This window comes from Kitasatospora sp. NPDC004615 (assembly GCF_042873545.1).
GTDB lineage: Bacteria > Actinomycetota > Actinomycetes > Streptomycetales > Streptomycetaceae > Kitasatospora.
Window position 1 is genome coordinate 384,770 of sequence record NZ_JBIALQ010000003.1, and the last position, 223,985, is coordinate 608,754.

Consider the following 223,985-nt stretch of genomic DNA (forward strand, 5'->3'; position numbering starts at 1 on the left):
GCCCTCCCGGAGTAGTACCTGTGCCAGCAGGTGCGAACGGGGGGGCACACCCACGTCGGACCGCGTCCCACCCGAATCGGACCATTCGGGCGATAGGGTCACCTTCGGAAAGCCTGACGAGGAGGAGCACGGAGCATGAGCCTGCGTCTGCGGACGATCACGCGTGAGGAACACCTGGCTTTTGTGCAGAGCCGGTCCTCTGCCAGCCACATGCAGGTGCCCTCCTGGGCGGACGTCAAGGCGGAGTGGCGCGCCGAGAGCCTCGGCTGGTTCGACACCTCCGGCGAGCTGGTCGGCGCCGGCCTGGTGCTCTACCGCCAGCTGCCCAAGGTGAAGCGCTACCTGGCCTACCTGCCCGAGGGCCCGATCATCGACTGGTTCGACCCGGACCTGGACCGCTGGCTGAAGCCGATGCTGGCGCACCTGAAGGCCCAGGGCGCGTTCACGGTGAAGATGGGCCCGCCGGTGGTGGTCCGCCGCTGGGAGGCCGCCACCATCAAGGAGGCGATCGCCTCCAAGGAGGCCAAGCGGCTGCGCGACGTCGAACCGGACTGGTCCGAGCCGCGTGCCCTGGAGGCCGCCGAACGCCTGCGCCGCTCCGGCTGGCTGCAGGGCGAGGACGGCGGCGCCGGCTTCGGCGACGTCCAGCCCCGCTACGTGTTCCAGGTGCCGCTCGGCGGCCGCTCGCTGGACGATGTCCAGCGCGGCTTCAACCAGCTGTGGCGGCGCAACATCAAGAAGGCCGAGAAGACCGGCGTCGAGGTGGTCCAGGGCAGCTACGAGGACCTCGCGGTCTTCCACAAGCTGTACGTGATCACCGCCGAACGCGACCACTTCACCCCCCGCCCGCTGTCCTACTTCCAGCGGATGTGGAAGGCGCTCACCGCCGAGGACCCCAACCGGATGCGGCTCTACATCGCCTACCACGAGGGCGAGGCGCTGGCCGCCACCACCATGCTCACCGTCGGCGAGCACGTCTGGTACTCCTACGGCGCCTCGGCGAACCACAAGCGCGAGGTGAAGCCGTCCAACGCCATCCAGTGGCGGATGATCCGCGACTCGTACGCGCTCGGCGCGAGCGTCTACGACCTGCGCGGCATCAGCGACACCCTGGACGAGGACGACCACCTGTTCGGGCTGATCCAGTTCAAGGTCGGCACCGGCGGACAGGCCGCGGAGTACCTCGGGGAATGGGACTACCCGCTCAACAAGCTGCTGCACAAGGCGCTCGACCTCTACATGTCGCGCCGCTGAGCACAACGTCGGACCTTTACGAGGGAAACGCGATGACCTTGACGATGTACGTGGACGGCGGCCGCTGGCGGGCGCACCAGCGCGGGCTGCTGGCCGAGTTCCCCGGGCTGGTCCCGGTCGCCAAGGGCAACGGCTACGGCTTCGGCAACCGACGGCTCGCCGAGGAGGCCGCCCGGCTGGGCAGCCCCCTGCTGGCCGTCGGCACCGCGGACGAGGCGGCGGCGATGGCCGACGCCTTCCCCGGTGACCTGCTGGTGCTCACCCCGTACCGGGTCGGCGAGCCCGAGGTGGACCTGCCCGCCGAGCGGGTGGTGCGGACGGTCGCGCACGCCGAGGCGCTGGCCGCACTGCCCGCCTGCACCCGCGTGGTGGTCGAGTGCATGACCAGCATGCGACGGCACGGCATCTCGCTCCGCGACCTGGCCGAACTGCCGGTCGACCACCTGGAGCTGGAGGGCTTCGCACTGCACCTGCCGCTGGACCGGCCGGACGGCTCCGACCCGGTGGACGAGGTCGCCGGCTGGGTCAGGGCGATCGGTGCGGCCGGGCTCCCCGACCGCACCGTCTACCTGAGCCACCTGGCCGCCAAGGACGTGCTGCGGCTGGCCGAGCGCCACCCCGACACCGAGTTCCGCTCCCGGATCGGCACCCGGCTGTGGCTCGGCGACGTACAGGCGATGTCCTCCCGGGCCACCGTCCTGGACGTCACCCCGATCGGCCGCGGCGAGCGCTACGGCTACCGGCAGCACAAGGCCCCGTCCGACGGCCACCTGCTGGTGGTCAGCGGCGGCACCGCGCACGGCGTCGGCCTGGAGGCGCCCAAGTACGTGAACGGGATTCTGCCCCGCGCCAAGGGCCTGGCCCGGGCCGGCCTGGCCACCATGAACCGGACGCTCTCCCCGTACAGCTGGCAGGGCAAGCAGCTGTGGTTCGCCGAACCGCCGCACATGCAGGTGTCGATCCTGTTCCTGCCCGGCGAGCTCAAGCCGCCGGCGGTCGGCGACGAACTGTCGCTGGCGGTCCGGCACACCACCACCCACTTCGACCGGGTGGTCGAACGCTGAGGCTCTGCCGGAACGCCGGAAGCCCGCCTGCCTTCACGGCGGACGGGCTTCCTGCGTTCACGGGCTACTTGTTCACGGGCTACTTGGGGCCCGGCTCGGCCTCGACCAGCCAGTCGACCTCGCGCTGCGGCGCGTAGTCGGAGTAGCTCTCCTCCTCGCGCAGGCCGCGGGCACTGCCGAGCACGAACCGGTCCGGGGCGCCGTCCAGCACACCGCCCGACGGGTCGTCGCTCCCGTCCCAGCGCACCGGGTCGCGGTCCGGGTAGAGGATGTCGCGGACCACCAGGTAGCAGATGTACAGAGTGCCGATCAGGTGCAGGGCGATCGCGAAGTGGTACCACTGCAGGTCGATGCCGTGGTGCTTGTTGTCTCCGTTGTAGGCCAGGTACGACCAGATGCCGAGGAAGTACAGCACCTCGCAGGCCTGCCAGATCAGGAAGTCCCGCCAGCGCGGCCGGGCCAGCACCGCCAGCGGAATCAGCCAGAGCACGTACTGCGGCGAGTACACCTTGTTGGTCAGCACGAACGCGGCGACCACCAGGAAGGCCAGCTGGGCGAAGCGCGGGCGGCGCGGCGCGCTGATCGCCAGCCAGCCGACCGCCAGGCAGCAGAGCACCAGCAGGACGGCGATCCAGGTGTTCAGGGTCTCCAGGTGCTGCCCGTTCCGGACGGCCTGCATCAGGATCAGCCAGAACGAGCCGTAGTCCTCGGTGCGGACCTGGCTGAAGCTGTAGAAGGTCAGCCAGCCCTTCCAGTTGGCCAGCATGATCGGCACGTTGACGACCAGCCAGGCGCCGGCCGTACCGCCGAACACCAACCCGAAGTCCCGCCACTTTCCGGTCCGCAGACACAGCACCAGCAGCGGACCGAGCAGCAGCAGCGGATAGAGCTTGGCGGCCGTCGCCAGACCGATGAACACACCAGCCAGCACTGGCCGGGCCCCCGCCCAGTACGCCATCGCCACCGCGGCCAGCGCCACCGCGAGCAGGTCCCAGTTGATGGTGGAGTCCAGCGCCAGGCAGGGCGCGAGGGCGAACAGCAGCGCGTCCCACGGGCGACGGCGGTGGGTGCGGGAGACCGCGACCACGGCGATCACCGCGCAGATCATCAGCATTCCGGCGTTGACCAGCCAGAACCACTGCTCGCGGCTCATCATGTCGCCGTTGTGGGTGGTCAGCCAGGCCGCGATCTGCATGAACAGACCGGTCAGCACCGGGTACTCCAGGTACTGCATGTCCGCCGAGGGCTGCGGGATCGGGTCCAGGTACGGACGGGACCCCTCGGCGAAACCGCGGGCCGAGAACAGGTGCGGGATGTCGCTGTAACAGGCGTGCGTGTACTGGCTGGTGGCGCCGAAGAACCAGCCGTCCTGGAAGCAGGACGCCTTCTGGAACAGACCCAGCACGAAGACCACGATCACGGCCACCGCCAGGAACCTCGCCGGCGTCCACCAGGACACCCCGAGCAGCGCCCGACGTCCGGGCGGACCACCCAGCAGCTCGCTGCCGGCCTCCGCCACCGGGTCCTCGTCCGCAGGCACCACCACGGTGTTCGGCAGCGGCCCCGCGGCCGGAGCCGGTCCGGGCGCTGAGGTCTCGTCACGCAGGCTGGACGTCATGGCGCGCATTCTGCCGCACTGGTCTACGCCTGAGCGAGTGTTGCCGCACGAACCGTCCGCTACTGCTCCTGAGTCCACCCCGCCGGAGGTTCACAGCCCGGTCGCTCCACCGCCGGAGCGGGCGGCGTGGGACGCAACGCCAGCCGGTAGCACCTGCTTTCCATCGAAACACCGATCACATCCGGCCACTCCTGGTACTCCGCCATGGCCTGGAACGTCAGGATCCGCTCGTCCCCCGTGCCGCCAGAAGGTGAACACCCCGACCTGTCCGCGCCCCTGCCGCTGCGCCCGGATCCGGGCCGACAGCTCCACCAGATCGGGGATGCCGACCGCCTGCCGGGCATCGGCCTCGGCCACCGCGGCACTGAAGTCCTTCGCCGCCCCCACCACCTCGGCAGCCGCCGCCGAACGCCGTTGGTGCTCACGCACCAGGGGATCCACCACCAGCACGCCGACACCCAGCGCCAGCACCCCGGCCAGGACCAGTAACAGCGGTCGTCTGCGCATCACTCGTCTCCTCGAACAACTCGGGGCAGTACCGGCTGAAAGGAGAGGCCGGAAGCGGGATCCCGCTTCCGGCCTCTTGGTTGACCTACTGGCCCATCATTCCCAACAGGTTGCCCGTTCCTCCTCCACCGCCGCCGCCTCCGGGCGGCGCGCTCGGGCTGCCGCTGGCGCTCTCGCTCGGGCTCTTGCTCGGCTTCGGCGAGCGGGAAGGACCGCAGTTGTTGCCGTTGCCCTGGCAGGTCGAGCTGTTGCTCGGCGACGGCGAGAGCGGCCCCTCCGGGGACTTCGACGTGCTCGGCTCGGTCGGCCCGGTCGACTGCTCCGCCGGAGCGGAGGCCGAGGTCGAGGCCGGGGCGGACGGGCTGATCGGGGCACCCGAGGAGTCGACCTCCTGGCCCCACGGCGCCGGGTTCGGGAAGTCCAGCACCGGCTTGCCCTTCATGATGATCTTCATGTAGCGGGCGAAGATCTCGGTCGGGAAGTCACCACCGTGCACGGAGTCGTGGCCGGCGGTGCCGTTCAGCGACAGCAGCTTGGGGTTGCCGGCCTCCTCGCGCCACATGCCGACCGCGGTGGACAGGTCCGGGGTGTACCCCGCCCACCAGGCCGAGGTACCGGCGTCGGTGGTACCGGTCTTGCCGGCCACCGGCCGTCCGATCGACTCGGTCCCCTTCTTACCGGTGCCGTTCTTGGCCACGTTCTCCAGCACGTCGGTGATGTTGTCGGCGACCGCCTGCTCCAGCGCCTTCTTCGGCTGGGGCTTGCCGAAGTTCGGCAGCTCCTCGGTGCCGTGCATCACCTTCGACACCGAGTACGGGTCGGTCTGCTGACCGCGGGCCGCGAACACCGAGTAGGCCGAGGCCATCCGGATCGAGCTCGGGTGCGAGGTGCCCAGCGGGAAGGTGAGGGTCGAGGACGGCTCCAGGCTGCCGGGCAGGATCCCAAGCTCGGTGACCATCTTCTCCACGGTCTTGCCGCCCACGTCCTGGCCGAGCTGCACGAACGGGACGTTGTACGAGTACTGCATGGCCTTCTTCAGCGAGACGTAGCCGGGGCTACCCGGGCTGTCGTTGCGCTGCTTGTAGGGCTTGCCGTCGTCGCCGGTCAGCGGCTTGCCGTCCCGGTAGATCGGCGAGAGGTTGTCCGCCAGGTACAGCGAGTCCGGGTTGAGCTGGGTCGTACCGCTCTTGGTCTGCACGCCGTACTGCATCGCGGCGGCCAGCACGAACGGCTTGAAGGTCGAGCCGACCGGGACCTTGGAGTCCGCGTTGTTGCTGTAGTGGCCCTTCTCGATGCCGTCGCCGCCGTAGATCGCCACGATCGCACCGTCGTTGGGCCGCACCGAGGCGGCGCCGACCTGGACGAACTTGTCCGCCTCACGCTTGCTCTCGTCCAGGATCTCGCCCTTGACCTGGTCCACGGCCGTCTTCAGGGCGTCCACCTTGTCCTTCTCGAAGGTGGTGTAGATCTGGTAGCCGCCGCGGGCCAGCTTGGCCTCGGTGATGGTCTTGTCCTTGGCCATGATGAACTGGTTGGCGGTGTCCACCAGGTAGGAGACCTCGCCGTTCAAACTGGCCGGGGCCTTCACCGCGATCGGCTCGGGGAACTTCTGCCCGCACTTGGCGCGGTCCTCCGCCGTGATGGCCTTGGTCGCCTGCATCCGGTCCAGGACGTAGTTCCAGCGCTCCTGCATGCGGTCGTGGTTGGCCTGGTTCAGGGTCGGGTCGTACAGCGCCGCACCCTTCAGCAGGCCGGCCAGCATCGCGCCCTGACAGATGTCCACCTTGTTGGCGTCCACGCCGTAGTAGGCCTGCGAAGCGGCCTGGATACCGGTCGCACCGCGGCCGTACCAGCTGGTGTTCAGGTAGCCGGTGAGGATGCCGTCCTTGTCGTCCGCGATCTTCAGCGTGATGATGAATTCTTTTGCCTTGCGGCTGAGCGTCTGCTCCTGGGACAGGTAGACGTTCTTCACGTACTGCTGGGTGATGGTCGAACCGCCCTGGGTCTCGCCGCCGGTCGCCATCTTGTAGACGGCGCGGGCGATGCCCTTGGGGTCGATGCCGCTGTCGGTGCGGAAGGTCTCGTTCTCGGCCGCGATCACCGCGTCCTGGGCCGGGCGGCTGATCTCCGAGAGTTCCACCCACTGCTTGTTGGTGTCGCCCTTGCGGGCCATCTCGGTGTTGTCGGCCCAGTAGTAGATGTTGTTCTGGAGCTTGATGGAGTCCTTGGCGCTCGGCACCGGGATCACGGCGTACGCCACGCCTATCGCGGCCACGCCACCACCGAAGAAGATCAGGAACAGGCTCAGCACCTGCTTCCAGGACGGCATCCACCGCTTGAAGCCGGACTTGCCGAAGCGCGGGTAGTCGATCAGCCGCTTCTTGCCCGGCTTGCCGTTGCGGCCGGCGTTCCGGCCATTCGGCGGGCCTTCCGATCCGCCGTCACCGCCGCCCTTGCGGCCCTGCTTGCGCATCTCCGCCCGGGTCATCCGGGGCTGCTGGGCAGTCTCGCGCGCCGGGCGGCGGCCACCGGGGCCGGCCCCAGGACCGGGGCGGCCGGGGCCGGACGCCGGCCCGCCCTGCTCGCCCGCGTAGTCGGGTGCGCCCTCGACGGGGCTGCCGTAGGCATACGGACGCCCGGCGGACGCCCGCCTGGAGGGCGGCTCCTCGCCCCCGGGGTTGGCCGACCTGCGCCGGTGTTCGCTCATTCTCTCCGCAGCCTCTCGGTCAGGGTGCACCAGGCGACAGAGTACGGGTCCCTGACAGGTCGCCAATCGGGCATTGGCAGCCAACCAGGACGAACCGGCCTCGATTCATTACATGCCCGTTGCCCAAAGGCCTTGTGATCGCGGTTACGCGTGCCCCTCTTGCTCCTTCCGTGACCCAGGGTTACTGTTGCCGATATATCGAGCCGATACATCGGCGCGACACATCGGTTCGGCATACCTTGCGGGCCGGACCGGCATCCGAAGAGCAGGACCCCGTTACGGAAGGAGGAAGGCGGTATGAGCCGACGCTCCGGCGTCCTCGAATTCGCCGTCCTCGGCCTGCTCCACGACGCCCCGATGCACGGCTACGAACTGCGCAAGCGGCTCAACGTCCTGCTGGGCTCGTTCCGGGCCTTCTCCTACGGAACGCTCTACCCCTGCCTGAAGAGCCTGGTCGCCCAGGGCTTCCTGGTCGAGGACAACCCGGACGTCGAGTACGTCCCGGCCACCGCGCTCAACGGCAAGCGGTCGAAGATCGTCTACCGGCTCTCCGCCGAGGGCAAGCAGCGCTTCGAGGAGCTGCTCGCCGAATCCGGACCGGACGCCTGGGAGGACGAGCACTTCGGCGTGCGCTTCGCCTTCTTCGGCCAGACCGACCGGGCCGTCCGGATGCGCGTGCTGGAAGGCCGCCGCAGCCGGCTCGAGGAACGGCTGGAGCGGATGCGCAGCTCGATCGCCCGCACCCGCGAGCGGTTCGACGACTACACCCTCGAACTCCAGCGCCACGGCCTGGAGTCGGTGGAGCGCGAGGTCCGCTGGCTCAACGAGCTGATCGAGACCGAGCGCGCCACCAGAAACGGACGCAACTCCGCGTCCCCGCAATCTTCGGACGGCCATGGTCCGGCCGCCGGGTCCTCGGACCCGCCCGGGCCACCGTACGACCGCCCGGGGCGCTCCTGACCGGAGCGCTGAGCAGCACCGCGCCGGCCTTGCCGCCGCTCGCGGCGAGGCGTGGGCGCCCCGCGCGCCCGTCAGACAGTCAGAACAGATGTGGAACGAGGTGCCGCCACACCACGGCGACCCTCATGAGATTCAGGGAGCAACCGGAATGGGTTCGGTTCGCGTAGCCATCGTCGGCGTGGGCAACTGCGCCGCCTCGCTGGTGCAGGGTGTCGAGTACTACAAGGACGCCGACCCGGCCGGTAAGGTCCCCGGCCTGATGCACGTCCAGTTCGGCGACTACCACGTGAAGGACGTCGACTTCGTCGCCGCCTTCGACGTGGACGCCAAGAAGGTCGGCTTCGACCTGGCCGACGCCATCGGCAACAGCGAGAACAACACCATCAAGATCTGCGACGTGCCGCCGACCGGCGTCACCGTCCAGCGCGGCCACACCCTCGACGGCCTGGGCAAGTACTACCGGGAGACCATCGAGGAGTCCGACGAGGCCCCGGTCGACGTCGTCCAGATCCTCAAGGACCGCCAGGTCGACGTCCTCGTCTGCTACCTGCCGGTGGGCTCCGAGAACGCCGCCAAGTTCTACGCCCAGTGCGCCATCGACGCCAAGGTCGCCTTCGTGAACGCCCTCCCGGTGTTCATCGCCGGCACCAAGGAGTGGGCCGACAAGTTCACCGAGGCCGGTGTCCCGATCGTCGGCGACGACATCAAGTCCCAGGTCGGCGCGACCATCACGCACCGCGTGATGGCGAAGCTGTTCGAGGACCGCGGTGTCATCCTCGAGCGCACCATGCAGCTGAACGTCGGCGGCAACATGGACTTCAAGAACATGCTCGAGCGCGAGCGCCTGGAGTCCAAGAAGATCTCCAAGACCCAGGCCGTCACCTCGCAGATCCGCGACCGTGAGCTGGGCGCCAAGAACGTCCACATCGGCCCGTCCGACTACGTCGCGTGGCTCGACGACCGCAAGTGGGCGTACGTCCGCCTCGAGGGCCGCGCGTTCGGCGACGTCCCGCTGAACCTCGAGTACAAGCTCGAGGTCTGGGACTCCCCGAACTCGGCCGGTGTCATCATCGACGCCGTCCGCGCCGCGAAGATCGCCAAGGACCGCGGCATCGGCGGCCCGATCCTCTCCGCGTCCTCCTACTTCATGAAGTCCCCGCCGGTTCAGTACTTCGACGACGAGGCCAAGGAGAACGTCGAGAAGTTCATCCGCGGCGAGGTCGAGCGCTGAGCGCTAGCGAAGCCTGCTCGCTGTGAAGGGTGAGCGCTGAGCGCTAGCGAAGCCTGCTCTCTGTGAAGGGTGAGCGCTGAGCGCTGAGCAATGAGCTCTGAGCATTGACGTTTCGTCAGGCTTGACCGGAGGGCCGTCCCGCATCTCGCGGGGCGGCCCTCCGGCGTGTTTCAGTTCCAGGCCTCGTGCCAGGTGACCGGCCCGACGATGCCGTCCACCGTCAGTCCGTGGCGCTGCTGGAAGGCCCGGCAGATCTGGGCCGAGGCGGGCCCGTACCAGCCGTCCGCCGTGATCGCCCAGGTCCGCCAGGCCAGCCGCCGCTGCCACGTCAGCACGTCGTCCCCGTGCATCATCGGCGACTGGAGCTTCAGGTACCGCCCCGGCCACGGCGGCGCCCCACCCGCCTGCCCGGACGTCCGCGCCGCCGGCGTCCCCCCGAGCGCTGGATCCGCCGACACCGTGCCCTCCGGATAGGCCGGCACCCCGTACCCGTACGGCGACCCGGGCCCGCGCCGCGCCCGGGACTTCCGGTAGACCCCGTCGCCCTCGGTGGACCCGGAGTCGTTCGTATTTCCCTCCACCGTGTAAATGGTGTCGGCGTCGTAGGCGTAGACGACTCCGGTGTGGTCGCCGCCGTCGGGGCCGAGGTAGAAGGGGCCGCCGAGGACGGGGTAGGGGGTCCAGCGGTTGTGGTCGCGCCACCAGGCGACGGCGGTCAGGCAGGAGGCCGTCATGGGCCAGAGGTTGTCCATGCCGGTGCGGTGGGCGGCCCAGGCTTCGAAGGTCGCGCACCAGGGCTGACCGTCGGACCATTCGAGGCCGGGGGTTTCCTCGCTGTAGCGCTGGCGGTTGTTCCAGGTCCCGTCGGGGTCGCGGCCTTCGTGGTGGCCGACCTGGCTGAGCAACAGGGTTGTGAACTCGTCTCGCATGGGAGCCTCCCGTCGTTCCGAGAGAGTTCTTCCCCGGTAAGTGCCCTACGACATCCGGGCGATGGCGCGCCAGCGGTGGTGCGGAGGCGTGCGGGGGGCGCGCGCCGCTCGAAGTTGGTGGAGGTTTCACGTGAAACACCGTCGGCCTCGTGGCACCCTTGGCGGGTGATCGTCGAACAGATCCCGCGAGAGGCCACCCTGCGCGGCCTGCTGCACGGCACCGGTTTTCGGCGCCTGCTGACGGTGCGCCTGCTCTCGCAGCTGTCGGACGGCGTCTTCCAGGTCTCGCTGGCCGCGTACGTGATCTTCTCCCCCGAGCACCAGTCCTCCCCCGCCGACATCGCCGCGGTGCTGGCGGTGATGCTGCTGCCGTTCTCGGTGATCGGCCCGTTCGCGGGGGTTCTGCTGGACCGCTGGCGGCGCCGGCAGGTACTGCTGATGGGCAATCTGGCCCGCTTCGGTCTGGGGCTGGTGACGGCGGCGCTGCTGCTCGGGCGGGCCCCGGACTGGATGTTCTTCGCGGCGGCGCTGCTGGTGACGGCGCTCAACCGGTTCATCCTGGCAGGCTTGTCCGCCTCACTGCCCCGGGTGGTGGCCACGTCCGAGCTGGTCACCGCGAACGCCCTCTCGCCCACCCTGGGCACGGTGGCGGCGGCCTCCGGCGGCGTCGTCGGCTTCCTGGTGCACCAGGTGATGCCGCCCGGCCGGCACGCGGACGCCGTCCTGGTGACGCTGGCGGCGCTGCTCTACCTGTCGGCCGCGCTGGCCGCCCGGCGGATCGCCCCGGACGCGCTGGGCCCCGAGGTGAGCGACGAACTCCCGTCCCTGCGCCAGGCGTTGTCCACCTCCTGGCACGACCTGCTGGCGGGCCTGCGGCACCTGGTGCGGGACTGCCGGCCGGCCGTGCAGGCGCTGGGCGCGGTCACCCTGGCGCGGTTCTGCTACGGCGTGCTGATCGTGGTCGTGCTGATGCTCTCCCGGTACACCTTCAACAGCGCGGCGGACACCGAGGGCGGCCTGGCCAGCCTGGGCCGGGCGGTGATCCTCTCCGCGGTGGGCTTCTTCGTGGCCGCGCTGATCAGCCCGTGGTGCACCCGGCGACTCGGCCTGGTCGGATGGATGACGACCTGCCTGGCGAGCGCGGCGGTGTTCGTCCCGGCGCTCGGACTGACCTTCGACGAAGTCCCGGCGATGGCCGCGGCGCTGCTGCTGGGCGTGGTCACCCAGGGCACCAAGATCTGCGCGGACACCCTGGTGCAGGAGTCGGTGGAGGACGAGTACCGCGGCCGGGTGTTCGCGATCTACGACGTGCTGGTCAACGTCTCGTTCGTCGCGGCGGCCGGGGTGACCGCCCTGGTGCTGCCGCTGAACGGCCGCTCGGTGCCGGTGGTGCTGGGCCTCGCGGTGCTGTACGCGCTCGGCGCGCTGCTGTACTTCCGCGCCGCACGCCGGTCCTGACGGGGTCTCTGCCGCTAGGGTCGTGGGCGCACGGCACGCTCTCGTCGCCAGGGGGAAGAACAGATGAGCACTCCACCGCCACCCGGCCCGTACGGCCAGCCCGGACCGTACGGTCAGCAGCCCGGCCAGCAACCGCCCGGGTACGGCCAGCCTCCCGCATACGGACAGCCGCCCACGTACGGTCAGCCGCCGTCCTACGGTCAGCCCTCGGGCTACGCCCAGCCGCCGGCGTACGGCCAGCCCGAGCCCGGTCCGCAGCCCGCGTACGGCCAGCCCTCCGGCTACGCCCAACCCCCCGCGTACGGCCAGCCCCCCGCGCCGGGCCCGCAGCCCGCGTACGGGCAACCGCCGACCGGCGAGGGGCAGATGCCGGCCTGGGGGCAGGCGCCGCCGCCCGCCAAGCCGCCGTCCCGGAAGGCCCGGATCCGCGGCGCGAGCATCGGCGTGGGCCTGATCGCCCTGGTCGTCGGCGGCCTGTGGTGGTTCGGCTCGCTGTTCGGCGCGGGCAGCAAGGGCGCGAGCGTCGGGGACTGCCTGACCGCCAAGCACGACGAGGTGGCCTGCACCGCGTCGGACGCCAACTGGAAGGTCGTAGGGCGCCACACCGGCATGATCAGCACCTACAGCTGCGCCCAGGAGTACCCGGGATCGACGGCCTACGACAGCCAGTACCGGTCGAAGAAGAAGACGACCAAGTACCGGCTGTGCCTCAGCCCGCTGAACGCCGCGCCGCCCAAGCCCGCCGCCAGCAAGCGCTGACGGGGCGTCAGTCCTTCGGCTGCGCCGCCCACCACTCGTGCAGCGCGGCGACCGCCGCCTCGTGCTCCATCGGGCCGTGCTCCAGGCGCAGTTCGAGCAGGTGCTTGTAGGCGCGGCCGACCGCGGGGCCGGGGCGCAGGCCGAGCAGTTGCATGATCTCGTTGCCGTCCAGCGCGGGCCGGATCGCGTCCAGCTCCTCCTGCTCCTTGAGGGCGGTGATCCGCTCCTCCAGCGAGTCGTAGGTGCGGGCCAGCGCGGCGGCCTTGCGCTTGTTGCGGGTGGTGCAGTCGGAGCGGGTCAGCTTGTGCAGTCGCTCCAGCAGCGGGCCGGCGTCGGTGACGTAGCGGCGCACCGCGGAGTCGGTCCACTCGCCGCCGCCGTAGCCGTGGAAGCGCAGGTGCAGCTCGACCAGCCGGGACACCTCGGCGATCAGCTCGTTCGAGTACTTGAGCTCGCGCATCCGCTTGCGGGTCATCTTCGCGCCGACCACCTCGTGGTGGTGGAAGGAGACCCCGCCGTCGGACTCGAAGCGGCGAGTGCGCGGCTTGCCGATGTCGTGCAGCAGCGCGGCGAGGCGCAGCACCAGGTCGGGGCCGTCGGTCTCCAGTGCAATGGCCTGCTCGAGGACGGTCAGCGAGTGTTCGTAGACGTCCTTGTGGCGGTGGTGCTCGTCGCTCTCCAGGCGCAGCGCCGGGAGCTCGGGCAGCACGAACTCGGCGAGGCCGGTGTCGACCAACAGGCGCAGGCCCTTGACCGGGTGTTCGGCGAGCAGCAGCTTGTTGAGCTCGGCCTGGACGCGTTCGGCGGAGACGATGGTGATCCGCTCGGCCATCGCGGTCATCGCGGCGACCACCTCGGGCGCCGGTTCGAAGTCGAGCTGGGCGGCGAAGCGGGCGGCCCGCATCATCCGCAGCGGGTCGTCGGAGAAGGACTCCTCGGGGGTGGCGGGGGTGCGGAGCACCCGGGCCTCCAGGTCGTCCAGTCCGTGGTGCGGGTCGACGAAGCCGCGGCCGGGCAGGTCGACGGCCATCGCGTTGACGGTGAAGTCGCGGCGGACCAGGTCCTGCTCGATCGAGTCGCCGTAGCTGACCTCGGGCTTGCGGGAGCTGCGGTCGTAGGCCTCGCTGCGGTAGGTGGTGATCTCGATCAGGAACGAGCCCTCCGCGGTGTCCTTGCGCGCGCCAACGGTGCCGAACGCGATGCCGACGTCCCAGACCGCGTCGGCCCAGCCCTTGACCAGCTTGAGGATCTGCTGCGGGCGGGCGTCGGTGGTGAAGTCGAGGTCGTTGCCGAGCCGGCCGAGCAGGGCGTCCCGGACCGAGCCGCCGACCAGCGAGAGCCGGTGGCCGGCCTCCTCGAAGCGGCGGGCGATCTCGTCGGCGACCGGGGAGACCCGAAGCAGTTCCTGCAGGCCGAGGGTCTGCGCCTCGGTCAGGCCCGGCAGGGCGATCCGGTCGGCGGAGCTGGAATGATTGGTGCTGGACGCATTGGCAGTGGACACGGCTCACAAGGGTACGTGCCCGCCCTGCCCCGCCGCCCTCCTGTTTCCTCCGCCCCGCCGCTCCGGCCAGCTTCCGGCCCGCAACACTGCGTGCCGCAAAGCGTCGTTACCATGCCGGGTGAACGCTCCTTGTCGGAGACCGCCGGGGTCGGGCGGGGCCGCGTCGGTGCGTGGGTCGATCGAGACGATCAGGAACGGCGAGGACGCGCGTGGACGAGCGGACCGGGCGGGGCGCGGCAGGGGCCGGGCGCCGCGGACGGTGGACGGGCCGGCTGGCCAGGAGCACCGCCGCCCTGCTGGCAGGCGGGCTGGTCGGTGCCCTCGCGGCCGCCCCGGCGGCGGCCGGGCCGGGCACCCTGGTGACGGCGTCGGGCGAGTACCCGGCGGCGGTGCAGATCGACACGGTGCAGGTCGGCACCGGGGCGCCGCAGATCGTGCACGAGAACGACACCGTGACGATCACCGGCAAGGTCACCAACTCCGGTTCGGAGAAGCTGAAGTCGTCGAAGGTCATGGTCCGGGTGCCGAACCCGGGCAAGCCGATGCTGGCGACCCGCAGCGACATCGACATGATGGGCTCCTGGGGCTCGCCGAGCGCCAAGGACGGCACCCCGCTGGAGAACCCGGCGCAGGACGTCGGCGACCTGGACCCGGGGCAGAGCAAGGACTTCTCCCTGCCGGTGCCGGTGTCCGCGCTTGGCGCCAAGGAGACCGGCAGCTACGAGCTGGCGGTGGACCTCTGGGGCCGGACCGGCGACGACAAGGCGCACTCGCTGGGCATCGCCCGCACCTACCTGCCGGTCCAGGGCCGGACCACCGCCAAGCCCTCGCCGGTCGCGGTGGTGTGGCCGCTGACCCACGCCCCGGTGCTGGTCGCGCAGACCATGCCGGACCAGGACCAGACGCCGGTGCTCCGGGACGACAGCCTGGTGGGCGAGCTGACCGGTGACGGGCGGCTGAACCAGCTGGTCGAGATCGGCGCGAACATGCCGAACCTGACCTGGGCGATCGACCCGGACCTGCTGGACACCGTGCTCGCGATGACCAAGACGTACCGGGTGCAGAAGCCCGGCACCTCCGGCGAGTCCGCGCGCGACGACAACACCGTGCCGGGCACCGGCCGCGACGCGGCGACGGCCTGGCTGGCGAAGCTGAAGGCGGCGGTGTCGAAGTCGGGCTCCGAGGTGGTGTCGCTGCCGTACGCCGACCCGGACCTGGCGTCGATCGCGCACAACGGCGCCAAGCTGAACGGCATGGACAACGCGCTGCGCAAGGCCATGACGGCCGGGCAGGTCACCACCGAGGGCCGCCTCCAGGTGAACGCCCAGTCGGACGTGGCCTGGCCGTACCGGGGTCTGCTGGACCAGCGCACGGCGGCGGTGGCGAACGCGGCGGGCGGCCGGCTGGTGCTGGTCAACGGCGCGTCGATGCCGGAGTCCGACAAGCTGACGTACACGCCGGGCGCGGCGCGTCCGATCGGCAACGGGCAGACCGCGGTGGTCTCCGACGCCGTGCTGGCCTCGCTGTTCCAGGGCGACCTGGGCACCGCGCACGACCGCACCGCGGCCCAGCAGCGGTTCCTGGCCGAGACCCTGGCGATCGCCCACCAGGAGCCGGAGCACCCGCGCGGCGTCCTGGTGCTGCCGTCCCGCTCGCTGACCGTCGGCACCGCGCTGGCGCTGCGCGACTCGATGCAGGCGGCGTCCGGCAGCGGCGGCTGGGTGACCCCGGCCACCCTGCAGAAGGTCTCCGAGATGCCCGCGGACCCGGGCGTCAACACCGACGTCCCGAACGACTACCCGGGCGACGCGACCGGCGCCGAGCTGTCCTCCGCCGAGCTGACCGCCACCATGGGCATCCAGGACGGCGTGGACCAGCTGATGATGATCCTCACCCAGCCGGAGCGGGTCCGCGGCCCGTTCAGCGCGGCCATGGTGCGGTCGATGTCCACCAGCTGGCGCGACCAGCAGAAGGCCGGCGTCGACTACCGGGCCGGCGTGCAGCGCTACCTGGACAACCTGAAGTCCGCGGTCCGGGTGCCGAAGAAAAGCACCGTGACGCTGCCGGGCGACAACGCGACGCTGCTGATCAGCGTGAAGAACGACCTCACCCAGGCGGTCGGCAACCTGGAGCTGCGGCTCTACTCGAGCCAGCAGAACCGCCTCCTCGTGGGCGACAACCAGCCCGTCGTGCTGGACGCCACCACCAGCCGCACCTTCCGCTTCCCCGCCGAGGCGCAGGTCAACGGCCAGGTCAAGGTGAACGCCGAGCTGTGGACCACCGGCCCCAACCCGCGGCGCTACGGCGAGCCGGTGGAGTTCGTCGTCGACGTCACCTCGGTGGCCAGCGGTGTGACGTACGTGATCGCCAGCGGCACCGCGCTGATGATCCTCGCCGGGCTGCGGTTCTACCTGCAGCGCAAGAAGCGCAAGGCGGCCGGCGAGATCGACGAGGACCCGGAGCGGCTGCTGTCGGACGCCGAGGGCGGTGACGACGGCGACGCGCAGGCCGACGCCGACGGGAAGCCGACCGACGCGCAGGCCGACGCCGACGCGAAGCCGACCGACGCGCAGGCCGACGCTGGTGGGAAGCCGACCGACGCGGAGCCCTCGTCCGACCGGGATGACAGCGATCGGGTCTCCGGTGATGAGAAGGTGGATCACTAGGCGCTTCACCCCCGGGCGCCAGTCCCCCCTCTCTGACGTGGATTGGTGGCATGAACGAGCGGAGCGAGCGAGCAACCCAGGACCAGGGCGGAGGTGGGCCCGAGGACCGCGCGGGCGGTCCACGGTCCGCCGCCGCCCCCGCCGACCCCACCGCCGACTGGTACGTCGCCGACACCTACGCCCGTGACCCGTACGCCGCCGAGGCGTACGGGGGCACGGACCCGTACGGCGAGGTCGACCTGCCGGACGCCGCGGGCGCCCAGGACACCCCGAAGGCCACGGCGGCGGTGCCCGGCCAGCCGAGCCGCGAGTCCGAGGCCACCCTGCAGCTGACCGCGCCGGCGCCGCGCTGGGCGTCGATCGCCGCCGAGGTGGCCGCGGAGGCCGCCGAGCCGGCCGGGTCGCGCCGGGACACCGGGACCGCCGAGTACGTCGGCGTGGAGACCCTGCTGTCGGCGCCCGAAGAGGCACCGGCGCCGGCACCGGAACCCGCGCAGGCCGTGACGATGGCCACGGACGTCGACGCGCCGGGCGACCCCGAGCCCGCCCCGGCCCCCGAGCCGGTCCCCGCGGGGGGCGAGCGTCACCCGTACGTGCCGCCGATCGAGTTCGACCCGCCGCTGTCCGAGGAGGAGGCGGTGATGCGGGCCGACGCGGCCGTGCTGGAGGCCAACGCCGCCGCTGCCGCGCCGCCCGAGCCCACCGCCCCGCCGGCCCCGCCGGCCCCGACCGCCCCGCCCGAGCCGGTCGTCGACGGTGCCGGCAGCAAGGTCGCCGGGCTGCTGAACTCCAGCGCCATCATGGCGGCCGGCACCCTGGTCTCCCGCGGCACCGGCTTCCTGCGCACCATGGTGATCGCCGCCGCGATCGGCGTGGCCTCGATGGGCGACTCGTACAACGCCGCCAACACCCTGCCCACCCTGCTGTACATCCTGATCGGCGGCGGCGCGCTGAACGCGGTGTTCGTCCCGCAGCTGGTGCGCAGCATGAAGAACGACGAGGACGGCGGCACCGCCTACGCGAACCGGCTGCTCACCCTGGTGGTGACCGGCCTGGCGGGCGTGGTGTTCGTGGCGGTGCTGGCCGCGCCGGTGCTGGTGCAGCTGATCTCGCACGCGCTGATGCGCGACCAGCAGAGCGCCGACACCACGGTCGCGCTGGCCCGGTACTGCCTGCCGACCATCTTCTTCATGGGCGTGCACGTGGTGATGGGCCAGATCCTCAACGCCCGCGGCCGGTTCGGCGCGATGATGTGGACGCCGGTCCTGAACAACCTCGTGGTGATCTTCACCTTCGCGATGTACATCGGCGTGTACGGCACCTTCCAGCACACCGGGGTCACCCCGCAGGCCATCTCCCCCGAGGGCGTCCGGCTGCTCGGCATCGGCACCATGCTCGGCCTGGCCGTGCAGGCGCTGTCGATGATCCCGTACCTGCGCTCGGCGGGCTTCTCGTTCCGGCCGCGCTTCGACTGGCGCGGGCACGGCCTGGGCAAGGCGGCCCGGCTGGCCAAGTGGACCTTCCTGTTCGTGCTGGCCAACCAGGCGGGCTTCCTGGTGGTGACGCAGCTGGCCACCGCGTCCGGCAAGGCCGCCGAGCACGACGGCCACCTCGGCGTCGGCCTGGCCGCGTACTCCAACGCGCTGCTGATCTGGCAGCTGCCGATGGCCGTGATCACCGTGTCGGTGATGAGTGCGGTGCTCCCCCGGCTGTCCCGGGCGGCCGCCGACCAGGACGCCGGGGCGGTCCGCGACGACCTCTCCTACGGCCTGCGCACCTCGGCGGTGGCGATCGTCCCGGCGGCGTTCCTGTTCCTGTCGCTGGGCCCGGTGATCGGCTCCTCGATCTACGGCCTGGGCAACGGCGGCGCGGCCGCGCAGGGCACCACCGCGGTCGGCTACATGCTCTCCGCGTTCGCCCTCGGCCTGATCCCGTACTCGGTGCAGTACGTGCTGCTGCGCGGCTTCTACGCGTACGAGGACACCCGCACCCCGTTCTCCAACACCGTCTGGGTGGCGCTCACCCAGGCCGGCACCGCGGTGCTGTGCTGGCTGGTGCTGCCCGCGCAGTGGGCGGTGACCGGCATGGCGCTGGGCTACGGCCTGTCCTACGCGGTGGGCGTGTTCGTCGCGGTGCCGAAGCTGAAGGCGCGGATCGGCGGCCTGGACACCGCCCGGATCACCAAGACCTACGTCCGGCTGGCGATCGCCTCGCTGCCCGCCGCCGTGGTCGGCCTGGCGATCGAGCTGTTCGCGCTGCGGGTGCTGGACGGCTGGCTCGGCAACGTGCTGACGCTGCTGGCGGCGGCCGTCGTCCAGGTCGCGGTGTTCCTGCTGCTGGCCCGCCGGATGCGCATCGAGGAGCTCAACGCGCTCACCGGAATGGTCCGCCGGCGGCTCGGCCGCTGACCCGGAACACCGGTCACAGGTTGACGGCACGTCACCCGGAGTGCTGACGATCCGTCGACGACCCAGTCCGCCTACGGTGGGCCGGAGTCGGGGTACGCCCCCGATTCCGGCCCATTCGTCTGCCGTTCGCACGGAAGTGGGCGAGTGGGCAACCTCCAGGCACTCTCAGCGGTCGTACAGGGGGGCCGGGAGTGGGCACAATTGACCTTGCAGCACGGACGTCCACTCCGGCAGCGGCTCGTCGACCGTCCCGGCTTGGCCCGGGACGACACAAGGGGAGGCAGGACCACGGTGGCTGACGGCACCAAGGCGATCGTCGACACGTCCGAGACGGACGGGGCGGCGACCGAGGCCGCGCCCGGAACCTCGCAGCGCGACACCGGATCCGACCGCGGCCCCACCGCGAAAGGCTCCGCCGCCCGCGCGGTGAAGAGCACCGCGAACGGCTCCCCGAAGGACGCCGCGAAGAGCACCCCCCAGGACGCGTCGAAGGACGGGGCGAACGGCTCGGCGAAGTCCCGGGTGAAGGACACCGCGGCCACCCCCCTGCGGCCCGCCCTCACCGCACCCGCCGCCGAGGCCGGAAGCGACGAACCGCAGCAGCCGCTCGCCGAGGCCACCGCCCCGCTCTCCGCGCAGGAGATCGACGCCGAGCTGGCCGCCCAGGGCGCCGCCCGCACCGAACGCCCCTCCCGCAGCCGCGGCGTGCGCCGCCCGCTGCCCCCGGTCGAGCCGTCCGAGCCCGCCCCGGCCACCAGCACCGAGACCCTGGACGCCGACACCGCCACCCTGCCCACCGTGCTGCCCGCCCCGCAGCGACACAGCGGCGACAAGATCGGCGGCCGCTACCGGCTGGAGGAGTGCATCTCCGAGTCGGACACCTTCACCAGCTGGCGCGCCGTCGACGAGAAGCTCCGCCGCGCCGTCGGCGTCCACCTGCTCTCGGCCGGCCACCGCCGCGCCAAGTCGGTGCTCACCGCCGCCCGCAGCGCTGCTCTGCTCGGCGACCCGCGCTTCGTCCAGGTGCTGGACGCGGTGCAGGAGGGCGAGCTGGTGTACGTGGTCCGCGAGTGGCTGCCCGGCGCCCGCGACCTGGCCGAACTGCTGGCCGACGGCCCCCTCGAGCCCTACGACGCCTACCAGATGGTCCGCCAGGTCACCGACGCCATCGCCGCCGCCCACCAGCGCGGCCAGGCGCACCTGCGGCTCACCCCCAAGTGCGTGCTGCGCACCGACGGCGGCCAGTACCGGATCAACGGCATCGCGGTGGACGCCGCCCTGCGCGGCCTGCCCACCGAGGACGCCGAACTGACCGACGTCCGTGCGATCGGCGCACTGCTGTACGCCGCGCTCACCCACCGCTGGCCCTACCCGGAGGACCGCTACGACCTCCAGGGGCTCCCCAAGGACCTCGGCTGCGTGCCCCCGGACCAGGTCCGGGCCGGCGTCCACAAGGGCCTGGCGGAGCTCGCCGCCCGGATCCTGTGCGAGCAGCCGCCGCAGCACAAGGCGCCGATCACCACCCCCGCCGAACTGGCCGCGGCAATCGCCGAGCTGCCCAAGATCCGCCCGCCGGAGCAGCCCGCCCCGCCCGCGCTGCGCGCCCTGCCCACCTCCCGGCCGCGCTACTCCCCCGCCGCGCCCACCCAGGCGATCCCCACCACCGCACCCGCCCCCGCACCGGCCCCCGCTCCGGCCCCGGTCGCCCCCCGGCCCGCTCCGCGCCGCCGTCGCGGCCTGCGCCGGGTACTCAAGTGGACCGCCTCGCTGCTGGCCCTGTCCGCCGTCACGGTCGGCTCCTGGCAGGCCGTGGAGTACGTCAACAAGAAGGACAGCGGCACCACCAGCCACAGTTCGCCCGCCCCCACACCGAGCGGCAGCGCCCCCGCCGCCACCGGCGCGAAGCTCGCCATCAGCTCGATCGTCCCGTTCAACGCGTACGGCGACAACAAGGACGAGCACACCAGCGAGGTCCCGAACGCCACCGACGGCAACCCGTCGACCGCCTGGACCACCCAGCGCTACAACGACCAGCTCGGTGACTGGCGGCCCGGCACCGGCCTGCTGATCGACCTCGGCTCGCCCCACCCCGTCAGCTCGGTGGACGTCCAATTCATCGGCTCCACCAAGGTCGAACTGCGGGCCGCCCCGACCGGCGCCACCACCGCGCCAACCGCCGACGACAACGGCTTCAAGACCCTCAGCCAGATCGCCACCGGCTCCGGCAACAAGGTCAGCCTGAAGCCCACCGCCCCGGTCAACACCCGGTACCTGCTGGTCTGGCTCACCAACCTGCCCACCGGCGACGACGGCGGCTACCGCGGCAAGATCGCCGAGATCCAGGTCAACGGATAGCCCCGACCGGCAGCCGGAACCCCGGCACCTCTTGATCCGCCCCGCCGGATCCCCAACGATGGTGACCCACGGCCGCCGGAGCGGACGGCCGGACCGCGAGGAGGGGGCGGATGGCCGAGGAGCCCACCGACGCCGAACTGCTCGCCCGGCACACGGCGGGCGATCCGGACGCCTTCGGGGTACTGGTACACCGCCACCGCGACCGGCTGTGGGCCGTCGCGGTGCGCACCCTCGGCGACCGCGAGGAGGCCGCGGACGCACTCCAGGACGCCCTGGTCTCCGCGTTCCGCGCCGCGGCCGGCTTCCAGGGCCGCTCGGCGGTCACCACCTGGCTGCACCGGATCGTGGTCAACGCCTGCCTGGACCGCGCCCGCCGCGGCGCCGTCCGCCGGGCCGAGTCGCTCGACCAGCACCCCGGCGGCCCGCCGGAGGCCGCGCTCGGCACCAGCGAGGGCGCCGAGAGCCACGCGGTGCGCTCCGAGACCCGGCGCGAGGTGGCCGACGCGCTGGCCGCGCTGCCCGCCGACCAGCGGGCCGCCCTGGTGCTGGTCGACATGCAGGGCTACCCGGTCGCCGAGGCCGCCGAGGTGCTCGGCGTCCCGGTCGGCACCGTCAAGAGCCGCTGCGCCCGCGGCCGGGCCCGGCTGCTGCCGCTGCTGCGCCACCTCGGCCCGGGCGGTGTTCCACGTGAAACCGATGCTGCCCAGGTTCCACGTGGAACCGCCGCCGCCCGCGTTCCGCAGGAGACCGATCCGGCCCGTGTTCCACGTGGAACAGGCCTCGCCCCAGGCCCCCGGGAGGCCCCCGGTGTTCCACGTGGAACACCGCCCGCGCCCCGGACCGGGAACCCGAACCGGCCCGCCCCCGTCCCACCAACGGATCCCGCCACCGCGCTGGAAGGAGATGCGACCCCGCGATGACGCCGCACCCGCCTTCCGAGCACCCCGATCTGGACGTGCTGGCCGACCTGGCCGAGGAGCTGCTCCCGCCCGAGCAGGCCGAGCCGCTCCACCACCACCTGGCCGGCTGCCCGTCCTGCGCCGAGGACTACGCCGCGCTCCGCGGCCTCCCGGAGCTGCTGGCGGACACCCCCGCCCCGCCGATGCCGCAGGACATCGCCGACCGGCTGACCGCGGCGCTGGCCGCCGAGTCCGCCGCGCGCACCGAGACCCACCCCGAGGACCGGACCGAGGCCCGCACCGACGACCGTCCGGAGCGCCCCGCCGCAGGCCCGTCCGGCCCGCCCCGCACCGGGGGGCCCGCCGGGTCCCCGCGCGCCGCGAGCGGCCCCGGCCGCCGCGAGCGCCGCCGCCGTCGCGCCCTGAGCCTGCTGCTCGCCACCGCCGCCGTGGCCGTGGTGGCCACCCTGGGCGGGGTGCTGCTCAGCCGGAACGCACCGAGCAGCACGGTGGCCACGACCGACAGCGGCAAGGCCGTGCCCCAGCCGACGGCCGCCGACGCCTCGCGCCCCAAGCCGAACGTCGCCGGCAGCGACGGCCCGAACCTCACCGCAGGCAGCGGCGGCCCGGACTTCACCGCCGACCAGCTCCCGGCCCAGATCCACGCACTGCTGGCCACCAAACCCGTCGCGGGCCTCTCCCCGGCCGACGCCGGCAACGGCCCCGCGGCCTGCGCCCTGAGCGCGGCCGGGCACCCGGGCGAACCGCCGCTGACCGCCGGAACGGGCAGCTACCAGGGCCGGCCGGTGCTGGCCCTGGTGTTCCGCCCGCCGGGCGGCAGCGGGCCGCTGGACGTCTACCTGGCCACCCCGGACTGCCCCGGTTCGACGATCCTGCTGCACAGCACCGTCCCGGCCCCCTGATTCCTCACCGTTCCACGCCGCCCACTCCCGGACCGTGGGTGGTTGGTGCGGTCGGGCCTGGGAATGCGGGAGACTGGTAAGTCGTTGTCCGGGGCGGCGGAGCGACCGCCCTCCCCCGCGCAAGCGGGACGCCCATGCGAACCAGGAGATGCAGTGAGCGACGTCCGTAACGTGATCATCATCGGTTCCGGCCCGTCCGGATACACCGCTGCGCTGTACACCGCGCGTGCCTCCCTCCGGCCGCTGGTGTTCGAGGGCGCGGTCACGGCCGGCGGCGCGCTGATGAACACCACCGAGGTGGAGAACTTCCCGGGCTTCCGCGACGGCATCATGGGCCCCGAGCTGATGGACAACATGCGCGCGCAGGCCGAGCGCTTCGGCGCCGAGCTGGTCCCGGACGACGTCATCGCCGTCGACCTCACGGGCGACATCAAGACCGTCACCGACTCCGAGGGCACCGTGCACCGCGCCCGCGCCGTGATCGTCACCACCGGCTCGCAGCACCGCAAGCTCGGCCTGCCGAACGAGGACAAGCTCTCCGGCCGCGGCGTCTCCTGGTGCGCGACCTGCGACGGCTTCTTCTTCCGCGACCAGGACATCGCGGTGGTCGGCGGCGGCGACACCGCCCTCGAGGAAGCCACCTTCCTGTCCCGCTTCGCCCGCAGCGTCACGGTGGTCCACCGCCGCAACAGCCTGCGCGCCTCCAAGGCGATGCAGGAGCGCGCCTTCGCCGACCCGAAGATCACCTTCGCCTGGGACAGCGCGGTCGAGGAGATCCACGGCGACCCGAAGCTGACCGGCCTGACCCTCCGGGACACCAACACCGGCGACCTGCGCGAGCTCCCGGTCACCGGCCTGTTCATCGCGATCGGCCACGACCCGCGCACCGACCTGTTCAAGGGCCAGCTCGACCTCGACGCCGAGGGCTACCTCAAGGTCGACGCCCCCTCCACCCGCACCAACATCCCCGGCGTCTTCGCCGCCGGCGACGTGGTCGACCACACCTACCGCCAGGCGATCACCGCCGCCGGCACCGGCTGCTCCGCCGCGCTGGACGCCGAGCGCTACCTCGCCGCGCTGACCGACGCCGAGGCCGAGACCGCGGCCGTCGCGGTCTGACGCCACACCGGGCCGAGCAGCCCTCCGGCCGGGGGCGGCGACCGTTTCCTCCCCGAAACAGAACCGCCCCCGCCGTTGTTATCCCTCTCGCATCTCTCCTCCGACCCCAAGGAGTTCCCGTGGCCGGCGCCACCAAGGAAGTAACCGACGCCACCTTCGCGGCCGAGGTCCTCAAGAGCGACAAGCCCGTCCTGGTCGACTTCTGGGCCACCTGGTGCGGCCCGTGCCGCCAGATCGCCCCGGTCCTGGAGGACATCGCGGCCGAGCACGGCGACAAGCTGTCCGTCGTCAAGCTCGACGTGGATGCCAACCAGGAGACCGCCGCGGCCTACAACGTGATCTCCATCCCGACGCTGAACGTCTACAAGGGCGGCGAGCTGGTGAAGACCATCACCGGTGCCCGCCCGAAGGCCGCGCTGCTGCGCGAGCTGGCCGAGTACCTGTAGTCCGTTCCGGACGGCCGTCGCCGAGGCGGCCCGCGCGGGGAACCCCCGTACGGGCCGCCTCGGCGTTTCCGTGGCCCCACGAGCCGTCGCAAGCCACCGCAAAGCTCCACGAGGCTTCGTCAGGAAGCCCTGAGAATACGGCGGCCCGCTCCGCGCCGACCGGCCCGGAGCGGAGAACGCGTCCCACAAACTCCCTCAGGCACCCTCAGTCACCCTCAGAACGGCCGCAGCGCCGGTTCCTTGCGCCGCCCGCCGAGCAGCCGCTCCAGCGCGCCCTCCATGTCACCCTTCCAGGACAGCGTGGAACGCGCCTCCAACCGCAGCCGCGGATACCGGTGGTGCGGCCGGACGGTCTTGAAGCCGACCGCCAGCAGGTACTCGGCGGGCAGCACGCAGCTGGGGATCTCACTGCCCTGTGCGCCGAACGCCTCGATCGCCCGGAAGCCGCGCCGGATCAGGTCCTTGGCCACCGTCTGCACCAACACCCGCCCCAGGCCCTGTCCCTGAAACCCCGGCAGCACCCGGGCGACCATCAGCTGCACCGCGTCCGGGGAGATCGGGCTGGTCGGGAACGACTGCCCGCGCGGCACGTACGCGGGCGGGGCGTAGAGCACGAACCCGGCCGGGCGGTCGTCCACGTAGGCGACTCTGCCGCAGGATCCCCAGTCCAGCAGTACCGCGGAGATCCAGCCCTCCTTCTCCAACTCGCCCTTGCCGCCGTCCTGCGCGGCCCGTCCGCTGACCGGATCGAGCTCCCAGAACACGCAGGAGCGGCAGGTGTTCGGCAGCTCCGAGAGGTTGTCCAGTGTCAGCGGAACGACCCTTCGCCCCACGCCCGTACCTCCTCCTCCACGCGGAAACCGGCCCTGGAGTCCAGTCTGCTCCGAGCGACGAAACGGGTGCACGTTTCACGTGAAACATGCACCCGTTGTTCGCCGTTCGGGCTCACCGTCAGGACAGCTGCAGCCCCTGCTCGCCCGGCGCGAGGCTGTCCAGGATCCGGTTCAGGTCCTCGACCGAGGCGAACTCCAGCACCACCTTGCCCTTGCCGATCCGGCCGTCACGCTGCGAGGCCTCGACCTTGACCCGGGTCTCGAAGCGGTCCGAGAGCCGGTCCGACAGCTCGGTGAAGGCCGGCGAAACCGTCCGGCCCACCCGCGGACCGGCCTTCTTCGCCTTCGGGGTCTCACCGGCCATCAGCCCGGCGATCTCCTCGGTGGCCCGCACCGTCAGCAGCTCGGCCACCACCCGCTCGGCCAACAGCTCCTGGCCCGCCCCGTCCGGCACCATCAGGATCGCCTTGGCGTGCCCGGCGGTGACCGTCCCGGCCGCGACCTTCAGCTGCACCGCGACCGGCAGCTTCATCAGCCGCAGCGTGTTGGACACGTGCGAGCGGGACTTGCCGACCCGCCCGGCCAACTGGTCGTGCGTGCAGGCGAAGTCGCGCAGCAGCTGGTCGTACGCGGCGGCCTCCTCCAGCGCGTTCAGCTCCGCCCGGTGCAGGTTCTCCAGCAGCGCGTCCAGCAGCAGCTTGTCGTCCTCGGTGGCCCGGACGATCGCCGGGATCACCTCCAGGCCGGCCTCACGGGAGGCCCGCCAGCGGCGCTCACCCATGATCAGTTCATAGCGCTCCGGGCCGGTCTGACGGACCACCACGGGCTGCAGCAGGCCGACCTCCTTGATCGAGGCGACCAGTTCGGCGAGCTTCTCCTCGTCGAACACCTCGCGCGGCTGGCGCGGGTTGGGGCTGATCGAATCCAGCGGCAGCTCGGCGAACCGGGCCCCGTTCACCGGCGCCAGCGCCTGCTCCAGCACACTGCGGCGCTGGTCCCCGGCCAGCTCCCGCAGACTCTCCGCGGCGGCCTTGGCCGCCACCGTGCCGCGATCGGTGGGAACCACCGGCGCCAGCGGGGCGGCCGGTGCGGCCGCTCCCCCGGCCGCCGCCGGGGTCGCCGGAATCAGCGCCCCCAGACCCCTGCCCAGACCCCTGCGCGTGCCACTCACCGCATGCCCTCCATCGAACTGTGCTGTGCCGTCGACGCGGACGGCTCCGCGCCATTGCGAGGCGGAACGACCTCCGCACCCGCCCGGTGGCGCCCCACCGTCGTCTTCGCGACCTCGGCCCGCAGCGCCAGCTCGCGCCCCGCCTCCAGGTAGGAGAGCGCGCCACTGGAACCGGGGTCGTAGGTGAGCACGGTCTGCCCGTAGCTCGGGGCCTCGGAGATGCGCACCGATCGCGGGATGGCGGTGGCCAGCACCTCCTTCTCGAAGTGCGTCCGCACCTCCTCGGCGACCTGCGCGGCCAGCCTGGTCCGGGCGTCGTACATGGTCAGCAGGATGGTCGACACGTGCAGCATCGGGTTCAGGTGCGCCCGCACCAGCTCCACGTTCTTCAGCAGCTGGCCCAGTCCCTCCAGCGCGTAGTACTCGCACTGGATCGGGATCAGCACCTCCTGGCCGGCCACCATGGCGTTGACGGTCAGCAACCCGAGCGAGGGCGGACAGTCGATCAGCACGTAGTCCAGCGGCTGCTCGTAGGCGGCGATGGCCCGCTGCAGCCGGCTCTCCCGGGCCACCAGCGAGACCAGTTCGATCTCCGCGCCGGCCAGGTCGATGGTGGCCGGGCAGCAGAACAGCCCCTCGACGTCCACCACCGGCTGCACCACGTCGGCCAGCGGCTTGCCCTCCACCAGCACGTCGTAGATCGACGGCACTTCGGCGTGGTGGTCGATGCCCAGGGCGGTCGAGGCGTTGCCCTGCGGATCGAGGTCGATGACCAGCACCCGCAGGCCGTGCATGGCGAGCGAGGCGGCCAGGTTGACGGTGGTGGTGGTCTTGCCGACCCCACCCTTCTGGTTGGCGACCACCATGACCCGGGTGGCGGCGGGTCGGGGAAGCCCCTCCCCGGCGTACCCGGTGACGGGGACGACGGCGTGCGCGGCACGTGCGACGGGGGTTTCATCCACCTGATCGACGATCTCCGACTCCTGCATGGGGGCCAGTGTTTCACGTGAAACCGGAGCCGCGACAGTCACTGCCGGGTCCCGTTCACGGGTCCGGTTCAGCTCCTGATCAAGTACGCCGGTCAGCAGGAAGCGACGTTTCACGTGGAACACGATGCCCGGAATGTCGGTATCCGGCGGCCCGACACTCCGGGGTGCCGACAAGCCGACGGGGCGGGTGACCCGATCGCCACCCGCCCCGCAACTTCACCGCGTCCAACCGGGTCAGCGGCGCCCGCGGCCACTGCCGCCACGCCGGCCGGCGCCCTCGGCGCCCTTGCCGCCGCGACCGGCCCGGGCCGCCTTGGCCCGCCGGGTGGCCGCCTTGACGCCGCCGGGGCTCTCGCCGGCCTCCACCCGGACCACCCGGGTCTGGGTCTCCAGCACGCCCTCGCCGACGCCGATCACCGACCACTTCACCGCGCCGAGCCGGGTCAGCGCCGCCCGCGAGTCGGTCAGCTCCTGCTCCGCGGTGTCGCCCTTCAGCGCCAGCATCTGCCCGTAGGGCCGCAGCAGCGGCATGCCCCATCCGGCCAGCCGGTCCAGCGGCGCCACCGCACGGGCGGTCACCACGTCCACGGCCAGCTTGCCGATCATCTCCTCGGCCCGGCCGCGCAACACGGTGACGTTCTCCAGACCGAGCTCACGGACCACCTCCTCCAGGAAGGTGGTGCGCCGCAGCAGCGGCTCCAGCAGCGTCACCGAGACGTCCGGGCGGGCCAGCGCCACCGGGATGCCGGGCAGCCCGGCACCCGAGCCGACGTCGCACAGCGAGACCTCGTTGGGCAGCAACTCGCCCAGCACCGCGCAGTTGAGCACGTGCCGGTCCCACAGCCGGGGCACCTCACGCGGACCGATCAGGCCGCGCTGCACGCCGGCGGTCGCCAACAGCTCGGTGTAGCGCACGGCCAGTGGCAGCCGATCGCCGAAGATCCGTCCCGCTGCCGCCGGCGCTTCGGCCAGCCCCTCCAGCGGCGCCTCAGGCTCCGTGCCGTCCCTGTCCATCTCTGCCTCTCCGCTCACCGTCGAATCCACCCACCCGTCCTGCACTGTTCCACGTGAAACATCAGTCCACCGCAAAGGCAACGACCCCGCCCGCGAGAGGCGGGCGGGGTCGGACGCCGTTCCGACGGCACCACCGGCATCAGGCCGGCAGTACGACCACACAACGCTGGGGCTCCTCGCCCTCCGACTCGCTGCGCAGCCCCGCGGCTGCCACCGCGTCGTGCACCACCTTGCGCTCGAACGGGGTCATCGGCTGCAGCTTGACCTGCTCGCCGGTGCGCTTGACCCGCTCGGCCGCGTCCGCGCCCAGCTCCGCGAGCTCGGCCCGCTTGCGCGCCCGGAAGCCCGCGACATCCAGCATCAGTCGGCTGCGCTCACCGGTCTCCCGGTGCACGGCCAGCCGGGTCAGCTCCTGGAGCGCCTCCAGCACCTCGCCGTCCTGGCCCACCAGCCGCTGCAGCGTCCGGTCGTCGCCCTCGCCGACGATGGAGACCAGCGCCCGGTCCCCCTCGACGTCCATGTCGATGTCGCCGTCCAGGTCCGCGATGTCCAGCAGACCCTCCAGGTAGTCGGCGGCGATGTCACCCTCGCGTTCCAGACGCGTGAGGGCGCTCTCACCGGCCGGCGCGGTCTCGACGGCGGAGGTGGTGCCATCGGTCACAGGTGGACTCCTTCAGCAATGAGGCCCTCGGATGGGGGCCGGGAACGAGGGTCGGGACTACTTCTTCTTCGGCCGCGGGGTCTGGCCGCCGCGCTTCGGCTGCTGACGCTGACCCTGCCGGTCGGCCGGCTTCGCCCCGCCCGCCTTCGTACCGGGCTGCTCGGCCTCGGTCGGCTCGGCGCTCGCCTCGTCGCCCGCCGGGCCCTGTTCCTCAGCGGCGTGAGCCTGGTGGGCCGCCGTCGCCTGGCGCTGGGCCTTGCTCTGCTTGCGCGGCTGCTGCCGGCGCACCTGCACGCTCTCCTCGGCCACCGCCTGGGCCTGGGCCTCGGCGCTCTTGGAACCACCGGTCAGCGTGGCCAGCACACCGCCGGCCTTCTTGACCGAGCCGTCCGGGTTGAGCCGGCCCTGCTTCTTCAGGCGGGCCTGCCGCTCGTCCCACGCCCGGCTGCCCGGCGTCGGGTTGTTGCGGATGACGACCAGCTGCTGGCCCATCGACCAGACGTTGGTGGTGAGCCAGTAGACCAGCACACCGACCGGGAAGTTGATGCCCATCACGGCGAACATGACCGGGAAGACGTACATCAGCATCTTCTGCTGCTGCATGAACGGCGTCTTGACCGACAGGTCCACGTTCTTGGTCATCAGCTGGCGCTGCGTGATGAACTGCGACAGCGACATCAGCACGATCATGACCGCACAGACGATCTGCACCTGAATGCTGTCCGCGCCGACGAACTTCGCCGACAGCGGGGCACCGAAGATGTGCGCGTGCTTGGCGCTCTCCAGCAGGCTCTGGTCGATGACGCCGATCGGCTTGTCGTTGGCGACCGAGGCCAGCACACCGTAGAGGGCGGTGAAGAACGGCGCCTGCACGAGGATCGGAAGGCACGAGGAGAACGGGTTGGTACCCGCCTCCTTGTACAGCTTCATCATCTCTTCGGACTGGCGCTGCTTGTCGTTCTTGTAGCGCTCCTGGATGGCCTTCATCTTCGGCTGGATCGCCTGCATGGCCCGGGTCGCCTTGATCTGCTTCACGAAGAGCGGGATCAGGCAGATCCGGATGACGACCACCATCATCACGATGGACAGGCCCCAGGCCCAGCCGCCGTCAGGATCGAAGACGTGGCTGAACAGCGAGTGGAACTGGACGATGATCCAGGACACCGCGTAGTAGAGGGGACTCAGAAAACCGAAGGTCACCGGTCAGACTCCTTGGACATCGGGCTTCGCCACCGGCTCCGGCTCGGCGGTCCCGCTCGTGGGGGTCATCAGATTGCGCAGCCGGCGGTGCCACACCGGATGCTTTCGCGGCGGAACGTGGTCGACCCCACCGGGAGACCAGGGATTGCAGCGCAGGATGCGCCAAGCGGTCAGCCCGCTTCCCTTGATCGCCCCATGGACGCGCACCGCCTCGTACCCGTAGCGGGAGCACGAGGGGTAGTAACGGCACACCGGGCCGAGCAGTGGACTGATCGTCCACTGGTAGAGCCTGATCAGGCCCATCAGCAGGTACTTCATCGCCCTGTTCCCGTCGGGGCACTGCCGGCCGGATCCGACCTGATCAGGCGGCGCAGCGCCGCGTCCAGGTCGTGCCCGAGTTCTTCGTACGAGGCCGCCGCCGCAGCGGGCAACGCCCGTACCACTATCAGGCTACCTTCGGGCACCCGGGACAGACGCTCGCGGACCAGGTGACGCAGCCGACGCTTCACCACGTTGCGGACCACGGCCGGACCCACGGCCTTGCTCACGACGAAACCCGCACGCGCCGAAGGAAGCCCCTCGGCGACGTGCGGGCGGGAGTCGCTGTTCCGGTCGGCGCCCTCATCAGGTGCCACCTCTCTGTGGAGGTGGACCACCAGCAGGGGCCGACCGGCGCGGCGACCGCGTTTCACCGCGGTCGCGAAGTCCTGGCGCCGCCGCAGCCGATTCTCGGTGGGCAGCACTGCAGACCCTTGGCGCGGATCAGGCGGACAGGGCGCTGCGGCCCTTGTTGCGACGCGCGGCCAGGATGGCGCGGCCGGCGCGGGTACGCATACGCAGCCGGAAGCCGTGGGTCTTGGCGCGACGACGGTTGTTCGGCTGGAAGGTGCGCTTGCTCACTCGGGGGCTCCTGGGGTGAATCGTAGGATGACGGGAGGTCGCTTGGCCGTCACCGTGCGTCCGCGCGATCTCCCCTTGCACTGGGAAATCCGGTCCCGGGGCCCAGATCTGCTGGACCGGGACCACCACGGCGCCCGTGCTGCGCGCGTCATGGAAGCGGGTGGACCCGCGGACATGCGGCAGCGGCCATCGACAACTCGACCTGGTTACGGTACGCGGCGGCGGGTCCGAGGGTCAAACCAGGTGGGTGTCGGCCCGTTGCCCACAGCCTGTGGACAACGACTTGAATCAGCTCTGCGCGCTGACTACCGTTGCAGGACTTGTCTCTTTTGTTCTGTGCTCGCGGCCGCCTTCGCACCGCGCCCACCCCAACCACTCCCGACCTTGACTGACTGCCCCTGCCCGGGGAACGAGAAAGCGTGTACCAGTGGCTGATGTCAACAGCGATCTCGTCCTGATGTGGTCGAGGGTCGTCGAGCGACTGGTCAGCGACAGCGATGTCGTGGAGAAGGACAAGAACTGGGTCCGTCGCACCCAGCCGATGTGGATGATGCACGACACCGCCCTGCTCGCGGCGCCCAACGAGTTCGCCAAGCAGGTGCTGGAGGGCCGGCTGCTGCCGCAGCTGACCGAGGCCATCTCGCACGAATTCGGCCGGCAGGTGCGGATCGCCGTCATGGTGGACGCCAACGCCGCCCCGCCCGCCGAACAGGAGCCCGAGCCGGAGCCCGAGGACGGCGCGGAGTGGCCGCACCCGCGGTCCGAACACGGCTACCCGTCCGAACAGGGCTACCCGTCGGAGCAGGGCTATCAGCAGGCCGAACAGGGCTACCAGCCGCAGCCGGGCGCCTGGCCGGGCCGCCCCGGCGGCGACGACTACCAGCGCCCGTCCTACCCGCAGGGCTACCCGCCGGCCGAGCCCTACGGGGCCCCGCCGCAGGACCCGTACCGGGAGCAGCCCGACCCGAACGGCGGGAGCTGGGAGCCGCAGGCGGCGCCCGAGCGGCGCCCGGAACCGGCCCCGCGGCGGACCAGCCGTCCGGGCCCGGACTCGGCGCAGGGCGACCTGTTCGGCGGCGCGCTGGGTTCCCCGGACGAGGACCGGCCGCGGCACGGCGGCTCCCGGCGGGGCGCGCCCCGTCCGTCCGACCGGCCGGCCCCGGTGGAGCGGCGACCCGCTCCCGGCGTCCCGGCCCCGCCCGGCGCTCCCCCGGCCGGCGGCTCCCGCAAGGACGAGCCGAACGCCCGGCTGAACCCCAAGTACCTGTTCGACACTTTCGTGATCGGCGCCAGCAACCGCTTCGCGCACGCCGCGGCGGTGGCGGTCGCCGAGGCCCCGGCCAAGGCGTACAACCCGCTGTTCATCTACGGCGAGTCCGGTCTCGGCAAGACCCACCTGCTGCACGCCATCGGGCACTACTCGCGCAGCCTGTTCCCGGGCACCCGGGTGCGGTACGTGAGCTCCGAGGAATTCACCAACGAGTTCATCAACTCGATCCGGGACGGCAAGGCGGACGCGTTCCGCAAGCGCTACCGGGACATCGACATCCTGCTGGTCGACGACATCCAGTTCCTGGCCAGCAAGGAGTCGACGCAGGAAGAGTTCTTCCACACGTTCAACACCCTGCACAACGCCAACAAGCAGATCGTGCTCTCCTCGGACCGGCCGCCCAAGCAGCTGATCACGCTGGAGGACCGGCTGCGCAACCGGTTCGAGTGGGGCCTGATCACCGACGTCACGCCGCCGGAGCTGGAGACCCGGATCGCGATCCTGCGCAAGAAGGCGATCCAGGAGCAACTCAACGCTCCCGCCGACGTGTTGGAGTTCATCGCGTCCCGGATCACCCGCAACATCCGGGAGTTGGAGGGCGCGCTGATCCGGGTCACCGCGTTCGCCAACCTGAACCGGGCGCCGGTGGACCTGGAGTTGGCCGGGATCGTCCTGAAGGACCTGATCCCGGGCGGCGCCGAGGACGCCGGGCCGGAGATCACCGCGCAGGTGATCATGCAGCAGACCGCCGCGTACTTCGGGCTGGGCGTGGAGGACCTGTGCGGATCCTCGCGCAGCCGGGTGCTGGTGACGGCCCGTCAGATCGCCATGTACCTGTGCCGGGAGCTGACCGACCTGTCGCTGCCGAAGATCGGCGCGCAGTTCGGCGGCCGGGACCACACCACGGTGATGCACGCGGACCGGAAGATCCGCTCGCTGATGGCCGAGCGGCGGTCCATCTACAACCAGGTCACCGAGCTGACCAACCGCATCAAGAGCTAGCCGCAGGGCGGCAGTTGACGTATCCGAAGGGGAGTCGGGCCGAGTCGGCCGGGCTCCCCTTCGGCGTGCCCGCAGCGGGCCGCAGACGGGCCGGAAACAGGTCGGAGACGGACCGGGGACAGGCCGGGGACAGGCCGGAGACGGGCCGCCCGGGCGAATCCGGGCGATCCGTGGGTGTGGAACGGCCGGCAGCGGGGCAGGAATCGACTCAGTGGCCCCGGGCGGCCGACCCGCCGCCAACCCGAACATCAGCGCAGCAATTCGAACGGTTCGGGTGCGTACTGGAGTTGTCCACAGGAACGGGTGGGATTTCCCCGTCCACAGGCTCCACCGGCCCGAGTTATCCAGAGGTTCCTCCACAGGCGGATCACGGCTACGCTCTTCGGCGCAGGTCAGACCCCTGTGGACTTGTGCACAACAGTTATCCACAGCCTGTGGAGAACTGAGGAGCCGTCAGGGTGTCCTCAGCGTCGTCCACAGGTCGTCCACAGGAGATGGGGAGTTATCCCCAGGTTTTCCACAGCGGCGTCCACAGTTCGACAACATCAACTCCCTTGTCAGGCCTGGGTGTGAAAGGCGTCACGTGATGTTGATCGAAGCCCGTGGATAACCCGGGCAATTTCTGTGGATGAACCTGGGGATAACCTGTGGATACTGACGGTGCCCTGTGGATTACGCTCCGCTGTCCACAGCAGGCCTAGGTTGTCCACATCGGCCGTCCACAAGACCTGTGGACAAAAAACCGGCTCTGACCTGCGAAAACGGGGTTATCCACGGTATCCACAGGCCCTACTACTACTGCTACACCTAGAGACCTCGAGACTTGATCAACAGTGGGGGTGGCCCGAATCTGTGGACAACCGCGCCCCGACATCTGTTCGGCTTGCTTCCGCCCATCTGCCCCGACTGTCGGCCGAGTACGTCAGACTGTCCTTCGGCACCTGGAAGCCGAGCGGAGCGAGTCCGGTCGGCGGGGAGCCGGAAGACGATCAACAGCGCCGGTCGGCGATACGGGCCGACGGCGCGGCGACAGCAGCCAGGAGGCGGTTACCGGTGAAGTTCCGGGTGGAGCGTGATGTCCTCGCGGAGGCGGTGGCCTGGGCCGCCCGCAGCCTCCCCGCGCGGCCGCCGGTGCCGGTGCTGGCCGGCCTGCTGCTGACGGCGCAGGAGGGCAAGCTGGCGCTGTCCGGCTTCGACTACGAGGTCTCGGCCCGGGTCGAGCTGGAGGCGGACGTCGAGGAGGCCGGCACCGTCCTGGTGTCCGGTCGCCTGCTCAACGACATCTCGCGCAACCTGCCGAACCGCCCGGTGGAGATCTCCACCGACGGCATGCGGGTCAGCGTGGTCTGCGGAAGCTCGCGGTTCACCCTGCCGACGCTGCCGGTCGACGAGTACCCGGCGCTGCCGCAGATGCCGACCGCCACCGGCACCGTCCCGGGCGACGTGTTCGCCTCGGCGGTCAGCCAGGCCGCGGTCGCCGCCGGCCGTGACGACACCCTCCCGGTGCTGACCGGCGTCCGGGTCGAGATCAACGGCAGCGGGATCACCCTGGCCGCCACCGACCGGTACCGGTTCGCCGTCCGCGAGCTGCTGTGGAAGCCCGAGCAGGACGACATCAACGCCGTCGCGCTCGTCCCGGCCAAGACCCTGCAGGACATCGCCAAGTCGCTTGGCAGCGGCGACCACGTGTCGATCGCGCTGTCCACGGGCGGTGCCGGCGAGGGCCTGATCGGCTTCGAGGGCGCCGGCCGGCGGACCACCACCCGCCTGCTGGAGGGCGAGTTCCCGAAGTTCCGGTCGATCTTCCCGACCGAGTTCTCGGCGGTCGCCGCGGTGCAGACCCAGCCGTTCCTGGAGGCGCTCAAGCGCGTCTCGCTGGTGGCCGAGCGCAACACCCCGGTCCGGCTGAACTTCGAGCAGGGCGTGCTGACCCTGGAGGCCGGCTCGGGTGACGACGCCCAGGCCTCCGAGCGGGTCGAGGCGGACCTCGAGGGCGACGACATCTCGATCGCGTTCAACCCCGGCTACCTGGAGGAGGGGCTCAAGGCGATCGACGCCGCGTACGCGCAGCTGAGCTTCACCACCCCGACCAAGCCGGCCCTGCTCACCGGCAAGCCCGCGGTGGACGCGGAGCCCGACGAGGCCTACCAGTACCTGATCATGCCGGTCCGTCTCTCCGGCTGACCGAGCCCGGACCACCAGGGGCGCGAGGGCCACCGGCCTCCGCGCCCCTGTGGCTGCCCGGACCTTCCCGATCAGCGGCGTAGGCTCGGGGAGCGCGGCAACGGCGCCGCCGTCAAGCACGACACCACAGTGAAGGACTTGTCATGGAGCTCGGCCTCATCGGTCTCGGCAAGATGGGCGGCAACATGCGCGAGCGCATCCGCCGCGCCGGCCACACCGTCATCGGCTACGACCGCAACCCCGACCTCGCCGACGTCGACAGCGTGGAGCAGCTGGTCGCCAAGCTCGAGGGCCCCCGCGTGGTGTGGGTGATGGTCCCGGCCGGCGGCCCGACCCAGGAGACCGTCGAGCACCTGGCCGAGCTGCTCTCCCCCGGCGACGTGGTGGTGGACGGCGGCAACTCCCGCTGGACCGACGACATCCAGCACGCCGAGTTGCTGGCCGCCAAGGGCATCGGCTTCGTCGACTGCGGCGTCTCCGGCGGCGTCTGGGGCCTGGAGAACGGCTACGCGCTGATGTACGGCGGCAACGCCGAGCACGTCGCGAAGGTCCAGCCGGTCTTCGACGCGCTCAAGCCCGAGGGCGAGTTCGGCTCGGTGCACGCCGGCAAGGTCGGCGCCGGCCACTTCGCCAAGATGGTCCACAACGGCATCGAGTACGCGATGATGCAGGCCTTCGCCGAGGGCTGGGAGCTGCTGGAGGCGGCCCCCGAGGTCACCGACGTGCGCGAGGTGTTCCGCAGCTGGCAGGAGGGCACCGTCATCCGCTCCTGGCTGCTCGACCTGGCGGTCCGGGCGCTGGACGACGACGAGCACCTGGCCAAGCTCAAGGGCTGGGCCGCGGACTCCGGCGAGGGCCGCTGGACGGTCGAGGCCGCGATTGACCACGCGGTGCCGCTGCCGGCGATCACCGCCTCGCTGTTCGCCCGCTTCGCCTCGCGCCAGGACGACTCGCCGCAGATGAAGATGATCGCCGCGCTGCGCAACCAGTTCGGCGGCCACGCGGTCGAGTCGAAGTAACTACCCACGGCCAGAAGGCGAGCGCAGTCCACCGTCATGCACGTCGCGCACCTGTCGCTCGCCGACTTCCGTTCCTACGCCCGGGTCGAGGTTCCGCTCGACCCGGGCGTCACCGCGTTCGTGGGGCCCAACGGGCAGGGCAAGACCAATCTGGTCGAGGCGATCGGCTACATCGCCACCCTGGGCAGCCACCGGGTCGCCACCGACGCCCCGCTGGTGCGCCTCGGCACCGAGCGGGCGGTGGTCCGGGCCAACGTGGTCGCCCAGGGCGGCCGGAACACCCTGGTGGAGCTGGAGATCACCCCCGGCAAGGCCAACCGGGCCCGGCTGAACCGCTCCGACAACGTCCGCCCGCGCGACGTGCTGGGCGTGCTGCGCACCGTGCTGTTCGCCCCCGAGGACCTCACCCTCGTCAAGGGCGACCCGGGCGAGCGCCGTCGCTTCCTGGACGAGCTGCTGACCGCCCGCGCGCCCCGGCTGGCCGGGGTGCGCTCCGACTACGAGCGGGTGCTCAAGCAGCGCAACGCCCTGCTGAAGACCGCCGCGACGGCCCGCCGGCACGGCGGCGGCAAGGCCGCCGACCTGGCCACCCTGGAGGTCTGGGACGGCCACCTGGCGCGCACCGGGGCCGAACTGACCGCCTTCCGGATCCAGCTGGTCGCCGCCCTGCAGCCGCTGGTCGCCGAGGCCTACCGCCAGCTCGCCCCGGGCGGCGGGGAGACCGTGCTGGAGTACCGCTCCTCCTTCGAGGGCGAGCTGCCGACCAGCCGCGAACAGGCCGAGCAGCAGCTGCTGGACGCCCTGCAGGCGGCCCGGCCGCAGGAGGTCGCGCGCGGCCTGACCCTGGTCGGCCCGCACCGCGACGAACTGCTGCTGCGGCTCGGCCCGCTGCCCGCCAAGGGCTACGCCAGCCACGGCGAATCCTGGTCGTACGCGCTGGCCCTGCGGCTCGCCTCGTACGAGCTGCTGCGCTCCGAGGGCGGCGAGCCGGTGCTGATCCTGGACGACGTCTTCGCCGAGCTGGACGCCCGCCGCCGCGACCGGCTGGCCGAGCTGGTGGCCGGCGGCGAGCAGGTGCTGGTCACCGCGGCGGTCGCGGAGGACGTCCCGAAGGCGCTCAGCGGCGCCCGGTACGCCGTCGCGGACGGCACCGTGACCCGGCTCACCGCGTGAGTCCCGGCGAGCCCGTACCCTGGACCGCTCGTCGGTGCAGTTGTCCACAGCCTGGGGATGGAGCGTGATGTCGGAGGGTTCGGAGCTTTCGGGTGTGGACCTGGCCCGGGTGGCGTTGCGCGCCGCCAAGGAGCAGGCCCGGCAGCGCGGCGAGCAGGTCCGCGAGCGCCGGGAGGCCAAGCGGACCGGACTGCGCAGCGGCGCCCGCGCGGACGGCCGCGACCCGGTGCCGCTGGGTGCCGCGCTGAACCGGCTGATCACCGAACGGGGCTGGGAGGCGCCGGCCGCGGTGGGCGGCGTGATGGGCCGCTGGTCGCAGATCGTGGGGCCGGACATCGCTGCGCACTGTGAACCCAAGTCGTACGCGGAGTCCGAGGCGGTGCTCACCGTGCAGTGCGACTCCACCGCGTGGGCCACTCAACTCCGGCTGCTGGCACGCCAGTTGGTGGCCCGGCTGAATCACGAGCTGGGGCACGGCACGGTCCGGGTGATCAAGGTGCTGGGCCCGGACGCCCCGGTCCGCGGTTACGGGCGGTTGCGGGCGCCCGGCAGCAAGGGCCCCGGGGACACCTGGGGCTGAGCCCGGCGGAGCGGATCGGGGCCCTCCGGAATCGCTGACGGCCCGTCCAGGCGCTCTGAGCCCCCCTGCCGAGTATCGGGACTCGTCCCGAGGGGATTCAGGGCGGCACATCTGCCCTCAGGGGCTGCCAAACGCCCCTCTCTGTCAGTCGTACCGGTAGACTGAAGCGCAAACACCGTTGCGTGGAGCAACAGAGTCGAAACGCCGTGGTCGCACACCTGCCCAGACAAGCGGGAAGGGGCGCGGCCCCGCTGTGCCAGAGAGGGCGCTTCGTGGCCGATTCCGGCAACCCCAGCCAGACCCCAGACCCGTCCGACAACAAGGCGTACGACGCCAGCGCGATCCAGGTGCTGGAGGGACTCGACGCCGTCCGCAAGCGCCCCGGCATGTACATCGGCTCGACCGGTGAGCGCGGCCTGCACCACCTGGTCTACGAGATCGTCGACAACTCCGTCGACGAGGCGCTGGCCGGCCACGCCGACACCATCGACGTGACGATCCTGTCCGACGGCGGCGTGCGGGTGGTGGACAACGGCCGAGGCATCCCGGTGGGCATCATGCCCGGCCAGGACAAGCCGGCCGTCGAGGTCGTCCTGACCGTGCTGCACGCGGGCGGCAAGTTCGGCGGCGGCGGCTACGCGGTCTCCGGCGGTCTGCATGGCGTCGGCATCTCCGTGGTGAACGCGCTCTCCAACCGCCTCGCGGTGGACATCCTCACCGACGGCGCCCGCTGGACCCAGGAGTACAAGGCCGGTGCCCCGACCGCCCCGCTGGCCAAGCACGAGGCCACCGAGGAGACCGGCACCACCGTCACCTTCTGGGCCGACCCGGACATCTTCGAGACCACCGTCTACTCCTTCGAGACGCTCTCCCGCCGCTTCCAGGAGATGGCCTTCCTCAACAAGGGCCTGACCATCTCGCTGACCGACGAGCGCGCCGAGCACGCCGACGAGGAGGGCAAGCCGCTCGCCGTCACGTACAAGTACGACGGCGGCATCGCCGACTTCGTCGCGCACCTCAACTCCCGCAAGGGCGAGGCTGTCCACCCCTCGGTGATCGACTTCGAGGCGGAGGACAAGGACAAGCGGATCTCCGCCGAGATCGCGATGCAGTGGAACTCCTCCTACACGGAGGGCGTGTACTCGTTCGCGAACACCATCCACACCCACGGCGGCGGCACGCACGAGGAGGGCTTCCGTGCCGCGCTGACCGGTCTGATGAACCGGTACGCGCGCGACAAGAAGCTGCTCCGCGACAAGGACGACAACCTCTCCGGCGAGGACATCCGCGAGGGCCTGACCGCGATCATCTCGGTCAAGCTCGGCGAGCCGCAGTTCGAGGGCCAGACCAAGGACAAGCTCGGCAACACCGAGGCCAAGACCTTCGTGCAGAAGGTCGTCAACGAGCACCTCGCCGACTGGCTGGACCGCAACCCCAACGAGGCCGCGGACATCGTCCGCAAGTCCATCCAGGCCGCCAGCGCCCGGGTCGCCGCCCGCAAGGCCCGCGACCTGACCCGCCGCAAGGGCCTGCTGGAGTCCGCCTCGCTGCCCGGCAAGCTCTCGGACTGCCAGTCCAAGGACCCGGCCGAGTGCGAGATCTTCATCGTCGAGGGTGACTCGGCCGGCGGCTCCGCCAAGCAGGGCCGCGACCCGCGCACCCAGGCCATCCTCCCGATCCGCGGCAAGATCCTGAACGTCGAGAAGGCCCGGATCGACAAGGTGCTGCAGAACACCGAGGTCCAGGCGCTGATCTCGGCCTTCGGCTGCGGCATCCAGGAGGACTACGACGCCGAGAAGCTCCGCTATCACAAGATCGTGCTGATGGCCGACGCCGACGTCGACGGACAGCACATCCGCACCCTGCTGCTGACCCTGCTGTTCCGCTTCATGCGCCCGCTGGTCGAGGCCGGGTACGTCTACCTGGCGATGCCCCCGCTGTACAAGATCAAGTGGGGCCGGGACGAGTTCGAGTACGCCTACTCCGACCGCGAGCGCGACGCGCTGATCGCGGCCGGCGTCGAGGCCGGCCGCCGGCTCCCCAAGGACGACGCCATCCAGCGCTTCAAGGGCCTCGGCGAGATGAACGCCGAGGAGCTGCGCGTCACCACCATGGACGCCGCCCACCGCCTGCTGCTCCAGGTCACCCTGGAGGACGCCGCCCGTGCCGACGACCTGTTCTCCGTCCTGATGGGCGAGGACGTCGAGGCCCGCCGCTCCTTCATCCAGCGCAACGCGAAGGACGTCCGCTTCCTGGACGTCTGACGTCCGCCAAGGATCGTTGAAAGGAAACTGACCACCAGTGGTCGACGACAACCGTCCGGACGGCGGCGAGCAGCCCGAGGACAGCACCACCCCTGCCCAGAGCGGACACCGGGTCGAGCTCATCGAGCTCGAGACCGAGATGCAGCGCTCCTACCTCGACTACGCGATGAGCGTCATCGTGTCGCGCGCCCTGCCCGAGGTCCGCGACGGCCTCAAGCCGGTGCACCGCCGCGTGCTCTACGCGATGTACGACGGCGGCTACCGGCCCGAGAAGGGCTACTACAAGTGCGCCCGCGTGGTCGGCGACGTGATGGGTAACTACCACCCGCACGGCGACACCTCGATCTACGACACCCTGGTCCGCCTCGCGCAGACCTGGTCGATGCGGATGCCACTGGTCGACGGCAACGGCAACTTCGGCTCCCCGGGCAACGACCCGGCCGCGGCGATGCGCTACACCGAGTGCAAGATGATGCCGCTGGCGATGGAGATGATGCGCGACATCGACGAGGAGACCGTCGATTTCGCCGCCAACTACGACGGCCGCCAGCAGGAACCCACCGTCCTGCCCGCACGCATCCCCAACCTGCTGGTCAACGGCGCCACCGGCATCGCGGTCGGCATGGCCACCAACATCCCGCCGCACAACCTGCGCGAGGTCGCCTCCGGCGCGCTCTGGGCGCTGGAGCACCCCGAGGCCTCCAACGAGGAGCTGCTGGAAGCCCTGATCGAGCGGATCAAGGCCCCCGACTTCCCGACCGGCGCGCTGATCGTCGGCCGCCGCGGCATCGAGGACGCCTACCGCACCGGCCGCGGCTCGATCACCATGCGCGCGGTGGTCGAGGTCGAGGAGATCCAGGGCCGCCAGTGCCTGGTGATCACCGAGCTGCCGTTCCAGGTCAACCCGGACAACCTCGCCCTGAAGATCGCCGACCTGGTCAAGGACGGCCGGATCGCCGGCATCGCCGACGTCCGCGACGAGTCCTCCTCGCGCACCGGCCAGCGCCTGGTCATCGTGCTCAAGCGGGACGCGGTCGCCAAGGTCGTGCTCAACAACCTGTACAAGCACACCGACCTGCAGACCAACTTCGGCGCCAACATGCTGGCCCTGGTCGACGGCGTGCCGCGCACCCTCTCGCTGGACGCCTTCATCCGGCACTGGGTCGCCCACCAGATCGAGGTCATCGTCCGCCGGACCACCTTCCGGCTGCGCAAGGCCGAGGAGCGCGCCCACATCCTGCGCGCGCTGCTCAAGGCACTCGACCAGATCGACGCGGTGATCGCGCTGATCCGCGCCTCGGAGAGCGCCGACGCCGCCCGCACCGGCCTGATGCAGCTGCTGGAGATCGACGAACTCCAGGCCAACGCCATCCTCGAGATGCAGCTGCGCCGCCTGGCCGCCCTGGAGAGCGCCCGCATCCTCAGCGAGCACGACGAGCTCCAGGCCAAGATCAACGAGTACAACGCGATCCTCGCCTCGCCCGCCCGGCAGCGCGAGATCGTCTCCGAGGAGCTCACCGCGATCGTCGAGAAGTACGGCGACGAGCGGCGCTCCACCCTGATCCCCTCCGACGGTGACCTCTCGATCGAGGACCTCATCGCCGAAGAGGACATCGTGGTCACCATCACCCGCGGCGGCTACGTCAAGCGCACCCGCTCCGACCTCTACCGCTCGCAGAAGCGCGGCGGCAAGGGCGTGCGCGGCGCGCAGCTGAAGCAGGACGACATCGTCGACCACTTCTTCGTCACCACCACGCACAACTGGATCCTGTTCTTCACCAACAAGGGCCGGGTCTACCGCGCCAAGGGCTACGAGCTGCCCGACGCCGGGCGCGACGCCCGCGGCCAGCACGTCGCCAACCTGCTGGCCTTCCAGCCGGAGGAGCACATCACCCAGGTGATGGCGGTGCGCACCTACGAGGACAAGCCGTACCTGGTGCTCGCCACCCGCGGCGGCCTGGTCAAGAAGTCCCCGCTCAAGGACTACGACTCCCCGCGCTCCGGCGGCCTGATCGCGATCAACCTGCGCCAGGACGAGGAGGGCCGGGACGACGAGCTGATCGGCGCCGAGCTGGTCTCCGCTGACGACGACCTGCTGCTGATCTCCAAGAAGGCCCAGTCGATCCGCTTCAAGGCCACCGACGAGGCACTGCGCCCGATGAGCCGGGCCACCTCCGGCGTCAAGGGCATGTCGTTCCGCGAGGACGACGAACTGCTCTCGATGAACGTGGTCCGCCCGGGGACGTACGTCTTCACCGCCACCGACGGCGGTTACGCCAAGCGGACGTCGGTCGACGAGTACCGTGTCCAGGGTCGCGGCGGATTCGGTATCAAGGCTGCGAAGATCGTCGAAGGCCGGGGCTCGCTGGTCGGCGCCCTGGTGGTCGAGGAGACCGACGAGATCATGGCCATCACGCTCTCCGGAGGAGTGATCCGGACCAGGGTTTCCGAGGTTCGTGAAACCGGACGTGACACCATGGGCGTCCAACTGATCAACCTCGGAAAGCGCGACGCGGTGGTGGGCATGGCCCGCAACGCGGAAGCCGACGAGGAGGAGGGCGCGGAGCTCGACGCCGAGGCGACCGAGACCGCGACCGCCACCGAGCACGAGGCGGACGGCACGCCCGACCAGGGCTGACGCACGACCGCGACCGTGGTGCCCGTCCCGCTTCCGGCGGGGCGGGCATCGCGGGTTGACCGCAGGCCAACCGGGCAGGCGGAGCGAGCACAACACGGACCAGGCGGTTCGATCGGCCTGGCGGACGGTTCGGGAGGACCACGGTGAGCGGAGCCACGGGTGCTGGAGGTGCCACGGGCGGTCTGTCGGGCGGACCGGGCGGGACACCGTACGGTGCGCCGCAGCGCCCCGAGAACCCCGCCACGTCCACCTCGGTGATGCCCCAGGCCGGCCAGCCCGGCTACAGCGGCCAGAACCCGTCGGCCCCCAGCGGCCCGCCCGGCTTCTCCCAGCCCACCACGTACGCCAAGGGCCAGAACACGCCGGCGCGCGGCACCCGCACCGGCGGCCCGGGCCCGCAGGGCGGCGCCCCCGGCGCCCCGCGCCCCGCACAGGGCACCGGTGGCGGCGGTGGCGGCGGCGGCACCGGCACCGGCCGGGTCCGCAAGGCCCGGCTGCGGATCACCAAGGCCGACCCGTGGTCGGTCATGAAGGTCAGCTTCGTGCTCTCGCTGGCCGTCGGCATCATCGTCATCGTCGCCTCCGCGGTGCTCTGGATGACCCTGGACGGCCTCGGCGTCTTCGACTCCCTGACCAGCACCCTCAAGGACGTCACCGGCACCGACAGCTCCGGCGCGTTCAACCTGATGGACTACATCGGGTTCGGCAAGGTCATGCTGTTCACCACCCTGATCGCGGTGGTCGACGTGGTCCTGATGACCGCGCTGTCCACCCTCGCCGCGTTCATCTACAACACCGCGGCCGGCTTCACCGGCGGCGTCGAACTCACCCTCGCCGAAGAGGACTGACCCAGCGTCAGATCACGGAATTCCCCGGGCCCCGAAGGCTGTTGAAGCCTTCGGGGCCCGTCGCCGTCTCCGGCGGCAATCGGGTGACCGGGCGGCGCGCCGGGATCGGCCGCACCGCAGCCGCGTGGACAAATGACATACACGAACGAGCACGGGGCCCACCGGCCGCGACAGCGGACACCGGGCGGCCCGGACGGGTACGGCCGGTCGAGAGGTCCGTGATGGCGGAGAATGCACAGCAACTGGTCCGAGCACTCGAAGGCCTGATCGGCCGTCGGCTCCCACTGCGAGTACGCATCTGGGACGGCTCCCAGGCCGGCCCGCCGGGCGCCCCCACCATCGTCCTGCGCAACCGCCGCGCCCTGCGCCGCCTGATCTGCGCTCCCGGCGAGCTCGGCCTGGCCCGCGCCTACGTGGCCGGCGACCTCGAACTCGACCCCGGCACCGACCTCTACGAGGTGCTGGACGCCGTCGCCGCGTTCGCCGAGGACCCGGACATCCGCGCCCTGCGGCTCGGCCCGCGCCACTTCCTCGGCGCCCCCGGCCGCCGCCTGCTCGCCGCCGCCCTGCGCCTCGGCGTGCTCGGCCCGGTGCCCGCACCCCCGCCCGAGGAGGTCCGGAGCCGCCGCGGCAGCCTGCACAGCCGCCGCCGCGACCGCGCCGCGATCAGCCACCACTACGACGTCGGCAACGACTTCTACGGGCTCGTGCTGGGCCCCACCATGGTCTACTCGTGCGCCTACTGGACCCCCGACTCCAAGAGCCTGGAGGACGCCCAAGAGGCCAAGCTCGACCTGATCTGCCGCAAGCTCGGCCTGCGCCCCGGCATGCGACTGCTGGACGTCGGCTGCGGCTGGGGCTCCCTGGTGCTGCACGCGGCCCGCCACTACGGCGTCCAGGCGGTCGGAGTGTCCATCTCCACCGAGCAGGTCGCGCTGGCCCGTCAGCGGGTCGCCGAGGCCGGTCTGGCCGACCGGATCGAGATCCGGCTCCAGGACTACCGGGAGATCCCCGACGGGCCCTTCGACGCCATCTCCAGCGTCGGCATGGCCGAACACGTCGGCTCGGCCCAGTACCTGGTCTACGCCCGCCACCTGTACGACCTGCTCGCCCCCGGCGGCCGCCTGCTCAACCACCAGATCGCCCGCCGCCCGCTGGAGCCAGGCGAGAAGTACCGGCTCTCCCCCTTCATCGACCGCTACGTCTTCCCCGACGGCGAGCTCTCCCCCGTCGGCGCCACCGTCACCCGCCTGGAGGAAGCCGGCTTCGAGGTCCGCGACGTCGAGGCCCTCCGCGAGCACTACGGCCGCACCCTCCGCGAATGGGTCGCCAACCTGGAGGCTCACTGGCCCGACGCCGCCGCCCTCGCCGGCCGCGGCCGAGCGCGGGTCTGGCGTCTCTACATGTCCGCCTGCGCCCTCGCCTTCGAGCAGAACCGCATCGGCATCAACCAGGTCCTCGCCGTCCGCCCCACCCCCGCGGGCGCCTCCCGCCTCCCCGCCACCCGCGCCCAGTGGCTCGCCGAGGCCACTGAGCAGCACCGTCCGACGGGGGCCGCGGATACGGATTTGGGAGATCAGCCATCGGTCCGCTAATCTTTGAGTGCGGCAAGGGCCTATAGCTCAGACGGTTAGAGCGCTTCCCTGATAAGGAAGAGGCCACAGGTTCAAGTCCTGTTAGGCCCACCTGCGGAAACGCCCCGGATGGATCTCCATCCGGGGCGTTTCGTTTGCCTGGTACGCCAGCGATTTACGCCAACGGGTCCGGAAGGATCTCCGGAATCAGCCCCGGGACGAAGGGCCGTGATTCCGGTGGCCCCGCCGGCAACTCCGGCCGGGGCTCGGGCAGCACGTGCGGCCGGAGCACGGTGACGCTGTGCGGGTCCGGGGCCCGGTCCATCAGCTCCCGGAACCGCTCGCCCAGCGCCGATGCGGCGGCGCGCTGGGTGGCGGTCGTCACATGGGTGTAGATCCCCAGGGTGGTGGTGACGCGGGCGTGCCGGAGGATCTTCTGCGCGTCGTTCGGGTGGACCTCCAGCGCGGCCAGCAGGCTGGCCGTGGTGTGCCGGGTGTCCTTCAGCGGGATGCGTCGGACCCCGGAGCGCCTCACTCGGCGCTCGAAGGTGTCCGAGAAGCCGTCCGGGTCGATGGGGCCCCCGGTCTCGGTGGAGAAGATCAGGTCGTGCTCGGTCCAGTCGAGGCCGGCGCGCACCCTCTCTCGGCGCTGGAGTTCGCGCCGCTCCCCCAGCGCCTCCAGGCACAGCCGGGGGAGCGGGAGGGCGCCCGTGGACGCGTCGGTCTTCAGGTCCACCAGCACCAGGCCGACGCCCTTCTTGCGCTGCACCTGCTTGCGCGGGTGGATCGTGCCGGTGGAGAAGTCGATGTCCACCCACCGCAGGCCGAGCAGCTCACTGCGCCGGAACGCCAGCGCCAGCGCCAGCACGAACGCGGCGCACAGCCGGTGGGCCCGGACCGACCGCAGGAACGTGATCGCCTCGGACACCGTCCAGGGGATCACCTCCTTGCTGTCGGCCTTCGGCATGTCCACCAGCTCGGCCACGTTCCGCAGCAGCAGCTCCTCCCGGATCGCCCGGTTGAGCGCGTTGCGGAGCACCTTCATGCACTCCTGCTGGGTCGCCCCGCCCACCTTCTCGCTCCGCAGGCGGGAGAAGAACGTCCGCACATCCTGGATGCCCAGCTTGGTCAGCCGCTTCGTCCCCAGCATGGGGATGAGGTAGAGGCGGACCATCGTCTCGTACTTGCTGTACGTGGTCTCCCTCTGATTGGGCTTCACGATCTCGGCCAGCCAATACGTCAGGTACTCCCCCACCTTCACCGCCTTCGTGGGGGTGGGGACGCCCTTCTCCTCCAGCTCCTTGGCCCGGGCCAGCTTCTCCGCAGCCTCGTCGTACGTCTTGCCGTACCGCGAGATGCGCTTCTTGAGCCCGTCGGTGGTGGTGACGTAGACGCGGGCTTCGTACAGGCCGTCCGGCCGGCGGGTGATGCTTCCGGCCCCGTTCGGGTTCTTCTTCGCCATCAGTTGGTGTTCCTGGTCTGGTTGGTGATGTAGGCGGTCAGGTCGTCGGCCGCGATCCGTCGGGAACGGCCGACAAGGAAGCTGGGCAGTGTCTTCGAGCGGATGAGGTCGTAGACCTTGCTGCGGCTGAGCTGAAGCGCTGCCATGACGTCGGGCACGGTCAGGGCGACGGGTGTGGCGGTGGCCATCGGGTCCTCCTGCGGCTGTGTGCGGCGGTGGAGGGCCCGGGACGCTGACAGAACCTCGAAAACCGGGGCAATGTGCCCCTGACCTGCACGTTTGCCCGTGATCACCGTTTTGACAGAACCGGTAAAAACTCCGACAGAACCTCCGGGTGGAGGGTTGTGTCACGCGGGGCGGTGGCGTGACACAACCTCGGTCGGGGAGGTTCTGTCAGAGTTTCCGGAGGTTCTGTCAGAGCGGCGGGCGCGGGCGTTTGCGCTGGTCAGACGTGCTTGGCGGGGGTATTCGGGGTTCTGTCAGCGCCCCGGGCCCCCGGGTGGGGTCAGGGGCGGGTCAGCTGGGGGTGGAGCTGGTAGCGGGGGGATGGCGGCCGGCCGCCGCGGGCGGTGCGGGGCGGCGGGGCCTGCTGCCGGAGCCAGCCGTGTTCCTCCAGGAGGTCGAGGGCGGGGGCGAGGTCGGCGATGGTGCGGAAGTCGGAGCGGGGGACGGCGCGGAACAGGTCGCGCTTGGTGAAGGTGGGCATGGGGTTGGCGCGAAGGTGGTCGAAGAGGAGACGGGCGGCGTCGCGGCCGGGGTCGGCGCCCATGGCGTCGAAGACGTGCAGGGCGTGGGTGGTGAAGTAGTCGCCGAGCCGGGTGGCGGCGGCGAGGGTGGCGGCTTCGACGGGCCGGTCCCAGCCGTCGGTGGGGTGGGTGGCGAGGTGGAGCAGGGCGGCGAGGCGGGCGACGGCTCCGTCGCGCTTGCTGGCCCATTTGAGGATCGGCCGCAGGGGGCCGTTCTTGGCGAGTCGGGCTTCGGTGACCTTCTGGTAGGCGCGCATCACCGCGTCGGCCTCGGGGGTGAGGGTGAGGGTCGCGGTCTCGGCGCGGTCGAACAGGGCCATGGCCAGGGCGGCGAGCTTCGCGGTGTAGGTGTCGACCACGTCGTCCGGGATGAGCTCCGGCTCGGTGTTGCGGCTACCGACCAGGGATTCGGGGACGGCGTAGAGGTAGCGGGCGAGCAGGCCGCGGCCGTCGGCGCCCTTGACCTTGGCGATGGCGTCCAGGACTTCCGGCTGGATGGCCAGGCCCATGGTGACGGCCGGGCGGTCGACGTGCTGGGACGGGCGGCCCTGCCGGTTGACGCGGACCATGTCCCCGGCGTGGCCCTTGAGGAAGATCCCCATGTTGGCGCTGCCGGAGTACAGCCCGGCGATGATGTCGAAGATCCCGCCCTCGGGGCTCATCACCGCGATACGGCCGCCCTGCTCGGCCAGCAGCGTGCCCAGGGACTCCTGGGTGGCGTCGTCGGCCACCAGTTGGGTTTCGGCGGGGACGGTGACGGCGGCGGCCTCCTTGCCCAGGGCGATGGCCTCCTGGGTGAGGGCGGGACGCTGGTCGGCGTCGGCGTTCGCGGCGCGCTGGCCGGCCTTCTCGGCGGCGGCCTTGGCGAGCTTGAGGGCAAGCTCGGCCTCCACGATCCGGACCTGGCTGATCTCGGCGAGGGTGCTCTCCACCGTGAGCAGGGGGCGGATCATGTGGTCGAACACGGCGGACTTGCGGCTGCCGGGGTCCATGGCCACGGCGGTGTAGATGTTGGTGGGCTCCTGCCAGCGGCCGCGGATGTGGATGCGGACCTTGCCGGCGGCGGCGGTGGCGACGGCGGCCAGGGCCAGGCACCCGGCGAGGTCTGCGGGGGTCTGGGTCTCCTCCGCGACGGCGGTGACCATGTCGCCCAGCCAGCCGGGCAGGGTGTCGGTGGGGAACGCCGGGAGGGTGCGGGACTCCCCGAGGTCGACGGGCGTGTCCCAGGGCTCGCCGCCGGCGGCGGGCGGGGGCTCCATGGCGTCCTCCCAGCCGTCGGGGAACAGCGAGGTGACGTTGTCGAAGGTGCCGCCCGGGTCGGCGGCGGTGGCGCTGGTGAGCGGGCTCATGGCTGTGGGTCCTCCCGAGAAGGGTCAGGGGCGGGCAGGCGTGGGCCGGAAGGCACGGGGGCGGAGTAAGCGGCTTTCTCCGCCCCCGCTCCGGCATCGGCGGGTGGGTCAGGCGGCGGGCCGGTGGGCGGCGGAGCCGCGGGCGAGACCGTTGGTGATGGCGCGTCGGCACTCGGCTTCACCGAGTCCGGTGGCCAGACCGGCGTCCAGCAGGACATCGGTGGCCAGCGGCTCCGGGAGCGTTCCGGCGTGGATGAGGCGGGCCAGGGACGCGGCGGAGGCGAACAGCCGCTTCGCGCGGCCGGGTTGGGTCTGGGCTCGGACCTTGGCGTCCTCCCCGGCCAGCGCGGCACGCACGTAGGCGTCCTGCCGGCCGATCCGCTCCCGCACCGCCGCCGTGTCCACCGCCACCGCGACGGAGGCGGCGGGAGGCGGGGTCAGCAGGGCGAGCAGTTCGGGCGGGCACGGGGCGACGACGCCGGGGTCGGTGCCGGGGGCGAAGCGGTAACGGCCCTTGTCCCCGAGGGAGTTGGGGCCGACCAGGTACCCGGCGGGCCCGCGCACGTCGATGCCGGGCGCGAGGGCGCCTACCGAGTTGGGGAACGCGGCGTCGGCGGGGGCGGTCAGCCACAGGTGCAGCCCGCCGGAGGGGGTGGCCACGGTCGCTGTCGGCGGGACGGTGAAGCCGTGCTGCCGGGCGAGGCGGGCCAGTTCGGCGACACCGTCCAGGCCGTTCTTGCGGTCGAGGTCGAGGCCGATCAGGTGGTGTGGGGCGGTGCCGCACGCGATGCCGTAGCCGGTGGCCCAGGGGGCGCGGGCGAACAGCGGGTCGATGCGGTCGTGGTCGCGGGTGGCGTCGTGGACGCCGTGTCCGGGCCTGCCGCACGCGGCCCGGCACTCCTTGCGCTCCCGGCTGCCCTCGGGGTGCGGGGAGGGCAGTGCGGGTTTCTTGGAACGGGTGGTCGGGAACACCGCGAAGCCGCGGTCGGCGGCGTGATGCGCGGCGACCAGCGCTTGGTGCCAGTCAGTCAACTGGGGCTCCCCTCGTGTGGAGCGGAGGCGGCCCGCACCGGTCGTAGGTGCCGGGGCGGGCCGCAGGTGGCGGGCAGTCAGAGATCGAAGAGGGCGTCCGGTGCGGCCGGGGCGGCGGCCCGCTCGGTCCTGCGGGCGGCGGTGAGCGCGGCGTCGTGGCAGGTGGGGCACCAGGCGGCGAGGGCCTGCTTGGGCAGGGCGGCGACGTGGTGCGGAGGCAGTAGAAGATCGGCCGGTTCGGCGGGGGCGGCGAGGAGGCGGACGGTGCCGCCGCCGTGGTGCTGCTGGTAGCCGCCGTGTTCCCGGCCGCAGCGGTCGCCGTCCTTGGCGTGGGACTTCCCACACGTGCCCCGGCACTGGCACCGGCCAGCGGCGGCCCGAATGACGGCCTGCCACAGGTCCGCGCCGACCAGCGGAGGGATTCGGGCGTTCACGCCGCCACCCCGTCGACCTGGTCGGCGGGGACGGCGTCGGCGGTGGCGCGGTCGAGGAGCAGGCGCAGGGCGTGTTCGGCCTGGGCGGGCAGGACGCCGTTGCCGAGGGCCTTGAGCTGCTTGGTGCGGGTCAGGACGGGGACGGCGGTGACGTGCCCGGCCGGCAGGCCCATGAGCCATTCCACGAAGACGGGGCTCAGGCGTCCGGCAGCGTCAGTTGGCCCGGGAGCGGGTCGTCCCGTCGCCTTCTCCCACCGCCGGATCGCGTCGGCGTAGTCGCTCCAGTCGACGGCGGTGTCACGGCTCCGGTCAGTGTCGGGTTGCCCCGGCCGAAGGTCGGGCTCGTCCGTTCGCCGTCCGCGGTGGTCGGTGTCGGCAGCAGCCGGGCCGTGTCGACCGGCGTCGGTGCCCCGCCCGGTCCGTACGGTGTCCCGTTCGGCCTGGACTTCGCCGTGTCCCGGGAGTCCGCGACGGTCGGGGTCGGCAGCAGGGAGACGGTGTTCCGCAGGTTCATCCCGCCCCGGGCGGCGTGCCCGATCCCGGTCGCCTCCGACACGGTCGGGGTGGGAAGCAGCGAGACGACGTTCGGCAAACCGTCCTCGAAGCCGCGGCCACGGCAGTCGCGGGCCCTGGGGGTGGGAAGGCCAGGCGAGGAGGAAGACGCGTTCGCGCTGGTGGGCGGCGCCGACGTCGGACGCTCGGACACTCGCCCACTCCGCATCGAACCCGCAGTCGGCCAGGTCCGCAAGTACGGTTCCGAGTGCCCGCACAGCACGTTCACGGTCCCCGTCTCCCAGACACCACGGGCAGGGTTCCACGTCGCCATCGGCGCGGGCGGAGCGAAGTCCTGCGACATTCTCGATCACCACCAGAGAAGGGGTCAGTTCGCGGACGGCGCGGGCCACCTCACGCCACAGGCCGGATCGGGTGCCCTCGGCCAGGCCCGCGCGCAGGCCGGCGGAGGAGACGTCCTGGCAGGGGAACCCGGCCGTGAGCACGTCCACCCTGGCGACACCGGACCAGGAGACGGCGGTGATGTCGCCGAGGTTCGGCACGGCGGGGTGGTGGTGGGCGAGAATCGCGGACGCGCCCGGGTCGATGTCCGCCACCCACGCCAACTCCCCGCCCAGCACGGCCTGTACGGCCATGTCGAGGCCGCCGTAGCCGGAGCACAGCGACCCGATCAGCGGCCCCGCTACGGCGCTCACGACCCGGCCCCGGCGGTGAGGTCGTTCACCAGGTGGGCGTGGGCGTTCGCCCAGATCACCAGCGCCGCGACGGCGTTCTTGGCCTGGGCGGTCATCTCGTAGCCCGGCACCGTGGCGGTCGGGGTGACGAGGACGTGTTCGGGGACGGGCAGCAGCAAGGTGGCGGTGGCCATCAGCGCGCACCGGCCGGTGGGGCGGGGCTCGGTGAGGGCGGTGAAGCCGTCGGCCGTGGCCCACACATCGCGCTGCCAGTCGATGAGGCGGTGGTCCGGCCGGGCGGCGAGGTGGTGGTGACGCAGGGGGACGTCGATGCGGAGCGCGACCTGGTCCATGTCCTCGCCGTAGCTGGTGAGGGTGATGTTGTGCAGGTCGGGGCGGTGGCGGACGTAGCCGGGCGACATGACCGGACTGGTGGCGACCTGCCAGACAGCGAACGCGAACTCCTGGGAGTTGAGCGGCCGGCCGTCGTCGTGGAGCCGGCGCGCGTTGAGGGCGAGGTAGGAGCCGAAGCGGGAGTTGCCGTCGGAGGCGTCGCGCCTGTCGGCGACGTCGTCGGTGATGGCGAGCGTGGAGCGGGTGAAGTCGGGCATGCTGTGTCCTGGTTCGTCTCGTACGGACTTGGGCCCCGCAACAGCCGTCGCTCTGCCAAGATCAGGCGGCTGGTGCGGGGTTTTGTGGTTCCGGGGTCGGGCTGTCCGTCCCCCGCACCGCCCACCAACCGCCGCACGGGCGGGTGTTGGGCGGAACGGCGGTCGGCACAGGCCGGTCAGCAGCGGTGCAGGCCGTCGCAGTACGAGTCCTCGCAGGAGCAGCCGCCGCACTCTGTGCAGATGTCGTCGGAGCAGTCCTCGCACAGCTCGTGGCCGGGGCAGTTCTCATCGGCGCATTCGTCGCAGTAGTGACCGGGGCAGTCCCAGTCGTCGCATTCGTCGCAGTAGGACACGGTGATCTCCAGGGGTCAGCGGTTGCGGTTCGACACGTTGACGTGGACGTTCACGGCCCCGGCGCGTCCGCCGCCCAAGCCCTGGCCGTTCTTCAGCAGCCAGACGAGGGCGAGGATGGCGGCGAGCAGGCCGAGGCCAGTGGCGGCGGCGGCGAGGGCCTGGAGGAAGAAGCCGAGGCCGATGCCGGCGGCGCCGATGCCGATCCCGCCGGCGATGAGGCGGGCGGGCCACACGTCTCGGCCGGGCTCAGCCGCGGGGGTGGGGAGGTAGATCGAGGTCGGGTCGATCGGGTGAACCGGACCGGCTTCGCGAACGGGCCACGGGGCGGGCCGGTGGGCGGGGAAGGGTGCGGTCTGGGGCGGGGTGGCGTAGAGGGGTTGGCCGTCGGCGGTGTAGAGCACCGCCGTGGCGGGCGGCATGTAGGGCGTGCGGTCCATGGCGGTGCTCTCCTAACGGGGGGGGGTCAGTGGTTGGTGATCAGTGAGGCGACGGCGGTGAGGAAGGTGTTGACGGGTCCGGCGAGGCCGGTGGAGGCGAGGGTGAAGCCGGACAGCCACAGCACGCCGGCGGTCGGCACGGAGACGCGGCGCCCGCGGATCAGGACGACGGAGAGGATCACAAAGAGGACGGTCAGGCTGACGGAGACGATCACGGCGAGCTCTCTTCCTGTGGGCGGTTTGGGGGTGTGCGCGGCCCGCCCAAAGGCACGTGCGGGTGGGCCGTAGCGCCTGTCATCCGGGGGTGTCATCCGACCTGTCTGTCACCTGTCGCCTGTCACCTGTCTGTCACCTGTAATCCGCAGGTCGCACAGGGGGTGACAGGGGCTCGGGGCCGCGAAACAGCCCCTTGTGGAGGTGGGGCGACAGGTGACAGACAGGGGTCGTGGGTCAGGCGTTCGGGGCGTGGTCGCGGTGGACGTAGCGGGTCTTGCTGCCCTCGCCGATGCGGACTGCTTCGCCGCTCTCGACCCATGCCTTGAGCCAGTTCTGGAGCACGGGGCGGCGGGTGCCGTAGGTGTCCTTCAGGGCCCGTTCCATGGCTGAGGCTCCGGTGCCCTCGGGGCCCGCGTCGCGCAGCAGTCGCAGCGCGGCGTCCTTCGCGCCGGCCGTCTCGGACGGGGCCTGCTCGCGGCCGGTGGCCCAGGTGGTGGGGTCGGCCCAGTCGGTGTCGGTCGGCGTGGTGTCGGGCCGGGCGGAGGGCAGGAGCCAGAGCGCTTCGAGGTCGTCCGTGGCGGCACCGGTGGTGGGCGTGGGTTCGGTGTCCCATCCGGCGGTGGCCTTCCACCCGCTGCCGTTCGCTTCGCCGTGGCTCGCCCCGGCCGACGTGCCGCCGGCGGGGACGGTCGTGGCGGCGAGGGTGTCGGCCCACAGGTGGCCGCAGCGTTCGGTGAGCCAGCGGTCGGTGTAGTCGGCTCCGGCGGCCTGGACGGAGGGGGCGTCGAGGGCGGGGCGGCGGTGGGAGGTGAGCGCGCTGATCTCCTCGATCATGTCGGGGGTGATGCGCGGCTGGCGGGCCTTGCTGGGCTGCTTGCCCTCGGTGCCGACCAGCACCGACCCGGGTCCGGAGAAGCTGTCCTCGGCGCGCATGGCCCGCCATCCGAAGAGGTAACCGAGTTCGGAGTCCTCCAGGGCGCCGGTGGCGAGCCGGTTGCTCGCCATCTTGCGTACGAGCGGGTCGGGCAGGACATCCTGGGTGACGCGCAGGACGGACAGCACGAAGCGGATCGCCATGGCGCGGGCGATGCGGATGACCTCGGACGCCCCGGGGAGCACGCCCTTGGCCTCGCGGGTGGCAGCGGCCTCGGCTCCCTCGTCCATGACGATGACGATCTCCGGGATCTGTGGGGAGACGGGCAGCTTGTCGTCGTTGGCGTCGCGCATGGCGTCCTGGTAGGCGACCTTGCGGGCCTTGGCGATCCGCACCGCTGCCGCGAGCATGCGCTTGGCTTCCTGCGGGGTGGAGGCGACCCAGTCCACGCCGGGGACGGGGACGTTTGCGCCGGCCCAGCGGGAGCCGGGCCGGTTGATCTGGGCGTCGCGCCAGGCGTTCAGCCACGGCAGGCCGATCGAGCCGCCGTTGAGGTCGATCACCCACACCAGCGTGTCGTTGGTCTGGGACAGGCGGGCGATGAGGGTGTGGAGCCAGTTGGTTTTGCCGGTGCCGGTGGGGCCGGTGACGATGGTGGACGCCTGACGCAGGTCCATCTCGGCGCGCGCGCCGTCGGACAGCAGCGCGATCGGGACGGGGTTGTTGACGGTCGTCACCTCGCCCATCTCCTCGATGGGGAACAGGAGTTGGTCGGTGAGGACCTTGGTGGTGACCTGGATGAGGACGCGACGGCGGGAGATGCCGGGGGTGACCTGGAGGCCGCAGCCGTCGGGCAGGTCGAGGTCGGAGCCGAGGGCTTCGGTGCGGTCGGCGATGGAACGCCGGGTGGTGCCGCCTTCGGGCAGCTCGATCTCCAGGGTGTAGCCCGCGCCGGAGGGCCAGTGCTCGATGCCGAGGACGGTGACGTTCACCGAGCAGACGCGCTTGATGCGGTCGGTCCACTCCGCGGCGATCTGGCGGCGGGCGCCGATCAGCAGCAGGTGCGCGCGCTTGGCCTGCTCGACTTCCTCGTGCGCGGCGAAGCCGACGGCGAGGGTGCCGGCGGCGATCCCGGCGGCGGCGAGCGATCCGAGCTGGGGCCACTGCCAGGGCCCGCCCTGGTCCAGGGCCCAGGACGACCAGCCGCCGGCGGCCATCCAGCAGGTGCTGCGGAAGGCCAGGGTGGCGGCGCTCAGGCGGCCCCGCAGGCCCGAGGCGATGGTGCCGAGCGCACCGGCTGCGCCGGCCATGAGCGCCCAGCCGGCGGGCATGCCGCTCGCGTGGCCGAGCGCGGTGGTGGTCAGCGCGCCGGCGGTGGCGTTGAGGGTGCCGGTCAGCACGCCGTGCCCGGCCTTCCAGTCCACCCGGGCGGGGGCGGGGGTCTTCGTCTTGGTGGTTTTGTCGGTCATGACGGGCGGCTCCAGCCGGGACGGGGCCGGGCCGTCCACACCCTGTGGACGGCCCGGCCGGGAGTTGGTGCTGGGGGGATGGTCAGGGGGCCTTCGACGCGTCGAGGACGGCCTGCGGGCTGATCCCGATCTGCTCTGCCGTGTCGGTGGCGCGGTGGGCGTCGGCCACGGCGGCGCGCCAGGCCGGGGCGTCGTAGTGATCGCGCCCCTGGGCGTGGATCTCGGTGGCGGTCTGGCGCGCGGTGGCGGTGGCGATGACGGCCTCGCCGAGGACGCGAGTGACCAGCCAGTTCGGAACGGACATGACTGAACTCCTAGTACCGGATTGGGGGTTGAGAGAGGGCGGTCAGACGTTCCACTTCCGCTCGGCGTCCAGGCCGTTGCGGGGGTTCTCGTGGCGCTCCAGGTCCTCGGCGTGGGCCTTGCGGTAGACCGGGGCGACCTCCTGCAGGGCGGCGACGACGCCGTTCATCGCCCGGTAGGCGGTGCCGATCTCCTCCACGACCGTCGGGGACACCGGGAGCTTCTCGGCGGCGCTTTCCGCGAGGACCCGCAGGACGTCCTGGAGGGTGATGTAGGCGTCCGGCAGTTCCTCGATGAGGGTCTGGAAGTCGGCCATCTTCTCGGGCTCGAACGTGGTCGCGGCCTGGAGGATCACGTCGGTGGCGGAGGTGATGCTGAACGTGCCGTTGGTGCCGTCGAGGGGGGTGGACACGCGGGTCTCCTTCTTGGGCTCGGTGGTGGGCTTGCCGAGGGCGATCGGGCTGGTTTCGGTGGCCTGGCCCGGCTGGTGGCGCTCGGGGCGGGCGAAGATGCGGGCCACGGTGTCGGCGTCGGCCGTGCGGGGCGGGCGGCCGGGGATGTTGACGAACTCGGCCGGCACGGGCACGCCGGGAAGGTGCCCGGCCGCGTCGGCGACGCCGAGGATCCCGGCGTCCCGGGCGGCCCGAACCTCGCGGGCCCGGCCGGCGAGGCGGGCCCAGGTGCGGCGCAGGTGACCGGCCACGCGGCCCGGGTGCCGCCAGTTACCGACCGCCACCGAGCCCAGCACGACCAGACCGGTCGCCGCCGCGGCGCCGGCCATCCGCACGCCGTGGCGCATGGCCGAGCGGCGCAGGGCCTTGGACTGCACGGGCGTGAGCCCCTTCCGGCCGACGCCCAGGCTCTTGGCCTGGGTGCCCGCGCCGGTGGCGGGGTCGATGCCGGCGGCGCGCTCGGCGGCGGCCTGCCCCTTGGCCACCCGCTTCGCGGAGCGCTCGGCGATCTTCGCCAGCCGGGTCTCCTTGCGGGCGGCCCGACGGGCGGCCTTCACCTCACCCGGCCCCGGCACACCGCCACCGGACACGGCATGCGTCCCGACGGCCTTGGCCAGGCGCGGCGCCGCCGCCTTCGCGAGCGTGTGCGCCGCGTTCGACGGCCGGTGCGAACCCGCTGCCCCAGGACGGGACGGCCGGCCGTCGGAGCGGAAGAGACCACCCGCCGCGCCGCCCGTCCGCGTTCCGGCGGGGGCGTGGCGGTGGGCGGCGGTTCCGGTCGATCCCGCCGGCCGGGAGGTCGAGGGGCCGGTGGTGCGTGCCCCGCCGGAACTGGCACCCGGGCGCGGGGCGGTCGGACGGTAACCGGCTTGGGGCAGCGGGAAGTTGGGGACTCCGGGCCGCGTGGCCTGGCGGCGGGAGGGCGTCGGGCCGAGGCCGGGCATGGGCGAGGCGGCGGCGGTGGTGCGCTGGGCGGCGGCCCGGCGCAGGGCGGCGTGCGGGTCGGTGCGGCGGTTGCGGGCCCGGCGGGCCAGGCCGCCGATCGCGGCAGCGCCGGCCGCCGTCCCGGCCACGGCCAGGGACACCGGGCCGCCGAGCGACAGCGCACCGGCGCCGACCACGCCGAGCGCGTTCGCCACGGCCACCGCGAGCGGCACCCCCGGCACCCCGGACGGGGCGGGCGGTGTCTTGCGCGCCGACGACGGGGTGGTGGCGGGTGGCTGGTTCTGGGGGACGGTGGTGACCTCGACCAGCGCCGAGGCGGGAAGTTCCGACATGATGACGGGTCTCCGGTTCTCTTGAGAAGGGCGGAGCCCGGGACGGCCGCTCTGCTTCCAGGCGTTGGCGGCCGCCCCGGATCAGGCGGAGGCGATGAGGGCGGCGACGATTTCCCAGCCGTGGTGCCAGGCCTGGTCGAGGGCGTAGGCGCCGGTGCCGAGGACGGGGGCGTACTTGCCGTCGGCGGTGGTCGGGTGCGCGGGGTGGGCGGGGGTGCCGAGGGCGTAGAAGTTGCCCTTGCCGGTGGCCGCGGCGATGCGGCGCAGGGGCTCGCGCCGGTCGGCGATGTAGTGGGTGGCGGCGGACACGGTCAGCGCGGCGGCCACCGGGGCGGGCCGCAGGCGGACGCCGAGCAGCCGGGCCCCGCCCCACAGCGCGAGCCCCTGGGCGGCGACATAGGCGGCGACGTGCGCGGCGCACGCGGCGCGGCCGGCAGCGCTGGACTCGCCCTCGCGGCCGTCGTGCTGGCCTTTGGTGCAGGCCTGGTGGTCGGTCTGGATCCAGTGGTCCGCCACGTCGGCGGCGGCGCGGAGCAGGGCGTAGGCGGCGGCGAACCGCGCGGCACGGGAGGGGATCACGGCAGGCTCCAAATGGTGTGTCGTGCGCGGGAGTTGGCGATCAGCGGCGGTTCTGGGTGCTTTCCCATCGGTTCTGGAGCGCGACGAACCGGGTCCAGGTGGTCTCGCCCTCCTTGCACGGCTGGTCGTCCCCGCACGCCGGGCAGCTGCTCGTGTGCAGGACGGACGCCTCGAACGCGGCCATGTAGTCGATGAACAGCCGGTCGGTGGGCCGGGCGAACTCCAGCGCGGCGGCGACGGTGGCCGGGAGGGTCTCGCGGACGGGCGCGCCGTGCTCGTGGGCGAGGTCGATCAGGTACCGGTTGCGTTCGGGGTTGGGGCAGTCGGGCGGGCAGCCGAGCACGATCGTCCGCAGGGCGATGTCGTAGCCGTACTCGACGTTCGTGGTGAAGCCGGGCATGTGGACCAGGTCGCGGGGGATCCAGAACATGACCACGCCGGCCTGCTTGCGGGCGGCCCGCTCCCACTTGGTCTGGTCGGCGTAACGCGCCGCCCGGATACCGCCCCGGGACTCGGGCGAGAACACGGTCAGCGTCGTGTCCTGGCCGCGCCACTGGCGGTCGAGTTCGGCGATCGCGGCCGGCCTCCAGGACTCGACCGGCCCGCCCTTTTCCGGGCTGGGTCCGGCGAGGAACACGCTCGGGCCCGGGATGGTGGGGAGTTCCTCGCGGGCCATCACGACGTTGATCACTGCTGGTCTCCCATCGGGTTGCGGGTGCGGGCGTTGCGCTGCGGCGTCCACGGCAGCGGCAGGCCGTCGCCGTCGGCGCGGGGGACGACGTGGATGTGCAGGTGAAAGACGGTCTGCGTGGCGGCCGAGCCCTTGCTGGTGATGACGTTCGCGGCCGGCAGTACGGCGGCCAGCTCGGCGGCGCGCGCCATCACGGCCGCCGAGACGACCGGATCGGCGCCCACGTCCGCGACGTGGGCACGCGGGATGACGAGCAGGTGGCCGGGGTTCACGCCCCCGGAGCGGGGCCGGATCGCGATCGCGTCCGGCCACTCACGCACGACCACGGCCGGCGCAGTGCCGGCCGCGATCGCGCAGAACACGCACGAGGAGTCCATGGCTAGATGTCGTCGCAGCGGTCGCCGTAGCAGTCGTTGCACAGCGGGATCAGCCACTCCTCGTCGTTGATCTCCTTCGCGAACGGGTCGGCGACGACCTCGACGTCCGGCTTGTCGATGCCGCAGAAGTAGCAGTTCATGGGTGTTTCTCCTTCGAAAAGTCAGGCAGCAAGGGGTGCGCGGTCCGCGCAGGGCAGGCAGGTGCCGAGGTGTGCGGGCAGGACGTATCCGGCGTCGCGTCGGCAGACGGGGCAGGTGCGGCGGGCGGCGTTGGCGGCGGCCAGCGCGCGCGGCCTGGCGGGCGTGAACTCGCCAACGGGAACGGCGAGTTCGACCCGGTAGAGGTAGGCGGCGCGCGGGGTCGCGGAGAGCCGCGAGCGCCACAGGATCTGCGCGGCCACCGGCTGGCGGCCCGGGCAGAGGCCGCGGGCGCGAAGCTGACGGCGGGTCAACAGCCCCTCCGGGACCATCCGCCACGGGTAGGTCGGAGTCCCGAACCGCTCTCCGGTCGGGTCCCAGAACCGCGGGCGACTCACTGCGGCTCGCCCGGGTCGGTGAAGCGGAAGTAACCGATGACCTGGACGGGGACGCCGGACCAGGTGCCGGAGACCTCCAGCCAGTTCGTGAAGTCGTCGTCCAGGTGGGCCGTGACGGCGTCGGGGTCGAGGCCGAGTGCGGCGCGCCACTGCTCGAAGTGCCCGAGGCCGTCGTGGATGGACACGTTCACGCCCCACGCGTGCGTGCCTTCGGCCGTGGCCGGGGTCAGGACATCCGGTCGCAGGCGGGGAGCGGGCAGGTGGGGGAAGGCGGTGACCATCGCGAGCAGGGCCCTGGCCGCGTTGGTCTGGGCGCCGGTGAGGTTGCGGGAGTCGGTGTCGGTGGTCACTGTGCGTTCTCCTCGCCGGGGGTGGTGCGCTCGGCCTCGACGGCGGCGCGAAGGCGGACGGCGTAGTCGTTGCGGCAGCCGAGCAGCAGGCGGACCTTGCGGGTCGTCAGCTCCTCGCCGTCGGCGGCGAGGTCGGCGGCCAGCAGGCGGATCCGGGCGAGGTCGACCGGGTCGAGAGCGCGTTCCCCGGTCGGGCCGGAAGCGTTCCCGCCGCCGTCGGCCGAGGGGCCGCGCATGGGCGCGCCGGGGTTCTGTACGGACGCGTCCAACCCCGTTCCGTAAAGGGCTTCGAGCGTTTCTGCCGTGATCGGGGAAGCGTTCCCCAGGTCCTCGGGAACGGTGTCGAAGTAGACGCTGTCCGGCCCGCCCGGGGGCAGCGGGAGGGTGAGGGCGGGGAACGGGTCGTCGGGCATTCCCGGCCACAGATCGGCCGGCGCGGGAAGCACACTCAGCTCCGCCACCCGGGCCCGCGCGTTGAGCCGCTGGGCGAGCAGATCGGCGGTCAGGCCGGGGGTGGTGACGCCGTGGACGTACTCCCACGCGATCCGCCACGCCTCGTCCGGCGACAACGCTCCGTACGCGGCGGCGGACAGCAGCCGGTCCGCGACCTCCCGCACCTTCGGGTGGTGCTCGGCCCGGCGCCGGGCGTATTCGGCGCGTTCCTTCGCCTGCTTCTTCTCTGCCGTGGTCGGGCCGCGCCCGCCGTGGGTCTGAAGGTCGGTCAGCCAGACCGCGCCGATGCTGGACAGGGCCAGCACGAACGCGACCCAGTGGTGGGCCGGGTACTGCGTCCAGCCGTGGGCGAAGTTGATGCCCGCGGCGACCGCCCCGGCCGCCCACGCGCCGAGGCGGTAGGTGCGGGTGGAACGCTCTCCCTCGGCCTGGGAGCCCATGGCGACCAGCGCCCACGCGCCGCCCTCCAGCATCGCGGCCAGCAGCACCGCGAGCAGCAGATACACCTTCGCGTGGTCGAGCGCCGCGACCTGCGAGACCACGGCAGGGACGATCGAGCACGCCTGTACCAGGCGGACGAACGCCCGCGCCGGGTTTGCCGACACCCAGCCGGTCACCCGACCCAGTCGCGCGGCCCGCGCCGCCCGCCGCCGCTCCCGGGCCTGCTCGTCGGCGAGTCGGTCGGCCTCGCGCCGCTGGCGGGCCGCCTCGGCGTCCAGCCGGTTCTGCTCGCGCTCGTCCCGCCGGTCCGCACGGGCATTGTCCCGGTCGGCCTGACGGTCGGCGCGCCGCTCGGAGCGGAACTCGCTCAGCCCGCTCACGCCGCCACCCGCTCGACACTGGCGGTGCGCTGGATGACCGCCGGGCGCCGCAGCGGCACCGGCGCCATGCTCAACAGCCGCTCGGCGTAGGCGGCCAGCGCCGGGTCCTCCCGGCGCAGGTCCGCCACGATGTCGGCCGCGGCGTCCATTCGGGCCTCGCGCTCGTCTTCGCTCTCACCGGGCACCCCGGTGAAGAGCCGGGTGAAGTCCGAGTCCACCCCGAGCGCCAACTCCGCGAACTCCTCCGAGTCCGCGGCAATCTGCCCTGCAACAATCAACTTCACGGGTCTCTACCTCTCAGTCAGGTGAACAGACCCGTAAGGGGCTGGCGCGCAACCGGCCAAGGAAGGCGCGCCAGCCCACTCACGGGCCCGACGAAAGACAGCAACCCGGTGCGGTCGGCACCGGGGCTGTCAGCGAACGGGGAGGGAGTCGCACCCTCGCCCCCGCAGGGGCCCACTACGGGCCGTCCGTTGATCAGCACACTGTTGAGTTCTCAAGGAACCGCGATCAGGCGCGGCTCGTAGGCGTGCGGCAATGCCGCCTTCCCCGACAACCGACCGTCGCATTTGCGCAGGTCAGAGAAGCCCTCATGGGGTCTTCTCCTCAACTCCTCAAGAGGAGCTGAGGAAGACTATGCATGGCGAGGGGCGTTGGCGTCAACACCTCTTGAGGACTTAAGCTGTAGAGGCCCTAGGGAAAGGCAGTGGAGTCCGAAATGGCCAAGTACGAGAAGATTGCTGACGATCTCCGCAAGCGGATCGAGGACGGCGAGTGGGAGCCGGGCGCCAAGCTGCCTTCCGAGACGCCGGAGCTGACGAGCCAGTACAAGACGAGCCTGCCGACCATCCGCCAGGCGCTGGCGGTACTGGCTGCGGAAGGCACGGTGGACAAGGTCCATGGCCGAGGGAACTTCGTTCGCAAGCCGCGCCAGCTCGTGGTTCGTTCCAACGAACGGCACCAGTGGGAGAAGGACCGGGCTCGGCAGCCGCAGGAAACTCGCGAGATGACGGGCGCCACCGAGCGAGACACCGGGCTGGGGCTCGGTGACCTGGACTTCAGTGCGGTCTTTCGGAAGGTAGAGGCTGCTCCGGACCTTGCTGACCTCTTTGCTGTGCCGGCCGGTACGGCACTGTTGGAGCGGACGTACCGCACCAGCTACCGCGAAGAGGGTGTGCCGCTCAACCTCGTCCACTCGTACCTGGTGTACGAGGTGGTGCAGGCGAACCCTGATTTGCTCGAAGCCTCCCGTGAGCCCTGGCCGGGTGGCACGCAGAACCAGCTCTTCACCATTGGTATTGAGCTCGACCGCGTCGTGGAACACATCACGGCGCGACCGCCGACGGCCGAGGAAGCTGAGGAACTCGACCTTCGGGCCGGAGTTTCGGTGTTCGCGCTTCGCAAGATCTCTTACGACACCGATGGGCGGGTGGTCGAGGTCTCGAACGTGATCCTGCCCGGCGACCGCACCGAGATGGTGTTCACGACTCCTCTGAACAGGTGGTGAGCATGGCCAACGTCATCTCCGTCATTACGGCGGTTCACGGCCCGGCGGCCAAGTACCTGCCGGATGCCTACAAGTCCCTGCTCGACCAGCAGCTCCCCGACGGCTGGGAGTGGCAGTGGGTCATTCAGGAGGACGGCGAGACCGACGCGGTCCTGCCGTACGTGCCGGACGACGATCGCGTCAGCTTCGGGCAGGGGCGGCATGGTCGCGCCGGCGTCGCTCGGACGCTCGGGCTCTCCCGCGTCGTCGGCCAGTACGTCAAGGTTCTGGACGCCGACGACATGCTGACGCCGGGCACCTTGGCCCGGGACCTGGCCGCGCTTCACCAGCCCGGAGTCTGTTGGACCACGTCCAGAGTGTTGGACCTGCTGCCGGACGGAACGACAGTCGGCTTCGACCAGGACCCGCCCGAGGGGCCGATCGAGCGCGGCGAGGTGCTTCACCACTGGACGTCCCACGACTTCCGCGCCCAGGTTCACCCGGCGACGCTGTGCGTGCGGCGTGATCTCCTGCTCGCGCTCGGCGGCTGGATGGCGCTGCCGGCCTCGGAGGACACCGGCCTGCTGATGGCGCTCGACGCGGTCAGCCGCGGATGGTTCACGGCGGAGACGGGCCTGCTCTACCGGAAGTGGCCGGGCCAGAGCACGAGCCAGGCAGCACACGTCCAGGAGGGTGAGCGGTCGGCCAGGATGGCGGTAGTCGAAGCGCGGGCGCGGGCACTTGCCGCGCTTGGCGCGTGGCGGATCGACGCCTGACGCGGAACGCAAAAAGGCCCGGGCCCGGCAGCGAGGAGCTGTCGGGCCCGGGCCTGTTCGTCTTACTCGGTCGTGCGACTTCCCGGTAAGAGCAGTCCTCGGGCGGAGTGCGTCTCTCCCTCGAAACTTCCGCTCACGCCCAGGTCTGCCCGAGCGTGTTGGTGAAACAGGTTGATGGCAGTGAATGCTGCGGCGTTCCGGGCCCGCCATTCGTCAAGCGTGCCGACAGTGACGCCGCGAGCGTGCCATCCGATTGCAGCGGTTGCCTCCTGGACGGCATGCGCCGCGTTGACCACTTCATCACCGGCCAGCAGCATCACGCGCTCAAAAGCGATGGCTTGGGCGGCGCCGGCGTCGGTGAGGTCCATGGTCAGGTCGTGTTCGCTGCGGGGCATTGCACGCATCTCCTCGCGCACCTCGTACAGCAGCACGTTGGCGTGGATGAAGGCGCGTACCCGCCCGATGTACTCGGCATAGGCATCGAGCTTCTTCTCATCCCACCGGACTCGTCGAACCTCTTGCCGCTTGCTCCGTTCCACGAGCTGATTCGTGGCGTACGTCGTCAGCGCGCCCAGTAGTACCGCCGCGATCGTCACCAGCTGAGTGATGGTGTCCACTCGTCCCCCGTCTTCCCATCGGCCGCACGGCGAGCCGAACCCGGGGAGCATAGGGCGCGCCCCCAGTAGAAGGGGAGAGAGTTCCCGGCCGATTGCCGGTGGGCGTACGCCAACGCACTACGCCAACACCGGCGTACGAGCGTGGACGTGGGCGGGCGTCGGCGTACAACCCATCCCAGCCCGAAGCCGCGCCATGAGCGGCGATCCGGCCGAGTGATCACCTGATAAGGAAGAGGCCACAGGTTCAAGTCCTGTTAGGCCCACCGGCGCGAAGGCCCCGATCACCTGGTGATCGGGGCCTTCGACATTTTCCCCGTAACCTCCGGCCGCGACGGCTCGTTGAGCCCGGTGCGCAGAGGCGAAACACAGGGTGAGCTGACTCGAAACTGATGTGAAGTCGGGGATAGCCGGGCGACAGACCCGGTCATTGGGTGACGTGGGACACAACGCGACCTCTGCTCCGGCCGGCGGATGACCGGCCCCGCCCGCCCCGGGCACCCGGGCGGTTCCCCCGTCACGTCTTCTTTCACCCTGTGAGGCATCCCCATGTCCATGGAAGCCGCCCTGCTCGAATCCAGGACGCTCCGAAGCGGCCTGTGCGAGCGCACCGAAGTCCTCAACGAGGTCAAGGCCCTCGTCCTGCTGCCCGACGGGCTGCACGCCACCACGCGGATGGTCGCCGACTACTTCGGGGTCAGTGAGCCCGCCATCTACAGCTTGCTCCGACGGCACCGCGAGGAGTTGGAGAGCAACGGATTCACCGTTCTCAGGCCTGTGGAAAACCCCGCTGACCAGACATTCAAAACGAATGGCTGGCAGGTCAGCGGCCCGCAGAGCGGTCAGCCGCACACGCAGGCGGGTGGCCTGCCAGCGCGGCCTGTGGACAACCCCGCGAACCAGAGTGACAAGGTGTCACTCTGGCAGGTCAGCGGCCCGGAGAGCGGTCAGCCGCAGGCGGGGGCGGGCGATCTGCCCGCGCAGCAAGTGGTCAGCCGCCCCCAGGGCGGTGGGAACGGTGTCGCCCTGTACTCCCGCCGGGCGGTGCTGAACGTCGCGATGCTGCTGCGGGACAGCGAGGTCGCCCGCCAGGTCCGCAGCCGACTGCTCGACATGATCGAGAGCGCGGCCCGTCCGGCGGCCGAGCCGCCGGGCGTCCACATGTTCCGGGCGCGGCCGTGGAAGCGGTGGAGCGAGCTGCGATGGGACGAGGAGGAGGCGGTGCGGCGGGATCCGGCCGTGGCGGCGTGGCGGCGGCGGATCGACGGGCTGGAGCCGTTCGAGGAGTGCCTGCCCGCCGTGCCGCCGGCGGGGGAGGAGCCGGAGGACCTGCCGGGTGTGGTCGCCGAGCTGGCCGAGGCGCTCGGGTCGGTGGACCGGCGGTTGGAGGCGCAGGGCGTGGTGATCTCCGCGATCAGTGTGCGGATCGCCCGGCAGGAGTCGCGGCTGGACGCCCACGGAGGCCGGCTGGACGCGCTGAGCGAGGACGTCCGGGCGATCCGGCGGGATGTCGCGCTGCTGCGCAGGCGTCGCCGCGGATAGTTGCCGGGGTGTTCGAAGGGCCCGTCGGCGGTGCGGAACCGACGGCGGGTCCGACTCGTCGGTATTCGGGGGGAGGCAGTGGGCTCGCAGTCCGATGACCGTACTGGTAGGGAAGCGTCAAAGGCGCTTGCAGATCGGCCGGTTGACGGTGGCGGGGGCCGCTTCTGAACCGGTTACCGGTGTGTATCATCGGCCCCAGGGCGGTCTTCAGCCTGACCGCTGGTTCGTGCCCTTACATCCAAGTAAGCAAGAAGGACGAGGTCCCGCGGTGAAGAAGCTTCTCCTGGTCGCCCTGGTCGCCCTCGGCGGCTTCTTTGTCTACCGTCAGGTCCAGGCGGACCGCGCCGAGCAGGACCTGTGGACCGAGGCGACCGACCCGGTTCCGGCCGGCCGCTGAGCTGACGCACGAGTCTTCCTCGGACCGGCCTGCGGAGTACAGGCCGGGGCCGGTCCGAAACCCGCGTGGGGCGCTGCCCGGGAGCGGGTAGGCTAGTGCCCGTTGCTCGGGGCCTTAGCTCAGTTGGTAGAGCGCTGTCTTTGCATGGCAGATGTCAGGGGTTCGACTCCCCTAGGCTCCACAGTCGTTGAACGGCCCCCGACCTGGGGAAACAGGTCGGGGGCCGTTTGCGTGCCCGGAACCTTCCCGCACAGATTCCCGCACCGACCTGTGCTGCGGGCGTACGCTAATGCAATGGCCCACATTCGCGTTCGAGAACGCAAAGACGGCAGTCGCGTTTACACGGTCACATGGCGTAGCGATGGGAGGGGGAGCAAGGAGCAGGGGGAGCCCTTCGCCGACGAGAAGTCAGCCGAGCGCTTCAAGGACTTGGTCAACGGACACGGCCAGCAGTGGCCGCCCGGATGGGTACCGGGCAGGGGATTCGTCGAGCCGGATCCGGACCCGGAGCCAGCCGCCGAGATCGACCCGGCCCACTGGTTCGAGCCGTACGCGATGAAGCACATCGACAACCTCACCGGTGTCGAGGGCGGCACCAAGCGGAAGTACCGGCGCCTGGTCGAGCAGAACATGGTGCCGTGGTTCCGTGACCACGCCGTGGTGGATGGCCCGTACGCCATCCGCAGCGAGCATGTGAAGCAGTGGGTCAACGACATGGCCGACGGTGTACCCGCGCCCCACGACCCGCCCGAGAAGAAGCGGCGAAAGTTCGCGGCCAAGACCATTCGCAACCAGCACGGTCTGCTGTCTGCGATCCTCGCGGCGGCCGCCTCCGGCGAGAACCCGCTTCGCAGCGTGAACCCGTGTCTCGAGACCAACCTTCCCCGGGCGGACGACTCGGATGAGGAGGTCGCCACCTTCCTCGAACACTGGGAGGCCGGCCTGATCCTCAGGCATCTCGCGCCGGACGCCGTTGACCTGGCCCAGGTGCTGCTGTCCACGGGCCTGCGGTGGGGAGAGGCCACTGCCCTGCAGGTGCGCGACCTGGTCAGGATCAACGGTCGTCCGGCGATACGGATTTCGCGGGCCTGGAAAGAAGCCGAGGACGGCGGGCGCGAGATCGGGCCGCCGAAGAGCAAGAAGAGCCGGCGAACCTTGGTTCTGGCCCCGTTGGAGGCAGCCATCCTGCAGCGGGCTGCCCGAGGCAAGAAGCAGACCGACATCCTCTTCCCGGCCCCGGAGGGAGCGGCCTGGCAGGCTGGGACGTTCCGGCGGCTGCGCTGGCTGCCTGCAGTGGAGGCGGCCCAGGCCGAGGGGCTGACCAAGGCGCCGCGGATCCATGACCTTCGGCACACTCACGCGTCGTGGCTGATCTACCGGGGGATCCCGCTGCCGGCCATCTCGGCGCGCCTCGGCCACGAGAGCATCCAGACCACGGTCGACCGGTACGGCCACCTGCTCATCATCATGGACGACGACCTGGTCTTCGCCGTCGCTTGGTCGATGGAGTTCGCGCTGAAGGTCGAGATCCCCGACGATGTCCGCCAGGCGGCCGCCTTGCTCGAGGTGCCGGTCCGGGCCTGAAAAACGCCGTCGGGCCCCTGCGTGGCGGGGGCCCGACGGCGAGTTTCACAGTGTTGCGGGGACGGGCGGCGACAACCCCGCCCGGCCTTCGATGATGATCCGGGGAACCAGCGGAGCGAGCACCTCAAGCGCGGTGTCGGCGTCCAGTTGGTGGGCAGTCACCCACGCGTCGATGAGCGACGCGGCAGCTGCCACGTCTCTCTCGGCGTACACCTGGTGATCGGCGATCAACACCAGGCTGCCGCCAATCAGGGCCAGGACGGACGGAGCACCGTCGTCCAGCCGATCCGTGATGTACCTGACACTTCGTGGGCCCAAGTCAACCCCCTGTCTCGGCATATGCCGCGTCCCGCGAGGCCGAATCGAACGTACACCCGATGAGTGGCCGGAAACAGGAGGTTGTCGATCCGCATCAAAGATGTTTGGGATTAAACATCCCTTGGCTCGCTTTTTGCATCGCTCTGGGCGATCAGTGCCTCAAGGACCGCCCGAATCCTGGGCAGTTCATGCGGGTTCACCTCAGCGAGGTGGCTCACGATCGCGCGGGCGTCCGGGGGGAGATCGCTCAGCTCACTGCTCGTGTACTCCAGAAACTGCTCTGCGGCGGCCGCCTGTACTTGGGTGCGCGGCAGTCTGAGGCCGACGGCAAGGGCCCTGAGGGTGTGAGGTTCTGGGGCCCGGTTGACCTTCCCCTTCGCGAGGTCGTTCAGCCAACTGAGGCCCGGGCCGTTGCCCGTCTCTGGGTCGATGGACTGTTTTGCGATCTCTCGGAAGGTGGTACCGCCGGCCAGCGCCTCATTGAGGATGTCCGTCAAGGGCGTCGGGCGAGGATCTCCCCCGCTCGTGCTGTTGGCCATCGCCGTCTCCTTCGCGCGCTTCCCCCTCGGTCGGAGGGGTACTCGGGCGCGAACGACGCGCCCGCGTTCGCGAACGAGGCTACAGGTGCCGGGATCGGCGCGCTTCATGCTGCCCGACAAGTTCACGCCATCTTGAGCGCGAGATGAGGTTCCGCTGAGGTTGTTCTCGATTGGGAACAACGGCATGGCGTTCTGAAACGAGAACGCGTATGGTTCATTCCGGAACACCGAGGCGCATTCAGCGGCTCGGAGCAGCAAGGAGTGACCCATGACCCTCGCCCTCGCCCGGCCCGCGCCGGCCGCCCTCGCGGAACTGCACATGCCCGTCCCCCCGCTCCCCGGTGGCGTCCCGTACCTCACGTACAAGGGGCTCGCCGAGTACCTCGGCATCAACGAGCTCTGGCTGCGCCGCCACATCAAGCGCCTGCCTCACGAGAAGTACGGGCGAGAGGTCCGGTTCAGCGCCGCAAACGTCGCTGCGATCCGCGCGATGCACAGCCACGCCCCGCTGCCCGCTGAATCGGGCGAGGCGCCGCTCATCCCGCTGGCGACCGGCCGCACCCGCCGGGCGTGATCGCGGTGGCGAACCAGAAGCCGGAGTCCCCGCTCCTCCTGGTCCGGATCGTCGGAGCCCCCGTACCGGCCGCCGCGGCGATCGCCGCGCTCCGCAGCAGCGGCAGCTTCACGATCGCTCGTGTCTCCCGCCCGCTGCCGGCTGGGCGTGACGGCGAGATCCGCCAGTACGTACGGCTCCGCCCGCGCACCGGCCAGTAACGACAAGGGCCGTCCCGGGGTCCAGCCCGGAACGGCCAGCCCTACCCACGCCAACAGTCAGGAGTAGGACATGAATCAGCCTACCGGCGCTCTGCAGCGCCAGGCCCGAGCCCTTCGAGTCGTGGCACGGCTCACTGCGGCTGCCCTCGTCACCACCGACCCGGCCGCTCCGGCCCCGCGCTGGGAGTTCCCGGACGCCGGGGACACCGCCGCCCGCGCCACCTTCGACGGCCCGGCCGGCCTGGTGGGACTCAACGCCTGGCGGGAGATGCTCGGTGACGCTGCCAAACTCAACTCGCGCCGTACCCCGACCGGGATGGCCTGGGCGCTGACGGTGCGACAGGACGGCGTGACCGTCGTGCTGTGCGCCGCCGCCGCGTTCACCCGTCCCGTTCCCGCCACCTCCGTTGCTCCGGCCCGACTGGCGGTAACGGCATGAGCCACCGCACCTACGGAGAGCTGTTCCAGCAGTACACCAGCGCTACGCCCGAGATCGGGGTCGACGCGCTCGCAGCGATCCACGCATTGGACCTCGACACGATCGTGCCGATCGCCAAGGGCTGGCCGACGGACTGGCGGCTGCACGCCGAGCTGCTGCTGCACGCCGCTGGCGAGGTGCTCCGCGGCCTGGTGGCCGAGGTGGTGATCCTCGACCGTGAACTTGCCAAGACTGAGGCCGAGTTGGAGCGCTCGAAGATCGCCGCCCGTGTGGCCACCGAAGCGGCGACCGAGGCCGTTCAGGCCGCTGAGGCCCGATTCCCCATGCACAGGCCGGACAGCCCGCCGATCGCGTCTGCTGCTCGGGTCGCGTACCAGGCGGCGCTCGCCCTCACCCCGGCACCCGTGACGATCTCGCTCGACGCCTACGAGAACACCCCGTCGGTCCACTTGTTCGGGGCCAGTGCCGTCACACAGTGGGCCGACCAGCTCGGCAGGCCTGTAGTCGTCGAGGAGACCGAGCGGGACGGTTCCACCCGGATCAAGGCCACCATCGAGGTGGACGGCGTCAGGGTGGAGATGTTCGGTACCGGCTCGCGGCCGGCCGCCGCCCCCGAGCTGGAGTCGACCCAGTGACCGTCGACCGCACCCACGCCGCCGAGCTGGTCATCCGGGCGATGCTCTTCCGCGACCCTCGCCCGGCCAGCATCGCCCAGGCCCTCGCCGACGCCGGCCTGCTCCGCAGCCCGCTGGCCACCGTGTACCGCGCCCTCTACGACACCGACAGCCTCGGCCTGCACACCACGGCAGGAGCGGCCGCCCATGTCTGCGAGGAGGCTGCTGCCCAGGACTGGCCCGACGCGCGGCTCACCTGGTCCCCGGTCGTAGAGGACGAGCCGGAGGGGCTGATGGCCATGTACGCGGGCGACACCCCGACCGAGTACTACACCGAGCCGCTGCTGGTCCACGACTCGACCGGCGGTGCGCGGTGAGGACGCGCCCGCACTTCACCTCGCCCGGCGCGACCGCGGCGCAGAAGGCATGGAACGAGGGTAAGACCGGCACGCCGAAGCCGCGCCCGGCGATCCCGCTCACCGAGTGCTGCCCCGTTGACGGGTGCGGCGCGACCATGTCCCCGCCGCCCGCCGCCGTCACCGGCTGGACCTACGCCGAGGTGGCCGGGTCGACCGATCCGGGGCGCTGGTGGTGCTCCGGATCCTGCGCCGCTGTCGGCATCGCCCGCGCCGAGCTGCTGGTGGTGGCCCCGTGACGCTCATCCTGCTGCTCATCGTCCTGCAGGTCCTGGCCCTCGCCGGCCTGCTCGTGCTGTGGGTGGACGACCTCCTCTACGAGATGCGCACCGACCGTCCGGGCTACCACCGCCGCGTCTACGCGGTGACCGTCCGGCAGTGACCGCCGCGCCCGGGCCGGTGCCGTTCTTCGGCCTACGAGTCGTGTTCGGCTCCGGCCCGTGGCCCCGGGCCGGCCAGTCCTACATCCCCCCGACCGCCGACTACGCCTGCCCCTGTGGCTGGACCGACGCCGCGTACGGCCCCGCCGCCGTCGCCCGGTTCGCGCACCGCGAGCACGGCGTAGCGGCCCAGCACAGCCAGCACTGCCAGCTCCGCACCGAAAGGCACCCCGCCCCATGAGCACGACCACCCTCCGCATCGACACCACCACCGGCGAGCTGATGCCCGACCAGGTCCCGGTGCCGTTCGGCCAGTTCCTCGACCAGCACATGAACGGGCGCGTCCACGACGACGCCACCGCCGAGCTGCACCAGCTCATCGCCGCCGTCACCGCGCACTGCAAGAAGGGGACGTTGGCCGTGCTGGTCACCGTCGAGCCGTCCCGCGGCAACGTGGACGGGAACCCCATCAGCATCGCGATCACCACCGTGCTGAAGGCGCCGAAGGGGATCACGCCCAGCGCCCCGTACTACGTGGATGCCGAGGGCAACCCGTCGAAGCACGACCCGCGGGTGGACCTCCGCCAGCCCGCGCTGTTCGGGGGAGAGCGATGAACGGCCCGGACCACTACGAGATGGGCGCTGCACTGGCGGTCCGTGCCGAGCGGCTCGCTGCGGACTTCCCCGCCGAGGCACTGGCCGTGGCCACCACCGCCACCGCGCACGCCACTCTGGCGCTCGCCGCCGCGGTCGGTATCTCCGCCGGCTACCCCGGCGGCCTCCTCCCCATCACCGACTTCTACCGGTGGTCCGAGGTCGCCAGCGTGCTGCGGGCGCCCGACCTCGACGTCCGAGGTCCGCGCGGCCACGTCCGGCTGGCAGACCCGTTCCCCGTGCTGGTCGCCGCGCTGCGCGCCTACGCCGACGAGCACCCGCTCGCCGCCGAGTTCACCGACGTGGAGCGCCGCGACCGGATCGCCGAGCACCTGGCCGCCGCGCTGCTCGCCGACCGCACCGACGGCGCCCCGTACGTCCCGCCCCAGCCCGACGGCCCCAGCCAGCCGTAGGCCCCACACAGCGGTGGGGCCCAAAGCACAGCGAGCCCGGGCCCCACCGCACCAACACCATCCGAGGGAGCACCATGCCGCGGCCCGCTGCCGCTGCCGCCCTGCCCGACCCCGCCGGGCAGCCCCCGGCCGAGCACGTCACCCGCTTCCCCGCCCGCTGGCTCGGCGTCGAGACCGTCACCGGGGACACCCTGCGCGCGGTCACGCTCGTGGGTGACTACGCCCGGATGCGTGACGGCTACTGCTGGGCCGCGGACCCCACCCTGGCCGCTGTCCTCCGCCTCCACCCCCGCACCGTCGCCGCCGCGCTGCGCACCGCCGAGGAGGCCGGCCTCGTCCAGGCCGAGCGCCGCCCGGGCGGCACCTCAGCCCGCACCATAACCCCGGCCGCCGAGGACGAGCTGATGGTCTGCATCAGCGCCGCTGCCCGCAACACCCTCGGCGGCAGCCAGTTCGTCACCTACTGCGCGCTGGCCGTCCGCCAGCACCTCGATGACCGCACCTCGATGCGCCGCATCTCGGCGATGTGCGGCATCTCAGAGGCCACCGCCCGGACTGCCGTCGCCGAGCTGGTCGCCACCGGCTGGATCAGCCGCACCGACTCCGCCGGCGCCGCCGCCCACTACACCGCCCACCCCGCCCCGATCGCCGGCATCCCCACCCAGCTCGCCCTGTTCGCCAAACTGCGCCGGACCGCCGTCGACCGCCGCGAGCAGCCCGCCGCTACCGCCCCAGCGGAGTGCGACGGCCAGCTCTCCTTCGACTTCACCCCTCCCAACTCGGCTCCCACCACCCCTCCCAACTCGGCTCCCACCACCCCTCCCAACTCGGCTCCCCAAACAGGCTCCCTACAACAAGATCCCTCCAACAGGCCTGCCGCCGTGGGCGGTTGCGGTTCCGGCGCAGCCGAAACCACCTCACCGCGCGACACGGGCGCGCGCCCGGGTACCCGCGCGACGTCCGCCCGGGCTGGGCGCCCGTCGGCTTCGCCGGCACCGACTACCACCCTGCCCCCACTCCTCATCACCCCCCAGATCCGCCGCGTCCTGGCCGAGCTCCCCGACGCCCTCATCGACCGGATGAGCCGCTGGGAGCAGCGGGAGGCCGCCCGCGCCATTGGTGCCGCGATCCACGAGGCCGACGGCAACGTCGTCCGGGTCGCCGACCGTGTGCAGCGTCGCTGGGCATTCGCCACGCCGGACGCCATCCGCTCGTCGTACGGCTGGCTCACCCGGGTCGGCTTGGCCCGCCGCGGCTGCGACCGGCCGTCCTGCGAGGCGGGCTGGGACTTCGTGCACCGCGCCGACTGCATCGCCTGCGGCTACCTGGCCGAGGGCACCCGGGCCCGCGCCGCCGCCCGCCGCCACCCAGCCCCGGCAGCAGCTACGACGCCCGCCCCGCCCGCCGGACACCCGCCCGTCATCCCCCGGCCGTCCCGGCCCCGGTACTGCCCGACCCACCCGTCCGTCGCCGTGCCGTGCGCGATGTGCGCCGCGCCGGCCGCCTCGGAACCCGTTCCGGACGCCGCCGCCCGGGCCCGCGCCCTGGCCACCGCCCGGACCGCCCGTGCCGCCTACCGCGGCACTACCGTCCCGACCCCCGCCGCCGCCTGAAAGGACCGCCTGATGCCTCCCAGCCGCGCCGCCCTCGCCGTCAAGCACGCGCGAGTCCGTGAACTCGCCGCCAAGAACGTCCCCACCGCCGTCATCGCCCGCACCCTCGGCATGGACCGCCGCGAGGTCCGCAAGGTCCGTAACGCGGCCGACCTGCCCGCCCCGCCCCGCGGCTACGAGCGACAGCCCCTCACCCTTGAGGAGAAGTGGGCCGAGCGGACCCGTCCGCTCGCCGACGGCCACCTCGAATGGACTGGTGAGCGCCAGAACGCCAGCCGGACCCCCGTCCTGCGCTATCGCGGCCGCTCGTACAGCCCGGCCGCGATCGCGTTCCGCATGCAGCACGGCGTCGCTCCGGTCGGCCAGGCGTTCAGCGGCTGCGGCACCCGCCACTGCGTCGCCCCTGCCCATGTTGACGACACCGCTCGCCGGATCCGGGACCGCAACGCGCTGCGGGTCGTACTCGGTACCGCCGCCCGGCCCGCCGTCTGCCGCCGCGCCGGCCACGACCAATCCGTCCACGGACGCATCCAGCCCAACGGGGCCGCGTACTGCCAGGCGTGCAAGCGGGGCGACAAGGCCGCCGCCCGCCTCGCAGCCGGCAACAGCAGCCCCGCCGACACCCGCTGATGGCCCGCCACCCCGCCAGACCATGGAGACCAACATGACCACCAACCAGCCCACCGCCCGCCAGGAACTGCTCGACGAGCTCCTCACCGGCGAGGACCCGTCGGCACCCGAGTACCCCGACGCCTTCGCCCGCCTGGACGGCCTGGTCGTGAACCACACCATCGAGGTTCGCAACCAGACGTTGGCCGAGGCCGCCGACATCGCCAGCAACGAGGGCATGCGCCTGGAGGCCGAGGTCGGGATCGAGCCTGCCCGCGGTGCCCGGGTCGCCGCTGCTCACATCCGCCGTGCGACCAGCGCCGGCCAAGCCGCCCTCCTTGCTGAACAGTTGGCGGACACCACCTCGACCGGCATGACCGTTCGCCAGCCCAACCCCCGCGAGGCGCTGGAGATCCTGCTACCCGACTTCATGGTCGGTGCCGAGCGCACCCGGCTGCTCGACAACTACCGCGACCAGGTGCGCGAGGAGGTCGCCGCCGAGATCGACGCCGCCGCCGAGCGGACCCTGACCGAGTACCCCGACGCGCCCGCCATGTCCGCCCGCGTGCTCGGCCTTCGCGCCGCCGCCCGCATCGCCCGCGCCGTGCAGAAGGGCTGACCCATGGCCACCCCCGACGAATACGCGCCGCTCATCGCCCTCGACCCGCCCGCCGCCGGTCGTTGGACCGTCACCGCCGACAACGTGTGGGACGTCCTCGCCGAGACCGACGCGGCCGGCCTGTGGGCCGGGAAGCCCCACTTCGCCCCGGCGCCGACGGGTGCCGAGTCCAGCACGGTGGTCGACGGGATCACGCTCAGGCCGCCCAACGTGCCCGAGCGGGTCGTGGCGTACTTCGGCGACACCATCGTGCTCGCCGACGGCGTCTGGTCGGTCGAGCGCGCCGAGGCGGGTGTCCGGTGACCGCGCCCACCCCGCCCGCTGAGTGGACCACCACCACCGAATGGCCGATCCGGCTCAAGCTCGGCAGCCACCCGGTGCACGCCGCGGCGAACGTTTGGCGTAGCTGGTACGAGTGCTGGACTGCATGCGGCAAGCGGCCCGGTGAGTACCAGACCCCGATGCCGTCCGGCTGGAGCGTGACCTGCCGCGGATGCCGTACGGCGCTCGCCACCCAGGCCGAGGCGACGGGGGCGAGCCGGTGACCGCGCCCGAGCAGCCCGACCTCCGTCAGCGCATTCTCGAAGCCCTTCACGGCGTCCTGCGCGACGCCCTGAATGCCGCCCGGTGGCCCACCTCTACCGGTCTCGTGGCCATCGAGCAGACCGACGCCGCGCTGGCCGTGGTGCAGGCCGAGCTGGACGCCGCCCGTGCCGAGCGCGACCAGTACTGCGACCGCGTCGACACCCTCACCGCCGTCTGCCGGAGCAACAAGCAGGCGCACCGGATCACCGTCGGCGAAGTCGACCGGCTCACCGCTGAGCTGGCCGCCTGCGACGCCGACACCGCCCGGCTCCGCGAGGCGCACGCCGCCCTGGCCCTTCAGGCCGGCCACTACGAGCGCCGCTGGGAATCCACCGTTGCCGAGGCCCGGAGGCAGGCCCGCCGCGCCGACGCCGCCGAGCACCAGCTCTCGACCGACAACCACCTCCGTCGCAACGCCGAGGCCAACTACACCATCGCGGTGAGCCTCCGGGCCAAGGCTGATGACGTCCTCGCCTTGCACCGCCCGGTCACCCGCGGCGCCATGACGATCTGCGACGCCTGCTCCCCGAAGCGCGGCGACGGGCCGTCCCGCCACGTCCTCGTCGCCTACCCCTGCCCGACCGCCGCCGTCCTCAACGCTCCGTTCCTTCCGACCACCTGACCACCCGTCAACCCGAGGGGTCCGAAATGACCACCCAGAATGCCACCGACATCACCTACGACGATACCGAGCCCTGCGGCGAGGGCATGTGCCGCTGCGACTGCGACGAGCAGCACGGCCCGTGCGGCTGCGACTGCCCCCGCGACGACTACGGCCAGCTCCTCTACCGGGACTGACAGCCGCCCAATCACCCACCCGCCGGCCGCCCGCACCAGGCGGCCGGCCCCAACCAGAAGGAGCAGCACCGTGTACCCGGCCCTGTTCAGCACCCCCGGCATGAAGCAGTTCGCCGAAGAGGTCGACGCCGAGTGCCAGGCCCAGATCACCAAGTTCGGCGACCAGTGCCATCCCAACCTGACCGGCACCCCGATCTCACGGAACGACGCCCGCCTCCTCTTCGCCAAGTACGCCGCGAACTACCGCGACATCAACAACGGCAGCTTCGACCCGCGCGACCCGGACCGGCGCCTCGACTGGACCGGAATCCTCCTGGAGGAGGTGTACGAGGCGGTCGCCGAAGCCGACCCCGCGAAGCTCCGCGCCGAGCTGATCCAGGTCACCGCCGTGTGCGCGGCCTGGGTGCACGACCTCGACCGCCACTGACCCCACCCGCCGGCCGCCTCGCTCGGTCGGCCGGCCCAACCCGAAGGAGCACCTCATGGGCATCCACACCAGCGCGTACCTCGCGTACGGCGCCCCCATCACCGGGGTCCGCTACGGCGACGACCTCAACGCCCCCCTCGCCACCTACAACGCGACCGTCACCTACCCCGACCCCCACCGCGACCGCGTCGGTCACCTCGCCGCCGGCAGCTACGACAACGACAAGCTCTACCTGGTCACCTACTGCGCCAACGCCGACCTCGACGACCCCGAGCGACTGACCGTCGACGACCTCAACCCGCTGCACCCGCCGCACTGGGACCGGCACCTGCATGCCGCCGCCAAGGCCTGCGGCGTGCACCTGATGAGCGCGCCCGGCTGGCTGCTGATCGCCGCCCAGAGCTGACCAACCTGCCCCGTGGCTGCCGCGCGATGCGGCGGCCACCCCACCACCAGGAGCACACCGTGACCCGCCCACTCACCAGCACCGAACACCAGCTCCTCGACCAACTCGTCCGCACCGGCCAGTCGATCGGCGTCCTCGCCGCCCGTGACCCGCGGCACGCCCGCGAGATCCGCAACACCGCCGCCCGCTGCTGCCGGGCCCTCGGCGCCCGCACGCTCGACCACGCCATCCAGGTCCACCGCACCAACCAGGAGACCCAGTGACCCCCGAACAGACCCTCACCGCTGCCGCGGCCAAGCTGCGCAGCCTCGCCACCGCCGCCCACGCCACGGCCCCCGGGCCGTGGAGCACCCGACCCAGCTACCGGCGGCCGCACCTCAGCCACCCCGAAGACGCGACCGGACGCCGGCTCGCCCACGAGGGTGCCGTCAGTACCCGAGGCGGCGCGCCCTGGATCTACACGGACGTGTCCGCGTACCTCGCCCTCATGCACCCCGCCGTCGGCCTCGCGGTTGCCTCGCTGCTCGCCGAGGAGGCCGACAGCGTCGCCCAGGACGGCGGCGTCGTCCAGAACTCCACCACGGAAGCCGCCCTCGCCATCGCCCGCGCCATCCTCGGCGAGCAGCCGTGACCCGCGAGCACGCACCGCGTCCCGGCCGCACCTGGGAGACCGCCGTCCGATCGGTCGAGCACGTGGTGGAGGAGAACCAGGCCGAGCCGCGGCCCAACCGCGAGACGCGTCGAGCAGCGGCCCGCACCAACAACGCCCGCCAGCTGTTCACCGCCGCCGACGAGTACCCGCTACCGCCGGACCGCACCACCACCGACCTGCCCGACATTGGCACCTACCCGCCCGGGAGCACCACGTGAACCTCCTCCAACCCACCGACGAGCAGCGCGAAGAACTCGCTCGCGCGATCGCCGAGTTGACCGCCACCATGCAGGCGTCCGCCGCCGCGTTCGTGCAGGTGGTGGTCCCCGCCGTCCAAGCCGCAGCGCAGCAGTTCGCCATCCTCCAGCAGCAGTTGCAGGCCGCCGGCTTCCTTGACGCCAGCGGTAAGCCCGCCCGGCTCACCGACCGCCCCGCCTGGCAGACCCCGTACGGACCGCCCGCACGCCGCCACTGACTGCCCGATCTCGCCACCAGCCGCCCACCGCCTGACCAGCGCCACGAGGAGACCGCCATGCTCACCCCCGCCGCCACCACCCGCCTCCACCACCAGCTCCGTGAGCTCCCCGAGATCCTCACCCACGCCTACCTCGCCCTGCTGCCCAGCGGCACCACCCGCACCAGCCGCGTCTCCGGCGCCACCCGCACCCCGCCCCTGCCCTGCAACCTCGACACCCTCACCAACCTCGCCCCCAGCCCCGCCGACGGACTCCCCGAGATCACGATCCTGGAGTCCTGGGCCCGCACCGTCCTCGACGACCGCGCCGCCGCCAACGACTGGACCGCCTGGATCCAGTTGCCGGCCATCCACGGCGAGATCCCGGCCAGCACCAGCATCAAGATCCTCGCCTTCCACCTCCCGTTCGCCGTCACCCGCGCCTACGCCGGCGACCTCGCCACCGAGATCGCCGACCTCCACCACCACCTCAACGCGGTCGCCCGCCACCCCATCCGCTCTGCCCGCCCCATCCGCACCGCCTGCCCGGCCTGCCACCTCCTCGCACTCTGCGAGCGCACCGACGGCTGGCGCGAATGTCTCAACTGCCGCACCGAGTTCGACCCCGCCACCTACACCGACCGCGTCCGCCAGAACCTCGCCGAACTCCACGCTGCCGCCTGACTCACCCGTCCATGGGGTGACTCACCACCCACGAGTCACCCCACCCGATACCCGAGGCACCCCGATGAACACGACCGTCATGGCCCCCGACGAGATCCGTGCCGCCATAGCCCGAGCCCTCGCCCACCCCCTGACCTGGAAGGAGCCGATGCCCCCGCAAGGCGGTCCCGAACTCGCCGACTCACCCCCGAGTCAGGCTCAACAGGCCAGCCAGGACGCGACGCTGGTCGCCCTCCACCGCTGCTGGCGACGCGGTGACTCGACCCGCACCGCCGCCGCCGCGTGCGGGGTGAGTCAGTCCACCGCCACCAGGCGCTACCGCAAGTTCAAGGCCGACACCGACGAGGCAGCCCGGCCGCTGGTGAGTCGCGCGAGCGCTTGAAGTAGCGAGCAGGGCCCCTCGGCGGAGAGTGCCGGAGGGGCCCTGCTGTATCGGCGGGGTCAGTCGTTCTGCGCCCGTTCCAACCGCGCTGCCGTCTGGTTCAGGTTGTTCGCCATGGTGATGATGTCCTTGGCGCTGCCCTCGTACCCGCCGGTGACGGTGTCGGTGACGACATTCTGTGCCACCTGCCGCGCGGTCTGCGGGTTGGCGCGGGGGTTGGTCTCACTGGGGGTTGTCATGGGACGACCCTGTCCCAACGCCGCGCTCCGGACGGCGAGTTGTCCGAACCCGACCAGTACTGACTAATACCCGCCGCACTGCTATCCCCCAGATCCGCACCCGCCCCCGCACCGCCCGCGAGAAGATGAGCGCATGAGCGACAACCTGGTGGCGTTCCTGCGCGAGCGCCTCGACGAGGATGAACGGGCAGCGTCGGAAGCCTGGCCGGTCCCCTGGTCGGCGGACGCCGAGGAGTACGGCGTGGTCGACCCCGGCGACGGCACCGAGATCGCGGACGTCGTAGTCCTCAGCACCAACCAACAGCGCGCCACCGCCCGGCACATCGCTCGCCATGATCCGGCGCGGGTGCTGGCCGAGGTCGCGGCCAAGCGACGCGTGGTCGAGCTCTGGTCCCATTCGATCGGAACCGGTGGCACGTACACCCTGCGCGCGCTCGCCCTGCCGTACCGCGAGCACCCCGACTTCCGGCCCGAGTGGGCGTGCGGCGCGTAGCCGCTTGCACAAGATCCGCCTCGTGTGTCACGCTACTGACAGCACCACACGTGTGCCCACAGACACAGAAGCCCCGCAGCAGAGCAGCAGCTGCGGGGCTTTGTCGTACCCGGGGAGGCCGCGATGAAGCAACTGCTCACAACCGCCCAGGTCGCCCACCTCTGCGGCGTCGAAGCCAACACCGTCCGGCAGTGGAAATGCCGAGGACTCATCACTCCCGACGGCCTGGACGAGCAAGGCCGTCCGCTGTACCTCCAACTCACCGCCGCCCGCGCAGAGGCAGCGACGCGGCAGCGAGCCGGCCGCCAACTCCCCGCCGCCGCATAGACCAGCGGCCCGCCGGCCTCCCCCCACGGCGGGCCGCTACCTCCAGGAGGTGACCATGAACGATCTGCCCGTCCGCCTGCGTATCGGAGACCTGGACGAGTACTGCATTGGCACCGTCAGCTTCGGGCCCGGCGACGAAGACATCCGCCACCAGGTCGCCGACTTCCTCACCGGAGCCGCCGCGATCATCCGCGAGGCATCCCCCCAGGGAGGTCCCCCCGGTGCCCACCCGCCCCCCGTCCCGCTGCTCGGACCCCACCTGCCCTGAACTCGCCACCAAGCGCGGCCGATGTGACCAACACCAGCCCATTCCCTGGGCCGGACGCGACGACAAGGCCGCCCGCTACGGCATCAGCTCCGGCCGGTGGCGCACCCTCAAGGCCTCGGTCGACCGGCGCGACAACGGCTGCTGCTGGATGTGCGGCACCGACAAGGCCGACACCTACGTCCTCGACCACAAGATCCCCATCAGCGAAGGCGGATCACCGGACAGCCTCGACAACCTCGGGCTCGCGTGTCCGCCGTGCGATGCCGTCAAGTCCGCCGCCGAGGCCGCCCGCGGCAACCAGCGGCGCCGCGACCGCGCCCGCCGAGGACCCGGGCACCCCCTGGGGTAGGGGAGTTGGGATCACGGAGCCTCGGCCCCCGGGTCCCGTCGCGGTCAACTCCGCACGTATCTGCACAGAATCGGCGAAGGGGGGTCCCCTGTGGGAAGGACCGCCCAGCCTGCCGCGCTGCGGCTGCTGAAGGGCCGCGGCGACGGCAAGGACTCGGCCGGCCGCGAGGTCAACCCAGGTCCGGCGTTCGCCCGGCTGCCGCCGAACCCGCCGACGTGGCTGAACCGCGAGGCGGCGGCGGAGTGGAAGCGCGTCGTCCCGGGCCTGGCCCGGCTCAGCATCCTCAAGCCGGAGGACCGGGCGGCGCTCGCGGCGTACTGCGAGGCGTGGGCCCAGTTCGTGGAGGCCACCGGAATCCTCAGGGCGGAGGGGCTGACGATCGAGGCGAAGCAGGGCTTGCTGCCGCACCCTGCGGTCGGCATTCAGCGCGCGGCCGGCCGTGAACTACGGGCCTGGGCCGGCCACTTCGGGCTGACGCCGAGCACCGAGCAGGCCCTGGCGAAGGGGGCCGACGATGGCGGGAACGAGGACAACCCCTTCGCCTGAGTCCGAATTCCCGGACGCCGCCGAGCTGGAGCGCCTCAAGCTGTCGCCGGAGGTGGCCTGGTACCTGATCAGCCGCGGCGTTCCGCTGCCGGACTGCCCGCCGCTGATCCAGACGCCGTCCCCGGGCGAGGCCCCGGGCGCGGTGTTCGACCCGGACCGGGTGGACCGGGTGATCTCGGCGTTCTCCCTGCTGCGGCACACCCAGGGCCAGTGGGCAGGGCGCCCGCTGCGGCCGGACCCGTGGCAGGTCGCCTACATCCTCGCCCCGGCGTTCGGCTGGGTCCGCTGGGACGAGGATGCCGGCGACCACGTGCGCGTGGTACGCGAGCTGTACGTGGACGTGCCGCGCAAGAACGGCAAGAGCACCCTGAGCGGTGGTCTGGCGATCTACATGACGTGCGCGGACGGCGAGCCCGGCGCGCAGGTCATCGCCGCGGCCACGACGAAGGAGCAGGCCGGGTTCGTTTTCGCCCCGATCAAGCATCTGGCGGAGAACAGCCCGGCGCTGAAGAAGCACGTCATCGCGCTGAAGGAGAAGATCCTCCACCCCCGGTCCGGCTCGTACTTCCAGCCGATCAGCTCGATCGCGGGCGCCCAGCACGGCGCGAACCTGCACTGCGGAATCATCGACGAGCTGCACGTCCACCGCGATCCGGAGCTGGTCGAGACGATCGAGACCGGCACCGGCTCCCGGCGCCAGCCGCTGATCGTCATCATCACCACCGCGGACTCCGGGAAGCGGGAGACGGTCTATGACCGCAAGCGGCAGCGGATCGAGCAGCTGGCCCGGCGGGTGTTCACCGCGCCGTCGGTGTACGGCGTGGTGTGGGCGGCGGAGAAGGACGACGACCCGCACGCCGAGGAGACCTGGCGCAAGGCCAACCCCGGGTTCGGGGTCAGCCCGACCAGGGCCTACTTGCAGGCGAAGTCCGACGAGGCCAAGCAGTCCCCGGCGGACCTCGCGAAGTTCCTGCGGCTGCACCTGGGGGTGCGGACCAAGCAGGAGACGAAGTTCCTGACCCTGGTCTCCTGGGATGCGAACGCGACCCTGGTGGACGAGGAGTCGCTGTGCGGCCGGGAGGCGTACGGCGGCCTGGACCTGGCGAGCACCAGCGACCTGTGCGCGCTGTGCTGGCTGTTCCCGGACGACGACGGCGACGCGCTGACGGCGATCTGGCGGCTGTGGACGCCGGCGGACAACCTGCCGGCCCTCGACAAGCGCACCGCCGGGGCGGCGTCCCGGTGGGCGCGCGAGGGCCTGCTGACGGCGACGCCTGGCAACGTCGCCGACTACGACTGGATCAAGGACCAGATTCACCGCGACATGCAGGCGTTCCGGGTCCGCAGCATCGGCTACGACCCTTGGAACGCCACACAGTTGACCAACGACCTGGCGGGCGAGCGCGCTCCGATGGTCCAGGTCAGGCAAGGTTTCATCACCATGAGCCCGGCGCTGAAGGGCATGCAGCGGCTGCTGCTGAAAGGCACCCCCGAGGCCCCGGTGTTCCGGCACGGCGGGTCGCCGGTGGTGCGCTGGATGGTCGACAACCTCGCGGTGGCGATGGACCCGGCCGGCAACGTCAAGCCCGACAAGGCCAGCTCGGCGGAGAAGATCGACGCCGTCTCGGCCGCCACGACCGCGATGTCCGAGCTCCTCGCCCGCCCGCCCAAGCGCCGCTCCGCGTACGAGGACGGCGACTTCGAAGCGATCTGACAGGGGGTGGTGGCGGTGGCGTTCTGGCGTCGCAGGACCAAGGCGGCCGGCTCCGGCATGGTCATCACCCCGGACGGGCTGCCCGTCGGGGCGAAGGCCTCGCCCGTCACCGAGCTGGACGGCGGGCTGGCGACGTTCCCGTCGCTGGCCCAGCCGTGGGTGTACGACGGCCGCGTGATCGTCCCCGATCCGGGGATCCCGCTGCTGGACTTCGCCAACGACCCGATGAGTGTCTGGCGCTCCCAGCCGTCGGTGCGCAAGGTCGTCGACTTCGTGGCCCGGAACGTGGCCGGCATCCCGTGGAAGGTCTACCGCAGGGTCAGCGACACGGACCGGCAGCGGGTCACCGGCCACCCGGTCGCCCAGGTGCTGGCCCAGCCCGGCCAGACCGTCAGCGCGTACCGGCTGTGGCACTCCCTGATCGTCGATCTGCTGCTCTACGACCGCTGGTGCGCGCAGGTGCTGCCCAGCGCGGACACCACGAGCGGGTGGGAGATCCTGCGGATACCGGCGCCCCGGATGCGGTTGGTGTCCGACGGCTGGGGCCGGGTCGCCGAGGTCGTCGTGCAGGGCCCGGACGGGCAGCAGACCGGCACCCCGCCTCTGGGCTACCTGTTCGACCACGGGTATGCGGCGCACGGCCAGGTCAACGGCACCAGCCCGATGGAGACGCTGCGGGAGATCCTGTTGGAGTCCGCCGAGGCGGTCGAGTGGCGGCGGCAGGTGTGGCGCAACGGGGCCCGCGTCCCGGCCGTGATCGAACGTCCCACGGACGCCCCCGACTGGTCGGCGGCGGCGAAGTCCCGGTTCGCCGAGTCATTCAGCCGGTTCATCGGCCGCTCCGGCGCGGCCGGCGGCACGCCGATCCTTGAGGACGGCATGCGGCTGGTCACCGTCAACGCGTTCAACCCGCGCGAGACCGGCGACCTGGAGGGCCGTCAGCTCACCGATGCCGAGGTCGCCTCCGCCTACCACATCCCGCCGGAGCTGGTCGGCGCCCGCGAGGGCACCTACAGCAACGTCGACGCGTTCCGGCAGATGCTCTACACCCACGCGCTCGGGCCGACAATCGCCGCGGTCGAGCAGGTGCTGAACCTGCTGCTGCTGCCCGTGATCGCCCCGGGCGAGCCGGATCTGTACATCGAGGCGGACGTCGCCTCCAAGCTCCGCGGCAGCTTCATGGAGCAGGCCTCAGTGCTTCAGACGGCAGTCGGATCGCCGTACATGCTCCGCTCGGAGGCGCGGGCGGTGCAGAACCTGCCGTACGTGGACGGCACGGACGAGCTGGTGACGCCGCTGAACGTGCTCGTCGGCGGCCTCGCCTCGCCGCGGGACACCGCGCCGAAGGCCGACCGCCAGCCCTCGCCCGGCCGAAAGGCCAGGTCGCGGCCGGACGACCTCGGCGACCTCGACGACGAACGGGCCGCGTTCACCGGCGCGCTGACCGTGTGGGCGGAGCGGCAGTCGGCCGCGCTGCTGCGCAGGTCCGGCGCGAAGGACGGCGACGGGGCGACTCCGCCGGACCTGTGGTCACTGTGGGGCGAGTCCTCGCCGGAGCGTCAGGCCCAGCTCGCCGCGCTGATCCGCCGCTACGGGATGCGCCTGGCGCAGATCGGCGCCTGGTCGGTGCTGGACGTCTACAACCCGCAGGCAGACGGCTGGGACCCGGCGGTGATGGAGGGCTGGCTCGCCGCGGCGGCCGCCTCGCACGCCGCCCAGTACGAGCAAGCCGGCTACCAGGCCGCCGCCAAGTCGCTGAATGCGGAGGGCGGTTGGCGCGAGGGTCTGAAGAAGGCGATGGCCGACTGGGTCACCGACGCGGCGATCCGCGCGGCGACCGCCGGCACCGAGGCCCGCTCCTTCGGCGGCCACGACGCGGCCGGCGCGTCCGGGCTGGTCTTCAAGGTCTGGAACACCGGCTCCAACGCCCGCAGTTCGCACTCGGCGCTCAACGGCGACCGGGTCGAGCTCGGCGACGTGTTCGCGAACGGATTGCGATGGCCGGGCGACGGCCGCGGCAAGGACGCCGAGACGGCGAACTGCAACTGCCACCTGACCTACGAGAGAGGGGAGTAGGCGTGCCCCGCACGAAGGAGTGCAAGGCCCGGGTGAAGGCGGCCGGCGCCGCCGACGGCCTGGCCGAGGGCCAGTTCACCGCGCTCGTCTCGGTGTTCGGCAACGAGGACTCGGCCGGCGACGTCGTCGTGCCGGGCGCGTTCACGCAGACGCTCGCGGACTGGGCCGCGAAGGGCGACCCGATCCCCGTGATCTGGTCGCACGACTGGGGCGATCCGTTCTCCCATGTCGGCATCGTCCTGGACGCCCAGGAGACCCCTGAGGGGCTGCTGGTCACCGGCCAGATCGAGGACATCGACACCAACGCGACCGCCGCCCAGGTCTACCGTCTCCTCAAGGGGAGAAGGGTCACCCAGTTCAGCTTCGCGTACGACGTCGAAGAGGGCGCGTGGGTGGAGGGCACCGACGAGGAGGGCGACTTCGAGACCTGGTACGAGCTGCGGCGACTCAAGCTCTACGAGGTCGGGCCGTGCCTGGTGGGCTGCAACCAGTCCACGGAGCTGATCGCCGCGAAGGCCGGCGACCTGGTCCGCGGCGTGAAGGCCGGACGGGTCCTCGCCCAGAAGCACATCGACACCCTGAGCGCCGCGCACGCCGCGATCGGCGACGTCCTCGCCGCCGCCACCGCCGCCGACGAGGCGCTGAAGACCACCACCGCTGGAGAGTCCGGCCGCCGCCGGGCCGGGAAGGACGCCGCCGTCGAGGCCGCCGTCGACTTCCCCGCCCTCGCGCCCGCCCAGGTGCTCGCTCGCGCACTCACCCGCAAGCACCTGATCGGAATCGGAGACCCCGCATGAACCTGCGCCAGCAACTGAAGGCCGCCCTCGACCGCATCGCCGAGATCGCCAAGGCCGCGGACAGCCGCGACTTCACCCCGGAGGAGATCGACGAGATCACCGCCCTGACGGCCCAGGCCGACGACCTGGAGGCGAAGGTAAAGGCCGCGGACACCGCCCAGGCCGCCGTCACCCGCCTGACCTCCAAGGCCAACGGCACCGCCGTCCTGGAGCGCGTCACCGACCGCACCGACGAGGCCTTCGACGCCATCGTCAAGGAACTCGGCGGCCTCGGCGGGCAGTTCGTCAAGAGCGCCGCCTACCAGACGTTCCGCGGCGCGCACCCGTCCGGGTTTGGTGAGGGTACCCCGATCGCATTGGACCGGGTCAAGGTCGGCAGCCTCGCCGACTTCTACCTCGCCCGGCGCCTGGGCCTGAAGGCCGACGCACCGGTGCAGCAGGTCGGCCTCGCGCGCCTGCAGAACATCAGGCTCCCGATGGTGGACCTCACCACCCCGATGCCGCTGACGATCCTCGACCTGATCAGCCGCGGCACCATCGGCGGCCTCAGCTTCGAGTACCTGCAGATCACCGCCGTCACCCGCAACGCGTCGATCGTGCCGGACGAGATCCTCCCCGCCGACTCCACCACCAAGCCCACCAGCGGCCTGACCACCAACCTGGCCACCGCGAAGGTCTACACCTACGCCGACGGCTACACCGTCACCAACCAGATGCTGGCCGACGCCCCGGCGCTCGCGTCGTACCTCGACGGGCAGCTCACCTACAACATCGACTCCGTCATTGAGGACAAGATCCTCAACGGCAGCGGCACGGGCGGCAACCCGACCGGAATCCTCAACACCAGCGGCGTGCAGCAGCAGGCGTTCGACACCGACATGGTGACCACGATCCGCAGGTCGATCACCCGGCTGGAGAACATCGGTGCGCCGATCACCGCCGTCCTCGTCTCGCCCGCCGACAACGAGAAGTTCGACCTGCTCAAGGACGCCACCGGCCGCTACTACTCCCAGGGCCCGTGGGGCTCCGGCCCGAACACCATCTGGGGCCGCCCGCGGGTCGTCTCCCAGCGCCTGCCCACCGGCACCGCGATCCTCGGCAACTGGGGCACCGTCAGCCTCATGGACCGCGAGGGCCTGAGCGTGCTCGCGTTCAACCAGCACAGGGACTACGCGGCCCGCAACCTCGTGTACGTGCGCGCCGAACTGCGCGCCGCGCAGGCCATCTTCAAGCCCGCCGAGCTGTGCGTTGCGGCGCTCGCGTAAGGGAGGTGACCATGCCCGAGCACAAGATGGTCGTCGTCGACGGGATCCGCTACCGCCCCGAGGACGCCCCCGCCCTGCCTGAGCCCGCCGAGGAATCGGTGACCGCGCCCGAGCAGCAGCCCGACGGCCCGGACGACGACGAAGGTGCGGCGTTCGACCCGGCCGCTCACACCGCCCCGGACGTCCTCGCGCACCTGTCCGCCGCCAACGACGACGAGCGCGAGCGGGTGCTCGCCGCCGAGGCCGCAGGCAAGGCCCGCAAGGGCATCCTCGAGGCGAGCTTCCTCCCGCCGGGGACGTCCGGTGGCACTGCCTCCTGACAACCTGCTCGCCTACCCCGCCGACCTCGCTGTCTGGCTGAAGGTCCCCGCCGACGACCCGGACCTGCTGGCCGCGCTCCGCAGCGCGTCCAGCAGGTTCGTGTCCGACGTCCGCCACCCCGTCCGGCTCGTCACCGGCGACACCACGATCCTCTACGGTGACGGCACCGACCGGCTGCTGCTGCCCGCCGCCCCCGTCGGCCAGATCACCTCGCTGACCGTCGACGGCACCGCGGTCACCGACTTCAAGGTCCGCCGGGACATCGGCGCGCTGCTGCGAACCTCCAGCTGCGGCTGGCCGCCCTGGGCAGAGGTCGTCATGGTCTGGGACCACGGATACGACCCGATCCCGCAGGACATCCAGGACGCCGTGATCGGGCAGGCCCGCATCGTGCACGCGGTGCTGCCCGGTGTGCAGACCGTCCAGGCCGGCGGCGAGTCCGTCACCTACGGCGCCGCGGCCGCCACCGGCGTCACCGCGGAGTGGACCAGCGCCGTCTCCAACTACCAGCTCGCCCACGGCGACCGCACCTGACCCAGGAGGGACCCCCGCATGCCCATGTACGTCAAGGCCAAGGCCGGCCCGCCGGATCCCACCCAGCAGGTCGTGGACCTGGTGACCGTGCCCGGCTCGACCGCCACCATGACCGGCACCGCGCCGACCATCGCCAACGCCGCTGCGGCACCCACCCAGGCCGAGTACAACGCCCTGCTGGCCGCACTGCGGACCCGCGGCGTCATCGCCTGACGTGGCGATCTTCCACCAGCACGCCGTACGGATCCGCCCCGGGACCCGGACCGACCGGGGCGGCAACACCGTGCCGGACTGGTCGCCCGAAGCCGTCGACCGGCTGCCGATCAGCCGGCTATCGGTACAGCCCACCGCCCAGATCGAACGGGTCGGGCCGGACCGGGACGAGGCCATCACCGGCTGGCACGTCCTGTCCGCGCCTGGCACCGCGCCGGACGTCCGCTCGACCGACCGGATCGAATACGACGGTCTGCTCTGCGAGGTCGTCGGCGAGGTCGCCCGCTGGCCCAACCCAGTCACCGGTAGCACCCATCACGTCGAGTGGCAGATGACCCGGGCCACCGGATAGAGGGAAGGTGCCCGATGGCGCGTCAGCGCGTGCGCATCGAACTAGACCCTGCCGGCATCCGGGAGGTCCTGCGAAGCCCTGAGGTCAAGGCCATGGTCGACGGCGCGGCCGAGCAGATCGCCCGGCACGTCCAAGCCGACGTCCCCGCTGGCGTCGAAGTGGGTGTCCGGGCCTACACGACCGACCGCGAGGCGGCGACCGTAGTGGTGCCGGACCGGCGGTCGATGGGCTGGCAGGCCCGGGACGGCATCCTCACCCGCGCCGCCGCGAGCATCGGCGCCGAAGTGAAGGAGCACGGGTGAGCGCGCCGCTGGTCGTCTTCGGCGACGCCCAGGCCGCCGCCGCGACGTACCTGCGCGCCGCCCTCGCCGGCCGCGCCGAGCCGTACGCGGCCGGGGCGACGGTCGGCACCCGCGTCCCCGACGGCCGCCGACCGGAGGATCCGCACCTGCCGTACGTCCTGGCCCGCCTCGACGGCGCGATCCCGGACCCGTCCAGGGCCAACAGCAGGGTGACGCTGCGGCTCACGGTCTGGCACATCGACCCGGACCAGGCCCACGACCTCGCGCAGCTCGTCCAGGGCCTGATGGCCATCCACAACGGCCCGGTGATCCGCTCCGTGCGGCCCGCACTCGGACCGGTGCCGGCGCTCGACCCCGACTCCGCCGTGGACCTGTCCACGTGCACCGTGACGGCCAACGTCCGTCCCATCCAACTGACTTGAGGAGGTCCGGCATGGCCGGAGACACCAGCAACGCGCGGCTCTGGGCCAATGCCGACGTCTGGATTGCACCGATCGGCACCGCCCGCCCCGCCGACGCCAACTCGGCCTTCGGCGCGGGCTGGTCGCTCGTCGGCCTGCTCGACGGCGACGACGGCATGCCCGAGACCCGCGACGAGGACACGAACGACAAGTTCGCCTGGGGCGGCGACATCGTCCGCTCCTCGCGCACACACTTCAAATTCACGAAGAAGTTCAGCGTCCTCGAGGACAACCCGACGACCCGGTCGCTGATCTGGCCCGGCTCAACCGCGAGCCGGATCGTCGTGCCCAAGCCGGTGCCGCTGCTGGTCGCGTTCGAGACCCGCGACCCCGAAGCCGGGATCGTTTACCGGAAGATCACCGCCGGGCACGCGATCGTCACCGTGGACGGCGACGTCGACCAGAACGAGACCGACCTCCAGAAGGTGGTCCTCGCCGCGGTCGTCTACCCAGACACCAGCACCAGCCCGGCGACCCTGTTCATCCCGCAGACCTCCCTCGCCGTGACCTCGCTCGTGATCGCCCCGGCCACCAAGGCGCTGACGGCCGGGCAGATCGGCGCGCTGACCGCGACCGCGACCCTGAGCGACAACAGCACCCGGGACGTCACCCTGCACCCGTCGACCGCCTGGTCCACGTCAGCTACCGCGAAGGCGACGGTGCAGTACGGGTACGTCACCGGCGTCGCGGCGGGAACGGCCACGATCACCGCCACCTACATGGGCGCCTCCGGGACCTGCGCGGTCACCGTGTCCTGACGCCCCACCAGACCCCGGGGCGGGCGGTCGCGCGGTCCGCCCGCCCCGGACACCCACCCACCGCGCACACCACGAGGAGACACCGCGCATGAGCACCAAGACCCGGCCCGACGACCAGCCCTTCGACTTCAACCTCGACGCCGTCCAGGCCGAAGCCGGCCTCGACCCGTTCGTCGTCCACTGGGGCGGCGCCCGCTGGTCCTTCGCCCACATGCAGAGCCTCGACATGTGGAAGGCCCTGGAGGTCACCGCCAAGGTCGACATCGAGGTCATCATGGGCACCCTGCGCATGGCCCTCGGCAACGAGAACTGGACGGAGTTCCAGAAGACGCCGCTGCCCGGCTACAAGCTGCGGGCCCTGTGGAAGGCCTACCAGGAGCACAGCGGAACCACCGCGGGGGAATCCTCGGCCTCCGCCGACTCCTAGAGGAGTACGGGGAGGCCATCGAGGCCGACCTCCCGGCCCACTACCCGGGCGTCCGCCTGCGGCACCTGTTCACCGGCGAGCTGACGTGGCGTGAACTGCGGTCCCTGATCCGGGGGCTGCCGCCGACGTCGCGACTTCGGACCGCGATCGCCGGACGGCCGCTCTGGACGGCCACCGAATACCTGCTCGCCGATGTGTTCGACGTCCTTGCCGCCGCGAACTGGCAGCGCACCGGCGACAAGAGCGCCGCCAAGCCCAAGCCGTACCCGCGGCCAGTCGTCCGCGACCAGCAGGCCGACGCCGCCAAGGACCAGGCGCGGGCCGCCGCGCGCGAACGTGCGCGCACCCATCAGCAAGCCGTAGAGGCCGGATACACCGGCTGACCACCCGCGCACCGAGGGGAGGCAGCCCGTGCCCACCGTCGGCTACGCGTCTCTGCAGATCATCCCCTCGGTACGAGGCATCGGCGCCGAGATCCGCGACCAGCTTGCCGGGCCGGTGGAGGAGGGCGGCGACAAGGCCGGCGAGGGCTTCGCGAAGAAGCTCGGCGGCTCGCTGAAGGTCGGCCTCCTGGCGGCCGGCGCGCTCGGCGGTGCGGCGCTGGTCGCCGGCATCGGTGAGGCGATGGACCAGCAGGTCATCACCGGGAAACTGAAGGCCCAGCTCGGCGCGACCGGCGAGGACGCCAAGAAGTACGGGCAGATCGCCGGCCAGATGTACGCCTCCGCTGTCACGGAGGATGTCGCGGGTGCGGCGGACGCGATCCGCTCGACCATGTCAGCCGGGCTACTGCCGCCCGACGCCACCAACCAGCAGATCCAGTCGATCGCCACCAAGGTCTCCGACCTGGCGGGCACGTTCGAGCTGGACCTGGGCCAGGCCGCGAACGCGGTCGGCCAGATGATGAAGACGGGCCTGGCGCCGAACGCCGAGTCCGCGCTCGACACCATCACCCGGGGCCTACAGGTCATGGGCCCGCGCGCCGACGACCTCGGCGACACTTTTAATGAATATTCAACCATTTTTCGACAGATGGGCCTGTCCGCCGAGCAGGCCACCGGCCTGCTCGCGCAGGGCATGCAGGCCGGCGCCCGCGATACCGACGTCGTCGCCGACAGCCTCAAAGAGTTTGTCCTCATCGCGCAGGGTGGCGGCGACTCCGTCAACGAGGCGTTCAAGGCCGTTGGGCTCTCCGGCAAGGAGATGCAGAAGGCCTTCATCGAGGGCGGGCCCGGCGCGGCTTCCGCGCTTGACCAGGTCTTCGACCGTTTGAGGGCGATCAAGGATCCGGTCGAGCGCAACACGGCTGCGCTCGGGCTGTTCGGGACGAAGAACGAGGACGTCCAGAAGGCGTTGTTGGCCCTCGACCCGTCCTCGGCTGTGGCGACGCTCGGTCAGGTCGGTGGCGCCGCAGCCGGGATGGGCGACTCGCTGCGCGACAACGCAAGCGCCCGGCTGACCGAGTTCACCCGCACCATCCAGCAAAACTTCGTCAACGTCGTCGGCGGCCAGGTCCTGCCTGTCCTCGCGGACGTTGGCGGGCAGCTCGTCACCACCTTCGGGCCCGCGTTTGGCGAGGCCGCCGGGTGGGCGAAGGACCACCTGCTGCCGGCCATGCAGGACGCGGGCGGCTGGATGAAGGACAACCTCGTCCCGGCCCTGTCCGATGCCGCGCACTTCGTCCGCGACGACATGGTGCCCGCCCTCCAGGACTTCTCGACCTGGCTGAGCGACAACAAGACGACGATCGAGGTCGTCGCCGGTGTCATCACCACCCTGCTTCTGCCTGTTCTGATCACCACGGCCGTCGGCTACGCGCAGACCGGGATCGCCGCGACCGTCTCCGGTGCCCAGCAGGTAGCCGCATGGGTCGCCTCCGGTGTTCAGGCGGTGCGTAACGGTGCGCTGTCCGTCGCCGCCTCGTACCAGACGGTCGGCGGCTGGATCGCGGCCGGCGCGTCTGCGGTCGTCTCCGGCGCCCAGCAGGTCGCCGCGTGGATCGCGACCGGCGCCCGGGCGACCTGGGGCATGATCCTGCAACTCGCCGCCTCCGCGACCGTGGTCGGCGGCTGGGTCCTGATGGGCACCCAGTCCCTGATCCAGGCCGCCCGGATGGCCGCCGCGTGGATCATGGCGATGGGCCCGATCGGCTGGATCACGGTCGCGGTGATCGCGATCGTCGCACTGATCATCGCCTACTGGGACGAGATCAAGGCGGCGACGCTCGCCGCCTGGGACTGGGTAGTCGACAAGGTCAAGTGGGTCGGCCAGTTCTTGCTCGACCTGTTCATGAACTGGTCCCTGCCCGGCCTGCTAATCAAGCACTGGGACGACATCAAGTCCGGTGCCCAGGCTGCCTGGGACTGGGTCGTGGATTTCGTGAAGGCCATCCCGGGGCGGATGTGGAACATCTTCCTGAACTGGTCCCTGCCCGGGCTGTTGATCAAGCACTGGGACTCCATCAAGCAGGGCGCGATCGACGGCTGGAACACCACGATCGACTGGATCAAGGGCGTCCCCGGATGGATCACGGACGCTTTCTCCGGCTTCGGCACGCTGCTGCTCGACAAGGGCGGCGACCTGGTCCGCGGCCTGTGGGACGGCATCAAGCGCATGGGCGGCTGGCTGCGCGACAAGCTGATCGGCTGGGCCAAGGACGCGATTCCGGGTCCGATCGCCGACGCCCTCGGCATCCACTCGCCGTCACGTGTGATGCGCGACCAGATCGGCCGGTGGATCCCCGCCGGCATCGTCCAGGGCATCGACGCCGGGTCCCCGGCGGTCGAGGCCGCGATGGCCGGCCTGGTCGTCCCGCCCACGATCCCCGACTGGATGCTCCAGGAAGCCGCACCCGTCTCCGTCGGCGTCGCAGCCGCCTACACCACCACCGCCGGCGCCCCCACGGGCAGCGTCCAGGGTGCGGCGCTTCAGATCGAGAACTACTGGGAGTCCGACTCGGGCAACCCCCGCAGGGTGGCCGTCGAGCTGCAGATGCTGTCCAAGGGCAGGGGGTGACCGACCGTGGCGACCCTGGCGGGCGAACTGATCACCCGTGACCTCCAGATCGAGTGGGCCGGGCAGTTGTGGGGTGACGGCACCCTGGTGCAGGTCGCGAAAGTCGACGGCTGGGATACCCTCCCAGCCGTCGACTCCGGCACCGTCCCCCGTGCCCAGCAGCACGGCAGCTACCTCGGCCGTCTCCTGTCCCAGTCCCGGATCATCACCGCCGACATGCAGGTCACCGCGTGGCCGGCAGACTTTCCGGCCGTACGCCGGGCCCTGCTGGCCGCCACCGCGCTGGTCCAGAACGAGCAGCCGCTGGTCGTCCGCCTCGCCGGGGAGACCCAGCTCGTCCGCGCGCGGGTCTTCTCCCGTGCGATTCCCAACGACGCCCAGGCCGCCCAGGGAACCCCAACGGTCACCGTCGCGTGGGAGGCGACCGATCCGCGCCGCTACGACGTGGCCGAGCAGGTCCTGACCACGGGCCTGCCGCAGCCCGGCCTTGGCCTGGACTGGGCCGACGGCGCGAGCCCGCCCGGCCTGGACTGGCACGACGGCGACTCGCCCACGGGCCTGGACTGGGGGGCCAGCACCAGCACCGGCAACGTTGCCTGCACCAACTCTGGTGACGCCGAGGCGCACCCGGTGCTGGAGATCCGAGGCCCCGTCAACAGGCCCTCGGTGACCATCGTTGAGACCGGCCAGATGCTCGAGTACGACCTCATGCTGGCCGCGTCCGACGTCCTCACCGTGGACACCTGGGGCGGCACGGTGACGCTCGCGTCCGGCATGACCCGCCTGTACACCGCGACCGCCCGCTCCATTCCCGAGGGCGCGTTCGTACTGCCGCCCGGCACCTCGACGCTCGCTTTCCGCGCCGTCACGGCCGACCCGGCCGCCAGCCTCACCGTCCGATTCCGCTCCGCGTACTGGTAAGGGGGGTCCTCACATGGCCTTCGCATCCCGCTGGTTGAAGCCGCGCGGTGGTGCCGGCGGGCAGACCCGCACGGACACCCGCCTCGCCTCCGGACCCGGCGGCGGCATGCCCACCGGCCCGCTCACCGTCCGCTCCGGCGTCGTCCCCGGCGGCGACCCGTTCGCCTTGACGGGCGCCGGCATGGTACCGACCATCGGCCCCGGCCGGGCGGTCGTGCAGGGCGGCGGCGCCCTCCAGGGCGCGTACCCGGTGGCGGTCACCATCGCGGAGTCGATGAGCGCGTTCGCGGACGGCAACGGCATCAACCCGCGCATCGATTTGATCGTCCTACGCGTCTACGACCCCGAGTTCGATGCGGTCGGCACCGCACAGGTGGTGCTGGAACGGGTGCCCGGCACGCCCGCACCAGCCCCCACCGCCCCGGCCGTCCCGCCCGGCGCTACCGCCCTGTGGGAGATCCCCGTGGCGGCGACCGCCAGCGCTGCCAACCCGATCAACTGGTCCGCCCGCGTCGACCGCAGGCAGTACACCGTTGCCGCCGGCGGAGTCGTCCCCGGGCCCGACACCTCTCCTGGCGCGTACGACGGCCAGCTTCGTGACCGAGGCACCGCAACTGGCTTGGAGCGCTGGAATGGCCCCGGCGCCGCCTGGGAGTCACGGCTCTACCTCGGCACCAGCGGGCGGCTGGTCATCGGGGCGGACGTCGAGTTGTACCGCGATGCCGCTAACAGGTTGCGCACCCCGGACTCGCTGATAGTCGATGGCGACTTGTCGGTGACCGGCGTAGGCGGCTGGATCCCCCTGCGCAAGACCGCCGACCAGCAGTACACCAACACCACCCAGACCAACGACACCGCACTGTCCGTGGCGCTCCCGGCGAACTCCGAGTACTTGGTAGACGGGCACATCATCTACGGCGCCCACCCGAGCAGCAACATGCTGATGGGCTTCACCGGCCCGACTGGCGCGGCCTTCGGGTGGTCGATGCGGTCAGCCGCTGGCGGTGCCAGCTCGACGGTCACCCCCGTCATCGTCGACCTGCAGCAGATCGGCACGTTCGGGTTCGTTGTCGGCGGCATCACCGCGAACACCACCAAGATGACCGGGCACCTGATGGGCCGCCTGACGATCGGCGCGACCCCAGGTACGTTCCGCTTCACCGCGGCGCAGAACGTGGCCAACGCCGCTCCGGGCATCGTCTACGCGGGCTCCTGGATCCGGCTCCACCGGGTGGTGTGATGGACGATCAGGCCTACCGTCTGGTCGTATCCGATCTTCGGACGGACGTGGTGCTGGACGTCCTGCCGATCGGCGGCGCCACGTACGACGACTACATCGGGAAAACGGGCAGCCTCTCCGGTACGATCCCGCTGCCGAATCGCGACCTCGCCGCCCGGGCCCGCTCTGTGCTGCTGCCCGGCCGGACGATGCTCTATCTGGAGCGTGCCGGGCAGGTCGCATGGGGCGGACCGCTGTGGACCCGCACACCGGCGCGGGACGCTCGAGGCGTGCTGACATGCGCGATACAGGCGGCCGGCCTGGAGTCCATCCTGCGATCCCACCGGCTGCTGCTCGACACCCAGACGTTCACGGGCGCCGACCAGCTCGACATCGCGCGGGCCCTGGTGGGCTACACGCAGGCCCAGCCGGGCGGCCAACTCGGCATCGAAATCGACTACAGCCAGCTGTCCGGCGTGTTCCGGGACCGCACCTACTCGCGGTGGGACCTGCCGTGGATCGGATCCCTGCTTGACCAGCTCGCGGCGGTAATCGGCGGCCCGGAGTGGCGGATTCAGGTCTGGCGGGACAGCGCCGGCGTCCGGCACCGGGCTCTGCGCCTCGGTACCCCGCGCCTGACGGTGTCCGGAGTGGACACCGTGCTGACCACCCCGGCCGGCGCGCAGGGCGAGGGCGCGATCACCGCGTACAGCCTGCCCGAGGACGCCACCACCCAGGCCAACAACTGGATCTCGCGCGGTGCCAGCACGAACTCAGACCAGGCGTCGGCCAGCGTGCCGCTGATGTCCCAGCTCGCGACCGCGCCGTCCGACCTCGCCGAGGGCTGGCCGCGGCTGGACGGAACCAGCGACTACACCGACGTCAATGTCCAAGCGACCCTGGACAGTTACGCGCAGGCCGACCTCGCCCGCTGGCGACGCCCGATCGTCATCCCTTCCGTCACCATCGCCGCCGCGCCCGGCCGACAGCCCGCCCTCGGCAGCTTCGTGAGGCTGCGGATCACCGACGACTGGTACCCCGAGGGGCTGAGTGCCCGCTACCGCGTCGTCGGCTACCGCGTCCAGCCCGAGGAGCGCGGCCGCGCCGAGTCCACCGATTTGTACCTGGAGGCCGCCTGATGACCGCGAACGTACCCATCGACCTCCTCGACCGCCTCCGCGCAGTGGAGGACAAGCTCCGGCAGATCGAGGGCCGCACCCAGCAACGGCCGGCACAGAACCAGGTCACCGGCGGCGGCGTGACGATCAGCAAGGGCGGCACCCTGTCCGTGGTCACGCCGAACGGCCAGACCGTGCTCTACATCGGCGCGATCGGCCCCAATCACCCCGACGGCACCGCACAGTTCGGCACCGTCTTTCGTCGCGAGGACGGCAGTGCCGCGATGGCGATCTGGGACGGAGCCGGGGCGTCCCCCCAGCCGCTCGCGATCTGGGACCGCGCGGGGAACACCATCATCGCGGACGACCGGATGGCTGGCCAGGGCCTCGCCCGGCCCTACCTCAGCACCGACGCCTGGTTCGGTGCGACCGAGGTGCCTGCGTACACGACCTCCAGTACGTCGTGGACAACGCTGCAACACCTGATCTGGTACAAGCAGCACCCGCGCGTGGAGGCGAACTTCTTGGCGCGGTGCTCGGATGCCACCACGTCCGGACAGATTCAGCTGATCGACGACGCGAACAACGTCGTCGCGGGCCCTGCCGACATTGCTGCTGGCGCGTTCCTCTGGGGCTCCGTCACCGGCGCCGTGTCGGGGGGCCACGAAACGCGCTTCAGTTTGCACTGGCAGGCGCGCGTTACTCCGGGGAGCACGGGGAGCATCGGCGTTCGCGGCCTCTCGACGTTCGGCATCCAGTCCTAGTGCTGGGCGTACGGGTCGTCGGTCGCGCCGTTCGAAGGGGGCGGGGCCTGCGACGGGTACGGGCCGTTGTCGACCGTCCCGTGGCCGCCGTTGTTCTGGCCGGCGGTGCCGGGGCTGGGCGGCGGGGTAGCCGGGTCCGGGTCGCTCGGGGTGCTGGGGGTGCTGGGGGTGCTCACGCTGGTGCCCTTCTTCGTGCTCGTCGGAGTCGGCGCCGCGGTGGCCGGCGCGGTGGTGCTGGGGGCCGCCGTGGTCGCTTGCTGGCTCGGCTCGGTGCTCGCGGTCGGGCTGCTGCTCGGGCTGGCGGTGGCGGTCGGGCTGGGGCTGGTGGTGTCGACGACGTCGGCCTGCTGCACCTGCTGCTGGCCGGTCCCGGCGCCCGTGCCGAGCGCCCACGCGCCACCGCCGATACCGAGCACCGCCACGACGCTGGCCGCGATCGCCGCCGTCTGCCTGCTGATTCTCATGTCCATTGCCCCCCTTGGCTGTTGGTGCTCACCACGGTAGCGCGCAGCCACCACACCTTCCTCACATCAGCCCGAGTTGGCGACAACTTCGCACGTTCACATTCCACTTGGAGGACTACGTGATCGACCCTCGACCGACCGAACCCGACCCGAACCTCGTCCCGATGCTGCTCGTGGATACCGGCAACGGCGCGACCGACCCGAACGAGGCCGCACTGCTGGCCGAGCTGTTCGGGCCGCCCAACGCACAGGGCGTGTACGGCGCCCCGGCCGGCGAAGGGAGCGCGCAGTGAGCGTCGACGTGATGGTCCAGGCGGCCGAACGGTGGCTCGGCACCCCCGAGCCGAACGCCATCCAGACCTGGTACCGCGACCGTAACGGCCCGGCCTACGCCGGAAACTTCCCGTGGTGCGACGCCTCGATCACCCGCTGGTCGGCGGACGCCGGCGAGTGGGACGCGGTCTGCCTCGGCACGGACCGCGCCTACACCCCCGAGCACGCCAACGCGTTCGTCCAGGCTGGCCGCTGGACGTATGGCACCGCCGGAATCCGGCGCGGCGACATCGTCTTCTTCGACTGGTCGATGAGCGGGCGCATCGCGAACATCGACCACGTCGGCATCGTGACTGACGTGCTGCCCGGCGGCCAGGTCGCGACGATCGAGGGCAACACCATGGACGTGTGTGCTCGGCGGGTGCGCGGTCCGGAGGTGATCGTCGGCTACGGCCGCCCCGCCTACGGGCAGGCCGGCCCCGGACAGCGGACCCCGGCTGACCCGCAGTGGCCCGGCCGCCTGCTCCGTCTCGCCTCGCCGATGCTGCACGGCGACGACGTCCGCCGGTGGCAGCAGCGGATGCGGGACCGCGGCTGGTCGATCACGGCCGACGGCTGGTACGGGCCCGCCTCGGCCGCCGTGGCCCGTCAGTTCCAGGCCGAGAAGGGGCTCACGGCGGACGGCATCGTCGGCCCGGCCACTTGGGCCTGCGCGTTCCGCACCGACAACATCACGTGACCGGGCTCGTCGAGCAACTGCTGCACCGCCTCGCCGTGTGGGCCGCCCGGCCCCCGGCTCCCTCAACCTCTCAGGAGACCCCCATGCCCAGAATCCTCGGCCGCGAGCCCGCTCTGTGGCTCGCCCTCGTCGCCGTCGCCGTCAAGCTCGGTGCGGCGTTCGGCTTGCGCGTGACGGACGATCAGCAGGCGCTGGTCAATGCCGCCGCGGCTGCGCTCGTCGGCCTGGTCGTCGCGCTGGTCGCCCACGACGGCCGCGGCGCGGCGGTCCTCGGCCTGGTGCAGGCCGCGCTCGCCCTCGCCGTCGGCTACGGACTGCACTGGTCGGCGGACCAGCAGGCCGTGGCGCTGTCTGCCGTGGCGGCAGTGGTGGCGATGTGGACGCGCACGCAGGTGACTGCACCGATGCCGCCCGCCCGTCAGTTGCCGCCGATCCTGGCGGTGCGCGAGTGACCACCTCGCCCGATCCGGGTGTCGTCATCTCGCCTGGCCAGATGTACGCGGAGGTACGAAGGATCGCTGACCGGCAGATCAGGATGGACGAGAAGATCGACCGGTTCCTGGAGGACCAGCGTGGTCATCGGGAGGAGACCAGCGATCACGAGAAACGGCTGCGCGCTCTGGAGGCCCGGGTGTGGATGGCGATGGGTGCTGCTGTCATCCTCGGTGCCGGATCAGGTGCTGGTATCGCGCAGGTCATGGGCCGCTGAACACCACCGCCCCGCCCGGCTTCGGCCAGGTGGGGCGGCTTCCGTCGTTCTTGGCGTGGCGATGCTGGACACTCGCCATGATGACGTCATGGACATCGACCCTCGCGACGCGTACATCGCTGACCTCCAGGCCGCTATTCAGCGCACCATCCCAGTCATTGCCTTCGCTGCTGGTCGGGTGGTCGTTGATGACCCTGGCCACGCAGGGCGCCTGCTGGCTGCCGCTGACGACCTGCGGAACACCCTCGACCGCACCGCGCCGTCATCGACCTGACCTGGCATCACGGGTCTGTGCTGAGCATGGACACCCCAAGCACCGCGTGGGTGACGGCGGCCAGGCAAAGCGCAGCTGCCTCGCTCGCGCTGGCCGCAACGCACGCCTGCCGCATGGCGCTCAGCGCGCACCGCTCTGCGCTGGCTGCTGCCTCGTCCAGGATCTCAACAGCAGCGAGATCACCGTCGGCGGCCATCTCGTGGACCCGGGCGATCGCCTCTTCGGGGTCGCTCTTCCACAGCAGGGCGACCTCATCAACAGCGGTGATCAGGTCGCCCCTAGCAACCTGCTCCGCCGTCAGCGGCGGCACAGCGTACGGACCGACCGGCGGGTCGACTTGGTCCACGATCTCCTGGGCCCGTGCCGCAACGTATCGCACATCGTAAGTCCGCCGAGACTCCTCCGCCTCCCACTGCACTGCGGCCGGCCAGCGCGCGGCGTCCTCAGCGCGGGCCCGGTCCAGCCCGGTTGTGACAGCGGCCAGGTTTACCTGATGGAGCGGCAGGAGCGTGACCTCCACGTCCGCCTGGCCGGGCGGCGCGGCAGCGACCTGCCTGTACACCGTGCTCGCGGCCTTCGCCGCGGACCCCATCAGCAGGGCCAGCGCGGCGATCCGACATGCGTGACGGTGCCGGCGGGCGGGAACGCCCGGGTTGACCGGTGTCATGATCCCCCCTGTGTCCGGCGGGTCCGTTACCGCCGGACGGCCGCCACGGCGTCGGTGTACAGCTCGGCAGTGAGGTCGCCGTCGCCGATTCCGAGTTCGTGCAGCACACCACGAACTACGGCAAGGGCAGCCGGCAACTCTGTTTCATCCACTACGGCCGTCTCAACCTCCAGGTAGGTGCCGTCGATCTCGGGCACCCGCACCAGGGTGGCCAGCACCAGCCGACCGTCTGCGGTGAGGTTGTAGTTCCGACAGCGCTTCTCGAACGTGATCCTCGCGATGTACCCGAGCCCGCGGAAGATGGCGTGGGCGGCATCCGGATCGTCCAATCGCGTTTCGAACTCCGGCTTCGACCCGGACTTCTCGTCCACGCGGGCGCCCTTGTAGGTGAGCACCGTCCTGGTGGAGTCCGGGCCGTGGACGGTGCGGATCCGCAGCTCGCGGTCGGCGTCCATCAGACTGCCCGCTGGGTCGTCGTAGTAGGTGTCCTGGTACACCTCGACCCGTCCGGGCCCCACTGTCTTCTCCAACGCGGCCAACACGCTCTCGGGGTCGCGCACGATCGCCTTCAGTTCGGCCTCGATAGCCACCTGGTCCTCCATCAGATGATGCGGGTGCTGTCCTCGACCATGGCATCAAACAGCCTGCGGAACCCCGCCCACAAGGGCCCATTCGGAGTGCGGACCAGCTTGTACGTCGCGGACTCGTGCCCCTCCCACTCGGCGTCGAACGCCCCCACGTACAGCACCGACCCGAGCCTGATGACCCGCCAGACCGGTAGCGCCCGGTACCGGTAGACCTCCACCCCGCCGGCGGGCACCAGCTCGCGAAGGCGGGCCTCTGCCGCGCGGATGCCGGCCGCCAGGGACTCGGTTGACTCTCCGATCTCGGCGGCGCGCTGCGCGGCGGCCGGGCTGTCCGGGTCGAGCAGGAGCACGCGGAGCCGTGGCGGGGTGTCGCCGTCGCGGTCGAGATGCGGTCTCAGGAGGCTGTTGGACAGGCCGAGAAGTCCAAGTCCGCGGACGGCCAGGACGTCGATCTCGCTGGCGGATCGGGCCGTGCGCTGAATCTCAGCCGCGGCCGCGTCTTGGGACTCGTACACGCGCACGATCTCCGGCCAGGCGGCCAGCTCGAACGCGGTGGAGCTAACGCGCCGTCGAGCAGCGAGGCCCAGAATCTGGCGGGCCGCATCTGGCATGGAGAGGCCATCGGCGATCCGCTCGAAGACGTCGAGCCTGCTGACCACGCGCCGACCGTTCATGATCTCGTTCACGCGGGACTGGGTCATGCCCACAGCCATGGACAGGCGACCCTGGCTGGCACCCGTGTGATGTTGCACGAAGCGAAGCACCGCGCCCATCTGCCGGTCGTGAAGTGCTCGGCGGACGTCGGAGTGCTGCCACGCCAAATCGGGCAGCGTGATCGGCATCAGTGCGGGGGGACTACCCATGGCTGGCCTGACTTCTGCAGAGGGATCTCACCGTGAGATTACCTATGTGGTATCGCTCCTCGCCGGGTTTCGGTCGAACCTGATGAGGTGCCACTTCTTGTATCGCCGTGTTCCGGAGGCCTGCCCATGCCGATCATCCCGGTGTTCGATACTGCTGATCGCGCGGCAGAAGATCCCCTGCCCGATCAGGGCATCAGCCTTGCTCGCCTCCATGGAGAGGCCTGCATCACCTGCGGCTCCGATGAGCCCCCGCTCCACCCCAACGGCGTCCTCACCCTGCCCGGGAACTGCGATGGAGTGGTGCGCGACTTCAACACCGTCGTCTGCACCTCTCATGTGCGAGTCGACCATGAGGGCTGACGCGACTGGCCCCGCCCAGGCCTGGGTGCCGGACCCCACGAGCCGACTGCCGGCGATCGCGTCACGTGCGTGGATCGAGGCGTCCCGCAGGGGCCTGGTCGCCACGTTGCTCGTGACGCCGCCGGTGACGACGGACGTGCGGACCATCACGCGGATCGCCCGGGCCATCGGCCTCGCCAGCCCACACGACGCGATGCCGGACATCAGCGATCGCGTGACCTACACCACGCAAGCGGCCATGCTGCACGTGCCTGGCACGGGGGCCGCGTGGCGGGTACCGGCACCGGACGGGTGGGGTCTCCTGCTGAGGGAGGGCGGTGCCGTCGTCGTGCTCCTCAGCGCTGACCCGCGATCCCCAGCTGCCGCTGGCCACGCTGGCACGAATGCGCACATCCGGGCCAGTCTGGAGGCGGGACGCCTTTGGGTGGGTGGCACCACGTGCCGGCCCGGAACCCGATTGGACGTCGACCATGGCTAACATGCTGCGGTGGCGAGAGGGCCGCTTCGAGCCCCGCCAGATGCCGGCCAACCAGCGCGGTGTCGTCCTGTGGGCGGTTTGGGACACCGACGCCAACGACTGGGTGCGGGACGATGGCAAGCCGTTGGTGCGGTGGTCCCGCGATGGCGCTGCCGACTGGATCAGCTGGCAGCGGGACATCACCGAGCGCCCCTCGGCTTCGTGGTGGCGGAGGTGAACCCGGCCGCGCGCGGCTACTACTACGGCGACCTGCTCCGCACCCACGCCGACGGCACGCCGATCTGGGGCATCCGGCTGCCCAACGGACAGTGGCGAATGGCGATGGACATGGCGGACTTCTACGTCCGTCGCCGCGATGCCGACGACACTGTGGCATGGCTCAACGAGGTCAACGGCCTGACGCCGCCACCAGCCGCTCAGCCGTAAACCAGCTGCCAGGTCTCAACGCCGAGGGCCCGGGCGAGCAGGCGGTTCGCCGGAGCGCCCGGCTTGGTTCCTAGCCGATGAACAGCTGCCACATGTCGACGTGGAGGGCGCTGGCCACCGCGGTGATCTCGTCCAGCCCTGGGTTGGTCTGCGCACGCTCCCAATAGCCGATGGTCTGGCGGTCCAGGCCGGCTAGCTCGGCCAGACGTTCCTGAGTCAGATTGCGTTCGACGCGAAGTCGCCGGAGCCGCCGACCGAACCGTGTCCGCTGCTCGAGCTGCTGCTCGGTAGGGGCTCGACGGGTTCTTGGTGACACCCGTTGACATTCACTCGTACATGATCAAAAGTCTGCATCACACATTCGTCACTTATCGACAATCTGTTCGATAGGCGGGCCCATCGACCGGCCGCTACGGGGGCAGCAGCGAGGCCGCCCAGTCGTCAGGATGACGGACCGTAGTGGTTGGAGCCGCCCCCGGGGACCTTCCGGGGGCGGTTTTGTCTGCGCAGCGGCACTGCCCGGCCGTGATCGTCGGTGCTGGACTTCCCGCACCGATGCGCATCGGGGCACTCTCAGTGCCATTGAGCGGCATGAGGATTGCCTGTGTATGTCCGCATTTCAGATATCGGTGCAGGTCACGCCTCTGTAAAATTTGGGTTCGACTCCCCTAGGCTCCACTTCGAAACGACTCCGCCCGGCCGCAGTTCTGCGGTCGGGCGGAGTCGTTTCTGCTGTCAGGTGCGGGGGCGTCAGCACCGCCCCGGTTCAGTGCGGCTTGCGGGGGTCGTGCGGCTTGGGGCGGTCGTCCTCGGGCGGGGTGCCGACCGGTGGCTGGCCGGGCGTGGTTCCCGTTCCCTGCGCGTCCTCGGGGGTGTCGTGCGGGACGGAGCCGTTCATGGTGGCCCCGCCGACCGGGGCGCCGGTGGCGCTGCCCGGCCGGGGCGTGGTGGGCGGCGCGGTGGCGGGCTCCGGGGGCTCGGTCAGCCATTCGGGGTTGTTCTGCTTGCGGTACCACTGCCAGGCGGCGACGCCGGCACCGATCGCGACGGCGCCGGCCACCGCGAGGCCGGTCGCCCAGCCGTTGCAGCGCTTCTTCTTGGCGTTCTTGGCGGCCAGCTCGCTGATCTCGGCAGCGCTGACGTTGCCGTGCAGTGCGGTGATCGCGGCGGCGCTGCGGGCCTGCGCCTCCTGGGCGAGCGGGACGACGCTCTCCCGGGCGGCCTGGAAGGTCTCGGCGACCTTGGGGGCGACCGTCGTCCGGGCCTGGCAGGCGGCCTGGCCGGCCGACAGCTTGGCGGCGAGCGCGGCCTCCTGGGCCCGGTGGACGGCCCGCAGGGCGGCCTTCTGGGTGTCCGGGGGGAGGCTGAAGAAGGCCTGCTCCAGGTGCGGGGCGAGGTGCTTGACGTACTGCACCCGGGCGGCCTGCGCGGCCTGGCCGGCCCCGCTGCGGGCCTGTGCTCCGGCGGCCGCGGCCTTCGGGCCGAGCGCCTCCAGCTTGGGGCCGAGCACCTGCCTGGCCTCCTCGGCGTAGTGCAGATAGGCCTCCTTCGCGGAGGCGGCGTAGGGCGCGACGGCGTCCTTCGCCCGTCCGGCGGTCTCGCGCGCGGTGTCCGTACGGCTCACGGGCTTCTCCTTCTCGGCGGGTGTCCGGCGTTCTTGTCCGGTATGCACCTTTCCACCTGATAGGAGATCATGCATCCTGCTTCCTCGCCGAGCACCTTCGGCTGAGCCGTCTGCGGCGATCATGGGATGATTCCTCGGATAGTCAGCTAGAAAGACAGGAAGGTACTCCCGTGGCCGAGGAACTCACCGCCACCCTGAAGACCAACCGCGGCGACATCGTGGTCAAGCTCTTCCCGAACCACGCCCCGAAGACCGTGGCCAACTTCGTCGAGCTGGCGGAGGGCACCCGCGAGTGGAAGAACCCGGAGACCGGCGAGGTCGCCAAGCAGCGGCTGTACGACGGCACCGTCTTCCACCGCGTGATCGACGGCTTCATGATTCAGGGCGGCGACCCGCTGGGCAACGGCACCGGCGGCCCGGGCTACAAGTTCGCCGACGAGTTCCACCCGGAGCTGTCGTTCGACCGCCCGTACCTGCTGGCCATGGCCAACGCCGGCCCGGGCACCAACGGCTCGCAGTTCTTCATCACGGTGGCCCCGACCACCTGGCTGAACCGCAAGCACAGCATCTTCGGCGAGGTCGTCGACGCGGCCAGCCAGAAGGTCGTGGACGCGATCGGCACCACCGCCACCACCAAGCCCTACGACCGCCCGGTCCAGGACGTGGTGATCGAGTCGGTCGTCATCTCGCGCGGCTGATTCGAGCCCCTGCCGCCCTGCGGGGCGGCCCCGCGCGTTCCGGCGCGCAGTAGCCTGGACGGTCCCGGTGGTGCCCCGTTTCGTGCGGCGGCGGCGCCGGGACCGTTTCGTTGATGGAGGGACTGCGCCGATGCTTCCGGAGGAGCCCGTGCGGCCGACGCCCGTGGACAGCCAGGAGTCCGGCCTGCCCCGGTGCCACCGGCACCCCGAGCGGGAGACCGGCGTGTCGTGCGCGCGCTGCGGACGTCCGATCTGTCCGGAGTGCATGGTGCCCGCCTCGGTGGGCTTCCAGTGCCCGGACTGCGTGCACGGCGCGGCCGAGCGGCAGCCCCGGCAGCGGACGACGTTCGGCGGGGTGCTGGCGCTCGGCGACGGCGCGCTGGTCACCAAGGTGCTGATCGGCCTGAACCTGCTGGTGTTCCTGCTGACCGAGTACGTGGCCACGCAGTGGCAGGTCAAGCTGGGCCTGTTCAGCTGGGTGCCGCGGCCGGGGCTGAAGTTCGGCATGGCCGCCGGGCCGCAGGAGTGGTACCGGCTGGTGACGGCGATGTTCGTGCACGGCGGGCTGCTGCACATCGCGACCAACATGTTCTCGCTCTGGGTGCTCGGACCTCAGCTGGAGCGGGTGCTCGGCCGGGTGCGGTTCCTCGGCCTGTACCTGGTGGCGGGTATCGCGGGCAACGCGCTGTCGTTCCTGCTGGCGTCGGCACACGGTCAGCTGTTCACGGTCGGCGCGTCGGGGGCGATCTTCGGACTGCTGGGCGCCACCGCGGTGCTGTTCAAGGTGAACCGGGTGCCGATGCAGCCGGTGATCGCGCTGCTGGTGGTGAACCTGGTGCTCACCTTCTCGCTGAGCAGCGTGATCGACTGGCGGGCGCACGTCGGCGGTCTGGTGGCGGGCACCGTCATCGGCGCGGGCATGATGTACGCCCCACGGGCGCACCGGAATCTGGTGCAGGGGTTGACGACGGCCGCGGTGTTGGCCGCGAGCCTGGCCCTGGTGCTGATCGGAATGGCCCGTCTGCCGGGTTGACCGGGCCGGTCGGCGGTGCCGCGGTCTTTCCACAGGTGGGGTGTGGCGGACGATTGGATTTCCCGGGTCTACGCGCGTTATCCTGCTGCGTTTCGGGTTATCCACAGGATCGGCGAAGTTTTCCCCAGTGTGGACAACCCTGTGGATAAACGTTCGGACGCTCCGTGACCGGCCGACGTCCGGGCATGCCGAACACCGCTTCGGCCCGGAGTCCGAAGCGGTGCGGGCAGGCGTCAGGCCGAGAACCGCCCGGCGGGCGGCACCGGCCTCACTTCCACTGCGTGGAGACGGCGAAGCCCGCCGCGATGAAGCCGAAGCCGGCCAGGATGTTCCAGTTGCCCCAGCTGTGGATCGGCCAGGTACCGCTGGTCACGTAGTAGCTGACGATCCAGGCCAGGCCGATCAGGAACAGCACCAGCATCAGCGGTGCCACCCAGCTCCGGCCGGAACTGATCTTCACGGCGGTCGCGGAGGACGGCGGCGGCGTGTAATCGGCCTTCTTGCGGAGTCGAGACTTCGGCACGAGGGGCTCTCCTGTCGATGCGCTGTGACCGCGCAGGTGGTCAGTGGGGGCGGGGTGGCACGTGTGGACCGGTCCGTACGGTCGCGGAGCTCCGCACATGCCACCGGCGTCCGTTAGCGTAGTGGCTCGCCGGGTCTGAGGGAGATAAGGGTACGGTGACTGATTCCACGATTTCTTCGCCGAGCCCGGTCGCGCGCCCGCGTCGGGGCCGAATTGTCGGACGTGCCCTGACCTGCACCGTCTTCGCGATGGCCGGGTTGCTGTTCTACGTGAGCGCACAGACCGCGCACGGAACCGATCTGCGCACCGACAACTCGCTGCTGGGGCTCAGCGACGTCATACAGCAGCGCTCCACCCAGAACCAGCAGCTCCAGGAGCAGGTCGCCGCCGACCAGGACCGGGCCGACGGGCTGGCCCGCGGGCAGGGGCAGAGCCCGGACGACGAGGCCCGGCTGACCGCCCTGCAGCAGGCCGCCGGGCTGGACGCGCTGCACGGGCCGGGGCTGACCGTCACGCTGGACGACGCCCCGCCGAACGCCACCGCCCGGATCCCCGGCGTCCCCGAGCCCGGGGTGAACGACCTGGTGATCCACCAGCAGGACATCCAGGCCGTGGTGAACGCGCTGTGGCGCGGCGGCGCCGAGGGCATCCAGGTGATGGACCAGCGGCTGGTCTCCACCAGCGCGGTGCGCTGCGTCGGCAACACCCTGCTGCTGCAGGGCCGGGTCTACTCCCCGCCGTACGTGATCCGCGCGGTCGGCAAGACCGATTCGCTGCGCGCCGCGGTGGACGCCGACCCGACGATCCGCAACTACCTGGGCTACGTGACCGCCTACGGGCTGGGCTGGAAGGTCCAGGAGGCCAACGAGCTCAGCCTGCCAGGGTACGCCGGATCGATCGATCTGCGGGCCGCCTCCGCCCAGTAGGTCGCCACGGCGGCCCGTTGCGCCGATACCCGCCTGGGGCGGGCGGATGGCCGTCTACGCTTGTGCCGACCCGACCATCGAGGAGCACCATGTACGGCTGGATCTGGCGGCATCTTCCGGGCCCCGCGCCGGTTCGTGCGCTGATCGCGCTGCTGCTCGTCCTCGGGGTGGTCTACGTCCTGTTCCAGTTCGTGTTCCCGTGGGCCGAGCCGCTGCTCCCCTTCGGGAACGTGACGGTGGATCAGGGCGCCGGCGGCTGAACCGGCTCCCGGTTCGCCCGCCCTTCGACGCACGCACACCCCAGGAGTTAGCGATGACCTCCGCCGGCCACCCGCCCCGGATTCTCGTGGTCGACAACTACGACAGCTTCGTCTTCAACATCGTCCAGTACCTGTACCAGTTGGGTGCGGTCTGCGAGGTGGTCCGCAACGACCAGCTGACGGTGACTCAGGCCCGGCCCAGAAGCGGCGAGGAGGGCTACGACGGGGTGCTGCTCTCTCCCGGGCCCGGGACGCCGGAGGAGGCGGGGGTGTGCGTGGAGATGGTGCACCACTGCGCGCGGATCGGACTGCCGCTGTTCGGGGTGTGCCTGGGCCTGCAGTCGATCGCGGTGGCGTACGGCGCGGTGGTCGGCCGGGCGCCGGAGCTGCTGCACGGCAAGACCTCCTCGGTGGTGCACGAGGACGGCGGGGTGTTCGAGGGCCTGCCCTCGCCGCTGACCGCCACCCGTTACCACTCGCTGGCGGTCGAGCCGGACACCGTGCCCGCCGACCTGGTGGTCACCTCGCGCACCGAGAGCGGCGTGATCATGGGCCTGCGGCACCGTGAACTGCTGGTCGAGGGCGTCCAGTTCCACCCCGAGTCGGTGCTCACCGAGGGCGGCCACCGGATGCTCGCCAACTGGCTGGCCGAGTGCGGGTTCCCGGAGGCGGTGGGCCGTTCGTCCGGCCTCGCCCCGGTGATCGGCCGGAGCTGATCCGGTGACCACCGTGCGCCCGGAGCGGGGCGTTCCCGAGGAGATGGACGAGCCGGACGGCTGGGGTGTCTACGAGCCGGCCCCGGAACAGACCCTGCAGCTGCGGCTGCCGCCCGACGAACCGGACCGGGGCGCGATATCCGGGCCGGACGTCCAGGACGGACAGCGGCGTGCCCAGGGGCCGGTGGGCCTGCGGGCGGGCACCGGCCGTCGGCGGGCGTCCGGGCGGGCCGCAGGGCCGCGTCCGAAGCGGCCCAAGGAACGCAAGCGGGTGGTCCTGGCCCGGATGGTGGGGGAGCTGTTCATCACCCTCGGCGTGGTGATGCTGCTGTTCGTCTCCTACCAGCTGTGGTGGACCAACGTGGTGGCCGACAACGCCGCCGACGAAGCGGGCAAGAAGCTGGAACAGCAGTGGGGGCAGCCGGCCGCCCCGCCGGCCGACGGCGCGCCGCCGGCGCCGGCCAAGTTCGAGCCCGGTAAGGGCTTCGCGATCATCCACATCCCGAAGCTGGACCTGAACTACCCGATCGCCGAGGGCACCAACAAGCAGCAGGTGCTCGACAAGGGCCTGGTCGGCCACTACACGGGCACCGCGATGCCCTCCGACCAGTCCGGCAACTTCTCGGTCGCCGCGCACCGCACCACGCACGGCCAGCCGTTCCGGGAGATCGGCAAGCTGGCCCCGGGCGACAAGATCGTGGTGGAGACGGCCACCTCCTACTACACGTACGAGGTCGCGGGCGGCATCCCGGAGACCCCGCCGACCAATGTGACGGTGATTCAGCCGGTGCCCAAGGGATCACCTTTCACCGGACCGGGTCGTTATCTCACGATGACGACATGCACGCCGGAGTTCAGTGCCCGGGGAAGGCTCATCGTCTTTGGCAAGATGGTCGACGAACGGCCGCGGAGCCAGGGCCAGCCGGAGGCGCTGACCGGGCAACACTGAGCAGCGAGGCACGGCACCATGGGCACAGCCAATCTGGGCGGGCGACGGCGCGGACGGGTGGCTGCGGCCCTTGGCCTGATGGGGGAGATGCTGATCACCCTGGGGCTGGTGATGGCGCTGTTCGTCGGGTACTCGCTGTGGTGGACGGACGTGGTGGCCGCCCGGGCCGCCAGCCGGCAGGGGGACAAGCTGCGGCAGAGCTGGAGCGCCCCGGCGGTCACCACGCCCGGGTCCGCCGCCCCGGCCCCCGCCCCGGAGTACGAGGCGGGTGACGGCGTGGGCTTCCTGCACGTGCCGGCGTTCGAGAAGGACGACCAGACCACGCTGATCCGGATGGGCACCAACACGGACGTGCTCAACGAGGGCGTGGCCGGGGTCTACGAGGAGCCGTACCGGTCGGCGATGCCGTGGGACGCCGAGGGCAACTTCACGATGGCGGCGCACCGGGACGGGCACGGCGCGAAGTTCCACGACCTGGACCGGCTCGCCGACGGCGATCCGGTGGTGGTGGAGACCCGGGACGACTGGTACGTGTACAAGGTCGCCGGGACGCTGCAGCAGACCTCCAAGTACAACGTGGGCGTGGTCGCGCCCGTCCCCGAAGGCTCGCCGTTCACCGGCCCGGGCCGGTACCTCACGCTCACCACCTGCACGCCGGTGTACACCTCGCGCTACCGGATGGCGGTGTGGGCGAAGCTGGTCCGGGTGGACCCGATGGACGCCCGCCGCACCCCACCGCCCGAGCTCCGCTGACGCGCCGTCAACACGAAGGGGCCGCACCGTCCGAGGACGGTGCGGCCCCTTTCAGCGTGCGGTGCGGGTCAGGGCGTGCCCGGCTTGTCCGCCAGCTTGAGGTACAGCATCACGACGTCGTCCGGGGTGATCTGCGTCCCGGCGGACGGGGTGAAGTTGATGACGATGGCCTGCGGGTCCTGCGGGCCCACCGGCTGGTACTTCGTGATCCCGGCCGCGGCCAGCGCCTTGATCGCGTCGGAGAGCTTGAGGTTCTGCAGCGGCGGCACGGTCAGCTTGTCGGCCAGCTTGCCGACCGTGATGGTGACCTTGGTGCCCTTGGCGACCTGGCCGCTCTTCGGGTCCTGGCTGATGACCTGGCCGACCTTGGCCTGCTCGGTGGGGCCGACGACCTTGGTGACCACGTTCGCCGACAGGCTGAGGTCGGCGAGCGCCTGGGTCGCGTTGTCCTGGGACTGCCCGACCAGGTTCGGCACGGTGACCTTCTGCTGGCCGGAGGAGACCACCAGGGTGATGGTGGTTCCGGTCGCGGCCTTGCCGGACACCGACTGCGAGACGACCTTGTCCTGCTCGACCTTGTCGTCGGTGCTGTAGTTGACGGTGACCGTGAAACCCTTGCCGGTCAGCGCGGCGTTGGCGGCGTCCTTGGTCTGGCCGACGACGTCGGGGACGTCGACCTGCGCCGGGCCGGAGGACAGGTGCACCGTGATCTTGCCGTTGGTGGCGATCTCGGTGCCCGAGGCCTGCTCCTGGGTGCAGACCTGGTCCTTCTGGATCTTGGTATCGGGGCAGGCGATCGCGTCGCCCGCGACCACGGTGAGCGAACCGTTCTGCGCCTTCGCCGCAGCCTCCGCGTCGGACAGCGTCTTGCCGACCAGGTTCGGGACGGTGGTCTTGGCGTTCGTTCCGCCGGTCTTCACCAGCGACTGCACCACGAAGAACGCGCCGACCAGGACCAGCACCGCCGCGACGGCGAGGATGATCCAGGAGGTGTTGCTCTTCTTCGGCTGCTCCTCGCGCCGCCGGCTGCCGCGGCCCTCGTAGCCGTCGTCGTTGCCGTCCTGGTAGCCGCCGTACTGCGCGGGCTGCTGGTGGCCGACCGGCGGCAGCATGGTGGTGGGGCCGCCCTGCTGGGGCAGCATGTTGGTCTGGCCGTACGGGTCGTACTGCCCGCCCTGGTCGTATCCGTAGCCGCCTGCGCCGGTGCCGTAGGCGGCCTGCTGGGCGGCGGCGACCGGGAGGCCGTCGAGGAAGCGCTCGATGTCGTCGCGCATCTCATCGGCGGACTGGTAGCGGTAGTCGCGCTCCTTGGCGAGCGCCTTCAGCACGATCGCGTCGATCTCCGGGCGCACCTCGGGGTCGTACGCGGACGGCGGGGCGGGCTCCTCGCGGACGTGCTGGTAGGCCACCGCGACGGGGGAGTCGCCGACGAACGGCGGGCGAACCGTGAGCAGTTCGTAGAGCAGGCAGCCGGTCGAGTACAGGTCGGAGCGGGCGTCGACGGTCTCGCCCTTGGCCTGCTCGGGGGAGAGGTACTGGGCGGTGCCGATGACCGCGGAGGTCTGGGTCATCGTCATGCCGGCGTCACCCATCGCGCGGGCGATGCCGAAGTCCATCACCTTGACGTTGCCCTGCCGGGTCAGCATGACGTTGGCGGGCTTGATGTCGCGGTGCACGATGCCGGCGCGGTGCGAGTACGCGAGCGCCTGCAGGATGCCAATGGTCATCTCCAGCGCGCGCTCGGGCAGCAGTCGCCGCCCGGTGTGCAGCAGCTCGCGCAGGGTGGAGCCCTCGACGTACTCCATGACGATGTACGGGATGGAGATCCCGTCGATGTAGTCCTCGCCGGTGTCGTAGACGGCCACGATGGCGGGGTGGTTGAGCGAGGCGGCGGACTGTGCCTCGCGGCGGAAGCGGGCCTGGAACGAGGGGTCGCGGGCCATGTCGGTGCGGAGGGTCTTCACTGCGACCTGGCGGCCGAGCCGGGTGTCGTGGGCGAGGTACACCTCGGCCATGCCACCGCGTCCGAGGACGCCGCCGAGCTCGTACCTGCCGCCTAGGCGACGAGGCTCTTCCATATCTCCGACCCTCTCCCCCACCGGTCGGTGAGGATATGACGTAGTGTCCCCGCACGCTCTGTCTTGACGCGGCCGCCGCCGCGGTGGTTTCACGGTGCCGGCGTCCGCAGTCGATCGCCGCGGACTGGCTGCGGGTACACCCGCTGCTGGCGGATACGCTACCGGGCGAACCTGACCGGCCCCGTACAGGCGGCCACCTGAGACCAGACCGGTATCGACCAGGACCGTCCCATTGTGACAATTCCGGCCACCGATCGAGGATCGATGGCCGGAATGTGACGGATGCGACCGACCTACTTGCCGAGCGCCGCCTGCATCATCGACTTGGCGATCGGCGCGGCCAGCGAGCCGCCGGAGATCTGCTGCGCCTCGCTGGAGCCGTCCTCGACCACCACCGCGACGGCGACCTGCTTGCCGTCCTGGCCCTTGGCGTAGGAGACGAACCAGGCGAACGGCAGGCCGGAGTTGTCCTGGCCGTGCTGGGCGGTGCCGGTCTTGCCGCCGACAGTCACGCCCGGGATCTTCGCGTTCTTGCCGGTGCCGTTCTGCACCACCGACTCCATCAGCTGCTGGAGCTTCTGCGCGGTGGCCGGCGAGACCGCCTGCGACATCTGGCGCTCGGTGTGGGTGGAGATCACGTTCCCGGCCGAGCCCTCCTGGGCGACCAGGTAGGGCTCCATCAGCGAGCCGTTGTTGGCGATCGCCGCCGCCACCATGGCCATCTGCAGCGGGGTGGCCCGGGTGTCGTGCTGGCCGATCGCGTCCATCGCGGTGCCGTCGGGCTTGGAGCCGGACGGGAAGTGACTGGCGTCGGCCCGGACCGGCATGGTCACCTCTTTGTTGAAGCCGAACTTCTCGGCCTGCGCCCGCAGCTTGTCGCCGCCCAGCTCGGCGCCCATCTTGCCGAACACGGTGTTGCAGGAGATGTCCATCGCGTCCTGCACGGAGACGTTCGCGCAGACCTCGCTCGGGCTGGCGTTGATCAGCGCGGTGTTGGTGCCGGGCAGGATGTACTTGTCCGGGGTGTCGGTGAGGTCCGTCGGCTTCTGGTACTTGCCGGTCTCGAACGCGGTCGCCGCGGTGATCAGCTTGAAGGTCGAACCGGGCGGGTAGGTCTCGCGCAGCGCCCGGTTCAGCAGCGGCTTGTTCGGGTCGTTGTTGAGCGCCGTCCAGGCGTCGGCGTCCTGCTGGGTGCCGCCCGCGAAGGTGCCCGGGTCGTACGACGGGGTGGAGACCAGCCCGAGGATCGCCCCGGTCTTCGGGTCGATGGCGACCGCGGCGCCCTTCTTGTTGCCGAGCCCCTCGAAGCCCGCCTTCTGCACCTTGGGGTCGATGGTGGTGACCACGTCGCCGCCCTGCTTGGGCTTGCCGGTCAGCATGTCCAGGGTGTTGCGGAAGAACAGCCGGGAGTCGGTGCCGGAGAGGATGCCGTCCTCCAGCTTCTCCAGCTGGCTGGCGTCGTACGTCTGCGAGGAGTAGCCGGTGACCGGCGCGTACATCGGCCCGTCGTTCCAGGAGCGCTTGTACTTGTAGCGCAGGCCGTTGACGAAGTCGGACTTGGTGACGGCCTGACCGCCGACGATGATGTTGCCGCGCGGGTAGGCGTACTTGTCGTACTTGGTGCGGTCGTTGTGCGGGTTGCTGGCCCACGCCGACGCCTGCACGCCCTGCACCCAGTTCACCCGGAGCATCAGGGCGAGGATCAGGACCAGGCAGAAGATCGACACCCGGCGGATCGGCTTGTTCACGAGGTCGCTCCCCTGCTCTCGTCCGGTGCGCCCGGGCCGGCGGCCCCGAGCCGCTCCGGTCCGGCCGGTTCCGGGATGGCGGCGGCCGGTTCGACGGCCGGCCGGCGGGCGGTGTCGCTGATCTTCAGCAGGATGGCGATCAGGGCCCAGTTCGCCACCACGGAGGATCCGCCCTGGGCGAGGAACGGCATGGTCATACCGGTCAGCGGGATCAGGCCGGTGACGCCGCCGGCGACCACGAACACCTGCAGCGCGAACGCCGAGCTCAGGCCGACCGCCAGCAGCTTGCCGAACGGGTCGCGGGCCGCCAGCGCGGTGCGCAGACCGCGCTGCACCACCAGGCCGTAGATCATGAACAGCGCCATCAGGCCGGCCAGGCCCAGCTCCTCGCCGAACGAGCCGAGGATGAAGTCGCTCTTCGCCGCGAACTGGATCAGCCAGCTGCGGCCCTGCCCCAGCCCGGTGCCGAGGGTGCCGCCCGAGCCGAGCGACATCAGGGTCTGCCCGATCTGCTCCGAGGACTGGGCGGGCGGCTTCGGCGCGAACGCCGCCATCGGGTCGAGCCAGGCGTTGATGCGGGTCTTCACGTGCGACTCGGTGGAGGCCACCACGGCCGCGCCGCCCAGCGACATGGTCAGACCGAAGACGATCCAGCTGGTGCGCTCGGTGGCGACGTACAGCATCACCACGAACAGGCCGAAGAACAGGAAGGAGGTGCCCAGGTCGGTCTCGAACACCAGGATCAGGATCGACAGCAGCCAGACCACCACGATCGGGCCCAGGTCGCGCCCACGGGGCAGGTACAGGCCCATGAACTTGCGGCTGGCCAGCGCCAGGGCGTCCTTCTTGACCATCAGGAAACCGGCGAAGAACACCGTCAGGATGATCTTGGCGAACTCGCCGGGCTGGATCGAGAACGAGCCGAAGCGGATCCAGATCTTCGCGCCGAAGTCCTCCGGCCGGGACGGGAAGAAGGCCGGCGCGGCCAGCAGCACCAGCGCCACCACCATCGAGATGTAGGTGTAGCGCTGCAGGATCCGGTGGTCCTTCAGCAGGATCACCACGCCGATGAACATCGCCACGCCGAGCGCGGACCACATCAGCTGGTTCCCGGCCGCCGGGAAGTTGTTGCGCAGCAGCTTGCCGGCCTTGTCGAGCCGCCAGATCATCACCACGCCGAGCCCGTTCAGCAGCGTCGCCAGCGGCAGCAGCAGCGGGTCGGCGTACGGCGCGAACCGCCGCACCGCCAGGTGCGCGCCCAGCGCCAGTACGCCCATGCCGAGGCCGAACTTCAGCATGCCGACGGGCAGGCTGCCGTCCATCGCCAGGCCGACGTTGGCGTACGCCAGCATCGGGATCGCCAGGGCGAAGCCCAGCATCAGGAGTTCGGTGTTGCGCCGGTTCGGGGTGTCGCCCGCCGAGGACCGGCCGACGGCACGGCGCCGCCCGGTGCCGGGCGTGCTGCCGCTGCTCACGTCGAATGTGCTCATGCCTGTGAAAACCCCCGGGTTCGCCCGCGGCCTACTGCCCGGCGCAGGACACCGCGAGCTGCTGCTCCTGCTCGGTCAACGGCGGGGCGGACGGCGTGGCGTCCCCGGTGGACGGGGCGGCCTTGGACTCGGCGACCTTCTTGCAGACCTCGGCCTGCGTGCGCAACGTCTCGACCTGCTTCCGGGCGTCGTCGAGGCTGGCGGCCTGGATGTTCTTGGAGACCTGGTCGCGCTGGAACGCGGGCAGGTACTTCAGCTCCACGTCGTACTGCTGGTAGACCGAGCTGAGCTTCAGTCCGGCCAGGTTCTGGTCGAGGCCGCGGTAGACGGCGAGCCGGCCGTTCTCGGCGCCGACGTAGTACTGGCTCTGGTTCCACTGCCAGGCGAAGAAACCGCCACCGCCGAGCACCGCGAGCACCAGCACGCCGATCAGGGTGAACTTCAGGCCGCGCTTCTTCTTGCGCCGGCTCGGCGGGGCATCGCCCTCGTACGGGTCGTGGCCGCCGTACTCGCCGCCGTCGCCGGACGGGAAGCCCGCCGGGTCGGCGTAGCCGCCGGGCTGGTCGTAGCCGCCCTGGTAGCCCTCGGCGGGGCCGAAATCGCCGGCCGGGGCGCCGTAGCCGGGCTGCTGGTCGTAGCCGCCGTGGTAGCCCTCGGCGGGCCCGAAGGCGCCCTGCGGGGGCTGCGGCGTGCGGCCGAGGCCGGCCGCGCGACCGGCGGGGGTGTCCAGCAGGTGCGGGTCGTGCATCGGGTGCGGCTGGGTGTCGGCGACCGCGCCGACCACCTCGGGGGCCTGGGTGACCTGGCCGCTGAGGGTGTCGGTGGCGCCGACGTCGATCACGTCGGCGACGATGCAGGTGATGTTGTCCGGGCCGCCGCCGCGCAGCGCCAGCTGGATCAGCTCCTGGACGGTCTGCTGCGGCGCGTAGTAGCTGCCGAGCGTCTCCTCCAGGGTCTGGTGGCTGACCGGGCCGGACAGGCCGTCGGAGCAGATCAGGTAGCGGTCACCGGCCCGGACCTCGCGGATCGACAGGTCGGGCTCGACCTGGCCGCGGCCGTCCAGGGCGCGCATCAGCAGCGAGCGCTGCGGGTGGGTCTCGGCCTCCTCGGCGGTGATCCGGCCCTCGTCGACCAGTCGCTGCACCCAGGTGTGGTCCTGGGTGATCTGGTCGAGCCGACCGTCCCGCAGCAGGTAGGCGCGGGAGTCGCCGATGTGCACCTGGCCCATCCGGTGGCCGTCCCACAGCAGCGCGGTCAGGGTGCAGCCCATGCCCTCCAGCTGCGGGTCCTGCTCGACCATCTGCCGCAGCCGGTCGTTGGCGGTCTGCACCGCGTCGCCCAGCAGGGTCAGCAGGTCGGCGCCGGGGTGTTCCTCGTCGAGACGGACGATCGACCCCAGCACCTCGGAGGAGGCGACCTCACCGGCCGCCGCCCCGCCCATGCCGTCGGCCACCGCGAGCAGCCGCGGCCCGGCATAGCCGGAGTCCTCGTTCCCCTCGCGGATCAGGCCCTTGTGCGAGCCGGCGGCGAAGCGCAGCACGAGACTCATGCTGTCCGGGCCCTCCTTCGGGTGGAGCTGGTCCTCATGCGCTGACTACTTCCGCAGCTCGATGACGGTCCTGCCGATTCGGATCGGCATCCCGATCTGGAGCGGCGTCGGCGTGGTCAGCCGCTGTCGGTCCAGATAGGTGCCGTTTGTGGAGCCTAGATCCTCGACGGTCCACTGCCCAGCCTGATCCGGGTAGATCCTGGCGTGACGGGAGGACGCGTAGTCGTCGTCCAGGACGATCGTGGAGTCGTGCGCCCGGCCGAGCGTGACGGTCTGGCCGTGCAGCGCGACGGTGGTGCCGGCCAGCGAGCCCTGGGTGACCACCAGGTGCGTGGGCTGGCCGCGGCGCTGCCGGGCCTGCTGCTGCTGGGCGGCGGCCGGCTGCCCCTGCGGCGGGCGGCCCGCACCGGGCGCGGCGGGGGCACTGGGCGTCGCGGCCCGGTGCCCGGAGCGCGCGGCGCCCTTGGTGGTGAACAGGTCGCTGCGGATCACCTGCACGGCGACGATGACGAACAGCCAGAGCACGGCGAGGAAGCCCAGCCGCATGACCGTCAGGGTCAGATCAGACATACCGGCCCGCTTCTACCCTTCGACCTGTCGGTAGACGATGGTGGTCGACCCCAGGACGATCCGGGAGCCGTCGCGGAGCGTAGCGCGCTGGGTGTGCTGTCCGTCCACCACGATGCCGTTGGTGGAGCCGAGGTCCATCACCATCGCGGGCGTTCCGGGGCGGATCTCCGCGTGCTTCCGGGACACTCCGGGGTCGTCGATCCTGATGTCGGCCTCGGTGGAGCGGCCCAGTACGACCGCGTTCTGGGTGATCTGGTGCCGGGCGCCGTTCACCTCGATCCAGCGCCGGGTGCCGGCGCCGCCGTGGCCCGCGCCGGGGAACGGCCGCACGTTGTTGCCGGGGGCCGGCGGGGCGGGCGGCATCGCGGGCGGGGCGGAGGGCGGCGGCGGAGCGCCGTACGGGGCGCCGGTGCCCTGCTGCCAGGGCGCGCCGGGAGCCGGCGGCGTCGGCGGGCGGCCGTAGCCGGGCGGGGCGGCGGGCGGCGCGGGCGGCCGCTGCGGCTCCTCGGCCGTCAGCGTGCGGCTGCGCACCCGGTACAGGCCGGTGTCCAGATCGTCGGCCTTCTCCAGGGCGACCTGGAGCGGGCCCATGAAGGTGTACCGCTGCGCCTCGGCGTACTCGCGGACCATGCCCGCCAGCTCGGTGCCGAGCTGGCCGGCGTAGGGGCTGAGCCGCTCGTGGTCGTGCGGGCTGAGTTCGACGATGAAGTCGTTCGGGACCACCGTGCGGTCCCGGTTCCAGATGCTGGCGTTGTTGTCGCACTCGCGCTGCAGGGCGCCGGCGATCTCCACCGGCTGGACCTCGGACTTGAACACCTTCGCGAAGGTGCCGTTCACGAGACCTTCGAGTCGCTGCTCGAACTTTTTCAGGACTCCCACGGGGCACCCCCTCTCAGGGCTCGGTCGGGCCGGCTCGTCGGCTGGAAAGCGGTACTTCCGTACTGATCGTATCCACGCCCGGCCCTTCCGTACGGTTCCCCGGCCAGGTCGCGCCCGGAGGGTACCCACTGGGGGCTCCGCTCACCCGTTCGGACCGGGTCGGGTTGCAGTCCGGTGGGAGCGGTGCGGGGGGCCCTCCGGAATGGATTCGCAGGTGGGGCTCGGAGCGTGCTAATGTTTTCCATGTCGGAAGGGGCGCCCGCAAGGGAGCCGAACGGAAGACCCGGAGAGATGCGCTAAGCTTCTCGAAGAGTCGAAAGAGCGACAAGCTCCCGAAGACAACACCCATGCGCGGGTGGCGGAATAGGCAGACGCGCTGGATTCAGGTTCCAGTGCCCGAAAGGGCGTGGGGGTTCAACTCCCCCCTCGCGCACAGCGAAGCCCCGCAGATCTCAGGATCTGCGGGGCTTTTTGTTGTTCCCGTGCCCCCGGGGGAATTCCCGGTGCTTTTCAGGCGGGCAGTACGGCGTGCAGGCTGAAGCCGCCGTCGGGGGTCGGGCCGGCGGTGAAGGTGCCGCCGAGCAGGGCGGCGCGCTCGCGCAGGCCGATCAGGCCGTGGCCGCCGCCGGGTAGCGGGGCGGCGGTGGGGCGGCCGGCCGGCGGGCCGTTGCGGACCTCGACGTGGAGTTTCTCGCCGCGGGCGGCGACCCGGACGGTGACCGGGGCGCCGGGGGCGTGCTTGGTGATGTTGGTGAGGCCCTCCTGGACGGTCCGGTAGGCGGCCCGTTCGACCGCTTCGGGCCAGTCGCGCCGGCCGGGGTCGAGGCGGCGGGTGACGGGCAGGCCGCTGCCGTCGATCAGCCGGGGCAGGTCGGCGAGGGTCGGCTGCGGGGCGAGCGGGGTGCCGTTGCCGACGCCGGCGGTACGCAGCACGCCGACCATCTGACGCAGTTCGTCCAGGGTGCGGACGGAGAGCTCGCGGATGGTCCGGGCGCCGTCCCGGGAGGCCGGGTCGGTGCTGGCGACCTGGATGGCCCCGGCCTGGATGGAGATCAGGCTGACCTGGTGGGAGACCACGTCGTGCATTTCGCGGGCCAGCCGGGCGCGTTCCGCGGTCAGCACCCGCTCGGCGATCAGCCGGCTCTCGCGCCGGCGGCCCTTGGTGAGTTCGGTGACGCGTTCGGCGAGCTCGCGGCGGGTGCGGGTGAGCATGCCGAGCGCGGCCGGTCCGGCGCCGAGCATCGCGGACTGGATGGCGTACAGCGCGTTGTCCCGGCTGAGTGCGAGCAGGTCGGGAGAGAACGGCCAGTGGAAGAACTCGACCAGGGCGAAGGAAACGGCGCAGGTGACCGGGATCCGCGGCTTCGGGTAGGCCGCGGCGACCGCGTACACGGCGGTGAGCGGAGCCAGCCAGATTTCGTTGAAGAACGCCGCGGGCAGGGTGAGCAGGGCCACCGGCAGCGGGTGGCGGCGGCGGCCGAGCAGGGCGACCACGGACAGCGCGGACAGCGCGAGCTGCCAGGGTGCGGAGCCCTTGGCGACCAGTGCGGAGTCCACCGCGGCGGCCGCCACCGGGATCAGCAGCGTGGTGCGGGGGGAACGCAGCCAGGCCCAGCGGCGCGGGGCCTCGGCCTCGGCCTCGGCGGGAGCGTCGGTGTCCGCGTCGGCGTCGGGTACGGCCGTCGCGTCGGCGGAGGTCACTCCCCGTCCCGGGGTTCGCGGACCAGGCCGGCGCGGTGCGCGATGACGGCGGCCTGGACCCGGTTGGCGGCGCCGAGCTTGGCCAGGATGGCGCTGATGTGGTCCTTGACGGTGCCGGTGCCGAGGAACAGCCGGTCGGCTATCTCGGCGTTGGAGAGGCCTTCGCCGAGCAGCGCCAGCACGTCGAGTTCGCGGCCGGTGAGCCGGTGGGTGAGGGCGGTGGCGGTGAGGTCGGGGCCGCCGCCGTCGACGTAGCCGCTGATCACGGTGCGGGCGACGGACGGGGAGAGCACGCTGCCGCCGGACGCGAGCACCCGGACGGCGTGCACCAGCTGTTCGGGGGCGGTGTCCTTGAGCAGGAACCCGGCGGCGCCGGCCCGCAGCGCGGTGCCGATGTACTCGTCGGTGTCGAAGGTGGTGAGCATGGCGACGACGGGCGGGTCGGGCAGCGCGCGCAGGCGGCGCAGCACGCTGATGCCGTCCAGGTCGGGCATCCGGACGTCGAGCAGCACCACCTGCGGGGCGAGTGCCCGGGTCTGCTGCTCGGCCTGGCCGCCGGAGCAGCCGCCGACCACTTCGAGGTCGGGTGCGGAGCCGACGATCAGGCCGAGCCCGGAGCGGACCAGCACCTCGTCGTCCACGATCAGGACCCGGGTCGGCGGCATGTCTCTCCCTGGTGACGGGCTTGCACCCCCGCCGATCGGCGGGGGTGGGAATCCGCTACCGGATTCACGCAATTCTCATCTTCGCTGGGCAACCATGGAAATCGGGGTGAAGTGCGCAGACCGCGCGCGGATGCGCCCCGTAGTTCGATCGTCTGGAATGGTTGCTGTGTCCACTGTGAAGACGCCTGCCTCGGCCGTGTCCCCCGCCCGCGGCGAGGGGCCGGGGGCGCAGACGCGCTGGCGCCGGCGGGCTGCCGCCTCGACCGTCTGGTACCTGCGGCTGGTGGCGCTGCTGAACCTGGTGGCGGTGCTGTCGGTGCCGTTCCGGAACCAGGTGGAGCGGCACAACGAGGGGCAGTTCTTCACGCCGTACCTGGTGACCGCCGGGTTGACCGCGGCGGTGCTGTCGCTGTTCCTGGCGGTGGCGATGCGCCGCCGCAAGCGGGCGGCGTGGATCTTCAACACCGGCGCGGCGGGGCTGACGTTCGCCGTCTTCGTGGTGGCGATGGTGTGGGGGAAGCACTTCACGTCCCACCCGCTGAACTGGTTCTCGATGGTGCTGACCGGCCTGTTCCTGGTGGCGCTACTGGTCTCGCGCCGGGAGTTCCCTTCCAAGGGCGACCGGTCCAACCCGAAGACCGCGGTGGCCGCGGGCGTCGGCGGCGTGCTGCTCGGCGGCCTGATCGGGTCGGTGCTGGTGCAGCTGACCAACCACATCAGCGGGGCGGGCTTCGGCACCCGGTTCAGCTACTCCGTGCACCGGATGATCACCGTGACGCCGTCGGCGAAGGTGGCCGACGTGGTCTCCGTGCCGACCTGGGTGAACTTTGCGATCAACGTGATGGGCGCGGTGCTGTTCCTGGCCGTGGTGTACGTGACGTTCCGTTCGCCGCGCGGCGAGGAACTGCAGAGCGACGAGGACGAGCAGAAGCTGCGCGAGCTGCTGGACCGGCAGGGCGAGCGGGACTCGCTGGGCTACTTCGCGCTGCGCCGGGACAAGGCGGTGATCTTCTCGCCGAGCGGGAAGGCCGCGATCGCCTACCGGGTGGTCGGCGGCGTGACGCTGGCCTCCGGCGACCCGATCGGCGACCCGGAGGCCTGGCCGGGCGCGATCGACGCCTGGCTGGCGGAGGCCCGCGAGCACGCCTGGGTGCCGGCCGTGATGGGCGCCTCCGAGGAGGCCGGCGTGATCTACGCCCGGCACGGTCTGGACGCGCTGGAGCTGGGCGACGAGGCGATCGTCGAGCTGGACGAGTTCTCGCTGGACGGCCGGGCGATGCGGGTGGTCCGGCAGGCCTACAACCGGGTCAAGCGGGCCGGGTACACGGTGCGGATCCGCCGCCACGAGGACATTCCCGAGGCGGAGATGGCCGAGCTGGTGGCGAAGGCCGACCACTGGCGGGACGGCGCGACCGAGCGCGGCTTCTCGATGGCGCTGGGCCGGCTCGGAGACCCGGGCGACGGGCGCTGCGTGATGCTGGAGTGCTTCGACGGGGAGGGCGAGCTGCGGGCGCTGCTGAGCTTCGTGCCGTGGGGCGCGCACGGCCTTTCGCTGGACCTTATGCGGCGCGACCGGGACAGCGAGAACGGCCTGATGGAGTTCATGGTGATCGAACTCCTGCAGCGCGCGAAGGAAGTCCAGCTGGAACGGGTGTCGCTGAACTTCGCCATGTTCCGGTCGGTTTTCGAGCGCGGTTCCAAGTTGGGTGCCGGCCCGGTGCTGCGGCTGTGGCGTTCGGTGCTGGGATTCTTCTCCCGCTGGTGGCAGATCGAGTCTCTCTACCGGGCGAATGCGAAATACCGGCCGATCTGGGAGCCGCGTTATCTGCTCTTCGAGAAGAGCGGCGAGATTCCCCGGATCGGCCTCGCCTCGGCCCGTGCGGAGGGTTTCATCACGGTGCCGAGCATGCCGGCGCTGTTCCGCCGCAGGCACGTCGGCCAGAGCTGAGTTCACGGGCTTCCCGGCCCGCTGGGGCCGGGGACGGTGGTCCCTCCGCCGGGGGGCGGAGTGGGCCGGGGAAATCAGACCCCGGTATGACACGAGCAGGCTTCGAAGCTGATGCCGTTGGTTGGTCCGGTGCGTAGTGTCGAACACGAGGCGTAGAAGGAAGAGACGCGAAACAGGACGGACGTCGGGACAATCCGCACGTCGTCGGGACGGGAGAACCGGTTCGTGAAGCTGAACACCCACGCGGGGGGCGTGCGGTCGGGGCCCGGGGCGGTATTCCGCCGGGCCGCGATCGCCGAGTGGGGGGCGCTGTACGGCGCCGTGAAGGAACGGGTGCTGCGGCGGAAATTCGCCGCCGTGCCGCTGGCGACCATCGCGACCGCGCTGGTGCTGCTGTTCTCGATCGTCCAGCACCTGCCGGGCGGGGACCGGTTCGTCGCGCAGATCGGGGTGGTGAAGGCGGCGCTGCCGCTGGACGTGTCGCTGCTGCGCACCCCGCTGTCGCTGTACGTGCCGGCGCTGGACCTGCCGGTGTGGGGGGCACTGGCGCAGGTGTTCCTGGTGTTCGGCGTGGCGGAGGTCGTGCTGGGGCGGCGGCTGACCCTGGTGGTGGCGTACGCCTGCACCCTGGCGGGGACGCTGTTCGCCCGGATCGCGGTGGCGCTCGGCCCGCACCACCTGCTGGGCTTCCCGCGCTGGGTGGCGCACGTGCGCGACACCGGCCCTTCGGCGGCGGTGGTGGCGCTGGCCGTGGTGGTGGCGTTCCGCTGCCGGGCCTGGTGGACGGGCGGAGCCGTGGTGCTGGCGATGACGGTGGAGGCCGTGCTGCTGCCGAACCTGGCGGGCCTGGAGCACCTGGTGGCGATCAGCACCGCCGTGCTGATAGCGGTGTGGGTCGAGGTGTTCGGCGACTACTGGCCGCGAGTGCTGTCCGGGGTCGGCGCGGCCGCCTCGGTGGCCCAGGGCGGGGCCAGGGCAGTCACGCCCTGAGCCCGGCCCAGTGGCCGCTCAGCCACGCGGCAGTGGCATCTCGAAGTAGACGACCTTGCCGACCGCCTTGCGGGCGGTGCCCCACTTCTCGGACAGCTTGCTGACCAGGTTCAGGCCGCGGCCGTGCTCCGAGAGCGAGTCGGCGGGCTCCAACGACGGCAGGTTGTGGTTGTCGTCGCTGACCTCGACCAGCAGCTTGTCGACCCGGATCAGCTGGAGCTGCACCTCGGAGCGGGCCACCCGGACCGCGTTGGTGACCAGCTCGGACACCAGCAGCTCGACGGTCTCGGTCAGCGCCGTCAGCTGCCAGGCGGCGAGCTGGTCGCGCACCAGGCTGCGGGCCCGGCCGACCTCCGCCTCGGTGACGCCCAGCTGCCAGGTGGCGACCTCGGTCGGCGGGACGCCGTCGAAGCGGGCCACCAGCAGCGCGATGTCGTCCTGGCGGTCGTCGGAGTGCAGGGTGTTCAACACGGTGTCGCAGGCCTCGTCGGGGGTCTGCTTGGGGTCGATCAGGTTGCCGCACAGCGCGGCCAGGCCCTCTCCTATGTCGCCGCCGCGGACCTCGACCAGGCCGTCGGTGCACAGCACCAGCATCGAGCCGTCCGAGACGTCGATCCGGGTGGCGACGAACGGCACGCCGCCGACGCCGATCGGCGCGCCGGAGGGCAGCTCGAGCAGTTCGCCGCGCCCGTCGGGATGGACCAGCACCGGGGGGACGTGGCCGGCGGAGGCGAGTTCGCAGGTGCGGTTGATCGGGTCGTAGACGGCGTACAGGCAGGTCGCGAGATGGTCGTCGCCGAGTTTCTGGGCCAGGTTGTCGAGGTGGCGCAGCAGCTGGCCCGGTGGCAGGTCGAGGGCGGCGAGGGTCTGCATGGCGGTGCGGAAGCGGCCCATCGCGGCGGCCGAGTGCAGGCCGTGGCCCATCACGTCGCCGACCACCAGGGCGACCCGGCTGCCGGGCAGCTGGATGGCGTCGAACCAGTCACCGCCGACCTCGGCCTTGCGGTCGCCCGGCATGTAGCGGTGGGCGATCTGCACGCCGGGGATCTTCGGCGGGCGGGTGGGGATCATCGAGCGCTGCAGGGTGGTGGCGACCTTGGACTCGGCGCGGTGCAGGCGGGCGTTGTCCAGGGACAGCGCGGCGCGGGCGGCGATCTCCTTGAGGGTGTCGGCGTCGGCGCGGGTGAACGGTGCCCGGTCGGACAGCCGCAGCAGCTTGAGGATGCCGAGCACCGCGCCGCGGGCGGACAGCGGCAGCACCAGCATGGAGCGGCCGACCACGGTCGGCTCCAGTTCGGGGCCGCCGAGCGAGGCCGCGTAGTCGACCGCGACGTCCGCGGAGATCAGCGGCACCAGCACCGGCTGGTTCTCCTGCAGGGCCAGGCCGGGCGGGGTGGAGCGCGGCATGGTCCGCAGCGAGCCCTCGTCCAGGACGTGGTTCCAGCGCGGTGAGGTGGCGTTGAAGGTGCGGGCGACGCGGCGCAGCACGGTGCGGTCGTCGGGCGGGTCGGCGGGCAGTTCGCCGTCCGAGAGCAGGCCGTCGAGCAGGTCGACGCAGGCGAAGTCGGCGACCCGGGGGACCAGTACCTGGCACAGTTCGCGGGCGGTGGTGTCCAGGTCGAGGGTGGTGCCGACCTGGCTGCCGACCGAGGCCAGCAGCGCGAGGTCGCCGTCGTCGGGCAGGCCGCGGACCACCTCGACGCCGTCGGAGGCCCTGGCGGGGCCGGGCAGGGTGGGAGCCGGTGCGGGCGGGGCGGGGTCGATGGCGGGGCCTCCCGGGGTCGGGCCGTGGGCGGCGGCTTCGCGTGGGGCGGGGACGGTGCTGCCGGTCACCCGCGCGTCCTCCTGGGCGGCGGGCCCGGCAGCCTGTATCCGTACCCCGAGCGGGGCCCGGACACCCGTGCGCTGCGGCTCCGCCGGGCGGCGGGCGGCGCGCTCGCGCTGCTGGGCGGCCCGCTGCTGCGGGGTGGGGTAGCGGCGGCCGAGGCCGGTGGCGACCCGGGCGGTGCCGGACGGCCCGCCCGGCGAGGACTGGTGGGGCACCACCGGCAGCAGCGTCGCCCCGTCCACCCGCAGCGCGGGCGGGCCGGCCGCGGCCAGGGCGGCCAGCAGCCGGCCGCGGCGCTGCGCGGAGCAGGACGGCAGCAGCGCGGCCAGCGAATCGGGGGCCGCCTCGGTGGGCGGTGCGAACGCGGCCGCGACCTGCTGGGGGCGGGCCGCGGCGGGCGCGGCGGCGTACGGGACGAGGCGCTCGCCGAGGGCGAGGGCGATCCGGGGGCCGGTGGCGCGCAGCGGACGGGCGTCGGCGGCCAGCACCAGCAGTGAGCGGCCGGCCGGTTCGGCCAGCGGGTAGGCCCACCACAGGATGTCGCGCCGCCGCTCCTCGCGGTCGTGCACCGTCATCGCGCCGGCCCACGGGCCGTCGGTGGCGAGGTCGTCGAGGGTGTCGAAGGCGTCGCAGCGGTGCTCGGGGGAGCCCGGGTCGTGGCGGGGGCAGACGGCGGGCAGCAGACCGTTCGCGGTGCGGCCCGCGGCGACGGCGGCGCGGTGGCCGAAGAGCTCCTCCGCGGTGCGGTTCCACACGGCGATCCGGCCGTCCGGGTCGACCAGCACGGCGGCCGCGCGAAGCAGCGCCACCACCCCGGCGGGGCGGCCGCCCGGGAGGTCCGCCCGGTCGGGTGCGGAAATGGGCTGGTCCACCATGGATATCGGTCTGCCCCTTTGAGTTCTTGCTGCTCCTCCTGGCCGGTGCGCGCGTCCTTGCACGCGCCATCCAATGAAGCACGGAGATGCCAATGGGAGGTAGTTAATCGGGCAGATTCGTCCGTATCAGTTGCGTGTCGTTGACGGCGCGCCCCCGGCGTGCTCCACCGTCACCCGGTCGGGCGGTGTGGCGACCCCGGTAGGGTGGCCCGGGTGAGCGTACCGAGCGTCGAGGTGTGGGCGGATCCGGAGCGGCAGGAGCTGGAGGAGCGGGTCGCGGCGGCCGAGCTGGCCTGGCTGACCCTGGACGTCGACGTGGCCACCCTACGGGTGGAGATCGACAACTTCGCGCTCGCCCACCATCAGCTGCTCGGCCCGCTCTACGCGGAGCTGGACGAGCTGGACGCGCTGATCGCCGAGTCGGTGGCGGCGCTCAGCGGCGACCCGGAGGACCTGCGGCGGGCCCGCGAGGCCCGGGAGCGGGTCGAGCCCGCCGGGGAACGCGGCCCGCGCGAGGGCGAGCCGGAGGCCCGCCGGGTGCGGCCCGACAAGGACGCCCAGCGGATCTACCGCGAACTGGCCCGCCGCGCCCACCCCGACCTGTCCACCGACCCGGCCGAGCAGCAGCGCCGCTCGGCGTTCATCGCCCGGGTCAACGAGGCGTACGCGCTGGCCGACACCGAAGGGCTGGAGCGGCTCGCCGAGGAGTGGTCCACCGACCCGGAGTCCGCGCCCGCCGTCGACTCCCCCGACCGGCTGGCCTGGCTGCGCCAGCGCCTGGAGTGGCTGACCGGCCGGATCACCGCGCTGGCCACCGAGCAGGTCCGGCTGGAGCGCACCCCGATGGGCGAACTCCTGCTGCTGCGCCCCGACGAGCCGGAGCGCCTGCTGGAGGACCTCGCCGAACAGCTGCTGGCCACCGCCGCCGACCGGCAGGCCAAGCTGGCCGCGCTGCTGCCGGACAATGGCTCGAACGATCCGTACCGACCCCAGGAGACCCCCCCGATGTTCGCTCAGCTGCCCACCACCGACGTCGCCTCGGTGCCCGCCGACGCCCAGCTGCTCGACGTCCGCGAGCAGGACGAGTGGGACGCCGGCCACGTGGACGGCGCGCTGCACATCCCGATCGGCCAGGTGGTGGCCCGCCTCGACGAGCTGCCCGAGGGCCGGCTGTACGTGCTGTGCCGGGTCGGCGGCCGGTCCGCGCAGGTCGTGCAGTACCTGGTCCAGGGCGGCCGGGACGCGGTGAACGTAGACGGCGGCATGTTCGCCTGGGACGCCGCGGGCCGCCCGATGGTGAGCAGCGACGGCCAGGACGCCTTCGTTCTGTAACAGCAGTCCCTCCCGCCCCTGTTCGAACGCGTGCGCGGTGCGGCAGGATGGCCGCCGTGCGCGTCTGGTCCAAGCCCGCCCGGGCGGTGCTGGCGTTCGCCGGGGCGGGGCTGGGGGCCGGCACCCTGGCGTTCCTCGGCGTGCTGTTCCTGCAGGTGGCGCCGGAGAACTCGGTGTCCCGCGAGTACCGGGCGCAGCTGGACGCCGTCGCGTACCCGGAGTTCGAGCAGAACTGGCAGCTGTTCGCCCCCGACCCGCTGCAGCGCGAGGTCACCGTGGCGGCCCGGGTGCAGACCATCGCCGACGACGGCCGGATCACCACCCAGGACTGGCACCCGCTGACCGCCGGGGACTTCGCGGCGGTCCGGCACGACCCGGCGCCCAGCCACTTCGACCAGAACCTGCTGCGCCGCGCCTGGGACTTCTACACCGTCACCCACCCCGACGGCGACGGCCCGGCCGCCGCCGACTCGCGCGGCCGGCTCGCCGAGCAGTACCTGAAACGGATAGCCCTGCAGCGGATCGGCCCCGGCGGGGAACGGGTGCTGCAGGTGCAGCTGCGGGCGGACACCGCCACCATCGCCCCGCCGCCCTGGAGCCACGAGCAGGTCGACACCTCCGTGCACTCCCGCGAACTGCCCTGGTGGCCGGTGCGGGCCGAGGACTGGCGGGGCCTGGAGTGAGCCTCCTCGGCGCGATCCGGGCCGCCCTGCCGCGCCTGCTGACCACCCTCGCCCCGCACCAGGCGGCGGCGGTACGGATCGGCGTGGCCGGCACTTGGGGCGCCTACCTGCTGCGCGAGTGGCCGAACCGGCGGCTGCTGTACGGGGACCGCTCGCCTTGGTCGGCGGAGCTGAACGAGCGGCTGCTCGCCGACACTCACGCCTTCACGGTGCTGTCCTGGAGCGGCGGGCGCTGGTGGTTCGAGGCGGTGTACCTGCTGGCGCTGGTCTCGGCGGCGGCCCTCGCGCTCGGCTGGCGCACCCGGGCGAGCGCGGCGGCCTTCGCGCTGACCGTGCTGTCGCTGCAGAACCGCAACGCGCTGGTCGGCGACGGCGGCGACAACCTGGTCCACCTGCTGGCGATCTACCTGGTGTTCACCCGCTGCGGCACCGTCTGGTCGCTGGACGCCCGCCGCCGCGCCCGCCGGCCGGGCCCCGACCGGGCGGCCTGGGGCGAGCCGCGGGCGCTGGCCGACGCGCTGGCGGCGATGCTGCACAACTGCGCGATGCTGGTGATCGCCGCGCAGGTGGTGCTGGTGTACGCCACGGCCGGCTGGTACAAGGTGCAGGGCGCCCGCTGGCAGGACGGCACCGCCGTCCACTACCCGCTGCACCTGGGCTGGTTCACGCCCTGGCCGGGCCTGTCGGCGCTGCTCGGCGGCAGCCTGCTGCTGACCTTCCTGCTGACGTACGGCACGGTGGTGGCGCAGGTGGGTTTCCCGTTCGCGCTGGCGAGCCGGCGGTTGAAGAACGTGCTGCTGGTGCTGATGGGCGCCGAGCACCTGGCGATCGCGGTGCTGCTGGGGCTGCCGTTCTTCTCGCTGGCGATGCTGGCCGCCGACGCCGTGTTCTGGCCCACCGGGGCGCTGCTGACCGTGGAACGCGTGCTGACGGGCCGGTGGCGGAAAAGTCGCTAAGCTCCCGTTATGTCCTGGTTCAAGGCGCTGCGCGACACCGCGCGGACCGGGCTGACCGTGGACTTCTCGCTCACCAACCCGCGCCGGTCGCTGCGCGCCGCGGTCGCCGCCGCGCTGGTGATCTTCCCGACCATGGCGATCTACGGGCCCTCGCACGCCGCCTCCGCCGCGATGGGCGCGTTCATCGCCGGCGTCGCGACCTTCCAGCGCTCGTTCCGGCCGCGCGCCTCGCTGGCCCTGGTGGCGGGCGCGGGGCTGGGCGTGTCGACCTTCCTCGGCTACCTCGCGGTCGGCATCCCCGGCGCGTTCCCGGTGCTGCTGGCGCTGTGGGCGTTCGGCGCGGGCATGGCCTGGGCGGTCAGCCCGACCGCCGGCGTGGTCGCCGCCAACACGCTGTCCGTGATGCTGGTGGTGGTGCAGCTGCCGGTGTCGGCGTCCGCCGCGCTCGGCCATGCCGTGCTCTGTTCGGTCGGCGGCGGCGTGCAGGCCCTGGTGGTCACGCTGTGGCCGATCGACAGCTGGCGGGCGCAGCGCGACGCGCTCGCCGACATCTACGCCGGGCTCGGCGACTACGCCCGGAGCCTGCGGCAGGACCCGGTCGCGCACGTCGACCCGGAGCCGTTCATGGTCGCCCGGCAGGCGGCCCGGCTGTCCTCCCGGCAGGCCCGCCGCCGTCCGGCCGAACTGCGCGGCCTGCGCACCATCGCGGAACGGATCCGGCCCACCCTGGCCGCGCTCGCCGACCCGCGGGTGGGCGCCGCCGAGGAGGGCCCCGAGCGGGACCGGGCCCGCGAGGTGCTGGCCGCCGCCGCCGGAGTGCTGGACGCGCTGGCCCGGGCGATCCGCACCGGCGACCCGGTGCGGCTGCCGATGGACACCCCCGGCCTGGCGCTGGCCCGCCCCGGCACCGGCGAGGACCTGCTGCGCGGCGGCGCCCGCCGCTCGGCGCGCCGGCTGTCCGGCCTGCTCGGCCGGGCCGCCGACCGCCTCGACCGGCAGGACCGCGCCACCGTCCCCAGCCCCGGCCGGGCCGGCCTGCGCCGCCCTTCGCTGGTCGAGGTGGTGCCTGGCGCGCTGGCCACCATCGGCCGGCAGCTGCACAAGCGTTCGGTGCTCCTCCACCACGCGCTGCGGATGTCCGCGGTGGTCACCTCCTCCTACCTGGCGGCCCGGCTGCTGGGCATCGAGCACGGCTACTGGGCGCCGATGGCCTCCGCCATGGTGATGCGCCCCGACTTCGCGCAGACCTTCAGCCGCGGCGTCGCCCGGATCGCCGGCACCGTCGCCGGCGTGCTGGTGTCCACCATCGTGGTGCAGGTGTTCCACCCCAACGACTGGGTGCTGGCCACGCTCGCCGTGATCTCGATGGGGCTCTCCTACATGATGCTGAGCACCGGGTACGCGCTGCTGACGGCCGCGATCTCCTCGTACGTGGTGTTCCTGCTCGGCCTGCAGCCCGGCCACCCGGTGCAGCTGGCCGTCGACCGGGTGGCGATGACGCTGCTCGGCGGTGCCGTCGCGCTCGGCGCGTACGCGCTGTTCCCGACCTGGCAGACCGCCCGGCTGCCGGAACGCCTGGCCGAGTGGCTGGCCGCCGCCGGGCGGTACGCGGCCGCCGTGTTCACCGCGTACGGAGACCCGGCGGGCGGGCACGCCGAGAAGGACGTGCGGCCCGCGCTGCTGGACGTCCGGGAGGCCCGCAGCGAGATGCTGTCCGCGCTGGACCGGGCCGAGGTGGAACCGGTGCGGCACTTCGCGCGGGCGCCGGAACTGAGCCGCAAACAGTTCGACCGGGCCCGCACGGCGGTCGGCATGCTGGACCGCTCCATCGTCCTGCTGGAGGCCCACCTGCCCACCGAGGACGCCCCGCCGCTGCCCGGCGCCGGCGCCTTCGGCGAGGAGCTGCGGGACGCCACCGCGATCGCCGCCGCCGCCGTCCTGCTCGGCGAGGACGTCGACTTCGCCGCGCTGCGCGAGGCCCACCGGACCTGGGACTACCTGCTGGCCCAGCTGCCCCGCGACGACCGGATCGACGTCACCCGGGCCGGGTCCCGGCTGGTCATGCAGGCGCTCACCGAGCTGGAGCGGTCGGTGCGGACGCGCCCGAAGCCCGCCCGCGGGGAGCCCGTACCCTCGAGGGCGTGAGCGACACCTCGGTGCCCCAGCTGGGCGAGCAGTACGACGAAGGACACCTCCCCGACGACCGGGAGATCGGCGTCGGACCGCACCCCGAACCGTGGCCCGACGACCCCCGGCTCGACCCCGAACTGCTCGCCGTCGGCGACCGCCGCAACGTCACCGACCAGTACCGGTACTGGCGGCACGAGGCGATCGTCGCCGACCTGGACACCCGGCGGCACGGCTTCCACGTCGCCGTCGAGAACTGGCAGCACGACTTCAACATCGGCTCCGTGGTGCGCACCGCCAACGCCTTCCTGGCGGGCGAGGTGCACATCGTCGGCCGGCGGCGCTGGAACCGGCGCGGGGCCATGGTCACCGACCGCTACCAGCACGTCCGGCACCACGACTCGGTGGCCTCGCTGGCCGCGTACGCCGCCGAACGGGGACTGCCGATCATCGGCATCGACAACCTGCCCGGCGCGGTGCCGCTGGAGACCTACCCGCTGCCCGAGCGCTGCGTGCTGCTGTTCGGCCAGGAGGGCCCCGGGCTGACCGCCGAGGCGTGGGAGCACTCGACGGCGGTCTGCTCGATCGCCCAGTTCGGCTCCACCCGGTCCATCAACGCCGGGGCGGCCGCGGCGATCGCCATGCACGCCTGGGTGCGGGCGCACGCCGGGCCGGCCTGAGTCAGCGGAACGGCGGCGGGGGCAGGGGCGACGGGGTGTTCGGGGTGTTCGGGGCGCTCTGGGTGGGCGGTATGTCCTTGCCCGGGTAGCCGTCCGCCTCCGCGCCGCGCCAGCCCTGCGCGAGCTGGAACGCCTCGGTGGCCTTCCGGTCCGCCTCGCCCCAGTCCGGGCTCGGGCCCTCCCGGTAGAACCGGCCGCCGCCGCGCTCCACCAGCATCCGCCCCAGCCGGGCTATGGAGTCGTTCACCTTCCCGGGCCCGAACGCGTCCGTCCCCGGGAACGCGTCCCCGTCCGGTGCGGGCCTCGGCTGGCTCAGCCCCTTGTACCGGTACGGCAGGTAGTCGCCGGAGTCGCTCCAGTACGCGTACGGGGTGGAGCGCTTCGTGGTGGCCGGGCGGGTCTGCTCCAGCGCCGTGTACGTGGTGTGCGCCGGGTCGAGCCAGCCGCCGAACAGCACGGCGAGCCGGCGGTCTGCGGGCTGCTGTCGCCGGGCGGAGCGGCGGCGGCCTTCGACGCCACCGCCGCTCCGCCCAGCACACTGCCGACGGCGGCGAGCCGCACCGCCGCCCGCCACCAGTGCCGCGGCCCGGCCGGGCGGCGGGCGGCGCAGTCGCCGCAGGCACAGGACTCGTCCGGCTCGACCTCGCTGAACTCGACCAGCACGGGAGGGACCTGCCTTTCCTCGGTGAGTGGGACTCACCTTTCACGGAGGCAGCGGCAGGGACCACCTGATGGGCGGTCGGGCGGGGCGGAACGGGTGAACTTCGGGGCGGTGGCGCGGCGTGGCTCCGGCGGTTGATGGCCGATCAGGCCGGGGCGGTCACTCCCATTGCCAGCGGATGCCCACCTGGCCGGGTTGCTGGTCGGCGGTGAGGACGTGGGCACTGGCGGAGGCGCCGATCCAGAGGGGTTCGCGGTGGCGGTCGGTCTCGGCGCCGGGGGTGCGGTCGAAGCGTTCGCACTGGACGGGGACGGCGGCGGGGTCGAAGTGGACCTGCAGGACGTACTCGCGCACGGGGTTGGCGAAGTACCGCCCATAGTCGGTGGTGGGGCCGGAGTCGGGGATCCGCACCTCGTACTCGAGGATCGTGGAGTCGCCGAGGGCGAGCGGCCGGTCGAGGAGGAGTTCGGCGACCAGCAGGCCGCTGAGCGGGCGGCGGCGGACCCGGCCGAGGCGGGCGTGCCGGACGTTGGTGATCTCGGGGGTGTCGGTGCCCTCGTCGGCCTTGTGGACCACGACGTGCCGGGTGATGCCGTCCACGGTGGCGCGGACCACCTGACGCAGCCGCAGCAGGTAGCCGCGGCGGGAGGCGTCGACGTAGTAGGCGTCGTGGATGGACTGCCGCTCCAGCTGGCCGGTCGGCGGGGCGTCGAGTTCGGCGAACACCTCGGCGAGCTCGGGATGGCGGGGCCAGACCTGTTCGACCCGCAGGCCGTCGGGGGCCGGGCCCTGGGCGACCCAGCGGCCGCGCGGGCGGGGCGGACCGAGCAACGCGGTGAGCGCGGTGTGGCGCAGGCCGAGGAGCTCCTCCAGCAGGTGGACGGCGCGCAGCGAGGTGGCCCGTTCGGGCTGGCTGCGGCCGCGACGCCAGTAACTGAGCGTGGTGACGCTGACCCTGACGCCCTGTTTGGCCAGTGCGGCACGGATCCGGTCGAGGCTGAGGCCGCTGTGTTCGATGGCGGCGTTGAGGACTTCGGCGAAACCGCCCTGGGCGGCGACGGGTGCGGGCACGGGGGTGGTGGGGGCTGCGGCGGGTACGGCGGCAGTGGCCGGTGCGGCGGTCTGTACGGGATCGGATACGGGTGCGGTGCTGCTGCGGACGGCGGCCGACGGGCCGGCCGGCGCGGCCGGTCCGGCCGGTGGCCGGTCACCGCCGTGTTCGCGCTGGCCGACCAGGCGGAGCCGGCCGGCGTGCTGTGGTTGCTGTGAGCCCATGCGACACCTTCCCCACCCGGCGGGTTCGGTGGGTTGCCCCGGCTCCGCGTTGCGTCGGAGGTGCGCCGCCGAGTGTGGGGGAACCCTAGCCAGGGTTGAGAGGCTACGTCATCAATCAGGACATATGACAGTGGTCACGACAAGTATTTCGCAGGCGGAGCGAACACGAAACACTCCTGACACACAGGTGCCGGGAGGGCCCGTGACAGGCCCCCCCGGCAACTCTGTTGAGGCGAGGTCAGGAAATGTTCAGTGCGGTGTCGTCGATGACGAAGCTGGTCTGCAGCGAGGCGTCCTCGACGCCGGTGAACTTCAGGGTGACGGTCTGTCCGGCGTAGGAGGACAGGTCGACGGTCTTCTGGACGTACCCGGTGTTCTTGTCGAGGTTGGAGTACGTGGCCACCGAGGTGCCGTTGGCCGACAGGGTGAGCTTGTCGTAGGCGCTGCTGCCGGTCTCGGCGGTGTCGACGTGCAGCCAGAAGCTGAAGCTCGCCCGGCAGCCGGCCGGGATCGCCACCGTCTGGGCGAGGGTGTCGGTGTGGGCCGCGCCGTAGCCGTTCAGCCAGGCCTTCCAGGAACCGCTGTGCGCGGCCTGCGAGGCGGAGTTGTCGACCACGCCGGTGGAGGTGGTCCACGGGGTGGCGGTGCCGGTCTCGAAGCCGGGGTTGCCGAGCAGCTGGGCGGCGGTGCAGCCGCCGGTGGGCGGCGGGGTGGTGCCGCCGGTGCCGAGCAGGGCGTTCGTCAGGCCGTCGGCGATCGGGGTGCCCCAGCCGGTGACCTGGTCGTAGCCGGCCTTGGCGGCGAAGTCCTGGTTGGAGCCGCTGGTGACGTCGTGCAGGGCGGTGCCGTAGGCGCTGCTGTTGGCGACCGCGTACAGCTTCGGGTTGACCTCGCCCAGGGCGGGCTTGGCGGCGGCCTTGGCCTTCTGGTTGTACAGCGCGGCGTAGCCGGACCACAGCGGGGCGGCCGCCGAGGTGCCGCCGTAGACCTGCCAGCCGGGGCTGCTGGTGCCCTGGGTGTAGATCGCGAAGCCGCTGGCCGGGTCGGCGTTGGAGGAGATGTCGGGCACGGTGCGCATGGTGCCGGTGACGTTGGTGCCGGTCTGCCAGGTCGGCTTGGCGAACTGGGTGGAGACGCCGCCGCCGGCGGTGCTCCAGGCGCTCTCCGAGCTGTAGGTGGTGCCGGAGACCTTCAGGTTGGTGCCGCCGACGCCGGTGTTGTACGGGCTGGAGGCGGGGAAGTCCACGGCCTTCACGGTGGAGCCCGAGGTGGAGCGGGTGCAGTCCCGGGAGCCGTCGTCGCCGGAGGCCGAGAAGATCGAGATGCCCTGGGCGGCGGCCTGCTTGAAGGAGTTGTTCACTGCCGTCATCGAGGAGGCGGTGGTGTCCGGCTCGCAAGAGCCCCAGGAGATCGAGATGACCGAGACCCGGTTGTCCGAGACGATCTTGGCGGCCATGTCGATCTCGCCCTGGTCGGTGTTGGGCGCCTCGTAGACCAGCTGGGTGGCCTTGGGGGCGACACCGCGGAGGATCTCCGAGTCCAGCTCGACCTCGCCCTGGCCGCCGCCGGGCGCCGCGTCGTAGTTCGCGCCGTCCACCGAGACGGTGCTGACCGCCGGGCCCGACAGGCCGTACTGGCTGTCGTAGGTGGTCAGGTTGGAGGACTTGTAGCCGTCGAACTCCCAGAGCGCCACGGTGCTGCCGGTGCCGTCCGCGCCCATCTGGTTCAGGCGGTACGCGCCGTCGTAGCCGGCCGGGCCGAAGCCGTTGGGGGTGGCGTGCGGGGTGGCCGCGTCGGGCTTGGCGATCCGGGAGGTGCGCACGGTGTGGTCGTTGAGGCCGCTGACGCCCTCGACCACGCCGGCCAGCGAGGCCGGCACCGAGGCGGCGGCGTCGTTGGCGAAGAAGCTCCGGTTGCCCTGCTGCGGGTCGCTGTAGGTCGACTCGTGGGTGCCGAACGCGGCGGCGACCGCCGAGGCCGAACCGGTGGCGTTGACCACCTGGCGGTTCGCGCTCACCGAGTCGACCTTCAGACCCTGCGCGGTCAGGAACGTGCGCACCTGGTCCACGTCGGCCTGGGTCGGGCCGAAGCGCTCGTTGAACTGTGCGGGCGTCAGATAGTGCCCGAACTCGGCGGTGCCGGGAGTGGCCACCGCCGAGAGGAACCGGTCGAGTTCGGCGGTGTTGCGCAGCTTCAGCGCCACCGCCACGGATATCTTCCGGTCGGCCGGGACGTCTCCCTGCTTGTGGGAGCGCGCCACCGCCGGCGTGACGGTCTGCGGCAGCGCCACCCGGGCACTGGCGTTGGGCGTCGGCGCCGCCTGGGCGGTACCGACGCCCAGGCAGACGGCGGTGAGGGGCAGGACAGCCAGGGCTGCGGCAAGGGCCAGCGAGCGGGGTCGCACGGGTTCCTCCGGAAGTCTGGGGGCGTTCCGGTTTTCGAAAACGCTCGCCAGAATCTCTCAGAGAACTCCCAGGAACTGGCCCATGCCTGGGCAATTGCTTACTAAAGAACAGTCAACTGTGGAACGGCGGAAGGCTTTTGTGAATGAACAGAGTTCCGTCCGGGGAATTCAGTGAATAAGCATCAGGGGCGGCCCAGCCAGTGGCTGAGCGCGGCCCGCAGCTCGCCCCGGGTCGGATCGACACAGGCCCAGGCCGCGTAGCCGTCCGGACGGACCAGCAGCACCGTGTCGCGCAGCTTGCCGTGCGGGTCGGCGGGCGCGGCGGTGACCACCCGGTCGGACCACGAATCCGCCACCGACAGCTCGTCGTTGCTGATCAGCACGGCCTTCCCGGCGCGCAGCGCCTCGTGCAGCCGGGACGGGCCGCCGGGCACGTCCACCGCCAGGCGCAGGTCCGGGACGCGGCGGCCGGCCAGCGGGTGGGAGCCCTTCTCGGCGGGGTAGCTGTAGCCGATGCCGGAGATCTGCTTGGCGCCCAGCTCGGCCAGCGGGCCCAGCGCCCCGGCGGCCGCGCCGATCGCCGAGCGCAGCGCCCGGGTGGAGGCGTGCCGGCCGAGCGCCAGCCGCACCAGGGCGCCGGAGCTGCGCAGCACCGCCCGGCCGATCGGGTGCCGCTCGGTCTGGTAGGTGTCGAGCAGCGCGTCGGGGGCCCAGCCGCGGACGGCGGCGACCAGCTTCCAGCTCAGGTTGGCGGCGTCCTGCAGGCCGGTGTTCATGCCCTGGCCGCCGGCCGGGGAGTGGCAGTGCGCGGCGTCCCCCGCCAGGAACACCCGGCCGGAGCGGTAGCTGGTGGCCTGGCGCTCGTCGCTGTGGAAGCGGGAGGTCCAGCGGGGCTCGGACATGCCGAGGTCACGGCCCGTCACCTCGCGCAGCAGGTCGGCGAGTTCGGCGACCACCACCGGCTCGGAGTCGGGCACCTGGTGGTCGCGGTCCCAGCCGATCACCCGGTGCCAGCCGTCGCCGTACGAGGCCAGGAAGACGAAGCCGCGCTCGTGGGCGCAGGCCGTCAGCGGCTCCTCCGGCTCGTGCTCCAACTGGACGTCGGCCAGCATCACCGAGCGCACCACCGACTCGCCGGGGAACGGGATGCCCAGCAGGTCACGCACCGCCGAGTGCACGCCGTCCGCGCCGACCGCGTAGCGGGAACGCAGCCGCTGCTCGCCCTCGGCGGTGCGGACGGTCAGCGTGACGCCCTGCGCGTCCTGCCGCAGGCCGGTCAGCTCGGCGCCGCGGCGCAGTTCCGCGCCCGCCTTGACGGCCCGCTCGCGCAGCACCCGCTCGGTCCGGGACTGCGGGGTGACCAGGGTGAACGGGAACCGGGTGGGCAGCGTCGAGAAGTCCACCCGGACCTTGCCGAAGGCCTGCAACGAGGGCAGCGTCCGGCCGGTGGCGATCAGTTCGTCGGCCAGGCCGCGGGCGTCCAGCATCTCCAGGGTGCGGGCGTGCACCGCGAACGCCCTGGTCAGACTGGACTCCTCGGCGCGCTTGTCGACCACGGTCACCCGCAGCCCGGCCGCGGCCAGATCGCCCGCCAGCAGCAGGCCGGTCGGGCCGGCCCCGACCACTACAACATCGGCGGTGAACTCCGTCTCGGACATCCGTCTCTCCCGTCGTCATCCCTCGTCTGCCGGTGCTCAACGGACCGGAGTCCCACGGCTTTCGGGTTCTCAGCGCGCTTTCAGACTGCCATCATCGCGGTCCCGTCCGGGGCTGTGAACCTCCTGACAGCCAACGGGCCCGGACGCCGTCGTGGTGGGACGGCTTCCGGGCCCGCTGCCTCTTGTGACGGTTACTTGCGGATCTCGACGGTGCGGAACCGGTTGGCGACGAACGCGGCGTCGCAGTACGCCGAGTTGGCGGCCGGGTTGGCGCCGGTGCCGTGCAGGTCGGAGAAGGCCGCGGTCTGGTTGACGTACACGCCGCCGGTGAGGTTGAGCGAGAGCGAGACGCCGGCGTCCAGGCAGGCGTCGATCAGGGCGGTCTCGACCTCGGGGTCGGTGGTGTACGCGCCGGCGGTCATCGCGCCGTGCTCGACCGTGGTGCGGTGCAGCAGTTCGACGGCTGCGGCGGTGGACTCCACGGCGACGGCGAACGCGATCGGGCCGAAGCACTCGGTCAGGAAGCGCGACAGGTCGTCCGGCTTGTCGGCGTCGGCCTTCACCAGGGCGGGCGTGCGGATGGTCGCGCCGGGGAACTCGGGCGAGGCCACCACCCGTGGCGCCAGGGCGAGTTCGCCGAGTTCGCCGCCGGCCGCGGCGGCGCTGCGCTGCAGCACCCCGGGGTTGACCACGGCGCCGAGGATGGCGGCGGCGCGGGCGTCGTCGCCGAGCAGGCCGTCGACGGCGGCGGCCAGGTCGGTCACCACCTGCTCGTAGCTGCGCTCGCCGTCCTCGGTGCGGATGCCGGTGCGCGGGATCAGAAGGTTCTGCGGGGTGGTGCACATCTGGCCGCTGTACAGGCTGACGGAGAACGCCAGGTTGTTCAGCATGCCGCGGTAGTCGTCGGTGGAGTCGACGACGACGGTGTTCACGCCGGCCTTCTCGGTGTACACCTGCGCCTGCCGGGCGTTGTTCTCCAGCCAGTCGCCGAAGCCGGTGGAGCCGGTGTAGTCGATCAGCTTCACCTCGGGGCGCACCGCCAGCACCTGGGCGATCGCGGAGCCCTCGTGCTCGGCGGCCAGGCAGACCAGGTTGGGGTCGAAGCCGGCCTCGGCGAGCACCTCGCGGGCGATCCGCACGGTCAGCGCCAGCGGCAGCACGGCCCGCGGGTGCGGCTTGACCAGCACGCCGTTGCCGGTGGCCAGCGAGGCGAACAGGCCCGGGTAGCCGTTCCAGGTGGGGAAGGTGTTGCAGCCGATCAGCAGCGCGGTGCCGCGCGGGACGGCGGTGAACTCCTTGGTCATCACCAGCGGGTCGCGCTTGCCCTGCGGCTTGGTCCACTGCGCGGAGCGCGGCAGCCGGGTCTGCTCGGCGTACGCGTACGCCACCGCCTCGACGCCGCGGTCCTGGGCGTGCGGGCCGCCGGCCTGGAAGGCCATGCCGTAGGCCTGGCCGGTGGTGTGCATCACGGCCTGCGCGAACTCGTGCGAGCGGGCGTTGATCCGGGCCAGGATCTCCAGGCAGACCGCGGCGCGGGCGGCCGGGCCGGCCTTCGCCCAGGCGGGGCGGGCGGCCTCCAGCGCGGCCAGCAGCGCGTCCGGTTCGGCGTGCGGGTAGGCGATGCCCATTTCGATGCCGTACGGGCTCGCCTCACCGGTCACCGGCTCGCCGCCGTCGGGGTGGCCCGGCAGCTCGAACTCCCGTTCCAGCAGGGCGTCGAAGGCGGCCTTGCCGTCGGCGGCGGCGCTCTCGCCGTACGCCTTGGGGAACTCCGGGTACGGCGACCAGTAGTCGCGGGACCCGGCCGCGGCTACTGCGCGGTCGAGGGTGTCCTGGTGGCGGGCGATCAGTTCGGCGACCGGCAGGGGGGTCGCAGCGGCCATGGTGCGCTCCTCACGGGGGCGGGGCGGGACACAGCTCAGCGTAACCGAACGATCGGTCGGTGCAAGAGGTTCTCGGCAGGGTCCGCCGCCCGCGCCGGATCGGGTCGCCGCCCGCGCCGGATCGGGTCGCCGCCCGCGCCAGATCGGGTCGCGCCGGATCGGGTCGCCGCCCGCGCCGGAGCGGTCCGGTACGGGCGGCGGCTCGGTCGGCTACGGAATGCCGAGCTGGAAGATGACGTAGCCGGCGAACCAGCCGGAGGACAGCGCGGCGACACCGAGCACGGTGGCCAGGTTGCGCAGCCGGACCCGGGCCAGGGCCACCGCGAGCGGGATCAGCAGCGGGAAGATCGGCAGCACGAAGCGGGACAGCGTGCCGAACATCTGCTGGCTGCCGAGCACCATCACGAGCGTGCCCAGCGTGTAGACCGTCAGCACCAGCGGCGGGCGCTTGGACAGCAGCGACACCAGCAGGATCGGCAGCGCGAGCAGCACCACGACCGCGATCAGGTCCTCGGTCGGGTAGGCGAACAGGTAGTTGGTTTCGCCGCGCAGCACGTTGGTGGCGGCCCGCAGGGTGTAGCGGCCCCAGTCGAAGAAGTGCAGCCAGCCGCCGCGCTGCAGGGTGATGTAGCCGTCCAGGTGACCCATCCGGTAGCCGACCCAGCCCAGGTAGCCCAGACAGCCGATCGGTGGCAGCACGATCGCGGTGAGCGGCCCCACCACGCCGTCGGAGCGCTTCCACAGGGCGATCGCGGCGGCCAGCGCCACACCGGCGATCAGCGGGACCGAACTCGGCCGGGCCAGGCCCGCCATGAACGTCACCACCGCGGCGCTCACCCAGTTGCGGTCGACGGCGAAGTAGCAGGCCCAGGCGGCCAGCGCCACGAACACCGACTCCGAGTAGACCGCCCACTCCACGCCGGAGCCCGGGAACGCCGCCCACAGGCCCGCCGCGATCACGCCCGCCCGGTGGCCGTACAGCCGCGACACCACGGCGAAGATGCCGGCCGCCGCGATGAACGAGGCGACGATCGACACCAGCATGCCGGCGCCGTACAGGCCGAGGCCGGTGTTCGACACCAGCCGGATCAGGCCCGGATACAGCGGGAAGAACGCGGCGGAATTCTGCTTGATGGTGAAGAAACCCTGCTCCGGAATCAGCTGCGGGTCGTAACCGAGCTGCGCGACCTTCTGGTACCAGAGGCCGTCCCAGGTGCCGAGCACATCCCACGGGTGGGTGCCGCCGCCGAAACGCGGGTCGGTGGTCCGGTAGTGGCCGCTGGTTTCCAGCAGCCACATGAAAGCGGCGAATCCGGCGAGTTTCACCGCGCCGAACAGGGCGAGCGCGGGCCCGAAACGCTGCGCGGTGCGGCGGAATCCGTAGCCCGCCCCGGGGTCGGCCGCCGGTTCGTCTGCCGTCTCCTCCGGTGCCCGGCCGTCGGCCTCGACCGGGGTCTCGTCCTCGGTCGTGATCCCGCTCTCGGCGGAGGTCGGTGGACGACCCGCCATCCCTTGCCGGACGACACCCACGGGCCGCCTCCATCCTGTGCCATTTCGGGCCGCCGGGGGCGGCGGTGCGGATAGTGTAAGGCTGCGTCAGACCTGGCCACAGGGCCTCGCGGACGGGTGCGTCGCCCCCGGATCGGCGGCGCCCGGGCCGCGGCCGAACCACCCCTGGTGGGGGCCGTACCAGCGCCGATCCGCGGCGTGGGCGACGGCTGCGAATCAATGCGGAGAATTCCCGCGGGAAACCCGGCACGTATTGGCAAATCCGACCGACTTGACCCGCTATTCCTGATCTTTTGGGCCGATATCGGACGGCCGGGAACCGCACCCCGGCTGACGGGACGGTGTGCGCGGCGCGATACTCGTTGGCATGGCCGAAAACCTCACGCGCGCCTCCTACACGGTCGAGTCGCTGCTCGCCGTCACGGTGCGGGTCTTCAACGAGCGCGGTTACGACGGCACCTCGATGGAGGACCTGTCCCGGGCCGCGGGGATCTCCAAGTCCTCGATCTACCACCACGTGCGCGGCAAGGAGGAACTGCTGCGGCTGGCCGTCGGGCGGGCGCTGGACGCGCTGTTCGGCATCCTGGAGGAGCCGCGGGCGGTCGAGGGGCGGCCGGCCGACCGGCTGGAGTACGTGGTGCGCCGCACCGCCGAGGTGCTGCTGGCCGAACTGCCGTACGTGACGCTGCTGTTGAGGGTCCGGGGGAACACCGTGACCGAGCAGTGGGCGCTGGAGCGGCGGCGCGACTTCGACCACCGGGTGGCCGAGCTGGTCCAGCAGGCCGTCGAGGCGGGCGAGCTGCGGGCCGATGTGGAGCCCCGGCTGGCGACCCGGCTGCTGTTCGGCATGATCAACTCGGTGGTGGAGTGGTACCGCCCCGGCCAGCGCGACACGGAGGGCCTGCCGGACGCCGTCGTCCAGCTCGCCTTCGACGGGCTGCGGGCCCGCTGAGCTGCCTCAGGGCCCGTCGGTGGGGATGTGGTCGGCCTCCTCGAAGATCAGCATGGTGCGGGTGCTGAGCACCTGCGGGATCGACTGGATGCTGCCCAGCACGAGCTCGCGCAGCTCCCGGTTGTCGGCGGTGTGCACCAGCATCAGCACGTCGTAGTCACCGCCGACCAGCGCGATGTGCGCGACCCCGGGCAGCTGCAGCAGCTGCTCGCGCACGGTGCGCCAGGAGTTCTGGACGATCCGCAGGGTGACGTACGCGGACGCGGTCTGCCCGGCCCGCTCGTGGTCGACCCGGGCGGTGAAGCCGCGAATCACGCCGTCCTCGACCATCCTGGAGATCCGGGCATAGGCGTTCGCCCGGGACACGTGCACCCGCTCGGCGACCGAGCGGATCGAGGCGCGACCGTCCTGCCGCAGCAGCCGCAGGATCGACCGGTCGACACGGTCGAGTCTGGACACCTGTTCAGCCGACATGGCCCCCCACCCCTCGCGATTGGACGTGCTGGCCCCAGCAGACCGCCCTTTCGGCCGACTGTCCACCGTCTTGACGGGGATATGGTCAAGATGAACAGACGACCGAACAATCGGTAGGGAGCCCCCACCACCCCGGAGGTGCCCCACATGACCGTTCTGGACCACAGGGATCAGGCCGATCCGGGCGTCGTGCCCGGCTGGCTGCCCGGCGCCACCGCGCCCCGCACCGACCCCGCCCCGTTGCTGCCCGACGACGAACCGCTGCGCGTTCTCGGCACCCCCGCCGCCGACAAGGCCGACCCGGACCTGCTGCGCGAGCTGTACCGCCGGCTGGTCGCCGGCCGCCGCTACAACCAGCAGGCCACCACCCTCACCAAGCAGGGCCGGCTCGCCGTCTACCCGGCGTCCACCGGCCAGGAGGCCTGCCAGATAGCCGCCGCGCTCGCCCTGCGCGAGGACGACTGGCTGTTCCCCTCCTACCGCGACACCCTCGCCGTGGTCGCCCGCGGCGTCGACCCGCTGCAGGCGCTCACCCTGCTGCGCGGCAGCGCGCACACCGGCTACGACCCGCGCGCCACCCGCACCGCCCCGCTGTGCACCCCGCTGGCCACCCAGGTCCCGCACGCGGTCGGCCTCGCGCACGCCGCCCGACTGGCCGGCGACGACACCGTGGCGCTGGCCATGCTCGGCGACGGCGGCACCAGCGAGGGCGACTTCCACGAGGGCCTGAACTTCGCCGCCGTGCTGCACGCCCCCGTGGTGTTCCTGGTGCAGAACAACGGCTACGCCATCTCCGTCCCGCTGACCAGGCAGTCCGCCGCGCCGACCCTCGCCCACAAGGCCGTCGGCTACGGCATGCCCGGCCGACTGGTGGACGGCAACGACGCCGCCGCCGTCCACCAGGTGCTCACCGAGGCCGTCGAACGGGCCCGCAGCGGCGGCGGCCCGACCCTGGTCGAGGCGCTCACCTACCGCGTCGAGGCGCACACCAACGCCGACGACGCCACCCGCTACCGGCAGTCCGATGAGGTCACCGCCTGGCAGGCGCACGACCCGATCCGGATGCTGGAGGACGCCCTGCGCGAGCGCGGCCTGCTGGACGAGGAACTGGTCACCGAGGCCGGCGAGGAGGCCGAGGCGATGGCCGCCCGGATGCGCGCCGAGTTCCATACCGACCCCGACCTCGACCCGATGTCCCTGTTCGCGCACGTCTACGCCGAACCCACCCAGCAGCTGCGCGAACAGGCCGCGCAACTGGCCGCCGAGCTGGCCGCGGAGGCCGAGGTGCACACCCGATGACCACTGCCACCCGCGAACAGTCCGGACTGCGCACCGGCACCATGGCGCAGGCCCTGAACACCGCACTGCGCGACGCGATGCGCGCCGACGCGTCGGTGCACGTGCTCGGCGAGGACGTCGGCGCCCTCGGCGGCGTCTTCCGGATCACCGACGGCCTGACCGCCGAATTCGGCGCCGACCGCTGCCTGGACACCCCGCTGGCCGAGGCCGGCATCCTCGGTACCGCCGTCGGCATGGCCATGTACGGGCTGCGCCCCGTGGTGGAGATGCAGTTCGACGCCTTCGCCTACCCCGCGATGGAGCAACTGGTCTCGCACGTCGCCAAGATGCGCAACCGCACCGCCGGAAAGCTGCCGCTGCCGATCACCGTCCGCATCCCGTACGGCGGCGGCATCGGCGGCGTCGAGCACCACAGCGACGCCTCCGAGGCGTACTACGCGCACACCCCCGGCCTGCACGTGGTCACTCCCGCCACCGTCGCCGACGCGTACGGGCTGCTGCGGGAGGCGATCGCCTCCGACGACCCCGTGGTGTTCCTGGAGCCCAAGCGGCTGTACTGGGGCAAGGCCGAGTGGGACCCGGCGGCCGGCGTGGAGCCGATCGGCAAGGCCGTGCTGCGCCGGCCTGGGACCTCTGCTGTGCTGGTCACCTACGGTCCGTCGCTGCCGGTCTGCCTGGAGGCCGCCGAGGCGGCGAAGGCCGAGGGCTGGGACCTCGCGGTGCTGGACCTGCGCTCGCTGGTGCCGTTCGACGAGGCCACCGCCTGCGAGGTGGTGCGTTCGCTCGGCCGGGCCGTGGTGGTGCACGAGGCGAGCGGCTTCGGCGGGGCCGGGGCGGAGATCGCCGCCCGGCTGACCGAGAAGTGCTTCCACCACCTGGCGGCGCCGGTGCTGCGGGTCACCGGGTTCGACATCCCGTACCCGCCGCCGATGCTGGAGCACCACCACCTGCCCGGGGTGGACCGGATCCTGGACGCCGTCGCCCGGCTCCAATGGGAGGAGTGATGGCGATGCCGGTGGTCCGCGAGTTCACGCTGCCCGACCTCGGTGAGGGACTCACCGGGGCCGAGGTGGTGCGCTGGATGGTCGAGGTCGGCGAGGTGATCGCCGTCGACCAGCCGGTGGTGGAGGTGGAGACCGCCAAGGCGGTGGTCGAGGTGCCCTGCCCGTACGGCGGGGTGGTCACCGCCCGGTTCGGCGAGGTCGGGCAGGAGGTGCCGGTAGGCGCGCCGCTGGTCACGGTGGCCGTCGCCCCCGGGCACGTGCCCGAGGACGAGGAGCCCGCGCCCGAGGCGGAGCGCCCGCTGGTGGGCTACGGGGTGGCCGAGACCCGCCGGGCCGGCCGCCGCCGGGTCGCGCCGGGCGGCGGCGCCGTCGAGGCGCCCGCGCTGCCGGTCGCGCCGGTTGCCGTGGCTGCGCCCCCCGAGGCGAAGGCCCCCGCCGTGGCGAAGGCCCCCGCCGTGGCGGCGGCTCCCGCTGTGCTGGCGGTGATCTCGCCGCTGGTGCGCCGGATCGCCCGCGAGCACGGGCTCGACCTGACGAAGGTGCCCGGCAGCGGACCGGACGGGCTGATCACCCGGCGGGACGTCGAGCGGGCGATCGACGGGACCGCGCCGGTTGCCGAGACGGTGGCGGTTCCACCTGGAACGGACGAGGACGAGCTGGTCCCGCTGCGCGGGCTGCGCCGCACCGTCGCCGAGAAGCTGACCCGCAGCCACCGGGAGATCCCGGCGGCGACCTGCTGGGTGGACGCCGACGCGACCGAACTGATGGCACTGCGAAGCCAGTTGAACCAGGTGCCGGGCCCGAAGGTGAGCGTGCTGGCGCTGCTGGCGCGGATCTGCCTGGCCGGTCTGGAACGCTTCCCGGAGCTCAACTCCAGCGTCGAGGGCGAGGCCGTCCGCCGGCACCGCGCCGTCCACCTGGGCTTCGCCGCGCAGGGGCAGCGCGGGCTGGTGGTGCCGGTGGTGCGGGACGCCCAACTGCTGGGCACCGAACGGCTGTCGGTCGAACTCGCCCGGCTCACCGAGGCGGCCCGGGACGGGTCGCTGGGCCCGGCCGAGCTGACCGGCGGGACGTTCACGCTGAACAACTACGGCGTGTTCGGGGTGGACGGCTCCACGCCGATCCTCAACCACCCGGAGGCGGCGATGCTCGGGGTGGGCCGGATCACGCCCAAACCCTGGGTGCACGAAGGCCAGTTGGCGGTCCGTCAGGTCACCCAGCTGTCGTTCACCTTCGACCACCGGGTCTGCGACGGGGGCACCGCGGGCGGGTTCCTGCGGTTCGTCGCGGACTGTGTGGAGCGCCCGGGGATGCTGCTGCGGGGCCTGTGAGCCCGCCCTGGGTGCGGCTGGTTCGTACCGGCCGCACCTGGGGCGCTCCGGCCGGGGGAAGGGTAGCGGGTGGACCCGTCGGATGTCCGGAATTTGCCGGATTCGACGGATCTGGTGCGCGGACGGTGACACTGTGCTGGCGGCGTCAGCAGACCGTCGACCGGAAGCGGAACGATTCCCTTGGCTACTCGTCAGCTCGAACTCGGCAGTAGGCCGCTCACCCCGGTGCCGGCCGTCCCGGCGAAGCCCACCTGGCCGCCGACGGTGCCCGCGCCGGCCGTGCCCGTGCCACCGGCGCCGGCCCGGCCCGCGCCCGTCGAGTCGCTGTTCGCGCCGGCCGCGCCGCTCAACTGGGTGGGCCCGGGCGACCGTTGGACCCGGGCGTGGGGCGTGCCGGCGGCCCGGCCGCAGCCGGTGGTGGCGGTGGAGCGGACGGCCGGGGCGGTGCGACCGCCGGACCCGGCGGAGCTGGCGCTGGTCCGGGCGGTGCTGGCGGCGGTGCAGCCGGTCGCGGACCGGGCGATGGCGCACTTCCACGCGCTGATGTTCCTGCGCCACCCGGAGCTGCGGGCGATGTTCCCGGCCGCCATGGACGAGCAGCGCGACCTGCTGTTCCGGGCGCTGCAGCAGTGCGCCCGGGACGCCGACGACCCGGCGGCGCTGCGCGGGTACCTCGTCCCGCTGGGGCGCCGGCACCGCACGTACGGTGCGCTGCCCGGGCACTACGCCGCGGCCGAGGAGTGCCTGGTGCAGGCGCTGGCCCGGTACGGCGGCGATGCCTGGGACGAGCGGGCCGAGGCGGCCTGGCGGCGGCTGCTGGCGCTGGTGTCGCGGCTGCTGGTCGAGGGGCTGGAGGAGCAGGCGCGGTCCGCCCCGCCGTGGTGGCAGGCCGAGGTGGTGGGGCAGCGGCAGGCGGCGGAGGACGTCGCGGTGCTGACGCTCCGGCCGGACCAGCCGTACCCGTTCCGGGCCGGGCAGTACGCGCCGGTGGAGACGCCGTGGTGGCCGCGGGTGTGGCGGCCGTACTCGTTCGGTTCGGCGCCGCGGGCGGACGGGCTGCTGACGCTGCACGTGCGGGCGGTGCCGGCGGGCTGGGTGAGCAACGCGCTGGTGCACCGGGCGCGGCCGGGCGACGTGCTGCGGCTGGGCCCGGCGGAGGGCGGCATGACGGTGGACCACGCGGCGGGGGAGAACCTGCTCTGCGTGGGCGGCGGCACCGGGATCGGGCCGATCGGCGCGCTGGTGGAGGAGGTCGCCGCGCACGGGGCGGCGGGCCGTCGGGTGGAGGTGTTCTACGGGGCGCGCCGGGAGTCCGGGCTGTACCGGCTCGCCGAGCTACGTCAACTCGCGTCGCAGCACAGCTGGTTGACGGTCCGCCCGGTGCTGTCGGAGGGAGCCGGACCGACCCTGCCGGAGGTGGTGGCCCAGCACGCCCCGTGGCCCGGCTACGCCGCGTATCTGAGCGGCCCGGCGGCGATGGTGCGCGGCGGGGCGGCGGCACTGCGGCGCTGCGGGCTGCCGGCCGGGGCCGTCCGGCACGACCCGGTGGGGGAGCCGGCCTGAGCGTCAGCCGAGGTCGTCGGCGAGCAGGGCGCGGACGCCCTCGATGTTGGCGGCGAGGTAGGCGCGCAGGCTGGGAGGGACCAGGTTGACCGAGGTGACGCCCTCGCGGGTGAACGGCACCCGGACGATCTCGTACTCGCCGTTGGGCTGCTCCACCTCGGGGCCGTGCCGGCGGGCCGGGTCGGAGTCGGTGAGCCGGCAGACGAAGAAGTGCTGCACCTTGACGCCGTGCGGGTGGGCGGGGGTGCCGTCGTCGTGGTGGGAGTGCGCGACGGTGTCGACGAAGGCGGGCACCACATCGGTGATCTTCCCGCCGAGTTCCTCGTCCACCTCGCGGTGCAGGGCGGCGACCACCGTCGGGTCGCCGGGCTCGACGCCGCCGCCGGGGGTGATCCAGTACGGGTGCGGGGAGCCGGGGCGGACCCGGCGGATCAGCACCAGTGAGGCGGGCGCGTGCGGGGCGGCCGGATCGAACTCCAGCAGGATCGCGCGGGCGGTGCGCTTGACGACAGGACGGACCGGGCCCGACATGGCTGTTACCTCCGGGGCACGAGCGTTGTGCGGGAGTCTCCCGCACACCGGTGGCCGCGAAACTCGCACACGGGACCGAATCGGTGGATTTCGTTCCACCCGGCTCGACCACCTCGCCCGGCACCGGCCCGCCGCGGTGTTCACCATTTGAAAAAGCACGCCTTGTCCGCATCGCCGCCAAACCTGGACGATGAGGTCCGAACGGGGAATTGGGGACAGAGAACCGACAGAGAACCGACAGCGAACCGACAGAAGCCCGACCCCACCGCTCGACCCTCGGCGTACCGGGCGGGCAGAACGAGAGGTACTGGCGCATGCACAGCACGGTCCAAGCCCACATGGCGATGCGCCTCGTGGTGTCGAGCGAGCTCTCCTTCCGGATCCTGGCCGACCTGGAGTACGACGGCGGCGACCCGTTCGCCGTCCGCTGCACCTTCCACCTGCCCGGCGACGAGCCGGTCACCTGGGTCTTCGCGCGCGAACTGCTGGTCGACGGGCTCAGCCGGGCCAGCGGCGAGGGCGACGTCCACATCCACCCCGTCGGCGAGGACCTCGCCGAGGCCGCCCTGGTGCTGCGCTCCCCCGAAGGCGACGCCCGGATGCACGCCGACGCCGCGCCCCTGCTGGCCTTCCTCGCCCGCACCGACCTGGTGGTGCCGATCGGCCAGGAGACGGCCGGCGGCGACCTCGACCAGGAGCTCACCGGCATCCTGTCCACCACCGGGCACGAGAACGCGGGCTGAGTGCTCGCAGCGGAGCTGAGACCGCAGCGCGGTACGGGAGTTGAGCCCGCAGCGCGGTTTGTGATCACGCTTTGAGATGACCGGCCGTCGGACGGCAACGGGGCGCTGTCCGGTGGCCGGTCAGCCGCTCTTCCGCGGCGAGCTCAGTCGTCGTCGCCGAAGGCCAGGTGCAGGCCCCAGGAGACCAGGCTGATGATCAGCGAGCCGAGCAGCGCCGCCCAGAAGCCCTTCACGTGGAAGTCCAGGTGCAGCTGGTCCGACGCCCAGGACGTCAGCCAGAGCATCAGGGCGTTGATCACGAAGGTGACCAGGCCCAGCGTGAGGATGAACAGCGGCAGCGAGAACAGCTTCACCAGCGGCTTGATCGCGAAGTTCACCACACCGAAGATCAGCGCCACCGCGAGCACGGTGACCGTCTTGTGCTGCCAGTCGCCCCCCGCGAGCGTGATCCCGTTGACGATCCAGGCGGCAATCCAGATCGCCACCGCGTTGATGAGCGTTTTGATCACGAAATTCTTCATGCTGCGGATGGTGACAGCCCGCCCGGCCGGGCGGAAGCTCTCCCGAACAACCGTGATGTGGAGTGTTGTTGAATGGGCCCGGACCGAGAGGGGGCCGTGGCCCGATGAAACTGTTCCGGCTGGACGAACTCGACGCCGAACGCGCCGCCAATGACGGCGCGTACCTGCGCTTCCTGAAGCAGCCCACGATGTCCGCCGGGCTGTACGCGCTCTCCCCCGGCGACACCGACCCGCAGACCCCGCACGCCCAGGACGAGATCTACCTGGTGGTCAGCGGCCGGGCCGAATTGACCGTCGGCCGGGAGACCGCCACCGTCGCCCGCGGCAGCGTGGTGTTCGTTCCTGCCGGGACGGAACACCGCTTCCACCACATCACCGAGGAACTGCGGGTGCTCGTGGTGTTCTCCCCGCCGGAGGACTGACCGTGGCCACCCGCACATCATGAGGAGCAGCCTGTGAAACTCACCGACGAACTGTGGACGGCCATCGAGCCGATCTACGGCCGCATCCTCGACCACCCGTTCCTGGCCGGCCTGACCGACGGCACCCTGCCGCGCGCCGCGTTCCGCCACTTCGTCGTCCAGGACTCGCACTACCTGCGCGACTACGCCCGGGCACTCGCGGTGTGCGCCGCCAAGGCCCCCGGCGAGGACGAGGTGCTGGCCTTCGCCAACGACGCGGTCGGCGCCATCGCCGCCGAACAGGAGATGCACGCCGACTTCCTGCACGCCTTCGGCGAGGACGGCGCCGCCGCTGCCGCCGAACCCGTGCTCCCCACCACCCGCGCCTACACCAGCTACCTGCTCGCCACCGTCTACGGCGGCTCCTTCGCGGAGGCGCTCGGCGCGGTGCTGCCCTGCTACTGGATCTACGCCCGGGTCGGCGAGGAACTGCTGCGCCGCTCCTCCCCCGAACCGCTGTACGCCAAGTGGATCGCCGCCTACGGCGGGGAGGAGTTCCAGGCCGTGGTGCGCCGCGTCCTGGACCTCACCGACCGGATCGGCGAGGACCTCTCCGCGGCCGAACGGCGGCGCGTGGTCGAGCATTTCACCACCACCTCGCGGTACGAGTGGATGTTCTGGGACGCCGCCTGGCAGGGCGAGACCTGGCCGGTCTGACCCCGGGAGTGCTCGGGCCCTGAGGGTTCTCCCGGGGCCCGCGTCAGGGGTCGATCTCCGGGTTCTCTCCGGGCCCGGAAGCCTCGTTTCGGCCTTCCGGGCGGCCTACGATCGAAGTGTCGAGATCGAGGGAGCGGGAACGCAGCCGGAACTACCGGCACCGACCCCGAGGGGAGAAGGTACGGACATGGCCGAGTTCTGGAAGTCGCTGCCCTCGTGGGTGCGCAACGTCGTCGTCCCGATCATCCTGCTGGTGATCGCCTGGAAGGTCTTCTGGACCATCGTGGGCACCGTGCTGGGAATCATCGGCTTCGCGGTCAACGTCCTGCTGCTGGTCGGCATCGCCGCGGCAGTGGTGATCCTGATCAAGAAGGCCGCAAGGAACTAGCACTGTCCGCCCAGTAGTCGGGCGAGATGGTGACCGAGGTCCCGGTCCGGGGTGAACCCCTGGAGCCGGGACTTCGTGGTGTCCAGCACCACCGGCCGGGCCAGCTGGTCCAGCGCGTACCCGGTCACGCCTTCGCGCCGGCCGATCGCCAACTGGGCGATGCGGTACGGGACATGGAGCAGCCGGGCGGTCCTGCCGTGGGCCGCCAGCACTCGGCGCAGCGCCTCGTCCCGCCGGTACGGGGCGGCGTCGGTGATGTTGTACGCGCCGGGCGGCCAGCCGGACGCCGCCAGGCAGGCCGCGGCCAGGTTCTCCACCGCCGTCAGGCTGAGCGGCACGTCCCTGCCGGGCAGCGCGAGCATGCCGCCGCGCACCGACGCCAGCAGCCGGGGCACCAGGTGCGGGTCCCCGGGCCCGTACACCGCGCGCGGGCGCAGCACCACCGCGCCTGCGGCGAGGGCGAGTTGGTCCGCCTCAGCTTTCGTCCGGCCGTACGCGTTCAGGTGGCCGCCGGTGGTCGGGTGCTGCTCGGTCACCGACGTCCGGTCCGGGCGCGGGTCGTAGACGCTGGCGCTGCTGACGAACACGAACGGGCGGCCGCCGGCCGCCGCCAGCAGGCGGGCCGTCGCCTCGACGTTGACGGTGCGCTGGAGCCGTTCCTGCGGGGAGCCCGGCGGGTGGTCGCCGACGGCGGCCGCGCAGTGGATCACCGCGTCGGCGCCGGACAGGTCGGGAACGTCGGCGGCGGTGGCGTCCCAGGGCAGGTGGGTGCCGTGTCGGGCCGGACGGCGGCCGAGGGCCAGCACCCGGTGGCCGCGGGTGGTGGCGAGGGCGGCCAGGTGGGCGCCGCAGAAGCCGGTGGCGCCGGTCAGGGCGAGGGTCATCGGGGGCACGGGGCGGCTCCGGGCGGGGTCAGCTGGGTCGGCGGGCTGGGTTCGTTCCCAGCAGGCAGCTGCGGTAGGACGGCAGGGCGCTGCGGGAGTGTGCGGTGGTGCGCAGGACGCGGGGGCGGTGCGGAGCCAACACGGCGAGCAGGTCGGCGAGTTGGGTGCGGGCCAGGGCGGCGCCCGGGCAGGCGTGGCGGCCCAGGCCGAACGGGGCCTGGGCGGCGAGCGCGGGGTCGCCGGTGGGGGTGTCGCGGTGGGCTTCGGCGGCGTGCCGGGCGACCAGCAGCAGGCGGTCGCCCCGGCGGACGGGGTGGCCGAGGACGGTGGCGTCGGCGGCGGCCGCCCGGGGCAGGACGGGGGAGGCGGCGGTCAGCCGGAGCAGTTCGGCGGCCAGCGCCGGGGCGTCGGCGACGGCCTGCTCCCACCGGTCGGCGCGGGCGCACCAGGCGGCGGCGCGGGGCAGCGCGGCCAGTGTGGTGTTGACGGCGGCGACCGCGAGCATCGCGTCCCGGGGGTCGGGCAGCAGCGCGGTCAGCTGCCCGGCGGCTCGGCGGGCCCGGCGCTCGGCGCCCGGGCGGGGCAGCAGCGTGGGCAGGTGGGTGCGGGCGGTGGCGGCGGCGGCCCGTTCGGCGGCGGCGGCCAGCGCGAGCGGGTCGGCGGTGCTGCCGGTGAGGGCGACGGCGGTGGCGCCGGCCAGCCGGCGGACCACCGGGACCAGGTCGACCGGTCCGGCGGCCAGCTCGGCCTCGAGCCCGGCCAGTACGGTCTGCCAGTGCGGGCGCAGCGCGGCGATCCCGTCGGAGCCCAGCAGGTTGGCCAACTCGCGCCGGGAGCCCCGGTGTTCGGGGCCGCTCTGGTCGAACAGCAGGCCGCCGCCGGTGAGCCGGGCCGCGGTGCCGCCGGTGGTGTGTTCGGCGGTGCGGTCCAGTGGCACCCGGGTGAGGATCTCCCGGTAGGCCTCCGGGTGGTGGACCAGCACCGTCCGGCCCAGCCGCAGCACGGGGCGGCGTCGGGTGGCCGCGAGCAGCGCGAACAGCACGGGGTGGCTGCGCAGGTAGACCGTGCGGTCGGCGGCGCGGGCGGTCAATCGGTGTGGTCGCCTCAACGTGCCCGCCCCGCCCGCCCGTTGGCCAGCCGCGAGGCGCAGTAGCGGGCGGCGGCCGCCCGGTCGGGCTTGCGGGAGCGGCCGGTGAGGGGGACGGGGCCGAGCAGCAGGGCGTCGGGGCGGGCGGAGCCCATCCGGGCCAGGGGGTCGCGCAGGGCGGTGCGCAGGCGGTGCGGGTCGGCGCCGGGGCGGGGCTGGACGAGGGCGATCAGGCGTTCGTCGCCGTCGGGGTCGGGAATGCCGACGAGCACGGCGAGTTCGACGTCCGGGAGGTGCAGCGAGGGCTCGTACAGGCCGGGGTAGATGTTCTCGGCGCGGCGCAGCACCATGTCCTTGAGCCGTCCGGCCAGCACGATCCGGCCGCGCGGATCGAGCGTCGCGCGGTCGCCGGTGCGCACCCACGGGTCGGGGTCCTCGCCGAGGTAGCGGTCGCGGGCGGCGGGGGCGGCGAGCAGCAGTTCGCCGTCGTCGGCGAGCCGGGTGCGGACGCCCGGGAGGGGGTGGCCGAGGAGGTCGCCGGGGCCGTGGTGGGCGTGCTTGTCGCTCTCCTCGACGGCTGCCGCGGGGAAGAGTTCGGTGAGCGCGTACACGCCCCAGGCCTCGGTGGCGCCCGCGTTCTTGGCGCGGCGCAGCAGGGCGGCGTCGGCGGGGGCGGATCCGGTCCAGATGCGGCCGGTGAGGTGGGTGAGAGGTCGCAGCTGCGGGGGCGTCAGGTAGGTCTCGTCGGGGGCGAGGCGGTCGATCTGGCGCTGCAGAACGCGACTTCGGCGAGCGGGGAGGGCGACGGTGGCGCCCGCGGCGAGGGCGGGGATCAGGACGAAGGTGGTGCCGCCGAGCACGGTGCGGCCGGGGCGGGGGCGGACCAGGGCGTCGACGGCGCGCATCCCGGCGTCGAGCGAGGCCCGGGTGTGGACGACGGCGCGCGGGGCGGAGGTGGTGCCGGAGGTGAACACGATCACCGCGTCGCCGTCCCCGTCGTACGGGGCCGGGGGCGGCCCTGGGTGGTCGCCGAGGGTGCGGGCGCAGCCCGGGTGGCGGGGGCCGATGGTGGCCACCGGGGCGAGGGCGTGCAGCGGCGGCAGTTCCAGCCGGGCGCGGCGGGCCAGCGGCCGGGCCCAGCCGGCGACGGCCTGCGCGGCGGCGTCGGCCAGGATCAGCGCGGGCGGGGCGAGCGCGAGCCGGGAGCGCAGTACGTCCGGCCCGGCGCCCGGGTCGAGGACGGCGACCCGCAGTCCGAGGCGGTGCGCGGCGAGCAGCACGGCCAGCCCGCGCGGCCCCGGGCGGACGGCGACCCCGAGGGTGTCGCCCGGCCGCAGGCCGTGCCGGTGGTGCAGGGCGGCGGCCAACTGATCGGTCGCGTCGGCCAGTTCGGCGCCGCGGGCGAGGACGCGCGGGGCGCCGCCGCGGGTCGTGCCGAGCAGGACCGGGCGGGAGCCGGCGTCGCGCAGGGTGCGGTCGAGCTGGTCGAGCATCGGAACTCCTTCGGCGGTGGGGGTCAGCGGACGTCGACCGAGCGGTGTCCGGCGCCGCGTTCGAGGTACCAGCGGGCGGTGCCGCGCAGGCCGTAGGCGCGGATCCGGCGGGTGGAGTTCTGCACCACCATGTCGGGGCGGTGCACGATCGCGGTGCTGACCCGGCGGACCTGGTTGATGAAGGCGCGGTCGGTGGGGGACGGGCGCCGGGGCATGCCGCCGGACTCGAGGTAGAGCCCGGCGGTGATGGCCATGTTGTTGCCGGCGTGCATCCGGTACGGCGTCAGGTACCCGTGCCGGCGGCGGTGCGCGGGGCGGATCCGGCCGAAGAACGCGCCGAGCGCGACCAGGACGCGGAACACGGTGCGCCCCACCGGGCCGTGCTCGTCGCGGCGGGCGGTGACCTTGCCGCAGACCAGGCCGCCGCAGCCGAGCATCCCGGCCCGGGCGGCCGCCGTCCAGCCCGGTTCGGGCAGGCAGTCGGCGTCGGTGCGGGCCAGCAGGATGGCGCCGTGGTCGATGGCGTACCGGAAGCCGGTGTCGACCGCGCAGCCCACGCCCTTGGCCGGTTCGACCAACAGCCTTACCGGGAACGGGGCTTGATCGGCGAATGCCCGTACCCGCGCGCAGGTGTCGTCGGTGGAGCCGTTGTCGACCACCAGCAGGGTGAAGTCCAGGTCGCGCTGGCCGGCCAGGGCGCGCAGGGTGCCGTCGATCCTGGCCGCCTCCTGGTAGGCGGGGACGAGCACCCAGAGCGCCGTCACGACTTCTCCCAGACCATCGTCATCAGGCTGACCCCGCCGCCCAGGCCGACCATCAGGACCCGCTCACCAGGCTCCAACTCGCCGATTGTCCGGTCGAGTTGGACGCCGATGGTGGCCGAGGCCAGGTTGCCGAGCTCGGGCACGGTGACCACCAGCTTGTCGGCGGGCACCCCCGTCAGCTCCACGAACCGCTCCAGGTACGGCAGCGTGACCTGGTGCACCAGCACCCGGGCGTAGGCGTCCCAGCCGAAGCCGGTGCGGGTCGCCACCCGGGTCAGGATGTCCGCCCCGATCTGCTCGAAAACCCCGCGCAACTCCTTGCCGCCGCCCCGGAAGTAGCTCCACTCGTCGCCGCGCGGGTGCCGCGAGCCGCCGCCCGGGATGCCGCCGACCTCCCAGTGCTCGGACGCCGTCTCGGTCTCGATGTCGAGGATGCCGCCGCGCTCCACCCGCTCCACCACCACGGCCGCCCCGCCGTCGCCGAAGGTGTAGCCCGCGAAGCCGTCGCGGAACTCCGCCAGACCGGACGGGTCGCGGCGCATGGCCCGGCTCGGCGTCTCCCCCGTCACCACCAGCGCCCGGCGGGCCCGGCCGGCCAGGATCATCGCGCGGGCGGTGTCGATGCCGTTCAGGAAGCTGTTGCAGGCGTTGGAGACGTCCAACGCGTGGGCGCGGGAGCCGAGTTCGGCCTGCACCAGGTGCGCGGTGGCGGGCTCGCAGACGTCCCGCGAGGCGGACGCGAACAGCAGCAGGTCGACGTCCCCGGGCCCGATCCCGCGCGCCGCGAGCGCCCGGCGGGCCGCGCCCAGCCCGAGCGTGGAGGCGTACTCGTCGTCGCGCGCGAAGTGCCGGGTGCGGATGCCGGTCGCCTTCTCGAACATGCCGTCGGGCAGCGGCAGCCCGGCGCCGGCGGCCACCTCGTCCTGCAACTGCCGTGAGGTGACGGTCTGTTGGGGCAGGTACGAGCCGGTCGCGGTGATGCCGATACGAGGCATGAGGTCCATGGCTCGATGCTGGCGCGGGCCCGGCGCGCGGGCGTGAGTACGGGTACTCACCCGGGGCTGAGATGTGCGGAGGGCGGGCATGGGGCCGCCCGGGGAGGTTGTTCCCTCGCCCGGGCGGAACTCAGCTGTCGCTGAGGTGAGTTACTTGGTGTCGGCCTCGATCGGGATGACCTGCGCCGGAGCGGCGGCTGCCGGGGCAGCGGCCTTGGTGGCCTCGCCGTTCTCAGCTGCCGGGGACATCGCGGTGAGCAGCTGGCGGGCCAGGCCGAGGCCGGTCCCGCCCATGGTGAGCGCCTTGGCGAACATCTCGGACATGCCCTCGGCGCCGTTCAGCAGCACCATGTGCTCGACGTTGCCGAACGCGTCCGCGCCGGCCCGGACGATGGCCGGCCAGTTCTCGGCGAGCTGCTGGGCGACCACCGCCTCCTGGTTCTCGGCCAGCGCCGCGGCGCGGGCCTTGATGCCCTCGGCCTCGGCCAGGCCCTGCGCCCGGGTGGCCTCCGCCTCGGCGAGACCCTTTGCCCGGGCCGCCTCCGCCTCGGCCAGACCCTTGGCGGCCTCGGCGGCGGCCTGCGCCTCACCGGTGGCCCGGGTGGCCTCGGCCGCGGCCAGACCGCGGGCCTTGGTGGCCTCGGCCTCGGCCGCGGCGGCGACCTTGACCCGGTTCGCCTCGGCGGCGGTCTTCAGCTCGGTCTCCCGGGACAGCGCCTCGGCGGCGGAGATCCGGGCGTCACGGTCGGCCTCGGCCTTGGTGCGGGTCTCGTACGCGCGGGCGTCGGCCGGCTTGCGGACGTCCGCCTGCAGCTGCTGCTCCTTGCGGTGCGCCTCCAGCTCGGCGACCTTGGTCTCCTGGACCACGACCTCCTGCCGGGCGGCGGCCTGCGCGAGCGGGCCGGCCTGCAGCGCACGAGCCGCGGCGGTGTCCATCTCGGCCTGGTAACCGGCCTGCTGGATGCCGGAGTTGCGGGTTGCCTCGGCCTTGCGGGCGAACGCCTCCTGCTCGGCCTCGGTGGCCCGTCGGTCCGCCTCGGCGGCGGCGATCCGGGCGTCGCGCTGGACGGCTGCGGCGTGCGGCGCGGCCAGGTTGGTGATGTACCCGGTCGGGTCCAGGATCTCCTGGATCTGCAGCGAGTCGATGATCAGACCGAGCTTCTCCATCTCGATGCCCGAGGCGGAGCGGGTCTCACCGGTGAGCCGCTCGCGGTCGCGGATCATGTCCTCGACCGTCAGCCCACCGACGATGGACCGCAGGTGGCCGGCGAACACGTTGTGCACCCGCTGGCCCATCATCTTCTGCTGGTCCAGGAAACGCCGGGCGGCGTTGGCGATCGACACCGGGTCGTCGCCCACCTTGAAGATCACAACGCCCTTGACGTGCACGGGAATTCCCTGCGACGTCACGCACTCCACGTCCAGCGCGGCCTCGTTCAGGTCCAGCGAGAGCCGGCGCACCGCCTGGACGCCCGGCACCACGAAGGTGCCCCGCCCGGTCACCACGCGGAAGCCCAGACCCTCGCCGTGCTTGGAACCCGAGATCACCAGCGCCTCGTTGGGTTCCGCCACGCGCCACATCAGCTTGAAAAGAACGATCAGCAGAACGAGGCCTGCGACGGCGCCGCCTGCGATGCCGACCAACATCGGCAATCCCCCCTTAGGAGCACACCGGTCCCGTGCTGCGCTTGGGTCGTGCAGAACTGGCGCGGAAACCGGCGGCAGCCGCATTCTCCGCCGTTCCGGATCAGGGGGGAAGGGTCTGGACGGTGGGAACTCTCACTGTCTCAAAAGTGTTGCGACAGGTTTGTGGAGGCCGTCTGACGTGCGATCAAAAGGGCTCGACGTACACCGTGCGTGGTGGCTGATATTCGACCACCACCACCATGGTGCCCGGCTGCAGCGGCTCGCCCGGTGTGGCGCGGTACGCCAGGAACGCCTCGGTGCCCAGCCGTTCGGGCACGTGCACCATCACCTCGCCGACCAGGCCCGCGCCGATCCGCCCTGTCACCCGCCCCGTCAGTCCGATCACCTGCACGATTCTCCCACCTTGCACGGGGCGTGAACAGCTCGGGCCCACGCGGGAGTTGCCCGCCGGGGGAGGCCCGGGCGCGGGAGTGCGCCCTGGACCGGCGCCGTGACGTGCCCTACGGTGAGGAACCGAACGCAGGCGGACGACGCCTGCGCGGAACGGGAGCTCGGAGCACCGGGCTGAGAGGGCGCTGACGGTACGCGGGCCCGCGTACCACCTGCTGCGCCGACCGCAGGAACCTGACCGGGTAATGCCGGCGTAGGGAGTTGAAGGTCCGATGACCGCATTTTCCGAGTACCAGTCTGCCCGCGAGTCGGCCGCCACCGGGTACCCCACCCCCGCCTGGCGCAAGGCCTACCGCCAAGGCAGCCGCCCCGACCTGCGGGTCCCCTACCGCGAGGTCCACCTCAGCGACGGCCGCACCGTCCCGCTGTACGACACCTCCGGCCCGTACACCGACCCCGACCTGCCCACCGACGTCCGCCGCGGACTGCCCGCCCTGCGCGACGGATGGATCCGGCAGCGCGGCGACGTCGAGGAGTACCAGGGCCGCGAGGCCCGCCCCGAGGACGACGGCATCAAGCACACCGCGCCGCGCGGCGGCGACCTGCGCAACCTGGACGCCGTCTTCCCCGGCCGCCCACGCCGCCCGCTGCGCGCCAGGGACGGCGAAGCTGTCACCCAACTCGCCTACGCCAAGCGTGGGTTGATCACCCCCGAGATGGAGTTCGTGGCGCTCCGGGAAGGCCTCGAACCGGAGTTCGTCCGCGAGCAGGTGGCCCGCGGACGCGCCGTCATCCCGGTCAACGTGAACCACCCCGAGAGCGAACCGGCCATCATCGGCACCGACTTCCTGGTGAAGATCAACGCCAACATCGGCAACTCCGCCGTCACCTCCTCCATCGAGGAGGAGGTGGAGAAGATGACCTGGGCCACCCGCTGGGGCGCCGACACCGTCATGGACCTCTCCACCGGCCGCAACATCCACACCACCCGCGAGTGGATCCTGCGCAACTCCCCCGTCCCGATCGGCACCGTCCCGCTCTACCAGGCACTGGAGAAGGTCGACGGCCGGGCCGAGGAACTCAGCTGGGAGGTCTACCGGGACACCGTCCTCGAACAGTGCGAGCAGGGCGTCGACTACATGACCGTGCACGCCGGCGTCCTGCTCCGGTACGTGCCGCTCACCGCCCGCCGCAAGACCGGCATCGTCTCGCGCGGCGGCTCCATCATGGCCGCCTGGTGCCTGGCCCACCACCAGGAGAACTTCCTCTACACGCACTTCGAGGAACTCTGCGACCTGCTGCGCGCCTATGACGTCACCTTCTCGCTCGGTGACGGCCTGCGGCCCGGCTCCATCGCCGACGCCAACGACGAGGCCCAGTTCGCCGAACTCACCACCCTCGGCGAGCTCGGCCGGATCGCCCGCGCCAAGGACGTCCAGGTGATGATCGAAGGCCCCGGACACGTCCCGATGCACAAGATCCGCGAGAACATGGACCTGCAGAAGGAGATCTGCGACGAGGCCCCGTTCTACACGCTCGGCCCGCTCACCACCGACGTCGCACCCGGCTACGACCACATCACCTCCGGCATCGGCGCCGCGATGATCGCCTGGTGGGGCACCGCGATGCTCTGCTACGTCACCCCCAAGGAACACCTCGGCCTGCCCAACCGCGACGACGTCAAAACCGGCGTCATCACCTACAAGATCGCCGCCCACGCCGCCGACCTCGCCAAGGGCCACCCCGGCGCCCAGGCCTGGGACGACGCCCTCTCCGACGCCCGCTTCGAATTCCGCTGGGAGGACCAGTTCAACCTGGCCCTCGACCCCGAGACCGCCCGCGAATTCCACGACGAGACCCTCCCCGCCGAGCCCGCCAAGACCGCGCACTTCTGCTCCATGTGCGGCCCGAAGTTCTGCTCGATGAAGATCAGCAAAACCATCAATGAGAAGTTCGGCAACGGCGCGGCCTCGCCGGAGTACGACGAGGCCGCCGTCGAGGGCATGAAGGCCATGTCCGAGGAGTTCAAGGTCCAGGGAAACAAGGTCTACCTGCCGCTGGCGGACTGATCTGGTCTGACCGACTGCGTCGCTCCGGGTCCCCTTGGTTTCCCGGAGCGGCGCTTCGACGTGGCGGGTCCGGCCTGCCGGTCAGCGACAGCGGCCATTGCTGCGCAGAAATCCGCTCAGTGACCTGAGGCCGTGCCTGGGATGATCCACGCCATGCAGCCTTGGAACACCTTGAGCCCGGCCGAGCAGACGCTGATGCGCCGTGGTCTGTGGCAGTCGCGCCTGGCCGGAACAGTCCAGCAGTACGGAATTGATCTCCGGTGGGCCGGGGCGAAGGGTGCTTCGCCGCTGCGCAGCTACACCCTGGACGAACAGCGCGCGCTGGTACCGCAGTTGGCCCCGGTTGCCCTGGGCCTTGTCGGGCGCGGTCTACTCACCGTCCGGATACGGCAAGGTACTGTCCCGTCCGATCCCGTCCTGACCGGGCCAGAGCTGCGGGACGTCCTGGCCGAGCCGGCCAACTGGCTCTGGAGTCCGAATGCGGCAGTGACGTTCGGCTTGGACGCGACCGAGTCCGCGCGCGAGTGGTGGCACGCGAGTGCGCTTCCGGCTGCGGTCGGTGGCGGTCTGCCCAGCTGGGACGAGCTCACCCGCGAGCAACAGGAGGTCCTGGTCTGCGCTGCCGAGGCCAGCGGCATGCTCACTGGGCCGTTCGGCATCTGGGAGGATCTGCCGACCGAGCTGGCCGGCGTGGAGCTCTCCGAGTGGGTCGATCGCCAGCTCGCTCCCCTGCTGCCGTACGTGCGTGAGGGCTGGATCGAGGTCCGCCACTTCCCCGTGGAGGCGGGCGAGGCCTTCACGGTGATACCGCTCGACGACCTCCGAACCGCCTTCGCGGACCGCTCCCTCCGCTACGACGACGGTGACGACTGGGGGGTAGGTCTCGGCTGCGTCTTCACGTACAGGGGACTGGCTGTCTGGCGCAGTGGCTCAAGCGCGGCCTGGGGTAGCCGACTGACGTTCGACTGACGTGAAGCGTACGAACTGGCCCTCATCGTCCCAAGAGTTCCCGCCAAGGCCGGTCCGGCAGACCTATGGCTACAACCAGCCATGCCCACACGACAGCTCCCACACAGCTTGACCACCTGAATGGTGCGTCGGCGCGATCGCCGGTCATCTCTGAGCTACGGGCGGACGGGTTTCTCTTACGCGTGGTGAATGTGCTGGTGTCGGGCTGAAGTTGTCGTCGATGAAGATCAGCCGGCAGATCCGCGACCAGCACGGCACGGGCCTCGATGCCGCCCCCGAGGCCGGCATGGCCGAGAAGTCCGCCGAGTTCGCCGCCCGCGGCAACCGGGTCTACCTGCCCTTGGCGGACTGACACCGCGCAGACGGGCGCTGCCCGGGGAGAGCCTCGACGGCTGCCCCGGGTGGCGCCCTTTCCGCGTTCCGGGAGCGCCTCGGCGGCCCGTGCGACCCGTCGGAGCCCGGCCGCGGGCAAATCTTCCGATCGACCTGTAAGAAGTGCGGGCCGAATCGCACAGACAGGGCATCAAATGCCTAACTGGGGAGCGAGGGTGAGCGGTGATGCGGAGGAGTTCCGTGCGCTGTACACGGCCCACTACGTGGCGGTGCTGCGGTATGCCTGGCGAAGGGTCGGAGCCGAAGCCGCCCCCGACATAGCCGGCGAGGTGTTCGCCGCCGTATGGCAAGGGTTCGACCGAGTACCCCGGGGCCGGCCGTTGCCCTGGCTGTACGCGATCGCCCGAAACATGGTGGCCGGCCATCACCGCGCCCGGGCGCGCGCCGACCACTTGAACGCCCTGGCCACCGCCGCCGATGACCTGTCGGCGCGCGACGTGGGGGTCCAGGTCTCCGAACAGGACGCGGTCCGCCGGGGTTGGGCCGCGCTCAGCGAGAACGATCGGGAACTGCTGGCGCTGATCGGCTGGGAAGGGCTGTCCATCACCGAGGCGGCAGCCGCCCTCGAGTGCTCCCCCGCCACCTGCTCGGTGCGGCTGCACCGTGCCCGTGCGCGGCTGCGCCGCCTGCTCGCCCAGCAACCCGTTGTGAGCGACCACGACAAGGAGGACATGCCATGCGTGTGACCCGAGAGGTGCGGAGCCTCATGCGGCCGGCAGACCCGGCCGGGACCGAAGTGGACCTGGAGCGGGCCGAACGGGAGCTTCGACGCATCACGGCCCACCCCCCGCTTTTCACGGGTGTGCCCCGCAGGACCGCCCGACGGCCCCGCCGGCTGGTGATCACGGCTCCGCTTCTCGCGGCCGCCGTGGTCGCGGCAGTCATCGTCGTCGGCACCGACCCCGACAAGACCGGGCCGGCACCTGTCGTCGCTCTCCACACCGGCACGACCGCCGACGCGATCGGCCTGCTGGACCGGATCTCCTACGCGGCCGCCGAGAAGCCCGACCTGTCGGTCGGGGACGGGAAGTACGTCTACGTCGAGAGCAAGGTCGCCTTCATGAGGACCAGCGGTGGACCGGGCACCGGTTCCCCGTGGGCGTGGTCGATGCAGCAGCCGCACACCCGCCGGGTCTGGTTGTCCGTCGACGGGAGCCGGCCCGGACTGCTCCGCGAGGACGTGCCGAAGAGCCTGTGGGACAAGATGCTCCACGGCGACGGCCGGCACGACCTCGCGCCGAACCCTGCGCCGAGTGTGAACGCGCCCACCTACCGCTACCTCGAATCCCTGCCGACGGATCCGACGGCCCTCCTGCAGCGCATCCACGCGGAGACCGGCGGCATGGGCACAAGCCCTGATCAGGAGGCGTTCACGGCGATCGGCGACCTGGCGAGCGAGTCCCTGCTCCCCCCGAAGCTCGCCGCCGCCCTGTACCGGGCGGCACAGCAGATCCCGGGCGTGGTGCTCGCCACGGACGTGGCGGATGCCCTCGGCCGTCATGGTGTCGCCGTGGCCCGCCTGGATCCGGTGACCGGCAGCCGGACGGAATGGATCTTCGACGAAACCACTCTGGACTTCCTCGGCGAGAGGAGCGTGCAGGTGAACCGAACCGCGGACAGCCCGGAGCCCGGCACCCTGCTGGCCACCACAGCCGTGCAGACACGCGCCGTGGTCGACCGGGCCGGGACCACCCCGGCGGCCGAGGCCAGCTGAGGGCGAGCGCCGTCCCGTCCAACGCGGGACGGCGCTCGGCCCCGAGCCTCGCGGTGGCCCAGCGCCCTATGCTCGGCCCGTGACGCTCTACTTCGACCCGGGGCCGGTGCTCGGCGAGGACCGCGAGGTGTTCCGCGGCCGCTGGGAGGACCGCCTCTGGCTGAACGTCCCCGGGCCCTTCTACGGAGGCGAGACCGACACCTGCCGGACGGGCCGGATCTCCGCGCCCCAGCACGTCCTCTACGGGGGCAAGTACCTGAGCGAGTACGTCTACCGCCAGCCCCGGATCCCGGCGGAGGTCGCCCGGCTGGTCGAAGCCGCCGACCGTGACCCGTTCCTCGGCTACGGCTGCGACGGCGACGCGCACTGGACACCGGAGACGGTCCGGGAGTGGTGGCGAGACCGTGGCCGGATCTCGCAGTACCTCGCCGACCACGACTGGGACGGCATCGACTGGGCCGGGCAGGGAGTGACCGCTGCCGTCCGGGACTACGAGACCTACCTGGCCGGCAGCCTCGCGACGGACCTGCGGATCTACCTCCACTGGCTGGAGGAAGGCAGGTCTCCCGCCCCCGGCGGGCGGCTGCCCGAGCTGTAGCCGACAGCACCCCGAGGCGTGGCGTCACTTCCCGCTGTCGCCGAAGACCATGCGGTGGCCGCGGGCCGTGTCCATGTACTCGCGGACGCGGTGGATCAGGCCGTCGCGGAGCTCGAAGACCAGGCAGTAGTCGTTGACGTAGTGGTTGCCGTTGGCGAGCGTCGCGGTCATGGTCTCCTCGACGACGACCCGGTCGCCGTCGGCGTGGAACCCGTGGAACGCGACGTCCACGTCCCGGACGAACAGGCGGCCGAAGTCCTCGGCGAGGAACCGGGCGATCGCCGCCCTGCCGATCATGTGGCTGGGGCAGTCCAGCGCGACGGCCGTCGCGTTCCCGGCCGGCGCCAGCCACTCGGCGTCCTCGGTGAAGACGGCGGAGATCCGGTCCGCGTCGTGGCTGGCGAACGCCTTCCACGCGTGCTGAACGATGTCGCGGCTACGTTGAGACATGACCACGAGGCTAGGCGGCCGCGCGGCGCGCGACCGGCGGATTTCGGACGTGGTCACCCGGCGGGCAGGGCCGGTGTCTCGCTGCCCAACTGCCTTGCCATCATGGGCGGATGCTGCGCACCGAAGCGGACCTGATCGCTCTTCTCCGCCGGCTGGACGCCCCGGAGTCGCCGGAGTTCCCGCCCGGCTACGACCACAGGGCGACCAGGGCGCTCTTCGACCGCCTGGTGGAGCGGCTGGAAGCCGACTTCGCCGCCCCGTGCTGGGCCGACCGGCACGTGCAGGACGCCAGTCTGCACGGAAGGGTGGAGATACCGGCGAGTGCGACCAAGCTCGGCGAGCAGATCGTCGTCTCGGTGAGCAACTTCGGATCGATGGCGGTGATCGCTGCCGAGAACCCCGGCGTCTACACCGACACCGCCGAGGCAGTCGAGGAGGGAGCGCTCGCCCCCGCCGACCTGGAAGCGGTCGAACGGGCGCTCACCGAACTCGGTTACGTCGTACTCCCGGAGGAACTGCTCACGCGACCGTACGACGGGGTGAACGAGGGATTCGCTTCGTACTACGGGGACGGTCTCCCCTGTGAGTGGTGGATCCGCTACTTCGACTACCTCTGACCGTGCTCGGCGGCCCGGGGACTCGTCGGCCGTCGCGAGGGCCGACCGGCCGGTAGCGTGGTGACGGCTCGCGATGCGCACTCCTGGAGGACAGATGAACCCCGACCATCTCGCCTTGATCGATGAGTTCCGCAGGTCGGCGCCGTCCAACTTCAAGATCGAGTTCTCGGGTGACGTCATCATCATGCAGGCGTCACCCTCTGCGATCCACGAGCGGAACCTCGCCGTCGTCCGCCGCCAGTTCGAGGCACACGCGCCGGTCGGGTACCTCTCCACCGGGAACATGGACCTGGTGTCGCCCCAGGTGACCAAGCTGCGGAACCCGGACCTGACGTACCTTCCGGAGGCCGCCATGGCCACCACGGCGAACCAGGTTCCGGCCGACCTCGCCCTCATCGCGGTGGAGATCGTCTCGCCGTCGAACCCGGAGAACGACTGGGTCGGGAAACTCCGCGACTATCCGCTGATGCAGATTCCGATGTACCTGCTGGTGGACGCCTCACAGAAGACTGTCACCCTCTTCCGCGAACCCGAGGCCGGCCGCTACCGGATGCGGGAGGACGCCGCCTTCGGCGAAACCGTCCACATTCCCACACCCTTCGGTTTCACCCTCGACACCACCGTCCTGCTGCCGTACTGAGGCCCGTTGCACCCCATGGTGTTATCTGCATTCTGCAGACATGCGAACTAGAATGCAGGCATGACAGCCCTCACGATCCGGGATGTCCCGGACGACCAGATTCAGACCCTGAAGGTTCGCGCGGCCCAGGCCGGGAAGTCGCTCCAGGCCTACATGCAGGAGCTGATCGCCCGAGAGGCGTCCAAGCCGACCATGGCCGAGATGATGGAGCGCCTGAACCGGGAGACCACCGCCGACGTCAGCGCCGCGGATGTCCTCGCCGTGATCGATGAGGGGCGGGTCGGGCGTTGATCGTCATTGACTGCTCCGCTCTGGTCGTGGTTCTGACAGCCCACGGCCCCGATGGCGAACTTGTCCGCGGCCGGGTGGCATCAGCTGCGGAGGTATACGCGCCGACCCTGCTGGACTACGAGATCCAGTCGGCCCTGCTCGGCATGCAGCGAGGCGGCAAGCTGACCGAGAGGGAGACGGAGAGGGCTGTTGCCGCGTACCGGATGCTTCCTCTCGCCAAGCGGGAGACGCTGCCCTTCTGGGACCGGGTGAGGAAGCTGCACGCCAACCTCAGCGCCTATGACTCGCAATACGTCGCCTTGGCGGAAGCCCTGGGCGTGCCCTTGATCACCTGTGACGCCAGGATCGGCCGCAGCGGTGCTGCGAAGTGCGAGATCGAGGTCTACGGCTAGGACCATCGTCACCGATGGGTGGCGGCGGGCCCCGGCAGCTCGCGTCGGGTGCGCAGCGGGGAGCGGAAGACCGGGACCCAGACGGTGGCCAGCACCGCCGTCGCGAGCCACAACGTCGTTCGGGCGGAGGCGAGTTCGGCCAGCAGGCCGGCCAGCGCAGCGCCGAGGGCGAGGGAACCGGTGAGCAGGACGCGCATGGTGGCGTTCATCCGGCCGAGCAGGTGGTCCGGGGTCACGCTCTGACGGAAGCTCACCGTGATCACGTTGTCGATGCCGATCTTGCAGGTGATGACCAGCCAGGCACCGGTCGCGAGCCAGAGCGCGGCCCCCCGTCCGGCCAGCGCCGGCAGCACTCCGCACGGCGCGACCGCCAGGCCCATCAGCCACAGCAGCCGTCCCGCCCCGAAGCGGTGGGCCAGCCGGCGGGCCGCGACCGAACCGATGAACACGCCGAGTCCGCCGACCGCGAAGAACAGGCCGACGGCACCGGCGGACAGCCCGAGTTCATCGACGAACAGCACCGGCAGCATCGTCTGGTACAGCTGGATCGACAGGTTCGTGCCCGCCCCGGCGAGCGCCACGGCCCGCAGGACCGGGTGGCCGAACACGAAACGCAGGCCCTCGCGGATCTCACCGCCGAGCTGCCCGCCGAGCCGCCCGCCGAGCTGCCCGCCGAGCTGCCCGCCGAGCTGCCCGCCGAGCCGCCCGTCGCGCCGCTCCCGCGGGGACGGCTCCGGCCGCCGGATCCGCAGCAGCAGGAGCGCCGAGACCAGGTAGCTCGCCATGTCCACCACGATCACCACCGGGGCGGACAGCGCCGCCACCAGGAAGCCGCCCGCGCTGCGCCCGCCGATCTGGGTGAGGGCGTCCACCGTCACCAGGTGGGCGTTGGCCTCGGTGAGCCGGTTGCGGCCGACCAGGCCGGGCAGTTGGCTCAGCGCGGCCACGTCGAAGAACACCGTGGCCGCGCCGGACAGCAGGACCACCGCGTACAGCTGAGGGAGCGTCAAGCGGTCGAACAGCCAGGCGAGCGGCACCGATCCGAGCAGCGCGGCCCTGGCCAGATCGGCGGCGATCATCGTGGGCCGCTTGCGGATCCGGTCCACCCAGGCCCCGGCCGGCAGGCCGATCAGCAGGAACGCGAGGGTGCTCAGCATCGCCAGCAGCCCGACCTGCCCGGGGGAGCTGTGCAGCGCCAGCAGGGCGGTCAGGGGGATCGCCAGCGAACTCACCGCGGTGCCGAGCTTGCTCGCCACCGCGGCGCCGAGGAGCAGCCGGAAGCCGGGGTTTCGCAGGGCCGACGGATCCGGATCGGACGGCGGGGCGGTCGGCGCGGGGCCGAGGCGGGAGCTGGTCATGGAGAGAGGCTCCCGGCGGGGCCGGGCGGCGGGCGAGGAATTTAGGCTGCACTGAATCCTGCGGGGACGACGACCGCGACCACCACCGCAGCCATGACCTGCCACCGCGAAAGGGCGCGCACATGCTGGATGTGACCTTCTCCGTCCGCGACCTGGCCCGTACCCGGTTCGCCCTCTCGCCGCTGTGGGAAGTGGTGGCCGGCGTAAGGGTGTTGAAGCATCCCGCCGAACACCCGTTGCACCGCCCGTGGAGCACCCGGGCGCACCGCCGCCTCGCCGATTCCGGGCTGGACTGGCGCTTGCTCGCCGACCTGGTCCCCGACCCGCCCCGGCTGATCCCGGCCTTCCTCGCGCCGCCGCCCACCACCTCCGTCCCCGACCTGCGGCTCGAGCTCTCCGTCCTGCGCGCCACTCCGCCCGAACTGGTCCGCTCGGGCCTCGACGGCCCGCGCGCGCCGCGCTCGGAACGGATCGACCGGCTGCGGGCCGAACCGCGGCGCGGACTGGCCGAACTCGCCGAACTGATCGACGCCTACTGGGAGATCGCCCTCGCGCCGCACTGGCCCCGGATCCGCTCGCTGCTAGAGGGAGACATCCTGCACCGCGCCCGGCTGTTCGCCGAACACGGCGCGGACCGGCTGCTGGGCGACCTCGGGACGGACATCACCTGGGACGAGAACACCCTCTACGTCGGCCACCGTCACACCCGGGGCACCGGCCACCTCGCCGGACGCGGCCTGCTGCTCGTCCCGTCGGTGTTCGTCTGGCCCCGGGTGTTCTCGCTCATCACCCCGAACTGGCAACCGACCCTGCGCTATCCCCCGCGCGCCGTGGCCACCCTCTGGGAACGCCGCACCGCCCTTCCCGACCCCCTCGCCGCCGTCCTCGGCCCGACCCGCGCCCGCCTCCTTGCCGAACTCGACACCCCGGCCTCCACCACCGCCCTCGCCGACCGCACCGCCCTCACCCCCGGTGCCGTCTCCCAGCACCTCACCGCCCTCCGGAACGCCGGCCTGCTCGCCGCCCACCGCACCGGCCGCTACGTGCTGTACAGCCGCACCGAAGCGGCGGAAATCCTGCTGGCCGCAGCGGCAGGCAGTCCGGGTCGGGGCACTTCTCTTTGACCGGCCTTTGGCGGGCGCGGCATCGCTGTATTCAAGGTTGATGCTGGCCTTGCCGAGGCCCGGGCGATCGCGGCGGTGCTGCTGGGCGAACCCGCCGCCGCCCGCCTCTGATCCCGGCCGCTGCGGTCAGCCCCCGTCCCGCTCGGGGGCCTCGGTCTCGCCGCGGTCGCCCGTCAGACCGCCCGGTCCGGGGCTGGTGAAGTCGGGCGAGGTGTAGCGCGGTCGGCCGTCCGCGTCCGCGAGGCGCTCGGGGCCGGGGCTGGTGAACCGCGGTCCGTCGCCGCGTTTGCGCCCTTGATCGTCCGTCAGGCCCTCCGGTCCGGGGCTGGCGAAGTCGGGGCTGCTGTGGCCCGGCCCGGTGAATCCGGCCGGACGTGGCGCGCCCTGATCGCCCGTCAGGCCGCGCCGTCCGGGGCTGGTGAAGTCGGGCGCGGTGTAGCGCGGCCCGTCGGGGCGCGGCCGGCCGTCGGCGTCGGTGAGCTGCTCGGGTCCGGGGCTGGTGAAGCGCGGTCCGTCGGTGCGCTTGCGCCCCTGGTCGTCGGTGAGGCCCTCAGGGCCGGGGCCGGTGAAGTCGGGGCTGCTGTGCCCGGGGCCCGTGAACCCGGCCGGGCGCGGCCGTCGCTGATCGTCCGTCAGCCCTTCGGGCCCGGGGCTGGTGAAGCCCGGGCTGCCGTACCCGGCCCGGCTGTAGCCGGGGCTGAGCAGGTCGGGCGGCGCGGTCCGGGCGCGCGGGACGCCGGTGTCGGGGGTCGCGAGGTGGTGGGCGAGCAGCCAGGGCAGCAGGGCGCGGTCGCGCAGCGCGGTGTGCCAGGCGGCCCGGGCCGCGGCCAGCTCGGCCTGCTGGTGCGGGTCGGCGCCGAGGGCCCGGGTGGCGCCGCGGCGCGCGGTGAGGACCAGCCCGGCGCCGCCGATCAGCAGCGCGGCGGCGGCGACGGCCAGCGCGAGCAGCCCGGCGGTGACGGCGGCGCGCCCGAACGCCAGCCCGGGCGCGGTGACCCGCAGCAGCCAGCCGAGCACCAGCAGGATCAGCCCGGTCGACCCGGCCAGCAGCGGCGTCAGCACCGTCAGCGCGGGGAGCAGCCCGGCGCCGACGATCGGTGGCGCGCTGTCCGGGCGCTGCTCGGCGGCCGCGGCGGCGGCGGCGCGCAGTTCCAGGTAGCGGGCGTATTCGGCGGCGGCGGGCGCGGCGACGGTTTCGGCGTCCGCGAGGGCCCTGGTGTAGAGCTGTTCGGTGTTGAGGTGCACGCCGGGCTCGGCCAGGGCCTGCCGGACGGCGGGGTCGCGCAGCGCTTCGTCGAGCAGCCGGCCGAAGTCGGCGCGGTCCTCGGCGAGCAGGCGCGGCGGGTGGCTCATGGGTACCCCGTTCCGCGAGGTGGACGGAAGGTCACTGGCCTCGATGGTAGGCGTGCGCGGGAGCGCGCCGACAGGCTCTTTCCGGAACTTCGGCGCGCCCAGTTCCCTTGCGCCATCGAGCAGTTGTTCAGTTCAGCGGCAGTTGTGCGACCAGCAGCCGGCCGTCCATGGTGACGCCGCCGTCCATCGCGATGGCCAGTTCGTCGGCGTAGATGTACGGGCCGGGCACGTGCGGCGGGACGCCGTCCTCGGGGTGGTCGCCGGTCAGGTAAGGGATCGGGCTGTGGCCGTGCACCACCCGGTAGCCGCCGTACATGGCGAGCAGTTCCTGCGCGGCCATGGTGCCGGCCTGGCCGCGGAACGCGAACCGCTTGGTGAACTTGCGGAAGGCGTCCCACCATTCGTCGATGCCCTCGTCGGCGAGCAGCGCGTGCACGGCGTCGTTGACGTCGGCGATGGTCTCGCCGTACTCCAGGTACGCGGTGGTGTCGGAGTGCAGCAGCAGGTGGCCGTCCTCCAGCGCCATCGCGGGCAGCCGGGACAGCCAGCTGATGTGGTGCGGCTGCAGGCGCTCCAGGTCGTGCTGCTGGCCGCCGTTGAGCCGCCAGGCGGCGAGGAACGAGGCGGTGCCGGCGGTGGACTGGACGGCCTCGTCGCCGTAGCGGGCGGCGCCCAGGAAGAGCAGTTCGTGATTGCCCATCAGGGCCCGGCAGTAGCCGCCGGCCGCGGCCGCCTCGGCGGCCAGCTGCATCACCAGGTCGATGACGCCGATGCCGTCCGGGCCGCGGTCGGTGAAGTCGCCGAGGAACCAGATCCGGGAGCGCCCGGCCGACCAGTGGCCGTCGGCGTCGATCAGGCCCTGCTGGTGCAGCGCGGCGAGCAGTTCGTCGAGGTAGCCGTGTACGTCGCCGATGACGAACAGCGGGCCGGGGCCCTCGCCGGGTTCGGGCTGCGGGTACGGGAAGTGCACCTCGACGGGGGGCACCGCCTCGATCGGCGGGCCGAGTTCGATGGTCGGCGGGTCCTCGTGCGCGTAGTGCCCGGGTGCCTGCGGGGCGGCTTCGCCGAACTGCCCGGCGGGGGCCCAGTGCTGCTCCAGGTAGTGGGCGCCGCCGTAGGTGCTGTGGGTGTCCTCGTACTGGTAGCCGGCGGGTTCGGCCGGCTCGAACCAGGAGCCTTGGGGGAGCACGTCGAGGTCCTGGCGGGAGCGGATGCCCGAGTGCGGGTGCTCGGGTTCGCGGAAGAGGTCCTCGGGTGTCATTCGCCCATCATAGGAAGCGCACTCTCCCGCCGTCCTCACCTGGTCGGTATCCGTTTTCCCGGTTGACCCGCCGGGCGGCGGGCCGGCCGCCCGGTCTGCCCCGGTCCGGGATGGTCCGGACCGCCGGCCGACGCGGGCGGCGCGCGCTCACACCTCGCCCGGCGGGCGGGGCGGACTGACCGTGGTGCGCGGGCTGCGGCGCTGCGAGGAGGCCCGCACGATCAGCTCGGTGGGCATCAGGGTGCCGGGCGGCGGGCCCGTCCCGGCGGTGCGGTAGCGCGGCGGGAACAGCCGCCCGGGGACGGAGCCCGATCCCGCGTCGACTCCTTCGATCGCGTCGATCAGCAGGTTGACCACGGTGGTGCCGATCCGACGGGGCTTCAACGACAGGGTGGTGATCGGCGGTTCGGTGTTGGCGTACACGTCGGACTCCGAGCAGCACACCAGCAGCAGGTCGTCCGGCACCCGCAGTCCGTAGCGGCGGGCGGCGGCCAGCAGGTCGGTGCCGTTCGGGTCGAACAGTCCGTACACCGCGTCCGGGCGGTCCGGGCGGGCCAGCAGCCGGTCGGCGGCGACCGCCCCGGCGGCCGGGTCGTGCGCCGGGTACGTCTCGTACACCGGCTCCTGGCCGACCCGGTCGCACCAGGCGAGGTACGCCTCGGTGGACAGCCGGGTGTAGGTGTCGGTGGACGTGCCGGTGAGCAGGCCGATCCGGCGGGCGCCGGCCTCGCTCAGGTGCTCCAGGATGCCGAGCACCGCCGCCTCGTGGTCGTTGTCCACCCAGGCGGTGACCGGGCAGTTGCCCGGTTTGCCGTCGGAGACCACCGGCACGCCGGACCGGTAGAGCTCGGTGACCAGCGGGTCCTGGTCGGGTGGATCGATCACCACCGTTCCGTCGAGCGCGATGTTGCTCCACACGTCGTGCCGGGACGACGCGGGCAGCACCACCAGGGCGTAGCCGCGGCCCAGCGCGGCGCTGGTGGCGGCCCGCGCCATCTCCGCGAAGTAGGCGAACTCGGTGAAGGTGAACGGCTCTTCGCCGTACGTGGTGACGGTCAGTCCGATCAGGCCGGACCGGCCGGTGCGCAAGGTCCGGGCGGCGGCGGACGGCCGGTAGCCCAGGCGCTCGGCGACCTCGCGGACCCGGCTGCGGGTCTCGTCGGGGAGCCGGCCCTTCCCGTTGAGGGCGTCCGAGACCGTGGTGATGGAGACTCCGGCGGCCGCCGCGACGTCCCGGATGCCTGCCCGTTCCAGGCGCCGTGAGGCGGTGGCTCGGCGACCGTTCTGATTGGCTGCTGCTGTCATGGCGGACCGATCGTATGGCGCGTCACGGCGTTCTGTGACCGGATCACTACCCGGCGTCAAAGAACCGTTTCTCCACGGCCGGATCCGGGGTGCACCCTTCGACAGCTGCGGTTTTCCGCCTTCAATACCTCTGACATGTGCCAAAGGAACCCGGCAGAATGGCTGATCTGCACCCGTAACCCGGACGAGCATCTCACCCGCACGGGTGAGGGGCGGTCGGTATCGTTCACGGCACCCGACCGGGGAGTGATCGGCGCCGCCGCCGACGAAGAGAAACGGAGAACCCCGTGGTTCAGCGTGAGCACGGCCCCCGGCTGCGGCCGAGCCTGGACAGCATCCCCAGCTACAAGCCCGGGAAGCCCGCCGGCGCGGACTCCTACAAGCTCTCCTCCAACGAGAACCCCTACCCGCCGCTGCCCGGCGTGCTGGAGGCCGCGGTCGCCGCCGCCGCCGACTTCAACCGCTACCCGGACATGGGAGTCGGCGCGCTCACCGCCGAACTCGCCCAGCGCTTCGGCGTCCCAGCCGAGCACATCGCCACCGGCACCGGCTCGGTCGGCGTCGCCCAGTCCCTGGTGCTCGCCACCGCCGGCGAGGGCGACGAAGTCATGTTCGCCTGGCGCTCGTTCGAGGCCTACCCGATCATCACCCGGATCGCCGGCGCCACCCCGGTGCCCGTCCCGCTCACCGCCGACGAGGCCCACGACCTCGACGCGATGCTCGCCGCGATCACCGACCGGACCCGGCTGATCTTCGTCTGCAACCCCAACAACCCGACCGGCGCCGCCCTGCACCGCGAGGAACTGGTCCGCTTCCTGGACGCCGTCCCCGCGCACATCCTGATCGTCCTCGACGAGGCCTACCGCGAGTTCATCCGCGACGAGGACGTCCCGGACGGCATCGAGCTCTACCGCGACCGCCCCAACGTCTGCGTGCTGCGCACCTTCTCCAAGGCGTACGGCCTGGCCGGCCTGCGGGTCGGCTTCGCCGTCGGCCACGAGCAGGTCGCCGGCGCGCTGCGCAAGACCGCCGTCCCGTTCGGCGTCAGCCAGCTCGCCCAGGACGCCGCGGTCGCCTCGCTGCGCGCCGAGGACGCCCTGCTGGAGCGCGTGGAGGCGCTGGTCGCCGAGCGCGTCCGGGTCACCGCCGCGCTGCGCGGGCAGGGCTGGACGGTGGTCCCCTCCGAGGCCAACTTCGTCTGGCTGCGGCTCGGCGAGCGCACCCTCGACTTCGCCGCCGCCTGCGCCGAGGCCGGCGTGGTGGTCCGCCCGTTCCCCGGCGAGGGCGTCCGGGTCTCGATCGGCGAGACCGAGGGCAACGACCTGTTCCTGGGCGCCGCGGAGGCGTTCCGCAAGGAGCTCTGACGAAGCAGCGACGGGCGGGGCGGGCAACGCGGTTGCCCGCCCCGTCGGCATGACCGGCCGGCGCCCGCTGCGGGTGAACCGGGGACGGGACTTTGCTGGGAGGTTCCCGGGAGTCCGGTCAAGAGCTGGTGGTCCGCCGGACAACCGACGGGCAACCGACGGGTGATGTGCGCCGACTTGTCCGGATCGCCGGTCCCAGCGGGCGCCCAGGAACCGCACAGGGCGGCGAAAGAGCGCTGGGCGATGCTTCTGCGCCATGAAGGTGCTTCCGCGACGGCGTGGTGCCGTCCTCGTCAACTCCGCGCTCGGCGTGGCCCTGCTGGGCGGGGCCGCACTGGCGTACACCACCCTGGACAGCGGGACCAGCAAGGCCGCCGTCGGCTCCAAGGTCCGGACCGCGACGGTCGCCAAGGGCGCGGTCCAGGCCACCGTGTCCGGATCGGGCACGCTGTTCTCGCCCTCCGACGCCGGTCAGGACTTCACCACCAGCGGCCGGTTGACGGCGGTGAAGGTCGCGGTCGGCGACACGGTGAAGAAGGGCCAGGTGCTCGCCACCGTCGACACCACCACCGCCCAGCAGCAGGTCGACCAGGCGCAGTCCGCGCTTACCGCGGCGCAAGCCAACCTGACCAAGGCCGAGGCCGGCGAGACGGTCACCACCACCGTCCCGGGCACCGGCTCGTCGGGCGCCAGTAACGGCGGCAACGGCGGCTCGTCCGGCAACGGCGGCTCGTCCGGCCGCGGCGGCTCGGGCTCCGCGGCGGCCACCCCGCAGCCGCAGCCGAGCACCACGACCACCGTGAAGGTCGACCAGGCGCAGGTCGCGCAGGCCCAGCAGCAGGTCGACAACGCGCAGAACACCCTGACCAACGCGCAGACCGCGCTGGCCGGCACCACGCTGACCGCCACCACCGACGGCACCGTCGCCGCGGTCACCGGCAAGGTCGGCGACACCGTCTCCGGCGCCGGATCGTCGGGCTCCGGCAGCTCGTCCACCACCAAGTCCGGTGCCGGCAGTGCCAGTTCCAGCACCACCCCGACCGGATTCATCGTGCTCACCAACCCCTCCGGGATGGAGGTCACCGCGAACTTCTCCGAGCTGGACTCGCTGAAGCTGAAGAAGGGCCAGACGGCGACCGTCACCCTGAACGCGCAGTCCGACACCAAGCTCGCCGCCACCGTGCTGTCGGTCAGCTCGCTGCCCTCCAGCTCCACCAACGGCGCCGTGCAGTACGGCGCGACGCTGCAGATCACCGGCGACACCGCCGCGCTGCGCACCGGGCTGAGCGCCACCATCTCGGTGGTCACCGGCTCCGCAGACAACGCCCTGTCGGTGCCCACCGCGGCCCTCCAGGGCACCGGCTCCACCCGCACCGCGACCGTGCTGCACGACGACGGCTCCACCGAGCGCGTGCAGGTGACGGTCGGCATCGAGGGCGACAGCACCGTGCAGGTCACCGAGGGCCTCACCGAGGGCGAGAAGGTCGAGCTGACCGCCACCACCGCGGGCACCGGCAACGGCTTCCCGTCCGGCAGCTTCCCCGGCCTGAACGGCGGCTTCGGCGGTGGCGGCTACGGCGGCGGGGGCGGCGGTTCCCGAGGCGGCAACGGCGGCGGCAACGGCGGTGGCGGCAACGGCGGTGGCGGCAACGGCGGCGGGGGTTCGCGCGGATGAGCCCCGGCAAGCCCCCGGTGATCCAGATCCGCCGGGTCCTCAAGTCCTACGGCCACGGCGACGCCGTCGTGCACGCCCTGCGCGGCCCGCTCGGCCCGGACGGCGAACCCCTCGGCGTCGACCTGGACATCGCCGAGGGCGACTACGTGGCGGTGATGGGCTCCTCCGGCTCCGGCAAGTCCACCCTGATGAACATCCTCGGGTGCCTGGACGTCCCCACCGCCGGCCGCTACCTGCTCGACGGCACCGACGTCGGCCACCTCGACGAGGGCCAGCTCGCGCTGGTGCGCAACCGCAAGATCGGCTTCGTGTTCCAGTCGTTCAACCTGGTGCCGCGCACCACCGCCCTCGCCCAGGTCGAACTGCCGCTCGCCTACGCGGGCGTGCGGGCCGCCGAGCGGCGCCGCCGGGCGCTGGCCGCGCTCACCCTGGTCGGCCTGGCCGAGCGGGCCGGCCACAAGCCCAACCAGCTCTCCGGCGGCCAGCAGCAGCGCGTCGCGGTGGCCCGCGCCCTGGTCACCGCGCCCGCGATGCTGCTCGCCGACGAGCCCACCGGCAACCTCGACAGCCGCTCCACCGAGGAGGTGCTGGGCATCATCGACGGCCTCAACGCGCGCGGCCGCACCGTGGTGGTGATCACCCACGAGGACGAGGTGGCCCGGCACGCCAAGCGGGTGGTCCGCCTGGTCGACGGCGCGATCGTCTCCGACGTCCGGCAGGCCCCGGTCGACGGCCCGCCGCCGGCCCTGGCCGCGGAGGTGGTCGCGTGATCGCCTGGCAGATGATCCGCTTCGCGGTCGGCGGCCTGGCCGCCAACAAGGTCCGCTCCGCACTGACCATGCTCGGCGTGCTGATCGGCGTGGCCTCGGTGATCCTGCTGCTCGCGGTCGGCAACGGCTCCTCGGTCGCGGTGAAGGAGTCCATCACCTCGCTGGGCACCAACTCGCTGACCGTCTCCACCGCGGCCTCCCGAGGCTCCGCCACCGCCGCGAAGAAGCTCACCGTGGAGGACGCCAAGGCCCTCGCCTCGGCCACCGACACCCCGGCCATCAAGTCGGTCGCCCCGGTGGTCACCACCAGCGGCACCGCGCTGTACGGGAACATCTCCTACCAGCCCGGCCAGATCGTCGGCAGCTACCCGGCGTACTTCGAGACCGCCAACCAGAAGATCGCCGAGGGCGACTACTTCTCCGCCGACGACGTGCTGAACTCCCGCAAGGTCGCGGTGCTCGGCTCCACCACCGCCAAGGAGCTGTTCGCCACCGAGGACCCGATCGGCAAGAAGATCACCATCGGCGGCACCCCGTTCACCGTCACCGGCGTGCTCGCCACCAAGGGCTCCACCGGCTTCAACGACCCCGACGACGTGGTGATCGCCCCGCTGCCGACCGTGCAGAACGCGTTCACCGGCTTCGGCTCGGTCAACCAGATCCTGGTGCAGGCGTCCTCCGCCGACACCACCACCGAGGCGCAGGCCGACATCACCCGGATCCTGATGGGCACCCACGCCATCAAGGACCCCACCAAGGCCGACTTCCGGATCAGCAACCAGACCTCGCTGCTGAGCGCCCGCGAATCCACCACCAAGACCTTCACGGTGCTGCTCGGCGCCGTCGCCGCGATCTCGCTACTGGTCGGCGGCATCGGCATCACCAACATCATGCTGGTCACCGTCACCGAGCGGACCAGGGAGATCGGCATCCGCAAGGCGCTCGGCGCGCCCCGCGCGGTCATCCTCGGCCAGTTCCTCGCCGAATCCACCCTGCTGTCGGTGATCGGCGCCGGCCTCGGCGTGCTCGCCGGGATCGTCGGCTCGCACTTCTCGGTGGTCGGCATCAAGCCGGTGGTGATCCCCGAATCGGTGCTCGGCGCGTTCGCCATCGCCGTCGCCATCGGCCTGTTCTTCGGCAGCTACCCCGCCAACCGGGCCGCCTCGCTGCGCCCCATCGACGCCCTCCGGCACGAGTAGAAGGAGCCCTTTCATGTCGGACGAGCAGGAGTTGCTGGCCACCGCGCCGGACGCCCGCGACATCACCGCCGAGCTGACCGCGCCGCCGCGCCGCAAGCTTCCCTGGCCCACCCTGGCGCTGGCCGGGGGCCTGATCGCCGTGCTGTCCTTCGCCGGCGGCGTCTGGTACCAGAAGGACAACAACACCGGCGGCAACGGCACCGCCCGCGCCTCCGGAGGCCAGAACCCGGGACAGCAGAACGGTGGCCGCCGCGGCCAGGGTGGTTACGGCGGCCAGGGCGGTCAGAACGGCCCGGGCGGCGGCGGCTTCACCCGCGGCACCGTCAAGTCGGTGGACGGCACCACCGTCTACCTGACCGACGCCAACGGGAACACCGTGAAGATCACCACCGGCGACTCCACCAAGGTCACCACCACCAAGGAGGGCAAGGTCGGCGACCTGCAGCCCGGCCAGAACGTCACCGTGATGGGCAGCAAGGGCGCCGACGGCTCCTACAGCGCCACCCAGCTCACCGAGGGCGGCGCGGGCGGCTTCGGCGGCTTCGGCGGCTTCGGCGGCCGCGGCGGCGGTGGTGGCCAGGGTGGCGGAACGGCCGGTACCGGTTCGAGCACAACCGGCTGACCATCCCGTTCTTCGTCCATTTGGCGTAGCCTGCCCGGGCTAGGGTCTGTCTGACGATGCTCGGTCGGGTGCACCCGGCGGACCTCGTCCGACCGTCCCGGAAACAGCCCGGGCCGGCCATTTCGTCCCGGTCCGGGAGGCGGAGCAGATCTTGTCAGGCGCATTGCAGTCGAGCCAGCCCGGGGCGACTCCGGCGGGCGGTGAACCGTTCCTGCTGGTGGTGGACGACGAGCCCAACATCCGCGAGCTGCTGTCGGCCAGCCTGCGCTTCTCCGGCTTCCGGGTGGCCTCCGCCGCCACCGGCCAGGAGGCGCTGGACGCGATCGCCGCCGAGCGCCCCGACCTGGTGGTGCTCGACGTGATGCTGCCCGACCTGGACGGCTTCACCGTCGTCCAGCGGCTGCGCGACCAGACCCAGCGGCCGGGCAGCCCCGAGCACGTTCCGGTGCTGTTCCTGACCGCGAAGGACGGCACCGGCGACAAGGTCCAGGGCCTGGCCGTCGGCGCCGACGACTACGTCACCAAGCCGTTCAGCCTGGAGGAGCTGATCGCCCGGATCCGGGCGATCCTGCGCCGGGCCGGCGGCCCCGCCGACGACGGCCGCCTGATGGTGGCCGACCTCGTCCTGGACCCGACCGCGCACGAGGTCACCCGCGGCGGCGTCCCGGTCTCGCTCTCGCCCACCGAGTTCAAGCTGCTGCACTACCTGATGGCCAACGTCGGCCGGGTGGTCTCCAAGGCGCAGATCCTCGACCACGTGTGGGCGTACGACTTCGGCGGCGACCTGTCCATCGTCGAGTCGTACATCTCCTACCTGCGCCGCAAGCTCGACTCCGGCCCGGCGCACGGCCCCAAGCTGATCCACACGGTGCGCGGCATCGGCTACGCGCTGCGCCGCCCGCCGAACAGCTGAGATGGCCCGCTTCTCGCTGCGGGTCCGGCTGCTGGTGCTGGCGGTGCTGCTGGTCACCACGGGCCTGGTGGTCAGCGACGCCTGGGTGCTCGGCACTGTCCGCGGCCAGCTGGTGGAGCGCACCGACCAGCAGCTGGAGCGGTACGCCGAGCCGCTGGCCCGGCGCGCGCCGACCCGCCAGCAGACCCCGATGTCGGTGTTCAGCCCGCAGGCGCTGAGCCGCCGCACCGGCCAGGCGCTGCCCAGCGAGTACGTGGTGCGCTACCTGGCCGGGGACGGCACCGTGCTGTCGGTGCTGCGCCAGCCGCTGACCGACTCCGAACCGGCCCCGCAGCTGCCCGCGCTGACCTCCGCCGCGCTGGCGCGCCGGGAGGCCGAGCCGTTCACCGAGAAGGTGCCGCGCGGCGGCGAGTGGCGCTCGATGGTGCTGCCGCTGCAGCGCACCACCGCGGGCGACTTCGGCTCGCCGCGGTACGTGCAGGTCGCGGTGCCGCTGGACGACGTGCAGTCCACCATCAGCCACCTGCGCACCACCTTCTTCACCATCGGCGGCGCCGTCCTGGTGGGCCTGGCCGGCCTGGGCGCGGTCGCGGTGCGGGCCGGGCTGCGGCCGCTGCGCCAGCTGGAGGCGGGCGCGCAGCGGATAGCCGACGGAGACCTGTCGCACCGGATGCCGGAGCTGCCGGCCCGCACCGAGGTGGGCCGGCTGTCGGCGGCGCTGAACCGGATGCTGACCGACATCGAGACGGCGTTCGCCGACCGCGCCGCCTCCGAGCGCCGGATGCGCCGCTTCGTCGCCGACGCCTCGCACGAGCTGCGCACCCCGCTGGCGGGCATCCGCGGCTTCGCCGAGCTGCACCGGATGGGCGCGCTGGACGACGTCGACCGGGCGATGGACCGGATCGAGTCGGAGGCGGTGCGCCTCGGCGCCCTGGTCGAGGACCTGCTGATGCTGGCCAGGCTGGACGAGGAACGCCCGCTGAACCTGGCCCCGATGGACCTGCGCACGCTGGCCGCCGACGCCCTGCACGACCTGACCGCGCTGGACCCGGGCCGCCCGGTGGCCTTGACCGGCCCGCACGGCGAGGGCGCGCCGCAGCCCGCGCCGGTGCTCGGCGACGAGGCCCGGCTGCGCCAGGTGGTGAGCAACCTGGTGGGCAACGCGGTCAAGCACACCCCGCCGGGCACCGCGGTGCGGATCGGGGTGGGCCGGGTGGACGACAGCTGCCTGCTCGAAGTCGCGGACCAGGGGCCGGGGTTGGCGGAGGAGCAGGCGGCGCTGGTGTTCGAGCGCTTCTACCGGGCGGACGCGTCCCGGGTCCGCCGGGCCGGCGAGGCCGGGGGAGCGGGCCTGGGTCTGGCGATCGCCTCCGCGCTGGTGTCCGCGCACGGCGGCGAGCTGGCCCTGCGCACCGCGCCGGGCGCCGGCGCCGCCTTCAGGGTGGTCCTGCCGCACCAGGGCTGAACCGGGCTGAGGTAACGTCAGTGAGGTCGGTGTCAAGCGCCGTTCGGTACAGCGTCGGCGCCCCGCTCCGGCTTGTGGGCGGCCGAACCGGCGGCAGATCATTTGAGTTGTCGGAGAACACCCCCCCCGTGCGAATGCACTGATAAGCATCATGGATACTGCTCTTGTGAACGTGTTCACGTTCACAAGCGGACAAGCTTGGGCAGGTTCAGCGCGTTACCGTGCTAGATGTGCCTTTTTTGTTCGGTTTGCACATCCTGTGAGAGAGGGCGCAGTGGACCTAGCAGTCGCTCACGAGACCATCTCGCGATGGCAGTTCGGCATCACCACCGTCTATCACTTCCTCTTCGTCCCGCTGACGATCAGCCTGGCCTCGATCGTGGCCGGACTGCAGACCGCATGGGTGCGCACGGGCAAGGAGAAGTACTTCCACGCCACCAAGTTCTGGGGCAAGCTCTTCCTGATCAACATCGCCATGGGCGTGGTCACCGGCATCGTCCAGGAGTTCCAGTTCGGCATGAACTGGTCCGACTACTCCCGCTTCGTCGGCGACGTGTTCGGCGCCCCGCTGGCGATGGAAGCGCTGATCGCGTTCTTCTTCGAGTCCACCTTCATCGGACTGTGGATCTTCGGCTGGGACAAGCTGCCGAAGAAGATCCACCTCGCCTGCATCTGGATGGTCGCGATCGGCACCGCGCTGTCCGCGTACTTCATCCTGGCCGCCAACTCCTGGATGCAGCACCCGGTCGGCTACCGGATCGACCCCGTCACCGGCAAGGCCCAGCTCACCGACATCGTCCGGGTGCTGACCCAGAACACCACCCTGGTCCAGGTCTTCCACACCCTCACCGCCGCCTTCCTCACCGGCGCCGCCTTCGTGGTCGGCATCGCCAGCTACCACCTGTGGCGCGCCAAGCGGGGCAAGGAGACCGACAAGCGCAAGACCGCCTCGATGCGCACCTCGCTGCGCGTCGGCCTGGTGCTCGCCGCGGTGGCCGGCCTCGGCACCGCGATCAGCGGCGACACACTCGGCAAGGTGATGTTCGAGCAGCAGCCGATGAAGATGGCCGCCGCCGAAGCGCTCTGGGACACCCAGGCCCCCGCCCCGTTCTCGGTGTTCGCCGTCGGCGACGTCTCCAAGGGCCACAACTCGGTCGCCCTGGAGATCCCCGGAATACTGTCCTTCCTCGCCCACAACGACTTCTCGTCCGAAGTCCCCGGCATCAACGACATCGCCGCCGCCGAAGCCGCCCAGCACGGCGGGAACCCGACCGACTACATCCCCAACATCTTCGTCACCTACTGGGGATTCCGGCTGATGATCGGCTTCGGCATGACGTCCTTCGTCGCCGCGCTGATCGGCCTGTGGACCACCCGCCGCAAGTTCTGGCTGGCCCCCGAGCACCGCACCGGCGAGGACGAGCCGCCGAAGCTGATGCTCACCAAGAACCGGGAGATGAACGTCTTCTTCACCCGGTGGAGCTGGCGGATCGGCATCCTCACCATGGGCTTCCCGCTGATCGCCAACAGCTTCGGCTGGATCTTCACCGAGATGGGCCGCCAGCCCTGGGTGGTGTTCGGCCTGATGTTCACCCGCGACGCGGTCTCCCCCAACGTCAGCGTCGGCACCCAGGTGCTCGGCCTCACCACGCTGACCGTGCTGTACGCGATCCTCGCCGTGATCGAGGTCAAGCTGCTTGCCAAGTACGCCGCCGCCGGCCCCAACACGGACGAGAAGCCGCCCGCCAAGGACCCGACCCTGCGCGGCCCCTCGGACGAGGACTCCGACCAGCCGCTCGCCTTCGCGTACTGAGGACGGATCACATGCAGCTGCACGACTTCTGGTTCATCCTGATCGCCGTCCTGTGGATCGGCTACTTCTTCCTCGAGGGGTTCGACTTCGGCATCGGCATCCTCACCCGGCTGCTGGCCCGCAACACCGCCGAACGCCGCGTCCTGATCAACACCATCGGCCCGGTCTGGGACGGCAACGAGGTGTGGCTGCTCACCGCCGGCGGCGCCACCTTCGCGGCCTTCCCCGACTGGTACGCCACCCTGTTCAGCGGCTTCTTCATCCCGCTGCTGATCATCCTGGTCTGCCTGATCGTCCGCGGCGTCTCCTTCGAGTACCGGCACCAGCGCGAGAGCGAACGCTGGCAGCGCAACTGGGAACTCGCCATCTTCTGGACCTCCCTGCTGCCGTCCTTCCTGTGGGGCGTCGCCTTCGCCAACATCGTGCGCGGCGTCGCCATCGACCAGGACAAGAACTACGTCGGCACCTTCTGGGACCTGCTCAACCCGTACGCGCTGCTCGGCGGCCTCACCACCCTGGTGCTGTTCACCTTCCACGGCGCGGTGTTCGCCGCACTGAAGACCAGCGGCGAGATCCGGCACCGGGCCCGCGTCCAGGCCACCGTGTACGGCCTGATCACCGCGGTGCTCGCGGCGGCCTTCCTGATCTGGACCCAGGTCCACACCGGCAACGGCTGGAGCTTGGCGGCGCTGATCGTCGCCGTGCTCGCCCTGGTCGCCGCCCTCGGCGCCAACCAGGTCGGCCGCGAGGGCTGGTCGTTCGGCTTCAGCGGCCTGACCATCACCGCCGCCGTCGGCATGCTGTTCCTGTCGCTGTTCCCCGACGTGATGCCGTCCACCCTCAACGAGGCCTGGTCGCTGACCGTCACCAACTCCTCGTCCTCGCCCTACACGCTCAAGGTGATGACCGTCGTCGCGGTGATCTTCACCCCGCTGGTGCTGCTCTACCAGGGCTGGACGTACTGGGTGTTCCGCCGCCGGATCGGCGTCCAGCACATCCCCGCCGCCGCCCACCACTGAGGAGCACACCCCTGATGGAACGCCAGCAGCGGATGCGTCCGATCGACCCCCGGCTGCTGGCCTACGCCCGCACCACCCGCGCCTTCCTCGCCGGCTCCGTACTGCTCGGCGGGGTGGGCGCGGCCCTGCTGGTCGCCCAGGCCGCGCTGATCGCCGACCTGGTGGTCCGCTCCTTCCAGCACGGCCAGTCCCCGCTGTGGGGGCCGCTGCTCGGCCTCGCCGCCGTCACCCTCGGCCGGGCACTGGTCGCCTGGCTGACCGAACTCACCGCCCACCGCTCCGTCGCCACCGTCAAGTCCACCCTGCGCCGCCGCCTGCTCGACCACGCCACCGCACTCGGCCCCGGCTACCTGACCGGACGCCGCACCGGCGACCTCGCCACCCTCGCCACCCGCGGCGTCGACGCCCTCGACGACTACTTCGCCCGCTACCTGCCGCAACTGGCCCTCGCCGTCGTCGTCCCACTGGTCGTCCTGACCCGGATCCTCGGCGCCGACTGGGAATCCGCCGCGATCATCTGCGTGACACTGCCGCTGATCCCGCTCTTCATGATCCTCATCGGCTACGCCACCCAGGCCCGCACCGACCGCCAGTTCGCTGGCCTGTCCCGGCTCTCCCACCACTTCCTCGACGTGGTCGCCGGACTCCCCACCCTCAAGGTCTTCGGTCGGGCCAAGGCCCAGGCCACCGCGATCGGCCGGATCACCGAGGACTACCGCCGCGCCACCCTGCGCACCCTGCGCCTCGCCTTCGTCTCCTCCTTCGCGCTGGAACTGCTCTCCACCCTCTCCGTCGCTCTGGTCGCCGTCTCCATCGGCTTCCGGCTCGTCAACGGCACCCTCGACCTGGAGACCGGCCTGCTGGTGCTGGTCCTCGCCCCCGAGGTCTACCTGCCGCTGCGCCAGGTCGGCGCGCTCTACCACTCCAGCGCCGAGGGCCTGGCCGCCGCCGGGAAGATCTTCGAGGTGCTGGAGACCCCGCTGCCCCAGCCCGGCCGCCGCCCCGCCCCCCAGGTCGCCGGCGCCGACATCCGGATCGAAGGACTCACCGTCCGGCACGACGGCCGCACCCAGGACGCCCTGCACGAGGTCTCGCTGGTGGTACCGGCCGGACGCACCACAGTGCTCACCGGGCCCAGCGGCGCCGGCAAGACCACCCTGGTGGGCGCCCTGCTCGGCTTCGTCCGCCCGGACGCCGGACGGATCCTGATCGGCGACCAGCCGCTCGCCGACACCGACCTGGCGAGCTGGCACGCCCAACTCGCCTGGGTCCCGCAGCACCCCCACCTGTTCGCCGGCACCGTCGCCGAGAACGTCCGCCTCGCCCGCCCCGACGCCACCGAGCCGCAGCTGCGCGCCGCGCTCGCCGCCGCCCGGGTCGACTTCGCCGACCCCGACACCCCGCTCGCCGAGAACGGCCACGGCCTCTCCGCCGGCCAGCGCCAACGCCTCGCCCTGGCCCGCGCACTGCTCGCCGACCGGCCGCTGCTGGTGCTCGACGAACCCACCGCCCACCTCGACCCCGTCACCGAGGCCGCACTGCTGGAGACCCTCGGCTCGCTACGCCGTACGGTGCTGCTGATCACCCACCGGCCCGCGCTGATCGCGCTCGCCGACCACCACGTGCGGCTGCCGGGTGCTCCCGTTCCGGTCGCCGCTCCGGTCGTCGCCGAGCCCGCTGTCGAGGTTGCGCCCCGGCCCGCCTACCGGGACGAGGCGGTGGACGCCGCCGAACCGTCCTCCCGGGTCCCCGGGCTGTGGCTCGCCGTGCTGCTGGGCTCGCTCGCCCTCGGCTGCGCCGTCGCGCTGATGGGCACCTCCGGCTGGCTGATCTCCCGCGCCTCGCAGATGCCGCCCGTGCTGTACCTGATGGTCGCCGTCACCTCGGTCCGGGCGTTCGGCATCGGCCGCAGCGTGTTCCGCTACGCCGAGCGGCTGGTCTCGCACGACGCCGTGCTGAAGGCCCTCGGCGGCATCCGCACCGCCGTCTACCGGCGCCTGGAGCAGCTCGCCCCCGCCGGGCTCCCGCAGTTCCGGCGCGGCGACCTGCTGTCCCGGCTGGTCGCCGACGTGGACGCGGTGCAGGACCACCACCTGCGCTGGCGGCTGCCCGCCGCGATCGCCGTCGTGGTGTCGCTGGGCGCCTCCGCCGCGCTCGCCGCCTTCCTGCCGCTGGCCGGCCTGGTGCTCGCCCTCGGCCTGCTGCTCGCCGGGGCCGCCGTCCCCGCGCTGGAGCGCCGGATCTCCGGCCGCACCGAACGCCGGCACGCCCCCGCCAAGGGCGAGTTGGCGACCGCCGTGCTGGACACCCTGACCGGCACCGCCGAACTGACCGTCGCCGGTGCCCTCCCGGACCGGCTGCGCGCCACCCGCGGCGCCGACGCCGCGCTGACCCGGCTGGCCGGGCGCTCCGCCGCCTCCGGGGCGCTCTCCGCGGGCCTGGTGGCGCTGGTGTCCGGACTGACGGTGGTGGCCGCCGCCGCGGTCGGCGTGCGCGGCGTCGCCTCCGGCGCGCTGCCCGGCGTCTGCCTGGCCGTCGTGGTGCTGACGCCGCTCGCCGCGTTCGAGGCCGTCGCCGGGATGCCCACCGCGGTGCGGTTCCGCGAGCGCGCCCGGGCCTCCCGGGAACGCCTCGCCGAGGTACTGGCCTCGCCCCTGCCGGTCACCGAACCCGCCGCGCCGAAGCCCCTGCCCGCCGAACAACTACCCATCCTCGTCAGCGACTTGACCGCCAGGTGGCCCGGCGCCCCGCGCGACGCGCTGCGCGGCATCGACCTGGAACTGCGGCCCGGCCGCCGGGTCGTGGTGGTCGGCCCGTCCGGCTCCGGCAAGACCACGCTCGCGCACGTGCTGCTGCGGTTCGTCGAACCGTCCGGCGGCTCCGTCCGATTCGCCGGCACCGTGGACACCCGCGAACTGACCGGCGAGGACGTCCGCCGGGTGATCGGCCTGTGCGCACAGGACGCGCACGTCTTCGACAGCTCGGTGCGGGAGAACCTGCGCCTCGCCCGCCCCGACGCCGACGAGACGCGGCTGCGCGCCGCACTCGCCCGGGCCCGCCTGCTGGACTGGGTGGACGGCCTGCCCGACGGCCTCGACACCATGGTCGGCGAACACGGCGCCCGGCTCTCCGGCGGCCAGCGCCAGCGCCTCGCCCTGGCCCGCGCGCTGCTCGCCGACTTCCCCGTGCTGATCCTCGACGAGCCCGCCGAACACCTCGACGTGGCGACCGCCGACGCGCTCACCGCCGACCTGCTCGCCGCCACCGCGGGCCGCACCACCCTGCTGATCACCCACCGGCTCGCCGGCCTCGACGACGACACCGTGGACGAGGTGCTGGTGCTGGACGACGGCCGGGTGGTGGAACGCGGCCGCTGGTCGGCGCTGGCGGACCGTCCCGACGGGCGGCTGGCCGCGATGCTGGCCCGCGAACGGGACGGCGAGGCGCGCCGGGTGGCCGTCTGATCCGTCCCGCTTCGCCCGGAATGCACACTGGTGGCATGGATCAGCCGGCCGCCGAGAACGGCCCACCGCGAATTCCCGAGATCTCCTCGCTCGGGCTGGACACCCTGGTCACCGAGGTCTCGGAACGGCTCCAGTCCGCCGCCGCCGTGGCCGACCGGATGCAGCGCCTGCTGGAGGCCGTGGTCTCGGTCGGGGCCAACCTCGACCCGCACACCACCTTGCAACGGATCGCCTCCGGCGCCGCCGAACTCGTCGACGCCCGGTACGCCGCGCTCGGCGTGGTCAACCCGCACGGCGGCGGCCTGCTGGACTTCATCCACGTCGGCGTCGACGACGAAACCGCCCGGCGGATCGGCCGGCTGCCCGCCGGGCGCGGCATCCTCGGCGCCCTGATCGACGACCCCCGGCCGCTGCGGCTGACCGACCTGACCACCGACCCGCGCTCGGTCGGATTCCCGCCCGAACACCCGCCGATGGTGTCCTTCCTGGGCGTGCCGATCCGGGTCCGCGGCGAAGTGTTCGGCAACCTCTACCTGACCGAGAAGCACGGCGGCGGCTCGTTCACCCCCGAGGACGAGCAGGTGGTGCTGGCGCTGGCCGCCGCCGCGGGCGTCGCGATCGAGAACTCCCGGCTCTACGAGGAAGGGCGGCGCCGCGAACGCTGGATCACCGCCGCAGCGGCCGTCACCACCTCACTGCTGTCCACCGACGAGGCCCGGATCGCTCTGACCGTCGCCGCCGAACAGGTCCGCGAACTCGCCGAAGGCGCGCTCGGCATGGTCCTGCTGCCCGCCGGCGAGGGCCGGATGCGGGTCGCGTACGCCTCCGGGGAACGGGCCGGCTACCTGGCCGGCGAACTGCTCCCCGAGCACGGCCTGACTCCCCGCCTGCTGTCCGGCGAAGCCGTCCACCTGGACGATCCGACAGTCGCTCCCGAGGTGGCTTCGGACAGTCAGTTCGACCGTCTGGCAAGGGAGTTCGGCCCCTCCATGGCGGTGCCGATGGTGTCCTCCCGGCGGGTCCTGGGCGCGCTCTGCGTGTGGCGCGGAGCCGGCGCCGCGCCGTTCACCCGCACCGAACGGAAACTCGCCCAGACTTTCGCCTCGCAGGCCGCGCTGGCCCTGCGGCTCGCCGAGTACCAGCTCAACCAGCAGCGCCTGGCCGTGTTCCAGGACCGCGACCGGATCGCCCGAGACCTGCACGACCTCGTCATCCAACGGCTGTTCGCCACCGGCATGATGCTGGAGACCGCCGCCCGCCGGGCCGTCGTCCCCGAGGTCCAGGAACGCATCGGAAAGGCCGTCGACGAACTCGACGCCACCATCCAGGAAGTCCGCACCACCATCTACGCCCTCCAGCACGGCGACACCGACGACGAACCCGACACCCTGCGCACCCGCGTCCTGCGCGAGGGCAGCCAGGCCGCGGCGGCACTCGGCTTCCGGCCCAGCATCACCTTCACCGGCCCCGTGGAGAGCCTGGTCGGCGACCAGGCCTCCCGCCAACTCCTCGCCGCCCTGCGGGAGATGCTCTCCAACACCGCCCGCCACGCCCGCGCCTCCCGGGTCGCCGTCGAACTCGACGCCACCGTCCACCTCGGCCCCGACGGCCGCCCCGTCGCCCCCGACAGCCCCGGCCTCCCCGGCATCCTCCTCACCGTCACCGACGACGGCATCGGCATCCCCGACGGCGGCCGCCGCTCCGGCCTCCGCAACCTCACCCGCCGGGCCGAGGCCCTCGGCGGCGACGCCTGGCACGAACCCGGCCCCCACTCCAAGGGCACCCGAGTCCGCTGGACGGCCCGGCTCTGAACCCGGTGGTGACGTGGCGTCAGAGCAGGGTTTCGATGACTGCGGCGACGCCGTCCTGGTCGTTGCTCACGGTGTGGCGGGTGACGGAGGCGAGGACCAGGGGGTGGGCGTTGGCGACGGCGTAGGACTGGCCGGCCCAGGCGAGCATTTCGAGGTCGTTGGGCATGTCGCCGAAGGCGATGACCTCGGTGGCGTCGATGTCGTGCTGGGCGCACCAGCGGGCGAGGCTGCTGGCCTTGGTGACGCCGGGGGCGCTGATTTCGATCAGCGGGATGGGGCTGGAGCGGGTGACCTCGGCGAGCGGGCCGACGATGGTGCGGGCGCGGTCGAGGAACTCGTCGGGGGAGAGGTCGGGGTGCTTGCCGAGCAGCTTGAACAGGCCGTCGACGCGGCCGGAGGCGAGGAGTTCGGCGGCCGGGCCGACCGGGTGGTCGTTGTCGGACTCGCCGAAGAAGACGGTGTACTCGGCCTCCCGGGCGAAGCCGTCCGGAAACTCGAACGCGAAGGCGGTGCCGGGGAGTTCGGCGCGCAGCCGGTCGACGACGGTGAGCGTGTCGGCGCGGTTCAGCGGGCAGGTCTCCAGCAGTTCGCCGCGCCGGACGTCGACCACCGCGCCGCCGTTGGAGCAGATCGCCACGCCGTGGCCGCCGATGTGCGGGCCGAGGTGGCGCATCCAGCGCGGCGGGCGGCCGGTGACGAACACCACCTGCACGCCGGCGGCCTCGGCGGCGGCCAGCGCGGCCGCCGTCCGGGCGGAGACCGTTCCGCCGGGGCACAGCAGGGTGCCGTCGAGGTCGGTGGCGATCAGGCGGGGGCGCGGGGAGGCGGTCATCCGTCCATCTTCGCGCACTTGTGCGGGAAGCGGACCCGCCCCGGTGGGGCGGGTCCGGGGCGGTCAGGCGGCGACGTTCAGGGTGAGCGCCGCGGTGTGCAGGGTGCCGCCAGTCTGGAACTGCAGGAACAGCCGCCAGTCGCCGGGCTTCGGCAGCTCGGCGTGGAAGGACAGGGTCGGGCCGCCGCCCTGGGCCGTGACCTCGGTCTCCGGGTGGAGGTGCGCGAACGCCTGGTCGCCGGCGTGGAAGGCGGTCAGGTGCGCGTACGTCTCCAGGTAGGGCTCCAGGTCGGTGACGGGCTTGCCGTCCTTGGCGACGGTGACGGTCAACTCCCCGGCCGCGCCGGCCTTCGGGGCGCCGGCCACGGTGACGGTGTAGCCGTCGACGGTGCTGGTCGTGGCGGCGGCGGGCAGCGGTTCCGGGGTGGACTGCCCGGCGACGGTCGCGGTGCGGCTGAGCACCAGCCCGGTGCTCTTGCCGCTGCCCGCGCCGGGGACGAACGAGGCGTACATCCGCCAGTCGCCGGGCTGCGGGGCGGCCAGCGGGGCGGTCCAGGTGCCGTCGGCGGAGCGCGTCGGGTGCAGGTGCTGGAAGCCGGACAGGTCGGAGCGGATCGCGTAGAAGTGCATCTCCTTGGTCTGCTCCGGCTCGTACGCGGTCAGCACCTTGCCGTCCGGGCCGGTCACGGTGAACCGGTACTCGTTGCCGGCCAGGGTGCCGTCGAGGCGGTAGCCGCCCTGTTCGGAGGCCAGCCCGTCGGTGCTGTGGGCCATGCCGGGCATGCCCGCCATGCCGTCCGGGCCGTGGCTCATGCCGGGCATGTCGCCCGGCATGTCGTGCCCGGTGGCGGAGGGCGCGGCGCCGTGGTCCATGCCGGACATCGCGTCGCTGCCGCAGGCGGTGAGGGTCAGCGCGAGGGCGGCGGCGGCCGCGGCGGTGAGCAGGGTGCGGCGGGTGGTCGTGGTGGTTCGGGTCATCGGAGTTCGCTCCAGGGTGCGCGCGCGGCGGTGGTGCGCGGTCGCGGACAGGACGCGGCGCCCGGCGGCCCCTTCTCGGGTACGGCCGGGTGGCGCTCTCACCTGCGGGCGACGCAGACCCGGATCAGCAGTTCCCGCCCACTGTCGGGCGGTGCCCGGCCGCCCTCGGCGCCGCCGGCGCGCAGCGGTCCGGCCGCGGACGGCTGCGGGTGGGTCCACGGCACGGTGGCGGACGGGCCGGCCGGCGGCAGCTGGTCGCGGGCCGGGGTGGAGACGCAGTCGACCATCGCCCCCTCGTGCGCGCCCGGCGCACGGACGGCCACCCGGCCGCCCCCGTCCATGACGTGCGCCCCCAGGTGCGGGGCCGCCGCGGTCGCCGTCTCCCGGTGGCACCCGGCGGCGCTTGCCGGGCTTCCGTGCATCAGGAACAGCCCGAGCAGCAGGGCGCACAGCACCGCCCACCGGGCGACCGTCCGCCCGGCCGGGTCCGTCGCCCGCCCGGTCCGCTCCATCCGCACCACGATACCCCCTCCCCGTATACCTGCAGGGTAAGTGCGCGAGCGACCGCACCCCGCTGCTGATCGGCGGCACCGCTCCGGTGCCGCTCGGTGCCGGCGCGGTCATGTCTTCCGCCCGCTCACCGCGCCTGATCGGCCGCAGGTCAACTCCCTTCGCCCCGGCGTCGATTCCGGTGTTCGGGGCGGAGGGACGACCGGCGTTCCGGTTCGCGTGTTCGAACCGGGCCGCCTAGAGTTCCGGCGGACAGGCAAGCGGACGGATCGGGGAGAACGTGGCGGGCAGGCGGGCGGCGGGCAGTGCGGGCGCGACCAGAGAACCGGCGGCCGGGGGAGCCGAAGCGGCGTACTGGCGGGCGATGGCGGAGGCCGACGAACGGGAGGCCAGCCGCAAGCGGACCGTCCGCATCACCGCGCTGGCCACCGGCCTGGTGGCGGTCGGCGCGATGGTCGCCGTCGCCGTGATCGTCACCGATCGTGCCGACGATCCGTCAACTCCCAGGACCGCCAAGGCCGGTGTCGTCGCCTCCCCCGAAGCCAAGCAGTCCGCGAAGGCCCCCGCCGGCCAGGGCGGCTCCGGCCCGGACACCGCCGGTTCGGTACCCGGGCTGAAGCTCGGCAGCGCCGCGAAGGTCGGCGCCGCCGACGGCCGCGACGGCAAGGCGCTGCAACTCACCGGCACCGGCGACGCCTACGCCGAGGCCGCCGACGCCACCGTGGACACCAGCAAGGACTTCACCGTCTCCGCCGTGGTCCGCAACGACGCCGCCAGCGCGTCGAAGGCGGCGCTGTCGCAGAACGGCGAGCAGTTCTTCTCCTTCTACCTGGGCCGCGAGGACGCCGGGGCCAACAAGAACCGCTGGGTCTTCAAGGTGCAGACCGCCAACGAGACCGGCAAGAGCGCGCTGGCGGTGTCCACCGCGACCGCCACCACCGGCCACTGGACCACCTTGACCGGCGTCTACAACGCCAAGGCCAAGAGCATCTCGCTGTACGTGGACGGCGTCCTCGCCCAGACCACCGCGGCCCCGTCGATCGTGGCCGGCACCGGCCCGCTGGAGCTCGGCCGGGCCCGCTACAAGTCGCAGTGGTCGGACGCCTGGAACGGCTCGGTCACCGGCGTCCAGGTCTGGAAGAAGGCGCTGACGGCCGACCAGGTCGCCAAGGCCGCCACCGGCAAGTCCACCGAGACCCCGGCGGCGAACCTGCTCGGCTCCTGACCGCCTTCCGACACGGACAGGGGGCCGGCGGACATCCGCCGGCCCCCTCTCTTCGTCGCTCAGCCCAGGCCGTTGACCTTCTTGTACTCGAGCGCGTACGCCAGCTTGCCCGGCTTGGCGTCCGAGTACGGCTTGCTCAGCTTGTCGAACTCGCCCTTGTTGGCGGCCTTTCCGGCGTTCCACTGGGCCAGCGCGCCCAGGTCGGCGGCGGTGAAGCCGCTGTCGACCACGCTGCTCTTCGGCAGCGCGGCCATCGTCTGGGTGGCGCTCTTCACGGCGGCCAGGTAGCTGGTCAGGTCCGAGTGGTTCCAGCCGGACAGGTCGACCGGCTTGGTGTCGCGGAGCCAGCTGCCCCAGTAGAACTCCTGGAACGGCACCGAGTTCTGGGTGTAGCCGATGTCGCGGCCGAAGTAGAGCAGGCTGCGGTAGGTGTCGTCCTGGAAGTTGGCCAGCCCGACCGAGGTCGGCAGCTTGTTGATCTTCACCGGGTTGCCCTGCGGGTCGTTCAGGTACACCCACTTGTTGGCCTGCATCTGCGCCCAGAAGTCCTTCTGGGTCAGCGTGGACAGGTTCGCCAGCACCTTCAGCCGCACGTGCAGGTTCGCGCCGCCGTCCGGGGTCTCGTAGAAGGACGTCAGCGTGTGGTGACCGTCCGTCAGGAACGGCTCGCCGCCCGGGCCGATCACCACGGTCTTCATCGCGGCCTCGCTGTCCGCGGTCTCCCCGCCCACCGGCAGCGTGCAGGTGAACGAGGACGGGTCGTCCAGCCGGGCGTTCGGCTTCGCGGCGACCGCCTCGATGCGGCCGTCCGCCTCGCACCAGTCGCTGAACTTCTTGTTGATCGCGTCCTTGCCGAGCGTGTACCGGCCGAGCTTGTAGTACACCTCGTCGTAGCCGAGCGACGGCTGGGTCGGGTGGACGTCCCCGATCCGCACGTCCAACAGCTCCCCGGGCTTCGCGCACAGGTAACCGGCGAACGGCGTGTGCCGGTTGTCGTGCCCGCAGAACGACGGACGCTGCCCCGGCGCGCCGGGCGCGGCCACCGCGGTCGGCGCCGTCGCGGCAACACTGACCAGGGCCGCACCGACCGCCAACAGCGGTACCGCGGAAGGAACTCGGAATCGCATGACACTCCCTGCGCGCATGACTGGATGTGGCCGTGAGCGTCCCAGCGGCGGGCCAACACCCGGCAACCCCGCCGTGGCTTCCCGGAGAACGCGGATGAACGATCCCCGGCTCAGCCGCCGGGGCCGGTTCGAGCTGGCGACCTGTCAACGGGGAGAGGACGCAGGTGCGTTGGACGTTCCCCGTGACCCGCGTCACCCGAACGTGTCAGGGCCGGTTCAGAGGTGATCCTCCCCATCCACCCGTGGAGCGAGGGGCAGAAGGTGTGGCGGCGGGCCGAGGAGCTGGGGTTCCACGCGGCCTACACGTACGACCACCTGAGCTGGCGGCTCGTTCACCTAGCGGCGCCTGACCAGCGAAGTAGTCGTATTTTACGAGGAACATCTGCATTACGCGCATGATATTGTGCGCTTGATGAAGATTTCTGCGCCCTCGCTGCTTCCGCTCTTCCGGTCCCAGTTGCAAGGGGACCTCCTGGCACTCGTGCTGTTGCACCCGGATCGCAGTTGGACGCTCACCGGCCTTGCCCGGGAGCTCGGGGTCTCGCACACAGCTGTCCTTCGAGAGGTGGACCGGCTGATCGGGTCGGAGATTCTCGCGGAGGAGCGGGTCGGACGAACCCGAGTCATCACGGCCAGGACCGACACCGTTCTGTACCGGCCGCTGTGCGACCTGTTGCTGGTGACGTATGGGCCGCTGCCTCGCCTGAGTGCGCTCCTGGCCGACCTGGACGGCATCGACGAGGCGTACATCTACGGTTCCTGGGCAGCCCGCCACAGCGGCGTGCCCGGACCGATCCCAGCAGACGTCGACGTCCTGGTCGTCGGACGCCCCGATCCGGACGAACTCTTCGATCTCGCCGAACGTGCCTCCCGGGAGTTGCGCCGGGAGGTCAACGTTCACCGTGTCGCTCCAGAGGCATGGGCATCGCCGAGTGACGAACCCTTCCTGACCTCGGTCCGTGAGCGACCGCTGGTCCGCTTGCACCTACGTGAGGAGAACGGCGAATGAGCCGCTGGGAGCAGGGCCGGACCGTCGTTGACGACCTGATCCATCGCAAGGAGGTCGAGAGGGTGCCGGCCTCGACGGAGCATGCGGAGGCGGAACTCGCCCAGGCTCGACAGCACTTGGCCTCCGCGAGGATGCTCCTCGATGTCGACCCGGTCGGTGCGTACAGCCTTGTCTACGACGCTGCGCGCAAGGCGCTTGCGGCGGTCCTGGTGAACCAGGGACTGCGCGCCACGAGCAGGGGCGGCCATGTCGCGGTCTACGAGACGGTGAAGGCGCAGCTGGACCCACCACTCGGAGGCATCCTGCGACCGTTCAGCCGCATGCGTGTCCGCCGGAACGAGAGCGAATACCGATCTGCCGAAGCTCCGCCGGTCACCCCCGAGGAGGTCAGGGGAGATCTGCCGAAAGCACAGGCGATCATCGAGCTGGCGGAGAAGGCCATGCCGCACATGGGTCGCTACTGATCACAGAAAACCAGCCTCGGTCACGGGTGGCCGGGTCGACCCGGCACACGCCGTGTCCTGGTGAACCTCTGCCGACGGCCGCCAGCAGCGAGTTCGCTGAGACGCTCACCGATCACGGAAACGCCCGGGCGGGGCTCCTGCTCGTAGTACCGGGGCTTGCGCCGGCGCAGCAGCTCCTCGCCGTGCTCGTCCCAGGTGAATCCGGGCTTCCGCAGCAGCTTCCGGAACACCTCGTCGACGGTCTCCGGGTGGGCGGCGGCCAGGCGGCGGAGCGGCAGCGGTGCAATCGACTCCTCGCGCAGGTACACGCGCAGCAGGTCCTGGTGCTGCCTGCGGCCAGGGAGGGCCGGATCCGCGAAGAGGTCCCGCAGCATCCCGTAGTCCGCGTAGAAGTTGAGCCCGTCGACTTCGTCATAAATGGCACCGACCGTTTCCGATTCCGCGAGTCCTCGCGGCAGTTCGAAGGCCGGGAAGGCCAGGCCGGGGAGCCGCCTGCCCCGGGCCCGGTCGGGATGTTCGGCGACGGCGGCTTCCTGCCGGTGCCGGTAGTAGGCGTTGAGCCGCTCCTCGGTTTCGGCAGGGGGAAGGACCAGTTCGTCGCTGCCGCAGAACTCGATGAACGCGGTTCGGTCCTCCCGCATCGAGCGCCATCCCTGCTCGATCTTCTCGGGGTTGCGGAAGACCAATGAGGGGTGTTCGGTGGCCAGTTGGAGCGCCGCCTGGGCGATCTCGGTGGCGCTGGACTTCGGGTAGGACGACATCATTCCGGAGATCAGCCACGCCCCGTCGACCGAGTGGACGGGCACCAGGCAGGTGTGCAGGAATCCCCCCTTGGACACTCTGCGGAAGGCCACCCGCCCGACGTTCGAGTACGTGCGGTACTCCAGGTCGTCGATCAGGTTCAGCAGGACGACGGCGTCCCCATCCTTGCGCCGGATCTCGAAAATGCCCTCGACGGGGTCACGCCAGCCGAGAAGCATCTCCCGATCCGCCTCGGTCAAGCCCCGTCGTCCGGCGACGAACCGGTCCACCACGGTGGAACCGTCCGGCAAGCGGTACCGCAGGATGAAGTTGTCGATGATCCGGATCGCATCGCCTTCCTCCAACTGCCGCTGGGGCCCGGCGGCCTCCAGGAGGTGGGGCGTCAACCACCGGTCGAAGCGTGCGCTCTGGGCGAAGGCGACGAGTTCACCCTTCAGTTCGGAGCTTCGCTCGATCAGGTCTCGCAACGATGCCTCATCCTCGTTCCGTACCACGACAGCCATGCGGGCCCTCTCGATCTCGAAGGTTCCGGCGCTCACTGCGTCCAGTAGTAGCGGTACGCCTCGACCCACTCCGCTCCGTCCGGAGCCGGTTCCGGCAGCTGAAGGTCCAGCAATCCGATCGTCTGCCGGAACTCACCGCGGGTGCACAGGGCGACGATCCTTCCCTCCAGTGAGAGGTCGATGCCGCGCACGGTCACCTCGGCGCCCAGCACCGAGGTGCTGAACGGCACCGACAGGTTCTCCTCGACGGCGGTGAACAGAGCCGACAGCTCCTCGTGCTCGTCGTAGGTGTCGACCGTCGCTTCCTCGACCAGCGCGGCCAGTTCTCGCCTGCTCAACGTGCCCATGGCGCCACGCTAGCGGACCTGCTCGTGCCGACTCGCGGGCGATCCGAAGTCCCGCCGATCCGCGCGCGTATCGTCACTGCATGCGCTTGAGTACCGTTATCCTCCCCATCCACCGGTGGAGCGAGGGGCAGAAGGTGTGGCGGCGGGCCGAGGAGCTCGGGTTCCACGCGGCCTACACGTACGACCACCTGAGCTGGCGGAGCTTCCGGGAGGAGCCCTGGTTCGGGTCGGTGCCGACGTTGACGGCGGCGGCGTGTGCGACCGAGCGGATCAGGCTCGGGACGCTGGTGACGTCGCCGAACTTCCGGCACCCGGTGACGCTGGCGAAGGAACTGATCACGCTGGACGACGTGTCCGGTGGGCGGGTGACGCTCGGGGTGGGGGCCGGGGGGTCGGGGTTCGATGCGACGGCGCTCGGGCAGGAGGCGTGGTCGCCGAAGGAGCGGGCCGACCGGCTGGGTGAATTCCTGCCGCTGCTGGACGAGTTGCTGAGGGAGGACGCCACGACGCGGGAGGGCGCGTACTACTCGGCGGTGGAGGCCCGGAACATCCCCGGCTGCGTACAGACGCCCCGGGTGCCGTTCTATGTGGCGGCGACGGGGCCGCGCGGCCTGCGGCTGGCGGCGGAGTACGGCCAGGGCTGGGTGACGTACGGGGACGCGAAGGCGCCGGCCGACGTGCCGGTGGAGCAGGCGCCCGCGGTGATCGCCCGGCAGATCGCGAAGCTGACCGAAGCGTGCGAGCAACGCGGCCGGGACGTCGGCGAGTTGGAGAAGCTGCTGCTGCAGGGATCGACCGCCGAGCAGCCGTTGCAGTCGGTGGACGCCTTCGTCGACTGGGCGGGAACGTACCGGGAACTGGGGATCACCGAACTCGTGGTGCACTGGCCCGTCCCGGACTCGATCTTCGCGAACGATCCCGACGTCTTCGAGCGGATCGCCACCGACGGACTGCGGCAACTGGGTTGAGCGAACGTCAGTAGGAAAGGGGCAGGACCGGTCAGGGGCCGCCGCAGGCGTGGCCGGAGGGGAGTCCTAGGCTCGTCGCAGCCCGGCGCACGTCCGGGGCGGTGGCCTCTGAAGGGGGTACGGATGAGCGGGGACAACAGAGGTCCCGGGCAGCAGCCCGGCGGGCAGTGGGGGCAGGGACAGCCCTCCGGTCAGGGGCAGTGGCCGGGGTACGGGCAGCCCGGTGCGCCCGGCGGCGGCTGGGGGCAGGGCCCCTGGGGGGCCGTGCCGCTCGCGCCCCAGCCGGGCGTCATCCCGCTGCGCCCGCTGTCGTTCGGCGAGATGTTCAGCGCGGTGTTCGACACCGTCCGCCGCTACTTCAAGGCGCTCTACCTGCCGTTGCTCGCACTGGTCGGTATCGGCGCGGTGCCGGTGACGGTGGTCGCGCTGTTCTTCGTGGGCGGCCTGCGCGACGCGATCGAGCGCCTGCCCGACGACGGGAGCGCGCCGACCTGGCAGCAGCTGTGGGACCTGGTGAGCCCGGTGGTGCTGCTGATCCTGGTGCTCGGACTGGTGCTGTTCGCCCTCAACGTCGTGGTCGCCCCGCTGGCCACCGTGGTGCTGCGGGCGGCGACGCTCGGCCGTCCGATGACGGCCGGTCAGGCCTGGAAGGAGGCGCTGCCCAAGCTGTGGCCGGCCGTGCTGTCCCAGGCCGCGGTGCTCGTGCCGCTGTTCCTGCTGGAGGTCCTGGCGTTTGGCGGCCCGATCGCCCTCACAGTGCTGAACGACAACCCGCTGCCGGTGCTGCTCCTGCTCGTGCTCCTTCCGGCCGTCTCGATCGGCAGCGTGTTCGTCACCGTCCGGCTGACGCTGCAGGTGCCGGTGCTGGTGCTGGAGGAGACCACGCCGATCGGCGCGATCCGCCGGGCCTGGCGCCTCAACGCGGGCAACTGGTGGCGCAGCCTGCTGCTGGGCTTCATCGTGGCGTTCGCCGGACGGGTCGCGGCGAACATCGTGACGGCTCCGCTCGGGATCGTCCTCGGGGCCATCATGCCGACCAGCACCGTCGGCGCCTCGTCGCAGGAGCCCGTGCTCCCCAGCAGCGGTGTGCTGACCACGCTGGTGGTGCTGGGCGCGCTGGCCATGCTGCTGATCGCGGCGATGACGGCGCCGCTGACGCCGCTCGCCAACGGTGTGATGTACATCGACCGCCGGATCCGTACGGAGCGCCTCGACATCGCCCTGGCCGAGGCCGCCGGCATCCGACTGACCGACCCGGCGGCGCCGTCCGCTCCGCCCGCGCAGCCGGGCCCGCAGTCGACCCCGCAGCCGGGCTCGCAGCCCGCTCCGGCAGCCCCGGCGGCCCCTGCGGAACCGCCCGCGCGGCCCGCGCCGACCGCGTCGGAGGAGCGGTCCGAACCGTCCTCCGATGTCCCTGCGGGGCAGCCTGCTCCGTCCACGAAGGATGACTCGGGCACGAGCTGATTCGGACGGGGGTTGCGGTTCGGTCACGGCCTGTCCGATTGGCTCGGGATTGCGGCAAATCGGCCTGGCAACCGTGTTGTTGACGACTGCACAGGGCTCTCATAATTCGTGCACCGCACGGTGACACCTGTGTTCGGGCCGACCGGGGGGACAGCCCGTGGGGGCCGTGCGGTCGTCCACGCGCACCCTGGGGGGAGACCCTTGTCCGTTTCCGAACCGACCCCTGGTCAGGAGCCGGCCGCCGAGCCTGCCGGCCGGCCGGCGGCCACCGAGCCCAACCCCGTCACCCCGGCCCCGGCCGAACCCGAGTTGGCCGCCGAGCCTGTTACTGAGCAGCCCGGCCCCGAGCAGCCCGCCGCAGCCCGCGGGCTGCCCCGGGCGGCCGGCGTGGCCCTCGCGGTGGCCGGCCTGCTGGCCGTGACCGCGACCAGCGCGGCCGTCACCGTCGCGGTCGGCAAGCCCGACCCGGCCACCCGGGTGGCCGCCGCCCCGGCCGCCACCGCGAGCGCCTCGGCCAGTGCGAGCGCGAGCGCCTCGCCCAGCCCCTCGCCCACCCCGACCGCCTCGCCGAGTGCGGCGCCGCGCCCGTCCAGCACGCTGCAGGGCAGCGTCTCCGGCGGCAAGCACTCCGGCGACCTGCGCTACTTCCTGCTGCCGGTGCCGGACAACGCCGACCCGTACGGTTCGCCGGACGGCGCGATGCTGAGCACGGACGACCTCCAGGCCCAGTACAAGGACAGCGTCGACATCAAGGAGGTGCTGGACTCCTGGGGCTTCAAGGACGCCGCCGGCCGCACCTACCGCCTCCGGGACGGCAAGACCGAGGTGCGCTCGGAGCTCAAGCGCTTCGGCCGCACCGACCGCGCGCAGGGCTTCGCCGACCACTCGGGCTACGGCGACAACTCCTTCGACATCGACGGGGTGTCCAACGCCAAGGGCTACGTCTTCAAGCCCAAGGAGCAGGCGTACACCGGTGCGCTGATCGGTATCGGCGTGGTCGGCGACGTGGTCTATGAGATCACTGTCGAGGTGCAGGGCGACCCCGACAGGGCGCTGCTCTTCGACGCCATGAAGCGCGAGCGCGACCGCCTCACCAACGGCTGACGGCCGTCCCGAACTCTCTTTCCAGGAGTACCAGTTGAGCACCGAGTCCACGGGCGCCGCGGAGCCCGGGGCGGCCGCCGCCGTGCCGTCCGAACCCCCGACGGCCACCCCGTCCGCACCCGCCTCCGCCGACGCACCCGCCTCCGTCGACGCGCCTGACGCGCCCAACGCACCCGCCTCCGTCGACGCGCCTGACGCGTCCGACGCACCCGACGCCCCGTCCGGCGCGCCGACCACCGAGGGCTTCGAGCACCTCGAGGTGCTCGCCGGGGGTGAGGAACCCGCGCGCAAGAAGCGGAAGTTCGGCGTGGGCGCGATGTTCCTGACCGCCGTGGTGGCCGGGCCCGTGATCGGTGGGGTCATCGGTTACGGCATCCAGGCCTCCCGTCCGGCGACGCCGCTGCCCGAGCTCGCCGCGGTGAAGCTCAGCTACCCGGCCGAGCGGATCGACGCCAAGGCGCTGGCCGCGGCCGGCCCGCAGCCGCTGAACATCGACGGCGACCTGCGCGAGCTGCTGATCAAGCGTCCGGACGGTACCGAGGACGACAGCATGGGCAGCAACGGCTGGATGTCCGCCGCGGATGTGGCGAGGACCTTCGGCAACAGCGCCGAGCAGTTCTCCACGCTGCTGTCCGGTGGGTTCCGCCGGCAGGCGAACGTCAGCTGGATCTCCGGTGACGTCAAGTACCGGGTGAGCCTGCGGCAGTACCGGCCGGAGTCGGTGCACGAGGTGATGTCCGGCATGAGCCCGCGCCGCTCCGATCTGAGCCTCTCGAAGTTCGCCGGCAACGACGAGAGCATGGTCATGGTCTCCACGAAGCCCTATAAGTACGCCCGCAGCAGCGAGGAGTACTACTGGGGCGGGGCCGTGGCCCGGAAGGGCACCGTGCTGATGAGCATCGAGGTCTTCGCCAAGAACCCGGTCGACCGGAGCCAGCTGGAGGACATCGCCAAGCGACAGTGGGAGCGTCTCGCGTGACCGACATCGAATCCCCCGAGCCGGCCGCCCCCGCGCAGCCGCCCACCGCCACCCCGCCGGTCGACGCCACGTCCGCCGACACCACGGTCACCGACACCACGGTCACCGAACCGGCCGCGGCCGCAGTCGAGTTCACCAAGCCGGACACAACGCCGGACGCAACGCCGGACGCCGCGCAGGACGCCGCCCTGGACGCCGAGCCCGCGACCGCCCCGGCCGCGAAGCCGCGCCGGATCGCGCTCAAGGCGGCCGCCGCCGTGGTCGCGGCGGCCCTGGTCGGCGTCGGCATCGGCGAGGCGATCATCAAGGTCCACTACAAGGACACCCCGGCCGCGCCCACCGCGGCGGCTCCCGCCCCCTCGGCGAGCCCGGCCCAGGAGTGGGGTGCGAAGTCCAACGGCAATCACTTCGGCAGCCTGCGCGACCTGCTGCTGCCGATGCCGTCCAGCTACCACCTGGGCCCGGACTTCGGCTCGATCGGCAACGACAACGAGCTGCGTGACGCGGACCTGGACAGGGCGCTGAAGGAGACCATCGCCGACGTCCCGGAGAAGTACCGGAAGGACGCCGAGAACGCGCTGTCCTCGCTGCACATCCAGGGCATCGGCGCGCGCAGCCTGGTCACCATGGACAACCAGACCTCGGTGATGCTGGTGCTCAGCCAGTTCAACCAGCAGGCCGTGGAGGCGGAGAACAACTCGTACGGCAAGTGGTTCACCGACAACGAGCTGTACCGGCAGGGCCCGGGCGTGGCCGGCCACTCGGAGGCGCACTGCGCGCTGCCGACGCTGAAGGCCGGTGAGCAGCTCGACTTCCTGCAGTGCTACGCCGGCGTGGGCGACCTGCTGGTGCAGATGAGGGTCTCAGGGGTCGCGCCCCTCGACCAGAACAAGGTCGTCGACCTGTTCCGTCAGCAACTCGACCGACTGGCCATCCCGGGAGCCACCGCATGAGCACCGACATCACCCCGAACCCCGGTCCGGCCGAACCGTTCGAACCGATCGTGCCGGTCACCCCCGACGTCACCCCCGACGCCGCCACCGCCGGGAACGGCGAGGCGCCCGGCGCCCCGGACGCCTTCGTCCCGGCCGACCAGGGCGAGTCGCCCGAGCAGCCGAAGCGTGACCGCAAGCGGCTGTGGCAGGTCGGCGGGGCGCTGCTGCTGACGGTGGTGACCGGCGCGGCCACCGCCGTCGCGGTGACCCTGCCGGACCGCACCGACCTGCCGGGTCTGGCCACGCCGAACGACGGCCGTTACGTGTTCCCGCAGTTGACGATGCCTCCGCTGCCGGTGGGCGCCTCGGCCCCATCCGACTACAAGATCAAGACGCACGCCGCGGACCTGCGGGCGCTGCTGCTGCCGCTGCCCAACGGCGCCGTCGGCACCGGCCCGTCGGCCGCCCCGAGCGGGTCCGCGTCCGCCTCCCCGAGCGCGAGCGCGTCCGCGAGCGCCTCCGCGTCGGCCAGTGCTTCCGCGAGTGCGCCCGCGAGCCTGCCGCCGGTGGCGGGCCGCTGGGTGCCGTGCGACCGGGACATGATGCTGGCCAACGACGACCAGTACGCGCAGCGGCTGGTCAGCGACGCCTGCCGCGGCGCGGCCGCGCAGGGCTGGACCGCCAAGGACGGCACCCGCACCGAGCTGCGGCTGATCCGGTTCGGCTCGGCGGACGAGGCGACCAACTTCTTCTCGTTCGCGAACCAGCTGGACGCCACCAAGGACATCCGCTCCACCTCCCTGGATGTCGCCCACACCTACAAGGTGGCGCTCGGCAGCGTGAACGTCCGGCTCTCGGACGCGAAGGCCGGCGACGTGCCCACCGGCCGGCTCGGCTGGCTGCAGTGCGGCGACGTGGTCGCGCTGGTCCAGATGACCAATCCGAACGGCGTCCCGGACCAGGCGTTCCGGCAGATCCTGCTGCTGCAGAGCAGCCTGATGGTCTGAAAAACCTGCACGGACAGGTGAGTTGACGAAGCGACGATTCCCGGCCCGCCCCCGCGACCCCTAGGGGGCGGGCCCGGAGTGTCATCCCGTGGGCGGACGGAAGCTCAGCTTGTCAGCGCATTCCGCGCCGGGGGTGACGGCACTACGTTGATGACCGTGTCCACAGTCATCAAGACGGACGGCCTCACCAAGAGGTTCCCCCGGGTCACCGCCCTCGACCGGCTCACCGTGGAGGTGCAGCCCGGCGTGGTCGGACTGGTCGGAGCGAACGGTGCGGGCAAGTCCACCCTCATCAAGATCCTGCTCGGCCTGTCCCCCGCCACCGAAGGCACCGGACAGGTGCTCGGGCTGGACATCGCCACCCAAGGCGCGGAGATCCGCGAACGGGTCGGCTACATGCCCGAACACGACTGCCTGCCGCCGGACGTGTCCGCCACCGAGTTCGTCGTCCACATGGCCCGGATGTCCGGCCTGCCGGCCGCCGCCGCCCGCGAACGCACCGCCGACACGCTGCGCCACGTCGGCCTGTACGAGGAGCGCTACCGCCCGATGGGCGGCTACTCGACCGGCATGAAGCAGCGCGTGAAGCTCGCCCAGGCACTCGTCCACGACCCGCAGCTGGTGCTGCTGGACGAGCCGACCAACGGCCTCGACCCGGTCGGCCGGGACGAGATGCTCGGCCTGATCCGCCGCATCCACACCGACTTCGGCATCTCGGTGCTGGTCACCACCCACCTGCTGGGCGAGCTGGAACGCACCTGCGACCACCTGGTGGTGATCGACGGCGGCAAGCTGCTGCGGTCCTCCTCCACCGCCTCGTTCACCGAGGCCACCCAGCTGCTCGCGGTCGAGGTCACCGACCACCCCACCGACCACACCTTCGACGCCGAACAGGTGCTGCGCGAACGCCTCACCGCCGCCGGACTGACGGTGCGCGCCGACAGCGGCCGCATCCTGCTGGTGGAACTCGCCGGCGACGAGACCTACGACACCGTCCGCGACACCGTGGACGACCTCGGCCTCGGCCTGATCCGGCTCGAGCAGCGCCGCCACCGGGTCGCCGAGATCTTCAGCAGCAACTCCGACGGCGACCAGCAGCCCGCCCGGTCCGAGACGCATGACGAGCAGGCCGCGGCCGTGCCGGCAGGAGGCGAGCAGGCATGACCACCCCCGCCAACACCCACAGCGGCGTCATCCACGACATCGGCTACCGCCCCTACACCGGTCCCCGGCTGGGACGCGGCTACGCCACCCGCTCGCTGTACGTGCAGAGCCTGCGCGCCGCGTTCGGCCTCGGCCGCTCCGGCAAGTCCAAGGTGCTGCCGTTCCTGCTCCTCGGCGGCCTGGTCGCCCCGGCGCTCGCGATGCTCGCCATCGCCACCTTCGCCGGCCTGAAGCAGATGCCGCTGGACTACGCCCCGTACCTCGCCAACTTCGGGGTACTGACCCAGATCTTCCTGGCCGCGCAGGCCCCCGTGCTGATGTCCCGCGACCTGCGCCACCACGTCGTACCGCTGTACTTCTCCCGCCCGGCCAGCCGCACCGACTACGTGGCAGCGAAGTTCGCCGCCATGTTCAGCGCCCTGCTGATCATCCTGACGCTGCCGCTGCTGGTGCTGTTCATCGGCTCGATGCTCGCCAAGTTCCCGTTCGGCGACAACCTGGTCCACCTGCTGTACGGCCTGTTCGCCGCCGTCCTGTACGCGCTGCTGTACGCCGCGCTCGGCCTGCTGATCGCCGCCCTCACCCCGCGCCGCGGCTTCGGCGTCGCCGCCATCATGGGCACCCTGATGATCACCAGCGCGATCTCGGCGATCGTCCGCGGCCTGACCGGCGGCTACGACCCCGTCCCCAAGGAGTCCGCGGCCTGGGCCGAGCTGATCTCGCCCAGCGCCACCGTCCAGGGCCTGGTCAACAAGGTGTTCAACCTCGGCGGCGACGGCCCCGAGCGGCTGGCCGCCCCCGGCACCTTCGGCGTGCTGGTGTTCGCCACGGTCATCGTCCTCCTCACGGCCGGCAGCTACGCGCTGACGCTGCGCCGCTACCGGAACGTCTGAGAGGCAGCCATGGCCGTCATCACCATCGACAAGGTCTCCCGCTGGTTCGGCAACGTGGTTGCCGTCAACGACGTCACCATGAACATCGGACCCGGCATCACCGGCCTCCTCGGCCCCAACGGCGCCGGAAAGTCCACCCTCATCCACATGATGAGCGGCTTCCTCGCCCCCTCCTCCGGCGCGGTCACCCTGGACGGCGCCCCGATCTGGCGCAACCAGCAGGTCTACCGGCAGATCGGCCTGGTCCCCGAGAAGGAGTCGATGTACGACTACCTGACGGGCTGGGAATTCGTCCTCGCCAACGCCGAACTGCACGGCCTCGCCAACCCCGGCGCCGCCGCCAAGCGGGCCCTCGCGCTGGTCGAGATGGAATACGCCCAGGAACGCCAGACCGGCACCTACTCCAAGGGCATGAAGCAGCGCGTCAAGATGGCCTCCGCCCTGGTCCACGACCCGGCGGTACTGCTGCTCGACGAGCCGTTCAACGGCATGGACCCGCGCCAGCGCCTCCAGCTGATGGAACTGCTGCGCCGCTTCGGCGCCGCCGGGCGCACCGTGCTGTTCTCCTCGCACATCCTCGAAGAGGTCGAGCAACTCGCCCGCCACATCGAGGTGGTGGTGGCCGGACGGCACGCCGCGTCCGGCGACTTCCGCGAGATCCGCCGCCTGATGACCGACCGCCCGCACCAGTACCTGGTGCGCTCCAGCGACGACCGCCGCCTGGCCGCCGCGCTGATCGCGGACGGCTCCACGGCCGCCATCGAACTCGACGCCACCGCCCTGCCCCACAGCGGCTCCGCCGCGGGGGCCCTGCGCATCCAGGCGATCAACTTCCAGGGCTTCACCACCCTGCTGCCCAAGGTCGCCCGCGAGGCCGGCATCCGGCTGTACACCGTCTCCCCGGCCGACGAGTCGCTGGAAAGCGTCTTCTCGTACCTGGTCTCGTCCTGAAGGGCCCCCGATGAACACCACCGTCGCCAGGCTCACCGCGCGCGGGCTGTTCGGCCGCCGGCGCATCCTGATCCTGCTGGCCGTCCCGGTCCTGCTGCTGGTCATCGCGGTGATCGCCCGCAACAGCACCCTCGACAAGCTGGAACTCGCGCACAGCATCCTGGGCAACCTCGCCCTCGGCACCCTGGTCCCGATCACCGGACTGATCACCGGCACCGGCGTCATCGCCACCGAGATCGAGGACGGCTCGATCGTCTACCTGCTCGCCAAGCCGCTGCCGCGCTGGAAGATCGTCACCACCAAGCTGGCCGTCGCGATCGGCAGCACCTGGCTGCTCGCGACCGTCCCGACCTACCTGGCCGGGCTGATCCTCTACGGCGGCGCCGACAACGTCGCCCTCGGCTACGCCGTCGGCACCCTGGTGTCCGGCGCCGCCTACAGCGCGCTGTTCCTGCTGCTTGGCGTGGTCACCCGGCACGCCGTGATCGCCGGCCTCGCCTACGCGCTGATCTGGGAGAGCCTGATCGGCAACTACGTCGAGGGCGCCCGTACCCTGTCCGTCCAGCAGTGGGGCCTGTCGCTGACCAAGGCGATCGCCGCCGACGGTACCGTCACCGCCCCGGTCGCACTGACCACCGCGGTGTGGCTGCTGATCATCGCCGCCGTCGGCGCCACCGCGCTGGCCTCGGTCAAGCTGGCCGGCCTCACCCTCAACGGCGAGGAGTAGGCCGGAGGAACGCGAAACGGCGGGGACGGCACGCAGCCGTCCCCGCCGTTCGTCGTTCCCGAGGCAGTCGTCAGATCGTCCGGTCGCGGCCCGCGCCCCAGCCGGCCACCGCCGCCACCGCGGCCAGCGCCAGCATCACGATCAGCGTCGCGTCCCAGCTGCCGGTCAGCTGCTTCAGCGCACCGCCGCCGACCGGACCGGCCGCCGCCACCAGGTAGCCCACCGCCTGGCTCATCCCGCCGAGCCGGGCCGCACCCAGCGCGTTCTCGGTCCGCAGCACGATGAACGCCAGACCCAGGCCCAGCGAACCGCCCTGCGCCAGACCCAGCACCGCCGCCGAGAACCACGCGCCCGACACCGGCGCCAGCAGCAGCCACGCGATGCCCGCCGCGTTCAGCCCGGCCATCGCCAGCGCCAGCCCGCGCTGCCGGGTCATCCGGCCCGCCGCCAGCGGCACCAGGAACGCGCTGACCACCTGCACAAGGTTGCTGAACGCGAACACCAGACCGGCCTCGCCGCGCGCCATCCCGTGGTCCGACAGGATCGTCGGCATCCACGCCACCAGGGTGTACACCAGCAGCGAGGAGATACCCATGAACGCGCTGATCTGCCACGCCAGCGGAGACTTCCACGGGCTGACGGTGACGCGCTGCGCCGCCGTCGCCGGGGCCACCCGCAGCGGCACGGTCGGCTCCCGGCGGGCCTTCAGCACCTGCGGCAGCCAGGCCAGCCCGGCGACCAGCGCCAGCACCGACCAGGCGCCCAGCGAGGCCTGCCAGCCACCGCCGAGAGCGTGCTCCAGCGGCACCGACAGCGCGGCCGCCATGGTCGCGCCGACCAGCATGGTGGTCGAGTAGACGCCGGTCATCATGGCCGCCCGGTGCGGGAACTCCCGCTTCACCAGGCCCGGCATCGACACGTTCAGCACCGCGATCGCCACACCGATCACCATGCAGCCCGCGTACAGCGTCCACACCGACGGCAGCACCCGCAGCAGCACACCAGCGCCCAGCGCCAGCACGGCGCCCAGCACCACCCGCTCGGTGCCGAACCGGCGGGTCAGCCGCGGCGTCAGCGGCGCGCCCACACCCTGGAACAGCACCGGCACCGTGGTGATCATGCCGCTCGCCGCCGCCGACAGGCCGAAGGTGCGCTGGATCTCCGCCACCATCGGCGAGACCGCCGCCAGGCAGGCCCGCATGTTCAGGGCCACCAGCACGATGCCCACCAGCAGCAGGGCGGGGTGCGCGAACTTGGCGGTTCGGGTACCGACCTTCGGATCGAGGACGGGCTGCACGGCACGGGTGACCGACGACATGGCGGGGCTGACTCTCTGTGCGGGTGGAAGAAGAAGGGAACGGGCGGGCGGCGCGGCGCTACTTGCGCGCGGCGATCTCGGCGAGCAGCTGCTCCACCGCCGCCGTCGGCTCCGCCAGCAGGGCCCGACAGGCCGCCTCGGCCCGCTCCGGGTCACCGCTCTCGATCGCGTCGACCAGCGCCGCGTGGGTGCCGATCGCCACCTCGGGCATGTCGTGATCGCCGAACGCCGCGCGCATCGACTCCCGCACCGAGGCCCCGAAATACCGGTACACCTCGGTCAGCGCCGGGTTGTGCGCCGCCTCCACCACCGCCGTGTGGAACTCCAGGTCGTGCTCGACGGTGGCCTCCCGGCCGGCCCGCTCCGGGTGCGCGGCCATCACTTCGGCCTCCCGGGCCAGCGCGGCCCGCATCCGGGCCAGGTCGTCCGGGGTGTGCCGCTCGGCGGCCAGCCGGGCCGCCTCGGTCTCCAGCGCGGCCCGCACCTCCAGTACGTCCCGCACCCCCGACCGCTGCACTCCGCGCAGCACCGACGCCGGATCACTGGTCGAGCGGACGAACGTCCCCTCGCCCTGCCGGGAGACCAGCATCCCCGCGTGCACCAGCACCCGGATCGCCTCCCGCACGGTGTTGCGCCCCACCCGCAGCCGCTCGGCGAGCTCATGCTCGGTCGGGATCCGCGACCCCACCGGCCACGCCCCGCCCGCCAGCTGCTCGCGCAGCTGCTCGATCGCCTCGTCCACCAGTGAACGCCGCCCGGCCGCCTGAAGTCCCTCCACGCCGGGCTCCCTTCTCGCTCACTGTCGGATGTCGGTCATCCTACAACTCCTTGCCCGGTCATCCTACAACCGCCCTGGCATGCGAAAACGCTGCCCGCCCGGGCAGTCGCGAAGGGCTCTTGCGGAGGTTGTCGGGGCGCTGAAGTCACCTGTCTCACACGGGAGAACGGGAACCCCTGGTGTGGACACGTCGTTCGAGTGCTCGGAGTGGAGACCCAGGCCGTGACTTTCGAAATGATCCCTTTATATGCTCCGCTCTCTAGCTTCATCCGTCGGCCCAGCGGACGGACTGGTTGCTGAGGCGCCCGACGGCCGCCTCCGGTGAAGGGTGTACGTATGGCAGGCCAGAGGGCGGGGGCGTCCGACGCGGATGCCGGCTGGTGGGAGAACGATCCGCCGCAAGGCGGCACCTACCAGCAGGACGCGCCCCGTCGCGACGACGCGCCGTCCACCGGAGTCCCGCGCCGCCGCGCGGCGAGCCACGACGACGCTCCGGCCGCCGGCGGCCGCGCCGCGTCCCGCCGCGCCCAGGGCCGCGGCTCCGCCGCCACCCCGCCGCGCTCCGGCCGCCGCGCCGCCCCCGCCGCCGAGCCCGAGCCCGAGACCGAATCGGCGGGCGGCTCCGGCCGCGGCGGCCGGGCCGGCTCCCGCCGGGCGGCGGCCGCCCAGGGGCGCCGCAAGCCCCGCCGCACCAAGAAGATCATCATCTGGTCGCTGGTCGGCACCAGCCTCGTCGTGGTCGGCACCGGCGGCTACTTCTACTGGCGCCTGAACGGCAACATCTCCGCCTTCGACCGCGAAGGCATAGCCAAGGACCGCCCCGCGGCCGCCGAGCCCGACTCCCAGGGCCGCCGGCCGATGAACATCCTGCTGATCGGCTCCGACTCGCGCGACGGCGCCAACAAGGACCTCGGTGGCGGTCAGGAGGGCGGCGCCCGCTCCGACACCACGATCCTGCTGCACGTCTACGCGGACCACAAGCACGCCGTCGGCGTCTCGTTCCCCCGCGATGCCGTGGTCGACATCCCCAAGTGCCTGCTGCCGAACAAGAACTGGACCAAGCCGCAGACCAACGCCAGGTTCAACAGCGCCTTCTCGGTCGGCGGCACCGAGCAGGGCAACCCGGCCTGCACCCAGAACACCGTCGAAGCCCTGACCGGCCTGCGCGTCGACCACACCATGGTGGTCAACTTCGAGGGCTTCTCCGCGATGACCAAGGCCGTCGGCGGCGTCGAGGTCTGCCTGCCCAACGCCATCCACGACTACGACCTCAACCCCAACCTGCCCAAGAAGGGCGGCAAGGAGATCTACCCCAAGGGCATACAGAAGGTCGAGGGCCAGGCCGCCCTCGACTACGTCCGCCTGCGCCACGGCATCGGCGACAACTCCGACGTCGGCCGGATGAAACGCCAGCAGGCCTTCCTGTCCCAGCTCATCAAGTCGGTCAAGACCAAGGGCATGAGCCCGACCAACCTGCTGCCGCTGGCCGACGCCGCCACCAAGTCGCTCACCGTCGACCCCGACCTGGCCGGCGTCGACAAACTGCTCGACCTGGGGATGTCCCTCAAGGACATCGACCTGCACGACATCAAGTTCATCACCACCCCCTGGCACTACCAGGGGGAGAAGATCGGCCTCAACCACCCCGAGGTCGACCAGCTGTGGGCCGCCCTCAAGGCCGACCGCACCCTCGACGGCCAGGACGCCGGCGCCGGCGAGAGCCCCGCCCCGAGCGAGTCCGCCGCCCCGTCCACCAGCGCCCCGGCCGCCCCGCCCGCCAACGGCGCCGGCATCAAGGTCGCCGTCCTCAACGGCAGCGGCGCCTCGGGCCTCGGCAACAAGGCCTCGACCGCCCTGAGGGCCGCGAACTTCACCGTCACCAGCACCGGCAACGCCAGCAGCCAGAACCACGCCACCACCGTGGTCCAGTACGGCAGCGCGAGCCAGAAGGCCAACGCGCAGGCCGTCGCCTCGCTGTTCCCCGGCGCCACCGTCGAAGCCGGCTCCGGCGCGGGCATCACGGTGACCCTCGGCAAGGACTACGCCGCGAGCGCCGGCGGCGACGGCGCCCAGGGTGGCGGCAACACTCCCGCCCCCGGCCCGCTGCCGACCAGCGTCACCAACGACGCCCGCTCCGCCGACGACGACCCCTGCGCCAACGTCAGCTACGGCTGACCGGCGGACCCGCGGCACACGAAAGCGCCACCGGCACCAGGCCGGTGGCGCTTTCGCCGTCCCTGAGGGTCAGCCGTTGAGGCCGAACACCCGGTCCAGCACCACGGCGACGCCGTCCTCGTCGTTGGAGACGGTCACCTCGTCGGCCACCGCCAGCAACTGCTCGTGCGCGTTGCCCATCGCCACCCCGTGCGCGGCCCACCGGAACATCGGTATGTCATTGGGCATGTCACCGAACGCGATGGTCTCGGCCGCCGTGACACCCAGCCGCCGCGCGGCCAGCGACAGACCGGTCGCCTTCGTCAGACCCAGCGGAAGCAGCTCGACGATGCCGTCGCCCGCCATCACCACACCCACCAACTGACCCGCCACCGACCATGCCGCCTCGGCAAGTTGATCGTCCGTCAGCTCCGGGTGCTGGATGTACAGCTTGCTCACCGGCGCGGCCAGCAGCTCCTCCGGCGCGACCTGTCGCACCGGCAGCCCGGTGGCGATCCGCAGCCGGTAACCCGGCCCCGCCACCACCTCGCCGTCCAGCCCGTCCTGATTGGCGGCGACCGCCAGCGGACCCACCTCGGCCTCGATCTTGGCCAGCGCCAGCGCCGCCAGCTGCCGGTCCAGCGTGACCGAGGTGAGCAGCTTGTGCGCACCCGCGTCGTAGACCTGCGCGCCCTGCCCGCAGACCGCTATCCCGGTGTAGCCGATCTCGTCCAGCACCGGCTTCGTCCAGCCCGCCGAGCGGCCCGTCACGATGATGTGCTGCGCCCCGAGCGCCGTCACGGCGCCCAGCGCCTCACGGGTCCGGGCGGAGACGTTCTCGGCGCCGGTGAGCAGCGTCCCGTCGAGATCGGTGGCGACCAGCCGGTAGGGCAGGGCGGCGGTGCTCATGCGCGAAGTGCTCCAGGTGCTCCGGGACGACGGGACGGACGGGACGGGCAGGCGGTTACTTGGCCGCGGGCTCCAGGACGGCCTTCCCGCCGAGGAACGGCCGCAGCGCCTCGGGCAGCACCACCGAGCCGTCGGCCTGCTGGTGGTTCTCCAGCAGCGCGACGATCACCCGGGGGACGGCCACCAGCGTGCCGTTGAGGGTGGCGACCGGACGGACGCCGTCCTTGTCTCGCATCCGGATGGAGAGCCGGCGGGCCTGGTACTCGGTGGTGTTGGAGGTCGAGGTGACCTCGCGGTACTTGCCCTGGGTGGGGATCCACGCCTCGATGTCGAACTTGCGGGCGGCGGACGCGCCGAGGTCGCCGGAGGCGACGTCGATCACCCGGTAGGGCAGCTCCAGCGCGTTCAGGAAGTCCTTCTCCCACTGGAGCAGGCGGCGGTGCTCGGCCTCGGCGTCCTCGGGGGTGGTGAAGACGAACATCTCCACCTTCTCGAACTGGTGGACCCGGATGATGCCGCGGGTGTCCTTGCCATAGGTGCCGGCCTCGCGGCGGAAGCAGGACGAGAAGCCGGCGTAGCGCAGCGGCAGCTTGTCGCCGTCCAGGATCTCGTCCATGTGGTAGGCGGCCAGCGGGACTTCACTGGTGCCGACCAGGTACCGGTCGTCGTCCTCGAGGTAGTAGACGTTCTCGGCGGCCTGGCCGAGGAAGCCGGTGCCGTCCATCGCGGCGGGGCGGACCAGCGCCGGGGTGATCATCGGGGTGAAGCCGGCCGCGGAGGCCTGCGCCATCGCCATGTTGACCAGGGCCAGTTCGAGCAGCGCGCCCGGACCGGTCAGGTAGTACGAGCGGGCACCGGCCACCTTCGCGCCGCGCTCGGTGTCGATCGCGCCGAGCAGCTGGCCGAGTTCGACGTGGTCGCGGGGCTCGAAGCCCTCGGCGGCGAAGTCGCGGGGGGTGCCGATCTCCTCCAGGGTGACGAAGTCCTCCTCGCCACCGACCGGAGCGGCCGGGTCGATCAGGTTCGCCAGCGAGCGCTGCAGCCGCTCGGCCTCGTCCTTCGCCTCGCTCTGCGCGGCGTCGGCGGCCTTCACCTCGGCGGCCAGCTCCTTGGTGCGGGCCAGCAGGGCGGCCTTCTCCTCGCCCTTGGCGGCGGCGACCTGCTTGCCCAGCTGCTTCTGCTCGCTGCGCAGTTCGTCGAATCGGGTGCCGGCGGCGCGGCGGCGTTCGTCGGCGGAGAGCAGGGCGTCGACCAGGTCGACGTCCTCTCCACGGGAGCGCTGCGAGGTACGTACGCGGTCCGGGTCGTCACGGAGCAGGCGAAGGTCGATCACGGATCAAGCCTACCGGTGGCCGGTGGTCCGGTTCCGGCCATCGCAGGGCTTGGGCGGGTATGTCGCACTCTGTCCGGAAATCTGGCATCCTGCGCCCGGCCATCGGCGCGGGGGGTGTGGGCAAGCGCTCCGGGGGCTGGGGATAACTCCCGCCAACCTGTGGATAACCCCGGTGGACAACTCTTTCGAGGTCCGGTTATCCACAGGTGTGCGCCTGGGCCTGTGGACAGGAGAAAACCCATGGTCCGTGGGCCATCGAACCGGCATTTCCAGGTTTCAAACCTCGATACGGCTTCCCGAGTGAGGGAATTCGCTCGCTCGCACAGGTGATTTGTCGGCGCAGGGGTGACTCTGGTCCGATTAGTCCTCCCTATGCCCCTAGCTGATGATCTGACCGGGCCTGAGGGTGTCTTTACCGGTTTGTCGACTCCGGCCCGTCCTGTGGATAACTTCACAGCAGCTGGGGACAACCGCCCCTGTGGATGCCGGCCACCGCCCTGTGGATGAACCACCCCGCCCCGCACCCCGCACCGACGGCCCCCGGAGCACCGTCGGTGAACACCCGTCGGCCGGGCAGGTGACGTTCGGGCGTGTCGAAAATGAACGGAACGGGGCCCGGTGCGGCCCCGCCCCGGCCGAAATCGCGTTCTTGCGGCGCGACGCGGAGTTGGGCGTCGGAGTCCGCCCGTCGGGCGTCGGAGTTCGCCCGTCGGGCGTCAGAGTTCGCCGCGGCCGTCCAGGCAGCGGGACAGCCAGTCCGCGGCGTTCGCGAAATCCAGGTCCGAGGTGCCCCGCCGGAGCGGGGAAGCGGCGCCCCGGTCGGCGCGCGGGTACGAGCCGAGAAAACGCACCTGCGGGCACATCCGCTTCAGACCCATCAGCGCCTCGCTGACCCGCCGCTCGCTCAGGTGCCCCTCGCAGTCGATCAGGAAGCAGTAGCTGCCCATGCCCTCGCCGGTCGGCCGGGACTCGATCCGCATCAGGTTGATCCCGCGCACCGCGAACTCCTGCAGCAGCTCCAGCAGCGCACCCGGGTGGTCCTCCGGCAGCCAGACCACCATCGACGTCTTGTCCCAGCCGGTCGCCGAGGACACCCGCCCCGGCCGGCCCACCAGCACGAACCGGGTGGTCGGCGCCGCCGCGTCCTGGATCTCGTCCGACAGCACCCGCAGCCCGTACAGCTCCGCGGCGAACGCCCCCGCCACCGCCGCGTCGTACCGGCCGTCCTGCACCAGCCGGGCACCCTCGGCGTTCGACGCCGCCGACTCCCACTGCGCGTCCGGCAGGTTCGCCGCCAGCCAGTGCCGCACCTGCGGCTGCGCCACCGGGTGCCCGGTGACGGTCTTCACGTCGGCCAGCGCGGTGCCCGGGCGGACCAGCAGCCCGAACGAGATCGGCAGCAGCACCTCGCGGTAGATCATCAGCGCGCTGCCGTTGATCAGCTCGTCGCTGGTGGTGGTGACCGCGCCGTCCACCGAGTTCTCGATCGCCACCATCGCGCCCGCGGCCTCGCCCGCCCGCACCGCGTCCAGCGCCGCCGCCACCGACGCCACCGGCGTCAGCTCCCGCGTCCCCGCCTCCGGCAGGGTGCGCAGCGCGGCCTCCGTGAAGGTGCCCGCGGGCCCGAGATAGGTGTAACGGGTCGCCGACATGACCGCCTCCGAACGAACAGCGTGATGCGAACTGCGAGATGCGAACTCCACGGGCCCACAGGGCTCGGTCTGCCACCTTAGCCACTTCCGCGGCCCCGCCGTGCCGCCGTCCGACGGCCGGGCAGCCGGGCCGAACGGCCGTGCGACGGTGCGCGGTCAGCCCTCCAGCAGCGGCTGCCCCACGTATCCGCCCTCCGGCGCGCCCGGCGGCACCGCGAACAGCGCGCCCGCCTCGTGCCGCAGGAACCGCGACAGGCCGTCGCCGCGCGCCAGCCGCTGCTGCACCGGGACGAAGCCGCGCGCCGGATCGGCCTGGAACGCGGCGAACAGCAGACCCGCGTCGGGCGAGCCGTCGGCCAGCAGACCGTCGTGGAACGAGAACCCGCGGCGCAGCATCGCCGCCCCGCCGTTGGAGTCGGGCGCCGCCACCCGGACGTGTGCGTCCGGGGCGATCGCCAGGGTGCCGTCCGGGGCGGTCGCCGCCAGGTCGACGGGGGTGCGCTCGTCGGCGTCCGGGCCGCCCGACAGCGGGGCGCCGTCGCTCTTGCGGCGTCCCACCAGGCGTTCCTGACGGTCCGTCGGCAGCGACTCCCAGTCGTCCAGCAGCATTCGGATCCGGCGCAGCACCACGTAGCTGCCGCCGGCCATCCAGTCGGGGCCGGTGGCGAACACCTTCGCGGCGAAGTCGGCGTCCTGCGGGCTCGGGTTGTTGGTGCCGTCGACCTGGCCCATCAGGTTGCGGCCGGTCATCGGGCGCGCGGTCGCACCCGGCGTGCGGCCGAAGCCCGACATCTGCCAGCGCGGCACGGCCACCCCCGTGGCCAGCCGGCGCAGCACCCGCAGCGCGTGCACCGCGACCAGCGCGTCGTCCGCGCCGATCTGCACCCACAGGTCGCCGTCGGAGCGTGCCGGGTCGAGCGCGTCGCCGGGGAACGCGGGCAGCGCGGCCAGCGCGGGCGGGCGACGGTCGGCCAGGCCCAGCTTGTCGAACAGGCTCGCGCCGAAGCCGAAGGTGACGGTCAGCGCGTTCGGGCCCGCGTCCAGCGCGATCCCGCTTCCGCCGTCCCCGCCCGGCTCGCCGACGGCCATCCGGGCCGCGGCCGCCGACCAGTCCCGCAGCAGGCCCGCCGCCCGGTCCCGCCCGGCCCCGGCCGCCAGGTCGAACGCCACCCACTCCACCCGGGCCTGCCCGGGCTCCACGATGCCGCCCTGCCTGGGGCCGTGGAACGCCACCCGGGCGCTCCCCGGCAGCGTCTTCTTCTCCCGCGCCGACGCTCGCCCGCCCCACGCCCCGCCGACGGCGCCCACGGCCAGCCCCGCCCCGGCCCCACCGAGCACGGCCCGCCGGGAGAGTCCCGCTATCTCCGTCACTGGCCCACCTTCAGCTGCTGGGTGGCCGTCACCTGGTCGATGTCGGACGACCGGATGGTCACCGAAACCACCCACTGCCCGGCCAGCGGCAACTGCGCGGTCCCGCTCCACGCACCCGTGCCCTCGGCCTGGAGCGTGACGGGCAGCGGACCGAGGTCCCGGTCGGGAAGCGTGAACGCCAACTGCAACTCGGGAACCTCGACCGGCTGCCCCGCGCCGTTGGTCAGCTTGAGCGTGACCGCATTCGGCCCCGTCCCGACCGGGTTGACGGTGACGGTGGCCGTGCCCTTGGCGTTCGGAGTGCGGCCGCCGGTGTCGTACGGCAGCTTCAACTCCTGCGTCTTGCCGGGCACCGCGGACGCCCCCGCCACCGGAGCGCCCCCACCCGCCCCGGGCTGCGCGGCAATCGCCTGCGCGACCCGCCCGGGCGGCGAGTTGGTGAGCATCGTGGTGACCACCAGAACCAGCGCGGCGACGCTCGTCTCGACCACCACACTGCGCCGCAGCCCCGCCCGCACCGGCGAACCCTCGGCCGCACGCCGCCGGTGCGCCTTCGCCAGCACCGCCTGCTGGCGGGCGAGCTGCGCGGCGCGCTCGGCGTCGGTGTCGTCGGTGGCGGCCTGCGTCTCTCCGGGGGTGGGGGCTCCGGCGGTCGTGTTCGGGGCTGCGTGGGTCGTGTCCGGGGCTGCGTGGGTCGAGATGGTCTGCGCGGAGATAGTCTCTGCAGGGATGAACTCGGGCGCCTGATCGCTTGTGATCGCGCCCGAATCAATTTCGGTCACGCCCGAGATGGTCTGCGCGGAGATAGTCTCCGCAGGGATGAACTCGGAGCCCTGATCACTTGTGATCACATCGGACACGATCTGCGCGGAGACAGCCTCCGCGGGCGCGGTCCCGCCGTCGGCGGCACCCGACGCCGCAGCCCTCTCGTCCGCACCGCGCAGCCGCGCCGTCCAGGAACGCGAGATCCAGGCGACGCCGAGCATCGACGCCACGCAGCCGACCTTGATCAGCAGCAGCCGCCCGTACTCGGTGTCCACCAGCGCGCCCCAGCTGCCCAGGCCGCGCCAGGACTGGTAGACGCCGGTGCCGGCCAGTACCGCGACCAGCCAGAACGCCAGCTTGGAGAAGCGTTCGACGGCGGTGGCGGGAAGGCCGTGGCGCAGGCCGGTGACGAGTACGGCGAGGCCGCCGAGCCAGCCGGCCATGGCGAGCAGGTGCAGCGAGGCGAGCGGCAGGGCCAGCGGGACCTGGATGCCGACCGAGGAGTGGTCGGCGCCGACCCAGGTCGCTGACAGTGCGATGGCCAGGGCGAGCCCGGCCAGTCCCAGCGCGAGCCGGGTGTCGCGTTGGGGGCGCTCGGAGGCGGCCCGCTCCAGCTGGCGCAGCTCCGCCTCCTCCGCGTCATCGTCCTCGTTCGGCGCGGAGCCCGTTACGGAGCCCGTTGCGGAGCCCGTTGCGGAGCCCGTTACGGAGCCCGGCGTGGAGTCCGGCAGGGATCCCGGCGCGGGCGCGGGCGCCGGCGGCTTCGGCTGGAGGCCGAGTTGGCCGACCAGCAGCGAGAGGAAGACACCGGCGGCGGCGAGCAGCAGCAGGCGGGCGGCGAGTGCGGTGCCGATCCGCTCGTCCAGGGTGGCGCGGACCAGCGACAGGTCGAAGGCCTGGCCGAGGCCGGTGCCGCGTTCGTAGGGGCCGCGCAGCATCAGCACGGCGACGGTGGACAGCAGCAGCGCGACCCAGCCGCTCATCAGCAGCCGCTGCACGCCGCGCACGGCCGCGCCGGCGGGCCAGATCAGGATCACGAACGCGGCGGCGCCGGCCAGCAGTGCGAACGCGCCGTAGGCGACGGTGCGGGCGGTGCCGTAGGCGAAGCCCACCGCGCCGTCGGCCTTGGCGCCCTGGACGGCGGCGGCGTTCACAGTGGTGTCGGAGGCCGCGCCGATGGAGAAAGTGAACGCACCGCCGATCGGGTGGGAGTCCTCCGAGACGGCCCGCCACGCCACCGTGTAGGTGCCGTTGCCGAGCCCCTGGCGGAGCGTCACCCGGGCGGTGGCGGCCTTGCCGTCCACATGGTCGGGCTTGCCGTCGTCGACGGCGGTGCCCTTCGGGTCGAGCACCCGCACCGAGTCCGCGGACAGCGACACGCCTTCGCTGAAGCGCAGCGTGACCGCGGCGGGCGCGGTTGGGACCACCGAGCCCTGCGCCGGGTCGGTGCTCTCCAGGGTGGCGTGCGCGGACGCCGTCGTCGCCCCGCCGAGCACCAGGGCGAGTGCCGCCACCAGCACCGCCAGCAGGGCGCCCAGCCGCCGCCGTTTCGCCACCGTGATCACCTGTGCGCCTCTTCTCGTCACCGTGCCGTCTGCTGCCATCGCCGGGACCCTAACTTCCCGGACGGTACGTCAGTGGCTTCACCGGAATCTTGACCACGACGGTGCCCGCCTTGGCGAACTCCAGGTCCAGTTCCAGTTCGTCGCCGAGGGCCGGCTGCTTCGCCCAGTCCATGATCATCAGGTGGGTGCCGCCGCGGGCCAGGTCCAGGGTGCCGTGCGCGGGCACCGTCAGCTCGCCGACCTCCTCCATGGTCTTCTCGGTGGAGCGGTGCATGGTCACCGATCCGGCGCTCGGGCTGGTCACCTTCACCAGCCGGTCCGCACCGCCGTCGTTGCGCACCGTCAGGTAGCCCGCGCCCATCCCGCCGGGGGTGGCCGGCAGCGGTATGTACGGATCGGCCACCGACAGCTGCGGCGGCGCGGCGGAGGCGCCGTCGGAGCCCGAGGACTGGCAGGCCACCACCACGGTGCCTGCGGCCAGGGCGGTCGCCAGGCCGGCCCCGATCAGCGCGGTGCGGCGGAACGCGCGGCTCACACCGCCACCCCCTTGGCGAGCAGCTCCAGGTCGTGCCGGTAGGTGTCCACCGAGGTGCCGGCCATGTACAGCAGGTGCGCCTTGTCGTCGGTCGGCAGGAACGCCAGCACCTGCGCGCCGTGCGTGGAGGTCACCGAGCCGTTCGCGGCCACCACCGGGTCCTCGACCATGATGCCGAGCGGCTTGGCGGCGGCCTTCACCTGCGCCAGGTCGCCGGTCAGCCCGATGAAGTCCTTGCCCATCGAGTCCAGCCAGGTCCGCAGCACCTGCGGGGTGTCGCGCTGCGGGTCGGTGGAGACGAACACGATGTCGATCTTCTGCCGCTCCTCCGGCGTCAGCTTGGACATCGCCACCCCGATGTCGCCCATGGTGGTCGGGCAGACGTCCGGGCAGCTGGTGTAGCCGAAGAACAGCAGCACGGTCCGCCCGGCGGTGCGCGCCTTCAGGTCGTACGGCTGCCCGGAGGTGTCGTTCAGCACCAGGTCGGGCTTGTCGAAGTGCTTGCTGAGCGCGGTGCCCTGGTACTGGCTGGTCGAGGCCTGCTTGCTGACCTTCGCCACCCCGTTGCCCTCCCCGCCGCCCGAGGAGGACGAGGAACAGGCGGACAGCGCGAGCGAGGCGCCGAGGACGAGGGCGGCGGCCGTCAGGAGCCGGGGGCGGGTGCTGCGGAGGGGTGCCAAGGGACTTTCCGTTCCGTGCAGGTGGGCCGTGCAGGTGGGCGGTGCGGGAGAGCGGTGCAGGTGGGCGGTGCGGGAGAGCGGTGCGGGAAGGCGTGCAAGAGGCGGTGCGGAAGGGCGAGGACCGGGCGGGGCCGCGGGGTGCGGCCCCGCCCGGCGGGGGTCAGTTCGCGGAGCGGCGGCGCAGCCCGGCCACGCCGAGCGCCGCGCCGATCACGCCGACCACGATGCCGACCACGCCCAGGGTGCGGGCGGTGGAGTCGGAGGACTTCGCGGCGGGGGCGGCGTCCTGCTTCGTGGTGGTGTCCGTCGAGTGGTGGTCGCCGGCCGCGGCGGCCTTGGTCAGGCTGAGCACGGGGGCGGGCTTGGCCGGCTCCGGCTGCCCGTCCTTGCTGTCCTCGATCCAGCGGACCACGTCGCCGTTGTCGTAGGTCTGGAGCGCCTTGAAGGTCAGCTTGTCAGTGTCGGTGGGCAGCGCGCCCAGCGAGACGTTGAACTCCTGGTACTGCCCGGGGGCGATCTTGGTGCCCGCGTCGGCGGTCCAGGTGATCTTGGAGACGGCCTCGGTGATCTGCTGGCCGTGCGAGTCCAGCGGCTTGTCGAGCTTCGACTTCTCCAGGCTGGCCGTCCACCCCGGCAGCGGCTGGGTGCGCACCGACGCCATCGGGTGGTCCAGCGGCAGGTTGATCTCCAGCTTCACGGTGGAAGCGGTGTCGCTCTCGTTCGGCACCCGGAACGCCACGGCCGTGTACCCGCCCTGCTGGGCGCTGCCCGGCTGGACGGACACGTGCGCGGAGGCGGGAACGGCGGACGCCAGCAGGGCACCGGCCGCCACCACGAGCGCGCCGACGGAACGACGGGCGGTACGGGAGGAAAGCGAACGCATCAGGGGACTCCTGGGGAGGAAGAGGCCACGCGACAATGCGCGGGCCACGTGGGGACAACGGGAAGAGGGGACCCGACCGCCCCGCTCACGAAGCGGGCACGGCGGCAGGCAGCGATGCGCGCCCGAACCCCGGCCTCCCGGCCCGGCTCAGCGCGCGAACGCCACCGCGGGCGGTCCCCTGCGCAGCACGCAGTGCCGCAGTGCCGCCGCCACTGGCAGCCGCCAGTCCTCCGGCCGTCCACTCCGCCGTGCCCGCACCGGGCGCGGCCCGTCCAGCAGCAGCGCCACCAGCAGCGCCACCGCCGTCCGCAGCGGCGCCGCCCACTCGCGGGCGGTCAGCGCCACCGTCCGCATCAGCCGCCACAGCGCGGCCTCGCCGCGCCGCAGCCACCAGCCCGCGACCACCGCCGCCGCCAGGTGGGCCAGCACCATGCCGGGCGTCAGCCCCAGCCAGCCCGCCGCGTGCGGCATAGCCGTCGCGTACGCCTGCGGGTCCAGGCCCGCGGCGCTCACCACCTGGTCCGCCGTGGTGGTCGCCGGGACGACCGTCAGGCCGTCGCCGGGGGTGTCGTTGCACAGCAGCCGGCCCGCCACGGACGCCAGGGCGTCGGGCCCGCCGTTTCCGGCCATCGACGCGTGCGGCATCGCCATGCCACCGACC

The 223,985-nt window shown here is 71.9% G+C and carries 234 protein-coding genes, 3 tRNA genes, 2 pseudogenes and 1 riboswitch (1 of these 240 cut by a window edge); of the genes and pseudogenes, 146 read left to right on the plus strand and 93 right to left on the minus strand.

Translation table 11 applies throughout. The annotated features are described in order from the left end of the window. Positions 1-135 precede the first annotated feature (135 nt). Together ACFYS8_RS12905 and ACFYS8_RS12910 are read left to right on the plus strand one after the other, a co-directional pair. Positions 136-1,254, plus strand: coding sequence for a lipid II:glycine glycyltransferase FemX (locus tag ACFYS8_RS12905; RefSeq protein WP_387639769.1), 1,119 nt, complete (start codon positions 136-138; stop codon positions 1,252-1,254). Positions 1,255-1,286: 32 nt separating this feature from the next. Next, entirely contained in the window at positions 1,287-2,318 is a 1,032-nt protein-coding gene (locus tag ACFYS8_RS12910) for an alanine racemase (protein ID WP_387639771.1), read from the plus strand. Between the two features lie 79 nt (positions 2,319-2,397). Here ACFYS8_RS12910 and ACFYS8_RS12915 read toward each other — a convergent pair whose 3' ends face one another. Continuing rightward, complete coding sequence (locus tag ACFYS8_RS12915; RefSeq protein ID WP_387639773.1) at positions 2,398-3,936, minus strand: glycosyltransferase family 87 protein; 1,539 nt, start codon at positions 3,934-3,936, stop codon at positions 2,398-2,400. Between the two features lie 237 nt (positions 3,937-4,173). Here ACFYS8_RS12915 and ACFYS8_RS12920 point away from each other — a divergent pair, with 237 nt between their 5' ends. Beyond that, the gene (locus tag ACFYS8_RS12920) at positions 4,174-4,425 is read left to right on the plus strand and encodes a hypothetical protein (RefSeq protein WP_387639776.1); all 252 of its coding nucleotides are present in this window, start codon (positions 4,174-4,176) and stop codon (positions 4,423-4,425) included. Between the two features lie 103 nt (positions 4,426-4,528). On the opposite strand, the gene ACFYS8_RS12925 is transcribed toward ACFYS8_RS12920, so the two are convergent. Beyond that, positions 4,529-7,150 carry a transglycosylase domain-containing protein gene (locus ACFYS8_RS12925; RefSeq protein ID WP_387639778.1) on the minus strand — a complete coding sequence of 874 codons (2,622 nt, stop codon included), beginning with the start codon at positions 7,148-7,150 and terminating at the stop codon, positions 4,529-4,531. 297 nt (positions 7,151-7,447) lie between these two features. On the opposite strand from ACFYS8_RS12925, the gene ACFYS8_RS12930 reads away from it, so the two are divergent. Continuing rightward, positions 7,448-8,110, plus strand: a complete 663-nt coding sequence (locus tag ACFYS8_RS12930) for a helix-turn-helix transcriptional regulator (protein WP_387639781.1) — start codon at positions 7,448-7,450, stop codon at positions 8,108-8,110. A 148-nt stretch (positions 8,111-8,258) separates the two neighbouring features. Further along, the gene (locus ACFYS8_RS12935) at positions 8,259-9,341 is read left to right on the plus strand and encodes an inositol-3-phosphate synthase (RefSeq protein ID WP_043915344.1); all 1,083 of its coding nucleotides are present in this window, start codon (positions 8,259-8,261) and stop codon (positions 9,339-9,341) included. 170 nt (positions 9,342-9,511) lie between these two features. On the opposite strand, the gene ACFYS8_RS12940 is transcribed toward ACFYS8_RS12935, so the two are convergent. Continuing rightward, complete coding sequence (locus tag ACFYS8_RS12940) at positions 9,512-10,270, minus strand: peptidoglycan-binding protein (RefSeq protein WP_387639783.1); 759 nt, start codon at positions 10,268-10,270, stop codon at positions 9,512-9,514. Positions 10,271-10,435: 165 nt separating this feature from the next. Between ACFYS8_RS12940 and ACFYS8_RS12945 the strand changes: the two genes are divergently transcribed. After that, the gene (locus ACFYS8_RS12945) at positions 10,436-11,728 is read left to right on the plus strand and encodes an MFS transporter (RefSeq protein ID WP_387639786.1); all 1,293 of its coding nucleotides are present in this window, start codon (positions 10,436-10,438) and stop codon (positions 11,726-11,728) included. Positions 11,729-11,791: 63 nt separating this feature from the next. After that, positions 11,792-12,487, plus strand: a complete 696-nt coding sequence (locus ACFYS8_RS12950) for a hypothetical protein (protein ID WP_387639789.1) — start codon at positions 11,792-11,794, stop codon at positions 12,485-12,487. A gap of 7 nt (positions 12,488-12,494) precedes the next feature. On the opposite strand, the gene ACFYS8_RS12955 is transcribed toward ACFYS8_RS12950, so the two are convergent. After that, positions 12,495-13,937, minus strand: a complete 1,443-nt coding sequence (locus ACFYS8_RS12955) for a CCA tRNA nucleotidyltransferase (protein WP_387640713.1) — start codon at positions 13,935-13,937, stop codon at positions 12,495-12,497. 260 nt (positions 13,938-14,197) lie between these two features. Between ACFYS8_RS12955 and ACFYS8_RS12960 the strand changes: the two genes are divergently transcribed. The 7 genes from ACFYS8_RS12960 (at position 14,198) to trxA (ending at position 24,804) form a co-directional block, all read left to right on the plus strand. Beyond that, positions 14,198-16,654: a DUF6049 family protein gene (locus tag ACFYS8_RS12960; protein ID WP_387639792.1), complete on the plus strand. Its 2,457-nt coding sequence runs from the start codon at positions 14,198-14,200 to the stop codon at positions 16,652-16,654. Positions 16,655-16,704: 50 nt separating this feature from the next. Continuing rightward, positions 16,705-19,062 carry a murein biosynthesis integral membrane protein MurJ gene (gene murJ, locus ACFYS8_RS12965; RefSeq protein WP_387639795.1) on the plus strand — a complete coding sequence of 786 codons (2,358 nt, stop codon included), beginning with the start codon at positions 16,705-16,707 and terminating at the stop codon, positions 19,060-19,062. A gap of 291 nt (positions 19,063-19,353) precedes the next feature. Further along, positions 19,354-21,417 carry a serine/threonine protein kinase gene (locus ACFYS8_RS12970; protein WP_387639797.1) on the plus strand — a complete coding sequence of 688 codons (2,064 nt, stop codon included), beginning with the start codon at positions 19,354-19,356 and terminating at the stop codon, positions 21,415-21,417. Between the two features lie 110 nt (positions 21,418-21,527). Continuing rightward, positions 21,528-22,337, plus strand: a complete 810-nt coding sequence (gene sigM, locus ACFYS8_RS12975) for an RNA polymerase sigma factor SigM (RefSeq protein WP_387639799.1) — start codon at positions 21,528-21,530, stop codon at positions 22,335-22,337. Next, the gene (locus ACFYS8_RS12980; protein WP_387639801.1) at positions 22,334-23,239 is read left to right on the plus strand and encodes an anti-sigma factor family protein; all 906 of its coding nucleotides are present in this window, start codon (positions 22,334-22,336) and stop codon (positions 23,237-23,239) included. Before sigM ends, ACFYS8_RS12980 begins: the two co-directional genes overlap by 4 nt. Positions 23,240-23,392: 153 nt before the next feature. Further along, the gene (trxB, locus tag ACFYS8_RS12985) at positions 23,393-24,358 is read left to right on the plus strand and encodes a thioredoxin-disulfide reductase (RefSeq protein ID WP_387639803.1); all 966 of its coding nucleotides are present in this window, start codon (positions 23,393-23,395) and stop codon (positions 24,356-24,358) included. Positions 24,359-24,477: 119 nt separating this feature from the next. Then, on the plus strand, positions 24,478-24,804 hold the full coding sequence (gene trxA, locus ACFYS8_RS12990) for a thioredoxin (protein WP_380480255.1): 327 nt from the start codon (positions 24,478-24,480) through the stop codon (positions 24,802-24,804). Positions 24,805-25,019: 215 nt separating this feature from the next. Here the strand turns inward: trxA and ACFYS8_RS12995 are convergent, their stop codons facing one another. The 9 genes and pseudogenes from ACFYS8_RS12995 to rpmH form a co-directional block, all read right to left on the minus strand. Then, entirely contained in the window at positions 25,020-25,637 is a 618-nt protein-coding gene (locus ACFYS8_RS12995) for a GNAT family N-acetyltransferase (RefSeq protein ID WP_387639806.1), read from the minus strand. 118 nt (positions 25,638-25,755) lie between these two features. Then, positions 25,756-26,808 carry a ParB/RepB/Spo0J family partition protein gene (locus tag ACFYS8_RS13000; RefSeq protein WP_387639809.1) on the minus strand — a complete coding sequence of 351 codons (1,053 nt, stop codon included), beginning with the start codon at positions 26,806-26,808 and terminating at the stop codon, positions 25,756-25,758. Then, positions 26,805-27,821: pseudogene (locus ACFYS8_RS13005) on the minus strand (ParA family protein); the annotation flags it as partial. The gene ACFYS8_RS13000 and the pseudogene ACFYS8_RS13005, both read right to left, overlap by 4 nt. 210 nt (positions 27,822-28,031) lie before the next feature. Then, positions 28,032-28,811: a 16S rRNA (guanine(527)-N(7))-methyltransferase RsmG gene (gene rsmG / locus ACFYS8_RS13010; protein WP_387640716.1), complete on the minus strand. Its 780-nt coding sequence runs from the start codon at positions 28,809-28,811 to the stop codon at positions 28,032-28,034. A gap of 139 nt (positions 28,812-28,950) precedes the next feature. Further along, entirely contained in the window at positions 28,951-29,472 is a 522-nt protein-coding gene (locus ACFYS8_RS13015) for a protein jag (protein ID WP_387639812.1), read from the minus strand. Positions 29,473-29,529: 57 nt separating this feature from the next. Next, entirely contained in the window at positions 29,530-30,672 is a 1,143-nt protein-coding gene (yidC, locus tag ACFYS8_RS13020) for a membrane protein insertase YidC (protein WP_387639814.1), read from the minus strand. 3 nt (positions 30,673-30,675) lie between these two features. Beyond that, positions 30,676-30,990 (minus strand): membrane protein insertion efficiency factor YidD, encoded by a 315-nt coding sequence (yidD, locus tag ACFYS8_RS13025; protein ID WP_387639816.1) that lies wholly within the window; start codon positions 30,988-30,990, stop codon positions 30,676-30,678. After that, complete coding sequence (gene rnpA, locus ACFYS8_RS13030; RefSeq protein WP_387639818.1) at positions 30,987-31,415, minus strand: ribonuclease P protein component; 429 nt, start codon at positions 31,413-31,415, stop codon at positions 30,987-30,989. Before rnpA ends, yidD begins: the two co-directional genes overlap by 4 nt. 19 nt (positions 31,416-31,434) lie before the next feature. Further along, entirely contained in the window at positions 31,435-31,572 is a 138-nt protein-coding gene (gene rpmH, locus ACFYS8_RS13035; protein WP_387639821.1) for a 50S ribosomal protein L34, read from the minus strand. Positions 31,573-31,999: 427 nt separating this feature from the next. Between rpmH and dnaA the strand changes: the two genes are divergently transcribed. The 10 genes from dnaA (at position 32,000) to ACFYS8_RS13085 (ending at position 46,235) form a co-directional block, all read left to right on the plus strand. Then, positions 32,000-33,844: a chromosomal replication initiator protein DnaA gene (dnaA, locus tag ACFYS8_RS13040; RefSeq protein ID WP_387639823.1), complete on the plus strand. Its 1,845-nt coding sequence runs from the start codon at positions 32,000-32,002 to the stop codon at positions 33,842-33,844. Between the two features lie 1,053 nt (positions 33,845-34,897). Then, the gene (dnaN, locus tag ACFYS8_RS13045) at positions 34,898-36,028 is read left to right on the plus strand and encodes a DNA polymerase III subunit beta (protein WP_387639826.1); all 1,131 of its coding nucleotides are present in this window, start codon (positions 34,898-34,900) and stop codon (positions 36,026-36,028) included. 143 nt (positions 36,029-36,171) lie between these two features. Continuing rightward, positions 36,172-37,047, plus strand: a complete 876-nt coding sequence (gene gnd / locus ACFYS8_RS13050) for a phosphogluconate dehydrogenase (NAD(+)-dependent, decarboxylating) (RefSeq protein ID WP_387639828.1) — start codon at positions 36,172-36,174, stop codon at positions 37,045-37,047. A gap of 36 nt (positions 37,048-37,083) precedes the next feature. Beyond that, positions 37,084-38,220 (plus strand): DNA replication/repair protein RecF, encoded by a 1,137-nt coding sequence (gene recF, locus ACFYS8_RS13055; protein WP_387639831.1) that lies wholly within the window; start codon positions 37,084-37,086, stop codon positions 38,218-38,220. Between the two features lie 67 nt (positions 38,221-38,287). Further along, entirely contained in the window at positions 38,288-38,800 is a 513-nt protein-coding gene (locus ACFYS8_RS13060) for a DUF721 domain-containing protein (protein WP_387639835.1), read from the plus strand. A 272-nt stretch (positions 38,801-39,072) separates the two neighbouring features. After that, the gene (gene gyrB / locus ACFYS8_RS13065; RefSeq protein ID WP_387639837.1) at positions 39,073-41,064 is read left to right on the plus strand and encodes a DNA topoisomerase (ATP-hydrolyzing) subunit B; all 1,992 of its coding nucleotides are present in this window, start codon (positions 39,073-39,075) and stop codon (positions 41,062-41,064) included. A 37-nt stretch (positions 41,065-41,101) separates the two neighbouring features. Beyond that, positions 41,102-43,702 carry a DNA gyrase subunit A gene (gene gyrA / locus ACFYS8_RS13070; protein ID WP_387639840.1) on the plus strand — a complete coding sequence of 867 codons (2,601 nt, stop codon included), beginning with the start codon at positions 41,102-41,104 and terminating at the stop codon, positions 43,700-43,702. A 143-nt stretch (positions 43,703-43,845) separates the two neighbouring features. Further along, complete coding sequence (locus ACFYS8_RS13075; RefSeq protein ID WP_387639842.1) at positions 43,846-44,550, plus strand: DUF3566 domain-containing protein; 705 nt, start codon at positions 43,846-43,848, stop codon at positions 44,548-44,550. A gap of 221 nt (positions 44,551-44,771) precedes the next feature. Continuing rightward, positions 44,772-46,145 (plus strand): class I SAM-dependent methyltransferase, encoded by a 1,374-nt coding sequence (locus ACFYS8_RS13080; protein ID WP_387639844.1) that lies wholly within the window; start codon positions 44,772-44,774, stop codon positions 46,143-46,145. A 16-nt stretch (positions 46,146-46,161) separates the two neighbouring features. Beyond that, positions 46,162-46,235, plus strand: a tRNA-Ile gene (locus tag ACFYS8_RS13085). A gap of 64 nt (positions 46,236-46,299) precedes the next feature. Here ACFYS8_RS13085 and ACFYS8_RS13090 read toward each other — a convergent pair. The 21 genes from ACFYS8_RS13090 to ACFYS8_RS13190 all read right to left on the minus strand — a co-directional run bounded on the left by ACFYS8_RS13090 (position 46,300) and on the right by ACFYS8_RS13190 (position 62,418). Next, positions 46,300-47,586 (minus strand): tyrosine-type recombinase/integrase, encoded by a 1,287-nt coding sequence (locus tag ACFYS8_RS13090; protein WP_387639847.1) that lies wholly within the window; start codon positions 47,584-47,586, stop codon positions 46,300-46,302. Beyond that, a complete protein-coding gene (locus tag ACFYS8_RS13095; RefSeq protein WP_387639849.1) occupies positions 47,586-47,774 on the minus strand; it encodes a helix-turn-helix domain-containing protein in 189 nt (62 codons plus the stop codon). The genes ACFYS8_RS13090 and ACFYS8_RS13095 overlap by 1 nt, the downstream gene beginning before the upstream one ends. 317 nt (positions 47,775-48,091) lie before the next feature. Next, positions 48,092-49,681, minus strand: a complete 1,590-nt coding sequence (locus ACFYS8_RS13100; RefSeq protein WP_387639851.1) for a YfjI family protein — start codon at positions 49,679-49,681, stop codon at positions 48,092-48,094. A gap of 108 nt (positions 49,682-49,789) precedes the next feature. Then, a complete protein-coding gene (locus ACFYS8_RS13105) occupies positions 49,790-50,713 on the minus strand; it encodes a bifunctional DNA primase/polymerase (RefSeq protein WP_387639853.1) in 924 nt (307 codons plus the stop codon). Between the two features lie 77 nt (positions 50,714-50,790). Beyond that, on the minus strand, positions 50,791-51,147 hold the full coding sequence (locus ACFYS8_RS13110) for a hypothetical protein (RefSeq protein WP_387639856.1): 357 nt from the start codon (positions 51,145-51,147) through the stop codon (positions 50,791-50,793). Beyond that, positions 51,144-52,355: a DNA cytosine methyltransferase gene (locus tag ACFYS8_RS13115; protein WP_387639859.1), complete on the minus strand. Its 1,212-nt coding sequence runs from the start codon at positions 52,353-52,355 to the stop codon at positions 51,144-51,146. Before ACFYS8_RS13115 ends, ACFYS8_RS13110 begins: the two co-directional genes overlap by 4 nt. Further along, positions 52,352-52,945, minus strand: coding sequence for a hypothetical protein (locus ACFYS8_RS13120; protein ID WP_387639862.1), 594 nt, complete (start codon positions 52,943-52,945; stop codon positions 52,352-52,354). The genes ACFYS8_RS13115 and ACFYS8_RS13120 overlap by 4 nt, the downstream gene beginning before the upstream one ends. 176 nt (positions 52,946-53,121) lie before the next feature. Further along, entirely contained in the window at positions 53,122-53,298 is a 177-nt protein-coding gene (locus ACFYS8_RS13125) for a hypothetical protein (protein WP_387639864.1), read from the minus strand. Positions 53,299-53,313: 15 nt separating this feature from the next. Continuing rightward, a complete protein-coding gene (locus tag ACFYS8_RS13130) occupies positions 53,314-53,736 on the minus strand; it encodes a hypothetical protein (RefSeq protein ID WP_387639867.1) in 423 nt (140 codons plus the stop codon). A gap of 26 nt (positions 53,737-53,762) precedes the next feature. Then, positions 53,763-53,951: a hypothetical protein gene (locus tag ACFYS8_RS13135; RefSeq protein WP_387639869.1), complete on the minus strand. Its 189-nt coding sequence runs from the start codon at positions 53,949-53,951 to the stop codon at positions 53,763-53,765. Positions 53,952-54,186: 235 nt separating this feature from the next. Continuing rightward, positions 54,187-56,295: a hypothetical protein gene (locus ACFYS8_RS13140; RefSeq protein ID WP_387639871.1), complete on the minus strand. Its 2,109-nt coding sequence runs from the start codon at positions 56,293-56,295 to the stop codon at positions 54,187-54,189. Positions 56,296-56,377: 82 nt separating this feature from the next. Next, entirely contained in the window at positions 56,378-56,599 is a 222-nt protein-coding gene (locus tag ACFYS8_RS13145) for a hypothetical protein (RefSeq protein ID WP_387639874.1), read from the minus strand. A gap of 42 nt (positions 56,600-56,641) precedes the next feature. Then, positions 56,642-58,327, minus strand: a complete 1,686-nt coding sequence (locus ACFYS8_RS13150; RefSeq protein WP_387639877.1) for a hypothetical protein — start codon at positions 58,325-58,327, stop codon at positions 56,642-56,644. A gap of 81 nt (positions 58,328-58,408) precedes the next feature. After that, on the minus strand, positions 58,409-58,906 hold the full coding sequence (locus ACFYS8_RS13155; protein WP_387639880.1) for a transcriptional regulator: 498 nt from the start codon (positions 58,904-58,906) through the stop codon (positions 58,409-58,411). 40 nt (positions 58,907-58,946) lie between these two features. Next, complete coding sequence (locus ACFYS8_RS13160; protein WP_387639883.1) at positions 58,947-59,597, minus strand: nucleoside 2-deoxyribosyltransferase domain-containing protein; 651 nt, start codon at positions 59,595-59,597, stop codon at positions 58,947-58,949. Beyond that, entirely contained in the window at positions 59,594-59,974 is a 381-nt protein-coding gene (locus ACFYS8_RS13165; protein ID WP_387639886.1) for an HIT family protein, read from the minus strand. Before ACFYS8_RS13165 ends, ACFYS8_RS13160 begins: the two co-directional genes overlap by 4 nt. Before the next feature lie 2 nt (positions 59,975-59,976). After that, a complete protein-coding gene (locus tag ACFYS8_RS13170) occupies positions 59,977-60,114 on the minus strand; it encodes a hypothetical protein (protein WP_387639889.1) in 138 nt (45 codons plus the stop codon). 21 nt (positions 60,115-60,135) lie between these two features. Next, a complete protein-coding gene (locus tag ACFYS8_RS13175) occupies positions 60,136-60,510 on the minus strand; it encodes an RRQRL motif-containing zinc-binding protein (RefSeq protein ID WP_387639891.1) in 375 nt (124 codons plus the stop codon). Then, positions 60,507-60,860, minus strand: coding sequence for a hypothetical protein (locus ACFYS8_RS13180; protein ID WP_387639894.1), 354 nt, complete (start codon positions 60,858-60,860; stop codon positions 60,507-60,509). Before ACFYS8_RS13180 ends, ACFYS8_RS13175 begins: the two co-directional genes overlap by 4 nt. Then, on the minus strand, positions 60,857-62,134 hold the full coding sequence (locus tag ACFYS8_RS13185; protein WP_387639895.1) for a hypothetical protein: 1,278 nt from the start codon (positions 62,132-62,134) through the stop codon (positions 60,857-60,859). Before ACFYS8_RS13185 ends, ACFYS8_RS13180 begins: the two co-directional genes overlap by 4 nt. Beyond that, positions 62,131-62,418 carry a hypothetical protein gene (locus ACFYS8_RS13190; RefSeq protein WP_387639898.1) on the minus strand — a complete coding sequence of 96 codons (288 nt, stop codon included), beginning with the start codon at positions 62,416-62,418 and terminating at the stop codon, positions 62,131-62,133. Before ACFYS8_RS13190 ends, ACFYS8_RS13185 begins: the two co-directional genes overlap by 4 nt. Positions 62,419-62,852: 434 nt before the next feature. Between ACFYS8_RS13190 and ACFYS8_RS13195 the strand changes: the two genes are divergently transcribed. Together ACFYS8_RS13195 and ACFYS8_RS13200 are read left to right on the plus strand one after the other, a co-directional pair. Beyond that, positions 62,853-63,641, plus strand: a complete 789-nt coding sequence (locus ACFYS8_RS13195) for a GntR family transcriptional regulator (RefSeq protein ID WP_387639900.1) — start codon at positions 62,853-62,855, stop codon at positions 63,639-63,641. Between the two features lie 2 nt (positions 63,642-63,643). Then, positions 63,644-64,396 carry a glycosyltransferase family 2 protein gene (locus ACFYS8_RS13200; protein ID WP_387639902.1) on the plus strand — a complete coding sequence of 251 codons (753 nt, stop codon included), beginning with the start codon at positions 63,644-63,646 and terminating at the stop codon, positions 64,394-64,396. 62 nt (positions 64,397-64,458) lie between these two features. On the opposite strand, the gene ACFYS8_RS13205 is transcribed toward ACFYS8_RS13200, so the two are convergent. Beyond that, positions 64,459-65,013, minus strand: a complete 555-nt coding sequence (locus ACFYS8_RS13205; protein ID WP_387639905.1) for a hypothetical protein — start codon at positions 65,011-65,013, stop codon at positions 64,459-64,461. A gap of 546 nt (positions 65,014-65,559) precedes the next feature. On the opposite strand from ACFYS8_RS13205, the gene ACFYS8_RS13210 reads away from it, so the two are divergent. The 4 genes from ACFYS8_RS13210 (at position 65,560) to ACFYS8_RS13225 (ending at position 68,533) form a co-directional block, all read left to right on the plus strand. After that, a complete protein-coding gene (locus ACFYS8_RS13210) occupies positions 65,560-66,552 on the plus strand; it encodes a hypothetical protein (RefSeq protein WP_387639906.1) in 993 nt (330 codons plus the stop codon). A 268-nt stretch (positions 66,553-66,820) separates the two neighbouring features. Then, on the plus strand, positions 66,821-66,949 hold the full coding sequence (locus tag ACFYS8_RS13215; protein WP_014137031.1) for a DLW-39 family protein: 129 nt from the start codon (positions 66,821-66,823) through the stop codon (positions 66,947-66,949). Positions 66,950-67,057: 108 nt separating this feature from the next. Next, positions 67,058-67,130: transfer RNA gene (locus ACFYS8_RS13220), tRNA-Ala, on the plus strand. Between the two features lie 113 nt (positions 67,131-67,243). Further along, positions 67,244-68,533 carry a site-specific integrase gene (locus tag ACFYS8_RS13225; protein ID WP_387639908.1) on the plus strand — a complete coding sequence of 430 codons (1,290 nt, stop codon included), beginning with the start codon at positions 67,244-67,246 and terminating at the stop codon, positions 68,531-68,533. A 45-nt stretch (positions 68,534-68,578) separates the two neighbouring features. Here the strand turns inward: ACFYS8_RS13225 and ACFYS8_RS13230 are convergent, their stop codons facing one another. Together ACFYS8_RS13230 and ACFYS8_RS13235 are read right to left on the minus strand one after the other, a co-directional pair. Beyond that, complete coding sequence (locus ACFYS8_RS13230; protein WP_387639910.1) at positions 68,579-68,767, minus strand: hypothetical protein; 189 nt, start codon at positions 68,765-68,767, stop codon at positions 68,579-68,581. Between the two features lie 194 nt (positions 68,768-68,961). Continuing rightward, positions 68,962-69,390 carry a hypothetical protein gene (locus ACFYS8_RS13235; protein WP_387639912.1) on the minus strand — a complete coding sequence of 143 codons (429 nt, stop codon included), beginning with the start codon at positions 69,388-69,390 and terminating at the stop codon, positions 68,962-68,964. Between the two features lie 268 nt (positions 69,391-69,658). On the opposite strand from ACFYS8_RS13235, the gene ACFYS8_RS13240 reads away from it, so the two are divergent. The 25 genes from ACFYS8_RS13240 (at position 69,659) to ACFYS8_RS13360 (ending at position 80,309) form a co-directional block, all read left to right on the plus strand. Next, positions 69,659-69,964, plus strand: a complete 306-nt coding sequence (locus ACFYS8_RS13240; RefSeq protein ID WP_387639915.1) for a hypothetical protein — start codon at positions 69,659-69,661, stop codon at positions 69,962-69,964. Then, positions 69,961-70,164 carry a hypothetical protein gene (locus ACFYS8_RS13245; protein WP_387639917.1) on the plus strand — a complete coding sequence of 68 codons (204 nt, stop codon included), beginning with the start codon at positions 69,961-69,963 and terminating at the stop codon, positions 70,162-70,164. The genes ACFYS8_RS13240 and ACFYS8_RS13245 overlap by 4 nt, the downstream gene beginning before the upstream one ends. Before the next feature lie 70 nt (positions 70,165-70,234). Continuing rightward, complete coding sequence (locus tag ACFYS8_RS13250; RefSeq protein ID WP_387639919.1) at positions 70,235-70,603, plus strand: hypothetical protein; 369 nt, start codon at positions 70,235-70,237, stop codon at positions 70,601-70,603. After that, positions 70,600-71,238, plus strand: coding sequence for a hypothetical protein (locus ACFYS8_RS13255; protein WP_387639922.1), 639 nt, complete (start codon positions 70,600-70,602; stop codon positions 71,236-71,238). Before ACFYS8_RS13250 ends, ACFYS8_RS13255 begins: the two co-directional genes overlap by 4 nt. Further along, complete coding sequence (locus tag ACFYS8_RS13260) at positions 71,235-71,594, plus strand: hypothetical protein (RefSeq protein WP_387639925.1); 360 nt, start codon at positions 71,235-71,237, stop codon at positions 71,592-71,594. Before ACFYS8_RS13255 ends, ACFYS8_RS13260 begins: the two co-directional genes overlap by 4 nt. Then, positions 71,591-71,872, plus strand: coding sequence for a hypothetical protein (locus ACFYS8_RS13265; RefSeq protein ID WP_387639927.1), 282 nt, complete (start codon positions 71,591-71,593; stop codon positions 71,870-71,872). The genes ACFYS8_RS13260 and ACFYS8_RS13265 overlap by 4 nt, the downstream gene beginning before the upstream one ends. Next, the gene (locus ACFYS8_RS13270; protein WP_387639930.1) at positions 71,869-72,015 is read left to right on the plus strand and encodes a hypothetical protein; all 147 of its coding nucleotides are present in this window, start codon (positions 71,869-71,871) and stop codon (positions 72,013-72,015) included. Before ACFYS8_RS13265 ends, ACFYS8_RS13270 begins: the two co-directional genes overlap by 4 nt. Further along, positions 72,012-72,254: a hypothetical protein gene (locus tag ACFYS8_RS13275; RefSeq protein ID WP_387639932.1), complete on the plus strand. Its 243-nt coding sequence runs from the start codon at positions 72,012-72,014 to the stop codon at positions 72,252-72,254. Before ACFYS8_RS13270 ends, ACFYS8_RS13275 begins: the two co-directional genes overlap by 4 nt. Continuing rightward, positions 72,251-72,628, plus strand: a complete 378-nt coding sequence (locus tag ACFYS8_RS13280) for a hypothetical protein (protein WP_387639934.1) — start codon at positions 72,251-72,253, stop codon at positions 72,626-72,628. The genes ACFYS8_RS13275 and ACFYS8_RS13280 overlap by 4 nt, the downstream gene beginning before the upstream one ends. Then, entirely contained in the window at positions 72,625-73,080 is a 456-nt protein-coding gene (locus ACFYS8_RS13285) for a hypothetical protein (RefSeq protein ID WP_387639937.1), read from the plus strand. Before ACFYS8_RS13280 ends, ACFYS8_RS13285 begins: the two co-directional genes overlap by 4 nt. Before the next feature lie 74 nt (positions 73,081-73,154). Further along, complete coding sequence (locus ACFYS8_RS13290; RefSeq protein WP_387639940.1) at positions 73,155-74,693, plus strand: hypothetical protein; 1,539 nt, start codon at positions 73,155-73,157, stop codon at positions 74,691-74,693. Between the two features lie 12 nt (positions 74,694-74,705). Beyond that, complete coding sequence (locus tag ACFYS8_RS13295; RefSeq protein ID WP_387639942.1) at positions 74,706-75,323, plus strand: hypothetical protein; 618 nt, start codon at positions 74,706-74,708, stop codon at positions 75,321-75,323. Positions 75,324-75,357: 34 nt separating this feature from the next. Continuing rightward, a complete protein-coding gene (locus ACFYS8_RS13300) occupies positions 75,358-75,921 on the plus strand; it encodes a hypothetical protein (protein ID WP_387639944.1) in 564 nt (187 codons plus the stop codon). Between the two features lie 3 nt (positions 75,922-75,924). Continuing rightward, entirely contained in the window at positions 75,925-76,224 is a 300-nt protein-coding gene (locus tag ACFYS8_RS13305; RefSeq protein ID WP_387639946.1) for a hypothetical protein, read from the plus strand. After that, positions 76,221-76,466 (plus strand): hypothetical protein, encoded by a 246-nt coding sequence (locus ACFYS8_RS13310; protein ID WP_387639948.1) that lies wholly within the window; start codon positions 76,221-76,223, stop codon positions 76,464-76,466. Before ACFYS8_RS13305 ends, ACFYS8_RS13310 begins: the two co-directional genes overlap by 4 nt. Positions 76,467-76,570: 104 nt before the next feature. After that, positions 76,571-77,128: a hypothetical protein gene (locus ACFYS8_RS13315; RefSeq protein WP_387639950.1), complete on the plus strand. Its 558-nt coding sequence runs from the start codon at positions 76,571-76,573 to the stop codon at positions 77,126-77,128. A gap of 26 nt (positions 77,129-77,154) precedes the next feature. Next, a complete protein-coding gene (locus ACFYS8_RS13320) occupies positions 77,155-77,304 on the plus strand; it encodes a hypothetical protein (protein WP_387639952.1) in 150 nt (49 codons plus the stop codon). Positions 77,305-77,374: 70 nt separating this feature from the next. Further along, positions 77,375-77,731 (plus strand): hypothetical protein, encoded by a 357-nt coding sequence (locus ACFYS8_RS13325; protein ID WP_387639955.1) that lies wholly within the window; start codon positions 77,375-77,377, stop codon positions 77,729-77,731. A 55-nt stretch (positions 77,732-77,786) separates the two neighbouring features. Next, positions 77,787-78,137, plus strand: a complete 351-nt coding sequence (locus tag ACFYS8_RS13330) for a hypothetical protein (RefSeq protein ID WP_387639958.1) — start codon at positions 77,787-77,789, stop codon at positions 78,135-78,137. A gap of 59 nt (positions 78,138-78,196) precedes the next feature. Then, positions 78,197-78,400 (plus strand): hypothetical protein, encoded by a 204-nt coding sequence (locus ACFYS8_RS13335; protein ID WP_387639961.1) that lies wholly within the window; start codon positions 78,197-78,199, stop codon positions 78,398-78,400. Then, positions 78,397-78,768, plus strand: a complete 372-nt coding sequence (locus ACFYS8_RS13340; RefSeq protein ID WP_387639964.1) for a hypothetical protein — start codon at positions 78,397-78,399, stop codon at positions 78,766-78,768. Before ACFYS8_RS13335 ends, ACFYS8_RS13340 begins: the two co-directional genes overlap by 4 nt. Beyond that, a complete protein-coding gene (locus ACFYS8_RS13345) occupies positions 78,765-79,007 on the plus strand; it encodes a hypothetical protein (RefSeq protein ID WP_387639967.1) in 243 nt (80 codons plus the stop codon). Before ACFYS8_RS13340 ends, ACFYS8_RS13345 begins: the two co-directional genes overlap by 4 nt. Next, positions 79,004-79,264 carry a hypothetical protein gene (locus tag ACFYS8_RS13350; RefSeq protein WP_387639970.1) on the plus strand — a complete coding sequence of 87 codons (261 nt, stop codon included), beginning with the start codon at positions 79,004-79,006 and terminating at the stop codon, positions 79,262-79,264. The genes ACFYS8_RS13345 and ACFYS8_RS13350 overlap by 4 nt, the downstream gene beginning before the upstream one ends. A 57-nt stretch (positions 79,265-79,321) precedes the next feature. Continuing rightward, positions 79,322-79,927 (plus strand): hypothetical protein, encoded by a 606-nt coding sequence (locus ACFYS8_RS13355; protein WP_387639973.1) that lies wholly within the window; start codon positions 79,322-79,324, stop codon positions 79,925-79,927. 64 nt (positions 79,928-79,991) lie between these two features. Then, entirely contained in the window at positions 79,992-80,309 is a 318-nt protein-coding gene (locus ACFYS8_RS13360; RefSeq protein ID WP_387639976.1) for a hypothetical protein, read from the plus strand. Positions 80,310-80,368: 59 nt separating this feature from the next. Here ACFYS8_RS13360 and ACFYS8_RS13365 read toward each other — a convergent pair whose 3' ends face one another. Beyond that, complete coding sequence (locus ACFYS8_RS13365) at positions 80,369-80,548, minus strand: hypothetical protein (protein ID WP_387639978.1); 180 nt, start codon at positions 80,546-80,548, stop codon at positions 80,369-80,371. A gap of 133 nt (positions 80,549-80,681) precedes the next feature. On the opposite strand from ACFYS8_RS13365, the gene ACFYS8_RS13370 reads away from it, so the two are divergent. The 23 genes from ACFYS8_RS13370 to ACFYS8_RS13480 all read left to right on the plus strand — a co-directional run bounded on the left by ACFYS8_RS13370 (position 80,682) and on the right by ACFYS8_RS13480 (position 98,788). Further along, entirely contained in the window at positions 80,682-81,041 is a 360-nt protein-coding gene (locus tag ACFYS8_RS13370) for a DUF6221 family protein (RefSeq protein ID WP_387639981.1), read from the plus strand. Positions 81,042-81,164: 123 nt separating this feature from the next. Beyond that, positions 81,165-81,368: a MerR family transcriptional regulator gene (locus tag ACFYS8_RS13375; protein ID WP_387639984.1), complete on the plus strand. Its 204-nt coding sequence runs from the start codon at positions 81,165-81,167 to the stop codon at positions 81,366-81,368. A gap of 55 nt (positions 81,369-81,423) precedes the next feature. Continuing rightward, positions 81,424-81,636: a hypothetical protein gene (locus ACFYS8_RS13380; protein WP_387639986.1), complete on the plus strand. Its 213-nt coding sequence runs from the start codon at positions 81,424-81,426 to the stop codon at positions 81,634-81,636. After that, the gene (locus tag ACFYS8_RS13385; RefSeq protein WP_387639988.1) at positions 81,590-81,985 is read left to right on the plus strand and encodes an HNH endonuclease; all 396 of its coding nucleotides are present in this window, start codon (positions 81,590-81,592) and stop codon (positions 81,983-81,985) included. The genes ACFYS8_RS13380 and ACFYS8_RS13385 overlap by 47 nt, the downstream gene beginning before the upstream one ends. 90 nt (positions 81,986-82,075) lie before the next feature. Beyond that, positions 82,076-82,531 carry a phage terminase small subunit P27 family gene (locus ACFYS8_RS13390; RefSeq protein WP_387639991.1) on the plus strand — a complete coding sequence of 152 codons (456 nt, stop codon included), beginning with the start codon at positions 82,076-82,078 and terminating at the stop codon, positions 82,529-82,531. Further along, positions 82,500-84,245: a terminase large subunit gene (locus ACFYS8_RS13395; protein ID WP_387639994.1), complete on the plus strand. Its 1,746-nt coding sequence runs from the start codon at positions 82,500-82,502 to the stop codon at positions 84,243-84,245. The genes ACFYS8_RS13390 and ACFYS8_RS13395 overlap by 32 nt, the downstream gene beginning before the upstream one ends. 15 nt (positions 84,246-84,260) lie before the next feature. Further along, the gene (locus ACFYS8_RS13400; protein ID WP_387639997.1) at positions 84,261-86,321 is read left to right on the plus strand and encodes a phage portal protein; all 2,061 of its coding nucleotides are present in this window, start codon (positions 84,261-84,263) and stop codon (positions 86,319-86,321) included. 2 nt (positions 86,322-86,323) lie between these two features. Next, a complete protein-coding gene (locus ACFYS8_RS13405) occupies positions 86,324-87,118 on the plus strand; it encodes an HK97 family phage prohead protease (protein ID WP_387640000.1) in 795 nt (264 codons plus the stop codon). Continuing rightward, positions 87,115-88,383, plus strand: a complete 1,269-nt coding sequence (locus ACFYS8_RS13410) for a phage major capsid protein (RefSeq protein ID WP_387640003.1) — start codon at positions 87,115-87,117, stop codon at positions 88,381-88,383. Before ACFYS8_RS13405 ends, ACFYS8_RS13410 begins: the two co-directional genes overlap by 4 nt. Positions 88,384-88,394: 11 nt before the next feature. Continuing rightward, complete coding sequence (locus ACFYS8_RS13415; protein ID WP_387640005.1) at positions 88,395-88,703, plus strand: hypothetical protein; 309 nt, start codon at positions 88,395-88,397, stop codon at positions 88,701-88,703. Then, the gene (locus ACFYS8_RS13420; RefSeq protein ID WP_387640008.1) at positions 88,687-89,238 is read left to right on the plus strand and encodes a mobile element protein; all 552 of its coding nucleotides are present in this window, start codon (positions 88,687-88,689) and stop codon (positions 89,236-89,238) included. Before ACFYS8_RS13415 ends, ACFYS8_RS13420 begins: the two co-directional genes overlap by 17 nt. A gap of 18 nt (positions 89,239-89,256) precedes the next feature. Continuing rightward, the gene (locus ACFYS8_RS13425; RefSeq protein WP_387640011.1) at positions 89,257-89,451 is read left to right on the plus strand and encodes a hypothetical protein; all 195 of its coding nucleotides are present in this window, start codon (positions 89,257-89,259) and stop codon (positions 89,449-89,451) included. A 1-nt stretch (position 89,452) separates the two neighbouring features. Further along, positions 89,453-89,803, plus strand: a complete 351-nt coding sequence (locus ACFYS8_RS13430) for a hypothetical protein (RefSeq protein ID WP_387640012.1) — start codon at positions 89,453-89,455, stop codon at positions 89,801-89,803. A gap of 14 nt (positions 89,804-89,817) precedes the next feature. Continuing rightward, positions 89,818-90,105: a hypothetical protein gene (locus ACFYS8_RS13435; protein ID WP_387640014.1), complete on the plus strand. Its 288-nt coding sequence runs from the start codon at positions 89,818-89,820 to the stop codon at positions 90,103-90,105. Further along, positions 90,102-90,527, plus strand: a complete 426-nt coding sequence (locus ACFYS8_RS13440) for a hypothetical protein (RefSeq protein ID WP_387640016.1) — start codon at positions 90,102-90,104, stop codon at positions 90,525-90,527. Before ACFYS8_RS13435 ends, ACFYS8_RS13440 begins: the two co-directional genes overlap by 4 nt. A gap of 11 nt (positions 90,528-90,538) precedes the next feature. After that, positions 90,539-91,324 (plus strand): Ig-like domain-containing protein, encoded by a 786-nt coding sequence (locus ACFYS8_RS13445; RefSeq protein WP_387640018.1) that lies wholly within the window; start codon positions 90,539-90,541, stop codon positions 91,322-91,324. An 88-nt stretch (positions 91,325-91,412) separates the two neighbouring features. After that, positions 91,413-91,751 carry a hypothetical protein gene (locus ACFYS8_RS13450; protein ID WP_387640020.1) on the plus strand — a complete coding sequence of 113 codons (339 nt, stop codon included), beginning with the start codon at positions 91,413-91,415 and terminating at the stop codon, positions 91,749-91,751. Next, positions 91,685-92,134, plus strand: coding sequence for a DUF5361 domain-containing protein (locus tag ACFYS8_RS13455; RefSeq protein WP_387640022.1), 450 nt, complete (start codon positions 91,685-91,687; stop codon positions 92,132-92,134). The genes ACFYS8_RS13450 and ACFYS8_RS13455 overlap by 67 nt, the downstream gene beginning before the upstream one ends. A 28-nt stretch (positions 92,135-92,162) precedes the next feature. Then, a complete protein-coding gene (locus tag ACFYS8_RS13460) occupies positions 92,163-94,766 on the plus strand; it encodes a phage tail tape measure protein (RefSeq protein ID WP_387640025.1) in 2,604 nt (867 codons plus the stop codon). Between the two features lie 6 nt (positions 94,767-94,772). Next, positions 94,773-95,687: a phage tail protein gene (locus ACFYS8_RS13465; RefSeq protein ID WP_387640027.1), complete on the plus strand. Its 915-nt coding sequence runs from the start codon at positions 94,773-94,775 to the stop codon at positions 95,685-95,687. Positions 95,688-95,700: 13 nt separating this feature from the next. Continuing rightward, positions 95,701-96,927, plus strand: a complete 1,227-nt coding sequence (locus tag ACFYS8_RS13470) for a hypothetical protein (RefSeq protein ID WP_387640029.1) — start codon at positions 95,701-95,703, stop codon at positions 96,925-96,927. Beyond that, on the plus strand, positions 96,927-98,045 hold the full coding sequence (locus ACFYS8_RS13475; protein WP_387640031.1) for a hypothetical protein: 1,119 nt from the start codon (positions 96,927-96,929) through the stop codon (positions 98,043-98,045). The genes ACFYS8_RS13470 and ACFYS8_RS13475 overlap by 1 nt, the downstream gene beginning before the upstream one ends. After that, on the plus strand, positions 98,045-98,788 hold the full coding sequence (locus ACFYS8_RS13480) for a hypothetical protein (protein ID WP_387640033.1): 744 nt from the start codon (positions 98,045-98,047) through the stop codon (positions 98,786-98,788). Before ACFYS8_RS13475 ends, ACFYS8_RS13480 begins: the two co-directional genes overlap by 1 nt. On the opposite strand, the gene ACFYS8_RS13485 is transcribed toward ACFYS8_RS13480, so the two are convergent. Further along, on the minus strand, positions 98,785-99,252 hold the full coding sequence (locus tag ACFYS8_RS13485) for a hypothetical protein (protein ID WP_387640035.1): 468 nt from the start codon (positions 99,250-99,252) through the stop codon (positions 98,785-98,787). The two genes, ACFYS8_RS13480 and ACFYS8_RS13485, sit on opposite strands and share 4 nt — an antisense overlap. Before the next feature lie 119 nt (positions 99,253-99,371). On the opposite strand from ACFYS8_RS13485, the gene ACFYS8_RS13490 reads away from it, so the two are divergent. From ACFYS8_RS13490 to ACFYS8_RS13510, 5 genes are all read left to right on the plus strand, one after another. After that, complete coding sequence (locus ACFYS8_RS13490) at positions 99,372-99,545, plus strand: hypothetical protein (protein WP_387640038.1); 174 nt, start codon at positions 99,372-99,374, stop codon at positions 99,543-99,545. After that, complete coding sequence (locus ACFYS8_RS13495) at positions 99,542-100,264, plus strand: peptidoglycan-binding protein (protein ID WP_387640040.1); 723 nt, start codon at positions 99,542-99,544, stop codon at positions 100,262-100,264. The genes ACFYS8_RS13490 and ACFYS8_RS13495 overlap by 4 nt, the downstream gene beginning before the upstream one ends. Before the next feature lie 83 nt (positions 100,265-100,347). Next, positions 100,348-100,716, plus strand: coding sequence for a hypothetical protein (locus ACFYS8_RS13500; protein ID WP_387640043.1), 369 nt, complete (start codon positions 100,348-100,350; stop codon positions 100,714-100,716). Beyond that, complete coding sequence (locus ACFYS8_RS13505) at positions 100,713-100,973, plus strand: hypothetical protein (RefSeq protein ID WP_387640045.1); 261 nt, start codon at positions 100,713-100,715, stop codon at positions 100,971-100,973. The genes ACFYS8_RS13500 and ACFYS8_RS13505 overlap by 4 nt, the downstream gene beginning before the upstream one ends. An 88-nt stretch (positions 100,974-101,061) precedes the next feature. Next, positions 101,062-101,247 (plus strand): hypothetical protein, encoded by a 186-nt coding sequence (locus ACFYS8_RS13510; RefSeq protein ID WP_387640048.1) that lies wholly within the window; start codon positions 101,062-101,064, stop codon positions 101,245-101,247. Positions 101,248-101,254: 7 nt separating this feature from the next. Here the strand turns inward: ACFYS8_RS13510 and ACFYS8_RS13515 are convergent, their stop codons facing one another. From ACFYS8_RS13515 to ACFYS8_RS13530, 4 genes are all read right to left on the minus strand, one after another. Beyond that, a complete protein-coding gene (locus tag ACFYS8_RS13515) occupies positions 101,255-101,914 on the minus strand; it encodes a hypothetical protein (RefSeq protein ID WP_387640051.1) in 660 nt (219 codons plus the stop codon). A 26-nt stretch (positions 101,915-101,940) separates the two neighbouring features. Then, complete coding sequence (gene cyaB / locus ACFYS8_RS13520) at positions 101,941-102,504, minus strand: class IV adenylate cyclase (RefSeq protein ID WP_387640053.1); 564 nt, start codon at positions 102,502-102,504, stop codon at positions 101,941-101,943. 11 nt (positions 102,505-102,515) lie between these two features. Continuing rightward, positions 102,516-103,343, minus strand: coding sequence for a helix-turn-helix domain-containing protein (locus tag ACFYS8_RS13525; protein WP_387640055.1), 828 nt, complete (start codon positions 103,341-103,343; stop codon positions 102,516-102,518). 63 nt (positions 103,344-103,406) lie between these two features. Next, positions 103,407-103,928 (minus strand): hypothetical protein, encoded by a 522-nt coding sequence (locus tag ACFYS8_RS13530; protein WP_387640057.1) that lies wholly within the window; start codon positions 103,926-103,928, stop codon positions 103,407-103,409. A 275-nt stretch (positions 103,929-104,203) separates the two neighbouring features. On the opposite strand from ACFYS8_RS13530, the gene ACFYS8_RS13535 reads away from it, so the two are divergent. Beyond that, entirely contained in the window at positions 104,204-104,419 is a 216-nt protein-coding gene (locus ACFYS8_RS13535; protein WP_387640058.1) for a hypothetical protein, read from the plus strand. Continuing rightward, positions 104,416-104,628, plus strand: coding sequence for a hypothetical protein (locus tag ACFYS8_RS13540; RefSeq protein WP_387640061.1), 213 nt, complete (start codon positions 104,416-104,418; stop codon positions 104,626-104,628). The genes ACFYS8_RS13535 and ACFYS8_RS13540 overlap by 4 nt, the downstream gene beginning before the upstream one ends. A gap of 70 nt (positions 104,629-104,698) precedes the next feature. On the opposite strand, the gene ACFYS8_RS13545 is transcribed toward ACFYS8_RS13540, so the two are convergent. Together ACFYS8_RS13545 and ACFYS8_RS13550 are read right to left on the minus strand one after the other, a co-directional pair. Continuing rightward, entirely contained in the window at positions 104,699-104,944 is a 246-nt protein-coding gene (locus ACFYS8_RS13545) for a helix-turn-helix transcriptional regulator (RefSeq protein WP_387640063.1), read from the minus strand. Between the two features lie 450 nt (positions 104,945-105,394). Continuing rightward, on the minus strand, positions 105,395-106,252 hold the full coding sequence (locus ACFYS8_RS13550) for a DUF5324 family protein (protein ID WP_387640065.1): 858 nt from the start codon (positions 106,250-106,252) through the stop codon (positions 105,395-105,397). Between the two features lie 170 nt (positions 106,253-106,422). On the opposite strand from ACFYS8_RS13550, the gene ACFYS8_RS13555 reads away from it, so the two are divergent. Both ACFYS8_RS13555 and ACFYS8_RS13560 read left to right on the plus strand, forming a co-directional pair. After that, complete coding sequence (locus ACFYS8_RS13555; RefSeq protein ID WP_387640067.1) at positions 106,423-106,950, plus strand: peptidylprolyl isomerase; 528 nt, start codon at positions 106,423-106,425, stop codon at positions 106,948-106,950. A 130-nt stretch (positions 106,951-107,080) separates the two neighbouring features. Next, positions 107,081-107,983 carry a rhomboid family intramembrane serine protease gene (locus ACFYS8_RS13560; protein ID WP_387640069.1) on the plus strand — a complete coding sequence of 301 codons (903 nt, stop codon included), beginning with the start codon at positions 107,081-107,083 and terminating at the stop codon, positions 107,981-107,983. Between the two features lie 268 nt (positions 107,984-108,251). Here ACFYS8_RS13560 and crgA read toward each other — a convergent pair whose 3' ends face one another. Then, a complete protein-coding gene (crgA, locus tag ACFYS8_RS13565) occupies positions 108,252-108,506 on the minus strand; it encodes a cell division protein CrgA (RefSeq protein ID WP_387640071.1) in 255 nt (84 codons plus the stop codon). Between the two features lie 248 nt (positions 108,507-108,754). On the opposite strand from crgA, the gene ACFYS8_RS13570 reads away from it, so the two are divergent. The 5 genes from ACFYS8_RS13570 (at position 108,755) to ACFYS8_RS13590 (ending at position 112,110) form a co-directional block, all read left to right on the plus strand. After that, positions 108,755-109,432, plus strand: coding sequence for a DUF881 domain-containing protein (locus ACFYS8_RS13570; RefSeq protein WP_387640074.1), 678 nt, complete (start codon positions 108,755-108,757; stop codon positions 109,430-109,432). An 89-nt stretch (positions 109,433-109,521) separates the two neighbouring features. Next, a complete protein-coding gene (locus tag ACFYS8_RS13575; protein WP_387640076.1) occupies positions 109,522-109,692 on the plus strand; it encodes a hypothetical protein in 171 nt (56 codons plus the stop codon). Positions 109,693-109,745: 53 nt separating this feature from the next. Further along, positions 109,746-110,408 (plus strand): aminodeoxychorismate/anthranilate synthase component II, encoded by a 663-nt coding sequence (locus tag ACFYS8_RS13580; protein WP_387640078.1) that lies wholly within the window; start codon positions 109,746-109,748, stop codon positions 110,406-110,408. Between the two features lie 4 nt (positions 110,409-110,412). Then, positions 110,413-111,357 (plus strand): class E sortase, encoded by a 945-nt coding sequence (locus ACFYS8_RS13585; RefSeq protein ID WP_387640081.1) that lies wholly within the window; start codon positions 110,413-110,415, stop codon positions 111,355-111,357. Between the two features lie 18 nt (positions 111,358-111,375). Then, positions 111,376-112,110: a class E sortase gene (locus ACFYS8_RS13590; protein ID WP_387640084.1), complete on the plus strand. Its 735-nt coding sequence runs from the start codon at positions 111,376-111,378 to the stop codon at positions 112,108-112,110. Between the two features lie 68 nt (positions 112,111-112,178). Here the strand turns inward: ACFYS8_RS13590 and pknB are convergent, their stop codons facing one another. The 6 genes from pknB to ACFYS8_RS13620 all read right to left on the minus strand — a co-directional run bounded on the left by pknB (position 112,179) and on the right by ACFYS8_RS13620 (position 120,424). Continuing rightward, entirely contained in the window at positions 112,179-114,188 is a 2,010-nt protein-coding gene (gene pknB, locus ACFYS8_RS13595; RefSeq protein ID WP_387640087.1) for a Stk1 family PASTA domain-containing Ser/Thr kinase, read from the minus strand. A gap of 293 nt (positions 114,189-114,481) precedes the next feature. Next, positions 114,482-115,936, minus strand: coding sequence for a peptidoglycan D,D-transpeptidase FtsI family protein (locus ACFYS8_RS13600; RefSeq protein ID WP_387640090.1), 1,455 nt, complete (start codon positions 115,934-115,936; stop codon positions 114,482-114,484). Then, on the minus strand, positions 115,933-117,426 hold the full coding sequence (locus tag ACFYS8_RS13605; RefSeq protein WP_387640093.1) for an FtsW/RodA/SpoVE family cell cycle protein: 1,494 nt from the start codon (positions 117,424-117,426) through the stop codon (positions 115,933-115,935). The genes ACFYS8_RS13600 and ACFYS8_RS13605 overlap by 4 nt, the downstream gene beginning before the upstream one ends. Before the next feature lie 31 nt (positions 117,427-117,457). Next, positions 117,458-118,975 (minus strand): protein phosphatase 2C domain-containing protein, encoded by a 1,518-nt coding sequence (locus ACFYS8_RS13610; protein ID WP_387640095.1) that lies wholly within the window; start codon positions 118,973-118,975, stop codon positions 117,458-117,460. A 45-nt stretch (positions 118,976-119,020) separates the two neighbouring features. Beyond that, positions 119,021-119,545 (minus strand): FHA domain-containing protein, encoded by a 525-nt coding sequence (locus tag ACFYS8_RS13615; protein WP_387640098.1) that lies wholly within the window; start codon positions 119,543-119,545, stop codon positions 119,021-119,023. Between the two features lie 12 nt (positions 119,546-119,557). Beyond that, on the minus strand, positions 119,558-120,424 hold the full coding sequence (locus ACFYS8_RS13620; RefSeq protein ID WP_387640101.1) for an FhaA domain-containing protein: 867 nt from the start codon (positions 120,422-120,424) through the stop codon (positions 119,558-119,560). A gap of 349 nt (positions 120,425-120,773) precedes the next feature. Between ACFYS8_RS13620 and ACFYS8_RS13625 the strand changes: the two genes are divergently transcribed. Next, a tRNA-Leu gene (locus ACFYS8_RS13625) sits at positions 120,774-120,857 on the plus strand. Positions 120,858-120,934: 77 nt separating this feature from the next. Here the strand turns inward: ACFYS8_RS13625 and ACFYS8_RS13630 are convergent. Together ACFYS8_RS13630 and ACFYS8_RS13635 are read right to left on the minus strand one after the other, a co-directional pair. Then, the gene (locus tag ACFYS8_RS13630) at positions 120,935-122,125 is read right to left on the minus strand and encodes a sensor histidine kinase (protein ID WP_387640103.1); all 1,191 of its coding nucleotides are present in this window, start codon (positions 122,123-122,125) and stop codon (positions 120,935-120,937) included. Next, entirely contained in the window at positions 122,122-122,790 is a 669-nt protein-coding gene (locus tag ACFYS8_RS13635; RefSeq protein ID WP_387640106.1) for a response regulator, read from the minus strand. Before ACFYS8_RS13635 ends, ACFYS8_RS13630 begins: the two co-directional genes overlap by 4 nt. A 157-nt stretch (positions 122,791-122,947) precedes the next feature. On the opposite strand from ACFYS8_RS13635, the gene ACFYS8_RS13640 reads away from it, so the two are divergent. Together ACFYS8_RS13640 and ACFYS8_RS13645 are read left to right on the plus strand one after the other, a co-directional pair. Beyond that, complete coding sequence (locus ACFYS8_RS13640; RefSeq protein WP_387640108.1) at positions 122,948-124,738, plus strand: phosphatidylglycerol lysyltransferase domain-containing protein; 1,791 nt, start codon at positions 122,948-122,950, stop codon at positions 124,736-124,738. A gap of 225 nt (positions 124,739-124,963) precedes the next feature. Then, positions 124,964-125,728: a hypothetical protein gene (locus ACFYS8_RS13645; RefSeq protein WP_387640111.1), complete on the plus strand. Its 765-nt coding sequence runs from the start codon at positions 124,964-124,966 to the stop codon at positions 125,726-125,728. Positions 125,729-125,746: 18 nt separating this feature from the next. Here ACFYS8_RS13645 and ACFYS8_RS13650 read toward each other — a convergent pair whose 3' ends face one another. After that, a complete protein-coding gene (locus ACFYS8_RS13650) occupies positions 125,747-128,431 on the minus strand; it encodes a SpoIIE family protein phosphatase (RefSeq protein WP_387640113.1) in 2,685 nt (894 codons plus the stop codon). A 213-nt stretch (positions 128,432-128,644) separates the two neighbouring features. Between ACFYS8_RS13650 and ACFYS8_RS13655 the strand changes: the two genes are divergently transcribed. From ACFYS8_RS13655 to ACFYS8_RS13675, 5 genes are read left to right on the plus strand one after another with little or no spacing between them, the layout of a single operon-like run. Continuing rightward, positions 128,645-129,763 carry a rhodanese-like domain-containing protein gene (locus ACFYS8_RS13655; protein ID WP_387640115.1) on the plus strand — a complete coding sequence of 373 codons (1,119 nt, stop codon included), beginning with the start codon at positions 128,645-128,647 and terminating at the stop codon, positions 129,761-129,763. Between the two features lie 56 nt (positions 129,764-129,819). Continuing rightward, positions 129,820-130,446, plus strand: coding sequence for a DUF5819 family protein (locus tag ACFYS8_RS13660; protein ID WP_387640117.1), 627 nt, complete (start codon positions 129,820-129,822; stop codon positions 130,444-130,446). Continuing rightward, positions 130,443-131,402 (plus strand): HTTM domain-containing protein, encoded by a 960-nt coding sequence (locus tag ACFYS8_RS13665; RefSeq protein ID WP_387640119.1) that lies wholly within the window; start codon positions 130,443-130,445, stop codon positions 131,400-131,402. The genes ACFYS8_RS13660 and ACFYS8_RS13665 overlap by 4 nt, the downstream gene beginning before the upstream one ends. Positions 131,403-131,411: 9 nt before the next feature. Then, positions 131,412-133,547 (plus strand): FUSC family protein, encoded by a 2,136-nt coding sequence (locus ACFYS8_RS13670; RefSeq protein ID WP_387640122.1) that lies wholly within the window; start codon positions 131,412-131,414, stop codon positions 133,545-133,547. After that, entirely contained in the window at positions 133,544-134,209 is a 666-nt protein-coding gene (locus ACFYS8_RS13675; RefSeq protein ID WP_387640124.1) for a TrmH family RNA methyltransferase, read from the plus strand. The genes ACFYS8_RS13670 and ACFYS8_RS13675 overlap by 4 nt, the downstream gene beginning before the upstream one ends. A 1-nt stretch (position 134,210) precedes the next feature. Here the strand turns inward: ACFYS8_RS13675 and ACFYS8_RS13680 are convergent, their stop codons facing one another. From ACFYS8_RS13680 to ACFYS8_RS13705, 6 genes are all read right to left on the minus strand, one after another. Continuing rightward, the gene (locus ACFYS8_RS13680; RefSeq protein WP_387640126.1) at positions 134,211-134,666 is read right to left on the minus strand and encodes a peptidoglycan-binding protein; all 456 of its coding nucleotides are present in this window, start codon (positions 134,664-134,666) and stop codon (positions 134,211-134,213) included. A gap of 363 nt (positions 134,667-135,029) precedes the next feature. Next, positions 135,030-136,145, minus strand: a complete 1,116-nt coding sequence (locus ACFYS8_RS13685) for an XRE family transcriptional regulator (protein WP_387640129.1) — start codon at positions 136,143-136,145, stop codon at positions 135,030-135,032. A 238-nt stretch (positions 136,146-136,383) separates the two neighbouring features. Further along, positions 136,384-138,549, minus strand: coding sequence for a protease pro-enzyme activation domain-containing protein (locus ACFYS8_RS13690; protein WP_387640131.1), 2,166 nt, complete (start codon positions 138,547-138,549; stop codon positions 136,384-136,386). Positions 138,550-138,731: 182 nt separating this feature from the next. Then, positions 138,732-140,207, minus strand: a complete 1,476-nt coding sequence (locus ACFYS8_RS13695) for an FAD-dependent monooxygenase (protein WP_387640134.1) — start codon at positions 140,205-140,207, stop codon at positions 138,732-138,734. A 191-nt stretch (positions 140,208-140,398) separates the two neighbouring features. Beyond that, the gene (paaN, locus tag ACFYS8_RS13700) at positions 140,399-142,090 is read right to left on the minus strand and encodes a phenylacetic acid degradation protein PaaN (RefSeq protein WP_387640136.1); all 1,692 of its coding nucleotides are present in this window, start codon (positions 142,088-142,090) and stop codon (positions 140,399-140,401) included. A gap of 210 nt (positions 142,091-142,300) precedes the next feature. Continuing rightward, on the minus strand, positions 142,301-143,599 hold the full coding sequence (locus ACFYS8_RS13705; RefSeq protein WP_387640139.1) for a hypothetical protein: 1,299 nt from the start codon (positions 143,597-143,599) through the stop codon (positions 142,301-142,303). Between the two features lie 367 nt (positions 143,600-143,966). Here ACFYS8_RS13705 and ACFYS8_RS13710 point away from each other — a divergent pair, with 367 nt between their 5' ends. Next, complete coding sequence (locus ACFYS8_RS13710; RefSeq protein ID WP_387640142.1) at positions 143,967-144,551, plus strand: TetR/AcrR family transcriptional regulator; 585 nt, start codon at positions 143,967-143,969, stop codon at positions 144,549-144,551. Between the two features lie 6 nt (positions 144,552-144,557). Here ACFYS8_RS13710 and ACFYS8_RS13715 read toward each other — a convergent pair whose 3' ends face one another. Further along, the gene (locus tag ACFYS8_RS13715; protein ID WP_387640144.1) at positions 144,558-145,025 is read right to left on the minus strand and encodes an Lrp/AsnC family transcriptional regulator; all 468 of its coding nucleotides are present in this window, start codon (positions 145,023-145,025) and stop codon (positions 144,558-144,560) included. Between the two features lie 147 nt (positions 145,026-145,172). Here ACFYS8_RS13715 and pdhA point away from each other — a divergent pair, with 147 nt between their 5' ends. The 4 genes from pdhA to ACFYS8_RS13735 all read left to right on the plus strand — a co-directional run bounded on the left by pdhA (position 145,173) and on the right by ACFYS8_RS13735 (position 150,222). Then, complete coding sequence (gene pdhA, locus ACFYS8_RS13720; protein ID WP_387640147.1) at positions 145,173-146,324, plus strand: pyruvate dehydrogenase (acetyl-transferring) E1 component subunit alpha; 1,152 nt, start codon at positions 145,173-145,175, stop codon at positions 146,322-146,324. Further along, complete coding sequence (locus tag ACFYS8_RS13725; RefSeq protein ID WP_387640150.1) at positions 146,321-147,328, plus strand: alpha-ketoacid dehydrogenase subunit beta; 1,008 nt, start codon at positions 146,321-146,323, stop codon at positions 147,326-147,328. The genes pdhA and ACFYS8_RS13725 overlap by 4 nt, the downstream gene beginning before the upstream one ends. Positions 147,329-147,333: 5 nt before the next feature. After that, positions 147,334-148,659: a dihydrolipoamide acetyltransferase family protein gene (locus ACFYS8_RS13730; protein WP_387640718.1), complete on the plus strand. Its 1,326-nt coding sequence runs from the start codon at positions 147,334-147,336 to the stop codon at positions 148,657-148,659. 180 nt (positions 148,660-148,839) lie between these two features. After that, on the plus strand, positions 148,840-150,222 hold the full coding sequence (locus ACFYS8_RS13735) for a globin domain-containing protein (protein ID WP_387640153.1): 1,383 nt from the start codon (positions 148,840-148,842) through the stop codon (positions 150,220-150,222). A 3-nt stretch (positions 150,223-150,225) separates the two neighbouring features. Here the strand turns inward: ACFYS8_RS13735 and ACFYS8_RS13740 are convergent, their stop codons facing one another. Then, positions 150,226-150,753: an NUDIX domain-containing protein gene (locus tag ACFYS8_RS13740; RefSeq protein WP_387640156.1), complete on the minus strand. Its 528-nt coding sequence runs from the start codon at positions 150,751-150,753 to the stop codon at positions 150,226-150,228. 314 nt (positions 150,754-151,067) lie between these two features. On the opposite strand from ACFYS8_RS13740, the gene ACFYS8_RS13745 reads away from it, so the two are divergent. Further along, on the plus strand, positions 151,068-151,496 hold the full coding sequence (locus ACFYS8_RS13745) for an SsgA family sporulation/cell division regulator (RefSeq protein ID WP_387640159.1): 429 nt from the start codon (positions 151,068-151,070) through the stop codon (positions 151,494-151,496). Positions 151,497-151,639: 143 nt separating this feature from the next. On the opposite strand, the gene ACFYS8_RS13750 is transcribed toward ACFYS8_RS13745, so the two are convergent. Beyond that, positions 151,640-152,017, minus strand: a complete 378-nt coding sequence (locus ACFYS8_RS13750) for a phage holin family protein (protein ID WP_387640162.1) — start codon at positions 152,015-152,017, stop codon at positions 151,640-151,642. Positions 152,018-152,121: 104 nt separating this feature from the next. On the opposite strand from ACFYS8_RS13750, the gene ACFYS8_RS13755 reads away from it, so the two are divergent. The 3 genes from ACFYS8_RS13755 to ACFYS8_RS13765 all read left to right on the plus strand — a co-directional run bounded on the left by ACFYS8_RS13755 (position 152,122) and on the right by ACFYS8_RS13765 (position 153,523). Further along, positions 152,122-152,439: a cupin domain-containing protein gene (locus ACFYS8_RS13755; protein WP_387640164.1), complete on the plus strand. Its 318-nt coding sequence runs from the start codon at positions 152,122-152,124 to the stop codon at positions 152,437-152,439. A gap of 33 nt (positions 152,440-152,472) precedes the next feature. Then, positions 152,473-153,135: a thiaminase II gene (gene tenA, locus ACFYS8_RS13760; RefSeq protein ID WP_387640167.1), complete on the plus strand. Its 663-nt coding sequence runs from the start codon at positions 152,473-152,475 to the stop codon at positions 153,133-153,135. A gap of 187 nt (positions 153,136-153,322) precedes the next feature. Continuing rightward, positions 153,323-153,523: a DUF5326 family protein gene (locus ACFYS8_RS13765; RefSeq protein WP_387640169.1), complete on the plus strand. Its 201-nt coding sequence runs from the start codon at positions 153,323-153,325 to the stop codon at positions 153,521-153,523. Here ACFYS8_RS13765 and ACFYS8_RS13770 read toward each other — a convergent pair. The 7 genes from ACFYS8_RS13770 to ACFYS8_RS13800 all read right to left on the minus strand — a co-directional run bounded on the left by ACFYS8_RS13770 (position 153,520) and on the right by ACFYS8_RS13800 (position 160,778). Then, on the minus strand, positions 153,520-154,407 hold the full coding sequence (locus ACFYS8_RS13770) for an NAD-dependent epimerase/dehydratase family protein (protein WP_387640721.1): 888 nt from the start codon (positions 154,405-154,407) through the stop codon (positions 153,520-153,522). The two genes, ACFYS8_RS13765 and ACFYS8_RS13770, sit on opposite strands and share 4 nt — an antisense overlap. A gap of 28 nt (positions 154,408-154,435) precedes the next feature. Beyond that, the gene (locus ACFYS8_RS13775; RefSeq protein ID WP_387640172.1) at positions 154,436-155,497 is read right to left on the minus strand and encodes a cytochrome P450; all 1,062 of its coding nucleotides are present in this window, start codon (positions 155,495-155,497) and stop codon (positions 154,436-154,438) included. Between the two features lie 14 nt (positions 155,498-155,511). Beyond that, positions 155,512-156,987 (minus strand): class I adenylate-forming enzyme family protein, encoded by a 1,476-nt coding sequence (locus ACFYS8_RS13780; RefSeq protein ID WP_387640175.1) that lies wholly within the window; start codon positions 156,985-156,987, stop codon positions 155,512-155,514. 23 nt (positions 156,988-157,010) lie between these two features. Next, positions 157,011-157,751: a glycosyltransferase family A protein gene (locus ACFYS8_RS13785; protein ID WP_387640178.1), complete on the minus strand. Its 741-nt coding sequence runs from the start codon at positions 157,749-157,751 to the stop codon at positions 157,011-157,013. Further along, entirely contained in the window at positions 157,748-158,755 is a 1,008-nt protein-coding gene (locus ACFYS8_RS13790) for a 3-oxoacyl-ACP synthase III family protein (RefSeq protein WP_387640181.1), read from the minus strand. Before ACFYS8_RS13790 ends, ACFYS8_RS13785 begins: the two co-directional genes overlap by 4 nt. A 141-nt stretch (positions 158,756-158,896) precedes the next feature. Continuing rightward, the gene (locus tag ACFYS8_RS13795; RefSeq protein ID WP_387640183.1) at positions 158,897-160,393 is read right to left on the minus strand and encodes a flotillin family protein; all 1,497 of its coding nucleotides are present in this window, start codon (positions 160,391-160,393) and stop codon (positions 158,897-158,899) included. Positions 160,394-160,577: 184 nt separating this feature from the next. Further along, a complete protein-coding gene (locus ACFYS8_RS13800; protein ID WP_387640186.1) occupies positions 160,578-160,778 on the minus strand; it encodes a hypothetical protein in 201 nt (66 codons plus the stop codon). 148 nt (positions 160,779-160,926) lie between these two features. Further along, a riboswitch (TPP riboswitch) is annotated at positions 160,927-161,060 on the plus strand. Here ACFYS8_RS13800 and thiC point away from each other — a divergent pair. From thiC to ACFYS8_RS13830, 6 genes are all read left to right on the plus strand, one after another. Continuing rightward, complete coding sequence (thiC, locus tag ACFYS8_RS13805; RefSeq protein ID WP_387640188.1) at positions 161,056-162,852, plus strand: phosphomethylpyrimidine synthase ThiC; 1,797 nt, start codon at positions 161,056-161,058, stop codon at positions 162,850-162,852. (Overlaps the previous riboswitch by 5 nt.) A gap of 141 nt (positions 162,853-162,993) precedes the next feature. After that, positions 162,994-163,821, plus strand: coding sequence for a hypothetical protein (locus ACFYS8_RS13810; RefSeq protein ID WP_387640191.1), 828 nt, complete (start codon positions 162,994-162,996; stop codon positions 163,819-163,821). A gap of 220 nt (positions 163,822-164,041) precedes the next feature. Then, the gene (locus ACFYS8_RS13815; protein WP_387640193.1) at positions 164,042-164,173 is read left to right on the plus strand and encodes a hypothetical protein; all 132 of its coding nucleotides are present in this window, start codon (positions 164,042-164,044) and stop codon (positions 164,171-164,173) included. 196 nt (positions 164,174-164,369) lie between these two features. After that, positions 164,370-164,900 (plus strand): RNA polymerase sigma factor, encoded by a 531-nt coding sequence (locus ACFYS8_RS13820; protein WP_387640195.1) that lies wholly within the window; start codon positions 164,370-164,372, stop codon positions 164,898-164,900. Further along, positions 164,891-165,928 carry a CU044_5270 family protein gene (locus ACFYS8_RS13825; RefSeq protein ID WP_387640197.1) on the plus strand — a complete coding sequence of 346 codons (1,038 nt, stop codon included), beginning with the start codon at positions 164,891-164,893 and terminating at the stop codon, positions 165,926-165,928. Before ACFYS8_RS13820 ends, ACFYS8_RS13825 begins: the two co-directional genes overlap by 10 nt. A gap of 79 nt (positions 165,929-166,007) precedes the next feature. Next, the gene (locus ACFYS8_RS13830; protein ID WP_387640200.1) at positions 166,008-166,526 is read left to right on the plus strand and encodes a ferredoxin; all 519 of its coding nucleotides are present in this window, start codon (positions 166,008-166,010) and stop codon (positions 166,524-166,526) included. Positions 166,527-166,550: 24 nt separating this feature from the next. Here ACFYS8_RS13830 and ACFYS8_RS13835 read toward each other — a convergent pair whose 3' ends face one another. After that, positions 166,551-166,976, minus strand: coding sequence for a nuclear transport factor 2 family protein (locus ACFYS8_RS13835; protein WP_387640203.1), 426 nt, complete (start codon positions 166,974-166,976; stop codon positions 166,551-166,553). A gap of 110 nt (positions 166,977-167,086) precedes the next feature. Here ACFYS8_RS13835 and ACFYS8_RS13840 point away from each other — a divergent pair, with 110 nt between their 5' ends. From ACFYS8_RS13840 to ACFYS8_RS13855, 4 genes are all read left to right on the plus strand, one after another. Next, positions 167,087-167,593 carry a hypothetical protein gene (locus ACFYS8_RS13840; RefSeq protein ID WP_387640205.1) on the plus strand — a complete coding sequence of 169 codons (507 nt, stop codon included), beginning with the start codon at positions 167,087-167,089 and terminating at the stop codon, positions 167,591-167,593. A 115-nt stretch (positions 167,594-167,708) separates the two neighbouring features. Beyond that, on the plus strand, positions 167,709-168,233 hold the full coding sequence (locus ACFYS8_RS13845; RefSeq protein ID WP_387640208.1) for a Uma2 family endonuclease: 525 nt from the start codon (positions 167,709-167,711) through the stop codon (positions 168,231-168,233). A 60-nt stretch (positions 168,234-168,293) separates the two neighbouring features. Then, positions 168,294-168,524 (plus strand): antitoxin, encoded by a 231-nt coding sequence (locus ACFYS8_RS13850; RefSeq protein WP_387640210.1) that lies wholly within the window; start codon positions 168,294-168,296, stop codon positions 168,522-168,524. Next, on the plus strand, positions 168,521-168,916 hold the full coding sequence (locus ACFYS8_RS13855) for a type II toxin-antitoxin system VapC family toxin (protein WP_387640213.1): 396 nt from the start codon (positions 168,521-168,523) through the stop codon (positions 168,914-168,916). The genes ACFYS8_RS13850 and ACFYS8_RS13855 overlap by 4 nt, the downstream gene beginning before the upstream one ends. An 8-nt stretch (positions 168,917-168,924) precedes the next feature. On the opposite strand, the gene ACFYS8_RS13860 is transcribed toward ACFYS8_RS13855, so the two are convergent. After that, positions 168,925-170,274, minus strand: coding sequence for an MFS transporter (locus ACFYS8_RS13860; RefSeq protein WP_387640215.1), 1,350 nt, complete (start codon positions 170,272-170,274; stop codon positions 168,925-168,927). A gap of 122 nt (positions 170,275-170,396) precedes the next feature. On the opposite strand from ACFYS8_RS13860, the gene ACFYS8_RS13865 reads away from it, so the two are divergent. After that, positions 170,397-171,398 (plus strand): DUF5937 family protein, encoded by a 1,002-nt coding sequence (locus tag ACFYS8_RS13865; RefSeq protein WP_387640218.1) that lies wholly within the window; start codon positions 170,397-170,399, stop codon positions 171,396-171,398. A gap of 126 nt (positions 171,399-171,524) precedes the next feature. Here ACFYS8_RS13865 and ACFYS8_RS13870 read toward each other — a convergent pair whose 3' ends face one another. The 3 genes from ACFYS8_RS13870 to ACFYS8_RS13880 form a co-directional block, all read right to left on the minus strand. After that, a complete protein-coding gene (locus ACFYS8_RS13870; protein ID WP_387640221.1) occupies positions 171,525-172,751 on the minus strand; it encodes a hypothetical protein in 1,227 nt (408 codons plus the stop codon). A gap of 127 nt (positions 172,752-172,878) precedes the next feature. Further along, positions 172,879-174,012, minus strand: coding sequence for a metallophosphoesterase (locus tag ACFYS8_RS13875; RefSeq protein ID WP_387640223.1), 1,134 nt, complete (start codon positions 174,010-174,012; stop codon positions 172,879-172,881). Positions 174,013-174,159: 147 nt separating this feature from the next. Next, entirely contained in the window at positions 174,160-175,317 is a 1,158-nt protein-coding gene (locus ACFYS8_RS13880) for a LacI family DNA-binding transcriptional regulator (protein ID WP_387640226.1), read from the minus strand. A 287-nt stretch (positions 175,318-175,604) separates the two neighbouring features. Between ACFYS8_RS13880 and hisC the strand changes: the two genes are divergently transcribed. From hisC to ACFYS8_RS13935, 11 genes are all read left to right on the plus strand, one after another. After that, on the plus strand, positions 175,605-176,681 hold the full coding sequence (gene hisC / locus ACFYS8_RS13885; RefSeq protein ID WP_387640228.1) for a histidinol-phosphate transaminase: 1,077 nt from the start codon (positions 175,605-175,607) through the stop codon (positions 176,679-176,681). 256 nt (positions 176,682-176,937) lie between these two features. Continuing rightward, a complete protein-coding gene (locus ACFYS8_RS13890) occupies positions 176,938-178,356 on the plus strand; it encodes an efflux RND transporter periplasmic adaptor subunit (RefSeq protein ID WP_387640231.1) in 1,419 nt (472 codons plus the stop codon). Then, positions 178,353-179,126: an ABC transporter ATP-binding protein gene (locus ACFYS8_RS13895; protein WP_387640234.1), complete on the plus strand. Its 774-nt coding sequence runs from the start codon at positions 178,353-178,355 to the stop codon at positions 179,124-179,126. Before ACFYS8_RS13890 ends, ACFYS8_RS13895 begins: the two co-directional genes overlap by 4 nt. Further along, the gene (locus ACFYS8_RS13900; protein ID WP_387640237.1) at positions 179,123-180,325 is read left to right on the plus strand and encodes an ABC transporter permease; all 1,203 of its coding nucleotides are present in this window, start codon (positions 179,123-179,125) and stop codon (positions 180,323-180,325) included. Before ACFYS8_RS13895 ends, ACFYS8_RS13900 begins: the two co-directional genes overlap by 4 nt. Positions 180,326-180,338: 13 nt before the next feature. Beyond that, positions 180,339-180,947, plus strand: coding sequence for a hypothetical protein (locus ACFYS8_RS13905; RefSeq protein WP_387640239.1), 609 nt, complete (start codon positions 180,339-180,341; stop codon positions 180,945-180,947). A 151-nt stretch (positions 180,948-181,098) separates the two neighbouring features. After that, positions 181,099-181,860: a response regulator transcription factor gene (locus tag ACFYS8_RS13910; RefSeq protein ID WP_387640242.1), complete on the plus strand. Its 762-nt coding sequence runs from the start codon at positions 181,099-181,101 to the stop codon at positions 181,858-181,860. A gap of 1 nt (position 181,861) precedes the next feature. After that, a complete protein-coding gene (locus ACFYS8_RS13915) occupies positions 181,862-183,325 on the plus strand; it encodes a sensor histidine kinase (protein WP_387640244.1) in 1,464 nt (487 codons plus the stop codon). A 274-nt stretch (positions 183,326-183,599) separates the two neighbouring features. Continuing rightward, positions 183,600-185,138 (plus strand): cytochrome ubiquinol oxidase subunit I, encoded by a 1,539-nt coding sequence (locus ACFYS8_RS13920; protein WP_387640247.1) that lies wholly within the window; start codon positions 183,600-183,602, stop codon positions 185,136-185,138. Positions 185,139-185,149: 11 nt separating this feature from the next. Further along, entirely contained in the window at positions 185,150-186,157 is a 1,008-nt protein-coding gene (gene cydB, locus ACFYS8_RS13925; RefSeq protein ID WP_387640249.1) for a cytochrome d ubiquinol oxidase subunit II, read from the plus strand. Between the two features lie 32 nt (positions 186,158-186,189). Further along, a complete protein-coding gene (gene cydD, locus ACFYS8_RS13930; protein WP_387640724.1) occupies positions 186,190-189,621 on the plus strand; it encodes a thiol reductant ABC exporter subunit CydD in 3,432 nt (1,143 codons plus the stop codon). A gap of 35 nt (positions 189,622-189,656) precedes the next feature. After that, a complete protein-coding gene (locus ACFYS8_RS13935; protein ID WP_387640251.1) occupies positions 189,657-191,432 on the plus strand; it encodes a GAF domain-containing sensor histidine kinase in 1,776 nt (591 codons plus the stop codon). 19 nt (positions 191,433-191,451) lie between these two features. On the opposite strand, the gene ACFYS8_RS13940 is transcribed toward ACFYS8_RS13935, so the two are convergent. The 3 genes from ACFYS8_RS13940 to ACFYS8_RS13950 form a co-directional block, all read right to left on the minus strand. Then, on the minus strand, positions 191,452-192,264 hold the full coding sequence (locus ACFYS8_RS13940) for an HAD family hydrolase (RefSeq protein WP_387640254.1): 813 nt from the start codon (positions 192,262-192,264) through the stop codon (positions 191,452-191,454). Positions 192,265-192,327: 63 nt separating this feature from the next. Further along, positions 192,328-193,242 (minus strand): hypothetical protein, encoded by a 915-nt coding sequence (locus ACFYS8_RS13945; RefSeq protein ID WP_387640257.1) that lies wholly within the window; start codon positions 193,240-193,242, stop codon positions 192,328-192,330. Positions 193,243-193,340: 98 nt separating this feature from the next. Next, positions 193,341-193,754: a hypothetical protein gene (locus ACFYS8_RS13950; RefSeq protein WP_387640260.1), complete on the minus strand. Its 414-nt coding sequence runs from the start codon at positions 193,752-193,754 to the stop codon at positions 193,341-193,343. A 278-nt stretch (positions 193,755-194,032) separates the two neighbouring features. On the opposite strand from ACFYS8_RS13950, the gene ACFYS8_RS13955 reads away from it, so the two are divergent. Continuing rightward, complete coding sequence (locus ACFYS8_RS13955) at positions 194,033-194,977, plus strand: LamG domain-containing protein (RefSeq protein WP_387640263.1); 945 nt, start codon at positions 194,033-194,035, stop codon at positions 194,975-194,977. Between the two features lie 59 nt (positions 194,978-195,036). On the opposite strand, the gene ACFYS8_RS13960 is transcribed toward ACFYS8_RS13955, so the two are convergent. Continuing rightward, a complete protein-coding gene (locus tag ACFYS8_RS13960; protein WP_387640265.1) occupies positions 195,037-196,104 on the minus strand; it encodes a ParB-like protein in 1,068 nt (355 codons plus the stop codon). A gap of 222 nt (positions 196,105-196,326) precedes the next feature. On the opposite strand from ACFYS8_RS13960, the pseudogene ACFYS8_RS13965 reads away from it, so the two are divergent. From ACFYS8_RS13965 to ACFYS8_RS13975, 3 genes and pseudogenes are all read left to right on the plus strand, one after another. Further along, positions 196,327-196,431: pseudogene (locus ACFYS8_RS13965) on the plus strand (LLM class flavin-dependent oxidoreductase); the annotation flags it as partial. A gap of 85 nt (positions 196,432-196,516) precedes the next feature. Further along, positions 196,517-197,113, plus strand: a complete 597-nt coding sequence (locus tag ACFYS8_RS13970; protein WP_387640268.1) for an ArsR family transcriptional regulator — start codon at positions 196,517-196,519, stop codon at positions 197,111-197,113. Then, positions 197,110-197,577 carry a HEPN domain-containing protein gene (locus ACFYS8_RS13975; protein WP_387640271.1) on the plus strand — a complete coding sequence of 156 codons (468 nt, stop codon included), beginning with the start codon at positions 197,110-197,112 and terminating at the stop codon, positions 197,575-197,577. The genes ACFYS8_RS13970 and ACFYS8_RS13975 overlap by 4 nt, the downstream gene beginning before the upstream one ends. Before the next feature lie 20 nt (positions 197,578-197,597). Here the strand turns inward: ACFYS8_RS13975 and ACFYS8_RS13980 are convergent, their stop codons facing one another. Both ACFYS8_RS13980 and ACFYS8_RS13985 read right to left on the minus strand, forming a co-directional pair. After that, a complete protein-coding gene (locus tag ACFYS8_RS13980; protein WP_387640276.1) occupies positions 197,598-198,806 on the minus strand; it encodes a hypothetical protein in 1,209 nt (402 codons plus the stop codon). 68 nt (positions 198,807-198,874) lie between these two features. Continuing rightward, positions 198,875-199,189 (minus strand): hypothetical protein, encoded by a 315-nt coding sequence (locus ACFYS8_RS13985; protein WP_387640279.1) that lies wholly within the window; start codon positions 199,187-199,189, stop codon positions 198,875-198,877. 80 nt (positions 199,190-199,269) lie between these two features. Here ACFYS8_RS13985 and ACFYS8_RS13990 point away from each other — a divergent pair, with 80 nt between their 5' ends. From ACFYS8_RS13990 to ACFYS8_RS14035, 10 genes are all read left to right on the plus strand, one after another. Beyond that, positions 199,270-200,157 (plus strand): LLM class flavin-dependent oxidoreductase, encoded by an 888-nt coding sequence (locus tag ACFYS8_RS13990; RefSeq protein WP_387640281.1) that lies wholly within the window; start codon positions 199,270-199,272, stop codon positions 200,155-200,157. A 123-nt stretch (positions 200,158-200,280) separates the two neighbouring features. Beyond that, a complete protein-coding gene (locus ACFYS8_RS13995) occupies positions 200,281-201,621 on the plus strand; it encodes a hypothetical protein (RefSeq protein ID WP_387640284.1) in 1,341 nt (446 codons plus the stop codon). 201 nt (positions 201,622-201,822) lie between these two features. Next, positions 201,823-202,725 (plus strand): hypothetical protein, encoded by a 903-nt coding sequence (locus ACFYS8_RS14000; RefSeq protein WP_387640286.1) that lies wholly within the window; start codon positions 201,823-201,825, stop codon positions 202,723-202,725. Positions 202,726-202,759: 34 nt separating this feature from the next. Next, positions 202,760-203,704: a hypothetical protein gene (locus tag ACFYS8_RS14005; RefSeq protein WP_387640289.1), complete on the plus strand. Its 945-nt coding sequence runs from the start codon at positions 202,760-202,762 to the stop codon at positions 203,702-203,704. After that, the gene (locus ACFYS8_RS14010; RefSeq protein ID WP_387640291.1) at positions 203,701-204,657 is read left to right on the plus strand and encodes a hypothetical protein; all 957 of its coding nucleotides are present in this window, start codon (positions 203,701-203,703) and stop codon (positions 204,655-204,657) included. The genes ACFYS8_RS14005 and ACFYS8_RS14010 overlap by 4 nt, the downstream gene beginning before the upstream one ends. After that, positions 204,654-205,646 (plus strand): hypothetical protein, encoded by a 993-nt coding sequence (locus ACFYS8_RS14015; RefSeq protein WP_387640293.1) that lies wholly within the window; start codon positions 204,654-204,656, stop codon positions 205,644-205,646. Before ACFYS8_RS14010 ends, ACFYS8_RS14015 begins: the two co-directional genes overlap by 4 nt. Positions 205,647-205,796: 150 nt before the next feature. Then, positions 205,797-206,810 (plus strand): ABC transporter ATP-binding protein, encoded by a 1,014-nt coding sequence (locus ACFYS8_RS14020; RefSeq protein WP_387640295.1) that lies wholly within the window; start codon positions 205,797-205,799, stop codon positions 206,808-206,810. Then, complete coding sequence (locus ACFYS8_RS14025) at positions 206,807-207,703, plus strand: ABC transporter permease (protein WP_387640298.1); 897 nt, start codon at positions 206,807-206,809, stop codon at positions 207,701-207,703. Before ACFYS8_RS14020 ends, ACFYS8_RS14025 begins: the two co-directional genes overlap by 4 nt. 9 nt (positions 207,704-207,712) lie before the next feature. Beyond that, positions 207,713-208,654: an ABC transporter ATP-binding protein gene (locus tag ACFYS8_RS14030; protein WP_387640301.1), complete on the plus strand. Its 942-nt coding sequence runs from the start codon at positions 207,713-207,715 to the stop codon at positions 208,652-208,654. 10 nt (positions 208,655-208,664) lie between these two features. Next, positions 208,665-209,381, plus strand: coding sequence for an ABC transporter permease (locus tag ACFYS8_RS14035; RefSeq protein WP_387640304.1), 717 nt, complete (start codon positions 208,665-208,667; stop codon positions 209,379-209,381). Positions 209,382-209,451: 70 nt separating this feature from the next. On the opposite strand, the gene ACFYS8_RS14040 is transcribed toward ACFYS8_RS14035, so the two are convergent. Both ACFYS8_RS14040 and ACFYS8_RS14045 read right to left on the minus strand, forming a co-directional pair. Beyond that, positions 209,452-210,699 (minus strand): CynX/NimT family MFS transporter, encoded by a 1,248-nt coding sequence (locus ACFYS8_RS14040; RefSeq protein WP_387640307.1) that lies wholly within the window; start codon positions 210,697-210,699, stop codon positions 209,452-209,454. A 58-nt stretch (positions 210,700-210,757) separates the two neighbouring features. Then, positions 210,758-211,477 (minus strand): FadR/GntR family transcriptional regulator, encoded by a 720-nt coding sequence (locus ACFYS8_RS14045; protein WP_051653221.1) that lies wholly within the window; start codon positions 211,475-211,477, stop codon positions 210,758-210,760. A gap of 336 nt (positions 211,478-211,813) precedes the next feature. Between ACFYS8_RS14045 and ACFYS8_RS14050 the strand changes: the two genes are divergently transcribed. Beyond that, on the plus strand, positions 211,814-213,652 hold the full coding sequence (locus ACFYS8_RS14050) for an LCP family protein (protein WP_387640310.1): 1,839 nt from the start codon (positions 211,814-211,816) through the stop codon (positions 213,650-213,652). A gap of 69 nt (positions 213,653-213,721) precedes the next feature. Here the strand turns inward: ACFYS8_RS14050 and ACFYS8_RS14055 are convergent, their stop codons facing one another. The 9 genes from ACFYS8_RS14055 to ACFYS8_RS14095 form a co-directional block, all read right to left on the minus strand. Further along, positions 213,722-214,540 (minus strand): HAD family hydrolase, encoded by an 819-nt coding sequence (locus ACFYS8_RS14055; protein WP_387640313.1) that lies wholly within the window; start codon positions 214,538-214,540, stop codon positions 213,722-213,724. A gap of 55 nt (positions 214,541-214,595) precedes the next feature. Next, complete coding sequence (gene serS / locus ACFYS8_RS14060) at positions 214,596-215,873, minus strand: serine--tRNA ligase (RefSeq protein ID WP_387640315.1); 1,278 nt, start codon at positions 215,871-215,873, stop codon at positions 214,596-214,598. Between the two features lie 716 nt (positions 215,874-216,589). Beyond that, positions 216,590-217,525: a prephenate dehydratase gene (gene pheA / locus ACFYS8_RS14065; RefSeq protein WP_387640318.1), complete on the minus strand. Its 936-nt coding sequence runs from the start codon at positions 217,523-217,525 to the stop codon at positions 216,590-216,592. Between the two features lie 156 nt (positions 217,526-217,681). Continuing rightward, the gene (efeB, locus tag ACFYS8_RS14070; RefSeq protein ID WP_387640321.1) at positions 217,682-218,896 is read right to left on the minus strand and encodes an iron uptake transporter deferrochelatase/peroxidase subunit; all 1,215 of its coding nucleotides are present in this window, start codon (positions 218,894-218,896) and stop codon (positions 217,682-217,684) included. Continuing rightward, positions 218,893-221,265, minus strand: coding sequence for a FixH family protein (locus tag ACFYS8_RS14075; RefSeq protein ID WP_387640324.1), 2,373 nt, complete (start codon positions 221,263-221,265; stop codon positions 218,893-218,895). Before ACFYS8_RS14075 ends, efeB begins: the two co-directional genes overlap by 4 nt. A gap of 10 nt (positions 221,266-221,275) precedes the next feature. Then, on the minus strand, positions 221,276-221,761 hold the full coding sequence (locus ACFYS8_RS14080) for a copper chaperone PCu(A)C (RefSeq protein WP_387640327.1): 486 nt from the start codon (positions 221,759-221,761) through the stop codon (positions 221,276-221,278). Then, complete coding sequence (locus ACFYS8_RS14085) at positions 221,758-222,441, minus strand: SCO family protein (RefSeq protein WP_387640329.1); 684 nt, start codon at positions 222,439-222,441, stop codon at positions 221,758-221,760. The genes ACFYS8_RS14080 and ACFYS8_RS14085 overlap by 4 nt, the downstream gene beginning before the upstream one ends. 160 nt (positions 222,442-222,601) lie before the next feature. Further along, positions 222,602-223,324, minus strand: a complete 723-nt coding sequence (locus ACFYS8_RS14090) for a YcnI family protein (protein ID WP_387640332.1) — start codon at positions 223,322-223,324, stop codon at positions 222,602-222,604. A gap of 147 nt (positions 223,325-223,471) precedes the next feature. Continuing rightward, positions 223,472-223,985, minus strand: partial view of a hypothetical protein gene (locus tag ACFYS8_RS14095; protein ID WP_387640334.1) — the 3' portion only. Its footprint extends 311 nt past the window's final position; only the last 514 of its 825 coding nucleotides appear in the window; its start codon lies off the right edge, out of view; it ends in the stop codon at positions 223,472-223,474.

Coding starts and splice junctions, on each gene's coding strand:
- ACFYS8_RS13825 (WP_387640197.1), top strand. CDS start 164,891: ATGCGTGTGACCCGAGAGGTGCGGAGCCTCATGCGGCCGGCAGACCCG.
- ACFYS8_RS13970 (WP_387640268.1), top strand. CDS start 196,517: ATGAAGATTTCTGCGCCCTCGCTGCTTCCGCTCTTCCGGTCCCAGTTG.
- ACFYS8_RS13790 (WP_387640181.1), bottom strand. CDS start 158,755: ATGGACCTCATGCCTCGTATCGGCATCACCGCGACCGGCTCGTACCTG.
- ACFYS8_RS13985 (WP_387640279.1), bottom strand. CDS start 199,189: ATGGGCACGTTGAGCAGGCGAGAACTGGCCGCGCTGGTCGAGGAAGCG.
- ACFYS8_RS13975 (WP_387640271.1), top strand. CDS start 197,110: ATGAGCCGCTGGGAGCAGGGCCGGACCGTCGTTGACGACCTGATCCAT.
- ACFYS8_RS13745 (WP_387640159.1), top strand. CDS start 151,068: ATGCACAGCACGGTCCAAGCCCACATGGCGATGCGCCTCGTGGTGTCG.
- ACFYS8_RS13060 (WP_387639835.1), top strand. CDS start 38,288: ATGTCGGAGGGTTCGGAGCTTTCGGGTGTGGACCTGGCCCGGGTGGCG.
- ACFYS8_RS14020 (WP_387640295.1), top strand. CDS start 205,797: ATGACCGTGTCCACAGTCATCAAGACGGACGGCCTCACCAAGAGGTTC.
- ACFYS8_RS13640 (WP_387640108.1), top strand. CDS start 122,948: ATGGTTGCTGTGTCCACTGTGAAGACGCCTGCCTCGGCCGTGTCCCCC.
- ACFYS8_RS12930 (WP_387639781.1), top strand. CDS start 7,448: ATGAGCCGACGCTCCGGCGTCCTCGAATTCGCCGTCCTCGGCCTGCTC.
- ACFYS8_RS13870 (WP_387640221.1), bottom strand. CDS start 172,751: ATGAGCCACCCGCCGCGCCTGCTCGCCGAGGACCGCGCCGACTTCGGC.
- ACFYS8_RS13320 (WP_387639952.1), top strand. CDS start 77,155: ATGACCACCCAGAATGCCACCGACATCACCTACGACGATACCGAGCCC.
- ACFYS8_RS13715 (WP_387640144.1), bottom strand. CDS start 145,025: ATGTCGGCTGAACAGGTGTCCAGACTCGACCGTGTCGACCGGTCGATC.
- pknB (WP_387640087.1), bottom strand. CDS start 114,188: ATGGAAGAGCCTCGTCGCCTAGGCGGCAGGTACGAGCTCGGCGGCGTC.
- ACFYS8_RS13850 (WP_387640210.1), top strand. CDS start 168,294: ATGACAGCCCTCACGATCCGGGATGTCCCGGACGACCAGATTCAGACC.
- ACFYS8_RS13255 (WP_387639922.1), top strand. CDS start 70,600: ATGAGCCACCGCACCTACGGAGAGCTGTTCCAGCAGTACACCAGCGCT.
- ACFYS8_RS13580 (WP_387640078.1), top strand. CDS start 109,746: ATGACCTCCGCCGGCCACCCGCCCCGGATTCTCGTGGTCGACAACTAC.
- ACFYS8_RS13285 (WP_387639937.1), top strand. CDS start 72,625: ATGAACGGCCCGGACCACTACGAGATGGGCGCTGCACTGGCGGTCCGT.
- ACFYS8_RS13530 (WP_387640057.1), bottom strand. CDS start 103,928: ATGTCCGGCATCGCGTCGTGTGGGCTGGCGAGGCCGATGGCCCGGGCG.
- ACFYS8_RS13120 (WP_387639862.1), bottom strand. CDS start 52,945: ATGCCCGACTTCACCCGCTCCACGCTCGCCATCACCGACGACGTCGCC.
- ACFYS8_RS13435 (WP_387640014.1), top strand. CDS start 89,818: ATGGCGCGTCAGCGCGTGCGCATCGAACTAGACCCTGCCGGCATCCGG.
- ACFYS8_RS14075 (WP_387640324.1), bottom strand. CDS start 221,265: ATGGCAGCAGACGGCACGGTGACGAGAAGAGGCGCACAGGTGATCACG.
- ACFYS8_RS13895 (WP_387640234.1), top strand. CDS start 178,353: ATGAGCCCCGGCAAGCCCCCGGTGATCCAGATCCGCCGGGTCCTCAAG.
- ACFYS8_RS14040 (WP_387640307.1), bottom strand. CDS start 210,699: ATGTCGTCGGTCACCCGTGCCGTGCAGCCCGTCCTCGATCCGAAGGTC.
- ACFYS8_RS13815 (WP_387640193.1), top strand. CDS start 164,042: ATGAAGATCAGCCGGCAGATCCGCGACCAGCACGGCACGGGCCTCGAT.
- ACFYS8_RS13485 (WP_387640035.1), bottom strand. CDS start 99,252: ATGAGAATCAGCAGGCAGACGGCGGCGATCGCGGCCAGCGTCGTGGCG.
- ACFYS8_RS13290 (WP_387639940.1), top strand. CDS start 73,155: ATGCCGCGGCCCGCTGCCGCTGCCGCCCTGCCCGACCCCGCCGGGCAG.
- ACFYS8_RS13865 (WP_387640218.1), top strand. CDS start 170,397: ATGCTGGATGTGACCTTCTCCGTCCGCGACCTGGCCCGTACCCGGTTC.
- ACFYS8_RS13590 (WP_387640084.1), top strand. CDS start 111,376: ATGGGCACAGCCAATCTGGGCGGGCGACGGCGCGGACGGGTGGCTGCG.
- ACFYS8_RS13095 (WP_387639849.1), bottom strand. CDS start 47,774: ATGGCCACCGCCACACCCGTCGCCCTGACCGTGCCCGACGTCATGGCA.
- ACFYS8_RS13450 (WP_387640020.1), top strand. CDS start 91,413: ATGAGCACCAAGACCCGGCCCGACGACCAGCCCTTCGACTTCAACCTC.
- ACFYS8_RS13210 (WP_387639906.1), top strand. CDS start 65,560: ATGTCCATGGAAGCCGCCCTGCTCGAATCCAGGACGCTCCGAAGCGGC.
- ACFYS8_RS13880 (WP_387640226.1), bottom strand. CDS start 175,317: ATGACAGCAGCAGCCAATCAGAACGGTCGCCGAGCCACCGCCTCACGG.
- ACFYS8_RS12915 (WP_387639773.1), bottom strand. CDS start 3,936: ATGACGTCCAGCCTGCGTGACGAGACCTCAGCGCCCGGACCGGCTCCG.
- ACFYS8_RS14030 (WP_387640301.1), top strand. CDS start 207,713: ATGGCCGTCATCACCATCGACAAGGTCTCCCGCTGGTTCGGCAACGTG.
- ACFYS8_RS13915 (WP_387640244.1), top strand. CDS start 181,862: ATGGCCCGCTTCTCGCTGCGGGTCCGGCTGCTGGTGCTGGCGGTGCTG.
- ACFYS8_RS13570 (WP_387640074.1), top strand. CDS start 108,755: ATGGCCGGGTTGCTGTTCTACGTGAGCGCACAGACCGCGCACGGAACC.
- ACFYS8_RS13360 (WP_387639976.1), top strand. CDS start 79,992: ATGAACACGACCGTCATGGCCCCCGACGAGATCCGTGCCGCCATAGCC.
- ACFYS8_RS13860 (WP_387640215.1), bottom strand. CDS start 170,274: ATGACCAGCTCCCGCCTCGGCCCCGCGCCGACCGCCCCGCCGTCCGAT.
- ACFYS8_RS13200 (WP_387639902.1), top strand. CDS start 63,644: ATGGCCAACGTCATCTCCGTCATTACGGCGGTTCACGGCCCGGCGGCC.
- ACFYS8_RS13705 (WP_387640139.1), bottom strand. CDS start 143,599: ATGGCGGGTCGTCCACCGACCTCCGCCGAGAGCGGGATCACGACCGAG.
- ACFYS8_RS13670 (WP_387640122.1), top strand. CDS start 131,412: ATGTCCTGGTTCAAGGCGCTGCGCGACACCGCGCGGACCGGGCTGACC.
- ACFYS8_RS14025 (WP_387640298.1), top strand. CDS start 206,807: ATGACCACCCCCGCCAACACCCACAGCGGCGTCATCCACGACATCGGC.
- ACFYS8_RS13425 (WP_387640011.1), top strand. CDS start 89,257: ATGCCCATGTACGTCAAGGCCAAGGCCGGCCCGCCGGATCCCACCCAG.
- ACFYS8_RS13740 (WP_387640156.1), bottom strand. CDS start 150,753: ATGTCGGGCCCGGTCCGTCCTGTCGTCAAGCGCACCGCCCGCGCGATC.
- rsmG (WP_387640716.1), bottom strand. CDS start 28,811: ATGGACAGGGACGGCACGGAGCCTGAGGCGCCGCTGGAGGGGCTGGCC.
- ACFYS8_RS13750 (WP_387640162.1), bottom strand. CDS start 152,017: ATGAAGAATTTCGTGATCAAAACGCTCATCAACGCGGTGGCGATCTGG.
- ACFYS8_RS13510 (WP_387640048.1), top strand. CDS start 101,062: ATGGACATCGACCCTCGCGACGCGTACATCGCTGACCTCCAGGCCGCT.
- ACFYS8_RS13635 (WP_387640106.1), bottom strand. CDS start 122,790: ATGCCGCCGACCCGGGTCCTGATCGTGGACGACGAGGTGCTGGTCCGC.
- ACFYS8_RS13730 (WP_387640718.1), top strand. CDS start 147,334: ATGCCGGTGGTCCGCGAGTTCACGCTGCCCGACCTCGGTGAGGGACTC.
- ACFYS8_RS13280 (WP_387639934.1), top strand. CDS start 72,251: ATGAGCACGACCACCCTCCGCATCGACACCACCACCGGCGAGCTGATG.
- ACFYS8_RS13100 (WP_387639851.1), bottom strand. CDS start 49,681: ATGAGCCCGCTCACCAGCGCCACCGCCGCCGACCCGGGCGGCACCTTC.
- ACFYS8_RS13695 (WP_387640134.1), bottom strand. CDS start 140,207: ATGTCCGAGACGGAGTTCACCGCCGATGTTGTAGTGGTCGGGGCCGGC.
- ACFYS8_RS13875 (WP_387640223.1), bottom strand. CDS start 174,012: ATGACACCCGAGGACCTCTTCCGCGAACCCGAGCACCCGCACTCGGGC.
- ACFYS8_RS13370 (WP_387639981.1), top strand. CDS start 80,682: ATGAGCGACAACCTGGTGGCGTTCCTGCGCGAGCGCCTCGACGAGGAT.
- ACFYS8_RS13945 (WP_387640257.1), bottom strand. CDS start 193,242: ATGACCCGAACCACCACGACCACCCGCCGCACCCTGCTCACCGCCGCG.
- ACFYS8_RS13990 (WP_387640281.1), top strand. CDS start 199,270: ATGCGCTTGAGTACCGTTATCCTCCCCATCCACCGGTGGAGCGAGGGG.
- ACFYS8_RS13375 (WP_387639984.1), top strand. CDS start 81,165: ATGAAGCAACTGCTCACAACCGCCCAGGTCGCCCACCTCTGCGGCGTC.
- ACFYS8_RS13725 (WP_387640150.1), top strand. CDS start 146,321: ATGACCACTGCCACCCGCGAACAGTCCGGACTGCGCACCGGCACCATG.
- ACFYS8_RS13710 (WP_387640142.1), top strand. CDS start 143,967: ATGGCCGAAAACCTCACGCGCGCCTCCTACACGGTCGAGTCGCTGCTC.
- ACFYS8_RS13810 (WP_387640191.1), top strand. CDS start 162,994: ATGATCCACGCCATGCAGCCTTGGAACACCTTGAGCCCGGCCGAGCAG.
- ACFYS8_RS13240 (WP_387639915.1), top strand. CDS start 69,659: ATGACCCTCGCCCTCGCCCGGCCCGCGCCGGCCGCCCTCGCGGAACTG.
- ACFYS8_RS13525 (WP_387640055.1), bottom strand. CDS start 103,343: ATGCCGATCACGCTGCCCGATTTGGCGTGGCAGCACTCCGACGTCCGC.
- ACFYS8_RS13610 (WP_387640095.1), bottom strand. CDS start 118,975: ATGAGTCTCGTGCTGCGCTTCGCCGCCGGCTCGCACAAGGGCCTGATC.
- ACFYS8_RS13615 (WP_387640098.1), bottom strand. CDS start 119,545: ATGTCTGATCTGACCCTGACGGTCATGCGGCTGGGCTTCCTCGCCGTG.
- ACFYS8_RS12940 (WP_387639783.1), bottom strand. CDS start 10,270: ATGCGAGACGAGTTCACAACCCTGTTGCTCAGCCAGGTCGGCCACCAC.
- gnd (WP_387639828.1), top strand. CDS start 36,172: ATGGAGCTCGGCCTCATCGGTCTCGGCAAGATGGGCGGCAACATGCGC.
- ACFYS8_RS13560 (WP_387640069.1), top strand. CDS start 107,081: ATGCTTCCGGAGGAGCCCGTGCGGCCGACGCCCGTGGACAGCCAGGAG.
- ACFYS8_RS13795 (WP_387640183.1), bottom strand. CDS start 160,393: ATGTTGGTCGGCATCGCAGGCGGCGCCGTCGCAGGCCTCGTTCTGCTG.
- pdhA (WP_387640147.1), top strand. CDS start 145,173: ATGACCGTTCTGGACCACAGGGATCAGGCCGATCCGGGCGTCGTGCCC.
- ACFYS8_RS13935 (WP_387640251.1), top strand. CDS start 189,657: ATGGATCAGCCGGCCGCCGAGAACGGCCCACCGCGAATTCCCGAGATC.
- ACFYS8_RS14090 (WP_387640332.1), bottom strand. CDS start 223,324: ATGCGTTCGCTTTCCTCCCGTACCGCCCGTCGTTCCGTCGGCGCGCTC.
- ACFYS8_RS13300 (WP_387639944.1), top strand. CDS start 75,358: ATGACCACCAACCAGCCCACCGCCCGCCAGGAACTGCTCGACGAGCTC.
- ACFYS8_RS13755 (WP_387640164.1), top strand. CDS start 152,122: ATGAAACTGTTCCGGCTGGACGAACTCGACGCCGAACGCGCCGCCAAT.
- ACFYS8_RS13960 (WP_387640265.1), bottom strand. CDS start 196,104: ATGCGATTCCGAGTTCCTTCCGCGGTACCGCTGTTGGCGGTCGGTGCG.
- recF (WP_387639831.1), top strand. CDS start 37,084: ATGCACGTCGCGCACCTGTCGCTCGCCGACTTCCGTTCCTACGCCCGG.
- murJ (WP_387639795.1), top strand. CDS start 16,705: ATGAACGAGCGGAGCGAGCGAGCAACCCAGGACCAGGGCGGAGGTGGG.
- ACFYS8_RS13090 (WP_387639847.1), bottom strand. CDS start 47,586: ATGGCGAAGAAGAACCCGAACGGGGCCGGAAGCATCACCCGCCGGCCG.
- ACFYS8_RS13605 (WP_387640093.1), bottom strand. CDS start 117,426: ATGAGCACATTCGACGTGAGCAGCGGCAGCACGCCCGGCACCGGGCGG.
- ACFYS8_RS13410 (WP_387640003.1), top strand. CDS start 87,115: ATGAACCTGCGCCAGCAACTGAAGGCCGCCCTCGACCGCATCGCCGAG.
- ACFYS8_RS13500 (WP_387640043.1), top strand. CDS start 100,348: ATGCCCAGAATCCTCGGCCGCGAGCCCGCTCTGTGGCTCGCCCTCGTC.
- ACFYS8_RS13780 (WP_387640175.1), bottom strand. CDS start 156,987: ATGCTCGACCAGCTCGACCGCACCCTGCGCGACGCCGGCTCCCGCCCG.
- ACFYS8_RS13330 (WP_387639958.1), top strand. CDS start 77,787: ATGGGCATCCACACCAGCGCGTACCTCGCGTACGGCGCCCCCATCACC.
- ACFYS8_RS13235 (WP_387639912.1), bottom strand. CDS start 69,390: ATGGCCAACAGCACGAGCGGGGGAGATCCTCGCCCGACGCCCTTGACG.
- ACFYS8_RS13415 (WP_387640005.1), top strand. CDS start 88,395: ATGCCCGAGCACAAGATGGTCGTCGTCGACGGGATCCGCTACCGCCCC.
- ACFYS8_RS13650 (WP_387640113.1), bottom strand. CDS start 128,431: ATGGTGGACCAGCCCATTTCCGCACCCGACCGGGCGGACCTCCCGGGC.
- ACFYS8_RS13890 (WP_387640231.1), top strand. CDS start 176,938: ATGAAGGTGCTTCCGCGACGGCGTGGTGCCGTCCTCGTCAACTCCGCG.
- ACFYS8_RS13080 (WP_387639844.1), top strand. CDS start 44,772: ATGGCGGAGAATGCACAGCAACTGGTCCGAGCACTCGAAGGCCTGATC.
- ACFYS8_RS13940 (WP_387640254.1), bottom strand. CDS start 192,264: ATGACCGCCTCCCCGCGCCCCCGCCTGATCGCCACCGACCTCGACGGC.
- ACFYS8_RS13835 (WP_387640203.1), bottom strand. CDS start 166,976: ATGTCTCAACGTAGCCGCGACATCGTTCAGCACGCGTGGAAGGCGTTC.
- ACFYS8_RS12935 (WP_043915344.1), top strand. CDS start 8,259: ATGGGTTCGGTTCGCGTAGCCATCGTCGGCGTGGGCAACTGCGCCGCC.
- ACFYS8_RS13165 (WP_387639886.1), bottom strand. CDS start 59,974: ATGGACTCCTCGTGCGTGTTCTGCGCGATCGCGGCCGGCACTGCGCCG.
- ACFYS8_RS13995 (WP_387640284.1), top strand. CDS start 200,281: ATGAGCGGGGACAACAGAGGTCCCGGGCAGCAGCCCGGCGGGCAGTGG.
- paaN (WP_387640136.1), bottom strand. CDS start 142,090: ATGGCCGCTGCGACCCCCCTGCCGGTCGCCGAACTGATCGCCCGCCAC.
- ACFYS8_RS13685 (WP_387640129.1), bottom strand. CDS start 136,145: ATGGGCTCACAGCAACCACAGCACGCCGGCCGGCTCCGCCTGGTCGGC.
- ACFYS8_RS13140 (WP_387639871.1), bottom strand. CDS start 56,295: ATGACCGACAAAACCACCAAGACGAAGACCCCCGCCCCCGCCCGGGTG.
- ACFYS8_RS12910 (WP_387639771.1), top strand. CDS start 1,287: ATGACCTTGACGATGTACGTGGACGGCGGCCGCTGGCGGGCGCACCAG.
- ACFYS8_RS13395 (WP_387639994.1), top strand. CDS start 82,500: ATGGCGGGAACGAGGACAACCCCTTCGCCTGAGTCCGAATTCCCGGAC.
- ACFYS8_RS13480 (WP_387640033.1), top strand. CDS start 98,045: ATGACCGCGAACGTACCCATCGACCTCCTCGACCGCCTCCGCGCAGTG.
- ACFYS8_RS13905 (WP_387640239.1), top strand. CDS start 180,339: ATGTCGGACGAGCAGGAGTTGCTGGCCACCGCGCCGGACGCCCGCGAC.
- cydB (WP_387640249.1), top strand. CDS start 185,150: ATGCAGCTGCACGACTTCTGGTTCATCCTGATCGCCGTCCTGTGGATC.
- ACFYS8_RS13150 (WP_387639877.1), bottom strand. CDS start 58,327: ATGTCGGAACTTCCCGCCTCGGCGCTGGTCGAGGTCACCACCGTCCCC.
- ACFYS8_RS14055 (WP_387640313.1), bottom strand. CDS start 214,540: ATGAGCACCGCCGCCCTGCCCTACCGGCTGGTCGCCACCGATCTCGAC.
- pheA (WP_387640318.1), bottom strand. CDS start 217,525: ATGTCGGCGACCCGTTACACCTATCTCGGGCCCGCGGGCACCTTCACG.
- ACFYS8_RS13445 (WP_387640018.1), top strand. CDS start 90,539: ATGGCCGGAGACACCAGCAACGCGCGGCTCTGGGCCAATGCCGACGTC.
- ACFYS8_RS13305 (WP_387639946.1), top strand. CDS start 75,925: ATGGCCACCCCCGACGAATACGCGCCGCTCATCGCCCTCGACCCGCCC.
- ACFYS8_RS13355 (WP_387639973.1), top strand. CDS start 79,322: ATGCTCACCCCCGCCGCCACCACCCGCCTCCACCACCAGCTCCGTGAG.
- ACFYS8_RS13225 (WP_387639908.1), top strand. CDS start 67,244: ATGGCCCACATTCGCGTTCGAGAACGCAAAGACGGCAGTCGCGTTTAC.
- ACFYS8_RS13195 (WP_387639900.1), top strand. CDS start 62,853: ATGGCCAAGTACGAGAAGATTGCTGACGATCTCCGCAAGCGGATCGAG.
- ACFYS8_RS13535 (WP_387640058.1), top strand. CDS start 104,204: ATGCTGCGGTGGCGAGAGGGCCGCTTCGAGCCCCGCCAGATGCCGGCC.
- ACFYS8_RS12980 (WP_387639801.1), top strand. CDS start 22,334: ATGACGCCGCACCCGCCTTCCGAGCACCCCGATCTGGACGTGCTGGCC.
- ACFYS8_RS13380 (WP_387639986.1), top strand. CDS start 81,424: ATGAACGATCTGCCCGTCCGCCTGCGTATCGGAGACCTGGACGAGTAC.
- ACFYS8_RS13770 (WP_387640721.1), bottom strand. CDS start 154,407: ATGACCCTCGCCCTGACCGGCGCCACCGGCTTCTGCGGCGCCCACCTG.
- ACFYS8_RS13840 (WP_387640205.1), top strand. CDS start 167,087: ATGCTGCGCACCGAAGCGGACCTGATCGCTCTTCTCCGCCGGCTGGAC.
- ACFYS8_RS13365 (WP_387639978.1), bottom strand. CDS start 80,548: ATGACAACCCCCAGTGAGACCAACCCCCGCGCCAACCCGCAGACCGCG.
- ACFYS8_RS14015 (WP_387640293.1), top strand. CDS start 204,654: ATGAGCACCGACATCACCCCGAACCCCGGTCCGGCCGAACCGTTCGAA.
- cydD (WP_387640724.1), top strand. CDS start 186,190: ATGCGTCCGATCGACCCCCGGCTGCTGGCCTACGCCCGCACCACCCGC.
- ACFYS8_RS13765 (WP_387640169.1), top strand. CDS start 153,323: ATGGCCGAGTTCTGGAAGTCGCTGCCCTCGTGGGTGCGCAACGTCGTC.
- ACFYS8_RS13130 (WP_387639867.1), bottom strand. CDS start 53,736: ATGGACCGCACGCCCTACATGCCGCCCGCCACGGCGGTGCTCTACACC.
- ACFYS8_RS13515 (WP_387640051.1), bottom strand. CDS start 101,914: ATGACACCGGTCAACCCGGGCGTTCCCGCCCGCCGGCACCGTCACGCA.
- ACFYS8_RS12905 (WP_387639769.1), top strand. CDS start 136: ATGAGCCTGCGTCTGCGGACGATCACGCGTGAGGAACACCTGGCTTTT.
- ACFYS8_RS13145 (WP_387639874.1), bottom strand. CDS start 56,599: ATGTCCGTTCCGAACTGGCTGGTCACTCGCGTCCTCGGCGAGGCCGTC.
- ACFYS8_RS12925 (WP_387639778.1), bottom strand. CDS start 7,150: ATGAGCGAACACCGGCGCAGGTCGGCCAACCCCGGGGGCGAGGAGCCG.
- ACFYS8_RS13170 (WP_387639889.1), bottom strand. CDS start 60,114: ATGAACTGCTACTTCTGCGGCATCGACAAGCCGGACGTCGAGGTCGTC.
- ACFYS8_RS13250 (WP_387639919.1), top strand. CDS start 70,235: ATGAATCAGCCTACCGGCGCTCTGCAGCGCCAGGCCCGAGCCCTTCGA.
- ACFYS8_RS13475 (WP_387640031.1), top strand. CDS start 96,927: ATGGACGATCAGGCCTACCGTCTGGTCGTATCCGATCTTCGGACGGAC.
- ACFYS8_RS12950 (WP_387639789.1), top strand. CDS start 11,792: ATGAGCACTCCACCGCCACCCGGCCCGTACGGCCAGCCCGGACCGTAC.
- ACFYS8_RS14050 (WP_387640310.1), top strand. CDS start 211,814: ATGGCAGGCCAGAGGGCGGGGGCGTCCGACGCGGATGCCGGCTGGTGG.
- ACFYS8_RS13575 (WP_387640076.1), top strand. CDS start 109,522: ATGTACGGCTGGATCTGGCGGCATCTTCCGGGCCCCGCGCCGGTTCGT.
- thiC (WP_387640188.1), top strand. CDS start 161,056: ATGACCGCATTTTCCGAGTACCAGTCTGCCCGCGAGTCGGCCGCCACC.
- sigM (WP_387639799.1), top strand. CDS start 21,528: ATGGCCGAGGAGCCCACCGACGCCGAACTGCTCGCCCGGCACACGGCG.
- ACFYS8_RS13950 (WP_387640260.1), bottom strand. CDS start 193,754: ATGGAGCGGACCGGGCGGGCGACGGACCCGGCCGGGCGGACGGTCGCC.
- ACFYS8_RS14035 (WP_387640304.1), top strand. CDS start 208,665: ATGAACACCACCGTCGCCAGGCTCACCGCGCGCGGGCTGTTCGGCCGC.
- ACFYS8_RS13295 (WP_387639942.1), top strand. CDS start 74,706: ATGCCTCCCAGCCGCGCCGCCCTCGCCGTCAAGCACGCGCGAGTCCGT.
- yidD (WP_387639816.1), bottom strand. CDS start 30,990: ATGAAGTACCTGCTGATGGGCCTGATCAGGCTCTACCAGTGGACGATC.
- ACFYS8_RS13470 (WP_387640029.1), top strand. CDS start 95,701: ATGGCCTTCGCATCCCGCTGGTTGAAGCCGCGCGGTGGTGCCGGCGGG.